202 protein-coding genes, 1 tRNA gene, 1 other RNA gene and 2 pseudogenes are annotated in these 206,212 nt (G+C 52.7%); 122 read left to right on the top strand and 84 right to left on the bottom strand.

The features are described 5' to 3' along the window. The 3 genes from AC2A1E_RS03665 to AC2A1E_RS03655 all read right to left on the bottom strand — a co-directional run. Positions 1 to 1,191, bottom strand: a 1,191-nt coding sequence (locus tag AC2A1E_RS03665; RefSeq protein ID WP_484382598.1) for a DUF927 domain-containing protein, incomplete at its 3' end; no start/stop codon positions are given. Positions 1,192 to 1,350: 159 nt separating this feature from the next. Next, entirely contained in the window at positions 1,351 to 2,190 is an 840-nt protein-coding gene (locus AC2A1E_RS03660) for a hypothetical protein (protein ID WP_484382597.1), read from the bottom strand. 8 nt (positions 2,191 to 2,198) lie between these two features. Beyond that, positions 2,199 to 2,390 carry a helix-turn-helix transcriptional regulator gene (locus AC2A1E_RS03655; protein WP_484382606.1) on the bottom strand — a complete coding sequence of 64 codons (192 nt, stop codon included), beginning with the start codon at positions 2,388 to 2,390 and terminating at the stop codon, positions 2,199 to 2,201. A 241-nt stretch (positions 2,391 to 2,631) separates the two neighbouring features. Between AC2A1E_RS03655 and AC2A1E_RS03650 the strand changes: the two genes are divergently transcribed. Together AC2A1E_RS03650 and AC2A1E_RS03645 are read left to right on the top strand one after the other, a co-directional pair. Continuing rightward, complete coding sequence (locus AC2A1E_RS03650) at positions 2,632 to 3,222, top strand: hypothetical protein (RefSeq protein ID WP_484382596.1); 591 nt, start codon at positions 2,632 to 2,634, stop codon at positions 3,220 to 3,222. 126 nt (positions 3,223 to 3,348) lie between these two features. Further along, positions 3,349 to 3,569: pseudogene (locus AC2A1E_RS03645) on the top strand (DUF6500 family protein). Between the two features lie 148 nt (positions 3,570 to 3,717). Here the strand turns inward: AC2A1E_RS03645 and AC2A1E_RS03640 are convergent. After that, positions 3,718 to 4,722: an alpha/beta hydrolase family protein gene (locus AC2A1E_RS03640; RefSeq protein WP_484382595.1), complete on the bottom strand. Its 1,005-nt coding sequence runs from the start codon at positions 4,720 to 4,722 to the stop codon at positions 3,718 to 3,720. 809 nt (positions 4,723 to 5,531) lie between these two features. On the opposite strand from AC2A1E_RS03640, the gene AC2A1E_RS03635 reads away from it, so the two are divergent. Then, positions 5,532 to 5,984 (top strand): hypothetical protein, encoded by a 453-nt coding sequence (locus tag AC2A1E_RS03635; protein WP_484382594.1) that lies wholly within the window; start codon positions 5,532 to 5,534, stop codon positions 5,982 to 5,984. Between the two features lie 190 nt (positions 5,985 to 6,174). Beyond that, positions 6,175 to 6,993 carry an abortive infection family protein gene (locus tag AC2A1E_RS03630; RefSeq protein ID WP_484382593.1) on the top strand — a complete coding sequence of 273 codons (819 nt, stop codon included), beginning with the start codon at positions 6,175 to 6,177 and terminating at the stop codon, positions 6,991 to 6,993. Between the two features lie 80 nt (positions 6,994 to 7,073). On the opposite strand, the gene radC is transcribed toward AC2A1E_RS03630, so the two are convergent. The 4 genes from radC to AC2A1E_RS03610 form a co-directional block, all read right to left on the bottom strand. Beyond that, positions 7,074 to 7,442, bottom strand: a complete 369-nt coding sequence (gene radC, locus AC2A1E_RS03625) for a RadC family protein (protein ID WP_484382592.1) — start codon at positions 7,440 to 7,442, stop codon at positions 7,074 to 7,076. Positions 7,443 to 7,525: 83 nt separating this feature from the next. Then, on the bottom strand, positions 7,526 to 8,062 hold the full coding sequence (locus AC2A1E_RS03620) for a hypothetical protein (RefSeq protein WP_484382591.1): 537 nt from the start codon (positions 8,060 to 8,062) through the stop codon (positions 7,526 to 7,528). A gap of 17 nt (positions 8,063 to 8,079) precedes the next feature. Further along, a complete protein-coding gene (locus AC2A1E_RS03615) occupies positions 8,080 to 8,505 on the bottom strand; it encodes a DUF2787 family protein (RefSeq protein ID WP_484382590.1) in 426 nt (141 codons plus the stop codon). A gap of 233 nt (positions 8,506 to 8,738) precedes the next feature. After that, the gene (locus AC2A1E_RS03610; protein WP_484382589.1) at positions 8,739 to 9,224 is read right to left on the bottom strand and encodes a hypothetical protein; all 486 of its coding nucleotides are present in this window, start codon (positions 9,222 to 9,224) and stop codon (positions 8,739 to 8,741) included. Positions 9,225 to 9,345: 121 nt separating this feature from the next. Here AC2A1E_RS03610 and AC2A1E_RS03605 point away from each other — a divergent pair, with 121 nt between their 5' ends. From AC2A1E_RS03605 to AC2A1E_RS03575, 7 genes are all read left to right on the top strand, one after another. Continuing rightward, the gene (locus tag AC2A1E_RS03605) at positions 9,346 to 9,624 is read left to right on the top strand and encodes a helix-turn-helix domain-containing protein (RefSeq protein WP_156292700.1); all 279 of its coding nucleotides are present in this window, start codon (positions 9,346 to 9,348) and stop codon (positions 9,622 to 9,624) included. Positions 9,625 to 9,626: 2 nt separating this feature from the next. After that, positions 9,627 to 10,154: a hypothetical protein gene (locus AC2A1E_RS03600; RefSeq protein WP_484382588.1), complete on the top strand. Its 528-nt coding sequence runs from the start codon at positions 9,627 to 9,629 to the stop codon at positions 10,152 to 10,154. A 12-nt stretch (positions 10,155 to 10,166) separates the two neighbouring features. Continuing rightward, positions 10,167 to 10,535, top strand: a complete 369-nt coding sequence (locus AC2A1E_RS03595) for a hypothetical protein (RefSeq protein WP_484382587.1) — start codon at positions 10,167 to 10,169, stop codon at positions 10,533 to 10,535. A 68-nt stretch (positions 10,536 to 10,603) separates the two neighbouring features. After that, positions 10,604 to 10,786, top strand: a complete 183-nt coding sequence (locus AC2A1E_RS03590) for a DNA translocase FtsK (protein ID WP_484382586.1) — start codon at positions 10,604 to 10,606, stop codon at positions 10,784 to 10,786. Then, a complete protein-coding gene (locus tag AC2A1E_RS03585) occupies positions 10,786 to 11,118 on the top strand; it encodes a hypothetical protein (protein ID WP_484382585.1) in 333 nt (110 codons plus the stop codon). Before AC2A1E_RS03590 ends, AC2A1E_RS03585 begins: the two co-directional genes overlap by 1 nt. Positions 11,119 to 11,159: 41 nt before the next feature. Next, positions 11,160 to 11,462: a hypothetical protein gene (locus tag AC2A1E_RS03580; RefSeq protein WP_473188253.1), complete on the top strand. Its 303-nt coding sequence runs from the start codon at positions 11,160 to 11,162 to the stop codon at positions 11,460 to 11,462. Between the two features lie 94 nt (positions 11,463 to 11,556). Further along, complete coding sequence (locus tag AC2A1E_RS03575) at positions 11,557 to 11,997, top strand: hypothetical protein (RefSeq protein ID WP_484382584.1); 441 nt, start codon at positions 11,557 to 11,559, stop codon at positions 11,995 to 11,997. A 304-nt stretch (positions 11,998 to 12,301) separates the two neighbouring features. Here AC2A1E_RS03575 and AC2A1E_RS03570 read toward each other — a convergent pair whose 3' ends face one another. The 3 genes from AC2A1E_RS03570 to AC2A1E_RS03560 all read right to left on the bottom strand — a co-directional run bounded on the left by AC2A1E_RS03570 (position 12,302) and on the right by AC2A1E_RS03560 (position 14,849). Further along, complete coding sequence (locus AC2A1E_RS03570) at positions 12,302 to 13,138, bottom strand: DUF6216 family protein (RefSeq protein ID WP_484382583.1); 837 nt, start codon at positions 13,136 to 13,138, stop codon at positions 12,302 to 12,304. A gap of 328 nt (positions 13,139 to 13,466) precedes the next feature. After that, a complete protein-coding gene (locus AC2A1E_RS03565) occupies positions 13,467 to 14,273 on the bottom strand; it encodes a GIY-YIG nuclease family protein (RefSeq protein ID WP_484382582.1) in 807 nt (268 codons plus the stop codon). Between the two features lie 381 nt (positions 14,274 to 14,654). After that, positions 14,655 to 14,849, bottom strand: coding sequence for a hypothetical protein (locus AC2A1E_RS03560; RefSeq protein ID WP_484382581.1), 195 nt, complete (start codon positions 14,847 to 14,849; stop codon positions 14,655 to 14,657). A 365-nt stretch (positions 14,850 to 15,214) separates the two neighbouring features. Here AC2A1E_RS03560 and AC2A1E_RS03555 point away from each other — a divergent pair, with 365 nt between their 5' ends. From AC2A1E_RS03555 to AC2A1E_RS03540, 4 genes are all read left to right on the top strand, one after another. Next, positions 15,215 to 15,541, top strand: a complete 327-nt coding sequence (locus AC2A1E_RS03555; protein WP_076943429.1) for a YggL family protein — start codon at positions 15,215 to 15,217, stop codon at positions 15,539 to 15,541. A gap of 69 nt (positions 15,542 to 15,610) precedes the next feature. Then, complete coding sequence (gene glsB, locus AC2A1E_RS03550) at positions 15,611 to 16,534, top strand: glutaminase B (RefSeq protein ID WP_484382580.1); 924 nt, start codon at positions 15,611 to 15,613, stop codon at positions 16,532 to 16,534. A gap of 40 nt (positions 16,535 to 16,574) precedes the next feature. Then, entirely contained in the window at positions 16,575 to 17,291 is a 717-nt protein-coding gene (locus tag AC2A1E_RS03545; protein WP_484382605.1) for a YggN family protein, read from the top strand. 98 nt (positions 17,292 to 17,389) lie between these two features. Further along, entirely contained in the window at positions 17,390 to 17,824 is a 435-nt protein-coding gene (locus tag AC2A1E_RS03540; protein ID WP_484382579.1) for a DUF29 domain-containing protein, read from the top strand. A gap of 35 nt (positions 17,825 to 17,859) precedes the next feature. Here AC2A1E_RS03540 and hemW read toward each other — a convergent pair whose 3' ends face one another. From hemW to AC2A1E_RS03510, 6 genes are all read right to left on the bottom strand, one after another. After that, on the bottom strand, positions 17,860 to 19,011 hold the full coding sequence (gene hemW, locus AC2A1E_RS03535) for a radical SAM family heme chaperone HemW (RefSeq protein WP_484382578.1): 1,152 nt from the start codon (positions 19,009 to 19,011) through the stop codon (positions 17,860 to 17,862). Then, positions 19,001 to 19,597, bottom strand: a complete 597-nt coding sequence (locus AC2A1E_RS03530; RefSeq protein WP_473190049.1) for an XTP/dITP diphosphatase — start codon at positions 19,595 to 19,597, stop codon at positions 19,001 to 19,003. Before AC2A1E_RS03530 ends, hemW begins: the two co-directional genes overlap by 11 nt. A gap of 17 nt (positions 19,598 to 19,614) precedes the next feature. Beyond that, the gene (yggU, locus tag AC2A1E_RS03525; protein ID WP_484382577.1) at positions 19,615 to 19,905 is read right to left on the bottom strand and encodes a DUF167 family protein YggU; all 291 of its coding nucleotides are present in this window, start codon (positions 19,903 to 19,905) and stop codon (positions 19,615 to 19,617) included. Next, entirely contained in the window at positions 19,902 to 20,456 is a 555-nt protein-coding gene (locus AC2A1E_RS03520) for a YggT family protein (RefSeq protein ID WP_484382576.1), read from the bottom strand. The genes yggU and AC2A1E_RS03520 overlap by 4 nt, the downstream gene beginning before the upstream one ends. 79 nt (positions 20,457 to 20,535) lie before the next feature. Then, positions 20,536 to 21,357, bottom strand: coding sequence for a pyrroline-5-carboxylate reductase (gene proC / locus AC2A1E_RS03515; RefSeq protein WP_484382575.1), 822 nt, complete (start codon positions 21,355 to 21,357; stop codon positions 20,536 to 20,538). A gap of 29 nt (positions 21,358 to 21,386) precedes the next feature. Further along, entirely contained in the window at positions 21,387 to 22,094 is a 708-nt protein-coding gene (locus AC2A1E_RS03510) for a YggS family pyridoxal phosphate-dependent enzyme (protein ID WP_484382574.1), read from the bottom strand. Positions 22,095 to 22,114: 20 nt separating this feature from the next. On the opposite strand from AC2A1E_RS03510, the gene AC2A1E_RS03505 reads away from it, so the two are divergent. After that, positions 22,115 to 23,119: a type IV pilus twitching motility protein PilT gene (locus AC2A1E_RS03505; RefSeq protein WP_484382573.1), complete on the top strand. Its 1,005-nt coding sequence runs from the start codon at positions 22,115 to 22,117 to the stop codon at positions 23,117 to 23,119. 9 nt (positions 23,120 to 23,128) lie between these two features. On the opposite strand, the gene ruvX is transcribed toward AC2A1E_RS03505, so the two are convergent. The 6 genes from ruvX to AC2A1E_RS03475 form a co-directional block, all read right to left on the bottom strand. After that, on the bottom strand, positions 23,129 to 23,551 hold the full coding sequence (ruvX, locus tag AC2A1E_RS03500) for a Holliday junction resolvase RuvX (RefSeq protein WP_484382572.1): 423 nt from the start codon (positions 23,549 to 23,551) through the stop codon (positions 23,129 to 23,131). Further along, complete coding sequence (locus AC2A1E_RS03495) at positions 23,551 to 24,114, bottom strand: YqgE/AlgH family protein (protein WP_484382571.1); 564 nt, start codon at positions 24,112 to 24,114, stop codon at positions 23,551 to 23,553. The genes ruvX and AC2A1E_RS03495 overlap by 1 nt, the downstream gene beginning before the upstream one ends. A 152-nt stretch (positions 24,115 to 24,266) precedes the next feature. Beyond that, a complete protein-coding gene (gshB, locus tag AC2A1E_RS03490; protein WP_473190056.1) occupies positions 24,267 to 25,217 on the bottom strand; it encodes a glutathione synthase in 951 nt (316 codons plus the stop codon). A gap of 33 nt (positions 25,218 to 25,250) precedes the next feature. Beyond that, positions 25,251 to 25,982 (bottom strand): 16S rRNA (uracil(1498)-N(3))-methyltransferase, encoded by a 732-nt coding sequence (rsmE, locus tag AC2A1E_RS03485; RefSeq protein ID WP_484382570.1) that lies wholly within the window; start codon positions 25,980 to 25,982, stop codon positions 25,251 to 25,253. Between the two features lie 68 nt (positions 25,983 to 26,050). Continuing rightward, positions 26,051 to 26,746 (bottom strand): deoxyribonuclease I, encoded by a 696-nt coding sequence (gene endA / locus AC2A1E_RS03480; RefSeq protein WP_484382569.1) that lies wholly within the window; start codon positions 26,744 to 26,746, stop codon positions 26,051 to 26,053. A gap of 104 nt (positions 26,747 to 26,850) precedes the next feature. Further along, complete coding sequence (locus tag AC2A1E_RS03475) at positions 26,851 to 27,363, bottom strand: SprT family zinc-dependent metalloprotease (RefSeq protein ID WP_459399903.1); 513 nt, start codon at positions 27,361 to 27,363, stop codon at positions 26,851 to 26,853. A 355-nt stretch (positions 27,364 to 27,718) separates the two neighbouring features. Here AC2A1E_RS03475 and fumA point away from each other — a divergent pair, with 355 nt between their 5' ends. Further along, entirely contained in the window at positions 27,719 to 29,365 is a 1,647-nt protein-coding gene (fumA, locus tag AC2A1E_RS03470) for a class I fumarate hydratase FumA (RefSeq protein WP_484382568.1), read from the top strand. A gap of 366 nt (positions 29,366 to 29,731) precedes the next feature. Next, positions 29,732 to 30,385 (top strand): hypothetical protein, encoded by a 654-nt coding sequence (locus AC2A1E_RS03465; protein WP_484382567.1) that lies wholly within the window; start codon positions 29,732 to 29,734, stop codon positions 30,383 to 30,385. 88 nt (positions 30,386 to 30,473) lie between these two features. On the opposite strand, the gene AC2A1E_RS03460 is transcribed toward AC2A1E_RS03465, so the two are convergent. Beyond that, complete coding sequence (locus AC2A1E_RS03460) at positions 30,474 to 31,850, bottom strand: amino acid permease (RefSeq protein ID WP_484382566.1); 1,377 nt, start codon at positions 31,848 to 31,850, stop codon at positions 30,474 to 30,476. 607 nt (positions 31,851 to 32,457) lie between these two features. Between AC2A1E_RS03460 and pdhR the strand changes: the two genes are divergently transcribed. The 4 genes from pdhR (at position 32,458) to lpdA (ending at position 39,771) form a co-directional block, all read left to right on the top strand. Next, positions 32,458 to 33,222: a pyruvate dehydrogenase complex transcriptional repressor PdhR gene (pdhR, locus tag AC2A1E_RS03455; protein ID WP_459399895.1), complete on the top strand. Its 765-nt coding sequence runs from the start codon at positions 32,458 to 32,460 to the stop codon at positions 33,220 to 33,222. 165 nt (positions 33,223 to 33,387) lie between these two features. Then, entirely contained in the window at positions 33,388 to 36,051 is a 2,664-nt protein-coding gene (gene aceE, locus AC2A1E_RS03450) for a pyruvate dehydrogenase (acetyl-transferring), homodimeric type (RefSeq protein WP_484382565.1), read from the top strand. A 12-nt stretch (positions 36,052 to 36,063) separates the two neighbouring features. Beyond that, positions 36,064 to 37,914, top strand: coding sequence for a pyruvate dehydrogenase complex dihydrolipoyllysine-residue acetyltransferase (aceF, locus tag AC2A1E_RS03445; RefSeq protein ID WP_484382564.1), 1,851 nt, complete (start codon positions 36,064 to 36,066; stop codon positions 37,912 to 37,914). 432 nt (positions 37,915 to 38,346) lie between these two features. Then, complete coding sequence (gene lpdA, locus AC2A1E_RS03440; RefSeq protein WP_484382563.1) at positions 38,347 to 39,771, top strand: dihydrolipoyl dehydrogenase; 1,425 nt, start codon at positions 38,347 to 38,349, stop codon at positions 39,769 to 39,771. Positions 39,772 to 39,864: 93 nt separating this feature from the next. Here the strand turns inward: lpdA and AC2A1E_RS03435 are convergent, their stop codons facing one another. Further along, the gene (locus tag AC2A1E_RS03435) at positions 39,865 to 39,987 is read right to left on the bottom strand and encodes a hypothetical protein (RefSeq protein ID WP_459399892.1); all 123 of its coding nucleotides are present in this window, start codon (positions 39,985 to 39,987) and stop codon (positions 39,865 to 39,867) included. 697 nt (positions 39,988 to 40,684) lie between these two features. Here AC2A1E_RS03435 and acnB point away from each other — a divergent pair. The 10 genes from acnB to AC2A1E_RS03385 all read left to right on the top strand — a co-directional run bounded on the left by acnB (position 40,685) and on the right by AC2A1E_RS03385 (position 51,925). Beyond that, entirely contained in the window at positions 40,685 to 43,282 is a 2,598-nt protein-coding gene (gene acnB / locus AC2A1E_RS03430) for a bifunctional aconitate hydratase 2/2-methylisocitrate dehydratase (RefSeq protein WP_484382562.1), read from the top strand. Between the two features lie 267 nt (positions 43,283 to 43,549). Continuing rightward, a complete protein-coding gene (locus AC2A1E_RS03425; RefSeq protein WP_484382561.1) occupies positions 43,550 to 44,665 on the top strand; it encodes an RNA ligase RtcB family protein in 1,116 nt (371 codons plus the stop codon). Further along, positions 44,662 to 45,279, top strand: coding sequence for a peptide chain release factor H (prfH, locus tag AC2A1E_RS03420; protein WP_484382560.1), 618 nt, complete (start codon positions 44,662 to 44,664; stop codon positions 45,277 to 45,279). Before AC2A1E_RS03425 ends, prfH begins: the two co-directional genes overlap by 4 nt. A gap of 83 nt (positions 45,280 to 45,362) precedes the next feature. Then, the gene (locus AC2A1E_RS03415) at positions 45,363 to 46,082 is read left to right on the top strand and encodes an RNA ligase family protein (protein ID WP_484382559.1); all 720 of its coding nucleotides are present in this window, start codon (positions 45,363 to 45,365) and stop codon (positions 46,080 to 46,082) included. Beyond that, positions 46,066 to 47,181 (top strand): AAA family ATPase, encoded by a 1,116-nt coding sequence (locus AC2A1E_RS03410; protein ID WP_484382558.1) that lies wholly within the window; start codon positions 46,066 to 46,068, stop codon positions 47,179 to 47,181. The genes AC2A1E_RS03415 and AC2A1E_RS03410 overlap by 17 nt, the downstream gene beginning before the upstream one ends. A 220-nt stretch (positions 47,182 to 47,401) precedes the next feature. Further along, positions 47,402 to 47,764 (top strand): protein YacL, encoded by a 363-nt coding sequence (gene yacL / locus AC2A1E_RS03405; protein WP_076943401.1) that lies wholly within the window; start codon positions 47,402 to 47,404, stop codon positions 47,762 to 47,764. A gap of 191 nt (positions 47,765 to 47,955) precedes the next feature. Continuing rightward, complete coding sequence (locus AC2A1E_RS03400; protein ID WP_484382557.1) at positions 47,956 to 48,912, top strand: 2-keto-3-deoxygluconate permease 1; 957 nt, start codon at positions 47,956 to 47,958, stop codon at positions 48,910 to 48,912. Further along, positions 48,909 to 50,180: a D-threonate kinase gene (gene dtnK / locus AC2A1E_RS03395; protein WP_484382556.1), complete on the top strand. Its 1,272-nt coding sequence runs from the start codon at positions 48,909 to 48,911 to the stop codon at positions 50,178 to 50,180. The genes AC2A1E_RS03400 and dtnK overlap by 4 nt, the downstream gene beginning before the upstream one ends. Further along, on the top strand, positions 50,140 to 51,153 hold the full coding sequence (locus AC2A1E_RS03390) for a D-threonate 4-phosphate dehydrogenase (protein WP_484382604.1): 1,014 nt from the start codon (positions 50,140 to 50,142) through the stop codon (positions 51,151 to 51,153). Before dtnK ends, AC2A1E_RS03390 begins: the two co-directional genes overlap by 41 nt. A gap of 13 nt (positions 51,154 to 51,166) precedes the next feature. Next, the gene (locus tag AC2A1E_RS03385) at positions 51,167 to 51,925 is read left to right on the top strand and encodes a DeoR/GlpR family DNA-binding transcription regulator (RefSeq protein WP_484382555.1); all 759 of its coding nucleotides are present in this window, start codon (positions 51,167 to 51,169) and stop codon (positions 51,923 to 51,925) included. A gap of 36 nt (positions 51,926 to 51,961) precedes the next feature. On the opposite strand, the gene speD is transcribed toward AC2A1E_RS03385, so the two are convergent. From speD to AC2A1E_RS03370, 3 genes are all read right to left on the bottom strand, one after another. Beyond that, entirely contained in the window at positions 51,962 to 52,756 is a 795-nt protein-coding gene (gene speD / locus AC2A1E_RS03380) for an adenosylmethionine decarboxylase (RefSeq protein WP_484382554.1), read from the bottom strand. A gap of 27 nt (positions 52,757 to 52,783) precedes the next feature. Then, a complete protein-coding gene (speE, locus tag AC2A1E_RS03375) occupies positions 52,784 to 53,647 on the bottom strand; it encodes a polyamine aminopropyltransferase (protein WP_484382553.1) in 864 nt (287 codons plus the stop codon). A gap of 111 nt (positions 53,648 to 53,758) precedes the next feature. Continuing rightward, positions 53,759 to 54,106: a YacC family pilotin-like protein gene (locus AC2A1E_RS03370; protein ID WP_473191508.1), complete on the bottom strand. Its 348-nt coding sequence runs from the start codon at positions 54,104 to 54,106 to the stop codon at positions 53,759 to 53,761. 207 nt (positions 54,107 to 54,313) lie between these two features. Here AC2A1E_RS03370 and cueO point away from each other — a divergent pair, with 207 nt between their 5' ends. The 5 genes from cueO (at position 54,314) to AC2A1E_RS03345 (ending at position 59,290) form a co-directional block, all read left to right on the top strand. Next, positions 54,314 to 55,951 carry a multicopper oxidase CueO gene (cueO, locus tag AC2A1E_RS03365; RefSeq protein ID WP_484382552.1) on the top strand — a complete coding sequence of 546 codons (1,638 nt, stop codon included), beginning with the start codon at positions 54,314 to 54,316 and terminating at the stop codon, positions 55,949 to 55,951. 285 nt (positions 55,952 to 56,236) lie between these two features. After that, positions 56,237 to 57,463, top strand: coding sequence for a tyrosine-type recombinase/integrase (locus tag AC2A1E_RS03360; protein ID WP_484382551.1), 1,227 nt, complete (start codon positions 56,237 to 56,239; stop codon positions 57,461 to 57,463). Between the two features lie 42 nt (positions 57,464 to 57,505). Further along, positions 57,506 to 58,087: a hypothetical protein gene (locus AC2A1E_RS03355; protein WP_484382550.1), complete on the top strand. Its 582-nt coding sequence runs from the start codon at positions 57,506 to 57,508 to the stop codon at positions 58,085 to 58,087. Positions 58,088 to 58,187: 100 nt separating this feature from the next. Beyond that, complete coding sequence (locus AC2A1E_RS03350) at positions 58,188 to 58,472, top strand: helix-turn-helix transcriptional regulator (protein WP_484382549.1); 285 nt, start codon at positions 58,188 to 58,190, stop codon at positions 58,470 to 58,472. Between the two features lie 14 nt (positions 58,473 to 58,486). Beyond that, positions 58,487 to 59,290 (top strand): antA/AntB antirepressor family protein, encoded by an 804-nt coding sequence (locus AC2A1E_RS03345; RefSeq protein ID WP_484382548.1) that lies wholly within the window; start codon positions 58,487 to 58,489, stop codon positions 59,288 to 59,290. Between the two features lie 129 nt (positions 59,291 to 59,419). Here the strand turns inward: AC2A1E_RS03345 and AC2A1E_RS03340 are convergent, their stop codons facing one another. Next, positions 59,420 to 59,599: a hypothetical protein gene (locus tag AC2A1E_RS03340; protein WP_484382547.1), complete on the bottom strand. Its 180-nt coding sequence runs from the start codon at positions 59,597 to 59,599 to the stop codon at positions 59,420 to 59,422. Here AC2A1E_RS03340 and AC2A1E_RS03335 point away from each other — a divergent pair. The 15 genes from AC2A1E_RS03335 (at position 59,589) to AC2A1E_RS03265 (ending at position 70,972) form a co-directional block, all read left to right on the top strand. Then, complete coding sequence (locus tag AC2A1E_RS03335) at positions 59,589 to 59,927, top strand: host cell division inhibitor Icd-like protein (protein ID WP_484382546.1); 339 nt, start codon at positions 59,589 to 59,591, stop codon at positions 59,925 to 59,927. The genes AC2A1E_RS03340 and AC2A1E_RS03335 overlap by 11 nt on opposite strands. After that, positions 59,920 to 60,291 carry a hypothetical protein gene (locus tag AC2A1E_RS03330; protein ID WP_484382545.1) on the top strand — a complete coding sequence of 124 codons (372 nt, stop codon included), beginning with the start codon at positions 59,920 to 59,922 and terminating at the stop codon, positions 60,289 to 60,291. Before AC2A1E_RS03335 ends, AC2A1E_RS03330 begins: the two co-directional genes overlap by 8 nt. After that, positions 60,284 to 60,682: a hypothetical protein gene (locus AC2A1E_RS03325; protein WP_484382544.1), complete on the top strand. Its 399-nt coding sequence runs from the start codon at positions 60,284 to 60,286 to the stop codon at positions 60,680 to 60,682. Before AC2A1E_RS03330 ends, AC2A1E_RS03325 begins: the two co-directional genes overlap by 8 nt. Next, complete coding sequence (locus AC2A1E_RS03320; RefSeq protein WP_484382543.1) at positions 60,675 to 60,968, top strand: hypothetical protein; 294 nt, start codon at positions 60,675 to 60,677, stop codon at positions 60,966 to 60,968. The genes AC2A1E_RS03325 and AC2A1E_RS03320 overlap by 8 nt, the downstream gene beginning before the upstream one ends. Further along, positions 60,965 to 61,303, top strand: coding sequence for a hypothetical protein (locus AC2A1E_RS03315; protein ID WP_484382542.1), 339 nt, complete (start codon positions 60,965 to 60,967; stop codon positions 61,301 to 61,303). The genes AC2A1E_RS03320 and AC2A1E_RS03315 overlap by 4 nt, the downstream gene beginning before the upstream one ends. Continuing rightward, positions 61,300 to 63,027 carry a DNA primase family protein gene (locus AC2A1E_RS03310; protein WP_484382541.1) on the top strand — a complete coding sequence of 576 codons (1,728 nt, stop codon included), beginning with the start codon at positions 61,300 to 61,302 and terminating at the stop codon, positions 63,025 to 63,027. The genes AC2A1E_RS03315 and AC2A1E_RS03310 overlap by 4 nt, the downstream gene beginning before the upstream one ends. Before the next feature lie 898 nt (positions 63,028 to 63,925). Next, a complete protein-coding gene (locus tag AC2A1E_RS03305) occupies positions 63,926 to 64,210 on the top strand; it encodes a DUF3892 domain-containing protein (RefSeq protein WP_484382540.1) in 285 nt (94 codons plus the stop codon). 640 nt (positions 64,211 to 64,850) lie between these two features. After that, entirely contained in the window at positions 64,851 to 65,021 is a 171-nt protein-coding gene (locus AC2A1E_RS03300; protein WP_484382539.1) for a hypothetical protein, read from the top strand. A 3-nt stretch (positions 65,022 to 65,024) separates the two neighbouring features. Further along, a complete protein-coding gene (locus AC2A1E_RS03295; protein WP_484382538.1) occupies positions 65,025 to 65,372 on the top strand; it encodes a tail fiber assembly protein in 348 nt (115 codons plus the stop codon). Continuing rightward, positions 65,372 to 66,151 (top strand): hypothetical protein, encoded by a 780-nt coding sequence (locus AC2A1E_RS03290; RefSeq protein WP_484382537.1) that lies wholly within the window; start codon positions 65,372 to 65,374, stop codon positions 66,149 to 66,151. The genes AC2A1E_RS03295 and AC2A1E_RS03290 overlap by 1 nt, the downstream gene beginning before the upstream one ends. A 21-nt stretch (positions 66,152 to 66,172) precedes the next feature. Then, positions 66,173 to 66,604 carry a hypothetical protein gene (locus tag AC2A1E_RS03285; RefSeq protein WP_484382536.1) on the top strand — a complete coding sequence of 144 codons (432 nt, stop codon included), beginning with the start codon at positions 66,173 to 66,175 and terminating at the stop codon, positions 66,602 to 66,604. 54 nt (positions 66,605 to 66,658) lie between these two features. Then, positions 66,659 to 67,516 (top strand): S49 family peptidase, encoded by an 858-nt coding sequence (locus AC2A1E_RS03280; protein ID WP_484382603.1) that lies wholly within the window; start codon positions 66,659 to 66,661, stop codon positions 67,514 to 67,516. Positions 67,517 to 67,615: 99 nt separating this feature from the next. After that, a complete protein-coding gene (locus AC2A1E_RS03275; protein ID WP_484382535.1) occupies positions 67,616 to 67,939 on the top strand; it encodes a phage tail assembly protein in 324 nt (107 codons plus the stop codon). A gap of 109 nt (positions 67,940 to 68,048) precedes the next feature. Next, positions 68,049 to 69,875 carry a lytic transglycosylase domain-containing protein gene (locus AC2A1E_RS03270; RefSeq protein ID WP_484382534.1) on the top strand — a complete coding sequence of 609 codons (1,827 nt, stop codon included), beginning with the start codon at positions 68,049 to 68,051 and terminating at the stop codon, positions 69,873 to 69,875. Between the two features lie 29 nt (positions 69,876 to 69,904). Continuing rightward, entirely contained in the window at positions 69,905 to 70,972 is a 1,068-nt protein-coding gene (locus tag AC2A1E_RS03265) for a phage baseplate assembly protein (protein WP_484382533.1), read from the top strand. An 87-nt stretch (positions 70,973 to 71,059) separates the two neighbouring features. On the opposite strand, the gene AC2A1E_RS03260 is transcribed toward AC2A1E_RS03265, so the two are convergent. Continuing rightward, entirely contained in the window at positions 71,060 to 71,221 is a 162-nt protein-coding gene (locus tag AC2A1E_RS03260) for a hypothetical protein (RefSeq protein WP_484382532.1), read from the bottom strand. A gap of 382 nt (positions 71,222 to 71,603) precedes the next feature. On the opposite strand from AC2A1E_RS03260, the gene AC2A1E_RS03255 reads away from it, so the two are divergent. Together AC2A1E_RS03255 and hpt are read left to right on the top strand one after the other, a co-directional pair. After that, a complete protein-coding gene (locus tag AC2A1E_RS03255) occupies positions 71,604 to 72,179 on the top strand; it encodes a hypothetical protein (protein ID WP_484382531.1) in 576 nt (191 codons plus the stop codon). 226 nt (positions 72,180 to 72,405) lie between these two features. Continuing rightward, positions 72,406 to 72,942: a hypoxanthine phosphoribosyltransferase gene (gene hpt / locus AC2A1E_RS03250; protein WP_484382530.1), complete on the top strand. Its 537-nt coding sequence runs from the start codon at positions 72,406 to 72,408 to the stop codon at positions 72,940 to 72,942. 55 nt (positions 72,943 to 72,997) lie between these two features. Here hpt and can read toward each other — a convergent pair whose 3' ends face one another. Then, positions 72,998 to 73,654, bottom strand: coding sequence for a carbonate dehydratase (gene can / locus AC2A1E_RS03245; RefSeq protein WP_037403500.1), 657 nt, complete (start codon positions 73,652 to 73,654; stop codon positions 72,998 to 73,000). 189 nt (positions 73,655 to 73,843) lie between these two features. Here can and AC2A1E_RS03240 point away from each other — a divergent pair, with 189 nt between their 5' ends. From AC2A1E_RS03240 to AC2A1E_RS03230, 3 genes are all read left to right on the top strand, one after another. After that, entirely contained in the window at positions 73,844 to 74,767 is a 924-nt protein-coding gene (locus tag AC2A1E_RS03240; RefSeq protein WP_459399876.1) for an ABC transporter ATP-binding protein, read from the top strand. Continuing rightward, positions 74,764 to 75,534 (top strand): ABC transporter permease, encoded by a 771-nt coding sequence (locus AC2A1E_RS03235; RefSeq protein ID WP_459399875.1) that lies wholly within the window; start codon positions 74,764 to 74,766, stop codon positions 75,532 to 75,534. Before AC2A1E_RS03240 ends, AC2A1E_RS03235 begins: the two co-directional genes overlap by 4 nt. Positions 75,535 to 75,715: 181 nt before the next feature. Continuing rightward, positions 75,716 to 76,999, top strand: a complete 1,284-nt coding sequence (locus AC2A1E_RS03230) for a polysaccharide deacetylase family protein (RefSeq protein ID WP_484382529.1) — start codon at positions 75,716 to 75,718, stop codon at positions 76,997 to 76,999. A 57-nt stretch (positions 77,000 to 77,056) separates the two neighbouring features. On the opposite strand, the gene panD is transcribed toward AC2A1E_RS03230, so the two are convergent. The 3 genes from panD to panB all read right to left on the bottom strand — a co-directional run bounded on the left by panD (position 77,057) and on the right by panB (position 79,268). Then, positions 77,057 to 77,437, bottom strand: a complete 381-nt coding sequence (gene panD / locus AC2A1E_RS03225; protein WP_459399873.1) for an aspartate 1-decarboxylase — start codon at positions 77,435 to 77,437, stop codon at positions 77,057 to 77,059. Between the two features lie 135 nt (positions 77,438 to 77,572). After that, entirely contained in the window at positions 77,573 to 78,427 is an 855-nt protein-coding gene (gene panC / locus AC2A1E_RS03220; protein WP_484382528.1) for a pantoate--beta-alanine ligase, read from the bottom strand. A 46-nt stretch (positions 78,428 to 78,473) separates the two neighbouring features. Further along, positions 78,474 to 79,268 carry a 3-methyl-2-oxobutanoate hydroxymethyltransferase gene (panB, locus tag AC2A1E_RS03215; protein WP_484382527.1) on the bottom strand — a complete coding sequence of 265 codons (795 nt, stop codon included), beginning with the start codon at positions 79,266 to 79,268 and terminating at the stop codon, positions 78,474 to 78,476. A gap of 166 nt (positions 79,269 to 79,434) precedes the next feature. Here panB and qseB point away from each other — a divergent pair, with 166 nt between their 5' ends. Both qseB and qseC read left to right on the top strand, forming a co-directional pair. After that, on the top strand, positions 79,435 to 80,097 hold the full coding sequence (qseB, locus tag AC2A1E_RS03210; protein WP_484382526.1) for a quorum sensing response regulator transcription factor QseB: 663 nt from the start codon (positions 79,435 to 79,437) through the stop codon (positions 80,095 to 80,097). Next, complete coding sequence (qseC, locus tag AC2A1E_RS03205) at positions 80,094 to 81,452, top strand: quorum sensing histidine kinase QseC (protein WP_484382525.1); 1,359 nt, start codon at positions 80,094 to 80,096, stop codon at positions 81,450 to 81,452. The genes qseB and qseC overlap by 4 nt, the downstream gene beginning before the upstream one ends. A gap of 10 nt (positions 81,453 to 81,462) precedes the next feature. Here the strand turns inward: qseC and folK are convergent, their stop codons facing one another. The 6 genes from folK to thpR all read right to left on the bottom strand — a co-directional run bounded on the left by folK (position 81,463) and on the right by thpR (position 86,675). Next, positions 81,463 to 81,948, bottom strand: coding sequence for a 2-amino-4-hydroxy-6-hydroxymethyldihydropteridine diphosphokinase (folK, locus tag AC2A1E_RS03200; protein WP_484382602.1), 486 nt, complete (start codon positions 81,946 to 81,948; stop codon positions 81,463 to 81,465). Then, a complete protein-coding gene (gene pcnB, locus AC2A1E_RS03195; RefSeq protein WP_484382601.1) occupies positions 81,948 to 83,498 on the bottom strand; it encodes a polynucleotide adenylyltransferase PcnB in 1,551 nt (516 codons plus the stop codon). Before pcnB ends, folK begins: the two co-directional genes overlap by 1 nt. Before the next feature lie 62 nt (positions 83,499 to 83,560). Then, positions 83,561 to 84,472 (bottom strand): tRNA glutamyl-Q(34) synthetase GluQRS, encoded by a 912-nt coding sequence (gene gluQRS / locus AC2A1E_RS03190; RefSeq protein ID WP_484382524.1) that lies wholly within the window; start codon positions 84,470 to 84,472, stop codon positions 83,561 to 83,563. 195 nt (positions 84,473 to 84,667) lie between these two features. Then, positions 84,668 to 85,123, bottom strand: coding sequence for an RNA polymerase-binding protein DksA (gene dksA / locus AC2A1E_RS03185; RefSeq protein ID WP_459399867.1), 456 nt, complete (start codon positions 85,121 to 85,123; stop codon positions 84,668 to 84,670). Positions 85,124 to 85,428: 305 nt separating this feature from the next. After that, complete coding sequence (sfsA, locus tag AC2A1E_RS03180; protein WP_484382523.1) at positions 85,429 to 86,136, bottom strand: DNA/RNA nuclease SfsA; 708 nt, start codon at positions 86,134 to 86,136, stop codon at positions 85,429 to 85,431. Further along, positions 86,133 to 86,675 (bottom strand): RNA 2',3'-cyclic phosphodiesterase, encoded by a 543-nt coding sequence (gene thpR / locus AC2A1E_RS03175; protein WP_484382522.1) that lies wholly within the window; start codon positions 86,673 to 86,675, stop codon positions 86,133 to 86,135. The genes sfsA and thpR overlap by 4 nt, the downstream gene beginning before the upstream one ends. A gap of 67 nt (positions 86,676 to 86,742) precedes the next feature. Between thpR and hrpB the strand changes: the two genes are divergently transcribed. Further along, positions 86,743 to 89,178, top strand: coding sequence for an ATP-dependent helicase HrpB (hrpB, locus tag AC2A1E_RS03170; protein ID WP_484382600.1), 2,436 nt, complete (start codon positions 86,743 to 86,745; stop codon positions 89,176 to 89,178). A gap of 56 nt (positions 89,179 to 89,234) precedes the next feature. Here hrpB and AC2A1E_RS03165 read toward each other — a convergent pair whose 3' ends face one another. The 15 genes from AC2A1E_RS03165 to AC2A1E_RS03095 form a co-directional block, all read right to left on the bottom strand. Then, positions 89,235 to 90,644 (bottom strand): serine/threonine protein kinase, encoded by a 1,410-nt coding sequence (locus AC2A1E_RS03165; RefSeq protein ID WP_484382521.1) that lies wholly within the window; start codon positions 90,642 to 90,644, stop codon positions 89,235 to 89,237. A gap of 80 nt (positions 90,645 to 90,724) precedes the next feature. Beyond that, positions 90,725 to 91,693 carry a type VI secretion system-associated protein gene (locus AC2A1E_RS03160; RefSeq protein WP_484382520.1) on the bottom strand — a complete coding sequence of 323 codons (969 nt, stop codon included), beginning with the start codon at positions 91,691 to 91,693 and terminating at the stop codon, positions 90,725 to 90,727. Positions 91,694 to 91,717: 24 nt separating this feature from the next. Next, the gene (locus AC2A1E_RS03155; protein WP_484382519.1) at positions 91,718 to 92,500 is read right to left on the bottom strand and encodes a PP2C family protein-serine/threonine phosphatase; all 783 of its coding nucleotides are present in this window, start codon (positions 92,498 to 92,500) and stop codon (positions 91,718 to 91,720) included. After that, entirely contained in the window at positions 92,497 to 94,134 is a 1,638-nt protein-coding gene (gene tagH, locus AC2A1E_RS03150) for a type VI secretion system-associated FHA domain protein TagH (protein ID WP_484382518.1), read from the bottom strand. Before tagH ends, AC2A1E_RS03155 begins: the two co-directional genes overlap by 4 nt. An 82-nt stretch (positions 94,135 to 94,216) precedes the next feature. Beyond that, positions 94,217 to 94,936, bottom strand: coding sequence for a type VI secretion system-associated protein TagF (gene tagF / locus AC2A1E_RS03145; protein WP_484382517.1), 720 nt, complete (start codon positions 94,934 to 94,936; stop codon positions 94,217 to 94,219). Between the two features lie 17 nt (positions 94,937 to 94,953). Beyond that, a complete protein-coding gene (tssM, locus tag AC2A1E_RS03140; RefSeq protein ID WP_484382516.1) occupies positions 94,954 to 98,592 on the bottom strand; it encodes a type VI secretion system membrane subunit TssM in 3,639 nt (1,212 codons plus the stop codon). Continuing rightward, complete coding sequence (locus AC2A1E_RS03135) at positions 98,592 to 99,803, bottom strand: DotU family type VI secretion system protein (protein WP_484382515.1); 1,212 nt, start codon at positions 99,801 to 99,803, stop codon at positions 98,592 to 98,594. Before AC2A1E_RS03135 ends, tssM begins: the two co-directional genes overlap by 1 nt. 3 nt (positions 99,804 to 99,806) lie before the next feature. Then, positions 99,807 to 100,337, bottom strand: a complete 531-nt coding sequence (gene tssJ, locus AC2A1E_RS03130; RefSeq protein ID WP_484382599.1) for a type VI secretion system lipoprotein TssJ — start codon at positions 100,335 to 100,337, stop codon at positions 99,807 to 99,809. Positions 100,338 to 100,365: 28 nt separating this feature from the next. After that, positions 100,366 to 100,869 carry a type VI secretion system accessory protein TagV gene (locus AC2A1E_RS03125; RefSeq protein WP_484382514.1) on the bottom strand — a complete coding sequence of 168 codons (504 nt, stop codon included), beginning with the start codon at positions 100,867 to 100,869 and terminating at the stop codon, positions 100,366 to 100,368. A 50-nt stretch (positions 100,870 to 100,919) separates the two neighbouring features. Continuing rightward, the gene (locus AC2A1E_RS03120; RefSeq protein ID WP_484382513.1) at positions 100,920 to 101,312 is read right to left on the bottom strand and encodes a DUF4150 domain-containing protein; all 393 of its coding nucleotides are present in this window, start codon (positions 101,310 to 101,312) and stop codon (positions 100,920 to 100,922) included. A 4-nt stretch (positions 101,313 to 101,316) separates the two neighbouring features. Continuing rightward, on the bottom strand, positions 101,317 to 101,925 hold the full coding sequence (locus tag AC2A1E_RS03115) for a DUF3540 domain-containing protein (protein WP_484382512.1): 609 nt from the start codon (positions 101,923 to 101,925) through the stop codon (positions 101,317 to 101,319). Positions 101,926 to 101,936: 11 nt separating this feature from the next. Further along, positions 101,937 to 103,007: a pentapeptide repeat-containing protein gene (locus tag AC2A1E_RS03110; protein ID WP_484382511.1), complete on the bottom strand. Its 1,071-nt coding sequence runs from the start codon at positions 103,005 to 103,007 to the stop codon at positions 101,937 to 101,939. Beyond that, on the bottom strand, positions 103,004 to 105,544 hold the full coding sequence (locus AC2A1E_RS03105) for a DUF2169 family type VI secretion system accessory protein (RefSeq protein WP_484382510.1): 2,541 nt from the start codon (positions 105,542 to 105,544) through the stop codon (positions 103,004 to 103,006). The genes AC2A1E_RS03110 and AC2A1E_RS03105 overlap by 4 nt, the downstream gene beginning before the upstream one ends. A gap of 75 nt (positions 105,545 to 105,619) precedes the next feature. After that, positions 105,620 to 106,012: a DUF3592 domain-containing protein gene (locus AC2A1E_RS03100; RefSeq protein WP_484382509.1), complete on the bottom strand. Its 393-nt coding sequence runs from the start codon at positions 106,010 to 106,012 to the stop codon at positions 105,620 to 105,622. A 7-nt stretch (positions 106,013 to 106,019) separates the two neighbouring features. Then, a complete protein-coding gene (locus AC2A1E_RS03095) occupies positions 106,020 to 108,371 on the bottom strand; it encodes a type VI secretion system Vgr family protein (protein ID WP_484382508.1) in 2,352 nt (783 codons plus the stop codon). 944 nt (positions 108,372 to 109,315) lie between these two features. Between AC2A1E_RS03095 and mrcB the strand changes: the two genes are divergently transcribed. The 3 genes from mrcB (at position 109,316) to nadS (ending at position 112,813) form a co-directional block, all read left to right on the top strand. Next, positions 109,316 to 111,817 (top strand): bifunctional glycosyl transferase/transpeptidase, encoded by a 2,502-nt coding sequence (mrcB, locus tag AC2A1E_RS03090; RefSeq protein ID WP_484382507.1) that lies wholly within the window; start codon positions 109,316 to 109,318, stop codon positions 111,815 to 111,817. Between the two features lie 377 nt (positions 111,818 to 112,194). Beyond that, positions 112,195 to 112,527, top strand: coding sequence for a type II toxin-antitoxin system RelE/ParE family toxin (locus AC2A1E_RS03085; protein WP_484382506.1), 333 nt, complete (start codon positions 112,195 to 112,197; stop codon positions 112,525 to 112,527). Position 112,528: 1 nt separating this feature from the next. After that, positions 112,529 to 112,813: a NadS family protein gene (nadS, locus tag AC2A1E_RS03080; protein ID WP_473190100.1), complete on the top strand. Its 285-nt coding sequence runs from the start codon at positions 112,529 to 112,531 to the stop codon at positions 112,811 to 112,813. A 73-nt stretch (positions 112,814 to 112,886) separates the two neighbouring features. Here the strand turns inward: nadS and metK are convergent, their stop codons facing one another. Beyond that, complete coding sequence (gene metK, locus AC2A1E_RS03075) at positions 112,887 to 114,041, bottom strand: methionine adenosyltransferase (protein ID WP_484382505.1); 1,155 nt, start codon at positions 114,039 to 114,041, stop codon at positions 112,887 to 112,889. A gap of 496 nt (positions 114,042 to 114,537) precedes the next feature. On the opposite strand from metK, the gene AC2A1E_RS03070 reads away from it, so the two are divergent. The 6 genes from AC2A1E_RS03070 to rluF all read left to right on the top strand — a co-directional run bounded on the left by AC2A1E_RS03070 (position 114,538) and on the right by rluF (position 120,347). Further along, a complete protein-coding gene (locus AC2A1E_RS03070; RefSeq protein WP_422066799.1) occupies positions 114,538 to 114,681 on the top strand; it encodes a hypothetical protein in 144 nt (47 codons plus the stop codon). A gap of 205 nt (positions 114,682 to 114,886) precedes the next feature. Next, the gene (gene speA / locus AC2A1E_RS03065) at positions 114,887 to 116,875 is read left to right on the top strand and encodes a biosynthetic arginine decarboxylase (protein WP_484382504.1); all 1,989 of its coding nucleotides are present in this window, start codon (positions 114,887 to 114,889) and stop codon (positions 116,873 to 116,875) included. A gap of 179 nt (positions 116,876 to 117,054) precedes the next feature. Then, positions 117,055 to 117,552, top strand: a complete 498-nt coding sequence (msrB, locus tag AC2A1E_RS03060; protein WP_484382503.1) for a peptide-methionine (R)-S-oxide reductase MsrB — start codon at positions 117,055 to 117,057, stop codon at positions 117,550 to 117,552. A 20-nt stretch (positions 117,553 to 117,572) separates the two neighbouring features. Next, positions 117,573 to 118,295 (top strand): peptide-methionine (S)-S-oxide reductase MsrA, encoded by a 723-nt coding sequence (gene msrA / locus AC2A1E_RS03055; protein ID WP_484382502.1) that lies wholly within the window; start codon positions 117,573 to 117,575, stop codon positions 118,293 to 118,295. Between the two features lie 206 nt (positions 118,296 to 118,501). Beyond that, positions 118,502 to 119,422 carry an agmatinase gene (gene speB, locus AC2A1E_RS03050; RefSeq protein WP_484382501.1) on the top strand — a complete coding sequence of 307 codons (921 nt, stop codon included), beginning with the start codon at positions 118,502 to 118,504 and terminating at the stop codon, positions 119,420 to 119,422. 55 nt (positions 119,423 to 119,477) lie between these two features. Continuing rightward, a complete protein-coding gene (rluF, locus tag AC2A1E_RS03045; RefSeq protein ID WP_484382500.1) occupies positions 119,478 to 120,347 on the top strand; it encodes a 23S rRNA pseudouridine(2604) synthase RluF in 870 nt (289 codons plus the stop codon). Positions 120,348 to 120,408: 61 nt separating this feature from the next. On the opposite strand, the gene AC2A1E_RS03040 is transcribed toward rluF, so the two are convergent. Together AC2A1E_RS03040 and AC2A1E_RS03035 are read right to left on the bottom strand one after the other, a co-directional pair. Next, positions 120,409 to 121,692, bottom strand: a complete 1,284-nt coding sequence (locus AC2A1E_RS03040) for an MFS transporter (protein WP_484382499.1) — start codon at positions 121,690 to 121,692, stop codon at positions 120,409 to 120,411. Positions 121,693 to 121,702: 10 nt separating this feature from the next. After that, on the bottom strand, positions 121,703 to 122,887 hold the full coding sequence (locus AC2A1E_RS03035; protein WP_484382498.1) for a M20 aminoacylase family protein: 1,185 nt from the start codon (positions 122,885 to 122,887) through the stop codon (positions 121,703 to 121,705). 300 nt (positions 122,888 to 123,187) lie between these two features. Here AC2A1E_RS03035 and AC2A1E_RS03030 point away from each other — a divergent pair, with 300 nt between their 5' ends. The 14 genes from AC2A1E_RS03030 to AC2A1E_RS02965 all read left to right on the top strand — a co-directional run bounded on the left by AC2A1E_RS03030 (position 123,188) and on the right by AC2A1E_RS02965 (position 136,137). Next, positions 123,188 to 123,505 (top strand): non-heme iron oxygenase ferredoxin subunit, encoded by a 318-nt coding sequence (locus AC2A1E_RS03030; RefSeq protein ID WP_459399839.1) that lies wholly within the window; start codon positions 123,188 to 123,190, stop codon positions 123,503 to 123,505. Between the two features lie 2 nt (positions 123,506 to 123,507). Then, entirely contained in the window at positions 123,508 to 123,816 is a 309-nt protein-coding gene (locus AC2A1E_RS03025) for a recombinase-like helix-turn-helix domain-containing protein (protein WP_484382497.1), read from the top strand. Positions 123,817 to 123,835: 19 nt separating this feature from the next. Then, positions 123,836 to 124,879 carry a Rieske 2Fe-2S domain-containing protein gene (locus tag AC2A1E_RS03020; protein ID WP_473190109.1) on the top strand — a complete coding sequence of 348 codons (1,044 nt, stop codon included), beginning with the start codon at positions 123,836 to 123,838 and terminating at the stop codon, positions 124,877 to 124,879. Beyond that, complete coding sequence (locus AC2A1E_RS03015) at positions 124,876 to 125,631, top strand: SDR family oxidoreductase (protein WP_484382496.1); 756 nt, start codon at positions 124,876 to 124,878, stop codon at positions 125,629 to 125,631. Before AC2A1E_RS03020 ends, AC2A1E_RS03015 begins: the two co-directional genes overlap by 4 nt. Before the next feature lie 31 nt (positions 125,632 to 125,662). Beyond that, complete coding sequence (locus AC2A1E_RS03010; protein ID WP_484382495.1) at positions 125,663 to 126,457, top strand: IclR family transcriptional regulator; 795 nt, start codon at positions 125,663 to 125,665, stop codon at positions 126,455 to 126,457. 118 nt (positions 126,458 to 126,575) lie between these two features. Further along, positions 126,576 to 127,517: a VOC family protein gene (locus AC2A1E_RS03005; RefSeq protein ID WP_484382494.1), complete on the top strand. Its 942-nt coding sequence runs from the start codon at positions 126,576 to 126,578 to the stop codon at positions 127,515 to 127,517. Continuing rightward, positions 127,514 to 128,725, top strand: a complete 1,212-nt coding sequence (locus AC2A1E_RS03000) for an NAD(P)/FAD-dependent oxidoreductase (RefSeq protein ID WP_484382493.1) — start codon at positions 127,514 to 127,516, stop codon at positions 128,723 to 128,725. The genes AC2A1E_RS03005 and AC2A1E_RS03000 overlap by 4 nt, the downstream gene beginning before the upstream one ends. A gap of 23 nt (positions 128,726 to 128,748) precedes the next feature. Next, a complete protein-coding gene (locus tag AC2A1E_RS02995) occupies positions 128,749 to 130,011 on the top strand; it encodes an MFS transporter (protein ID WP_484382492.1) in 1,263 nt (420 codons plus the stop codon). Positions 130,012 to 130,029: 18 nt separating this feature from the next. Next, positions 130,030 to 130,554 (top strand): cupin domain-containing protein, encoded by a 525-nt coding sequence (locus tag AC2A1E_RS02990; RefSeq protein WP_484382491.1) that lies wholly within the window; start codon positions 130,030 to 130,032, stop codon positions 130,552 to 130,554. Beyond that, positions 130,554 to 131,372, top strand: a complete 819-nt coding sequence (locus AC2A1E_RS02985; RefSeq protein WP_484382490.1) for an alpha/beta fold hydrolase — start codon at positions 130,554 to 130,556, stop codon at positions 131,370 to 131,372. The genes AC2A1E_RS02990 and AC2A1E_RS02985 overlap by 1 nt, the downstream gene beginning before the upstream one ends. After that, positions 131,369 to 132,163: an SDR family oxidoreductase gene (locus AC2A1E_RS02980; protein ID WP_484382489.1), complete on the top strand. Its 795-nt coding sequence runs from the start codon at positions 131,369 to 131,371 to the stop codon at positions 132,161 to 132,163. Before AC2A1E_RS02985 ends, AC2A1E_RS02980 begins: the two co-directional genes overlap by 4 nt. Before the next feature lie 14 nt (positions 132,164 to 132,177). Next, positions 132,178 to 132,972, top strand: coding sequence for an aspartate dehydrogenase (locus AC2A1E_RS02975; protein WP_484382488.1), 795 nt, complete (start codon positions 132,178 to 132,180; stop codon positions 132,970 to 132,972). Between the two features lie 16 nt (positions 132,973 to 132,988). After that, on the top strand, positions 132,989 to 134,458 hold the full coding sequence (locus AC2A1E_RS02970; RefSeq protein WP_484382487.1) for an aldehyde dehydrogenase: 1,470 nt from the start codon (positions 132,989 to 132,991) through the stop codon (positions 134,456 to 134,458). 41 nt (positions 134,459 to 134,499) lie between these two features. Then, positions 134,500 to 136,137: a thiamine pyrophosphate-binding protein gene (locus AC2A1E_RS02965; protein WP_484382486.1), complete on the top strand. Its 1,638-nt coding sequence runs from the start codon at positions 134,500 to 134,502 to the stop codon at positions 136,135 to 136,137. 174 nt (positions 136,138 to 136,311) lie between these two features. Here the strand turns inward: AC2A1E_RS02965 and loiP are convergent, their stop codons facing one another. Continuing rightward, positions 136,312 to 137,064 carry a metalloprotease LoiP gene (gene loiP, locus AC2A1E_RS02960; RefSeq protein WP_484382485.1) on the bottom strand — a complete coding sequence of 251 codons (753 nt, stop codon included), beginning with the start codon at positions 137,062 to 137,064 and terminating at the stop codon, positions 136,312 to 136,314. Positions 137,065 to 137,312: 248 nt separating this feature from the next. Here loiP and tkt point away from each other — a divergent pair, with 248 nt between their 5' ends. Beyond that, positions 137,313 to 139,307, top strand: coding sequence for a transketolase (gene tkt, locus AC2A1E_RS02955; RefSeq protein WP_484382484.1), 1,995 nt, complete (start codon positions 137,313 to 137,315; stop codon positions 139,305 to 139,307). A 79-nt stretch (positions 139,308 to 139,386) separates the two neighbouring features. Here the strand turns inward: tkt and AC2A1E_RS02950 are convergent, their stop codons facing one another. After that, positions 139,387 to 139,674: a putative quinol monooxygenase gene (locus tag AC2A1E_RS02950; RefSeq protein ID WP_459399824.1), complete on the bottom strand. Its 288-nt coding sequence runs from the start codon at positions 139,672 to 139,674 to the stop codon at positions 139,387 to 139,389. A 516-nt stretch (positions 139,675 to 140,190) separates the two neighbouring features. On the opposite strand from AC2A1E_RS02950, the gene epd reads away from it, so the two are divergent. The 7 genes from epd to mscS all read left to right on the top strand — a co-directional run bounded on the left by epd (position 140,191) and on the right by mscS (position 150,280). Further along, entirely contained in the window at positions 140,191 to 141,207 is a 1,017-nt protein-coding gene (epd, locus tag AC2A1E_RS02945; protein ID WP_459399823.1) for an erythrose-4-phosphate dehydrogenase, read from the top strand. A 72-nt stretch (positions 141,208 to 141,279) separates the two neighbouring features. Next, entirely contained in the window at positions 141,280 to 142,443 is a 1,164-nt protein-coding gene (gene pgk, locus AC2A1E_RS02940) for a phosphoglycerate kinase (protein ID WP_484382483.1), read from the top strand. Between the two features lie 162 nt (positions 142,444 to 142,605). Further along, a complete protein-coding gene (gene fbaA, locus AC2A1E_RS02935) occupies positions 142,606 to 143,685 on the top strand; it encodes a class II fructose-bisphosphate aldolase (RefSeq protein ID WP_473190124.1) in 1,080 nt (359 codons plus the stop codon). 827 nt (positions 143,686 to 144,512) lie between these two features. Further along, on the top strand, positions 144,513 to 147,248 hold the full coding sequence (locus AC2A1E_RS02930) for a two-partner secretion domain-containing protein (protein ID WP_484382482.1): 2,736 nt from the start codon (positions 144,513 to 144,515) through the stop codon (positions 147,246 to 147,248). 133 nt (positions 147,249 to 147,381) lie between these two features. Further along, positions 147,382 to 148,473, top strand: a complete 1,092-nt coding sequence (locus tag AC2A1E_RS02925; protein ID WP_484382481.1) for a ShlB/FhaC/HecB family hemolysin secretion/activation protein — start codon at positions 147,382 to 147,384, stop codon at positions 148,471 to 148,473. After that, positions 148,436 to 149,041 (top strand): ShlB/FhaC/HecB family hemolysin secretion/activation protein, encoded by a 606-nt coding sequence (locus tag AC2A1E_RS02920; protein ID WP_484382480.1) that lies wholly within the window; start codon positions 148,436 to 148,438, stop codon positions 149,039 to 149,041. Before AC2A1E_RS02925 ends, AC2A1E_RS02920 begins: the two co-directional genes overlap by 38 nt. Before the next feature lie 372 nt (positions 149,042 to 149,413). Next, the gene (gene mscS / locus AC2A1E_RS02915) at positions 149,414 to 150,280 is read left to right on the top strand and encodes a small-conductance mechanosensitive channel MscS (protein WP_484382479.1); all 867 of its coding nucleotides are present in this window, start codon (positions 149,414 to 149,416) and stop codon (positions 150,278 to 150,280) included. Positions 150,281 to 150,335: 55 nt separating this feature from the next. Here the strand turns inward: mscS and AC2A1E_RS02910 are convergent, their stop codons facing one another. The 12 genes from AC2A1E_RS02910 to AC2A1E_RS02855 form a co-directional block, all read right to left on the bottom strand. Beyond that, positions 150,336 to 152,885 (bottom strand): tannase/feruloyl esterase family alpha/beta hydrolase, encoded by a 2,550-nt coding sequence (locus AC2A1E_RS02910; protein WP_484382478.1) that lies wholly within the window; start codon positions 152,883 to 152,885, stop codon positions 150,336 to 150,338. A gap of 557 nt (positions 152,886 to 153,442) precedes the next feature. Beyond that, positions 153,443 to 154,144 (bottom strand): L-ribulose-5-phosphate 4-epimerase, encoded by a 702-nt coding sequence (gene araD, locus AC2A1E_RS02905; RefSeq protein ID WP_484382477.1) that lies wholly within the window; start codon positions 154,142 to 154,144, stop codon positions 153,443 to 153,445. Beyond that, entirely contained in the window at positions 154,138 to 154,998 is an 861-nt protein-coding gene (locus AC2A1E_RS02900) for an L-ribulose-5-phosphate 3-epimerase (RefSeq protein WP_484382476.1), read from the bottom strand. The genes araD and AC2A1E_RS02900 overlap by 7 nt, the downstream gene beginning before the upstream one ends. A 1-nt stretch (position 154,999) precedes the next feature. After that, positions 155,000 to 155,656 (bottom strand): 3-keto-L-gulonate-6-phosphate decarboxylase UlaD, encoded by a 657-nt coding sequence (gene ulaD / locus AC2A1E_RS02895; RefSeq protein ID WP_484382475.1) that lies wholly within the window; start codon positions 155,654 to 155,656, stop codon positions 155,000 to 155,002. Then, a complete protein-coding gene (locus AC2A1E_RS02890; protein WP_484382474.1) occupies positions 155,653 to 157,146 on the bottom strand; it encodes an FGGY-family carbohydrate kinase in 1,494 nt (497 codons plus the stop codon). The genes ulaD and AC2A1E_RS02890 overlap by 4 nt, the downstream gene beginning before the upstream one ends. Then, positions 157,143 to 158,441 carry an MFS transporter gene (locus tag AC2A1E_RS02885; protein WP_484382473.1) on the bottom strand — a complete coding sequence of 433 codons (1,299 nt, stop codon included), beginning with the start codon at positions 158,439 to 158,441 and terminating at the stop codon, positions 157,143 to 157,145. The genes AC2A1E_RS02890 and AC2A1E_RS02885 overlap by 4 nt, the downstream gene beginning before the upstream one ends. Before the next feature lie 250 nt (positions 158,442 to 158,691). Then, positions 158,692 to 159,168: a NanQ anomerase/TabA/YiaL family protein gene (locus AC2A1E_RS02880; protein ID WP_484382472.1), complete on the bottom strand. Its 477-nt coding sequence runs from the start codon at positions 159,166 to 159,168 to the stop codon at positions 158,692 to 158,694. A 10-nt stretch (positions 159,169 to 159,178) separates the two neighbouring features. After that, positions 159,179 to 160,177: a 3-dehydro-L-gulonate 2-dehydrogenase gene (gene yiaK, locus AC2A1E_RS02875; protein WP_484382471.1), complete on the bottom strand. Its 999-nt coding sequence runs from the start codon at positions 160,175 to 160,177 to the stop codon at positions 159,179 to 159,181. Between the two features lie 254 nt (positions 160,178 to 160,431). Further along, a complete protein-coding gene (locus AC2A1E_RS02870; protein WP_484382470.1) occupies positions 160,432 to 161,280 on the bottom strand; it encodes an SMP-30/gluconolactonase/LRE family protein in 849 nt (282 codons plus the stop codon). Between the two features lie 14 nt (positions 161,281 to 161,294). Further along, positions 161,295 to 162,383 carry an ABC transporter substrate-binding protein gene (locus AC2A1E_RS02865; protein ID WP_484382469.1) on the bottom strand — a complete coding sequence of 363 codons (1,089 nt, stop codon included), beginning with the start codon at positions 162,381 to 162,383 and terminating at the stop codon, positions 161,295 to 161,297. A 14-nt stretch (positions 162,384 to 162,397) separates the two neighbouring features. Next, positions 162,398 to 163,474: an ABC transporter permease gene (locus AC2A1E_RS02860; protein WP_484382468.1), complete on the bottom strand. Its 1,077-nt coding sequence runs from the start codon at positions 163,472 to 163,474 to the stop codon at positions 162,398 to 162,400. After that, positions 163,464 to 165,053, bottom strand: coding sequence for a sugar ABC transporter ATP-binding protein (locus AC2A1E_RS02855; RefSeq protein ID WP_484382467.1), 1,590 nt, complete (start codon positions 165,051 to 165,053; stop codon positions 163,464 to 163,466). Before AC2A1E_RS02855 ends, AC2A1E_RS02860 begins: the two co-directional genes overlap by 11 nt. Before the next feature lie 374 nt (positions 165,054 to 165,427). Here AC2A1E_RS02855 and AC2A1E_RS02850 point away from each other — a divergent pair, with 374 nt between their 5' ends. The 3 genes from AC2A1E_RS02850 (at position 165,428) to AC2A1E_RS02840 (ending at position 167,832) form a co-directional block, all read left to right on the top strand. Then, entirely contained in the window at positions 165,428 to 166,246 is an 819-nt protein-coding gene (locus AC2A1E_RS02850) for an IclR family transcriptional regulator (protein ID WP_459399805.1), read from the top strand. 157 nt (positions 166,247 to 166,403) lie between these two features. Next, a complete protein-coding gene (gene argO, locus AC2A1E_RS02845; RefSeq protein WP_484382466.1) occupies positions 166,404 to 167,021 on the top strand; it encodes an arginine exporter ArgO in 618 nt (205 codons plus the stop codon). Positions 167,022 to 167,103: 82 nt separating this feature from the next. Next, positions 167,104 to 167,832 carry an oxidative stress defense protein gene (locus AC2A1E_RS02840; protein ID WP_484382465.1) on the top strand — a complete coding sequence of 243 codons (729 nt, stop codon included), beginning with the start codon at positions 167,104 to 167,106 and terminating at the stop codon, positions 167,830 to 167,832. A gap of 35 nt (positions 167,833 to 167,867) precedes the next feature. Here AC2A1E_RS02840 and AC2A1E_RS02835 read toward each other — a convergent pair whose 3' ends face one another. After that, positions 167,868 to 168,761, bottom strand: coding sequence for a LysR family transcriptional regulator ArgP (locus AC2A1E_RS02835; protein WP_459399802.1), 894 nt, complete (start codon positions 168,759 to 168,761; stop codon positions 167,868 to 167,870). A 153-nt stretch (positions 168,762 to 168,914) separates the two neighbouring features. Between AC2A1E_RS02835 and rpiA the strand changes: the two genes are divergently transcribed. Next, on the top strand, positions 168,915 to 169,574 hold the full coding sequence (gene rpiA, locus AC2A1E_RS02830; protein WP_484382464.1) for a ribose-5-phosphate isomerase RpiA: 660 nt from the start codon (positions 168,915 to 168,917) through the stop codon (positions 169,572 to 169,574). Between the two features lie 362 nt (positions 169,575 to 169,936). Continuing rightward, positions 169,937 to 171,175, top strand: a complete 1,239-nt coding sequence (gene serA / locus AC2A1E_RS02825; RefSeq protein ID WP_459399800.1) for a phosphoglycerate dehydrogenase — start codon at positions 169,937 to 169,939, stop codon at positions 171,173 to 171,175. 46 nt (positions 171,176 to 171,221) lie between these two features. On the opposite strand, the gene AC2A1E_RS02820 is transcribed toward serA, so the two are convergent. From AC2A1E_RS02820 to zapA, 3 genes are all read right to left on the bottom strand, one after another. Further along, positions 171,222 to 171,830: a 5-formyltetrahydrofolate cyclo-ligase gene (locus AC2A1E_RS02820; RefSeq protein WP_484382463.1), complete on the bottom strand. Its 609-nt coding sequence runs from the start codon at positions 171,828 to 171,830 to the stop codon at positions 171,222 to 171,224. Positions 171,831 to 171,864: 34 nt separating this feature from the next. Beyond that, positions 171,865 to 172,048, bottom strand: a non-coding RNA gene (gene ssrS / locus AC2A1E_RS02815) — 6S RNA. A 41-nt stretch (positions 172,049 to 172,089) separates the two neighbouring features. Then, complete coding sequence (gene zapA / locus AC2A1E_RS02810) at positions 172,090 to 172,419, bottom strand: cell division protein ZapA (RefSeq protein WP_021179791.1); 330 nt, start codon at positions 172,417 to 172,419, stop codon at positions 172,090 to 172,092. A gap of 309 nt (positions 172,420 to 172,728) precedes the next feature. On the opposite strand from zapA, the gene AC2A1E_RS02805 reads away from it, so the two are divergent. The 7 genes from AC2A1E_RS02805 to gcvP all read left to right on the top strand — a co-directional run bounded on the left by AC2A1E_RS02805 (position 172,729) and on the right by gcvP (position 182,127). Continuing rightward, on the top strand, positions 172,729 to 173,307 hold the full coding sequence (locus AC2A1E_RS02805) for a YecA/YgfB family protein (RefSeq protein WP_484382462.1): 579 nt from the start codon (positions 172,729 to 172,731) through the stop codon (positions 173,305 to 173,307). A 58-nt stretch (positions 173,308 to 173,365) separates the two neighbouring features. Next, the gene (pepP, locus tag AC2A1E_RS02800) at positions 173,366 to 174,679 is read left to right on the top strand and encodes a Xaa-Pro aminopeptidase (RefSeq protein WP_484382461.1); all 1,314 of its coding nucleotides are present in this window, start codon (positions 173,366 to 173,368) and stop codon (positions 174,677 to 174,679) included. 1 nt (position 174,680) lies between these two features. Next, the gene (gene ubiH / locus AC2A1E_RS02795; protein ID WP_484382460.1) at positions 174,681 to 175,859 is read left to right on the top strand and encodes a 2-octaprenyl-6-methoxyphenyl hydroxylase; all 1,179 of its coding nucleotides are present in this window, start codon (positions 174,681 to 174,683) and stop codon (positions 175,857 to 175,859) included. A gap of 45 nt (positions 175,860 to 175,904) precedes the next feature. Next, the gene (ubiI, locus tag AC2A1E_RS02790; protein ID WP_484382459.1) at positions 175,905 to 177,107 is read left to right on the top strand and encodes an FAD-dependent 2-octaprenylphenol hydroxylase; all 1,203 of its coding nucleotides are present in this window, start codon (positions 175,905 to 175,907) and stop codon (positions 177,105 to 177,107) included. 534 nt (positions 177,108 to 177,641) lie between these two features. After that, positions 177,642 to 178,739 (top strand): glycine cleavage system aminomethyltransferase GcvT, encoded by a 1,098-nt coding sequence (gene gcvT, locus AC2A1E_RS02785; protein WP_484382458.1) that lies wholly within the window; start codon positions 177,642 to 177,644, stop codon positions 178,737 to 178,739. A 29-nt stretch (positions 178,740 to 178,768) separates the two neighbouring features. Beyond that, on the top strand, positions 178,769 to 179,155 hold the full coding sequence (gene gcvH / locus AC2A1E_RS02780) for a glycine cleavage system protein GcvH (protein WP_459399791.1): 387 nt from the start codon (positions 178,769 to 178,771) through the stop codon (positions 179,153 to 179,155). Positions 179,156 to 179,247: 92 nt separating this feature from the next. Continuing rightward, positions 179,248 to 182,127 (top strand): aminomethyl-transferring glycine dehydrogenase, encoded by a 2,880-nt coding sequence (gcvP, locus tag AC2A1E_RS02775; RefSeq protein WP_484382457.1) that lies wholly within the window; start codon positions 179,248 to 179,250, stop codon positions 182,125 to 182,127. Positions 182,128 to 182,281: 154 nt separating this feature from the next. Here gcvP and AC2A1E_RS02770 read toward each other — a convergent pair whose 3' ends face one another. After that, positions 182,282 to 182,800, bottom strand: a complete 519-nt coding sequence (locus tag AC2A1E_RS02770; RefSeq protein WP_484382456.1) for a fimbrial protein — start codon at positions 182,798 to 182,800, stop codon at positions 182,282 to 182,284. 678 nt (positions 182,801 to 183,478) lie between these two features. Here AC2A1E_RS02770 and AC2A1E_RS02765 point away from each other — a divergent pair. Further along, complete coding sequence (locus tag AC2A1E_RS02765; protein ID WP_484382455.1) at positions 183,479 to 184,225, top strand: SDR family oxidoreductase; 747 nt, start codon at positions 183,479 to 183,481, stop codon at positions 184,223 to 184,225. 32 nt (positions 184,226 to 184,257) lie between these two features. Here AC2A1E_RS02765 and AC2A1E_RS02760 read toward each other — a convergent pair whose 3' ends face one another. Continuing rightward, positions 184,258 to 184,866 (bottom strand): HD domain-containing protein, encoded by a 609-nt coding sequence (locus AC2A1E_RS02760; RefSeq protein WP_473190165.1) that lies wholly within the window; start codon positions 184,864 to 184,866, stop codon positions 184,258 to 184,260. Between the two features lie 213 nt (positions 184,867 to 185,079). Here AC2A1E_RS02760 and trhA point away from each other — a divergent pair, with 213 nt between their 5' ends. Continuing rightward, positions 185,080 to 185,736 (top strand): PAQR family membrane homeostasis protein TrhA, encoded by a 657-nt coding sequence (trhA, locus tag AC2A1E_RS02755; RefSeq protein ID WP_484382454.1) that lies wholly within the window; start codon positions 185,080 to 185,082, stop codon positions 185,734 to 185,736. A gap of 40 nt (positions 185,737 to 185,776) precedes the next feature. Here trhA and ygfZ read toward each other — a convergent pair whose 3' ends face one another. Continuing rightward, positions 185,777 to 186,769 carry a tRNA-modifying protein YgfZ gene (gene ygfZ / locus AC2A1E_RS02750; RefSeq protein WP_484382453.1) on the bottom strand — a complete coding sequence of 331 codons (993 nt, stop codon included), beginning with the start codon at positions 186,767 to 186,769 and terminating at the stop codon, positions 185,777 to 185,779. A gap of 367 nt (positions 186,770 to 187,136) precedes the next feature. Here ygfZ and sdhE point away from each other — a divergent pair, with 367 nt between their 5' ends. From sdhE to creD, 5 genes are all read left to right on the top strand, one after another. Further along, entirely contained in the window at positions 187,137 to 187,403 is a 267-nt protein-coding gene (gene sdhE / locus AC2A1E_RS02745) for an FAD assembly factor SdhE (RefSeq protein WP_473190162.1), read from the top strand. Continuing rightward, positions 187,384 to 187,800 carry a protein YgfX gene (locus AC2A1E_RS02740; protein ID WP_484382452.1) on the top strand — a complete coding sequence of 139 codons (417 nt, stop codon included), beginning with the start codon at positions 187,384 to 187,386 and terminating at the stop codon, positions 187,798 to 187,800. Before sdhE ends, AC2A1E_RS02740 begins: the two co-directional genes overlap by 20 nt. Then, positions 187,800 to 188,495 (top strand): two-component system response regulator CreB, encoded by a 696-nt coding sequence (creB, locus tag AC2A1E_RS02735; protein ID WP_484382451.1) that lies wholly within the window; start codon positions 187,800 to 187,802, stop codon positions 188,493 to 188,495. The genes AC2A1E_RS02740 and creB overlap by 1 nt, the downstream gene beginning before the upstream one ends. Further along, a complete protein-coding gene (gene creC, locus AC2A1E_RS02730; RefSeq protein WP_484382450.1) occupies positions 188,492 to 189,910 on the top strand; it encodes a two-component system sensor histidine kinase CreC in 1,419 nt (472 codons plus the stop codon). Before creB ends, creC begins: the two co-directional genes overlap by 4 nt. An 84-nt stretch (positions 189,911 to 189,994) precedes the next feature. After that, on the top strand, positions 189,995 to 191,395 hold the full coding sequence (gene creD, locus AC2A1E_RS02725) for a cell envelope integrity protein CreD (protein WP_484382449.1): 1,401 nt from the start codon (positions 189,995 to 189,997) through the stop codon (positions 191,393 to 191,395). A 36-nt stretch (positions 191,396 to 191,431) separates the two neighbouring features. On the opposite strand, the gene fldB is transcribed toward creD, so the two are convergent. Then, entirely contained in the window at positions 191,432 to 191,950 is a 519-nt protein-coding gene (gene fldB, locus AC2A1E_RS02720) for a flavodoxin FldB (RefSeq protein WP_484382448.1), read from the bottom strand. A 106-nt stretch (positions 191,951 to 192,056) separates the two neighbouring features. Between fldB and xerD the strand changes: the two genes are divergently transcribed. From xerD to AC2A1E_RS02685, 7 genes are all read left to right on the top strand, one after another. Continuing rightward, on the top strand, positions 192,057 to 192,956 hold the full coding sequence (xerD, locus tag AC2A1E_RS02715) for a site-specific tyrosine recombinase XerD (RefSeq protein ID WP_484382447.1): 900 nt from the start codon (positions 192,057 to 192,059) through the stop codon (positions 192,954 to 192,956). Between the two features lie 27 nt (positions 192,957 to 192,983). Next, on the top strand, positions 192,984 to 193,697 hold the full coding sequence (dsbC, locus tag AC2A1E_RS02710) for a bifunctional protein-disulfide isomerase/oxidoreductase DsbC (protein ID WP_484382446.1): 714 nt from the start codon (positions 192,984 to 192,986) through the stop codon (positions 193,695 to 193,697). Between the two features lie 6 nt (positions 193,698 to 193,703). Continuing rightward, on the top strand, positions 193,704 to 195,437 hold the full coding sequence (recJ, locus tag AC2A1E_RS02705; RefSeq protein ID WP_484382445.1) for a single-stranded-DNA-specific exonuclease RecJ: 1,734 nt from the start codon (positions 193,704 to 193,706) through the stop codon (positions 195,435 to 195,437). 149 nt (positions 195,438 to 195,586) lie between these two features. After that, positions 195,587 to 196,685 (top strand): peptide chain release factor 2 gene (gene prfB / locus AC2A1E_RS02700; RefSeq protein ID WP_484382444.1). Its coding sequence is split into 2 segments (ribosomal slippage): positions 195,587 to 195,661 and positions 195,663 to 196,685, totalling 1,098 coding nucleotides; the frame shifts between segments, so codons are not numbered across the junction. Positions 196,686 to 196,694: 9 nt separating this feature from the next. Then, the gene (lysS, locus tag AC2A1E_RS02695; RefSeq protein ID WP_484382443.1) at positions 196,695 to 198,212 is read left to right on the top strand and encodes a lysine--tRNA ligase; all 1,518 of its coding nucleotides are present in this window, start codon (positions 196,695 to 196,697) and stop codon (positions 198,210 to 198,212) included. 166 nt (positions 198,213 to 198,378) lie between these two features. Further along, a tRNA-Gly gene (locus AC2A1E_RS02690) sits at positions 198,379 to 198,452 on the top strand. Between the two features lie 265 nt (positions 198,453 to 198,717). Next, complete coding sequence (locus AC2A1E_RS02685) at positions 198,718 to 198,855, top strand: hypothetical protein (protein WP_198927324.1); 138 nt, start codon at positions 198,718 to 198,720, stop codon at positions 198,853 to 198,855. Positions 198,856 to 198,889: 34 nt separating this feature from the next. Here AC2A1E_RS02685 and AC2A1E_RS02680 read toward each other — a convergent pair whose 3' ends face one another. The 3 genes from AC2A1E_RS02680 to AC2A1E_RS02670 all read right to left on the bottom strand — a co-directional run bounded on the left by AC2A1E_RS02680 (position 198,890) and on the right by AC2A1E_RS02670 (position 200,773). Beyond that, positions 198,890 to 199,363, bottom strand: a complete 474-nt coding sequence (locus AC2A1E_RS02680; RefSeq protein ID WP_484382442.1) for a hypothetical protein — start codon at positions 199,361 to 199,363, stop codon at positions 198,890 to 198,892. 47 nt (positions 199,364 to 199,410) lie between these two features. Then, positions 199,411 to 199,920 carry a hypothetical protein gene (locus AC2A1E_RS02675; protein ID WP_484382441.1) on the bottom strand — a complete coding sequence of 170 codons (510 nt, stop codon included), beginning with the start codon at positions 199,918 to 199,920 and terminating at the stop codon, positions 199,411 to 199,413. Between the two features lie 610 nt (positions 199,921 to 200,530). Continuing rightward, positions 200,531 to 200,773: a helix-turn-helix transcriptional regulator gene (locus tag AC2A1E_RS02670; protein ID WP_484382440.1), complete on the bottom strand. Its 243-nt coding sequence runs from the start codon at positions 200,771 to 200,773 to the stop codon at positions 200,531 to 200,533. Positions 200,774 to 201,038: 265 nt separating this feature from the next. Between AC2A1E_RS02670 and AC2A1E_RS02665 the strand changes: the two are divergent. The 5 genes and pseudogenes from AC2A1E_RS02665 to AC2A1E_RS02645 form a co-directional block, all read left to right on the top strand. Next, a pseudogene (locus AC2A1E_RS02665) lies at positions 201,039 to 201,185 on the top strand (hypothetical protein); the annotation flags it as partial. Between the two features lie 30 nt (positions 201,186 to 201,215). After that, positions 201,216 to 202,729, top strand: a protein-coding gene (locus AC2A1E_RS02660; RefSeq protein WP_484382439.1) for an IS3 family transposase whose coding sequence is annotated in 2 segments (ribosomal slippage) — positions 201,216 to 201,669 and positions 201,669 to 202,729 — 1,515 coding nt in all. Because the reading frame shifts where the segments join, the coding sequence is not laid out codon by codon here. 431 nt (positions 202,730 to 203,160) lie between these two features. Continuing rightward, the gene (locus AC2A1E_RS02655) at positions 203,161 to 203,556 is read left to right on the top strand and encodes a hypothetical protein (protein WP_484382438.1); all 396 of its coding nucleotides are present in this window, start codon (positions 203,161 to 203,163) and stop codon (positions 203,554 to 203,556) included. 397 nt (positions 203,557 to 203,953) lie between these two features. Next, positions 203,954 to 204,175, top strand: a complete 222-nt coding sequence (locus AC2A1E_RS02650; protein WP_380677638.1) for a type II toxin-antitoxin system Phd/YefM family antitoxin — start codon at positions 203,954 to 203,956, stop codon at positions 204,173 to 204,175. Next, a complete protein-coding gene (locus tag AC2A1E_RS02645; protein WP_484382437.1) occupies positions 204,172 to 204,546 on the top strand; it encodes a type II toxin-antitoxin system death-on-curing family toxin in 375 nt (124 codons plus the stop codon). The genes AC2A1E_RS02650 and AC2A1E_RS02645 overlap by 4 nt, the downstream gene beginning before the upstream one ends. 79 nt (positions 204,547 to 204,625) lie before the next feature. Here AC2A1E_RS02645 and AC2A1E_RS02640 read toward each other — a convergent pair whose 3' ends face one another. Next, a complete protein-coding gene (locus tag AC2A1E_RS02640) occupies positions 204,626 to 205,798 on the bottom strand; it encodes a fimbrial protein (RefSeq protein ID WP_484382436.1) in 1,173 nt (390 codons plus the stop codon). Positions 205,799 to 206,212: the final 414 nt, after the last annotated feature.

Here is a 206,212-nt window from a genome sequence, read left to right as displayed (position 1 = left end):
CTCCATGCCCTTTTCCAGTTTTGCTTTCAGTCCTTCACGGTCTTCCTGAATATCAGCAACCAAGCGCTTCAAGAATGCAGGTTTGGCAGAACCGTAATAGCGATGGGTAACATCTTTGATGGTGGTAGCCAACTCATTGCTGGAACTAACACCTTCAGGTAGTGATTCGAAGACTCCCATGCCACAAAAGGCATCGGCAGGAACATCGATAACACGCACGTTTTCACCCTCCAAGCGTTCAATCTTACCGGCATCAGCATGTTGGGCAAGGCTAAGTTCACCTGTGCTGAAAACAACCAAATGCCATTCTGCTACGTTGTTTTCGTAGAGTGAAGCACGAACCTTACCTTTACCCCCTGACAACGTATAAATACGGCTCTGAATGGTTTTGGCTGCAATAATAGGGTCTTTATCCAAGAGTTTACTTTCATCAAGGATCAATGCCCCGTCATTATGAGCAACAGCAATTTCCTCAAGCCCTTTATCGGTATTGTTCCAATAAGTGAATATTGATTTTGGGAAGCCCGCTACCGATGCCAGGGTATAGCCAGATGAGCTTTTACCCATGCTGCTTGTCCCCCACAAATGGAAGCCACCTCCTTCAATCCCCAACAGGTTAAGCATGAACCCTGAGAATGAGCAGCAAAGTGCCAACATGACGCGAGAACTATGCAATGCACAAGGTGCGACATGTTGTTTCCATTCTGCCAGCGTTCCTTGTGTTGTCTCAGCAGGCAAATGTTTTTTGGCATTAGGGTGCAATACTGGCTTATCCCCTTTAACCTCACCAATCACCTTATCATTAATGCAAAGATAAACATCGTTGTAGAAACCGGGTTTATCACGCAGCACGATAAAATTATCAGTTTGTTTAGTGACTTCATCCTGTGCCAGATCCCAGTACTCTTTTGGCATATCAGCACGGTGTCCTGCTTTCAGCAGATGCTTCTTTGTTTCAGTCTTATTCGCCAGTGCAGTAGAGGGAATAAGGATGAAAATATACTTGCCGCTGTTCTCGCTAAAGACTTCAACTTGACGATAAGCAATATCTGACGAATAAATCATTTTAGCGATAGCGATCAACTTAACATACAACTTTGGTTGATTCGCTGGTTTTTCAACAGATTTCTTTTTAGCTGATTTACGTTTAACTGTTTTTGGTTTAATTGATTTCTTTACCATCTTTTTCATTTTTAATTCCTTAAGGATTAGTCACGCACTCACCCAATCACTTTCATTATTTAAGTGCGTGAAAGGTCATCTACGCAGTTAATCTGAGTAGTGATATCTGGTTATTTAATCAAACAGTAGGCATAGCTCACCTGAATAGGGATGATTGCCTTTAGACGGTCATTGCATTAATAAGTGGTCACCATACCTCCTTACCCTATACATAAAGGTTAAATTCGCCATGCCTATGGCATGCAGCATAATCAGAGAATCAGCATGTTGCTTTTTCAATAATCTGTATTTTTTAGTCCATCGTTTTCTTTTCCTCTCGCGGTTATTCAGCATATAAACGTCATTGTATTGAATAGATTCCACACGCCACCAAATAGTTTTAAATCGGTAACTTATCTGACGTTCAGGCGCTTTCAATTCACTTGATAGCATGGGGCGATTAACCACTCCAATGCGTGTATTCATGTTCCGTGCATTTTTCATCTTAATGCGCAGTTTCTTAATGGCTTCCTTGTCATTAGGAATAATGAGATGAAAGTGCGGCATCCACTTTTTAATATCTGTGTGGAAGTCCATTTCAAACCCACCTATTACCATTCCTGTGAAGCCACTTTCTTTTAACCAGCGTCGAAGACGTGCCTTTAAAGCGTCTGGCCTCCATTCAAGCAGTTCATTATCACTCAGCGCATCTTGATAGAAGATTAATGTAATGCTTCGCCATTTATTTCGTTTCTTACATAATTTTAATACCTCCTTGACCATAATTAATCGATGATGCCGATAACATTCAGGACATGCGGCACTACCACAAGGATCAAGTGGTTCACATGCATTCAGTTTCTTAAATAGTGTTTGGTAGATTTTCCCTTTTAACTCATGTAATGCATTTATTCTGACTAGCCTTTCGGCACGTACCTCCTTTACCGTTTCAAATTTTGGTATTGTCCCAGCGAGTTCCTCAAGCTCATTACTCAATATTGCCAAGGGTATTCTTCGGTGTTTCTTCATGCAGCTCCTTATTTATGGCGAATTGGGCGCTCCTCGATCCAGCGTTGGATGTCTTCTTCTTTCCAGGCAATGGCACGATTACCCGTCAACGAAACCTGATAAGGGAATCGTTTAGCTTCTATCAGCCTGTACAAAGTTGCTCGACTGATTGCACATCGTCTGAGGACTTCCTGGATCTTTAATAGCCTGCTTTCTCTCATGTTTTTCCCCTCCTGTTTGTTGACAGAAGTATGTCGCAGCTTGGGATGACAATCAATGGAGGCCATTTTTTGAAGCGGCTCTTCTGAATGCTCGATACCCTTCAAAAAAGGTCAAATTGTTGGATTTCACACTTCAAAACAGCGATATTAAAAATTGGAGAGCCGCTTCTCATAAATGTTGTGAAACGTCCTCTCAGTAGAGTAAAAAACAATCAAAAAATGGTAGCGCTGGAGGCGTAAAATGGAAGAGAACGCAATTAAAAGTCATTTATCAGCAGATAATATTTCAATGAATGATGAAAAAGAGATAAAACGCCAAAGGGATATCGCCAACAAGCGCAAGAGAGAGAGAAAGTACAATGACCTTGGTTTCTCTAGATTAAAGATATACTTAGGAAGACATACTTACGAAAACCTCGCTGAGATCTATGAAGATCAGCAGGGAACTCCGCTGAATATTGATGGCCGTAAGGACATTGATTCGCTCAGTAGGGTTATCAGTTTCTGCATCAACAAGGTCTACGAGCAGATGTATATAGAGAAGGAAGAAAGGGGGGTGAACAACGCGCTTCCGGCAAAAAATGTCGGAAGCCAAGAACTCTATGACTTGTACCAAGCAGCGACATTTTTGCAAGGTGATGACCTTAGTCATGCTGAGATCAAGGATAAGTTAAGCAAAGAGGGCTGTCGTCCTCCCAATAAAATACCTGGGCTTGCACCAAAAAATAAGTCACGTGCGTGGACGGTTCAACAAGTCAAAAATTTGTTGGATTTTGAAATACTGAATTTAGACCTTGAAGCTTTAAACGATTCAAAGCTTTATAAAAAGTGAACATGGACAACATTGATCAGACAGCACTGATGAACGTTTGCTATTGAACTGCCATCCTGACGGTGGCGTTTGATGGTGAGTTGCAAGGCCTATGCCGTACGACTTTAACTGGCAAGGGATTCCATTATGAGAAAGGCACTAAGATCGAAGATCATTCAGGTTTGCAATGACAAGATCACTGCGAAGGGTAATAACGTGGGCTTTCTTTCTATGCGTTCTTTGCCAACAAAAACGATGATCCTGAACTGTTGATGGAGGCCGCCAGTTGGTGGATTCAAGAAATGGAGCTTGATCATTTTGAGAAAGCGGTGAAGATAAAGGCTCTGGTTGAATCCATGCGTGATTGATTCGTGCTCTGGATAATACTGAATGGGAAGTGATAGATGTGGAACGGCCATCGCCAGCAAAAAGTTGTGCTAGCGCGTTTTTCAACAATCAATCTGACCATAATGGAGCTGTCGTTACTGGTTTGTCAGACCTAGATACCTCAGATTCTTAATTTTCTGTTTGCGTACCAAGAGTTCTCGCTAAGAAATTTGCTACTTCAGCATTGATGTTTCGATGAATTGCGGAGCGATCAACACCCTGATGATCGAGGCATAGGATTGGCATTGAATGCCTCATTTGAGGTGAGCACGGTGCGAGGAACGTGAAATGTCCAGCATTTGGGATAATCTGTAATTTCTCTGCTGGCTGCATGTTACGCACGAGCGCCACCGCATTATCTGCTGGTGATAGCTCCTCGTCTTTTTCCCCGACATAAACAAGTACTGGTGATGTGATGAGTTTCAATTCTTCTGGGGGGAATACAACACTGAGTGGGGCAAGTAGCACAAAGGACCGAATGCGCTGATCGGCTACGGGGATAAGCTCAGGGTGATCGTTCCTTGTGCGTCCTTGAGCTTCGCAGACATGACGATCATTTGGACGTTGGGAACAATAATGTTCCAGACGCGATAGCATGGGTTTGGCTCCAGCAAGTATGAGGCCTGTTGTTCCTCCTGCTGAAAAGCCAACGAATCCGATTTTCTTCGCGTCAATGTGTTGAGCGAGTACAGGATCTTTAAGCACAGCAGTCAGCGCTGCTGATATCTGCATGGGCCGACCATAAATTGTGCTGGTAGTCCCAATCCGGCTTGCATCTTGGAAATTGTCACCAGGATGATTAACGCTAACAACTATATATCCATGCCGGGAGAGGTCGGATGCAAGATCATGGTGACCCCACATGCTCCCCATATTCCCATGCGATATGAGTATCAAAGGGTAGCTGTTTTCTCCAATCGGAACAGATCTGGATGCCCTAATCTGGTAAGGGCCAATACTGGTTACCCCTGTAGGTTCTGTGCTAGGAAAAAATGCCACCGCGTCCATTGAATGTTGTTCAATCGGATCAATCACATCAATTTTCTTCATTCCCACACCATTGATGCTTTCGGCATTTACGTTTACAGCAAACAGAAGCAGCAGTACGAGGGAAGGCAGTTTTTTCAATGACATGTCGAACAACTCCAATGAAGATTCACCATTTGCATTTGATAGACGCTCGTCAATCCTTTCCGACTTGCTGGAAAAATGTATCGTTATAAGGCTTGGTTAAATCATTTTCTGATTGAATATTAACCGGTTACTCAATATTTTACTATTGGCAAAGGTCAGTGAATATTACCTGTATTTCGAGGTTTGGGCACTTCGTAAGCGTCAGGTGATAAGTAAGGCTATCAAAAAGCTGAATGAGGATGGTTATCAATATTCCTCACAAGCTGCTGCTGATAGTGATGGTGATGGTAACGGCCCTGATGATTGGTCTGAAAAGTAATGATCCCTTGTCCCCCAAGGGCTGCCGAGGCGTTTGTTGATTTCTTGCAAGTTAAACACTGTGGCTACCTCTTAGCCGCTTTTTCTAGGGTAGCTCCTGCGCAGGCCGCAGCCATACTGGTGTTGCGGGGTTTTGGTGGGGTTAACTACCCTGCTACAGGGGATGGGGTTATCTTGAGTGTAATCAGACCTAACCGTCTGTTCAGTGCCAAGCAGTCATTGCCGTAAACAGATCCAGTTAACCTCTTGGCGTTGCAGTGCAGAATTTTCCATTGAACCTTTGGCTAAAATTTCACCAGCCTTGGCAGATCAAAACTCACGCACTGTTTTTATAGATTTTGACGATTGATACATCATCAGACTCAGAAAAATACATTGAATTACATATGCAAAAACGGTAATTTGATAAAATTAAATAAAAATAGGCAGAAGCACTGTGAGCCGTTAAGATAAATGTTAGTACATATATAGTATAAATGGATGGAGAGACTATGACTTTTATTAAGGAAACCCCTGAAAATATTCATGAATTAGTGAAGAATGCAAATAAAAAACACTCTTGGGAAACACGGTTAGCCGCTTTGAATGAGTTGCGGAAATATGATTGCCCGCAATCACGAGATGTAATAACAAGACTTGCTCTGCACGACAAAGTATACAAAATTAAAAGAGAGGCGTTTCTTGCTGCCCAAGCATTAGGTTTAACCAAAAATGGGCAACCCATTCGGTTGGGTAAGAAAAATATCGGCTACAAGCTGTCAGATTTCACAAAGTTATTCCAAAGAATTAAGCGTGAGAAGAAAATGGAAGAGTTTGATCTTGCAGAGTTCAAAGTAACTTTTGAGACTTTGAATCCAGAAATGCTGAATGTGATGTCTTATGAGAAAGGTGACAAGCTGGATATTTGGATTGAAAATACATTTAATGGACTACCTAAGAAATAATTTCTCAGTATTAACAAGGCCAGTCATTTGCTAGGTTTTACTATTTCATGGGGCGAAGCAGATGGGGCTTGGTAATTAAGGGCGCTGATAAAATTAGTAAACTCAGCTAATTGAGAATAGCCATCGGCACACCTCTTCACTATTTGGTTTGGCTATTAGTTTTTTCCAGAAATTAATTAAGAGAGAGCAAATGGAACTTCCAATAACAGATTCAATAATTATTGCAGTAGCAAAGCTCGTAGATGATTCTCAAGTTGAGTCTCGCCATCCAACTCATAACGACTTAGAAGTTCAGTTTAAGAGGGCTGGATTGATCGGTGCTGATCCTAAAGCGCAAGGTTTAACGGTTGGAAAAACAAAAAGGGTAACAGCAGTTTTAAACTGGGCGATTGAAAATGACCAAAAATCCGGCAGTAAACTAATTTCACTTTTGCTGTCTCAAATTAAAGCTGTAGGTGGGTTCAGGGAGTCATCTATAAATTTCGTTGGCAAGGAGCAGATACAGAACGCAATAGACGCGTTCAAATCAGAACATTACATTCTTTCTGAGAATGGAGAGGTTTCTGCGGTAATCTTGGATACGTTGAGTGGTAAGAATCTCACAGAGGCTCTGTTTTCATACGCAAATAGAGCGAAGAAAGGGGTCGAAGATGCTGCATTATTATCTGGTACTGGTAAAGATCTATTAGAGGCTACTGCTAAGCATGTAATTTATTCCACGTTCGGCAATCAAGCTCCCACGAATGCCAATTTTCCAACATTACTTGGTCAGGCATATGCAGCTTTGCAAATGGCTACGCCTCGAGATCCAAAAGTTGCTAATGAGCCAGCGATAAAGGATTACGAACGTGCTTTATTTGACCTTGCTTTATCTATTAATAGGGTGCGTAATAAAGAAGGCACAGGACATGGCAGGCTTTGTATTACATCATTATCTCAAAATGAATCGCATAGCATTATTCAGGCTGTTGGGTTAGTTTCTGAATTTATGTTAAACAAACTTAATTGAAACGTTACGAAAAAATCGTTCAAGTTGACGGTGCTAAGCACAATGGTAGGGGCTGATTGAGTAACAAAGTAACAGGCCGCTTACAGCAGCCCGCGCTCTGCCATCGACACGGTTTGCGTACCAGCTACAATGAAGTGGTCGATAACTCGTACATCAACCAACTCAAGTGCGGTTTTCAGCCTTTCGGTGATGGCCAAGTCTGCTTGACTGGGTTCAGGTGAGCCGCTGGGGTGATTATGGACGAGGATCAGCGCTGCCGCGTTATGAGCGATGCTTAACTTCACTACCTCGCGAGGATAGACATTGACACCGTTGATAGTGCCCCTGAACAGTTGTTGGTATGAGAGAACGTGTTGCTGGTTATCCAACAGGATGCAGCCGAACACTTCATGCTCCAGCGGGGCCAGCGTAAACATCAGGTAATCCCGTACCTCTTGTACTGATAGCAAACGCTGCCCCCCGGATATAGCGGTTTTCAATGATGGTTTGTGCCTGTTGAATGATCAAATCTTCATTGCAGCGGTCAGTCATGTCAAAACTCCCGCTCAACAAAGTAAATGCTGTCGGGTAACAATTGGTGTGCAGTATCGGCTTTGAGTGACCAACTTTTGCGCGTTAATTTTTGCCACCCACTGCTATCAAAAAAGTAGAGGTATTGGCGATCGATGCGAGTGATGACTGACCAATGGCGCTGGTCGCTAATCAGGATAAGGCGGGAGAAGTCAGGGTGGTCAAGGTATTCGGTCATTTCGGCGAGTATGCGCTGTGTGGTCAATCTCTTGCGCTCTCGGAAGGGGTGGCTGATTTGAGTGGGAAAATGCTTCTGGTAGTAGCCTTGCTGTAGCACCCGGTCAATCAGGTAATCCATTCGGGGTTGGTCAAGACCGTGAGCGAACCAGTCCTCGAGTGACCATTCACAGTGATATTCCCGCAACAATGTGCGTACCAGTGGCACCCTCCTGACTTTGCCATCAAACAGGTAGCTCATCATATTCACCACGCTATAAACACCGCATAGGCAGTCTAACTCGCCCTGTATGGCCGGGCGTACATCACGTTCTTGACTCACAATACTTCCCCTGCTGGTTATATTTCCCAAAGAAACTGGATGGTATAAACGCCCTGGTGGTAATACTGAATAAAGTTGGATTGCCACAGGGTAAATAATTCACACGCGGCCCTATGTCCGAGGTCACCTAATCCAGCATGGAATGCATATTGTTGTGACCAACAAAAATCAATTTCCTTTTCCAGTTCAGGATAAACCCGGCCCATATACGCAAAGTCAGTGATGTAATCAAAAAACCATTGTTCGTCTTTTCTGACCAGTCGGATCTCTACGGGGTGATAACCGCCGGTTTCCGCATTATAACTGCTGTCTCTGAATATTAATGAGGCGGCTTTTAATTCTTGTTTCATGGGTGGGATATTACCCAGCTCTTTATATAACAGGTCAATCAATTGTTGATTAACGGGAAGCCGATAGCCTTCCTGGTAGATGATATTACTCATGTGGTTCCTTTTGAGTTTAATTAAATACAGATAAGCCGTTAGCCGATTTTTAAATGCAGTGTTCCCTCCCGTTAAGGATTAATTAAATTGAGTTTGGGTTGATTGGCTGAATATAGTCACTTTGCCACAATGACATTTTACCAAATAATATAATACATGGCAAATAGTTTCACTGAGAAACTATTAATTAAATAATGATTGGGATGGGGTCTGAAATAGCTATTCAGACCTTATTAGCTGGCGGGTGAAAGGGTGTCGAGAAGTTGTTGGCGCTGTGCTTCTGAAAGTGTCATCAACTGACGAGCCAACATCATCACTTCTGGCTCTACGTTGCCGGTTAACATCAGATCATCGGCGACCTGTTCCAATGCCTGTTTTAACAGCCTGTCGCGTGAACTTGGCTTCATGGTCTTGAACAGTTGCACCCAAAGGTTAAGTTGCTCATCTGACCCATAGGGCGAGGCTGGCTGCGTTTTCCGCTCCTGCTGTTCCACACGTTCACTCTTTAATTGCATCCCCGCCGCCCGGATATGGTACTCAAAGCCCTTATGTCCAGTTCTCTTCCTTTTGATGTCAGGATGCATAGCCGCCAGCTTTTCCAGGCGTAAACGGCAGCCTTTTGCCGTGCTCGGCATTCCCGGTTTACCCACAAACGCTTGTGCCGAGAGCCATTGTTCATCATCCAGCAGGCTAGTTTCTTGCGTCAAACTGTCGTTCATAAACTTTATTCCAGATATCAATGCGTTAACAAGAAACGGCAAAATAACCCAAAAAGAGAACTTGAATAGTTCACTTTGTTCGCATTTAATGGTGTTGTACTGATACAGAGGAGTTAACATCATGAATAACCACGTAGCATCGCAAAAAAAGCCCCCTAAGGGAAGACTGGAAGATTGGCACCGGGCTGACATTGTGGCGGCCCTACACAAACGGGGAGTGAGTCTGGCGCAGTTATCACGCGAACAGGGATTGGCCCCACGCACTCTCAATAATGCGTTTAGTCAGCACTATCCCAAGGCGGAACGCCTGATAGCCGGGGTGTTGGGGATGACACCTGAACAGTTGTGGCCGAGCCGTTACTTCAACAAAGCACCCTCTATTCATGACAAAAAGAGGTAACAATGGCGACCACCATCACATCCGTAACAGAAAGCTTTGAATACTTCTTCCACTCACTGTACCGACCTGAGTTTGTGAAAACACTGCGGTTGAATGAATGCAGTGAAAGAGAACTGCTTCCTTTGGTGCGTTGCTACCTATTAGGGTACTTTGCTGATGCGGTATCGCCAGAAGTACAGGGGAAGTTGCCGGGAACGGTAACGGGGAATGGCTACATTGATTTTGTCATTGATGACGTGGCGGTTGAGTTTGCAGTACGCAAGCCCACCGCCGCGAAATTCACCGTCTCCGCGACCGTCAACAGCACGGAAATGAAGAAGCTGATGAAATATGACGGTAAAGCCTTGCTGGTCTTGTTCGACTTCTCTGAAACAACCTATTCAGAAGCCCAAATAGAGGCTTTCCGCGATTGGCCTTCACTGGGGAAAGGTAACCATAAGAAATCAGCGTTTAATGTGGCTTACTTTTATGTGGAAAAACGCAGGCCGCTGACACTGGGGAAATTCGTTAAAAACATCCGTATTAACTGACAAGGAACTGCGATGAAACGCATAGTAACGGCGGTTTTGTTTACGCTGTGTCACACAGCCATTGCCGCCAAAATGGACGGGAACACCATTGTTTATCTGAAATCCGATGGGGAAATCAGGTTATCGGCAGTACCGGGTAATGACCAGCAGGCCAGATTCTCTATCAATACCAATGTAGAGGCGCACGTTTGTGAAGTGGAAGGCGTTGCCAATGCTATTGCCGATACAACGCAACATACCACCTTACAATGGCGAGACAACGCCCACTGTTTGATTACCCTGACGTGGGGCCAATCTCGCGTTAATGTTAAAGCGACAGAGGAATGCAATAGCTACTGTGGCATGAATGCCGGTAACTCGCTGTCTGGCGTCTATCAATAAGCTGATTTTTTGAATGACTGTTTGTAATTCATTACGTACAGGCCCACATTTTATTTATAAGAGGAAACATGCCAACTGAATTAAATAAAGACCCACTTTATGACCAAGCGCTTAACCTGATTATCAACCATGAGTTAAATAACGATATTAAAGCCGTACAGAATCATTTCAGGATTGGCTATAACCGAGCGGCTAATCTGGTTGAGCGCATCAGACAGGATAATGTTTCATTAAATAAGGATAGGCAATAATGTTACCCACGAATGAAAATCAGTCTAAAGAGATTGAAAGCAATAATTTGAATGCAGTGAAGGAGAAGTTATTGAGTGGCGGCTATGGATTAGCCGTAACATTCTGGCTGTGGTGGCTTATTCCCGCAGTAGTGCTGTCAGTGATGGAGTATTTCTCTGAGTCAACAGGAACAATATTGAGGATTGATATTGGCATGTTGGTTTGGAGTGGCCTGATGTTCCTTTGCATTATGAGAACAACAGCCAATAAACTGTGGAAAGTGTTGGCACTGCTGGTTACCGGTCTTGATTGCCTGCTTTCTTTGTTAGGTGTGGCATCATTCTTCCTGTGAGCGTTCCAATGAGACTAAAACTACTCTTCTCATGTATTGCCATGATTGGCCTGTCTGGCTGTGATTCAGGTACACCAAAGTGCAACAGTGATGAGGCTAAAAATCTGGTGGTTGATATTGCCACGAAGGAAGCGGCAAAGACGTATTACAAGCTGGATGGCGTGACTATCTCGGTAGAGAATGTCAGAACGGTGGAGCATCAAAGCAAGCTTGATGTGTATCAGTGCGCTGCCGATTTAAAGTTTGCCAATGCTGAAAAAGCCAATTCAATACCCATCACCTACCGTATTCAAAAGACCGATGATAATAACGGTCAGTTTTATATTAACGTATTCGGTTTATAACACATAAGCGGCTGTCCATTGGATGGCCGTTAGTTCATTTGTACCCACCTGCATTTCATTTTACTCCCCCTCTATAAATATTGAGAACCGTCATATGAAAACCTATTATGTAGAAGGTAATGTTTTCTATTTGGATTTTTCAGTACCTCCATTACTCGAAATGCCCACATTCGAGCTTGAAGTGAATATATTCACTTGTAACCCGGAGATGATAGATGAAAGTCAGTTACCCGGTTTCGAACGTGATGTTTTCTATAATAAGATATCCTCCGCAGAAGAATATGAATCACATGGTCACTACGTGGATTTAAATGTTTTCATCATAGATAGCCAAGAAAGTGAATGGCTGATTGATATTGCCAGTGAATCAAAAGCCATTAAATTTATTCTGGTGCATCCAAACTATCATTTAACGAGAGATATTCCAGACGCGCATTTTATCCCCTGTTGGGATAATCCATCGCGTGTATTGCATCATGCGGTCTGTGCTGCATTTTATACCGGTGTACTTTATAACCTCTCTAAAGCTAATTAAGGTGATACACAATGCTCCCAATAAAAGTAAAGGCCATAATTGCAGCCATCATCACGATTATCATTGTCGTGCTGTTCTGGTTGTACTTGCCCGAAGAGAAGGCAGAGGAAGTGCCGCCAATAGACAATACCATCTACGTTCAATCAAACTCACTGGGGGAATGCCGAGTTATCATTACCACAATATTGGATGGCAAAAAACCGACACCCAGTGAACACCCTTGCAAAGTGCAACTGCGATCCAAGAAGTAAGCGATATGTTTGAAAATGGAATAGGCAGTTTTAACGACTACCTATCCCTCTGTTTATTTATCTCTGTCAGATCTGTATTTTTTTATCTTAAAGAGAAGCATTTTTCTTGCATCGCGTGTAATTATCAAGTGAAAAGTAACATTGAAAAGAACAGCAGCAAAAAACAAAAGTATTACACTTAACAAACCAAATATCCATCTTTGTTTTTTTATTAAAGTATCAATGTATTCTAGTGATCTCTTGCTACTAAAAGATTCACATATTATATCCATCGTATGTGGATCGAGTTTGATGCTGATATCAGCTTTTTTCTCACATTTCTGCGGTGTCAAAATCCAAGTGTTTTCTCTACCACCTAAAAATCTGTACTCCACTGCTTCTTTTTTATTAAAAAAGAACCATCCTGTATTGTTGATACTTATTAATCCAGCAGGTTGAATTGCTATATTCAGTGAAGGAAGGATAAAAAATAGAGGGATAAATAACGATAGAAAAGTGAGTGTCGGTACTATTACTTTAACTTTCCTTATTTTAAGGGTGTCTATTGCCAAGTCTCTTTTAAGTTTTGCGATAACTCTAAAGTTTAATTCGTATTTTCTAATCCAGTTCTCGAAATTTTTCTTTTGCTTTAATGATACGGCATCAGTATTATAATAATAATTGAATTTTTCAATTTCCATTATTTCATTAATAAAATCTTTTTTGTTTTCATTTTTATAACCGAACCAAAATACCCAGAATCTGTTTACGATAGAAAAACCTGATTTAGCCTTAGATTTAAAATACAAAAGAAATAAGGGTATTAGCGCTATTACAATAAAAAATATAATAAGCTTGTTGTCTATAAGTGACAACAAAGGAGAGATAAATGTATCGAACTGTGCATTCATAGTGTTATATCCTTATAAAATTGAGTTACCGGTCAGATTGCATAATGAAAATCACTTTTACTCATAGCCAAACCTATCACCATACGCAGCACACACGCAGTCGAGTAGTGTTGATCTGCATTGCGTTGCCAGTTACATACGTTGATAGGTTTAACGTGTCTAACTGGCTTACAAGCGCTATCTCGACCCGATCTCTGCTAAAACCTCATTGATAAATGGTCAGTGTAGAGGTGTAAACATGATCACACTCCCAAATAATCGGCGGTTATGCTTTGGTTAACACATCAAGATCTGAGCATTATTAACCACCTTAGGCCGTATCGACATGTTAGTTTCTGTTGTAACCGAATTGGTTAGAGCACAATACGCGTTTCCAGTGCTGTTCCCTGTTAATAATAAACTGATCATCTGTTCTCATCGAGTAGAACTCTAGGATTGAAAATTGGAAATTTGCTCTCGCGTACTCAATCCCTGTCTCAGATATAAGCTCTGATAGTCCCTGATTCCAGCCATGCCCTGTGTTAACATAGCATTCCCATCGCGACCACAACCCCGTATCACCATAAGCTGAACCAACATATTTCTTACCATTAGATTTATCAATGATTAAATAGACACCTTTCACACTCATTAAGGCCGTTTTCCAGTCTAATCTCTGATTTTTAATGATGTGTTCTATTTGTTCGAAACTATGCTGAACATTATCAAAACCACAGAATGACTCGCCTGAATATTCAGATGCAAAGACTTCAGCTATTTCCATTGCCGGGTAGTGGTTTTCAAAATAAAACGCACGCCCTCTTGCGCCAGGACCTGGGTAATTAATAATGAGGCGTCCAATGAATTCTTTGTGTGAATCTAGTAATTTAACTTTGTATCCATCAGTATTGCGCTCAAGAACTTCATAGATACCACCAAAGAGCCATTTATTTTGCTGATGATAGAATCGCATTAAACTGAATATATATTTGCGACTAAAATCATCCCTACCACCTCGCCATTCATTCCATTCTTGCCAATCTGATTTATTTCTTACAAATACGTCTAACGGTTGTTCTTCACCGTTATAAACAGCGAAATGTACTTTAAATTTTTCTGGATTGCTTATTTTCAAAACTGATTCAAGTGAAATCATATCTGTCCTTATTTAGCTGCCAGCCAGTTTCCAATAAATTTGACATCATTTTAGCAGCATTATAATCGAAATCTGATTGTTCAACGTTAAGGCGTGAGCGTCACCACATTTCCTGAACCGCTGGCGGTTAGGCTGCTGGCTGTCAGCGCATCAACAACAGTCTGTGTATCACCTGCGACCTTAAATGCAAGTGGTGTAATCAGACGCCCTTGATTGGTGAAAGCTGATTGTAACGCAGCCTTGACCACATACAGCACAGGCCCAGCAGTAGTTTCATCCAGTGCCCCAGAATCCCGTCCAACAAGAGCTTGACGTTGTAGCCATTGGGTTTGAAAACAATAGTGATCGCTGTCAGCGGAAATACAGTCAACCTAGCCCTATTTACAACCCTTTTGCGTTAATCGCGTTGTTAACCCAGTTTTTTTCCTGTGGCGTCAATTCAAGTTTTCTAATACGAGTTAGAAATGTATTGATCACCTGAATATCAGAATCAGTAATACGCGCCAGCAGTTCGGACGGGATGCCCTTGCTAACTATTGCTTTACGGTGGCTCTCATAGTTTTTGCTGTTCATCATTAAACGCCTCAATAGAGGGACGGCTATACGGTAAGATGTCTTGCACAAGGCTGCACCGCCCGCAGTCTCTTCTGAGAAAATAAAAGCCCCTAATAAGCTAATCCCATAAAGTCGGACAGTTTACACTAAGCGGCTAACGAGACATGAGTTAGGAGCAGGGTCAGAGTTGATGCTGATGGTATCTAGGCTTGGTGGTAGTGGCAAGCTCAAATGAGTGAGGGTAAGCTAGGTGTATCTGCTGGTAGGTGCTAAACTTGTGCTATTGCTAACTAACTGAAAATCAGACACTTAACTAAATATAGGTTAAAATTCAACTTTTAGTTAATTCGTCTAAAAAAACTATTAAAATCAAATAGGATGTTATAATGGCTAAGAATCGCAGTCGTCGTTTGCGTAAAAAGATGCACATTGAAGAGTTTCAGGAACTGGGTTTCTCCGTTGCCTGGCGTTTTGCCGAAGGCACCGATGTCGACGATATCGACAGCGCGGTGGATGCTTTTATCGACGAAGTGATCGAGCCAAACGGCCTGGCATTTGACGGCAGCGGCTACTTGCAGTGGGAAGGTTTGATCTGCCTGCAGAAAATCGGTAATTGCACCGACGAACAGCGTGAACTGGTTAAAAACTGGCTGGAAGCGCGTAAGCTGAGTGACGTGAAGGTCAGCGATCTGTTCGATATCTGGTGGGATTGATTTCTGCCCGATAAGCGTTGATTCAAGGTGCCTTCACGGCACCTTTGTTTTATCTGGAGTACAACCGCAGTGGTAACAACATTGGATAACGCATTGCTGGATGAGATCCTGCAACAGGTGCGCCCGCTGATCGGCCAAGGTAAAGTTGCGGACTATATTCCTGCCTTGGCAGAAGTGGCGGCCGATCGTCTGGCGATCGCTGTTTGCACCGTCGATGGCGAAATGTTCCAGGCGGGGGATGCCACAGAGCGTTTTTCTATCCAGTCGATTTCCAAAGTGCTGAGCCTGACGCTGGCGCTCACGCGCTATCAGGAAAGCGAAATCTGGCAGCGGGTAGGCAAAGAACCTTCCGGCCTGCCGTTCAATTCGTTGCTGCAACTGGAAATGGAGCAGGGCAAGCCGCGTAATCCGTTTATCAACCCTGGCGCGCTGGTGGTGTGCGATATGCTGCAAACGCGGCTTAGCGCCCCCAAACAGCGCATGCTGGAAGTGGTTCGCCAGCTTGCGGGGGAGAATGACCTGGCGTACGACGTTCGCGTAGCGCGCTCTGAATTCGAACACTCCGATCGCAATGCTGCTATTGCCTATCTGATGAAGTCGTTTGGCAACTTCGAAAACGATGTGCTGACCGTGTTGCAAACCTATTTCCACTATTGTGCACTGCGCATGAGCTGCGTGGAGCTGGCACGCAGTTTTGTCTATCTGGCCAATCAGGGGCGTGCGCTTAACGGCGATGAGGTCATCAGCCCATTGCAGGCACGGCAGATTAACGCCCTGATGATGACCAGCGGTATGTATGACGGTGCCGGTGAATTTGCTTATCGGGTAGGGATGCCGGGTAAGTCTGGCGTGGGTGGCGGCATTATTGCGATTGTGCCGGATGAGTTGTCGATTGCCGTCTGGTCACCGGAACTGGATGCGTCTGGCAACTCGCTGGCGGGAACTGCGGCACTGGAACTGTTGTCTCAACGCATTAGCCGTTCGATTTTTTAGTTCCATCGCGGATGCAGGTGGAAGGGAGTCAGGAGAAATGATGTTAAAGAAAACCGGGTTAGCCTTGCTGTTGTTAGTGGCCTCGCAGGCGCATGCCGAATACCAATGCAGCGTCAGACCCCAGGACGATGTGATTATCAGCCCGCAGAACGTACAGGTGACTGGCGCCAGCGGTAACCTACAGATTTCCGCCGATGGTGATGTCACCCGTAACGGGCAGGCGTTAAGCCTGAATGACACCCAGCGCCAGAAAGCTTTTAGCTACCAGAGTGCGTTGCGTAAAGATCTGCCCTGGATCGATCAGGGCGCGCAGCAACATTTGGAAAAAGCACGGGTCGCATTGGATAGCATCATCGTCCAGCAACTGGGTAGCAGCAGTAATGTACGTAACCGCTTGACTACGCTCAATACGCAGCTCAAGCAGCAGATGAACCGTATTATCGAGCATCGCAGCGACGGCTTGGCGTTCCACCATAAGGCGATCGCGCAGGTGGAGCAGGACGGGCGTAACCTGGTTCAGCAAAGCATGGGCGGCGTGCTGCAAGATAGCCTGAACGAAATGGGCATTAAACAGGCGGCCAACGCCAACGGTAATCCGTTACAAGCGCTGATGGGCAACCTGGGTGGCTTGCAACAGGCCATTCAGAGCGAATGGAGCAAGCAGGAACAGAGCTTCCAGAACTTCGGTAACGATGTGTGCAACCGCGTTACAGCGCTGGAAACTCAGCGCAAAAATCTGATTAATGCGTTGAAGTAACAGAGGATATTCTTTTTTTTTGCTGGTTTTTTGACCTGCTGGCGGTAATCTGACAGACTGAACTCTGTACTGATTCATTCGTGTTGACGGAGAACACTATGAGCCATACCCGTTATGAAACAGATGTTGTCGCTTGGGCCAGTGAACAGGCCGCTCTTTTGCGCTCCGGAAAATTGTCTGAAATCGATATAGAAAAGATCGCCGAGGAGATTGAGGACGTGGGGAAAAGCGAGCAAAGGGAGCTTGCGAGCCGTATGACAGTGCTGATCGCTCATCTGCTGAAATGGAAATATCAGCCTGCACGCCGCGGAGCCAGTTGGGAAAGAACCATAAAAGCGCAAAGGAAAGAGGTGCTTTACAGCCTGAAAGAATCGCCAAGCCTGAAAACTAAGCTTGAAGATGAAGATTGGCGAGATGTTATCTGGTCAAAAGCGGTGGCTTTAGCTACCACTGAAACCGGGTTGGATGTTTATCCTGAAGCGGGTATCTGGAACATCAAAGAGCTCCTCTCCCCCGATTTTTATCCTGATTAATCCTTAAAAAGCGCTGAACTCTCAGCGCTTTCTCGTTACTCTTCCGGCAGAAAAAGCTCCAGCAGCGAATTGAGGAACAGCTTGCCTTTCTCGGTGATCTGCCAATATTCCGCTGTTTCTGCCAGGTAACCTTGCGCCAGCGCCTCGTCCAACTGCGTGCGGATTACGCTTTCATCTAATCCGGTATAGCGGGTAAATTCAGCGCGTGGAGCGGCTTCCAGCAGGCGGAAACGGTTCATAAAGAACTCGAACGGCCGGTCGTGATCTGCCACTTCATGCAGCTTGTCGCGGTATTCGCCGCGCATAAAGCCGCGTGGATGCTTGGTTTTGCTGGTGCGCAGAATGCGCCCATCGGCAAAGGTCAGTTTGCCGTGTGCGCCGCAGCCAATTCCCAGATAATCGCCGAAGCGCCAGTAGTTGAGGTTGTGTTGGCACTGATAGCCCGGCTTGGCGTAGGCCGAGGTTTCGTATTGCTGATAACCGGCGGCGCTCAGCAGTTCGTGCCCTTGCTGATAGATATCCCACAGCGCGTCATCATCCGGCAGCACCGGCGGGCGTGAGCTGAACAGGGTATTCGGCTCAATGGTGAGTTGATACCACGACAGGTGCGGCGGATTCAGGGCAATCGCCTGGCGCAGATCGTCCAGAGCTTCTGCCAGCGATTGATCCGGCAGGCCGTGCATCAGATCGAGATTAAAACTGCGCAGACCCAAACCGGTGGCCAGATGCGCCGCGCGCTTGGCTTCATCCGGCCCGTGGATCCGCCCCAGACGGGTTAACTTCTCGGCGCTGAAACTCTGCACGCCAATCGAAATGCGGTTCACCCCGGCGCGCTGATAGCCGCTGAAGCGATCGGCTTCCACGGTGCCAGGGTTGGCTTCCATAGTGATCTCCGCATCGGCAGCCACGTGAATGCGTGCGCGTACTCCGTCCAGCAATGCCTGCATGGCTTCGGCACTCAGCAGGCTTGGTGTACCACCGCCAATAAAGATGGTGCTGATTTCACGGCCGCTGGTGAGCGGCAGATCGGCATCCAGATCGGCCAGCAGATGATCAACATATTCCTGATGCGGCACTTCGCCTTTTAAGGCGTGCGAGTTGAAATCGCAGTATGGGCATTTCTGCACGCACCAGGGAATATGGATATACAGGCTGAGCGGCGGCAGTTGTACGGGGTTAGCGGGCATTACGCAGGGCTTCCAACATCAGTTTCAATGCCTGACCACGGTGTGATATTGCACTTTTCTTCTCGCGCGACAGCTCAGCCGCCGTGCAGCCCAGTTCTGGCACGTAGAAAATAGGATCGTAGCCAAAGCCGCCTTCGCCGGCAGACTCAAAGGTTACTTCACCGGCCCAGGTACCGTGGAACACCAGCGGGGTCGGATCTTCCGCATGGCGCATATAGACCAGTACGCAGTGGAACTGTGCCGCGCGTTGGCCTGCTGGCACGTCTTTCAGCGCCACCAGCAGTTTATCCAGATTCTGCTGGTCACTGGCATCGACACCGGCATAGCGGGCGGAATAAATCCCCGGCGCGCCACCCAGCGCATCCACTGCCAGGCCTGAGTCGTCGGCAATCGCTGGCAGGCCGGTAATTTGCGCGGCATGGCGGGCTTTCAGGATGGCGTTTTCAATAAACGTCAGGCCGGTTTCTTCGGCGGAGTCTACGCCCAGTTCGGTTTGTGCCACCACGTCCAGACCGAAATCGGCTAGCAGGCTGGCGAGTTCACGCACTTTTCCGGGGTTTCCGGTGGCAAGAACGACTTTTTGCATGATGATTACCTTGAAAATTATTCAATAAGCACGGCGATCGCGGCAGGGATCTGTTGCGGATTGATGATGCGTAACTGCTTGTGCCGCCCCAACTCGCCCTTCTCGATGATAACGTTGCTTTTCGCCACCTTGAACTGCTTGGCGATAAACTTGATCAAGTGGGCGTTGGCCTGGCCATCAACCGGCGGGGCGGTGATGGCGACTTTTATCTCGTCGCCATGCAGGCCGATAATCTGGTCGCGGCTGGCTTTCGGCTGAATATAAAGCCTGATAGCCAGCCCGTCCAGCACAGGAGTCACTGCACTCACAGCAGGAACCAGAGCTCGCCGAACAGATCCATCCCCAGATAGTTGATGAGATACAGGATCAGAATCACTACCATTGCGGAAAAATCAATGCCGCCCATGGCTGGGAGGATGCGGCGGATTGGTGACATCAGCGGCTCGGTGAGTTGATACATCACATAATCGATCGGGCTGCGACCTTGGCTGATCCAGCTCATCAGCGCACGGATAATCATCACCCAGAAGATCAGGTAACCGGCGGATTTAATCAGTGAGATCAGGCCAAACAGCAAATTGTACGGGCTGAGCGACATAGCCCCACCCTGAATCAGCAACAGGAGCGGATACTTGATGGTCATCAGCAAAAATGCCACCAGCAACGATGCGCTGTCTACCGGCCCCAGCGAAGGAATGATGCGGCGCAACGGGCCGACGAGCGGCTGGGTGATTTTCACCACAAACTGCGAGAATGGGTTATAGAAGTCAGTGCGTGTCAATTGCATCCAGATGCGCAGCAACAGCACCATCACGTAAATATCAACAACGGTTTTGACCAGGAAAGTCAGCGTTAGCATGTGAGTTACCCTTCTCCTTAACTCTTGGTTATCCCTTGTGTCTTTCGGGCAGTAACTGCCAGAAATTCAGTCGGTAGCGTTAAAATAGCTTTTCCATTTCCTGCGCGCGGGAAACGGCCGCCTGCATCGCTTTGGCGACGGTTTCAGGCAGTTGTTGCTCGTTGAACACCCGCAGTGCCTCAGCGGTGGTTCCCCCTTTGGATGTCACCTGTTCGCGCAGCGTAGACAAAGGTATTGCCGGGTTGGCAGCCGCCAGTGCGGCGGCACCGATGGCGGCCTGCTGCACCAGTTCGCGTGCTGCGGTGCTGCTAAAGCCCATGCGCTCGGCTTCCTGCTGCATTGCATCCATAAACAGGAAAAAATAGGCCGGTGCGCTGCCTGCGGCGGCGATCACCCCGTTGATGCCGTTTTCGTCATCAACCCAGCACACTTTCCCGACCGAACTCATCAGATCGCGGGTGTAATCGCGATCCTGTTGGTTGACCTGCGGTGGGGCATACAGCCCGCTCATACCTTCCCCCACCAGAGAAGGGGTGTTGGGCATAATGCGCACGATGTTCAGCGGTTCCCCCAGCATCTGATAGAAACGGCTGACCAGAATCCCGGCGGCGATGGAGAGCGCCAGCTTGCCGGAAAAATTAACCTGTTCCTGCAAAGGTTTACACACATCTGCCATCATTTGCGGTTTTACTGCCAGCACCACCACATCGGCGGCCTGTGCGCAACTGATGTTATCCGCGCTGCTGATAACGCCATAGTCAGCGGCCAGCGCGTCACGGTTTTTGGCCGAAGGGGCGCAAACGCTGATGGATTTTGCCGGATAGCCCCCAGCAACCAGGCCAGCAATGATAGCGCGTGCCATATTACCGGCACCAATAAAGGTAATCTTGCGATGTTGCATCAAATCCCTCGTTAATTCAGTTGCGCCCATCAAGCCTGCGAGTAGTCACGGGCTCCAAAAATGGCGGTGCCAATACGCACCATGGTGCTGCCAGCCTCGATGGCGGCGGCCATATCGTCGGTCATGCCCATCGACAGCGTATCCACCTGCGGGTAGCGCTGCTTGAGGGCCAGGAAAGCATCGTTCATCTGGCCAAAAACCGCCAGTTGGCGCTGATAATCAGCTTCCGGTGCTGGGATCGCCATCAGGCCGCGCAACGCCAGGTTAGGCAATGCGGCGATGGCCTCAGCTAATACCGGCAGTTCATCCAATACAATGCCAGATTTGCTCTGCTCATCGCTGATATTTATTTGGATCAGCACATTGAGCGGCGGCATCCCCGCCGGGCGCTGATCGTTCAGGCGCTGAGCGATGCGCTGGCGATCAAGGGTATGACACCAGGCAAAGTTTTCTGCCACCAGTTTGCTTTTGTTGGATTGCAACGGGCCGATAAAGTGCCATTCCAAACCTGCTCCTTCCGGCAATGAGGAAAAATGCTGGATCTTGTCCACGCCTTCCTGCACGTAATTTTCGCCGAAAGCGTGCTGGCCAGCGGCGATGGCTTCTGCGATCGCCGCCACAGGCTTGGTTTTACTGACTGCAAGCAATATCACTTCTTCTGGAGCACGTGCGCAGCGTTGAGCTGCCGCAGCAATACGGCTCCTGACATCCTGCAGATTCTGTTGGATAGTGCTCATTGTTGACCCAGGAGATTGATATGGATATCGATGAATTTGTGGCGCTTAGTGTAAAGCATAATGCTTCCGATCTGCACCTTTGTACCGGTCATCGGCCCATGTTACGCATTGATGGTGAACTTAGGGCCGTGGAAGCGGCAGAAATCGTTGCGCCATCGCAGATGGCAAACTGGTGCGAAGCCTTGTTGACTCAGGAGCAGCGGCAGCAGTTACAACACAATGGTCAGCTCGATCTGGCGCTGGCATTGGCGGGTGGGATTCGCCTGCGTGCCAATTTCTTTTTGCAAAACGGTGGGTTGTCGGTGGCGTTACGGCGGATTGCCAGCGAGTGCCCGACCTTGGCCGAACTGGGTACTCCCGAGATCGTGCCAGCGCTGGTGCAGCGGGAAGATGGGCTGATCCTGGTCACCGGAGCCACCGGCAGCGGTAAGTCCACCACGCTGGCGGCGATGATTGATTTTATCAATCGGCATCAGCGCCGCCATATCCTGACGCTGGAAGATCCTATTGAGTTTATCCATCACAGCCAACGTTCGCTGATCCAGCAGCGCGAGTTGGGGCGTGATACGCACAGCTTTGATGAAGCGCTGCGGGCGGCACTGCGTGAAGATCCTGATGTGATCCTGCTGGGGGAACTGCGTGATACCACTACGATCCGCTTGGCGCTGACCGCAGCAGAAACTGGCCATCTGGTGCTGGCAACGCTGCATACCCGCAGTGCGCCGCAGGCGGTAGAACGGCTGGTGGATGTGTTCCCGGCAGAAGAAAAGCCCTATGTCCGCGCACAGCTGGCAAGCAGCCTGCAAGCGGTGATTGCGCAAAAGCTGTTGAGCAAACCGGGGGGAGGGCGAGTTGCTATTTATGAGATCCTGACCGCCACGGCCGCCGTGAGCAGCATGATCCGCGAAGGTAAAACGCACCAGCTTGCCAGCGTATTGCAAACCGGTGCGCAGTCAGGCATGCAGACCTTTGAACAAGGGTTGCAGCAGCGTATTCAGGCCGGGTTGCTCAGCGGGGCAGCTTAGGTGAGGTGGTTAACCCAGTTGTTGTTCGAACCAGCTTTCCAGAATAACGACTGCGGAAGCAGAGTCGACGCTGCCCTTGTCCAGCGCGCGGAAACCACCGCGATCGAACAGATGGGCGCGAGCCTCAACGGTGCTCAGGCGTTCATCGTGCAGGGCGATTTGCACACCAAAGCGGCCGTGCAGGCGGTTGGCAAATTTACGGGCACGCTCGGTCAGCGGTTGTTCGGTGCCGTCCATGTTCAGTGGCAGGCCGACCACCACCAGATCCGGCTGCCACTCTTTCAGCAACCGCTCAATCTTCTGCCAGTCTGGCGTGCCGTCCTGCGCTTTAAAGGCGGTTAACGCCCGAGCCGTGCCGGTAATCTCTTGGCCGATGGCGGCACCGATGCTTTTGGTGCCGAAGTCGAAGGCAATAATGGTGCGGCTGGTCATCAGGCGTGCCCTGCTTGGTTGGCAATGTTGCGAATATCGATGCCAAGGCGGTTCGCCGCTTCGCGCCAGCGGCTGGCGATCGGCGTATGGAACAAAATATCGACGTCGGCTTCGGTGGTCAGCCAGGCGTTCTCCAAAACTTCCTGTTCCAGCTGGCCCTCTTCCCAGCCTGCATAACCGAGTGCCACCAAGACGTCTTTGGGTTGATCCGGGGTGCCGAGGGTTTCCAGCACGTCTTTGGAGGTGGTGATCATGGTTTGTGGCGATATCTGAATGCTTGAAGCGAATCCTTGACGCGGCGAGTGCAGAATAAAACCACGATCGTCGGCCAATGGTCCACCGGCAAACACCGGTTTATCCAAGCTAATAGCGGGATCGCGCGGTGAAGGCTCGATTTGGAGTTTGCTCAACACCGACTCCACCGTGAACTGTTCTACGGCTTTGTTGATGACTAACCCCATGGCGCCGCTTTCATTATGCTCACAAATGTATATCACCGAACGTTTGAAGCGCGGATCTTGCATCCCAGGCATGGCAATAAGGAAGTGATGCTGTAAATTCATGTCGTTATACAAGGCGTTATCGATTAGAGAATAAACAGCCGTCAGTATGCGGTTATACCCGGCATACTTCAAGTTGCGTTATTTGGGGTGAATGCACGTGAACCTCAGGAGAGCCTTGAGGTTCACGAAGCTTAGGTTAGACAGGCGTCGGCTTATTTCGCCGCAAGACGTTTTTCAATGGCGTCCATCAGCATACCGGTGACGGAAACCGGGAAGGCGGCTTCAATTTCACGGGCGCAGGTTGGGCTAGTGACGTTGATTTCGGTGAGACGATCGCCGATCACATCCAAGCCAACAAAAATCAGACCCTTTTCTTTCAGCGTTGGCGCAACCGCACGGGCGATCTTCCAGTCGCTTTCGCTCAGTGGACGAGGCTCACCACGGCCACCGGCCGCCAAGTTGCCGCGGGTTTCGCCCTGGGCAGGAATACGCGCCAGGCAATAAGGTACCGGTTCGCCATCCACCACCAGAATACGTTTATCCCCGTCTTTGATGGCTGGCAGGAAGTTTTGCGCCATGCAGAAGCGGCTGCCGTGCTCGGTCAGGGTTTCGATAATCACCGACAGGTTAGGATCGTCCTGCTTCACGCGGAAAATCGAAGCTCCACCCATGCCGTCTAACGGCTTGAGGATGATGTCGCCATGCTGCTGGTGGAATTTACGGATATGCGCTGCGCTGCGGCTGACCAGCGTGTCCGGCGTCAGTTCCGGGAACCAGGCGGTGAAAAGTTTTTCGTTACAGTCGCGTAGGCTCTGCGGTTTGTTGACCACCAGCGTGCCTTTCACTTCGGCGCGTTCCAGAATGTAGGTGGCGTAGATGTATTCGGTATCGAAAGGCGGATCTTTGCGCATCAGGATCACGTCCAGATCTTGCAACGCCAGATCCTGTTCGGCTGCAAAGCTGAACCAGCTCTCTTTATCTTCTTTTACGCTCAACAGGCGCGTACGGGCGCGACCATCACCGGCGTGCAGATAGAGATCGTTCATCTCCATGTAATGCAGTTCCCAACCGCGGCGCTGTGCTTCGAGCAGCATGGCGAAGCTGGTGTCTTTCTTGATATTGATGGAGGTAATAGGATCCATCACGATGCCGAGCTTAATCATTTTCTCTCCTTACGAGCCGGTATTAACAGGCTCTTAGCCCAGGTCGCCGAAACGGACCTGCAAAGCGGTAATTGCGGTAAGCGCTGTGGTTTCTGTACGCAAAACGCGTGGCCCCAGCAGAATATCAGTAAATCCGTAACCTGTAGTCATGGCGATTTCTTCGGCGGATAGCCCGCCTTCCGGCCCAATCAACAGACGAACGTGGTCCACCGGCAGCGGTAGCGTGTTTATGCTCTGGCTGGCTCGTGGGTGCAGGTTCAGCTTCAGGCTGCCATCCTGCTCGGCGCACCAGGCTTCTAGCTGCATCGCTTCACGGATTTCCGGGATGCGGTTGCGGCCGCATTGCTCACAGGCGGCGATGGCAATTTTTTGCCACTGTTGCAGCTTTTTCGCCAAACGTTCGCCGTCCAGCTTAACGCCGCAGCGTTCGGAAAACAGCGGGGTAATCACGTTCACCCCCAGCTCAATGGATTTCTGAATGGTGAACTCCATCTTTTCGCCGCGCGAGATCACTTGGCCAAGATGCAAATTGAGTGGCGATTCGCGATCCTCAATCTGCCCGGCGCTGACGCGAACCAGGAGGTTCTTTTTATTCACCTGGGTGATTTCGGCGTCGAACACCTGATTGCTGCCATCGAACAGCTGCAACACCTGCCCAGCGCTCATACGCAGCACGCGGCCAACGTGGTTGGCGGCATCCTCGCTCAACGCGATTTCGGCATTGGCGCTTAAAAGGTCTGGATGGTAAATGCGGGGTATACGCATAGTGATTATCAGATCCTGGCTCGATGAAACGGCGCTGCCAGCGGGCAGCGCGAAAGCTCTATAGTAGGTCAGCCTTTTCGCTGCTGACAAGCTTGTTGAATATAAGGGTTATGGTTGCCCTGGATCTGTGCGATGCGTGCTTCTCGCGTACATTCCCAGGTGGTTGCCGGGTATTGGCGGCTCCAGGCTTCAAACAGTTGGGTTTGTTGACGCGAGAGCTGTAATTGATAGCGATCGCGCATATAAAAGTAGGTACGGGCAATGGCACCGCGCGCTCGTGCCGGTGGCTCGGCCTGTTTGTTTTTGAAATCCACTTTCATTGGGCACTGGCCATACTGGCCTTCACCGCCGCGCCATTGACTGTACATGAAGTTGTTGCGATCGCCATTCACTTCGCCAATAGCGGGTTGCAGGTTATGCAGATCAGTTTCTATCTGGCGGTAAAGCGGGTCTTTGTTGCAATTTTTACGCCCGCCGTCTTGCCAGCACTGCAACTGGTGGCCGAACTGCCAGGCCGGGACTACGTGTTCCCATTCAATGCGTTCGGCGCGCTGGGCACTTTTACGCACCTGATATCCGCAGCTGTTGAGGTCGGGAATACCTTTTTTGCCCTGCCAGTCGATCTTGCAGCCACAATAGAAACTGCCGGGGGCATCCTGATTGATCTTGACTGCTGCGGCTTTGGCTTGGGTGAAGTTATTAATTTGCGCCAGCGCGCTGCCTGAGGAAATCAAGACCACCATAAATAAAATTTTGCGAAGCATATTCCAAAAACACCTGAAAGCGGAAAAGCGGGCAGGGTAACGGAAGTAACCAGTGGGCGCAAATGGTGATAACGGCTTGTTCCAGGAAGGTATCAGATTGTCTATTAACGGTTTTCGTTAAGCAGAGAGCGCAGTTTTTCGCCGCATTGACGGCAACGATACTCACTCTCGCCGCGTAACACGCGATTATGGCGACGCACGGTTAACTGGTGCTGCTGACAGGCGCACTGATAGGGGAAGGTTTTGCTCTGTACCGAGCTGATTTCAAACTGATGGGTACGGCTGGCGGGCACTTGCAGCACGTTTTCCATCATCCAGCGCCATTCGCGGCCATGCGGTGGCACACGGCCAAACTGGCGAAATACCAGCAGATGGGCCAGTTCATGGGGCACAACTTCGTCGATAAACGGCTGCTGGTTTTCGATCAGCAAGACCGGGTTAAGGCGGATTTCCCAGGCTTGCAGCCAGGCAGTACCCGCGCTGGTGCCGCGTTGCTGGTAGACGATCTTCGGCTCAGGGAATTCGATAGCAAAATGCTGGCATGCCAGCTGCAGTTTGGCCCGCAGGCAGCGCATCACTGCTTGTTGCAGCGCAATAGGGATTCTTACTCTGTTCATTGTGGTTAGCTTAAGCAATGGCGTAACGGCTGGCAACTGTAGAACCTGTTAAGCCGTTATTTCCCCACAATGATAACCCGATCGACCCGTGTGGATTGTAATCAATGTGTTAACTGCGGGATAATAAAGCGTGCAGGATGAGTCTGTACCCGCAGTGCTCACCGGATAAAGTCAGAAAAGCGCCCGTAGTCATAATTCCCTACGTTAATAAAGGTATAGCGGCGGTTTTGCGATTTGGCGCAATAACTTACTACCTAAAAATACGTAAGGTGTGGGAAGTTTTTTTGACGCAGCGCGCCCGAGTACGCTGAGTGAGTGTGAATTTAACGCAGCTGATGTTGCAAGTGAGAGATTAATGTCGAATAAACCGTTCCATTATCAAGATCCGTTCCCGCTGAAGAAAGACGATACCGAATATTATCTGCTAAGCCGTGAGCACGTTTCTGTCGGCGAGTTTGAAGGCCAGGAAATCCTCAAAGTTGCCCCGCAAGCCCTGACCCTCCTCGCCCAACACGCTTTCCACGATGCTTCATTTATGCTGCGCCCAGCGCACCAACAGCAGGTAGCGGATATCCTCAGCGATCCCGAAGCCAGTGAAAACGACAAGTACGTTGCGCTGCAATTTTTACGTAACTCAGAGATCGCCGCCAAGGGGATTTTGCCAACCTGCCAGGATACCGGCACTGCGATTATCGTCGGCAAAAAAGGCCAACGCGTCTGGACCGGCGGTAGTGATGAAGAAGCTTTGTCGCGCGGGGTGTACAACACCTTTATCGAAGATAACCTGCGTTATTCGCAAAACGCCGCGTTGGATATGTATAAAGAGGTCAATACCGGCAGCAACCTGCCAGCGCAGATCGATCTCTACAGCGTGGATGGCGAAGAGTATAAATTCCTGTGCATAGCTAAAGGCGGTGGCTCGGCCAACAAGACCTATCTGTATCAGGAAACCAAAGCGCTGCTGTCACCGGGTAAACTGAAAGATTATCTGGTGGATAAAATGCGTACGCTCGGTACCGCCGCTTGCCCGCCGTACCACGTCGCCTTTGTGATCGGCGGTACTTCGGCTGAAGCGACGCTGAAAACTGTGAAACTGGCTTCGACCAAATACTACGATGGCCTGCCAACCGAAGGTAATGAACACGGTCAGGCGTTCCGCGATGTGGCGTTGGAACAGGAACTGCTGAAAGAAGCGCAAAACCTGGGGTTGGGGGCTCAGTTTGGCGGTAAATACTTCGCGCATGACGTGCGTGTGGTGCGCCTGCCGCGCCACGGTGCCTCCTGCCCGGTCGGCATGGGGGTTTCCTGCTCGGCTGATCGCAATATCAAAGGCAAGATCAACCGCGAAGGGATCTGGCTGGAGAAACTGGAGCACAACCCAGGCAAATTTATTCCGCAGGAACTGCGTCAGGCTGGCGAAGGGGAAGCGGTCAAGATCGATCTTAACCGCCCGATGGCCGAGATCCTTAAGCAACTGTCGCAGTATCCGGTCTCGACCCGTCTTTCTCTCAGCGGAACCATCATTGTTGGGCGCGATATTGCGCACGCCAAACTGAAAGAACGCCTGGATCGCGGTGAGGGTTTGCCACAGTACGTGAAAGATCACCCGATCTACTACGCGGGCCCGGCCAAAACCCCAGAAGGCTACGCTTCCGGTTCGTTGGGGCCAACCACGGCAGGCCGTATGGATTCGTACGTCGATCTGTTGCAGTCGCACGGTGGCAGCATGATCATGCTGGCCAAAGGCAACCGCAGCCAGCAGGTGACTGATGCCTGCCATAAACACGGTGGGTTCTACCTCGGCAGCATCGGCGGCCCGGCCGCAGTATTGGCGCAGCAGAGCATCAAGAGCCTGGAGTGTGTGGAATATCCTGAACTGGGGATGGAAGCGATCTGGAAGATTGAAGTGGAAGATTTCCCGGCCTTTATCCTGGTGGATGATAAGGGTAATGACTTCTTCCAGAAGATCCAGGAATCGCAGTGTGCACGCTGTGTGAAGTAACTCTTTCCTGATAAGGCCCCCTGAAAAGGGGGCTATAAACCGTTATAACGCGTATTCGCCCCTACCATCTATCTAAATTAATAATCACCTTTCACGTTTATTAAATAGAATAAAATATCTTTTGATCTGATTCTTTTTGTTTATATTTCTGTGAAAATAAAAATACATAAATACATCTGTTTGTGTTTGTCACTGAAATAAAACTAATATGCTGGCATGTATATCTCATGATTCTTTGAGCGTACATATGAAAAAGAACTGAAGTAAACGGTATATTCATAGCCATTCCCAAAATGGTGGGGTTTCTGGTTAAGACCCGCTTGGCGGCTCAAAATTTTACTTTCTGTTTTTTTACGAGGTTTTTTCATGAAGATATCGGCCAAATTGAGCGTATTATCGGTCATTATGGGGATAACAATGTTAGTGCATTCCCCTTTGTATGCTAATGATGCAGTAAAAATTTATAAGTATTCGCTGTCAGATGGGGCAGATATTTGTTTTAAAAAGATTAAAGAAAAACTTGGCGAAGAGACAAAAGTTTCAACGATAAGCTCGTTTTTTGCTTCTGGCAGTGAAATCGATCCTCGTAGTGCTAACAGGCCACAAGGTGTGATGACAACTTGTACCGTCTCTTATCAGAACCCGGAAAACTCGAAGAGATTGTTGAGTATGAGCATGGATACCAGAACTGGCGAGTTTAAAAAACCTCTTCAGGTGGAGATCCACGTGAGCGGCGACTCATCAAAATTCGATTTAAATAATTATTTGATCGCTCTTGATAAGGTGAATCTCTCGCCTCTTCCTGCGTTCATGGAGAGTCAGGAGAAAAATTTGAGTGCGCATTACTCAAAATTTGCATGGACCGGTGTACGTTTAAGCTCACCAGGAACCTTTAGTAATAAGCACCTGTTGCGTGTTGATGTTGCAGGGCGTCTTGCCGTTAATGACATTAAAGATAGTGGTTATGCTGAGTTTTCGGTTGATGGCAAGAAAGTGATCAAAAATCGTTTAATCAAATAGAGCCATATTCTGTTAATAAAAGAAAAGGCGGTAACGCCAAGAGAAGAAAACGGGCTCACGAGTGTGGGCCCGTTAAACGCTGATAATATCAACGAGTTGTTGCGCTTGCTGCCCGTTGGCTACGCTGCTTGATAAAGTAACCGATACCAAGAATGGCAACCCAAGCTGGGATCAGCAGGACGGAAATCTGGATGCCTGGCGTAAAGTACATGATCACCAGAATCCCAAACAAAAACGCCAGACACAGATAGTTGCTGAACGGATACCAGAAGGCTTTGAACTTCGGTTGCACCCCTTCACGGTTTTTGGCCGCGCGGAATTTCAGGTGCGCCAGGCTGATCATCGCCCAGTTGATCACCAGAGCAGAGACCACCAGAGCCATCAGCAGTTCGAAAGCACGGCCTGGGATCAGGTAGTTAATCAGCACGCACAGCGCGGTGGCCAGCGAAGAAAGACCGATGGCAATGACGGGAACGCCGCGACCATCCACTTTCAGCAAGGCTTTCGGGCCATTGCCCTGTTTTGCCAGGCCGTACAGCATGCGGCTGTTGCAGTAGACGCAGCTGTTATACACCGACAGTGCCGCTGTCAGCACCACGATGTTCAGCACGGTGGCCACCAGGTTGCTATTCAGTGCGTGGAAGATCAGCACAAACGGGCTGCCGCCTTCTACCACTTTACCCCACGGATAGAGTGACAGCAGAATGGTCAGTGAACCGATATAGAACAGCAGAATACGGTAAATCACCTGATTGGTGGCTTTTGGAATGCTGGTTTCCGGGTGATCGGCTTCGGCTGCGGTGATACCCACCAGTTCCAGCCCACCGAAGGAGAACATGATCACCGCCATTGCCATCAGCAGCCCCATAGTGCCGTTCGGGAAGAATCCACCTTGCGCCCACAGGTTGGTGATGGTGGCTTCCGGGCCGCCCATACCGCTGAACAGCAGGTAGGCACCAAACACGATCATGCCGATAATCGCCACCACTTTGATAATGGCGAACCAGAATTCCATTTCTCCATACACTTTCACGTTGGACAGGTTAATGGCATTGATGGCGAGGAAGAACACCGCAGCGGAGACCCAGGTCGGGATTTCTGGCCACCAGTACTGCACGTAGATACCGACGGCGGTCAGTTCTGCCATCGCTACCAGCACATACAGCACCCAATAGTTCCAGCCTGACGCGAAGCCAGCAAAACTTCCCCAGTACTTATAGGCAAAGTGGCTGAAGGAGCCGGCAACCGGCTCTTCTACGACCATTTCACCCAACTGACGCATGATCAGGAAGGCAATAAAACCGCCAATCGCATAGCCAAGAATGACCGATGGACCGGCCATTTTTATTGTTTGAGCGATACCGAGGAATAATCCGGTACCGATAGCGCCACCTAAGGCAATGAGCTGAATATGGCGGTTTTTCAAGCCGCGTTTCAGCTGATCGCCATGTTGTTGACCATCCATCAATAAACCCTCTGTTGTTGCATAACTCTCACGGCTGTAAAGCAATGATTACGATGTGTGTTATTTTTTGTTTACGGTGTTATCGCGATTAATTCCACGGAGCCGCTACCGTTTGGCAAAGAATAATGATAAGCGACAAGGTTTGCACCTGCTTTGTTGTGTGAGTGATTAAGATTGCAGCAGTTTAGGCAACAAAATGCGGGCTGTGTGACGAGGGAAGTGGTTTCGTGCGTGAAGTAAGCAATAAATCACATAAAGCGCAAAAATAGTCATTTTGCTTGTTGAAATAATGGACGCTCAACCGCGTTTGTTGTGGCTGAAATCAGCCACGCCCCGCAGTTTAATCATCGCCTAATCAGGGCTGATGATCGCCTAACCAGAGGTTTCACAAACGTTAAATTCGCCATCTACCTCGTAAATGGTATTACCAAGATTGCGTTATCAGCATGCAGCAGCCTAGAGGCTGAGTTGTTAAAATGTGCGGGAAACCATGATTTCAATCAAGGCCTATATGGACAGCAGGTGAATACTTTGTTACTTTACCGTCACGTTTTTGAAATTGGTATTACCAATTGACTACGCGCCATTCGCAGAGAAGAAATCACTCATGGCCTACAGCAAAATCCGCCAACCCAAGTTGTCAGACGTCATCGAGCAGCAGCTTGAATATCTGATCCTCGAGGGCACGTTGCGTCCAGGCGAAAAACTGCCTCCGGAGCGCGAATTGGCGAAACAATTTGATGTTTCCCGCCCTTCTCTGAGAGAGGCAATCCAGCGCCTTGAAGCCAAAGGACTGCTCCTGCGCCGTCAGGGCGGTGGCACCTTTGTACAAACTAATCTGTGGCAGAGCTTCAGCGATCCGCTGGCTGAACTGTTGGCTAACCATCCCGAATCACAATTCGATCTGCTCGAAACCCGTCATGCCCTCGAAGGTATCGCCGCCTATTACGCAGCGCTGCGCGGCACTGACGAAGATCTGGCGCGCATCCGCGATTGCCACCATGTGATTCAGCAGGCTCAGGATAGCGGCGATCTCGACGCCGAAGCCGATGCGGTGATGCAGTATCAAATCGCCGTCACCGAAGCTGCCCATAACGTTGTGTTACTGCACCTGCTGCGCTGCATGGGGCCGATGCTGGAACAGAACGTCCGTCAGAACTTTGAATTGCTCTACTCGCGCCGTGAAATGTTGGCAAAGGTGAGCAGCCATCGCGCCGGGATTTTTGAGGCGATTGTGGCACGCGAGCCGGAAAAGGCCCGTGAAGCCTCGCATCGCCATTTGGCGTTTATCGAGGAAATTTTGCTGGATCTCAGCAGAGAACATACCCGGCGCGACAGATCGCTTCGGCGTCTCCAGCAACGCAAGGATTAAGAGTGGTTCTCCTCAAGGCACACCAGCTTGGTGAGATGAAGCTCGGAGTGCTTAGTTAAGTACTTAAGCGGCAACTAAACTGATGAGCCTGTCTTCGTGTGTTTTGCTTCAGAATGCAGGAAGACAGGCTCCAAACAAACCATTAGACAGATAAGGAATACCACCATGTCAGAACGTTTAAACAATGACGTGGATCCGATCGAAACCCGCGACTGGCTGCAGGCGATCGAATCGGTCATCCGTGAAGAGGGTGTTGAGCGAGCTCAGTTTCTGATTGATCAGGTTCTGGGAGAAGCGCGCAAAGGCGGTGTGAAGGTTGCAGCAGGCTCGGCAGCCAATAACTACGTCAACACCATCGCGGTAGAAGACGAACCTGAATACCCAGGTAATCTGGATCTGGAACGCCGCATTCGTTCAGCGATCCGCTGGAACGCCGTGATGACCGTGCTGCGTGCGTCCAAAAAAGATCTGGATCTGGGCGGCCACATGGCTTCCTTCCAGTCTTCCGCGACCTTCTATGAAGTCTGCTTCAACCACTTCTTCCGTGCGCGCAACGAGAAAGACGGCGGCGATCTGGTGTATTTCCAGGGCCACATCTCTCCAGGCGTTTATGCACGTGCCTTCCTTGAAGGCCGCCTGACCGAAGAACAAATGAATAACTTCCGTCAGGAAGTTCACGGCAAAGGCCTGTCTTCTTACCCGCATCCAAAACTGATGCCGGAATTCTGGCAGTTCCCGACCGTTTCCATGGGCCTGGGCCCAATCAGCGCCATCTATCAGGCCAAGTTCCTCAAATATCTGGAACACCGTGGCCTGAAAGACACCTCTGGCCAGACCGTGTATGCCTTCCTGGGCGACGGCGAGATGGACGAACCGGAATCCAAAGGGGCGATCACTATCGCTACCCGCGAGAAGTTGGACAACCTGGTGTTCGTCATCAACTGTAACCTGCAACGCCTGGACGGCCCGGTTACCGGTAACGGCAAGATCATCAATGAGCTGGAAGGCATCTTCGCCGGTGCTGGCTGGCAGGTACTGAAAGTGATCTGGGGCGGCCGTTGGGATGAACTGCTGCGTAAAGACACCAGCGGTAAGCTGGTGCAGTTGATGGGTGAAACGCTGGACGGCGACTATCAGACCTTCAAATCCAAAGACGGCGCTTACGTGCGTGAGCACTTCTTCGGCCGTTACCCGGAAACCGCCGCGTTGGTGAAAGACATGACCGACGACGAAATCTGGGCACTGAACCGTGGTGGTCACGATCCGAAGAAAGTCTACGCCGCACTGAAAAAAGCGCAGGAAACCAAAGGTAAAGCGACCGTGATCCTGGCCCATACCATCAAAGGTTACGGCATGGGTGAAACGGCGGAAGGTAAAAACATCGCTCACCAGGTGAAGAAAATGAACATGGAAGGGGTTCATCACTTCCGCGATCGTTTCAATGTGCCGGTTGCCGATGCGGATATCGAAAAGCTGCCACTGATTACCTTCGATAAAGATTCTGAAGAATACAAATATCTGCACGAACGCCGTCAGGCGCTGCATGGCTATGTGCCAACCCGCTTGCCTGCGTTCACTCAGAAGCTGGAAATGCCCGCGCTGGCAGATTTCAACTCCCTGTTGGAAGAGCAGAATAAAGAAATTTCTACCACCATCGCCTTCGTGCGTGCCCTCAACGTGATGCTGAAGAACCCGTCGATCAAAGATCGCCTGGTGCCAATCATTGCCGACGAAGCGCGTACCTTCGGGATGGAAGGTCTGTTCCGCCAGATCGGTATCTACAGCCCGAACGGCCAGCAGTACACCCCGCAGGACCGTGAGCAGGTGGCGTACTACAAAGAAGACGAGAAAGGCCAGATCCTGCAGGAAGGGATCAACGAACTGGGCGCCGCTTCTTCATGGCTGGCCGCAGCAACGTCCTACAGCACCAACGATCTGCCAATGATCCCGTTCTACATCTACTACTCGATGTTCGGGTTCCAGCGTATCGGTGACCTGTGCTGGTTGGCCGGTGACCAACAGGCGCGTGGCTTCCTGATCGGCGGGACTTCAGGCCGTACTACCCTGAACGGCGAAGGCTTGCAGCACGAAGATGGCCATAGCCATATTCAGTCGCTGACTATCCCTAACTGCATCTCTTACGATCCGGCTTACGCGTATGAAGTGGCGGTGATCATGCATGACGGCCTGGTACGTATGTACGGCGATGCGCAGGAAAACGTCTACTACTACCTGACTACGCTGAACGAAAACTACCATATGCCTGCGATGCCACAGGGCGCAGAAGAGGGTATCCGTAAGGGTATCTACAAGCTGGAAACGCTGGCAGGCAGCAAAGGTAAAGTGCAGTTGCTGGGCTCTGGCTCGATCCTGCGTCACGTGCGTGAAGCCGCACAGATCCTGGCGAAAGACTACGGCGTGGGCTCTGACACCTACAGCGTGACTTCCTTCACCGAACTGGCGCGTGATGGCCAGGACTGTGAGCGTTGGAACATGCTGCACCCAACCGAAACCCCGCGCGTACCTTACATCGCTCAGGTGATGAACGATGCGCCGGCGGTGGCGTCTACCGATTACATGAAACTGTTCGCAGAACAGGTTCGTACTTACGTTCCTGCCAGCGATTATCGCGTACTGGGTACAGATGGTTTCGGTCGTTCTGACAGCCGTGAAAATCTGCGTCACCACTTTGAAGTTGATGCTTCTTACGTGGTGGTTGCTGCACTGGGTGAACTGGCCAAACGCGGTGAGATTGAAGCTTCTGTGGTCGCTGATGCAATTAAGAAATTCGACATCAACCCAGAAAAAGTCAACCCACGTCTGGCATAAGAGGTAAATAGAATGTCTATCGAAATCAAAGTGCCGGACATCGGTGCAGACGAAGTTGAAATCACCGAGATCCTGGTGAAGGTTGGCGATAAAGTGGCCGTTGAGCAATCGCTGATCACCGTGGAAGGCGACAAAGCCTCCATGGAAGTGCCATCCCCGCAGGCGGGCGTGGTGAAAGAGATCAAAGTTGCCGTGGGTGACAAAACCGAAACCGGCAAGCTGCTGATGATTTTTGAAGCAGAAGGTGCAGCAGCACCTGCGGCCAAGGTGGAAGAAAAAGCCGCTGCGGCTCCGGTAGCCGCTGCCGCCAGCGCAGCCAAAGAGGTTGAAGTACCGGACATCGGCGCTGACGAAGTTGAAGTCACCGAGATCCTGGTGAAAGTGGGCGATACCGTTGCTGCTGAGCAGTCGCTGATCACCGTAGAAGGCGATAAAGCGTCTATGGAAGTGCCAGCGCCGTTTGCAGGCACCGTGAAAGAGATCAAAATCAGCACTGGCGCTAAAGTGAAAACCGGCTCGCTGATCATGGTGTTTGAAGTGGTTGGCTCCACCCCAGCAGCGCCTGTGGTTGCCGCTCCGGCCGCTAGCACAGTTAAAAACGTTGAAGTGCCAGATATTGGTGGTGACGAAGTCGAAGTGACCGAAGTGATGGTGAAAGTAGGCGATAAAGTTGCCGCTGAGCAGTCACTGATCACCGTTGAAGGTGATAAAGCTTCGATGGAAGTCCCAGCTCCGTTCGCTGGCACCGTGAAAGAGATCAAAATCAGCACTGGCGCTAAAGTGAAAACTGGCTCGCTGATTATGGTGTTCGAAGTGGAAGGTGCTGCACCTGCCGCTGCTCCAGCTCAAAAAGCAGAAGCCGCACCGGCTACGGCCAAGCAGGAAGCGCCAGCCGCAGCTCCGGCTGCTGCCGCAGGTAAGAACGAGTTCGCTGAGAACGATGCTTACGTTCACGCAACACCGGTCATCCGCCGCCTGGCGCGTGAGTTCGGCGTAAACCTGGCGAAAGTGAAAGGTACCGGTCGTAAAGGCCGTATTCTGCGCGAAGACGTTCAGGCTTATGTGAAAGACGCGGTTAAACGTGCCGAAGCCGCTCCAGCGGCAACCGGTGGTGGCCTGCCAGGCATGCTGCCATGGCCGAAGGTGGACTTCAGCAAGTTTGGTGAGATCGAAGAAGTTGAACTGGGCCGCATCCAGAAAATCTCTGGTGCCAACCTGAGCCGCAACTGGGTGATGATCCCGCACGTGACTCACTTCGACAAAACAGATATCACCGATCTGGAAGCGTTCCGTAAGCAGCAGAACGAAGAAGCGGCCAAGCGTAAGCTGGACGTGAAGTTCACCCCGGTGGTGTTCATCATGAAAGCCGTTGCAGCCGCTTTGGAGCAGATGCCGCGTTTCAACAGCTCGCTGTCCGAAGATGCTCAGAAGCTGACGCTGAAAAAATACATCAACATCGGTGTGGCGGTTGATACGCCAAATGGTCTGGTGGTGCCGGTGTTCAAAGATGTGAACAAGAAAAGCATCACAGAGCTGTCTCGCGAACTGATGACGATCTCCAAAAAAGCGCGTGACGGTAAGCTGACCGCAGGAGAAATGCAGGGCGGTTGCTTCACCATCTCCAGCCTGGGCGGGATCGGGACAACCCACTTTGCGCCGATTGTTAACGCACCGGAAGTGGCGATCTTGGGCGTTTCCAAGTCTGCTATCGAGCCGGTCTGGAACGGTAAAGAGTTCACGCCGCGCTTGATGATGCCGATGTCGCTCTCCTTCGACCACCGTGTGATTGACGGTGCCGATGGTGCGCGCTTTATCACCATTATCAACAATATGCTGGCTGACATTCGCCGTCTGGTGATGTAATTGTGTAGGGGCGCTCTGGTAGCGCCCCTGCCGATCCTACTACCGGTTTTGTCGGGTTGTTGCATGACTCGACAGAATTGTTGGGACACGGGTCACCCGAACATGCTTTGCAGACTATTAACAATTCTGTAAACTGCTCGCGGTGTAAGCGTCCCGGTGGATGAAGGGCGTTATGAGATTGATTAATAATATACCCAATGGATTTCACGTTGCAGCTAGGCGGCAAGTTCGCGACAAATCGGTTGCTAACCGATTTGAACAGCGCTAGCGCTGGCCCGAAGGGGGAGCCTCAGTCATGAGGCTTATAATCCCTAGGAGCTTACATAAGTAAGTGACTGGGGTGAGCGAATGAAGCCAACAATGCTGCGACTTGAAAGACGAAGGGTATAAAAATGACGTCTGACCCGCCGGACAAACAATTAAGAGGTCATGATGAGTACTGAAATTAAAACTCAGGTCGTGGTACTTGGGGCGGGCCCGGCAGGTTACTCTGCTGCCTTTCGTTGCGCTGACTTAGGTCTTGAAACCGTTCTGGTAGAGCGTTATGCCACTTTGGGTGGGGTTTGCCTGAACGTGGGTTGTATCCCTTCCAAAGCACTGCTGCACGTTGCCAAAGTGATCGAAGAAGCCAAAGCGCTGGCTGAGCACGGCATCGTTTTCGGTGAACCGAAAACTGACATCGACAAAGTGCGTATCTGGAAAGAAAAAGTCATCAATCAACTGACCGGCGGTCTGGCTGGGATGGCTAAAGGCCGTAAAGTGAAAGTGGTCAATGGCCAAGGTAAATTCACTGGCGCTAATACTCTGGTTGTTGAAGGCGAAAATGGGGCTACTACCATTAACTTCGACAACGCTATCATTGCTGCGGGCTCCCGCCCGATCCAATTGCCATTTATTCCTCATGAAGATCCACGCGTGTGGGACTCCACCGACGCACTGGCGCTGAAAACCGTTCCAGAGCGTTTGCTGGTGATGGGCGGCGGTATCATCGGCCTGGAAATGGGTACCGTATACCATGCGCTGGGTTCCAAGATCGATGTGGTTGAAATGGCCGATCAGGTGATTCCAGCCGCTGATAAAGACGTGGTGAAAGTCTTCACCAAGCGCATCAGCAAGCAGTTTAACCTGATGCTGGAAACCAAAGTGACGGCGGTAGAGGCCAAAGAAGACGGCATCTACGTCACGATGGAAGGCAAAAAAGCTCCGGCAGAACCACAGCGTTACGACGCCGTGCTGGTGGCGATTGGCCGTGTGCCAAACGGTAAACTGCTGGATGCTGGCAAAGCCGGTGTGGAAGTTGACGAGCGTGGCTTTATCCATGTCGACAAGCAACTGCGCACCAACATGTCCCACATCTTTGCTATCGGCGACATCGTGGGTCAGCCAATGCTGGCGCACAAAGGTGTGCATGAAGGCCACGTTGCCGCTGAAGTTATCGCTGGCATGAAGCATTACTTCGATCCAAAAGTCATCCCGTCCATCGCTTACACCGAGCCAGAAGTGGCATGGGTTGGCTTGACCGAGAAAGAAGCGAAAGAGAAAGGCATCAGCTACGAAACCTCCACCTTCCCGTGGGCGGCTTCCGGCCGTGCTATCGCTTCTGATTGTGCAGACGGCATGACCAAACTGATCTTCGACAAAGAAACTCACCGTATCATCGGTGGTGCGATTGTCGGCACCAACGGCGGCGAGCTGCTGGGTGAGATCGGCTTGGCAATCGAGATGGGTTGTGACGCAGAGGATATCGCTCTGACTATCCATGCTCACCCAACGCTGCATGAATCAGTCGGCCTGGCCGCTGAGATCTACGAAGGCAGTATCACCGATCTGCCAAACCCGAAAGCCAAGAAAAAGTAATTCTTCCGGCTTGAAGGGTTGATAGGCGGCTCCTGAAAAGGGGCCGTTTTTATTGGGCCAAATAAAAGGCCGCTTTGAAAAGCGGCCAGTAGCTTACTTGTTCTGGATTATGACGTTGAAGTTGAGATGGTTGCCAGAAACTGACCAGCCGCCATTACTGACCCCAAACGCTGAACCCAGTACAATGAGCAGGATAAAGAAAGAACTCCTTTTCATTGCGCGTTCCTTGTGGGACCACGACCACCGCGACTTCACCGGGAAAGCCCCGGTGGAACAAGCACTTGGTAGTGCTAGTATCGCAGTAGTTGCAGCACTGTTCTCAAGCCCGATGATCGGCTGCTAAACCGACAGAACAGACCCGAAGTCAGGGTACATAAAAAACAGATTCTTTACATCCGGCTGGTTGATTTTTTAACCAACTTTACGCACAATGTTGCTGCTTGGTAGTGCTTGTATCGTTTCTGACGATGTAAAAAATCCGTTCGGTGCCTGCTAACACCGTATGGATACAAAAGAACCGTCGTAATTGGCGGTTTTTTTGTATCTGCTGCTCGCAAATCTCCCCTCGACACAGTCAATAACCATTGTAAAAGTATGGCTGTTGTGTTGTTCTCATCTGGCTGAGCGTTTGGAACGTAACTAACGTCACGCCTGCGTTGTAGCCGATTACGCTGCGCTCAACGATTCAGCAAAGATTTAATGTTGCTTTTATGTGAACGAATTAACAAGCATTTCAGAACCTGATATGCTGGCTGAGCGGAACCGGGCACTGTACCTTACAGTCCAGGATATCGACAGCAGTGCCCCGTCAGGATTATGCCTTTCATATTTGAAGCCAAAACAGCGCAACTCGAACGATGAAGGGTATAAAACGCCAGGCACCATAAATGACAATGAGAGCGAGGAGAAAGTCGTGCTAGAAGAATACCGTAAGCACGTGGCCGAGCGTGCTGCAGAGGGCATCGTCCCTAAGCCATTAGATGCGACACAAATGGCGGCGCTGGTTGAATCATTAAAAAATCCGCCAAAAGGCGAAGAAGAATTTCTGTTAGACCTGCTGATTAACCGTGTACCACCTGGCGTCGACGAAGCCGCCTATGTCAAAGCAGGTTTCCTGGCTGCCATCGCCAAAGGCGAAGCCACATCCCCCTTGGTTACCCCCGAAAAAGCCGTTGAACTGTTAGGCACTATGCAGGGCGGCTATAACATTCATCCGCTGATTGACGCACTGGATAACGCCAAACTGGCACCGATTGCTGCCAAAGCGTTGTCCCACACGCTGTTAATGTTTGATAACTTCTACGACGTAGAAGAGAAAGCCAAAGCAGGCAACCCGCACGCCAAGCAGATCATGCAGTCTTGGGCCGATGCCGAATGGTATCTGTCACGTTCGCCGCTGGCAGAAAAGATCACCGTTACCGTGTTCAAAGTTACCGGTGAAACCAACACCGACGATCTGTCTCCGGCGCAGGATGCTTGGTCACGCCCGGATATCCCGCTGCACGCTCTGGCGATGCTGAAAAACGAACGTGACGGCATTACCCCCGATCAGCCGGGTAACGTTGGCCCGATCAAGCAGATCGAACAATTGAACAAAAAAGGCTTCCCGCTGGCCTACGTCGGTGACGTGGTCGGTACCGGTTCTTCCCGTAAATCCGCTACCAACTCGGTGCTCTGGTTTATGGGTGACGACATCCCTCACGTGCCGAACAAGCGCGCTGGTGGTGTGGTGCTGGGCGGTAAAATTGCGCCAATCTTCTTCAACACCATGGAAGATGCCGGTGCATTGCCGATCGAAGTGGACGTGTCCAATCTGAACATGGGTGATGTGATTGACATCTTCCCGTACAAAGGTGAAGTGCGTAACCATCAAACCGGCGTTCTATTGGCCAGCTTCGAGCTGAAAACCGACGTGCTGCTGGATGAAGTACGTGCCGGTGGCCGTATTCCGCTGATTATCGGCCGTGGCCTGACGACCAAAGCGCGTGAAGCGCTGGGCTTGCCGCACAGTGAAGTGTTCCGTATTGCCAAGCCGGTTGCGGCAAGCAACAAAGGCTTCTCGCTGGCGCAGAAAATGGTTGGCCGTGCCTGCGGCGTGGCGGGCGTGCGTCCTGGTGAATACTGTGAACCGAAGATGACCTCCGTGGGTTCACAGGATACCACCGGCCCGATGACCCGCGATGAGCTGAAAGATCTGGCTTGCCTGGGCTTCTCTGCCGATCTGGTGATGCAGTCATTCTGCCATACCGCCGCTTATCCTAAGCCGGTTGACGTGACTACCCATCACACTCTGCCAGACTTTATTATGAACCGCGGCGGTGTTTCACTGCGTCCTGGCGACGGTATTATCCACTCCTGGCTGAACCGCATGTTGCTGCCAGACACCGTCGGTACCGGTGGTGATTCTCATACCCGCTTCCCAATTGGGATTTCCTTCCCGGCGGGCTCCGGCCTGGTGGCGTTTGCTGCCGCGACCGGCGTGATGCCGCTGGATATGCCTGAATCGGTGCTGGTGCGCTTCAAGGGTAAAATGCAGCCGGGTATCACCCTGCGCGATCTGGTGCACGCCATCCCTTATTATGCGATCCAACAGGGCCTGCTGACGGTTGAGAAGAAAGGTAAGAAAAACATCTTCTCTGGCCGCATTCTGGAGATCGAAGGCCTGCCGGAGCTGAAAGTCGAGCAGGCATTCGAACTGGCGGACGCCTCTGCTGAGCGCTCTGCTGCCGGTTGTACCATTAAACTGGATAAAGCGCCGATCAAGGAGTATCTGAGCTCCAACGTCGTGATGCTGAAGTGGATGATTGCCGAAGGCTATGGCGATCGCCGTACGCTGGAACGCCGTATTCAGGGCATGGAAAAATGGCTGGCGGATCCGCAACTGCTGGAAGGCGACGCGGATGCAGAATACGCGGCAGTGATCGAAATCGATCTGGCCGATATCAAGCAGCCGATCCTCTGTGCACCTAACGATCCGGACGACGCGCGCCTGCTGTCTGATGTGGCCAACAGCAAGATCGATGAAGTGTTTATCGGTTCCTGCATGACCAACATCGGCCACTTCCGTGCGGCGGGTAAACTGCTGGATCAGCACAAAGGCCAACTGCCAACCCGCCTGTGGGTAGCACCGCCAACCAAGATGGATGCGGCTCAACTGACCGAAGAGGGCTACTACAGCGTCTTTGGCAAGAGCGGGGCGCGTATTGAGATCCCTGGCTGTTCACTGTGCATGGGCAACCAGGCACGCGTGGCCGATGGTGCAACCGTGGTCTCCACCTCGACGCGTAACTTCCCGAACCGCTTGGGGAATGGTGCTAACGTTTATCTGGCATCCGCAGAGCTGGCCGCAGTGGCATCGCTGCTTGGCCGTTTGCCAACCCCAGATGAATACCAGACCTACATGGCGCAGGTCGACAAGACGGCAGCGGATACCTATCGCTACCTGAATTTCGATCAACTGAGCCAGTACACTGAAAAAGCTGACGGTGTGATTTTCCAGACTGCGGTGTAATTCAGTAAGCGGTTTTAATATTAGCGGGGGCCTTTGGGTTCCCGTTTTTTTATTGGCTTGCTATCTCTGGAATTTATCGTTACTATCGCCGCGTTTTTTCCATTCACATTATGCAAAGGAGGTACATCATGAATTATCAAGCACTGTTTACCCTTTGCAGGTCGTATCCTCAGGCTTAATTTCCTGTTTTCCGCGTAGTCGTACAGGTATTGCTCTGGCTCCGGCCTGCCACATCCAAATTATATTAATTAATCATCAGGATTGGTTATGGGCAATATTATACGCTCCGTTGCGCCGCGAGTTTCATTGATCGCGTCGGAACACACCTGGATTGAAGGAAATGCAATCCAGCAATTAGAAATTACGGCTAAGCTGCCGGATATGGTACGCGTTGTCGGGATGCCCGATTTGCATCCAGGCCGCGGTTATCCCGTCGGTGCCGCTTTCTTTTCACAACATCGTTTTTATCCTGCGTTAATCGGTAATGATATCGGTTGCGGCATGTCGTTATGGCAAACAGATTTGAGCGCCATGAAACAGTCGTTGGATAAATTAGAAAAAAATCTGGGCAATATTGATGGCCCATTGGATGACGATAGCCTAAGCGATATTCCACCGGCACTGGCACCTTATGCACATAGCTTGGGAACCATCGGCGGAGGTAACCATTTTGCCGAGCTTTTACAGGTCGATGAAATCTATCAACCGGATGCCATCTCCGACAAAAAACGCCTGATGCTGCTGGTACACAGCGGCTCGCGGGGGTTGGGCCAAATGATATTGGAACAGCATGTTCGTGCTCATGGGCACCATGGCTTGCTGGAAAATAGCGAAGAGGCCGGGGATTATTTGCAACAGCATCAGCAGGCGCTGGATTTCGCCGCTTTCAATCGGCAATTGATTGCCGGGCGCATACTGAAACGTTTGCGCACTGCGGGTAATTGCCTGCTGGATATTCATCACAACCTGTTGGCACCCGCCAATATTGACGGTGTGCAGGGTTGGTTGCATCGTAAAGGTGCCACACCTTCAGATGAAGGGCTGGTGGTGATCCCGGGTTCACGCGGTGATTACAGCTATGTGGTTCAGCCATTGCCCGCCGCCAGCAGTCTGTTATCACTGGCACATGGTGCCGGGCGCAAATGGATGCGCACAGAGTGTAAAGATCGTTTATCTGCACGTTTTAGCGTGGAGCAGTTGGCCAGAACGCGTTTCGGCAGCAGAGTGATTTGCCGTGATCGGCAACTGATCTATCAGGAAGCGCCAGAAGCTTACAAACCTATCGATAGCGTGGTAGGCGCGTTGCAGCAGGCTGGATTAGTCACCCTGCTGGCTCGGCTGAAGCCGGTACTGACGTACAAAACCAGCGGAGGGCGGGAATGATTCTATTACAGATTTCTGCTGCCCATGGCCCCGATGAATGTTGTCTGGCGGTCAGTCTGGCGCTGCGGCAGTTTTACCAAGAGGCCCAGGCTATGCAGGTAGAACTGCACGAAGTTGAGCGGGAAAGTGGCCGCCTGGCGGGCACATTGCGCTCGGTGCTGCTGACGCTTAACGGTGAATTGGCTGAACAATTGGCCGATCGATGGTGTGGAACATTGCAATGGATCTGTGAAAGCCCGTGGCGTAAAGGGCGCGCCAGAAAGAACTGGTTTATCGGTGTCGCACGCTTTTCTCTGGCAACCATGCCAAAAGAAAGCGAGATTCGGTTTGAAACCTTGAAATCATCCGGCCCTGGCGGGCAACACGTGAATAAAACGGAATCGGCGATTCGTGCTACCCATCTTGCCAGTGGAATTAGCGTTAAGGTACAGACGGAGCGCAGCCAACATGCGAATAAACGTTTGGCATGTTTACTGATTGCGCACCGGCTGGAGCAACTCGAACAACAACAGTTGGATGAACAACGAGCCCAACGGCGCCTGTTTCATCATCAAATTGTTCGAGGGGCACCAGTACGTATTTTTAAAGGGAATGACTTTACGCCATCCCAATAATTAGCACTTTAACGGTGAGTAGTAATAAATAGCCTATCGACTGATGGAATAACCCGATAGGCTAATCAAAAAGAAGAAAAATAATGGATATGCAAAGAAAATATGGTCGAACGTACCATTATCCTTTCTCACCGGGGACCACCAGTGACGATCGGATCAACAAAGAATATTGGCAAGACATTAAGCTAATTAATTCATTAATACATACTGAGAAGCTTGACGGTGAAAATAACTGCCTGAATCAATATGGGGTATTCGCTCGTTCCCATGTTGCGCCGACGGTTTCTGCCTGGACGCGTCAGATCCGTCAGCGTTGGCAACAGATTAAAAACGATCTCGGCGATATTGAGCTGTTTGGCGAGAATTTATATGCCACACACTCTATCGAATATCGCGGGTTAGAACAGGACTTCTACTTATTCGCTGTTCGTTGCAAAGATATGTGGCTGAGCTGGGAAGAAGTGAGGTTCTATGCCGCATTATTTGATTTTGCCTGTGTGCCGGAGCTGACGCTTAGCGTTCAACGCCAGACAGAAACGGAATACCGAGCGGCCATCATTGAACAGGCAAACGAGGCGGGCTGTTTTGTACCGCATGATGTTCATACCGGTTTGCCCTGTACCATGGAAGGGATCGTCACACGTAATGCGGCTGAATTTCCGGTGGCTCAATTTCCCCATCACGTCTTTAAATACGTGCGTAAAAACCATGTGAAGACGGACCGTCACTGGAGGGTAAACTGGCAGCGAGCCCGTATGGCACATGAGTATCATCAGGAGGAAAGCCATGTGGTGCTTAAGTGAGGATAAACAGTGGGCCAGGCTAACTGAGAAATTTCGCTGGGTTGCTGATATGCATCAGGTGCCGCAAGATCCCAAGCACCATGCAGAGGGGGACGTTGCAATCCATACCCAACGCGTGCTGGCTGCACTGACCGGGGCAAAGGAATACATCGCGTTGCCTCCGCAGCAACAGGAACTGCTCTGGGCTGCCGCATTGCTGCACGATGTGGAAAAGCGCAGCACCACGCGTATTGAGGCTGATGGTTCGGTCACCTCGCCCAATCATGCCAAACGTGGTGAACTGACTACGCGCTCGATTTTGTATCGGGATATCGCTACACCGTTTCAACTGCGTGAACAGATTGCGGCTTTGGTGCGTTTTCATGGTTTACCGCTGTGGATCATGGGGCGTCCTTCGCCGGAGCGGGCGCTATTATCTGCCGCATTACGGCTGGATACACGGCTGTTGGCGATTCTGGCTCGGGCGGATGTCATGGGGCGTGACTGCGAAGATCAAGCCAGCTTGCTGGATAATATCGAGCTGTTCGAACTGTTTTGCCAGGAGCAGCAATGTTGGGGGCAGGTTCGTCCTTTTGCCAGTGATTACCAGCGTTATCATTATCTGACGCACCCGCAGGCCAGCGTCGATTTTGAACCTTACGAACAATTTCACAGTGAGGTGATCTTGCTTTGTGCATTGCCGGGGATGGGGAAGGATCGTTATATCGCGCAACATGCACCAGGGATGGAAATAATTAGCCTGGATGATATCCGCCGCCAGCACCGGCTGTCACCTACGGATAAAAACGCCACGGGTTGGGTCGTGCAGCAGGCCAAGCAACAGGCGAAAGCGCTGTTACGCCGGGGTGAACCCTTCGTATGGAATGCCACCAACATTACCCGGCAATTGCGCAGTCAATTGGTCGAACTGTTTACGGCCTATCGGGCAAAAGTGAAGATTGTTTATCTCGAAGTGCCCTATAAGCAGTGGTTGCAGCAAAATGCCGGGCGGGAGCACAGCGTGCCGATTAGCGCCATGGAACGTATGCTGAGCAAATTGGAGATTCCGCAGGTGGACGAAGCGCATGAAGTGGAGCTACAGATTCAGGATCTTAAATAAAGTTGCCGCCTACAAGTAACTCGAATTACTTTGGGTATATAATGCAATAAAATCATGTCATTAGCACTTTTCTCGTTACTCGGTGGCGCAAGGCGCCGACCAAGAACAGAGGGTGACTCATTGACGGGTATCTGCATCCAGTTATCCACTTTGCGAGCTTTCACTGAGACAGTCGCGAATTAACGTTTAAACTAATAAAAACGGCTCAGGAGGGCATGCTATGGATTACGAATTTCTGCGTGACGTTACCGGTCAGGTGGTGGTCAGATTTTCGATGGGGCATGAGGCCATCGGGCATTGGATCAACGAAGAGCTGAAAGGGGATTTTAACCTGCTGGATCGGATTGAGGCCGGTGCGGCAGAAGTCAAAGGCAGCGAGCGTCAGTGGCAGTTGGAAGGCCATGAATACACCCTGCTGATGGATGGTGAAGAAGTGATGATCCGTGCCAATCAGCTGGAGTTTGAAGGCGACGAAATGGAAGAGGGGATGAATTACTATGACGAAGAAAGCCTCTCTTTCTGCGGTGTAGAAGATTTCTTGGCGGTGCTGAAGGCGTATCGTTCCTTTATGCTGAATTACTGATCTCCCCTATTTAAAGAGGTGCTCTCTGCGGGGCATCTCTTTCACTTCACACCCGGCAATACCTTCAGACTGATTAAATAAAATCAAAAAATCATTTGGCTGATTTTTTAATCTGCGATCCAGCGCTCGTTTTGTCTTTTTTGATTCAATATAATCAATTTGATTGAAATAAATCAAATCGAGAGGGAAGGATGAAAATTAAGGCGGCAATAGAAAAGATCCCTGGAGGGATGATGGTTGTCCCGCTGGTGCTTGGCGCAATGATCAACACCTTTGCTCCCCAGGCGTTGCAGATCGGTGGCTTTACCACGGCATTGTTCAAGAACGGTGCGGCTCCGTTGATTGGCGCTTTCTTGCTGTGCATGGGGGCAGGGATCAGCTTCAAGGCGGCTCCGCAGGCGCTACTGCAAGGCGGTACGATCACGCTGACCAAATTGCTGGTCGCGATGGCGCTGGGATTAGGCGTTGAACATCTGTTTGGCACGGAAGGGATTTTTGGGCTCACTGGCTTGGCGATCATTGCCGCTATGAGTAACTCCAACGGTGGCCTCTATGCGGCGCTGGTGGGGGAGTTCGGTAATGAGCGCGATGTGGGGGCGATTTCGATTCTTTCTCTGAACGATGGACCATTCTTCACCATGATCGCTCTCGGTGCCGCAGGCATGGCGAACATCCCGATGATGGCGCTGGTGGCGGTACTGATCCCGCTGTTGGTGGGTATGCTGTTAGGAAATCTGGATCATCAGATGCGTGATTTCCTGACCAAAGGCGGCCCGATCCTGATCCCCTTCTTTGCATTTGCACTGGGGGCGGGGATCAACCTGGAAATGCTGTTGCAAGGCGGCGTTGCCGGGGTGCTGCTTGGCGTATTGACCACGTTTGTCGGCGGTTTCTTTAACATCAAGGCCGATCGGCTGGTGGGCGGTTCGGGGATTGCCGGTGCGGCGGCATCCAGTACCGCTGGTAATGCGGTGGCCACGCCGTTGGCGATTGCCCAGGCGGATCCTTCATTGGCCAGCGTGGCCGCAGCTGCTGCACCGCTGATCGCCGCTTCGGTGATTACCACCGCGATACTGACTCCGATTCTCACCTCCTGGGTAGCGAAGCGTAATGCCGCGAAGGGGACTACGGTGGAGAAAACGGCATGAAGATGATTGTGATCGCTGATGATTTTACCGGTGCCAATGACACCGGGGTGCAATTGGCAAAAAAGGGTGCGCGTACCGACGTGGTTCTCAATGGGTTACTTCGTTCCACACAGCGTACGGATGTGCTGGTGATCAACACGGAAAGCCGGGCACTCACTGCTGAAATGGCCAAGGCCAAGGTAACCGAAGCCTTGCGGCCCTATTGCCAAAGTGACACTCCGCCATTGGTCTATAAGAAGATCGACTCTACCTTTCGCGGTAACGTGGGGGCCGAAGTAGAAGCCGCCATGGTTGCCAGCGGTGCGCAACTGGCGATTGTTGCCGCCGCGATTCCTGCCGCAGGCCGGGTGACCCGCAATGGTCAATGCTGGGTTAATGGGGTGCCACTGGCAGAAACGGAGTTTGCCAGCGATCCGAAAACGCCGATTGTGTCTTCACACATCAAGACCTTGATTGAGTTGCAGAGCGATTATCCCGTTTATGAGTTGGACTTGCTGACGGTACGTGCTGGCAAGCTAGGTGCTGAATTACAAAAGATCGGCCAGGCAGGCCCAGCAATGGTGGTGGTTGATGCAGAAAATGATGGCGATCTGGCGCTGCTGGCACAGGCTACCTCGCAGCTCAGCGTGCGCTATTTACTGGTGGGGGCTGCCGGGTTAGCCAATGCGCTTCCTGCCAGTTGCTATCTTGCTGCTCGCCAGCGGTTGCCGGTGTTGGTGGTCGCGGGTTCGATGAGTGAGGCAACTCAGCAACAGATCCTGTTTGCAGCACAAGAAAAATTACTCGGCGTGGTAGAGGTTGATGTCGAAGGGTTACTGCAACCAGACCATCAGCACGCGCTTGATGCGATCATCCACCAGGCAGCAGCGATGCTGCGAGACAGACAACACTGCGTGTTGCGCACCTGTCGCGATGCTAATGCCCGCCAGATGATCGAACTGCTGTGTGAACGGCATCACCTCTCGCGCCAGCAGCTAGGCGACCGGATCAGCGAGGCATTAGGCGCGATCGCGCTGGCGATTATCAATCAGTCACAAATTGGTGGGTTATTCCTTACCGGCGGGGACATTGCGATTGCGGTTGCCAGAGCGCTGGGGGCAGAAGGATATCGCATCACCCATGAGGTGGCTCCTTGTGTCCCGTGCGGCACCTTTGTTAACAGCGAAATAGACGATCTGCCGGTGATCACCAAGGCGGGCGGGTTTGGCGGCGCGTCCACGCTGCGTGATGCACTTTATTTTATTGAGGAGATGTACAGTGGTAAATAACACGATTGCAGTCACCATGGGGGATCCGGCAGGCATTGGGCCAGAAATTATCATCAAGGCACTGTCTGAAGGGGAGTTGGCGGGAGCGCCTGCGATCGTGGTGGGCTGTCTGCAAACGTTGCAACGTATTCAGGCTTTGCGGATCGTGCCAAATGTGGAGTTAAAGCCGATCCAACGCGTTTCGGAGGCGCGCTTTGCACCCGGTGTGATCAACATTATTGATGAACCGCTGGAGGATCCCGCTGCGCTAATACCAGGGAAAGTGCAATCACAGGCGGGCGATCTGGCCTACCGCTGTGTAAAGCGTGCCACCGAACTGGCGATGGCTGGCGAAGTGAAGGCGATAGCCACGGCGCCCTTGAACAAAGAGGCACTGCATCTGGCTGGGCATCTCTATCCTGGTCATACCGAACTGTTGGCGCACCTGACCAACAGCCGGGATTACGCCATGGTGTTGTATACCGATAAACTGAAGGTTATTCATGTTTCTACGCACATTGCCCTGCGTAAATTCTTGGATACCTTGAATGCAGAACGCATTGAGACGGTGGTGGCGATGGCGAGCACTTTCCTCAAGCGTGTCGGTTATCAACAGCCACGTATTGCCGTCGCCGGAGTTAATCCACACGCGGGGGAAAACGGCCTGTTTGGTGATGAAGAGATCAAAATTGTCAGCCCTGCCATTGCTGCGGTAAAACAGCGTGGGATCGACGTTTATGGCCCATGCCCGCCGGATACCGTGTTTTTGCAGGCGTATGAGGGGCAATATGACATGGTGGTAGCGATGTACCACGATCAGGGCCATATCCCGCTTAAGCTGCTCGGGTTTTATGATGGGGTGAATATTACCGCCGGTTTGCCGTTTATTCGCACCTCCGCTGACCACGGCACTGCGTTTGATATTGCCTGGACAGGTAAAGCCAAGTCTGAGAGCATGGCGATCTCGATTAAACTGGCCACGCAGTTGGCATGATCAAACGGATGTTATGAAGCCACAAAGCCGTCAGAACCAGATTATGGAGTTCCTGAAAGCCCATAATCTGGTCACCGTTGAGCAACTGGTCAGCGCTATCGATGCTTCCCCAGCCACCATCCGGCGCGATCTGATCAAGCTGGATGAGCAAGGGATTATCAACCGCAGCCACGGCGGTGTGGCGCTCAACCGCTTTATTCCTGCACAACCCACCACCAACGAGAAGCAACTGCGTTATCCGCAGGAAAAACGTGCGATCGCCCGTCATGCTGTGACGATGATTAAGGCCGGCGACTCGCTGGTGCTGGATGCCGGAACCACCATGCTGGAATTGGCACGGCATTTAACCCATCTGCCGTTGCGGGTGATCACCGCCGATCTGCACATCGCCCTGTTTCTCTCGGGGTTCAAGCAGATAGAAGTGACGATTATCGGTGGCCGGATTGACGATAGCAGCCAGTCCTGTATTGGCGATCATGGGCGCAGATTATTGCGAGGGATTTACCCGGATATGGCTTTTGTCAGCTGCAACTCATGGAGCATGGAGAAAGGCATCACCACTCCCACCGAAGAGAAGGCGGGCCTGAAGCAGGATCTGATGGCTAATGCCCGGCAGCGCGTACTGTTGGCCGACAGCAGCAAATACGATGCTTACTCGTTATTCTGCGTGGCTCCGCTCAGTAACCTGACCGATATTGTGACCGATAAGGCCTTGCCGGCAGCAGCGCAACAGCAACTGGCTGATTTACCCTGTGGCTTGCATCTGGTGTGAAATACAGGGCAACGCCCGTTGCCCTGTACGCCTGAATTACAGAGGCGGAATATTCCGCCCGTAATAAATCTCCTGCATCTCTTTCCACAGCAGATCGGTGATCCTGTTACGTTCGGCGGCGCTGAGCTCTTCCGGTTTGGCATTGAACAGGTAGTGTTTCAGATCGAAATCCTTCAGCAGCATCTTGGTATGGAAAATGTTTTCCTGATACACGTTCACATCCATCATGTGGTACAGCGACTTCATATCTTCCGACATAAAGTTCTGGATCGAATTGATCTCATGATCGATGTAATGTTTTATGCCGTTCACGTCGCGGGTAAAGCCGCGTACGCGGTAATCCATGGTGACGATGTCGGATTCCAACTGGTGGATCAGGTAGTTCAGCGCCTTGAGCGGCGAAATTACCCCACAGGTAGAGACTTCAATATCGGCGCGGAAGGTGCACAGGCCGCCTTCGGGATGGCTTTCCGGGTAGGTATGAACGCAGATGTGGCTTTTATCCAGATGCGCGACCACCGTTTTCGGCAGCGGGCCGGGGTGTTCCGAGGTATCGACATCTTTAGGGTCGACCGGCTCCTCGCTCACCAGAATAGTGACGCTGGCACCCTGCGGTTCATAATCCTGACGCGCGATATTCAGAATATTGGCACCAATGATCGAGCAGGTTTCGCTGAGGATCTCGGTCAGGCGGTTGGCGTTGTATTGCTCGTCAATGTAGGCGATATAGCCATCGCGGTCATCCGCGGTTTTGGCATAGCAAATATCGTAAATACAAAAACTCAGGCTCTTGGTCAGGTTGTTAAAGCCGTGCAGTTTTAGCTTATGCAATTAGGTTCACCTTCCTTATCTTCTCGCTTAACGTGTCACGTTCAGTGCGTTGAGCAAATACTGTGGCAGAGCGAAGCTGCCCACGTGAATTGCCGGATTGTAGTAGCGGCAGTGTAAATCATTCTGAGCCATGCGCTGTTGCAGCGTAACCCCATCAAGCTGGCGCAGTGCCGGGTTCTGGCTCGCCCAGGCAAAGGTCATGATACCGCCGTAATAGGTCGGGATCGCCGCCTGATAGAAGCTGACATCGTTGAAATATTGGCTCAGTTTGGTATGGCTGTTGACCGCTTCATCCTGTTGCAGGAAGCAGACGCCGTTTTGAGCCACAAAGATACCCCCTTCATTCAGGCAGCGTGCGCAACCTTGATAGAACGCAGAGGTAAACAGGCTCTCGCCGGGGCCGATCGGGTCGGTGCAATCAGAGATAATCACATCGAATTTTTCAGCAGTCTGAGTCACAAAGTTGACGCCGTCATCGATCACCAGCTTGAAGCGCGGATCGTCATAGGCACCGGCATGGTGATTAGGCAGGTACTGGCGGCAGAACTCGACAACACCGGCGTCGATCTCGACCATGGTGATCTGCTCAACACCCGTATGGCGGCTGACTTCGCGCAGCATGCCGCCATCGCCACCGCCGATGATCAGCACTTTCTTCGCCTGACCATGTGCCAATAACGGTACGTGGGTCATCATTTCATGATAAATAAACTCGTCGCGTTCGGTGGTTTGCACCACACCGTCGAGCGCCATCACGCGCCCCAGCACCGGGTTTTCGAAGATCACCAGATCCTGATGCCCGGTTTTTTCACGGAACAACACTTTCTCCACCGAGAAGTACTGGCCGAAGTTGGCATGTAACGTCTCGTACCAAATATCTTTCTGGGTCATGTTCGGGAAACTCCGTAAACAGCCATGAAAATGGGCGAAATATCATAGCTAACTCTGCCGGAGGATGCACGGCAGAATTCTAAATCGAGGACGTTGAAAACAGGGGGATGTTTAATTCGCGTAAGCCAACAGACTCAGTGAGTCGCGGGCCAGAGACTTGCATTTGTTAGCGGTTGGGATAGCAATACCGCTGAGATCGCGATAACTCTCTTCGCCCAGCATCTTCATATTGAAGCTATTGTAATTGCTCAAATCCCAACGGTTCTGCTGAGCGAAATAGACAATGGCGCGTTTGATTTGCGCATTAGGCAATTCATTGTATCCGCACTCATTTTTAAGATAGACAAAAACCGCCGTCAGATCGGCCAGATCTTCTGCCTCAGATTCATTCAGCGCCAGACTGGTATTGGAAAAGCCCAGCGTGGTTAGCAAGAGCATCAATAACGTTGTTTTTTTCATCATAAAATAGACCTGTTCATTATTTACTGACGTTACCACACTTGCCTGCAAAGGCAGCAAATTTATTACTAATTCAGAGTATAACCAAAGTGCTTGGTACCGTAGTCGCATTGACAACATCTTTAAATCTATTGCTTGACCTTCCAGCAAGGGGAGGGTTTAGGCTACTGGCGTTGAGCTATCAATCACTGAAATAGGGAGTCAGCGATGTTACGCCGTGATTTTATTAAATTGACCGCCGCGTTGGGCGCAGCCAGTGCCTTACCGCTATGGAGCCGTGCTGCCTGGGCAGCCGAACAACCCGCTCTGCCGATCCCACCGTTATTGCTGCCCGATGCGCAGGGCAAGATTGCACTGACGTTGCAAACCGGTGAAATGAACTGGCTGCCTGCCGCCGCAACTCGCACCTGGGGGATCAACGGTGCGTTACTGGGCCCGGCGGTGCGCTTGCAGCGTGGTAAACCGGTTACAGTCGATATCAGTAATAAATTGCCAGAAGCCAGCACCGTGCACTGGCATGGGCTGGAGATCCCCGGCGATGTCGATGGCGGCCCGCATGCGTTGATCCATCCTGGGAGCACGCGCAGGGTGAGTTTTACGGTCGATCAACCTGCCGCCACCTGCTGGTTCCACCCGCACACTCACGGCAAAACCGGCCATCAGGTGATGATGGGCCTGGGCGGATTGGTGCTGCTGGAAGATGATGAAAGCAGCCAGTTGCCGCTGCCGAAAACCTGGGGTAAAGACGATATTCCGGTGATCTTGCAGGATAAGCGCTTGGGGAAAGATGGCCAGATCGAATATCAGTTGGACGTGATGAGTGCCGCTATTGGCTGGTTTGGCGATCGCATGTTTACCAACGGTGCTGCTTATCCGCAGCACGCTGCCCCGCGTGGTTGGTTGCGCTTGCGCTTCCTCAACGGCTGCAACGCACGCTCACTCAATCTGGCTACCAGCGATAACCGACCTTTATATGTAATTGCCAGCGATGGCGGTTTCCTCGCTGAGCCGGTAAAACTGAGCGAATTGCCGATCCTGATGGGCGAGCGTTTTGAAGTGCTGGTGGATGCCTCTGATGGCAAGCCGTTTGATATCGTGACCCTGCCGGTGGTGCAGATGGGGATGACGCTAGCGCCGTTCGATCAGCCGCTGCCGGTGCTGCGCATTCAGCCTTCGTTGGCGCAGGGCGTGAAAACCATGCCGGATAGCCTGGTAAAATTGCCAGCACTGCCGCCGTTAGCGGGCTTGCAGGATCGTTTGCTGCAACTGTCGATGGATCCCAAACTCGATACCCTGGGAATGCAGGCCCTGATGGATCGCTATGGTCACCAGGCGATGGCGGGGATGAGCATGGATCATGGCAACGCCAGTAAGGCGAGCAGTGACAGTATGGCCGGGATGGATCATGGCGATATGAAAGGCATGGATCACAGCAACATGCCGGGGATGGATCACGGTAACATGGCCGGTATGAACCATGGTGAGAAACCCTTTGATTTCAGCAATGGCAATATGATCAACGGTAAAGCCTTTGATATGACCAAGCCGATGTTTACCACCAAGCGTGGTCAGTATGAGAAGTGGACCATCTCGGGTGAGGGCGACATGATGCTGCATCCGTTCCATATTCATGGCACCCAGTTCCGCATTCTGTCGGAAAACGGCCAAGCGCCAGCAGCACATCGCGCAGGCTGGAAAGACACCGTGCTGGTGGAAGGCAAACGCAGTGAAGTGCTGGTCCGTTTCAACCATCTGGCCAATGCGGAACATGCTTACATGGCCCACTGCCACCTGCTGGAACATGAAGATACCGGCATGATGCTGGGCTTTAACGTGACTGACTGATTTTAGAGCAAGCCGTGGCGATGCGCTCGCGTCGCCACCGCCTGCCAGCTATGTTAAACTCTGCGCCTTTCTTCCGGCAACTGACCTGAAAACTATGAAACACACCGTAGAAGTAAAAAACATATAGTTTTCATGCTATTCCATCCTTTCTTGAAAATCGTATTTCTTCATGTAAAATCAATTAATTATTAAATTATTTGTTTTGGTGTTTGTTCACTTTTTCGGGCTGTAGCAAAGAACGGTGTATCAATCGGTGTATCAATAATTGGTGTTTGAGGAGGGGGCATGTCAGGTACGAACAAACTGAGTGATAAGAAACTCAGAGCGCTGGCAGGAACCGAAAGAGATGCGCCCGTAATGTTTGCTGATGGCGAAGGGTTAGGCGTCAGAGTTTCGAAGTTGGGGCAGGTAAGCTGGGTGTTCTCTTATCGCCTTGGTGGGCGCGGTAGCCGCCTAGAACGGCTGACGCTGGGTAAATATCCTGATATGTCGCTAAAGCTGGCACGTGAGAAACGTGAGCAGTGTCGTCAATGGCTGGCGGGCGGGCTTGACCCGAAAAACGAGCTTGTTATCAGCACCGAAGCGACACTCAAACCCGTGACTGTAAAAGACGCTCTCGAATATTGGCTGGTAAGTTATGCCAGGCATAAGAGAAGCGACGAAGAAATGACACGCGCCCAACTTCAGAAGCATATTTATTCAAGGCTTGGGCACTATCCGCTTGATCGTTGTGAGACTCGCCATTGGGTTGCCTGCTTCGATGAGATCAATAAAAAGCAGCCAATTACTGCCGGAAGAATGTTCCAGATTTCAAAGCAAGCGCTGAGGTTCTGCAAAGTACGGCGCTATGCATCCAGTGACGCGCTGGCAATACTCACAATTCAAGATGTGGGTAAGCCATCTGGAGTGCGGGATCGTGTTTTATCTGATGCTGAGTTAGCAGACGTGTGGCGTTGCACATATGGAAATGAGCAGCACCCATATTATTTGAGGCTGCTAAAGCTGCTGATTCTCTTTGGTGCGAGAACAATAGAGGTCAGGCTATCAAACTGGTCTGAGTGGGATTTCACTTCATGGATATGGACCGTACCGAAAGAACACAGCAAGACGAAAGAAAAAATAGTTCGGTCAATCCCTGAGGGGATTCGCCCTTGGTTGAAAGAGCTAAAGCGTGAAACGGGCAAAACGGGGTTACTGCTTGGAGAGGAACGCACACGCGCTTCAGTATCGTTGAAAGGCCGCAGGTTGTATAAAGACTTCAGCCACAAAGAAACCTGGACGCTTCACGATTTACGCCGGACGTTCTCTACTGGGTTAAACAATATTGGAATTGCTCCACATATTGTTGAGTTACTTCTTGGACATGCTTTGCCTGGGGTAATGGCAATATATAACCGTAGTTTGTATCTACCTGAAAAGCTTGATGCTCTTAACAAATGGTATGACCGCCTTGATTTGATAGTAGGTAATCATGAAAATGTTATTTTAATGTCATTTGGTGAGAAGGTATAAACAATTTTAGAATTGGTTGTATTCAACTTTTGGGGGTAAGTCATGTATTACAAAATAGCAAAAAAGATAGAGGTTATAGTTCATGGTGTTATGTTATGTAGCGATATAAAACACCATCATTTTGATACGGTTGCATATTATATAAGTAGGGATGCTATTCGTAGTAAATATAGATCAAATAAAAAAAGTGGTGTTTCTAAGACAGATAAGGAAATAAATAATCTTATCAAGTCAATCAATAAGTTAAATCAAGAATTTGATAATACAAGTCTGACAGCTTATCAGGTTTTAGAAAATCACATAGATATACAGAAAGTCAGAACTGATATCATGGCATTATGTGTTGCGATTAACGAATTAAAAATTAATCTTGAAGATTATTCTGAAGATTTATTCAAGCCTATCGGTGGGCAGAGAAATGATCTTGCCTTTATTGTATTAAAGGAGATGAAGAGAGTTTATGAGAGTAATTTTGGGGTGAAAGCACCATTGACAATACCAACGGAAAACACAAGGAAAGAGCACGAGTTCATGATTATTATGAGGAAAATATACGCCGAGTTTGGTATTTCTGCTGACCCATATGTATATATTAGACAGGTGATAAGTAAGCAGGGTAATTAATGTTTTGAATGCGTTAATTTTTTCATATTCAAAACATTATTCTCCATTCCCCGAGCAAAATACGATGCTTTCCATTACAAACGAGTAAACGGAGAGCAGCATGAATACAAGTAGATACATCCCACCAACACCAGAGCAACGTAGAACTATTCTTGAGGAATATGGCTTTAAGTTTGATCGCCGCATTCGTGAGGCAGAATGCTTAGAGATTACTAGCCTTTCACGTTCTACTCGTTGGAACATGGAGAATGAAGGGAAATTCCCGCCCCGTTGCCACTTTGGCCGTAATAGTTGCGCTTGGCTCTTGAGTGATGTTCTTTGGTGGGTTCGCAATCCCCCTGCCGTAGAAAACATTAATAATCCCCACAGCCGAAAATCCGCATAATTAAGGACTGAAATATGAAAACTGAAAACATGGCCGTAACAGGCCAGGGGCGCACTCATGCCGAAAATCAGAATGTCATTAATTTTGCCGAACGCATTCCTGTATCGATCAGCAATATCGGCAACAAAGATATTCAGTCGGTTAATGGCAGAAAACTGCATGTGTTTTTGAAGGTTGGCCGTGATTTCACTACCTGGATAAAAGCGCGCATCAAGCAGTATGGATTTAACGAGGGGGTGGATTACGCCGTTGTTGAAATTCTGAGCTCCCCCGTTTCGGGGAGCGCAAAGTCTCGCCAGCAGATAGAACACGATTACATTCTTAGCCTGGACATGGGCAAAGAGCTATCAATGGTCGAACGCAACGATCAAGGCAAAGCTGCCCGCCGTTATTTCATCGACTGTGAAGAACGCCTGCGCCGTGTGGCTCCAGAAGAACACCAGGCCGCGCTGTTGAGCTGGCGTAAAAAACGTGTGGCCGCCTGCGAAGATCACAAAAGCATGGCTGACGCGATGAAAGGTTATATCGAGCGTACCGGCGATAGTCAGAAAGGCTTTGCCTACAGCAACGAAAGCCGATTCCTGAATAAACTGGTACTTGGTGTTGATCCGATTAAATGGGCGAAGGATAACGGGGTTTCATCCAAACAGGTACGCGACAGGATGAACGCCGATCAGTTGGCGCTGCTGGCTTACTTGGAGAGCCGAGATTGTGCGTTGCTGGATATGGATACACCGACAGCAACCCGGAAAGCCAGGTTAACCGAACTGGCGCAGCGTTGGCTGGCAAAGCGTCTGCTGGAGGTGTCAGATGCTTAATAAAACAAAAGCGGCCTTGCAGGGCCGCCAATGTGATTACACAAAACAGAATCAAAGCCAGCTTATCACACTGATCGATCAGGTCAACCGCCCCTATTTTCGTAGTGCTGGTGGAACCCCAACGTTGGCTCAGTTCTTTGGTTCGATACCACGTTGTTGTAATTCTTTGCGGATAATGCGCTTTATCCAGGCTGAAATAGAAGCATCACCATCTTGCGTAAGCGCCTGTTTGATACCTTCTTCTAGTGCTGGTTCTACTCGCAAAGCAATTTGTTTGTTGCCTTTGCCTTTTATCTCTATGGTTGACATTTGGTTGACACCTGATTATGTTGGAGTGGTAACCAAGTGTATGACAAGTGCATACCAAAAGACAACGCCCCGGAGTGCTGGAACACTGCCGAGGCGTCTTACCACAACGTTAATAGAGGTAACGATTATGGCTGACAACCAGTCTACCCAAACTCGCCCTAAATTTCACTTCCGCTTCTTGGCTTTGGATAGGGTTAACCAGGCTGCCACTCCCTGCCGCATGTCAGTAGAGGCATACACTGAACGGGAAGCCCGCCAAGTGTTGGCCCCTCACTTCATCCTGTCACTAGCTGCACGCCTGCCGATTCTGGAGGTGCGCCATGTTTAAAATTGTCATCACCCATACCGATCACACTACTGGCTGCACTATCAAGCTTACCGATCCGCGCCGCTATAAAACCCGCAAGAATGCGGAAAGTGACGCGCAGAAAATTGGTTATATTTGCCAGCCAGACGGTAAAACAATCACTTTCAGCGTCACTGCCGAGGTTTTGGAGGTATATCCGCCTGAGCTATCACCAGTTGTAGGCGGACTCTATGTACAAAATGACGGTGGAATGACGGCTATCGTCAGGACGGTTAATGGTGACCGAGTGGTGTTCTCTTACGAGCAATATCCAGAAGCCAGCCACAACTACCCGATTGTCGGTTTTATCCGTGAATTTACTCAGCAGGAGGTGGGCAATGCGTAAAAGCAATGTTCCTGCATGCAAAACCAAAATGACGGTTGCACAGAAGAAGCGTAACTATGATGTCGAATACCTTAGCTCCTGTATGACCCTGGTACAGGAACAGATTAAAATATTGGAGCCGTCAATTCCTGACAGTGTATACGGTCTGGCATATGCGCTTAGGCTGATGATGAATACCTACCAGACAAAAATAGGTAGAGCGGAGTCATTTCCGGTTTCTGAGGATATTAGTACAAGAGAACGTATTTTTATCCTGTTCCGTGTGTTGGGCATCACCATTCAGCAAGTCAGTAAATTTGACCATGATGGTGCTCAGTGGCTTACCTATGTTTCCAGGGCAATTGCTTCTGAATTGGTTGCATCTATCTCGATGGAGGTGAGCAATGTTTGACCTTAATATTCCACCTAAAGCAAATTGCCGAGTCCTTATCACTTACATCGACGGTGTTATTACCCATTCACAACTTGCCAAGGAAGATGAACGCCTTTCCAGCGCTAAAGCCTTTGCTGAATTTATGCATAAAAGAGGTTATCGGCTTATACCTGCTGATTCCGTCAACAGCTTTAACCATTTTCAAGAGGCTATCAATTACTGGCTTGAGTCAGGCGATATTTCTCAATCAGCAGCACAACAGCTAAAGCAACAGTTTCTTTCTCTGCTGGGAGAACAATCATGATTAGCCAACTGAAATTCAATGAGCTGGAAAAGTGTGTCCAGGCGCTTGAGTTGTCTTTCGCTTCCCTGCAACGTAAAGACACCCTACCGGAAGGCATGGCCCCATTAACTATGCTGGCGGCTGAAATGGGTATTTCCACTGGTAAAGCTGAAGAACTGGCGCGCAACTGTGGCGTAATGATTGTGAAGCAGGGCCACGGCCATATCGTGCATGAAGCGAAGTTCCGTGAAGCGGCGCTGATCATTATCAAGGGCGCCAAGCGCAAATACGGCAGTAAATACTGGTACCACCCGCTGATCGGCAAATTCACCATGACAGTGAGGCCGCAGCTATGAGCAAACCGCAGAAAGTTAATACAAGCCAATGGCCGAATGAGTTGTTTTCTTGTGTCTATCGCTGGGTTAATGGTCGTCCGATAGAGAAGGCAACAGCGGCAAAAGCCATTCTCCAAACCACAGCAGGCACACCACTTAACGACCTGGCAAGAAAGCTACATACCTTTGCTATCGGGAATGTTACCCCCGAATGGTTGATAGAAAACGGCTTTGCTTCCAACCTGGCCCCTGAGCCAGCCAGCGAGAAGCGCGAAGCGGTGGTGTTGGAGTTCATAGACCGTAAAGAGCTGGTGGCTGCACTGGCTGACTCTGATCGGATTAACGGGATATTCAACGCCACCCCGCCAGAACCTACAGTAACCCCAGCTCTCAATCAGATGGGAGCCAGCCAGCGGGGTGATGTGCTTCTGGCTCGTTATGATGGGGCGTTGGCAATACATGGCGACTCAGATAGCGTACATCATTATGACGGGGTGATTTGGAAACCGGTCACGGATAAGGAATTACAGCGGGAAATGGCCGCAATCTTTATCGAAGCTGACATTGCCTACTCCCAGAACGGAATCAAATCAGCCGTAGACACCATGAAATTAAGCTTGCCATTGATGGGCAACACGGCCCGTAACCTGATCGGCTTTAGTAACGGGGTATTTGACACCAAGGCGGGGGAGTTTCGACTACACCGCCGAGAGGACTGGTTATTGATCGCCAGTGATGTTGAGTTCAACCAGCCGGAGGAAGGGGAAACGCTGACCAGCCATGCGCCAAATTTCTGGAAGTGGTTAACCCGTTCCACTGGAAGTAATGCCCGCAAAGCGGATCGTGTACTGTCAGCGCTGTATATGGTGATGGCTAACCGGTATGACTGGCAGTTGTTCCTTGAAATAACCGGGCCAGGGGGAAGCGGGAAAAGCGTATTGGCAGAGGTCTGCACCATGCTGGCGGGCAAGGCTAATACCGTATCGGCCAGTATGGCTGCGCTTGAGAATCCGAGAGAGCGAGCGCTGGTGGTTGGGTATTCATTAATCATTATGCCAGATATGTCCCGCTATGCCGGTGATGGTGCAGGCATTAAAGCTATTACTGGTGGGGATAAGGTAGCCATCGACCCCAAACACAAAGCGCCTTACTCCACCCGTATTCCAGCGGTGATTCTGGCAGTCAACAACAATGCCATGAGCTTTAGTGACCGCAGCGGGGGGATCAGTCGACGGCGGGTTATCTTCAATTTTGGTGAGGTGGTGCCGGAGAACGAACGTGATCCGATGTTGCCAGAAAAGATAGAGGCGGAGCTGGCCGTAATCATTCGTCATTTGCTGGCTCAGTTTGCTGACCAGGAGGAAGCGAAGCATCTCTTGTTCGAACAGCAGAAATCAGAAGAGGCATTAACCGTCAAACGTGAGGGAGATTCGCTGGTGGACTTTTGCGGCTACCTGATGGCGTCAGTACAATGTAATGGCATGTTTGTAGGTAATGCCGGGGTGGTCCCATTCAACCCGCGCAAATACCTATATCACGCTTATATGGCATATATGCAAAGCTACGGCTTGAGCAAGACAATGGTATCACTGACCCGCTTTGGCACTGATATGCCTGGGGCTATGGCTGAGTATGGGAAAGAGTATGCCAGGAAGAAAAGTACCAAGGGGAATATTCGTTCCAATGTCAGCTTGAGCGATGATGCAGATGAATGGCTACCATCTGCAACAGGGGGTACAGAGTAAAAGTTATTATAAAAGTGTCCACCTCTGTCCACTCAGTAAAATATTTATTTAAAAACATATGGTTAATGGGTGGATAGTTTGATTTTAACTCTCCACTAAGTATCCACCTCTCCACCTATTTTAAAAAAGGGTGGTGAGTTGGGGTGGAGAGTTACGGACACTTAAAAAATAAACTAACCACCTTTCAACGCAATGATTTAATTGGTAAAAATCACGAAAGTGGAGAGGTGGACGGTTAAACGCATAATTTTATTTTTTCTATGAGGGCTATATACAGTTCAGTAGGTAAAAATGCTGGGTTCTGGAATGATGGCAATACTTCTTTTTCAAATGGTATAGCAAGATGTTCTTCTCGCTTCTTATGCCTCACTTGCGGCTATTAATTTAAAAAAGATACCTAGCAAAGTAGATGGGATTATTAGCAATTCGATATTTATTATATATGCGCTGATTTTTACTCATAATATCTGGTTTATGTTTGACGTATTTTGTAATAAATTTAGTTAACCTGTGAAATTGATATCCTTTATTCTTGGTATATCTAGGTTTGTTATTAATGTATTCCCCGTCATTTATGTAATGATAGGTGAAAATCATTCTTAGTGGTTTTTAAGTAATTATTTAGCCTATTTGTGAATGATGAAAACTTATAAGTATTTAGTACTCATAAAACACCACTTCCTGATAGTGATTATCATTTCTAATTATTTATTCGTAAAGTAGATGTATTTACTGGTTTTTTATTGTATACGTTAGAGGTTTTACTCTTTTAATCAGCATCTTGGTTTTTGCTTTCTGTATGTAATTTATTGTTTTTATTGTGTACTTTCACGGATGGATAAAGAGTAACTCAATACTAGAATAGTAACATATTGAAACTTATAGAAGGGATAGCTATATGACTGACCATCAAGTTCGCTGCATCAATAAAAGTAATAGGCAAAATGCCCATGAGAGAATTACCAATATTGGTGGTATTAATGATAATGGTTCGCGTTGGAAAATTACTCAACAAGAAGCAATTGACGGCATTGAGTCCGGAAAATGGCGATTTTATGTGGGTACAGGGTCTCATGTGGTATGGGTTATTGTGGCAAAAAGTGCTGCTGGTAATAAATACATCAAAACACAAAATGATGGTGAGCAGCCTAATAATTTGTTGAGTTTGCCAGAGTGTCCATAGTTTCATTTGTTGACTATTATTACAGCTAAGTATGTGTTTTTATGACATTTAACTGTTTTTTATAGTTAAAAAATACATGCCAGTGGTTTTTAACTACTAGTGATTGGCGGGCATGTGGTATCAGCATTGCTGGTATGTCCGCTTAATGTTGCCCAAATCCTTTCAACCATAAATCCGGCTTGTTTCCAAACCTAACAGTAATCATTTTATTTATGGGTTGTATACCCAACTGCTGGGACTCCTCGAACATCTTAATAATAACATCTTTGGTGGTTATCGCTGGTGGCTTGGTGAGATTGTCTGGTAAGGTAACTACATATCCCGCACTGGTAAGTTATCCGGCCAGTATCCACGTTGGTTTATCTTTTCACCACATTACCAATCCTTCATGCAGAATGATATTAATCCTAAACGAAAATAGCCTGATTTTTTATCTAGACAGCGTCAATGAATAAATGATTTGTAAGTATTTTGTTCTCATGCTTATTCATGTTGGCTCTCTATAGATAGAGGGGTTTTAATTATTTTTTTCGTATGTACAGTTATAGATATATAAATCATGTAGACGAGTTTAAACGCTTATACGGCTGCAAATAATAAGTCGCGAGCATACCTATAAACTCTCCGTTGAGGTAAAGAAATGAACCGTAAGAGCAACACACAGGCAGTCCTTCTGACTCGAGATCAGGTAGAGGCTTTGCAACGTTTGCAGGAACAGGAACGTAAACGTTCTGAATTGGGTATCACGCCGTCAATCCATGAGGTTGCTCGTCGCTTGATGAACCAGGCACTCAATAAGGCGGAGGGCTGATTCATGGAACGAACTTATCAACCTGGTCTTGTGATTGGCGTTGGATGCTCACCTGCACCGAAAGACCGCTTTGGTCGTCCTTATATGTATGTGCAGACAGCGGGCCGCTCGGCTGAATGGCAACCAGCCCCTATGACAGCATCTGATGCCCGCACTATCAGAGCCGAGGCATTGAAGGAGGCTCATATCGAGGTCACCGCATTGCAGGCTGCTGTCAGCACTCAGTTGGCTACGGCAGAAGAAATAGCGGCATTGAAAGCTTGGCAAGTCTATCTGGTGGAAATGAATCGTATAGACCCTGAGCACCCTCTCAATATTGTCTGGCCTGAAAAACCTGTAGGTGGTCTGTAATGGCAAATTTCAACTTGCTTGACCTTTTTAGAGTAAAAAAAGGCGGCAAATCAAAGGAAAAAGCAGATATGTACGACTTTTCGCACTTGAGTGGTGCCGATAGCAACATTCAAAAATCGGCTGCTATCACCAGTACAAACAACGGTGATGATACCGAGAACACATTTGTTAAAGCGGGCGATCCGACCAAGCTTTCCCGTCCTGGTCAGCACAGCCGCAGCCATAACGTAGCGGTGTCCGATGAGGCCAAAGCCAATCCCGTTTTGGCGGTGCGTCTGTTGAAAGAAACTGACCTTAAATCCAGCCGAATTAAAGCCCGTTGTGCTTCCGAACCGCAAGCGCTCTCTAAATTCACTAAGAACTTTATGGAAGAGAACGATCCGGGCTGGGAATTCCAGGACGGTGAGGAACAGGCCTTGACAGCACAGACATACTCTATCCAGAACAGGGATGCAAACGGCTTTCGGGCTGCGCGTGACCGGGCTATCAAGGCATTGAAAAAAATGGAAGAGCCGCTGACTGACGATGAGGTTCAGGACTTGGTAGCCCGATCTACCAAGATGCTAAACGCTATTGATCCCGACACACCAGATAACCTTGAGGCTCGTAAAAAGGCTGATGAAAAATATAAGCAGGAGGTTGCTCAGGCTACAGCCCGACGCAATGCCCAGTATCGTGTATCCGGCATGGCTATTCCGGGGGATACGCGGCGGGTTAACGGCAAGATTGAAGGCCCTGCCGATGAGGTTGATCGCATTAAATCACAACTTCCAGGCTGATGCTGCGCAGAGGTCCATTCCATGAACTTTCAACATCTGGCAGCGGCGCAGCACGTCCATTTGGGTCGTGATAACTCACTCAGTGCCCGGATAGCGCGTATCAATCAGCTTTCTGAGCTTGAGCGGGAAGATTCACCGGTAGTTGATAGCCATTCTGATGCACACCGGATAGCTGTGAGCCAGGAGGCTAGAAATAACCCGGTATTGGCGCTGAAACTTATCCGCCGCGGCGAAAGCAGCGAGAAGGCTATCGACATTCTGGCTTCCAGCCACCGTCATCTGAGTCGATTCACCCGGCGCAAAATGGAAAGGGTTTGTCCTGGTTGGGAGTGCATGGATACCGAGGACCAGAACCTTGAAGCCTTCACTTACAGTATGTGCAACAACGATATAAACGGCTACCGGGCCGGTTTTAATGCCGCTAATCGGCAGTTGGAAAAGTACATCGATTAACCCCGGCTCAGTAAATTCATACAGGCTCTAGAGGACGATGCTTTGAACGAAAATATCAACTTGCCACATTTAGCCCAGCGCTTATTTAACACTCCACTGGCGCTGCACCCGCACAAGGCTGAAGTAGTGATGGCCGCGTTAACTGACCGTTTTGGCATTACGCGTATTCACTCCATGGCTGCCAGTATGAGCCAGGGTGATGAAGAACGATTCAGCCAAAAGGCACGCAGTCATGATAGCGGGTATGACGTTGTTGAGGGGATCGCCATTTTACCTATTTACGGCACCCTGGTGCAAAAGCTGGGTTCACTGCGTCCCTACAGCGGCATGACGGGATACGACGGCATCCGGCAGTCATTTTTGACCGCGCTCTACGATCCTGCTGTTAAGGGGATTTGTCTGGATATTGACTCACCCGGTGGTGAGGTTGCCGGGTGCTTTGATCTGGCGGATGAAATTTACGGGGCGCGCGGTTCAAAACCCATTCATGCCATTTTAAGCGAAAGCGCTTTTTCCGCCGCTTATGCCCTGGCTAGCGCTGCCGATCACATTTCGGTACCCCGTACCGGTGGTGTTGGGTCTATTGGCGTAATCGTTATGCACGTTGACTGGTCGCAGCGTATCAAGGCGGACGGTATTCAGGTCACCATCATCACCCACGGTGACAGGAAGGCCGAGGCGAATCCTTACGCACCATTATCAGAACAGGCTGCAAAGGCTATTCAGGGTGAGGTTAATGCGGTTGGGAAGCTTTTTGCCAATACCGTTGCCCGAAACCGTGGGATCAGCATGCAGGCAGTCTTAGAGACTCAGGCGGCGTGTTTCATGGCGAACGAAGGAGTGCGCCTGGGGTTAGCTGACAAGGTTTGCTCACCTGATGTGGCGATTCGAGGTCTATTTAGCTCCATATGATGAGGCATAGAAAAGAACTGGCGGTAACAAGGGAAGATACCGAAAACCGCCAGTGCAGGTTGATATCCGTACATTAACACTTAACTTAAGAGGCATTTCATGAATAACACATTAGCGACACTGGAAAAAACAAAGACCATCGTGTTGAGCAAGCCGATTGAATTAGCTGGTAGCAAAATACGTTATGAGCAAATCGAGCTCAAAGAACCCGTGTTGATGCAAGTGGAGCAGTTTTACGAGTGCCAGAGCGCTAAAAATGCCATGGCAGCAATGAAACTGCTGATCGCACTGACTTCCGGTGGTGTGCCCGAGTCGGCTATCAGCCATATGGATTTTACTGACTATAAGGAGTGCGAAGACTATTTGATGGGTTTTTTGACTTACAGTCCATCGAAAGCTGGCAAAGAACAGCCGCCGATGTGACGAAGTTCTACGGTTGGGGGCCTCATGATGCGTGGTCCCTGACCCGTACCCGGTTAGATTTCTGGCTCAGACAGGCTCACCGGATAAGTAAAGATAAAGGCGGGTAAGAATGGATAACGCATTTAGTTTTGAACTCAACGCTAACGATAAAATATCGGCAGCTATTCAATATATTGAGGAAATGGTTAAAAATTTGAACCCGCTGTTAGATAAAACAACTGACGGGCTCAAATTAGGTGGTTCAGAATCTCTTGGCCAACTTGATGATCTTGGCAGTCGGCTCGATATTATGGCAAGAAATGCCAGGGAGGGGGTGCAATTTATCGGTGACCTGGTTCCACCGTTGAAAATGGTTGGTGGGTTAACGCTGGGGTTGGGCGGTGCTGCAACGGCTATTCACGTTATTAAAAACAATCTGACTGAATTTGCTAACGCGAGTTATCACATCGATACCATTGCCAAAAATGTCAGTATGACCACAGATGCGTTTCAAGAGCTGAGTGGCGCAATGATAGAGAACGGCAGTACGCGCGAAGCTGCTGAAAGCGCTATTGTTGATATCTTTGATAAAGCCACTGATGCCGCTTATGGGTTTAACGCAGCTTTTTTATCTGTACTCAACACCAAGCATATCGGGGTCAGTAAAACCAAGGAAGGACTGGCAGATGTCGGTAAATTGCTGGTGGATATCAACCGTGTTATGCAATCAATGTCGCCGGGTGAGCAAGCGCTATTTATTAAGAAGTTGGGGCTATCGCCTGAATTACTTAGCTATCTGCGCAATACCGCTACTGAAATACAGCGTCTTAAGGATCAGGCGAAGCGCGATGGGCTTATTTTCAGCGGGAATGATATTCAGCATGGAAAGGCATTCAAAGAACAATTAAATCAAATCAGCGCGGCATACGATGGCATGTTGATGAAAGGACAAGCCTGGTTAGGGCAGTCTGAAACGTTAATGGCCTCTGTCGATCAGCTTAAACAAATCGCTACCTACGGGCTGGATAGCGCTACGGTTGGCTCTATTCTGACCTTTAATCATGGCGGCTCTCAGGCAGATTTATTACGCCAGGCCAGCGGTGATGAGAAATTCAAAGATACCTTGTCTCGTAAAGAGAAACTGGATTTAACGATTGGCTATGCGTCGGAAGATCTGATTAAGAAATTAGATGCCTACTACAAACCTGTTTGGGCCGTCGAACGCCTGAATAATGATTTAGAGCGGGCAAAGGTTTCAGCGCCTGTAAACGTTGCTAATCCGCTTGACCAAGCTTTGGGAAATACACCGGAACAGGTTCGTTTATCCCAGTTGGAGGAACAAAACAATCTGCCACAGGGTTTACTGGATAAAGTCTGGAACACGGAATCTGGCAGAGGGAAAAAAATGTTATCGCCTAAAGGGGCTGAAGGGCATTTTCAGTTTATGCCGCCAACAGGCAGAGCTTACGGTTTGCAAACCAGAGAAGACCGCATGGACTTCAATAAGTCAAGTGAGGCCGCGGCTCGTTATCTCTCTGATTTATTGAAAATGTTTGATGGAGATGTGAAGAAAGCCGTTGCTGCATATAACTGGGGCCCTAAGCGAGTAAAAAATCTTGGGCTGGAGTATGCCCCCGCTGAGACTCGTAACTATCTACAACAAATCATGCCGGGGTTACCACTCTACCAGCCGCAAGGTGACAACAATACGGGAAATAATGGTTCACAGGATATTGGTTATAGAAGCCCAGAGGACAGTCTTTTTAGCAATGGGCAAAATATCAATGTTGGTGATAGCGAACTTCAATATCAGCGGCTGGCATCAGCGATAGCCAACGCGATGCAGGATAACAAGACACAAATTGAGTTGACCCTGATAGACAGTAAAACCGGGGAGCGAAAAACGATTGTTGGTACTGGTGGTGGCCGAGTGGCCGGAACGATTGATTTTCAATAATGGGAACTTTGAGGAGGGAGATGTCCGTAATGATTGATGATCTAATTCTGAGCGTAGGCAACCGAGAAATCATGGGGTGGGATGAAATCAGAGTGACGCGAGGTATTGAGCGCCTTCCCTCTGATTTCAGCCTGTCTTTGATGGACTATTACCCAGGGAGTGATGAAAAACAGCTTATTGCCCCTGGGGAACTGTGTACCGTTCGTCTTGGTAATGATTTGGTTATGACGGGGAATATTGATCGCTGGAATCCTGCTATTTCAAAGTCTAGGCATGAAGTACGTGTGACCGGGCGGGGCCGGTGTCGGGAACTAGTGGACTGTGCAGCCGAATGGCCGAACAACGTGATAAGCCAGGCCAATGCGTTACAGATTGCCCAACGACTGGCCGCACCTTATGGCATAAAAGCGACATCAAATGTCACTGACATGACCACCGTCCCGCAATTTACGTTGAATTGGGGGGAGTCCACACAAGAGGTAATGAGCCGTATATGCCGTTGGGCGGCGCTACTCTATTACGATTTGCCTGATGGCAATTTGTACTTAACTCGAGTGGGAACACGCCAGGCAGCCAGTGGTGTCTCTCAGGGGCAAAATATTGAAGATGCTTCATTCACATCATCTATGGATGAACGGTATTCCCATTATGTCGGTGTCTCTATGTCGGTTAATGCACTGTACTCCGATACTGGTGGTTATGACTCGGTGACACTGGCTAAAGCCACGGACCCTGATTCGGCAGCATTGGGGTATAGGAACCGTCTTGTGCTGGTGGAGAGTACGATGAACGCCAACAAGTTGGCTCAGGACTGCATTGATTGGGAAATGAATCGACGTTATGGCCGTTCAAAGCAGCTACAGGTCACTGTTGATAGTTGGCGGGATAGCGCTGGGAGACTGTGGGAGCCGAATACCCTCATTCCTATCAGCATTCCTGCGTTTGGGCTTCGTGATGAGCTGTGGATTCTCTCTGAGGTAACTTTTATTCGTGATGGCAACTCAGGCACAACAGCGCGAATGGTATTGATGCCGCAGCAGGCGTTTGATGTGCAGCCTTACTCGTTCTATTCACAGTTCCCGGTTTTGAGCCAATAAGCTGGGCTTGGATAGGTGCTGTCCATTTTCCAGATGAACTGAAGAAGTCACTAACGCGGGCATGTTTCAGACCAATTTATCTAATCGTCATGCCACGTTATTTTGACGACGAGGGCCTTGAACTTCGCGAGTTGGTGCTTTTACTCGCTCTAACAAGACTGGGGCTGCTTTAGTCAGAAACTCGGTAGATGCACTAATGCGAGCGAATGTTTCGAGCATGTTGAATTTCGCATCTTTAGCATGTGACATGTAACGTCTCCTTAGTAGCTTCATTTCCTTAAATAGTATAACAGACAGGGATGTAGTAAAGGACAGCAAAATGATTACGGTAGGGTGCTCAGAAAAAAATGGGTCCTTCCTAGCACTTTTGTAAAGCACGGGCATTGCGAGCCGTGTTCTGTGCCTAGCTATGAAATTTTGAATTTGATTGACACTTTACACTTTGAACTTTTGTTGATGAGTTGTGACAAGTCAGAAGCCGTAAGGCTTCACGGGAAAATTACGGTGATTTTGCTTGACACTTTTCGGTTGAAAGTGTCAAGCGGTTGACACTTTACACTTTGATTGACACTGCGTCGCTGCAAGCTTGACACATTGAGCAGGCTGGCAGGCAAGAACGGGAGTAAACACAATGAGTCTGATGAGCGTTAGCCAGTATGCAAAGCACGCCAATATGAGCCGCCAGGCGTTTTATACCTGGGAGGCCAGGCAGGGATTTCCGGCGCGGGTAGGCAGCAAGATTGACCAGGTGGCATGCGATGCCTATCTGAAGCAGTTTCGTGATAGTCATGATCAGCGTATCGATAATGCCAAAAGTAAATCAACACTCACCAAGAAGGCTAAACAGCGGGAAGGTAACGAACGGGTAGATATGAGCGTTGCCGATATCAAGCAGTATCTGGCGGGATGTGTTGGACAAGCGGCCAGTATGGACCCATTTGAGCGCGCAGAGCTAGCAGCTAAGGCTGTGGGGCTCTATCTGAGCGAGGGACCTGATAACCCCCCTATGACGTTTGGTGGCTACAGACTGTCTATGATTGAATGCCCAGCGTGGGAACCACAGATAGTGGCTGGTGGAGCATTTGGGTTATTTGCCGACGATGTGGTAAGTGAGTGCCGTGACCATGTTTTATATGTGATGGACAATGAAGCGGAAACATACTCGGTGATCCCTGCGTTGCTCTATGTCTTGGCCGAAGATAATTAGAAAGGTATCAACGCCTGATCGCTCCTGCAATCCTTGCCAGCTTTGTGCTGGCTTTTTTAATCCCTATCCCCATCTGGTATACTCACCTCCTTTCTACCGTATTCATGCTTTTGCATCATTTCGGCCTTGTGTGATAGTCCGTATATCAATCGGTGTATCAATTTTTGCTGATAATTATAGCGTGATTAAAGATTTAACTGATAATAATCAGTGAGATATATAAATTATGAAACATATCGTAGAAGTAATGATTTCCGAGCAGGAAGTTAAGACCCGTATCGCTGAACTTGGCCGCCAGATCACCGAAGATTACCGCGACAGCGGCAGTGATATGGTGTTGGTCGGGTTGTTGCGCGGTTCTTTCATGTTCATGGCCGATCTGTGCCGCACGATTGAGGTGTCGCACGAGGTCGATTTTATGACCGCCTCCAGCTATGGCAGCGGTATGTCCACCACGCGCGATGTGAAGATCCTGAAAGATCTGGATGAAGATATTCGTGGCAAAGACGTGCTGATCGTTGAAGACATCATCGATTCCGGCAATACCTTGAACAAGGTGCGCGAGATCCTGGCGCTGCGTGGGCCAAAATCCCTGGCGATCTGTACGCTGCTGGATAAACCGGAGCGCCGCGAAGTGGACGTGCCGGTGGAATACGTGGGTTTCGCGATCCCGGACGAATTCGTGGTGGGTTACGGTATCGATTATGCTCAGCGTTATCGCCATCTGCCGTATATCGGCAAAGTGGTCTTGCTGGACGAATAACTGGCGCTTGCCCGGTTATTGAGGCAAGGCGCGGCAAGCGCGCCTTGCTGGCAGATTATAAGCCTTTATCCTGCAACAGTGTGGCTATCGCTTTGCGGTAGCCCATCTCCAGGCTTTCGCGGCTGGTGGCGGTCACTTCCAAGTCGCGCAAGCGACCATCCTGAATCCCGTATACCCAACCGTGAATCATCACTTTCTGGCCGCGTTTCCAGGCGGACTGCATGATGGTGGAGTGGCCCAGGTTATAAACCTGTTCAATCACGTTGATTTCGCATAAAACATCCAGGCGCTGCTCCGGCTCCAGTTCGCCCAGCAGTGAACTGTGTTTGTACCAGAGATCGCGGATGTGCAGCAGCCAGTTATTGATCAAACCCAGTTCCGGGTTTTCTACCGCCGCTTCCACGCCCCCGCAGCCCAGGTGGCCGCAGATGATGATATGCTCAACTTCCAGTACGTCGACGGCATATTGCACGACGGACAGGCAGTTCAAGTCGGTATGGATCACCAGGTTCGCCACGTTGCGGTGCACGAACAACTCTCCTGGCTCCAGGCCGGTCAGGCGTTCGGCAGGAACCCGGCTGTCGGAACAGCCAATCCATAAGAATCGTGGCTTTTGTGCCTGTGATAAACGTTCAAAAAAGCCGGGATCTTCCTGGTTAATAGTGGTGGACCAAGCTTGGTTATTGGCGATAAGCCTTTCGATTTCTTTCATGGCGGTTATTGGCCTGTAATGAACGAATTGCGTTGATGTAATATAGGGCAAGCGTCACAATTTGGAAATCGGAACAGTGAGGCTAATTTTCCGCACGGATTCGACTCAGTAAGAATCCGGCTGATGATAAACTCGCTCTCATTGTCAGACACAGCAGCATACACATCTCCACAAGGTACTCTCTAACCTATGAATTATGCACTGGAAATAGCGCGATTGACCAAAACTTACGCAGGTGGCGTAAAGGCATTGCGCGGTATCGATCTGAACGTCGAGGCGGGGGATTTTTATGCCCTGCTGGGGCCGAACGGCGCCGGGAAATCGACAACCATCGGAATTATCAGCTCGCTGGTCAATAAAACCTCAGGCACCGTGAGAGTGTTTGGTTACGACATCGATAAAGATATCGTCAACGCCAAACGTCAGCTTGGGCTGGTTCCGCAAGAGTTCAACTTCAACCCGTTTGAAACGGTGCTGCAAATTGTGGTCAATCAGGCGGGTTACTATGGCGTAGAGCGGCGCGAGGCGCTGGTGCGTGCAGAAACATACCTCAATCAGCTCGATCTGTGGGGCAAGCGCAATGAGCGTGCGCGCATGCTCTCCGGCGGTATGAAACGCCGTCTGATGATTGCTCGCGCCTTGATGCACCAGCCGAAGTTGCTGATTCTGGATGAACCGACCGCCGGGGTGGATATTGAGCTGCGTCGCTCCATGTGGGGGTTCCTGAAAGAGCTGAACGCCCAAGGAACCACCATCATCCTGACCACCCACTATCTGGAAGAAGCAGAAATGCTGTGCCGCAATATCGGTATTATCCAGAATGGTGAACTGGTGGAAAACACCTCAATGAAAGCGCTGTTGGCGAAGCAGCAGTCAGAGACCTTTATTCTCGATCTGGCGGCGAAAAGCCCATTGCCGAAGCTTGACGGTTACCCTTGCCGCTTGGCGGATACGTCCACCCTGGAAGTGGACGTGATGCGTGAGCAAGGGCTGAACGGTTTGTTCACTCAACTGAGTGCGCAAGGCATTCAGGTGTTGAGTATGCGTAATAAGGCTAACCGGTTGGAAGAGCTGTTTGTCACCCTGGTTAACGGTAATGGGGAAATATCATGATGCATTTGTATTGGGTGGCGTTGAAAAGCATCTGGGCCAAGGAGATTAACCGGTTTACGCGCATCTGGATCCAGACTCTGGTTCCGCCAGTGATCACCATGACGCTCTATTTCATTATTTTTGGCAACCTGATTGGTTCGCGTATCGGTGAAATGCACGGTTTTGATTATATGCAGTTTATCGTTCCCGGCCTGATCATGATGGCGGTGATCACCAATTCCTATGCCAACGTGGCGGCATCGTTTTTCAGCGCCAAGTTCCAGCGCAACATTGAAGAGCTGTTGGTGGCTCCGGTTCCTACCCACATCGTGATCGCCGGTTATGTTGGTGGGGGCGTTGCGCGTGGTGTTTGCGTGGGCATTCTGGTGACGGTGATCTCGCTGTTCTTCGTTCCGTTGCAGGTACATGCCTGGTGGGTGATCGCAGTGACGCTGCTGCTGACGGCGATTCTGTTCTCTCTGGGGGGGCTGCTTAACGCGGTGTTTGCCACCACGTTTGATGATATCAGCCTGATCCCGACCTTTGTGCTGACGCCGTTAACCTATCTGGGCGGGGTATTTTACTCGCTGACGTTGTTGCCGCCGTTTTGGCAGGCGGTGTCCAAACTGAACCCGATCGTCTACATGATCAGCGGTTTTCGCTTCGGTTTCCTCGGTATTTCCGATGTGCCGCTGGTGTTTACCATGGCGGTACTGCTGGCGTTTATCCTGGTGTTCTATGCGCTGGCCTGGTATCTGATCGAACGCGGCCGTGGTCTGCGCTCCTAGTGGGAGCACGGTTTCCTCTCTCTTCCGCTTGCGGAGAGAGAGGTTTATTGATTTGACACAGCTACTAACGAAATCTATAGAATTGCATTAATAACCCTTTTCTCTCCGTTCTAAAAATCGTGCTATGCTGGCGCTCCCTATTTTCTCCATTTTCACTATGTACTCGTAAGCAGAGCAAATCATGCGGCCTCAACATAAGATAGCGGCGATGCTACTCGGCATTTTTATGTCGTTGATAGCCCCGGCAGCGTTGGCGAATTTGCTGTCGGAAGGCGGCGCTGTTAAACCTGAATACATGGAAGTGCAACGCGATAGCGAAGTTTATTCGTTGATCGGTGAGCATGTTATTCCGGTGGGGGAAGTGAAGCGGGGGCAACTGCTTAAGGTGTTGCCTGCGGCTGCGGAATACTATGAATTCAAGTTTGGCCACGGTACCGGTTTTATTGATAAAAATGACGTACGTGGCGTCAGCAAGTCGCGAAAAAAAATAAAGGACGACTTGGGGGAACTGAATAAGCCGCTGACCAATCAGAATCTGATTACGCCGCGGCCGATCAACGTTTACACCGCTGCTGATAATAAAAGTGAAATCTTCGGCGTATTGGAAGAGAACCTGCGTTACCCGATCATCGGCAAGCTGAAAGACCCGTTGAATAACACCTGGTATGAAGTGAATATCGGCGAACGTCTGGGATATGTCAGTGAACTGGATGGTGAGATCGACACCGGGATCCCGGTACTGACTTATCACCATATGCTGAAGAACGAAGAGAACAAGCGTTTCCGCAATACGTCAACCACCACTTCAGACGTCGCATTCAGTAATCAGATGACCTACCTGAAGCAGGCGGGTTATGACACTATTTCTCTCTATCAGCTGGAAGCCTATCTGAATAATCAGATTAACCTGCCGGGCAAAGTTGTGGTGCTGACTTTCGATGACGGTTTGAAATCGGTGTATCGCTATGCTTATCCGGTGCTGAAAGCCTACGGTTTCCGTGCGACGGCGTTTGTCATTTCTTCGCGGATCAAACGCCATCCGCAGAAATGGAACCCGGATGCGTTGCAGTTTATGAGTATTTCTGAGCTGAAGGAAATTCAGGATGTATTTGATATCCAAACACATACTCATTTCTTACACCGGCTGGACAACCAGCGTCGGCCGATTTTGCTGAGCCGCTCGCTGCATAACATTGAATTCGATCTCGAGCGCTCAAGGCGTGCGTTGTCGCAATTTAATCCGCATGTGCTGTACCTGGCGTATCCGTTTGGTGGCTATAACCAGAATGGTATTCAAGCGTCAAAAGATGCCGGGTTGCATATGGCGCTGACTACCGTGCAGGGGAAAGTGAAGCTCGGGGATAATCGATATACGTTGAAACGGTTATATATTCTGCGCACTGACTCTATTCCGACCATGGCAGAGCGGATCGCCAACAAGCCAGGCAAGCTGGTAACGCAATAAAGAAAACACCGGGTGCAGAAGCGCCCGGTGCTGTTTTATCTCTTAAACTTAACGGCTTCAGGCAACTTGGACCGGCACCGCTTTAGCTTTGCGCTGTAGACGATTTTCGCCTTCAAAGTAGGCGACTTTAGGATGATGTTGGCGGGCATCGGCGTCGCTCATCTGCACATAAGAACAGATGATCAGTTTGTCACCCACGCAGGCGCAGCGGGCTGCGGCCCCGTTGACCGAGATGATACGTGAACCACGTTCAGCGGCGATGGCATAGGTGGAGAAACGCTGACCGTTATCAACGTTGTAAATATCGATGGCTTCATATTCCAGAATCCCTGCGGCTTCCAGAAAATCCTGATCAATGGCGCAGGACCCTTCATAATGCAAGTCAGCCTGAGTCACTTTCACTCGATGCAGCTTGCCTTGCAACATAGTACGTATCATGGCTTTACCTAACTGAATATCGGCCTTTTCAGGCGACCGGGGTTGAATATTCCTTGCAAGGTCTATCGTCACCAATAAACTCGCTCAGTCTACCGCTAACCAGCTAAAAACGGCAATGAGCGTACAAAAAATAGCTTAGAGTGTGAGATCAACCTGCTGATTATCGATCAGACGCGCTTTGCCTAACCAGGCCGCCATCAGCACCACCGCACTGCGGCTTTCCACGCTGAGCGGTTGCAGGCTGTCGGCGTCACGGATAAACAGTTCGTCCGGCGTAAAACCGGCGGCGCGCAGCTGCTCTGCGGTCTGCTCCAGCAATGCGTCAATCTGGCGTTCACCGTTACTGAGTTTATCTGCCAGTTCATGCATGATCTTGCAGAGCTGGGGGGCGATTTTACGCTCTTCAGCACTCAGATAGCCGTTGCGTGAGCTGAGCGCCAGCCCGTCTTTGGCTCGCACGATCGGCACACCGACGATGTCGATGTCATAACCCATATCCGCGACCATTTTGCGGATCAGCGCCAACTGCTGGTAATCCTTCTCGCCGAAGCAGGCCAAATCCGGTTGAACCAGGTTGAACAGCTTGCTGACGATGGTAGAAACACCGCGGAAATGCCCAGGGCGGCTGGCACCTTCCAGCATGGTAGAAATGCCAGGGACATCAACGTAGGTCTGATCGTGCAGCCCTTGCGGATAAACTTCCGCCGGTGCTGGGGCAAAAACCAGATCGACATCACGACGGTTCAGCTTTTCGCAGTCTTCCTGTAGCGTGCGCGGATAGCGCGCCAGATCGTCTGGGCGTTCAAACTGCATCGGGTTAACGAAAATGCTGACGATGACCACATCGGCACGGGCCCGCGCCTCTTCAACCAGCGTCATATGGCCTTCGTGCAGGTTGCCCATGGTGGGCACCAGCGCGATGCGCTTGCCCTCCTGCCGCCAGCGCCGAATCTGTTGGCGCAGCAACAGCAGGGTTTCGATGATTACCATTCTATAACTCCTCGCTCTGCTCTAAACCGGCAGTGAGATCATGCTGTTAATGAAAAGAGTGCTCTTCACCGGGATAGGTGCTTTGCTCGACTTCCTGAATATAGAGCTGCACGGCGCTGCGGATATCGCCGCTCTGCGCCAGGAAGTTTTTGGCGAATTTCGGCGTGTGGCTGCCGGTGATGCCCAGCGCGTCATGCATCACCAGAATCTGGCCGTCGGTGCCATTACCCGCACCGATACCGATCACCGGGATCGACAGCGCTTCGGTGATTTGGCGTGCCAGAGCGGCAGGAACGCATTCCAGCACCAGCAGTTGCATACCGGCCAGCTCCAGATTTTGCGCGTCTTCCAGCAGCTGTTTAGCCGCCAGTTCATCACGGCCCTGAACCTTATAGCCGCCGAAAACGTTGACCGACTGAGGGGTTAGACCGAGGTGGCCACAAACCGGCACCGCACGTTCGGTGAGCATTTTCACCGTTTCGTACAGCCAACTGCCACCTTCCAGCTTGACCATGTTCGCACCGGCTCGCATCAGCTCGGCCGAACTGGCAAACGCCTGTTCCGGGGTGGCATAACTCATGAAGGGGAGATCGGCCAGCAGCAGGCAGGCTGGTGCACCACGGCGCACGGCACGGGTGTGATAGGCGACGTCGGCGACGGTCACGGGCAACGTGGAGTCGTGGCCCTGCAACGTCATGCCCAGCGAATCGCCAACCAGCATCACTTTGATTCCTTGCTCTTCAAACAGCCGAGCAAAGCTGGCATCGTAGGCGGTAATGGTAGCAAACTTGCGTTGCTCCTGTTTCCACTGGCGTAAATGGCTCACGGTGGTGGGTTTCATCACAACGTCTCCTGAGAATAGCCGCGCAGCACAGGGCTGCGGTACGGGTACAAAGTGCTGACATTCTACTGTAACCCTTCCGAGGTGGGTAGCACCGATCATGATGCTTAAGGGGTTCTTAAGAACCTTGTGATGTAATGAACAGTGAAAGCTAAAAGGGGAGCGCATGAGAATTCTGCTGATTGAAGACGATAAACTGATTGGCGATGGCATCAAAGCCGGGTTAACCAAGCTGGGGTTTAACCTGGACTGGTTCACCGATGGAGCGATCGGCAAAAATGCGCTGGAAAGTGCCCCCTATGATGCGGTGATCCTCGATCTCAGCCTGCCGGGCCTTGACGGGCTCGATCTGCTACGCCAGTGGCGCCAGGCCGGGCAGGACGTACCGGTATTGATTCTGACGGCGCGCGACGCCCTGGAACAGCGGGTTACCGGCTTGCAGAGCGGTGCCGATGATTACCTGTGCAAACCCTTTGCCCTGGCGGAAGTGGCGGCGCGTTTACAGGCGTTGATCCGCCGTCGCCATGGCCAACTGACCCCGCAACTGGTTCACGGCAATGTCATATTCGACGTGGCGGCCCGCGCGGTGAGGCGCAACGGTGAGGTTGTGACGCTGACTCCACGTGAATTAGCAGTGCTTGAACTGTTTCTTAACAACAAAGGGCGCGTGCTGGCACGGCCATTGATTCAGGAAAAACTGTATAACTGGGACGATGACGTGAGCAGCAACGCGGTTGAAGTGCATATACATCATTTGCGGCGCAAGCTGGGCAACGGTTTTATCCGCACCGTGCATGGTGTGGGCTATACGCTGGGGGATGCGGAGTGAAACGCTTGAGCCTGCGATTGCGCCTGATCCTGATTTTCAGCCTGTTGGCGTTATTCACCTGGTGTTCTGCCAGCGTGGTAGCGTGGATGATGACGCGCAACAAGATTAACGAAGTGTTTGATACCCAACAGATGTTATTTGCCAAACGATTGGTCACGACCAATCTGGGCGATCTGCTGGCCAATCAGGATGCACGCAGCCTGCCGAAGACCAAAAAAATCCTCCGTCATGGCAAACGTGGTGAACAGGAAGACGACGCTCTGGCGTTCGCTATCTTCTCCCGCGAGGGCAGAATGCTGCTCAACGATGGCGAAAACGGCGAAGATTTTCTGTTTGATGGCGAGCATCAAGGTTTTATCGATGGCCAACGTAAGGGCGACGATGACAATTGGCGCTTGTTGTGGCTGAGCAGCCCTGATGGACGCTACCGCATTGTCGTCGGCCAGGAGTGGGATTATCGGCATGAGATGGCGCTGGGGATGGTCACGGGGCAATTGATCCCCTGGCTGGTGACGTTGCCGCTGCTGATGCTGCTGATTGCCCTGATGGTTGGGCGCGAGCTGCGGCCGTTGAAAACCGTGGCCGCCAGCCTGCGCCAGCGGGCTCCAGATGATGCCAGCGCGCTGGATGGCCAGCAGGTGCCGACCGAAGTCCGCCCGCTGGTGGAGGCGCTTAACGCGCTGTTTGCGCGCATTAGCGCCATGCTGGTGCGTGAGCGGCGTTTTACCTCAGATGCCGCCCATGAACTGCGCAGCCCGCTGGCCGCGCTGCGGGTGCAGACGGAAGTGGTGCAGTTGGCGGGTGACGATGAGCAGATGCGGCAACATGCGGTGGAAAACCTGACGATCGGTATCGATCGTGCCACGCGGCTGGTGGATCAACTGCTGACGCTGTCGCGGCTGGATTCGCTTTCCGATCTGGGTGAGTTGGAGCAGGTTGATTGGCAGCAACTGGTGCCGATGGTGCTGGCAGAACAGGACCGTTACGCTCATGCGGCAGGCGTCACGCTGCGTTATCAGCAGCAAGGGATACCGCAGCCGTTGCCAGGCCAATCGCTGCTGCTGTCACTGCTGGTGCGCAATCTGGTGGATAACGCCGTGCGCTATACGCCCGCAGGCGGCACGGTCAGCGTCACGCTCGGTTCACAGCAGTTACAGGTGGAAGATAATGGCCCAGGCGTAACGGTGGAACATCTGGCGCGGCTGGGGGAGCGCTTTTATCGCCCGCCGGGGCAGGAACAGATCGGCAGCGGGCTTGGGCTATCAATCGTGCAACGTATTGCCAGCCTGCATGGCCTGCGGGTGAGTTTTGCTAATCGGACTGAAGGGGGATTTTCTGTAACGGTAATGTTCTAGAGATGCCAGGCTATCGATGCCACAGCTCCATGCCGTTGCTTGGCACTCGTTTAAGGCAATCGGCCAAGGTTTCCCCGTCAGGGAAAACCAAGTCAGGCGCTATTTCGGCCAGCGGGTAGAGCATAAATTCGCGCTCTTTCAGGCCGTAATGGGGCACCGTCAGACGATCGGTATTAATCACCCGATCGCCATACAGCATAATATCCAGATCCAGCGTGCGCGGGCCCCAACGCTGAGCTTTACGCACGCGGCCCTGATTGCGTTCTATCGCCTGGGTTTCATCGAGCAGTTGTTCCGGTGGCAACAGGGTATCCAGTACCACCACCGCGTTGAGGAAGTCCGGCTGGTTTTGTGGCCCCAGCGGCTTGGTGCGGTAAAACGACGAACAAACGATCAATCGGCTACGAGGAAGATGCTCCAACGCCTCCAGCGCAGTACTCACCTGTTGCAGTGGTTGTGCCAGATTGCTGCCCAGCGCGATATAAACGCGGATCATCATGCCCCGTCTTTACTACTTGGAGCCCTGCGGCGCGGGCGGCGCGTACGTGTCCGGCGTGGTGCGGGATCGTCGCCTAATGTGCTCAACATGTTTTTCTGCACTGCCGCAGTGGCATCCTGGAATTCATCCCACCATTCAGCGAGGCGCAGCATTTCTGGGTTGTTCTCTACTTGCGCGCGCAGCGCCAGCAGATCGTAAGCCGCACGGAATTTAGGGTGTTCCATCAGCTTGTGCGCACGTTTACCCTGGCGGCGGGAAAGGCGCAGCTGCAATTGCCAGATATCGCGCACCATCGTCGTGATGCGCTTAGGGATAGCCAGTGAACGGCACTCTTCGTCCAGCACATCGTTCATGGCCAGCGCAAACGCGTCGTAGTAGGCCAAGCCACTTTCCTGGGCCAGTTTCTGCGCGTGCTCCAACAACGGATACCACAGCATGGCGGCAAACAGGAACGCCGGGTTGACGCGCATGTCGTTCTGCAGACGGTGATCGGTATTTTTCAGTACCTGCACCAGAATGCGCTCCATCGGCGTATCGTGATTCGGCGTAAAGTGCCGTGCGATCAGCGGGAATAGCGGTTGGAACAGCTGGTATTCACACAGTTTGAGGTAAGTAGGGTAACCAAAACCGGACTGCAACAGTTTCAGCGACTCTTCAAACAGGCGCGCAGGCGGGATCTCGTGCAACAGCGAGGCTAAACGCGGGATCGGCTCGGCAGTTTCAGCGCTGAGGGTCATATCCAGCTTGGCAGCGAAACGAATGGCACGCAGCATGCGCACCGGATCTTCGCGATAACGGGTTTCCGGATCGCCGATCAGGCGGATCACGCCCTGTTGCAGATCGTTCAGACCGCCTACGTAGTCACGCAGGGTGAAGTCCGCTACGCCGTAATACAGGCTATTGATGGTGAAATCGCGGCGCTGGGCATCTTCTTCGATCGAACCGAAGATGTTATCGCGCAGCAGCATGCCGTTCTGGGCCTGCTGTGATGAGTTTTTGTCTGATTCCGGGGTTTGTTCGTGATGGCCACGGAAAGTGGCAACTTCGATAATTTCCGGGCCGAACATCACGTGCGCCAAGCGGAAACGACGGCCAACCAAACGGCAGTTGCGAAACAGCTTACGCACCTGCTCCGGCGTGGCGTTGGTAGTGATATCGAAATCTTTCGGTTTTTTGCCGAGCAACAGATCGCGTACGCCGCCGCCGACCAGATAGGCTTCATAACCGGATTTATTCAGGCGATACAGCACTTTCAGCGCGTTCTCGCTGATGTCTTTACGTGAGATCGAATGTTGTGCGCGTGGGATCACGGCCATTGAGCGCGTTCCCTCAGCGGCAGGCAATGGCGGGCGTTTGTGCGCCGCCGGGCGGCGAGCAGAAGTCTCTCTACCGTTATCGGCAGTGCGCTGTGGCGCGGCTTGCTGCTGCTCTGCGGGGGCACTTTCTTCGCGGACTGGGTTTTTATCGTTGTCCGGCGCATCATCGCGGGTCAACTTGTCATCGCGGATTAGTACCTTACGGCAGAAATTGGCTACTCGGGTAAAAATGGTACACCTCGATAGTGACGGATCAAAATGGTGCTAACAAAAAAATAGCGGCTAATCATAGCTCACCATGGCTCCTTTGAGAATGCTGTTGTGTTTTCGTGCAGGGGAATGGCTAACCGGCGCGGCACATTCTCCCATTGCCAGTGTTGGATTGCCCAGCTCAATAATAACGACAGATCAAGATCTTGCCAGCTTTCCGGCAGGGGCTGGTGCAGAAATTTCAGTGCTTCAACCAATGTTGGACGCGGATCGCCACTGGGCAGCGCCGGGGCGTGGTTTTGCTTCGATAGCTTAACCCCATTCGCGCCCAGCGCCAGCGGTAAATGGAGATAAGCCGGAACCGGCGCTTGTAACTGATGATAAAGCGCGATCTGGCGCACGGTGGGTTCGATCAGATCGGCCCCGCGCACGATCTCGGTCACGCCCTGGAAATGATCGTCGATCACCACCGCTAAATTATAGGCAAACAGGCCATCGCGGCGGCGGATGATAAAATCTTCCTGTGCCAACGCCGGATCTGCCCGCAATTCACCCTGCAACCGATCGTGAAACGCAAATACCGGCGCCGATTGGCGTAAGCGGATCGCCGCACCCTGCGGGCCCAGCTGCAAACTGCGGCAGTGGCCGTCATACAAACCGCCGATCTGCTGGATACGGCTGCGGGTACAGGTGCAGTAATAGCTGAGATCCTGCTGTTGTAGCCAGTCAAGCGTTGCGCGGTAGGCTTCTTGGCGTTGGGATTGGTAGATGACCTGGCCGTCCCAGTGGAGGCCATAGTGTTCTAAGGCAGATAAAATACGGGCGGCGGCTCCGGCGACTTCACGCGGAGGATCGATATCTTCAATGCGTACCAGCCATTGCCCGCGTTGGGCACGAGCCTGGAGGTAGCTTCCCAGAGCGGCAATCAGCGAACCGAAGTGCAGATCCCCAGAAGGCGATGGGGCAAAACGCCCCACATAATGACTTTCTAACATATCAGAAGGGAGTGGTTCCCTTGGTTCTGTGCGGCGCGTATATCCATCGTCTTTCAATCCGCAGCGTTGTTGGCTACGTACATTCACCCCAGTCACTTATTATGTATAAGCTCCTGGGGATTCATGTTCTTGCCGCCTAGCTGCAACTTGAAATCCTCGGGTATATTGGCACGCGCCGCGAACGATAATAACTGCTTAGCCGGCCATCTGCTTTTCGCGGATTTCGGCCAGCGTCTTGCAGTCGATGCACAAATCGGCAGTCGGACGCGCTTCAAGGCGGCGAATACCGATCTCCACGCCACAAGATTCGCAGTAGCCGAAATCTTCGTCTTCTACTTTCTTCAGCGTTTTCTCGATCTTTTTGATCAGTTTGCGTTCACGGTCGCGGTTACGCAATTCGAGGCTGAACTCTTCTTCCTGCGCGGCACGATCGACCGGGTCTGGGAAGTTGGCAGCTTCGTCTTGCATATGCGAAACGGTACGATCTACTTCGTCCCTGAGCTGGTTGCGCCATGCTTCAAGAATGCGCCTGAAATGCGTCAGCTGAGCGGCGTTCATATACTCTTCGCCCGGCTTCTCTTGGTACGGCTCTACCCCAGCGATGGCGAGAATGCTCAAGGACGAGGTTTTACGGGTTTGCCCTTCTTGCATATTGCTTCTCCTACATACACACGCACTATACCCATCATCGATCAAGGTGCAGGAGTGTGGCTGCCTTCTTTCTCCCTGGTGACTTAGTGAACTAAGCTGCCAGGGATTCGTTCAGTTGCCGCCTACCTGCATCTCAAATGCTATAGGGTATGTCGAATCCCCAATACGGGGGAAAAACAGGCCGCTATAAATAACAGAAGGGAAGGGGGATGGCAATTATTCCTGTCACCTGCTTGACAAGGGTGTGAAGGCAGGCGTATTTGCGACGCAATATCCAGCGATCAATTGATGACTACCTGGAACCGCTAATCGATAAAAAACGGTAATTTCCCGCAAAGAGAGATACCGTCAGGCGATAATGTTGCCCCATAACAAATTACTTCCACTCCTGCCTGCTGAACCTGCGCTAGTAGTGCCGCATAACGTGCATCTATGTGATGTGCCGGAGCGACCTGATCGATACCCGTGTGCAACACAGCAAAGAACAATATCGCCCGCTGGCCGTTTCCAACCACGCTTTGCAACTCCCGTAAATGCTTCTGCCCTCTCAGCGTTACGGCATCAGGGAAGTAACCACGTTGATGTTGCAATAGTGTGACTGATTTCACCTCAATATAGCAGTTAACCCGGTTTTCTGCCTGTAATAACAAATCGATACGGCTGTTTTCGCTACCGTATTTAACTTCGCTGCTGATTTTACTGTAACCGGATAATTCACTGATTATATTCTGCTCGATCGCCTCGCGTACCAAGGTATTGGCTCGCAGGGTATTCACACAGATCCAGTCCCCTTGCTGAGTCTGTGTGAGCTCCCAACTGTGGGCATATTTGCGCTTGGCATTATCCGAGGTGGAGTACCAGAGGGTGTCGCCCGGTGTGGCACAGCCGGTCATGGCCCCGGTATTGGCGCAGTGCAGGGTAAAGGTTTCGCCCTCGGGGGTGATGGCATCGGCCAGAAAACGCTTGTAGCGCTTAATCAGCGTGGCGGGCTTCAGGGGCGGTGTGAAGATCATGGATTATCCTGATTATTAAGCGACCACTGCGCCAACTGATGGTAGCGGGTGCGGCCATGCTCAACGGTTGACTGGTACAAAGAAAAATGGTCGGCGCTGAAGATCCAACCTGGCGTGGCTGGCGGAATGGCAACTGGCTGGGTCGCGGCACGCAATAAGGTGATATGCGGGTGAAACGGTAGCGGGCTTTGATAGCAACCGCTGCGTGCTGCCTGCGAGCGCAGCAACTCTGCCAGTTGCAGCAGCGCGCGTGGCGCACGCTTGGTGCCGAGCCACACCACGCCGGGGCGCGGCCAGTGGCCGAGATCGTCAAGGCAGACGTTAAAGCCGGTTTGCCTGATGCGCCCGGCCAGCGTTTGCAGCGCCCGTTCTTTCTGCGTGCTGACATCGCCGAGAAACGCCAACGTCAGATGCAGATTAGCGGCGGCAACCGGGCGGCCATCTTCGGGTTGAAAAGCGTCGGCGCGCCAGCGGATCACCTGTTGCTGCAAGGCATCGGGTAACGATAGGGCAAAAAACAGGCGGCGCGAAGTGGACATGAATCTCCGGTAAATAAATGAAACGCTGGCCGTAATGCTACAATGTGCGCCGTCCATTAACTACCCCATGGAGAGTTTTGTGTCTTCACTGCCCGTCAGCGCGGTTCTTGATGAGTTACTCGCTGCATTGCAATCCGCCCCGCAGGTGCTATTGCATGCCCCAACCGGCGCAGGTAAATCAACCTGGCTGCCGTTACAGATCCTGGCCAAAGCCGGGCTGCCGGGGCGCATCATTATGCTGGAACCACGGCGGCTGGCGGCCAAAAACGTCGCTTATCGCCTGGCACAACAGCTTGGTGAAGAACCCGGCCAGACCGTGGGTTACCGCATGCGTGCCGAGAGTAAAAGCGGGCCGCATACCCGGCTGGAAGTGGTGACCGAGGGCATTCTCACCCGCATGTTGCAGCAGGATGCTGAGCTGCAAGGTGTTTCGCTGGTCATTCTCGATGAATTCCATGAACGTAGCCTGCAAGCCGATCTGGCCTTGGCGCTGCTGCTCGATGTGCAGCAAGGGCTGCGTGACGATCTGAAATTGCTGATCATGTCGGCAACGCTGGATAACGCGCGCCTATCCCAACTGCTGCCGGAGGCACCGGTGGTGGTATCCGAAGGGCGCAGCTACCCGGTCGAACGGCAGTATCAACCGCTGGCCAGCCATCAACGGTTGGAAGATGGCGTTGCCACGGCGGTGAAACGTTTGTTGGCCGAACAATCCGGCTCGTTGCTGCTGTTCCTGCCCGGCGTCGTGGAGATCAACCGCGTGCTGGAGCGGCTCACCGGGGAGGTGGCAGCCGATACCGATCTCTGCCCGTTGTATGGCGCACTGCCGCTGGCGCAGCAGCAAAAAGCGATCCAACCGGCCATCAGCGGGCGGCGTAAAGTGGTGCTGGCAACCAATATTGCTGAAACCAGCCTGACGATCGAAGGCATCCGGCTGGTGGTCGACAGCGGCCTGGAGCGTGTGGCGCGTTATGACGTGCGTAACGGTTTGACCCGGCTGGTGACGCAGCGCATCAGTCAGGCGTCGATGATCCAACGCGCCGGGCGTGCCGGGCGCTTGGAGCCGGGCATCTGTTGGCACCTGTTTGCCAAAGAGCAGGCGGAACGCGCAGCGGAGCACGCTCAACCGGAGATACTGCAAAGCGATCTCGCCAGCTTTTGGCTCGAACTGTTGCAGTGGGGCTGCGTGGATGCCGAACAGCTGACCTGGCTCGATCGGCCACCTGCCATAGCGCTGGCGACGGCCCGCCGTTTGCTGCAAACCCTTGGTGCCATCGACGACGCCGAAAAGTTAACCAGCAAAGGCCGTCAGATGGCCGGGTTGGGCTGTGAGCCACGCTTGGCGGCGATGCTGTGCGCCGGTGCTGCCTTGGGTGCCGATGGTCTAGCGACGGCGGCGATGCTGGCCGCTCTGCTGGAAGAGCCGCCGCGTAATGGGCAGATGGACATCAGCTATTGGCTGAGCCGCCCGCAGCCGCACTGGCAACGCCGTGCTACCCAACTTAGTAAGCGCTTACCACAAAAAGCGGGGCAGATTGATGCCGATCTGGCGGCCCCACTGTTAGCGCAGGCGTTTGCCGATCGCATTGCTCAGCGGCGCGGGCAGGATGGCCGCTATCTGCTGGCCAATGGGATGGGAGCCGCGATGAATCAGGACGAAGCGCTGTCAAGAACCCCCTGGTTGATTATCCCCAGCCTGTTGCAGGGCCATAACAGCCCGGATGCCCGTATCCTGCTGGCGCTGCCGATTGAGATTGACGCGCTGGTAGCCCAACTCCCCGCGATAGTCAGCAGCCAGACGGCGGTGGAATGGGATGAGGAGAAAGGTTCACTGCGCGCCTGGAAGCGCCAGCAGATTGGCCGCTTGACGCTGCGTGCTCAACCCTTGGCGAAACCGGCCGATGAGGAGTTGCAACAGGCGCTGATTAACTGGGTACGGGCGCAGGGTTTGGCTGTGCTGAACTGGAGCCTTGCCGCCGAACAGTTGCGGTTGCGCCTGCAATGCGCACAGCGTTGGCTGCCAGAGGCCGCATGGCCTGCGGTGGATGATGAATCCTTGCTTGATGCGCTGGAAACCTGGTTGTTGCCTTCGCTGAATGGTGTGCGCGATCTGCGTGGGCTGAAGCAGGTCAATATCGCCGAAGCGCTGGGCCGCTTGCTGAACTGGCAGCAAAAACAGCGACTGGATCAGGCGTTACCCACGCATTACACCGTGCCGACCGGCAGTCGCCTGCCGATCCGCTATGATGCCGACAATCCTCCGGCTCTGGCGGTGCGTTTACAGGAGATGTTTGGTGAACAGCGCAGCCCGATGCTGGCAGAAGGCCGCATTGCGGTGGTGCTGGAGTTACTCTCGCCTGCGCGTCGGCCGTTGCAGATCACCGGCGATCTGGCGGCCTTCTGGCAAGGTGCCTACCGCGAAGTACAAAAAGAGATGAAAGGGCGTTACCCCAAGCACTCATGGCCTGTTGATCCTTTGGCTACCCCACCGACTAAAAAGTGAATCGTCCTGGGTTTTTGGAGCGTGTTAACGCCATCAACCCAGGCTGCCTGTCTCCGTTAATGCACCGCAGCGCCATCTTTGGTGTTAATTAGCCATGTTCCTGCCTGGTCAATAGTAAACGGTTTCTGATACTGATATTGCGCGGTACGAACTTCTGCCTGGTATTGGCCAGCGGCTAGCTTCAGATAAACGAGGCCGTTTTCGTTCGGCATCACCTTCTGCTGTTTGCCATTAATGCTAAGTTGTTCATCCGGTTGCAGTTTGAAATACACCACGGCAGTCCATGCCGGTGCGACAGGTTCAGGCGCTGTAGGGGCTGGCGGCTGTGGTTCTGCAATGGGGGTGGCTGGTGTAGGAGTTGCTACCGTTATGGGAGCCGTGGATGGATCACTCCTCAACCAGAGGGTGAGCCCGGCGAGTAACACGACAACCACAGCTGCGCCGACCATCATTGGGCGAAAGCGTTTGCTGCTGCGGGGAGAGTGAGCGGTAACTGCCGTTTGCACTTTGGCTACGGGCATCGGGCTGGCTGCGGCAGCTTGGGTGCTGATGATCTCATTCTCGCTGGCGATCGACAGGTGCAAGCGTTCCGCCATTTCACCAATGGTTTGCGGCCGATCTTCGGGCTTTAACAGCAATGCCCGATCGATCGCATCCAGCAGATCTAACGAGTACCCTTTCGGACGGCGCTCAGTCAGCGGTTGGTAGTGATCTTCGATGCTGCGCACCACGCTGACGGGAGGAGGCGCATCCACGATCAAGGTATGCAGAACTGCACCGAGGGCATAGATATCGGACCACGGCCCCTGTTCGCCATCGCTATTTTCAGTGTATTGCTCAATCGGGGCAAAGCCGGGTTTGAGCATGATCTCGGTTTGATCCGACAGGTTACCGATCTCTTTGCGGGCAGAACCGAAATCCAGCAATACCGGCAACTGATTTTCCTGGATCTGGATATTGTCCAGCGAGATATCGCAGTGCAGATAACCTTCCTGGTGGATCGTGTTGATCGCACTGAGCAAGCTGGGCAGCAAATTGCGGATCCAGGTTTCGTTGATCTTCTCTGGATACTGAGCCTTGAATTTTTTCAGCGTGGTTCCGGTATAAAACTGTGTGCCGATGTAGGCGGTGCCATTTGCCTCCCAGAAACGCAGAACGTGGAGCAGGGCCGGATGTGAAAAACGCGCGAGCAAGCGCGCTTCTTGAATAAAGCTGTTCAGCCCGGCTTGAAAAGTGTGGCTAAAGCGCTCACTGCGCAGGCTGAGCGTGAGATCTTCATTGCGTGTAACCAACGTCGAGGGGATGTACTCCTTGATGGCGACAATGCGTTCTAGCTGGTGATCGTAGGCTCGATACACGATGCCAAAACCGCCTTCACCAATGACTTCCTTGATCTCAAATTCATTGAAACGATAACCGATGGGCAAGCTGTTTGAATTGGGTTTTATTGTTTCGTGTCCTGACATAATAACGATTCTCTGTAATCAAGGCTGGCTGATGTTATGCCTGAAATGGGCAGTTAACCCCGTGGTTCTGCACTGAAATATCAATGAGCATCGTCCTTAACGGACAGATAACTGCCGCTGGCAGGATCGGCGCGCTCAACGGCCAGAGTTTCCACCAGACGGAACGTGAGAGACATTCCTCGTGCGTTGATCAAGGGCCGCCAGGTCTCGCGGGCGGAGGCGACTTTCTGGTCGACTTCTGCCTGGGTGGCCGCTTGTTCGCGCGGCATTTCAATAATCACTTCCCCCTGAAATGCCCAGGCGTGTAGCTGTGGGTTAAAGGGCAGCACCAGGGCACTGTCCGCAGCGCTCAGGATCAGGCGTTGGGCATTCGCACTGACCACATTCAGCGGGCGATCGTCTGGGGCAATCTTGAGCAGCGGATACCCTTGATAAAAAGTGATGTTGTAGGTTTGTGGAATGCCTCCCTGCTGAAGAACTATCGTGCCAAGGCCGTTCAAGAAGCCGTGGCTATCACAACGCAGCTTGTCAGTGCCGGGCACCGATAGGGTGCTGTCACCGGCCTCGCCGTTCCAAGAGGTACGGAACTGGCAGCCGGATGGCAACTCAAAAGATGAAATCGTATCTTGCGTGGCTAAAGGCGACGTCACCGCAACCGCGGCGGGAATCGTGGGGCCAGACGGGCTTTTTGCCTTGGGCGGTTGGATTATTGGCTGCCAGCGTTGGCTTTTTTTCGCGCTGCCCGAGGCGATCTCATTGCCCTGTGTGTCGGTCAGCAGCCAGGGGAGTTGTGTCACCTTAGGGCACTGTTTTTCTAATAGAATCCCCACCCGCGGCAGGAAATCAGTCAGCACTTGGGCATCGGTTTTTTGCGCTGAAGTAATGCGCAGTGGAATGCTGTTGGCACACCAGCTTGCGGGGGAGCTGTTTTTGACATTATCGATAAAAACTTCAAGTTTCAGGCTTGGGGAGTGTACCAACTGATAATTTGCCGCCTGTGCAGCAGGGATTATCAGCAGAGCAAGTATCCTGGGTATCCAATATTTCATAGTCGGCCTTGGACGTAGTTCGCATTAATTGTGGGAAAGAAAACGTTCAGCATCGGCAAGTGAGTGCAACAAGGTGGTTTCTTGCGGCGAGCCAATCCAAACGGCAATCGCGCTGTAGTTATCAGAATTGGCACCTTGGCCATTGTTATCCCAGGCTTGTTGCAGCAGAGAGAGCCATTCGCCGGGTGAATTCACCATGTGCAGCGCCTGTTCCAGCTCATTGTGAGTAAAGTTGTGCCAGAAACCGTCGGTACACAGCAGGAAAACGTCACCGTCCTCCAGTTGCAGCACATCGCCATAGCTGGCATCGCGATCCTCATTGAGCCCTAAGGCGAAGTACAGGAGATTGCTGTTGATCCCGCTGGTCTGATAGCCAGCATCGGCCATTTGCTGCACCAGGCTGTGATCGTGAGTGATCGCGTGCAAATAGCCCCGGCGAAACAGATACAGGCGGCTGTCGCCGGCGTGCGCCCAGTAGGCGAGCTGGTAGTCACGATCGACAAACAGGCTCACCAGCGTGGTTCCCATCTTGCTGTACTGTGCCGATAGCTGCTGTTGCCGCTGAATGGCCTGGTTGGCCTGCGAAATGTACTGGCGGATGCTTTGGGCATCCATGTGCTTTTCGCCATCAAAATTGCGCAGGATGGTGTCTCGCGCCACTTTGGCCGCAATCTCTCCCCCCGGTAGACCGGCAATGCCATCACAGACCACAAAACAAGCGGAGCGGTTGCCGATCACCTCGCCGATCTGATCCTGATTGGTCATGCGTTCCCCCTGATTGGAGGTAGAGGCGATGGTGATATTCATGATGCCTCCGGTTTAATCTGTGAATCTTTGTATTGGTTGGCTTCTACGGCATAGGCATGCAGGAAGGCTTCACCAAACAGCGTATGGAAATCATCCTCAAGCTCACCGGAGGTTTTTCGGTAACTTTTAACGAAGTAATCCCACAGCGCGGCCTTGCGGCTGGAAGGTAATGCCAGCCGGGGTACCGTACCCTCCTGGCGCGCTGCCTCTTCCAGAAGTTCCGGATTAAAGGATTGCAACATGGCGGCGATAATGGCCCGAATACCGGCGATCATGCCGAGTTGATGAGCCTGTAAGTCGATCAGCGCATCACGCACTGATTGCTCAGGTGGGATAAAACCCGGCATTTTGCTGCCAAACATTTGCATCAGCACGGTTTTGCCTGAGGGCAACAGCTTGAAGGGGTTGTTGGCTTCATCGAGGATCATGGTCATTTCTGCTTTGACGCCACGCTTGAGGATCGAGCGGGAAGAGAGTAACGCCACCGTTCCCTGTGAAAACAGGCTCAACAAACGCCCCACCTGGCGTAACTGCTGTTCGTCAAAGTGGGGCGCAGGTTGCAGGTCATACAGCCCGAGTCCTTGCAGTAGGGCCCTCAGTAATGGTCCTTCCAGCGTTTCGCCGTTAGAAGCGGGCAGGCTTGGCGGTTGATCGATTGAGTCGGCAACAGGATCGATCCCTAAACGGTTTCCTGGGCGGCTCCTCGGTTTTGCCGGTGCAGTCTGGGGCTGAACCTTTGGCGGTTCGGGCTGGGTCATGGCCGCCAGGATCGGTGTTTCCGGCGAGAGGGGTAATGGGGGGGTTGCCGATGGTACGGCACTGCTGAGTTGCAGGCCGAGCGGATCCTCACCGTTTTGGCTATCCGACACGGCTGCTGGAGCGGATGAGGTGCCAAACAGAGCCAGGGGATCCAGCTCTTGCGCGCTGGCGTGGTTTTCCATTGAGGGAACAGGTTCAGGCATATGGCTCTCTGCCAGCAAGGTGCTTGGCGTGGTATCAGCCAGAATATGCACCTGGTCAAAGGGGGTATCAGCGTTGAATAACGTGGCCGGGTCGATCGGTCTGGTTTGCAAATGCTGTAGATCGATATTGCCGGTCAGCTGTTCCAGTGGGTCGTTAGGGTTCAGCTCGACGCGGGGTTCCGCCAGTAACGGATGGTGATTATCGTGGTAACTGGCCGGCGCTGGGGAGATCTCTCCTGGGGGGAATTCCTGTATCAGGCTATCCCAGATCTCATTGGGCACCGACACCGTGTTGGGTGTAACCACCGGCTCAATATTGACGCTGCTGGCCGTGGTGGGGGCCGGTACAGACGCTGGCTGTAGACTGCTGACCTGAATCTGATAATCATCAATACCCAGCATATCGCCGTCCTGCAATTCAACCTGGCGGCCACGTTCTAGCGGAATATTATTGAGCTGCACGTTGGTGACATTGCCACGGTTGGTAATACGGCATCCACCATCAACCGAAATATGTACGATGGCTTGCAGGCGAGAGATGGCTCGCTCTTCATCTGGCAACACCAGATTATTATCCACGCTGCGGCCTATGGTTCCGCCTGGCGGCAGGAAGTCACAGCTGGTTTGTGGGGGAACCTGACCATTTTTGTTTTTTACAATAGCAAATCGCATAAGTCATTCCTGCTGATTAAGGCGCATACCCAAAATATGTGATACAGGTAGGCGGCAACGGGATTACCTTTGAAAAATTAATTTAATCAAATAGTTGTGGGTACTGACCGCCACGGCCAGCGCTTGAACAACCCTCGGGATTAAACAGTAACGAGAACAACTGCACGGTAAGATTGCCGCTGTGTGCATGGGGCGAGAATGGGCGAACATCGGCTTGATGGGGCCACCAAAAGCTGATGTATTGCGCGGGCTCAAAGCTATCAGCGGCTTGCTGCCACACCAGTCTGTTCTCTGGCTGATGAGGTAAACCGATAATTGAGAGAATCTCTGACTCCCCTGTAGCGGTGGGAATCGGCAACTCTGGCAGGGCGAGCAGCGCCTGGTCAATTTGCGCGGCGGAGCAACCGTTACGTACGCCATTCAAGAGCGTCTGGCCGAGTTGGTGATACCACTGGGCCGCGGTATGCAACTGTCGCTGGTGCCAGTCATTCAGGTTCCACAGGCGCATCGCACAAACGGGGTAGTAACGGCCTACGCGGTCACGGGCGGGGAGCACGCAGCCCATTTGTACATACTGATTGCCCAGCGGGGCGGGTATGACAAAGTTCCAGACCGGAGCCTGCTCGAAGGGATGTGTGCTGTTGCCAGGCCATTCCTGTTGCAGATTCAGTAAGCCGCTGTGAAACCAATCGGCCCAGCGGTTAACGACCGCCTGGGGCAGACGGCGCTGGAGAAAATCCCCCTCAGCAGGCACTTTGCCATACCAGCCAATTTGCGTGGTTAGGTTTGGGTTGTGAACCATCATCATCACCTCTCGGGCTACGGGCAGGAAAATGCAGGTAGCTGGAAAGGATTGCGAATGCTGTTGGGGGTAAACTCCAACGTCACACTTTGCCCATCCAGATTAAAGGTCGCCTGTCGGCCCAGCGTACTGCCGTTATCAGACGATTTTGCCCGATCGACCAGGCGGTTAAGCGCCCATGGCCCCGTGGTCACCATGCTGGCGGTGGTGCCGTTCGCCAAGGACAATTGCAAGTGCACCTGATTGGTATTGCGGGTGCCCGGCCAACTCACCACCAGCGGGACTTGCGGGCCGTGACTGTACTTGAACAACTGGCCGTCGATGTCCAGCGTCAGGTTCAGGATCGCGTTATCCATGCGTACTGGCCGTATGGTGACCCGGTAAGAGGGCACCGCAGTGCCGTTGGCAAAGAAGGCATCCCGAATGCGTTGGGCCTGCTGGAATGAGGGCAGAATGCCCTCTCCTCCGGGCAGGGTTTTGCCATCGACGCCCGGCGTAAAACGCCAGATAGGGCGGGTGGTATCGACTTTCCCTTGTAGGTTGTCACGAAAAAAACTGTCCATCAGGCCGCTATTGGGGGCAAACATCCGCGCCAAATCGTCCGGCGTCACATCCTGCTGCGATCGAGGGTTAAGCGGATAACGGCCCGCAATCGCCTGGCGGCAGAAGCTGCCAACCTCAACGCTGATGCGCTTTTTGATATTCTCCATCTCTTTGCTTTGGGTATCGCTGCTGGCACCAATAGCCAGCGACAACAGCATTTGTTTGAACGGAATAGGTAAGCGCCCAGACTCTGCCTGTAAACGTGGAATAATATCGCTGGGGGGAACGGTCATACCGCTGTTGGCCGCGCCCTGAACCGCTGTCAGGTAATTGTAGAGGTCATCAACCTGCTTGAGTACGGCATCAAATGGGATGGTTTTGTCGTCTTCTCCCTGACTCTGTGCCAGCTCCAGCAAAGGTGCAAAGTGTGCCATGACCACCTGTTCCGGCTGTGCGGAGACATCCCCATCAGCGTTGACCGGGCGCGTAGCAAAGAGCGTCTCCAGCGTGTGATTAGCCCCCTGATTCAGCTTGTCTTCGGCTTTCCCCAGCAACGAGCGCCGATCGGCGTCACTCTTCTCGTCACGCAGGGTGACGTATTGCCTTAGGTTCACCAACAGGTTGCGCATAGGGGAAGGGTTGCCAGAAAGCAAACGCGCGCTGCTGATGCGCTGGCTTAGCTCACTGATATTCGCCAGCTGTATATCCGCCAGCAGCGCATCCCAAACGGCGATAAAATCCTGCATATAGAGTTGGCGTACCGTTTTTGTCAGGTCGGCACTTTTTTGTTCCGACGCCGTGCGAGCATTCAGCACCCAGCTATCTTCCTGACGCAGCGTTTCCGTGACTTGGCTGATGTTGTTATCAAACGCTTTCCAGTAGCCTTGCGAAGTAAAAAGCCCAGGTATGCTTTCGGTCACGGGTTTGCCACTTTTGCGCGTAAAAGCCAACTCTGCCTGTGGCCCGGCTAAATCCACCAGGCTGACCGGCTTGATCTCGGTTTGCTGCAACAGTAAACGCTTCAAACGGCTATAGACCCGCTGGGGGAGAGACGAACGCCCGAGGAGAGATTGCGCCTGTGCCACAAGCGACTCATCTTTGGCATAAGGTGAGGACTGGATTTGATCGTCAAGCAATTGGGCTAAATGCCACTCCAACCGCTCTAACTGTTGTTGCGTGACGCCCTGGTGCAGATGGCGCCGCAGGTTAAGCATCACCCAGGCACGCAGAAATTTTCCATCATATTGTTTTGGCAGATAGAGCATTTGATACGCTTTTAACGCTTCATAGCTGAAATCTGCATCGCTGTGATTGTCCTGGCGCAGCGTGAGGATGATCTGCTGCGCTACCTGTGGCAGCAGCAGCTCTTTGAGCGCCTTTTGGTAGAGCGCATTGCTGGCATAGCTGAGCTGCTCGCCCCGGTACAATCCCATACGGTAAGAGAGGGGGGGATCTTGCAGTGAAAAATGCCGTCTTTCGGGTAAATTCAGAATGCCGTTAAGGAACGGGAGCAGGGGCAACATATCGCCAAAATCCAGCTGAGTCAGCCCTTGCCCTTGGTGCTCCAACTGCGGCACTTTAGCCGCTATTTCTGTCAGGTACTCTTTGTTATTGCCATAGCTGATAAACCAGCCGCTTGCCAGAATGACCAGCAGGCTCACCAGAGAGAGATAACCAGCCCAGTGCAAAGCACGGTTACGGTATTCCCACCAGCGATTGCTCCCCGCCAGGCCCGCTTCCTGAAAGATCACCGTTTCCAGCATATCCTTGAGGAAAAAACTTTGGCCTTTGGCCGCGGGGATCGGCGCTTCATGACTGAGGCTGTTCCAATGGGAGTGCGCCGTTTCTGCTGATGGAGCGGTGGACAGTTGTAAATAGCGATTCAACTCCCCCATCACGCGGTCAAAGGGCAAACCTTCCTGGGTGCCACTGGTGAAATAGATGCCACGGGGAGTGAAACAGCTTTCAAAGTTGGAGCGGCTGAAAACCCGCTCCAGATAGTGGTGCAGCAAGGGGCGCAAAGCCGCAAATTCCTGCGGGAACAGGTAACATCCAGCGCGTTGCCGAACATCATGCTCGAGTAAAATGGTCTCTGGCAGGGCCGCGTTCAGCCGTTGCTGTAACAGGGCATACTGTGATTCGAAAGCCTGATTGAGGTCAAAATCAGCCTGGCGAGACTGTTCGTAAGGGAAGGTAAATCCCCAGATTTGCTCGCGCTGTGCTTTATCGAACTGGCTGAAATAAGCCATGAAACCGTTCAGTAAGTCGGTTTTGGTGACCATCACATACACCGGAAAGCGAATACCTAACTGCTGATGCAGTTCGATCAGCCTTTTGCGTAGGGCATCTGCCTGCTTGGCGAGCGCTTCACTGCTTTCGCTCAGCAAATCGGCCACGCTAATGGTGATGATCACCCCGTTAATAGGCTGACGGGCGCGGTATTTTTTTAACAGTTCGACGAAGCTTTTCCACTCTTCGGCGTCTTCTAGACGCTGGCTTTCCTGCGTGGTGTAGCGCCCGGCGGTATCCAGCAAAATCGCCTCATTGGTAAACCACCAGTCGCAGTTACGTGTGCCACCGACGCCGCGCAGGGCGGATTGGCCAAAGCTTTCCGCCAGTGGAAAGTGCAGCCCCGAGTTGCTCAGCGCGGTGGTCTTCCCGGCACCGGGTGCCCCGATGATGACATACCAGGGCAGTTGATAGAGATACTGGTGATTAAAGCGGTTCAGCCAAGGGTATTTGCCCCCTTGCCCTGGGGCGAAGCGGGCTTTTTTTAACAGTTGCACCGCTTCATCAAACCGCTGGGACAGCAGGGGATCCTGCTGAGGCACGGCTTTGGCCTGCCCCTTGGGGATTTCCTGGGTAGCCCGTAGGTTGCTCAGCAGCTTGCTGTTGAACCAGATACTGTAAATACGCGGAATGATGCGTAACAAAGCCCAGAGCAGATAAATAATGCCGATAGCGATCTGCCGGTTCAATTCTGGCTCAAGGGGCCGATAGTCGCCGATGGCGAGCAGTGGGCCTATCACCCAGATAATAAATGCCAATGCGGTAATGCCTATCGCCCCCCAGAGCAGGCGACTGGTGATAATGGAGAATAACGTTCTGAACATTACTGTCCGTTCCCTTGCTGCGATCGGTTGAGTTCTGCCTGTGTGTTTCCTGGTGCAACCAACAGGGTAATTTCGACCCGGCGGTTTAAGGCCCGGTGCTCTTCGCTGCTATTTTCCGCGACCGGATTGCTCTCGCCGCGGCCTTCCGTTTTAACCCGCAGTGGATCATCCAGGTGTTTTTGCAGTTGTGCGGTGACGGACGCGGCACGCGCCAGCGAAAGCTCCCAGTTAGAGGCAAAGCGGGCACTGCGGATCGGCAGGTTATCGCTGTATCCCGTTACCAGAATTTTGCCGCTGACGCCATTCATGGCGCTGGCGATCCGATCAATGACCGGAATATATTCCGTACGTACCGTGGTCGCCGCAGAGTCAAATAGCCCATCGCCCTTGAGGATCACCACGCTTTGCTGCGCCTCATCACGCACCGCGACCAAACCTTCGGTAATCTCCTGATGCAGAAAACCTTTCAGATCCAGCATCGGTGGCGGCGTGGGTGCCGGATTGCTGATGGTCATTTGCGGCAGATTGGCCTGATAAATGGAGGCCAGCACGGGAGAGGTCGTTTCGCCCAGGCGCCAGTTGAGAACAATAAAGAGCAATGAGGCAATAAACCCCGTCAGCGCCGCGCAGGCCCAAAGCGGCACCAAGGGACGCCAGTGTTTTTGCAATACAGGGAGATCCCGCGCATTGGGCGAGAGTGCGGTGGCATAACTGCCCCGCACCGAACGTATCATCTGTAACAGGCGCTGTTTGATGGTTTCTAACTGGGAACGGCCGTTTTCGATCACCCGATAACGGCCTTCAAAACCCAGCAGCAGGCAGTAGTTGATCAGTTCCAGCAGTTGAATATGTTCGCGTGGGTTCTGTGAAAGCTTGGCCAGCAGTTGGAAAAACTTTTCGCCGCCCCAGGTTTCATTATGGAACGTCACCAACAAGCCACTACCGGACCAGACGCTGTTACTGCCCCAAGGCGTTAAGGCCGCCGCTTCATCCAGCGCCGTACACAGGCAATAGCGAGCCCCGATGATCACTTCATAGGTCAGGTTTTCCCTTTTGGCGCGTACCTCGAAGTGGCGTACTTCATCAATCAACTGCTGGCGAAGCTGCGCCGGATCGGCATGGGTTGCCGACTGGCGGATCTGCAAAATTGCGTTCAACAGTGGGTTAGCGGTGAGGATCAGTGGGTTATCCCATTGGGTGGCTTGAGTCATAAATTATCGGTCCTGACCATGGGGGGCTTGCAGGCCGCTGGCCGTAACCACGATATGAGCGGTCAGTTCATCAGGGGATAATTGCCATATCTTGTAGAAGTTAGTTTCGGTGGGTTTGGGCAGCGGCAATGAAAGGCGCCAGGTTTTACCGTCCAACTCGCGGTATTCGGCAATAATGCCGATATAACGCGCATCCAGCGTACTTTGCCCAGCCAGGGTTTTGCCTTTTTGCCCTGGAGCCAGGAAGAATTGATCGCTTTCAATCAGGCTGTTACCGAGTACGCTTTTCACATCGCCTTGCAGGGTAAAGAAGTCGGTTTCCATAAATTCAGCATCAGAACGTAGCAGCAACACGCGAACTTTGACGGGGGCCGAAGCTTGGCCGTCGCCCGCGTTGATCTGCGAATCGGCATCAAACATCAGGCTGTAGCGTGATGGCACGCTTTTCGCGGAGGACATACAGCCGCTGAGCAGAGATACGGTGAAAATCAATAACAGCAGAGGCCAACAGCGCTGGATGGATTGTGATTTGATCATGATGTCTCTCATCATCAACGGTGGATTATTCAAGGATCCAAGTGGCTGACTTGGTGTCTTGACAGGCTTTGCTGTTCTTACCCAGGGTCACGCAGTTTTCAGCCCCCTTTGTGGCGCTAGCATGGTGGGTTCGGGGGCGATCTTTACGGATCTCCGCCCGGTATTGGCTTTCAGCAACCCCGGCATTGCCCTGGATATAACCCATCAGTTCCCCTCCTGGCTCCTGCGAGATGGCCAACCATTTATTTTCTACTTCGCCCAAAGCGAAGAAAGGGGTGGCATTTTTCAGCCTGCCGAGCACTTGGCCGTTGTATCTCGGCTCGCTCATCAGGCTGGCGCTGTACAGGCTGCGATACTTTTTATTGATCGGTTTGAACTGTGCTGGTGGGGAAATGGTGGTGCGGTGTGTCAATGTCACGCCATCCACCTGATGGCTGACCAAAGCATCGGCAACGATCGCAGGCTCTGTGCGTTTAGCACAAGCGGTAAGCAGCAGCGAAAGCAGTAGTAGCGAAATCCGTATTTTCACAAGTGCCTCTTGGTCTCTTTTGGAGTTGCAATAACTCACTCAGTTAAGGGTTAGGACGCAAGTATCATAATTTTAAACTGGCTGGGTATGGTGCGCATGCCGGCCATATTGGTTGAATTTTGCAGGCTGATACTGGTTAAACGCGTTGCTGGTGTCCCTTTCACTAACATGGTAAACGCACCGGTAGTGTGGCGTGATGGCCCCATGACTGTGCCAGACGCTACGCCCGTTGCGATGCCAACGTTATCCCCATTGGTGAGGGGGATAACCGTGGTCATGTTATGGGCTGGCATCCCCATAAACAGAATGTTGAAGGCATTAGGGATAGCGGTTTGCCCTGTGGCCATGTCTGGATAAGGGACAGGAGTTGGTGTTGGCGTAGGTGTTACGCAAACGTCGGGAAATGCCAGGTCGAGGCCCTGTAATTGGCAATTGGCAAACATGGTGTTACCCCATATGGATCTGTTCTGAATCGATTTTAGTGATGGCTTTGGAGGTAATAATGGTGTTCTGCGCGTGCATGCGCAGGTAATCCTCGGCCTGCATATCCAACTGGCCCGCGCGAACCTGCTCCATTTGTGTGGTTCTGCGCAAGAGTCGGTGGCTGATTTGGGTGACGGCTTGCCAGACGGATTCACACTGCCTGCCCACGATGCGAGACAGGCTGAGCCAGGCGGTGAGCGACTCACCGCTGTAATTCATCGCCTCAATATGGCAATCACTGGTTTTTGCCGTGATGTTCAACGCCTGGCTATCCAGACTGAGATTGCCCTGGGGGGCAATCTGTAAATCGCCTTCGACGCTGAGCACGGCGGGCTGCTGGCTTCCTGCCCGTGCTAACACGGCCAGAAGCCATAGCTGCCCATCCGCGCTGGCGATCAGGACGCGATCGCCGAACTCTGGTGTCAGCAGACAACTGGCGGCCCGGTGGCAGTGCCAGCCGCGGCCTTCGCTTTCAACCATCAGCGTACCGTCGCTGAGCAGGTTAACGACTTGCCCGGCGGCTTGTTGCGGCGGCGTTACGGGAAGCGTGTAGGGGGTGATTGCAGGGGTCATGGTCTTCCTTATTAGATTCGGCTCTGGCGCTGGGCGCTCCAGATTTCTGCGTGCAGCAATTCTGGATCACTCTCCAGAATTCCATGGCGATCGGAAAAGTGAGAGCCCATTTGGTGAGCGCGATGAAAACGGCTGCGCATAAAATGGGCATGACGAAAATCTGCGGCCCTGAGGTCAGCGTAAGAGAAATCGGCATAGGTCAGATCGCTGCTCTTGAAGGACGTACTCTCTGCGCGAACCTGCTGTAATACCGTTTGAAAGAGCCGGCAATGGGAGAAATCCGCGCGATCCAGGCAGGCCGAGACAAAAATGGCCTGATCGAACAGGCTGTGTTGGCACTGCGCTTCAGCCAGATTAGCGCTAAGAAACAGGGCCTGACTGGCGTTGATTCCCTGAAGCCGCGCGCGTTGCAGTGAAGCGCCTTTGAAATTGCACTGGATAAGCTGGCAATGGGAAAAATCAGCGTCATCCAATTGGTTATCAGTGAACTGACAGCCGCGAAAATGCTGGTGCTGATAGTTTTTGCCGCGTTGATCGCATTCGAAGAACGCTGCCCGATCAAACTGGCTGGCGCTGAAATCGGTTTCGCGCAGATCAAGACGGAAAAAGGTGGTCAAGACGCTGTCGATATTATCCAGTTTTGCCTGCGTTAGCGCCGATTGGTAGAAGGTGACGCGATCCAAATGGGCATGGCTGAAGCTGGCGGCCTGTAACGATCCCTGCATAAACTGCGTTTTATCATGCTGGCTGTGGCTGAAGTTGGCGTTATCCAACGGGCATTGGTTGAACGTGCTGTCACTCAGGGCGGTTTGATTAAACTGGCTGTTAGTCATCTCGCACTGATTGAACACCGTCTGTTTTAACCTGGCTTGCACGAATTTGGCAGCGGTCAGTTGGCATTCATTGAATACCGTTTCATGCAGATTGGCGCCGCTGAAATCCGCGCCACTGAAATCCGCTTCGCTGATAATGCCACCAGAGAAATCCAGCCCTGCCAACGATTGACCGGCAACGGAAACGTTCTGTACCGGTTCACCCTGTTTGATTTTTTGTTGTAGTTCCGTGGGCGTCAGCGTTTTCATATCAGTTCCTTGTCACGCTTTGGCAGCGTTTTGGTGCGCTGGGTGTAAGCGCCATCAATCTTGCTGGTGGCATCGATGGTTGATTGCGACATGTCCGTGCGAAACAGGTTGGCCCCGCGTAAATCTGCACCGCTGAAATTGCATTTTTGCATCAGTGCGCCCATTAAATTGCTGTCGTTCAGTGTGGCGCCACGCAAATCCGTGCGTATAAACAGGCTACCGATGGCATTCATTTTGCTCATATCGGCCTGTTGGCAGTTAGCCTCACTCAGATCGCTGTTATCCAGTTTTGCCTTATGGAAAGAGGCTCCGCTCAATGGCATAAGGCGCAGATTGCACTGGGTTAGCGTTGCATCACGGAAATCCGCGCCGGTGAGGATGGTCTGCGCAGCGAAGGCACAGGTCAGCAGCTTGGCTCCCTGAAAACGGCTGTCTGTTACCGAGGTATCAACCCAGGAACAACTGTCCAATATGGCATGGTCGAAGGTAGCCTGTTCCAGAGTGCATTTGATAAAAGCCACCTTGATCAGATGGGCATGTGAGAAATCCAGCGCGGGCGCGGTCAGTTCCAGAAAAAGGGTGTTTTCAATCCGGGCCTGATGGAAACGACAGCGGGAGAGATAGGTCTGATACAGCATCAACTCCCCGAGCGTGGCGTTATCAAAGATGCAGTTTTCCAGCAGCGTTTGCTGTAGCTGTACGTTCTTTAGACTGGCACCGGTGAAGTTGCTATCACGACATTGCGCCAGCGACAGGCTGGCATTGTCCAAAATCACCTCGCACAGGGAGGCCTGAGTGATATCTGCCCGTGCCAGCATGGCGTCACTGAAGTTGGCACCATCCAACTGGCAGTGGCTGAGGTTGGCACTTTCCAGCAGCGCTTTGGAGAAATCCGCGCCGCGCAGATCCATCCCGGAGAGATCGGCACCGGTAAAATCCAACCCGCTGAAATTGCCGCCGCGGCTCATCGTTAGTTGTGCGCGATTGCGGATAATCTGGGCGATATCGCCTTTCAATTTTTGGGCCGGGCTCTGCGCCTGTACCGACATCAAATACATTTGGTGCAGCGAATGTTCAGTTTGTGCCAGTTTTTTATCTGACATACCGTGTTTATTGCGATGAATTATATCCAGCATGCGGTGCAGACTTTCTGGGCCCTTGGGTGTGTTGGCCTGCGCGGGGGGGGTATCAAGATCGACACCATGTGCTAGGGCTTTGGCCTTGGCTTCTTCGCGTATCTTTTCGACTTGCTGCTCTATCTTTTCGACGAATTCCGGGAGATCGGCCAAAGCAGGCATCTTTGTGGCTTCGAAAGCGGGGATAACCGTATGAATATCCTGCCCCCGTTGTTCCATGCGCTCGCGATGTTCTTCACGCAGGCGTTGCTCACGGTTTTGCATATTGCTGCGCATCGGACTCTCACTGACAGGGAGTTCGGTATCCAGCCAGGGGCCGATAGCGTTTTCGGGGAGCAGATCTTTTTCACGGAACGAAAATAGAACCCCTCTCTTTTTATCCAGACGTTGGCGCAGCACCTTGCGGTAATGGTTTATTGAGCGCGGTGAACCGCTCTGCTCCAGCGCGGGCATGAGCTGTAAAACGTCAGCGGCATCGTCTTCATTGATCCGGGCGCTGCCATGCCAGATCAGCAGCATCTGTTCAAGATGTGGGAAAAACCATACCGTGGTATTACGCAGGGCAATTTCCTCAAATATCTCTTCGTCACCCCGTAATCGATTGATAAAACAGCGGGAGCGCCACGCAGGGAGGCGGCCTTCTTGCAGCGGTTTTTCCGGATGCATATTCCAGATGTGCCATGGTGCTTCGGGCGGAAGCTCATCGAGATTTTCCCACCACTGATCCTGCGGTGCGGCATTAAATAAGCGCCAGTCGATATCACGCGCGAAGCCAGGGAACTCATGTTGTAACCAGTGGGCATCATACTTTTTGCCAATACGGGAAAACCGGCGTGGCCATGTCAGATCCAACGAACTAAAGCCTACTGGCTCTGGTTGCTGGTGCGGTGAGGTAAGGCGGTGGTGCAAAGGTTCGACATTTGGCAGACGATGAATCTGTGTGTTTTCAAATGGTTCTGGACTGGCTCCGATCCCATGGGGATTGTCGGGGTGTTCTGGCCCACCGAATGCACGGCTCCAGTCCAGACGCATTTGTTGAAAAGGGAGAGGTGAAGAAGGGGTATTGTTAACCCAGTGGCGTTCGCCAAACGCAACCAGCGTTTTTTCGCGTTGTTCTACCTGGATCCTTACCGCACAGGCGGTTTTATCTTCCTGATGGTGGGTATAGGCATAACCCGTGGCGAGGAACTCGGCACAGGCTTTGGGGATCGCGAGATCGACAATGCTGCCGCTGGCTTGCAGCTCCTTTTCGGCAAGCTGCCACAGTTCTGGTTCAGGGCGCAGACGTGGGGTACTCCCCATATCGGCTAACGCCAGCACGGAAACGCCGAGATAGTTTTTTTCCTGCCATCGATAGGGGCGATTCAGGATACTTAGCCGTAGTGGTTTGATGACTTTCATTGTTTTTCTACATCCGTGTAATAGAATTAAAATGAAATAGGCTTATCACCTTTCTCATAGATTTATTACAATAGCTTAAAGAAAAATATTCTTATCGTTAACTGCGATTTCGCTTAAGTTATTTGGGTTGTATTTTATGTCAATAAAACTTCCTTTTTGGTAATTTTGAATGTCTACTATCTTGATTGCTGTCTTTGTAATGGCCATTCTTTCGGTATTTTGGTTGTCGATAAATTTGATATATAACTCACAGATAGGTCTGTTACCATCCCATGCGTTTGTTTGAGATAGAGAGATAATCTCGCCAACGGCTGATTTACCTTCGCGTAATACACTAATCGATGTCTTGATGTTTTTTATATAACTAAAAAAATCAACGGTGATAAATTTGAGAAAACCAACAATGCTCACAAATGGGGCTATAACAATAAGACTGACTACAGTAATGATAGTTTTAAATTTTGTCATGTCACACCTATAAAAAAATTGCCAAGGCTTTTGAGCTATACCGTAACGCACCGTTAGTAATCAAGGCTCCGCACTCCTGAATGCTCATAGGGTCATTAGAGAACTTCACATTGGTTTTATTTATTAAAAAAGGAGTATGAGTAACACTAAATGTTGTGTGAGATAAATTGAATACTTTAAAATGAGAACCATTGAATAGAAAATCATAAGCATCTTGTGCAAAGCTCGTCTTCTTCACATCATTATGCTCAAACTCTGGAGAATCAATAAAAACCTTAGAGTCACTTTTTAGTGTGATCAGTCCAGGCGTATGAATAAAGACATCGCCTGAAAATTCTGCTGTCCAACTGCCTGTAACATTGTAAGAAATGTTACCAGTAACGGTATTGGTCATATTGCCGGTAACTGTTTCCGTTATATTGCCAGTGGTGGTTTCAGCTATGTCACCGGTTGTTACCTGTTTGATATCCCCAGTTATGGTTTGGGTGATATTTCCAGTTGTTGTTTGGGTTATATCACCGTTGGTTGTCTGAGTAACATCTCCTTTGGTCGTCTGGTTAACATTCCCTGTGGTATTTTCTGTAATATTGCCATTAAACGTCCTGGTAATATCACCCGTAATGTTAACAATATCCCCACCGCTTTTGATAGTAAACTCTCGACCGCTGGCGATCTCAACCTGCTGTTTATTATTGAAAGTGTTCTTCTCAAGTTCTTTAACGGTGATATCACGTTTTGAATTATAGGCAAAAATGGCATCACCCATCACAGTATCGAACTGCTGCCCACCGATATGCGTTGTTCTGGTGCCATCAATGGTAATATTTTGATCGCCTTCGACGGAGATATTCATTTTGTCTTCGGCATGCATATCAAGGGATTCACGACCTGGGGCATCTTCAAAGAATAAATAGCTGGCATTGTCTGCGCTGCCATTGGTGCTACGTGACATAAAGCCCATTTTGGTGGCGTCGTTCGGTAGATCCCAAGGTGGCATGCTGTCTTCGTTATAGACGCGGCCGGTGATCAGCGGGCGGTCAGGATCGCCGTTGATGAAATCCACCACGACTTCTTCACCCACTCGGGGAATTTGTACGCCACCATATTTCCAGCCAGCCCAGGAACTGGAAACACGTACCCAACAGGAACCGCTCTCGTCACCTTTACCATGCCGATCCCAGCGGAACTTTAATTTCACGCGGCCATATTTATCCGTCCAGATAGGTTGGCCTTCTGGCCCAACAACCTCTGCGGTTTGAGGGCCATGCGTTTTTGGCCAGGGAGTCATGCGGGCAGGGCGCCAATTTACATTGCTAGGTACGACGGTAAATTCGGTACGGTGCTCAGCGCTGCTCACATCGTCGCTGGAATAACTGCTTTCGGTCAGGAAATAGTGAGCCTCAATCGTCAGGTATTCGCGCTGATCTTCAACCCGTGGGGCGTTGGAAAGGGTAAAGGTATTGCCGGGAGCAATACCCAGAGTCGAACCCGTGCCAGTCATCCTTTCGTGTTGGGCTTCAAATTCCTGCTGGCGAACGCGTGCGTAGAATTGGCCATGGTCGTGATCGGTAAAATGCCCTGGCCAGTCGAACACTTCTGCTTTATCACCAGCAAAAGAGGTTGGGTTTTGGCGGGTTTCTAGCAGAGAGGCACGAGGTTTACGGAAATCATAATCATCCAGGCTATACAGGCTTGGGGTGATTGCATCGGAAACACTCCAACTTTGGATACCATTGAGAGTGGTACTTACCCCGGTATCTGTCAGTTGGTAGGGAATAATTTCATAACCTTCCAGTTTTTGGTGCGATTGCGGCGCGTCTGCAAGCACCATCGTATGGCTGCCCATGTCGTGACGGAAGTAGTAATAAATCCCTTCGTGTTCCATTAACCGACTAATGAAGTTGAAGTCACTCTCCTGATACTGGACGCAATAGCCCCACTGGCGATAGCGGCTGGTGAGTTTGTTCTCTAGTTGGATTTGATAGTTGGAAAGGATGCTGGAAATAATTTCAGGAATGGACTTTTCCTGCCAAATGCGGAAATCCCTGTTTTGTGTCAAATACCATAAGCCTGGTTGAACAGTTGCACGGTAAACATAATAGCGATCACCGCCAGACTCTCTACCGACGAGCGTCATACGAGTGATATAGCCATTTAAGTAGCGGGTGGAAGATGAGTTTGAACGTAATTCTATGGTTAGGGTTTTTCCTAATAAATCTCTAAGATTAATACTGCTATTGACACTTAAGAGTTCGATTTCAAATGAATAGAGTTCGGAGATTTTTTCATTTCCAATGAGTGACTTAAATAACAAGGCATCATCAGCTAATGGAGTGTGTGCCAAGATGACTCTGTTCATTGAATATCCTTATCCTTTAGGCATGGCTACCGCACAGAATCTGTGATGACAAATTCAGCACTAGATAAAAACAATTACAAATCAACATCATGGCCTGATTTTAAAAACTCACGTCAAACGATTTGTTTGCAGATACTCTGCTTTTAAAAAATGTAAATTATGCATAAAAAAGCTGATGTATTACGGGTTTTTATTGTTTTTAATAATTAAAAATCATGAATGATAGCATTATGAAATCATCTCTTGGCTCGGGTTTTTCTGGGTTAAAGTCATACTGGTAAATTAATCCATGCTGTTAATGTTACATTATTAAAATCCTTCTATTTATCTATGTCAAATACCTTGTAAGGATTTATGACTACCAAAGCATTTTCTGGAACTATTAAACTAGCGTTATTAATTTTCATTTTTACCTTGCCAGAGTTAAATATAAAATTCCTTGAGTCATATCTATTTTCATCGCTAATATTTCCATCTTGCCTGATTTTGGGATTATTCCTAACCAGCCTAATGGCTAGCTGATTATGTTTGTAGAAATGAGAATGATGGGTAACACCCTCTAGGGTGGGTATTCACCTGCTTTGCGACGGTAGGCGGTATAAAATGCATTTTATTGATTCACAATGTGATTGTGACTTTAGCCGCGTGGGTCGGTAGTAAAATCCCTGTTAAGGAGGCCAGGGTTTAGTGCTATTCTGTCACTCTTGTGCGAGGTGGGAAGCGTATCAATGTGTGTATCGAATAAATGACATATTGCATTGATTTTAATTAAATAATGCCTGACAGGGTTGGTTGGCTGAGCTGGCCAACACGATGCCCGCCAGGCGCACTAAAAAGCACCGGTAAAACAATTCAGATGTTTCTTCTGTTCAGCCTAGAGGCGTAAGAACAGATTAAGCGACCAATATCGGCTACCAGGGCCGTAAGCGTGGAGAGCGACAGCAATGGCTGGGGATGACCGTGAGCCTATCGGGCGCAAAGGGAAACAACCAAAACGTAACGTGCCGCGCAAACCGGCGCGCCGTCGTCGCGATGACGATTATGATGATTACGAAGACGACGAGTATCAGGATGAGTATGACGATGATGAATATGATGACGAAGAGGAACGCATGCCACGTAAGGTAAAAGCGCGTCCTCCACGCAAAAAGCGCCGCTGGCTTGGCCTGCTGATCAAACTGTTCCTGGTGGTTGCGGTGCTGTTGGCGATCTACGGTATTTATCTGGATTCCCAGATCCGCAGCCGTATCGATGGCAAGGTCTGGCAGTTACCGGCGGCGGTATATGGCCGCATGGTCAACCTGGAACCCGGCATGCCCTACAGCAAACAGGAGATGATCAGCCTGCTGGAAGGGATGCAATATCGCCAGGTGAGCCGGATGACGCGCCCGGGCGAATTCACCGTGCAGGGCAATAGTATTGAGATGCTGCGCCGTCCGTTTGATTTCCCGGATGGTAAAGAAGGCCAGATCCACGCACGGCTTGATTTCCAGAATAACGGTTTGGCAAAAATCGTTAACATGGAAAACCAGCGCAGCTTTGGCTTTTTCCGCCTCGATCCTCGCCTGATCACCATGTTGCAGTCGCCGAATGGCGAACAACGGCTGTTCGTTCCGCGTGCGGGTTTCCCCGATCTGCTGGTGGATACGCTGCTGGCGACCGAAGATCGCCGTTTCTACGAACATGATGGCGTCAGCCCTTATTCTATTGGTCGTGCGGTGCTGGCCAACCTGACCGCCGGGCGTGCGGTGCAGGGGGGGAGCACCTTGACCCAGCAGTTGGTGAAGAACCTGTTCCTGACCAACGAACGTTCATTGGCGCGTAAGCTCAATGAAGCCTATATGGCGTTGCTGATGGATTACCGTTACAGCAAAGACCGCATTCTTGAGCTGTACCTGAACGAGGTGTATCTCGGCCAGAGCGGTAGCGATCAGATCCGTGGTTTCCCATTGGCCAGCCTGTATTACTTCGGCCGCCCGGTGGATGAACTGAGCCTGGATCAGCAGGCGCTGCTGGTGGGCATGGTGAAAGGGGCGTCGCTGTATAACCCGTGGCGCAACCCGCAGTTGGCTCTGGAACGTCGCAATGTGGTGCTCAAGCTGTTGCAAAACCAGGGAATGATCGACGCTGAGCTGTATAACATGTTGAGTGCGCGCCCGTTGGGCGTGCAGCCGAAGGGTGGGGTGATTTCACCGCAGCCAGCGTTTATGCAACTGGTGCGTCAGGAACTGCAGAATAAGCTGGGCGACAAGGTTAACGATCTTTCCGGCGTGAAGATTTTCACCACGCAGGACCCGGTTTCACAAGATGCGGCTGAAAAGGCCGTGGAGGACGGGATTCCCGCGCTGCGTGCCGCGCGTCACCTTGACGACTTGGAAGCGGCGATGGTGATCGTCGATCGCTTTACCGGTGAAGTTCGTGCCATGGTGGGCGGGGCTGACCCGCAGTTTGCCGGTTTTAACCGGGCGCTTCAGGCCCGCCGTCTGGTGGGGTCGCTGGCTAAGCCGCCAACCTATCTGGCGGCGTTGTCAGAGCCGGATAAATATCGCCTCAATACCTGGCTGGCGGATCAGCCGTTGTCGATCAAACTGCCGAACGGCAGCCTGTGGCAGCCGAACAACTACGATCGCCAGTTCCGTGGCCGGGTGATGCTGGTGGATGCGTTGGCGAACTCACTCAACATACCCACGGTGAATCTGGGTATGTCGGTCGGGTTGGGGCAAATCAGCACCACCTTGCAGCACTTGGGCATACCTAAAACGGCGATTACTCCGGTGCCTTCTATGCTATTGGGTGCGATCGGCCTGACGCCGATGGAAGTGGCGCAGGAATATCAGACCATCGCCAGCGGTGGCAACCGTGCGCCGCTGTCAGCGGTGCGCTCGGTGATCGCGGAAGACGGCTCGGTGCTGTATCAGAGCTTCCCGCAGGCTGAACGCATGGTGCCCGCTCAGGCAGCGTATCTGACGCTGTATGCGATGCAGCAGGGTGTGGCGCGCGGGACTTCCCGTTCGCTGTCGGTGAAATTCCCGAACTACAATCTGGCCGCAAAAACCGGTACCACCAACGATCTGCGTGACAGCTGGTTTGCCGGTATCGATGGCAAAGAAGTGGCGATTGCCTGGGTCGGGCGCGACAACAACGGCCCGGCCAAGCTGACTGGCGCTAACGGTGCCTTGACCCTGTATCGCCGTTATCTGGAAAACCAGACGCCGTTGCCGCTGATGCTGCAACAGCCGGAAGGGATCAGCCAGATGGGGATCGATTCTGCCGGTAACTTTATCTGTGGCGGCGGCAGTTCGCGCACCATTCCGGTCTGGACTGAAGATCCTCAGCGGTTATGCCAGGCTAGTCAGGTGGCTGAACAGCAGCAACAACAACCATCAGGCGAGCAGAAAGATGCCAATGGCGTTGCGGGCTGGATTAAGGATATGTTTGGCCAGTAGTTAAGCTGATTTATGCTATCAAGCCCGTGACTTTTTGTTGCGGGCTTTTTTCTTGTTTTTGCGCGGCGCTGCGCAACGTTGGCATTTACCGATAAAACGGTCATTAGTCAGGCCGGAGAGATGAATATACTGCGCGCGGGTGCTCTGGATCTTTGTATCTGGAGCCTGAGCGAAAGGTACAAAGAGAAAAGCCCCGAGTCGATAACGTCAACCTACATTGAACCCAAAAAGCTCTGACTCCGTGATAGGAGAGCCCCTTTGCTAACGTGGATAATCATGACACTCAGTGAAATCGGTCATGTGAGCATCCATCCATTTTTCATGGTGTACATAGTACTCTTTTGGTGTACTATGTACCTGCATAAGGCGAATGTTCAGTGAGTCATGCGATAGAGTTTATCGAGACCCCTATGTTTACCCGACAGATAAAGCAGATCGCCACTGACGATGAGCTCAAAGATCTTCAGAAAGCGCTTATTGCATCCCCTGATAAAGGCGAGTTGATTCAGAAAACGGGTGGACTGCGAAAAATCAGGATGGCGACAGGTTCTCAGGGAAAGAGTGGCAGCGCCAGAGTCATCTACTTCCTCGCAACCGAGGAGGTTATCTATCTCGTTATGGCCTACCCGAAGAGCACCAAAGACAGCCTGACCGATGCGGAAAAAACTGAGTTGAAGAAACTAACAAAATTACTGAAAGATGAGGTGTGAGATGAGTTTTTTTGATGACCTGAAAACATCTCTGGAAGAAGCTGTAGACATCAAGAACGGTATCAAAGCGCCAGCTAATGTTACCCGTTATGAGATAGCGGATGTCAGGGCTATCAGAGAACAGCTTAATGTTTCACAGGCTGAAATGGCAAAGGCGTTGGGAACCAGCGTTGATACGATCAAAAGCTGGGAGGCTAAGCGGCGCAACCCAACCGGCCTGGCGGCGAAAGTGCTGGCAACCATTCAGGCTAACCCTGCTTTCTTTCGTGAACTGGCAGCGCATTGACCGATGTGCACCTAATCACTAAAACAACAACGGCGAGCCACTGGCTCGCCGTTGTTACTTCCGCAATACAAACTTACTTCAGGCCAGCCGCTTCGCGCAACTGAGCGGCTTTGTCTGTTGCTTCCCACGGGAAGTGCTCGCGGCCAAAGTGGCCGTAAGCCGCGGTTTCGCGGTAGATCGGCTGCAACAGGTCCATCATCTGGATCAGGCCGTATGGGCGCAGGTCAAAGAACTCACGCACCAGCAGGGTCAACCGCTCGGTAGAGACTTTCTCGGTCCCAAAGGTTTCCACCATGATGGAAGTCGGTTCTGCCACGCCGATAGCGTAGGAAACCTGGATCTCACAGCGATCGGCCAAGCCAGCAGCAACGATGTTTTTGGCGACATAACGTGCAGCATAGGCGGCTGAGCGGTCAACTTTGGAAGGATCTTTACCGGAAAATGCGCCGCCACCATGACGTGCCATACCACCGTAGGTATCCACGATGATTTTACGCCCGGTCAGCCCACAGTCGCCCATTGGGCCACCAATCACAAAACGGCCGGTTGGGTTGATGTGATATTTGGTGCTGGCGCTGAGCCATTCTGCTGGCAGAACCGGTTTGATGATCTCTTCCATCACCGCTTCTTGCAGATCTTTCAGTGCGATATCGTCGGAATGCTGGGTGGAAAGAACCACCGCGTCGATACCCACGATTTTGCCATCATCGTATTGGAAGGTGACCTGGCTTTTGGCATCTGGGCGCAGCCAAGACAGCGTGCCATTTTTACGCACTTCGGCTTGGCGCTGAACCAAGCGGTGTGCATAAGTGATGGGTGCAGGCATCAGCACGTCGGTTTCGTTGGTGGCATAGCCAAACATCAGGCCCTGATCGCCGGCACCCTGTTCCAGCGGATCGGAACGGTCAACGCCCTGATTGATATCCGGCGATTGTTTACCGATGGCGCTCAGCACGGCGCAAGAGTTGGCATCAAAACCCATATCGGAATGGACATAGCCAATTTCGCGCACGGTTTTGCGGGTGATCTCTTCAATATCAACCCAGGCGCTGGTAGTGATCTCACCGCCAACCAAAACCATGCCGGTTTTCACGTAGGTTTCACAGGCTACGCGTGCTTTCGGATCTTGTTCCAGGATGGCGTCAAGAACCGCATCAGAGATCTGGTCGGCAATTTTATCCGGATGCCCTTCGGAGACAGATTCGGACGTGAAGAGGTGTTTAGCCATTGTGTTCTTTACCTTGCATAAGACGGGTTAGAAATTACTGCACAGCGCTGGAGATCCGGGCATCAAAGCGAAGGGTCTTCCGCTGATGGCGAGATGTATCCTGCAACGCCCCTCAGGCAAAGCCGTTAAGCAGTTTATCAGTCAAACAGTATAGATGGATTAACATCTGGACGTCTATTTTAGGCCAGCATTCGGCCGGATTGCCAGCAATTTTTTGCCATAGCGTTCTTTTACATTCGGCCTCAGGCGCCATTTTCATCGCTTGAAACAGTTTCTGGCAAATTTTCATTTTGCATTTTACCCAGGGGTTCGGTATAAACTGCGCGCGGTTCATTTGGTGCACAGCGCGGTTTTGGTTAAATCCCGGATCGCCGCATCATTACCTGCCGTAGGCACCGATAACGGTGCCGCCGCTTCACTGAACGTTAACGTTCTTACACTACATTAGAGGCTTAGTCGTTCATTGCGAGCGACGTGCGTGGAGGTGGTTGGATTAATGATCCGTTGTCTACCGGTTGTTGGCTCTCAACAGCAGTGCCGTTCTGGCGCATATTCTTCTGTTATTTCCCGTCTTGTCTCCACACCATCTACCCGATGTTATACCCATATGGGCGCTACTCAGGACTCTCGGGCCGGCTAACGGTCATCTGAAGAACCTTTCCTGTGGGATCTTTTTTGACCCGATTCACGAGGTTTGAATAGGGTGTCTTACAATAAATCTATTGGGTATCAACCGATCGTGAATTACGAACGGCAGATTAATTCACTGCCAGAGTAGCGATTTACTGGGTTGTTCTCACGGATTTTAGCTGCGATAGTGGCTGACTGTATCGCCAGTGCGCGATATGAGGCGAGTAATGTCTGATGATCTGTTGATTCACCATCCGTCAGTAGCGGATGAAAATTTATCTTTGCGCTCCATGCAGGAGGTTGCCATGAATGATCTTAATGCCAGCAAGATGCTGCGTACTTATAACGTCGCCTACTGGGGCAACAATTATTATGACGTCAACGAATTGGGCCACATCAGCGTGTGCCCGGATCCAGACGTCCCGCATGCGCGTGTCGATCTCGCTGAACTGGTGAAAGAACGGCGCAAAGACGGCCAGCGTCTGCCAGCCCTGTTCTGTTTCCCGCAGATTTTACAGCACCGCTTGCGTTCAATTAACGCCGCGTTCAAGCGCGCGCGTGAATCTTTTGGTTATGAAGGTGGCTACTTCCTGGTTTACCCGATCAAGGTTAATCAGCACCGCCGGGTAATTGAATCCCTGGTCAATTCCGGCGAGCCGCTGGGGTTGGAGGCGGGGTCCAAGGCTGAACTGATGGCCGTGCTGGCCCATGCCGGTATGACCCGTTCGGTGATCGTCTGTAACGGCTATAAAGACCGTGAATATATCCGTCTGGCGCTGATCGGTGAAAAACTGGGGCACAAAGTCTACCTGGTGATCGAGAAGATGTCGGAAATCCAGCTGGTGCTGGAGGAAGCCGAGCGTTTGAATGTGATCCCGCGCCTGGGCGTGCGTGCGCGCTTGGCCTCACAGGGGTCGGGCAAGTGGCAGTCGAGCGGCGGAGAGAAATCCAAGTTCGGTCTGGCGGCGGTTCAGGTGTTGAAACTGGTGGAAACCCTGCGCGCAGCGGACCGCCTCGAAAGTCTGCAACTGCTGCACTTCCACCTGGGTTCGCAGTTAGCCAACATTCGTGATATCGCCACCGGTGTGCGTGAATCTGCGCGTTTCTATGTGGAACTGCACAAACTGGGCGTCAACATTCAATGCTTCGACGTCGGCGGTGGTCTGGGTGTTGATTACGAGGGCACCCGTTCACAGTCCGATTGTTCGGTGAACTATGGCCTGAACGAATATGCCAACAACGTGATCTGGGGGATCGGTGATGCCTGTAATGAACACGGCCTGCCGCACCCGACGGTGATCACCGAATCTGGCCGCGCCGTGACCGCTCACCACACGGTGCTGGTTTCCAACGTGATTGGCGTTGAGCGCAATGAATTTTGCGATCCGGTTCCACCGGCGGACGATGCGCCGCGTGCGCTGGAAAGCATGTGGGAAACCTGGCAGGAGTTGAACGAACCGGAAAACCGCCGCTCACTGCGCGAATGGTTGCACGATAGCCAGATGGATCTGCACGACGTCCATACCCAGTACGCTCACGGCATGCTGGATCTGACCCAACGCGCCTGGGCCGAACAGTTGTATCTGAACATCTGTAACAAGATCCAGCAGCAGCTTGATCCTAGCAACCGTGCGCACCGCCCGATCATTGATGAATTACAGGAGCGGATGGCGGATAAGTTCTACGTTAACTTCTCGTTGTTCCAATCCATGCCGGATGCCTGGGGTATCGATCAATTGTTCCCGGTATTGCCGCTGGAAGGGTTGGATAAGCCACCAGAAGGCCGCGCCGTGCTGCTGGATATCACCTGTGATTCTGACGGCACCATCGATCACTATGTCGATGGCGACGGCGTGGCAACCACCATGCCAATGCCGCCGTATGATCCCGAAAACCCACCTGCGCTAGGCTTCTTTATGGTGGGAGCTTATCAGGAGATCCTCGGCAATATGCATAATCTGTTTGGTGATACGGCATCAGTGGATGTTTACGTATTCCCTGATGGCAGCGTGGAAACCGAACTGTCTGACGAAGGCGATAGCGTCGCCGATATGTTGGAATACGTACAACTCGATCCGAAGGTGCTGCTGGCCCGTTTCCGCGATCAGGTGAAGGAAACCGATCTGGACAGCGAGTTGCAGGCGCAGTTTGTGGAAGAGTTTGAAGCCGGTTTGTATGGTTATACGTACCTTGAAGACGAATAAATAGTCATCAACGGCTGGGCGTTGTCTCTGCGCTCAGCCGGTTTATCCTCTCACGCCTCCCTCTGATTTATCATTTTCAATCATCCCGAGTTATCACAAATTAGTTAACTCTCCGTGAGGATTTGGTCTAGGTTTTCCGCGTAAATTGTCATCATCGGTTATTCACTGAGGTAACGACGATGATCAACAGACGGCACTTTATTTTGGGTGGTGGTGCGCTATCTGCCGCTTTCGCAGTGGGGTTGTTGCCCACGTTTTTGTCACGGGCCGCCAGCAAAGAACAGTTTGAAATCAGCTACAGCGATGAGCAATGGCAGCAGCGGTTGAGCCCGGCGCAGTACGAAGTGTTGCGTGAGGAGGGCACAGAGCCGCCTTACAGCAGCCCGCTCAATGACGAACACCGCAACGGGATATTCTCCTGTGCAGGCTGCAATCTGCCACTTTTCTCTTCCCAGACCAAATTTGACAGCCACACCGGTTGGCCGAGTTTCTATCAGCCGCTTGACCATGCCGTGGCCACGCGTCAGGACGGCTCATTCGGCATGATCCGTGACGAAGTCCACTGCCGGCGCTGCGGTGGCCATTTGGGGCATGTGTTCGACGATGGGCCGCCGCCAACCGGGTTGCGCTACTGCATGAACGGTTTAGCGATGGTGTTCACGCCGCAATCGGCATAGCCAGATAAGTGAGGAATAAGATGAAAAGTGGAAACAGATTGGTTTTATTGCTGCGTTCTTACGGAGTCTGGGGAGCGTTGCTGCTGGCGATGATGCTGGGTTTTCAGAGTCTGGCGGGGGCGTTTGACGGCCCTGAAACCGCAGTGGCAGTTCCCGCACCGCTCAAGGATGAAGCACCGGCCACGTCACACAGTGAAACCGCGATCTTTGCCGGTGGCTGTTTCTGGGGTGTGCAGGGCGTCTTTCAGCATGTTAAAGGCGTGACCAACGCGGTGTCGGGCTATGCCGGTGGCACGGCACAAACCGCCAATTACGATACCGTTAGCGGGGGCAATACCGGGCATGCGGAATCGGTGCAGGTCACCTTCGATCCTACGCAGGTTTCTTATGGCCAACTGCTGCAAATCTATTTTTCGGTGGCTCACAACCCGACCGAGCTTAACCGCCAAGGGCCGGACAGCGGCACGCAATATCGCTCCGCTATTTTCCCCCTGACCGAGTCACAACGGCAGGTGGCCGAAGCCTATATTGCGCAGTTGGATGCCAGCCATAGCTTTACCAAGCCTTTGGCAACCCGCATTGAAAACAATGGACATTTTTACCCTGCCGAGGCTTACCACCAGAATTTTTTAAACGACAATCCTGATTACCCCTATATCGTGATCAACGATCTGCCGAAGGTAAAACAGCTCCAGCAACTTTTCCCACAACAATATCGCCAGGATCCGGTGCTGGTTAACTGAATCTGGGGGCGTTTCTTCTATACTTGGTGGCGACGAGTGTCTTGAAGCGCAAGCGAAATGCGGCGATAATCCGCTCCTATCGGCAGTACTGATACAGACATTGAATCAATCCCTTTCTCGTCGGGCTAACGACGCGGGAGGGATTTTTTTTTGCTACCGCCTGAGCGATTGATTGCGGGCGAACCGTTGAAATATGAGGATTTACTATGAGCACCTTAGGCCATCAGCCCGATAATTCTTTAGTGTCCAACGCCTTTGGTTTCCTACGCTTTCCGCTGAACTTTATGCCTTACAGCAGCGATGCAGAGTGGGTCATCACCGGTATTCCATTCGATATGGCCACCTCTGGTCGCGCCGGTGGCCGTCATGGCCCGGCGGCAATCCGCCAGGTATCAACCAATCTGGCCTGGGAAGGTGCACGTTGGCCGTGGGGTTTTGAGCTGCGCGATCACCTGAACGTCGTCGATTGTGGTGACATCGTGTTCAATTTTGGCGATGCGCAGGATATGAGCGACAAATTGCAGGCGCACGCAGAAAAACTGCTGCAAGCCGGTAAGCGCATGCTCTCTTTCGGCGGTGACCACTTCGTCACGCTGCCGCTGCTGCGCGCACATGCCAAGCACTTTGGCAAAATGGCGCTGGTACATTTTGATGCTCACACCGACACCTATGCTAACGGCAGCAAGTTTGACCATGGCACCATGTTCTTCCATGCACCGAACGAAGGCCTGATCGACCCGCATCGTTCGGTGCAGATTGGTATTCGTACCGAGTTCGATCGCGACAACGGTTTTACCGTACTGGATGCGGCGCAGGTTAACGATCGCGGCGTGGACGATCTGCTGACTCAGATCAAACAGATCGTCGGTGATATGCCGGTGTACCTGACCTTCGATATCGACTGCCTGGATCCGGCCTTTGCGCCAGGCACCGGCACCCCGGTGATCGGCGGCCTGACTTCCGATCGTGCGTTGAAGCTGGTGCGCGGCATGCAATCATTGAACATTGTCGGGATGGACGTGGTAGAAGTGGCACCTGCCTACGATCAGTCGGAGATTACCGCACTGGCCGCCGCCACGCTGGGCCTGGAAATGCTGTATCTGCAAGCGGCTAAAAAGCAGGGGTAATGCCCGGCACCATGGAGCCGGCAGCTGTTTGCCGTGAAAATAATATGGAGGAACCGTGCTGACTAAACCATCTACACGCCTGAATAAATATATCAGCGAGAGCGGTATCTGTTCGCGCCGCGAGGCCGATCGTTACATCGAGCAAGGCAATGTTTTTATCAATGGCAAGCGGGTCGGGCTGGGCGATCGGGTGTTTGCTGGCGACGTCGTCAAGGTTAATGGTCAACTGATTGAGCCGCGTAACGAAGACAACCTGATCTTTATTGCGCTCAACAAACCGGTTGGCATCGTCAGCACCACCGAAGACGGCGAGAAAGACAATATTGTCGATTTCGTCAACCACAGCACCCGCATTTTCCCCATCGGGCGGTTGGATAAAGACTCTCAAGGGCTGATCTTCCTCACCAACCACGGCGATCTGGTGAACAAGATCCTGCGGGCGGGCAACGACCATGAGAAAGAGTATCTGGTCACGGTCAACAAACCGGTGACCGATGACTTTATTCGTGGTTTGGGTGCCGGTGTACCTATGCTGGGAACGGTGACCAAAAAGTGCAAGGTGAAGAAAGAAGCGCCGTTTGTGTTTCGTATCGTACTGGTGCAGGGGCTTAACCGTCAGATCCGCCGCATGTGTGAGCATTTTGGCTATGAGGTCACCAAGCTGGAACGCACGCGCATCATGAACGTTGGCCTGGCCGGGCTCCCGTTGGGGGAATGGCGTGATTTAACCGACGATGAGTTGGTCGATCTGTTTAAATTGATTGAAGGCTCTTCCTCAGAGGCTAAACCGGCGAAGAAAGCCAAACCTGCACCAGCGGTAAAAAAACCGGCGGGCAGTGGGCCGAAAAGCGCCGAGAAACCAAGCAGTAACACGGCTGCGCGCAAGCGTTTTGCCCAGCCTGGGCGCAAAAAGAAAGGGCGCTGATCTGAATTAAGGCGCGGATTGCAATGGGCGAAGGGGCTGCCCGTTGCGATTCCGCGCTGTATTAATTTAACCGCTCTTTACTGGTTTCTTTAATAAAAGTGAAGGCCAATAGCGATAGGCTGCAACCGACAATGACATAAAAGGCCGGTGCTGCCGCATTACCGGTGATTTTGATCAGATAGGTAGCAATAGAGAGTGAAAAACCACCGAAAATACCCACTGCGACACTGTAAACCAGAGATAGCCCGGTGGTTCTGACATGGCGCGGGTATATTTCAGGCAAAATGGTAATAGAAGGCGAAGCACCAATAATATTAATTGTGCTCAGCACGATCATAATGGCAAACATAAGATGCACGCTGGGGTAACTGCTTAACAGATAAAAGGCTGGGTAAATTAATAGGATAAGGACGATCCTGGAACCGGCAATCAGCGGGCGTCTGCCGATCTTATCAGACCACATTCCCGCCAGCGGGCCACCAATCAGCGTGATTAATCCGCCGATGGCACCGATCAGCATGCTATAGCCGGTATCCAGCTTTAAAATACTGATGGCATAGTTGGGGAGATAAAACATAATAATCATATGAGGGATGGTTCCCCCAATGGTTAATAAAATACCGGATAAGGTTTCTTTATAATAAGTAGTGATGACTTCAATTAACGGGATTTTAGCGGCTTTCTCTTCCGTAGCCTGCAATGTGTGGGTGGCGGTTTCCTCCAATTTGGAACGGATATACAAACCGATAGGCGCAATAATCACCCCAAACAGGAAGGGAATACGCCAACCCCAGTCTTGAACGCTCTCTGCGGGCATCACGTTGACCAGGATCACCAGCGTCATGGCGGCAAACAGGTTACCGGCACCCTGGCTGGACACCTGCCAGCCACCATAGAAGCCACGATTGTGGGGTTTGGCATACTCCACTAATAACGTGGTAGATGCGCCTAATTCACCACCAGCAGAAAAACCTTGTACCAATCTGGCCAGCGTAATAATGATCGGGGCAGCAATACCAATACTTTGATAAGAGGGGGTGATACCAATCACCATGGTACTGAGGCCCATCAGTAAGAAAGTGAGCGTCATGGCGGGCTTACGCCCTTTTTTATCCGCATAGTGGCCAATTACCAGCGCGCCGATCGGCCTGGCGAGATAGCCCATGCCAAAGATCATGAACGAGGTCATCAGGCTGACTAACGGATCTGACGCGGGGAAATAGGCTTTGGCGATGTAAGTGGCGAAAAAGGCGTACAGCACCAGATCAAAAAACTCCAGTCCATTCCCTAATGTGGTGGCTAAAATTGCTTTTGCCGGTGAAATCTTTTTCTTGGCACTGTCCATAGTCTGTCCTTTATTTTAGAAACGCCTGGGTTAACGCACTCCAATAAGCAATGCCACGAGTAATAATCGCATCATTAAAATCATATCCAGGGTTGTGTACCATACAGCTCTTTTCGCCCGCACCATTTCCCAATAATAAATAACTGCCTGGCCGCTGTTGCAGCATAAAGGCAAAATCTTCGCTGCCCATTAATGGCTCCGGGATATCGATAACTTGATCGCCGTGCTGTTCGCCCAACATATCCACTGCCACTTGTTTGGCAAACTGCGTCATTTCAGGGTTATTGACTAATACCGGATAGGAGCGAACATAATCAATGCTGACGGTGGCGCCAAAGGCTGCGGCCTGAGCGTTGACCAGCGTTTTAATCCGCTCTTCCAGCAGATCCCTTATTGCTGGGTTCAGCGCGCGCACGCTGAGTTTTAATACCGCCGAATCGGCGATCACATTATTGGCAATGCCGCCTTGAAATGAACCGACCGTAATCACCCCTGATTCTTGCGCACTCAAATTACGTGCAACGATGGTCTGTAATGCCATAACGATGCTGGAACCGACTACCACGGCATCGATGGTGCCTTTGGGCATGGCACCATGCCCGCCTTTGCCATGGATCCTGATGGTGACATTATCGCTGGATGCCATAAATGCCCCTTCGCCGAACACAAACTGCCCTTCAGGGAATCCCGGCATGTTATGCATGGCAAAGATGGCATCGCAGGGGAATTGTTCAAATAAGCCATCATCCATCATCTTTTGTGCGCCTGCCAAGCCTTCCTCTGCGGGCTGAAAAATGACATTTAACGTGCCATTGAAGGAGGGATGATCGGCCAGATAATGTGCTGCACCGAGTAACATGGCGGTATGGCCATCATGTCCACAGGCGTGCATGATGCCGTGGTGCACGCTGCAATAAGGTAAACCGGTATTCTCGACAATCGGTAGCGCGTCCATGTCGGCCCGAATGCCGATCGCACGTTGGCTGTCTCCCTTTTTCAACGTGCCGACAACGCCAGTGACACCCAGCCCGCGCGTGACCTGATACCCCCAGGCTGCCAGTTTTTCTGCCACCAGATCGGCGGTTTGCTGTTCCTCATAGCCTAACTCAGGGTGTTGGTGAATATGCCGACGAAGAGCTTGGCTTTCTGCGGCATACTCTTTGAAGGTATCTAGGTTTATTGCATTAAATATCATACGGATAGCCTCTGGATACTGGATCAAAATGGGACTTCCAAGTCTCCTGTGCAGCAACGCTTTGGCTGCATGTGAAGTTTATGGAGTTTATCAATCTGCTCTGAATTGAATATATATTTCTCACTTTTCATTTCAGCACTTACTTTCGTGATCCACTCCGCATTTGCAACTTTTAAACAACTATTCATTAACATTTCCCCCATTGCTGACTTGACGAGAAATTCACCAGACTTATATTGAATGTATTAAATAAGAAACTTAGTTTCATATATGAAACAATCAGATAGGAGACAAGAAGCGATGAGCTGGAAGAACGTGTGTGAAGTGTCTCAGGTGAAAGAGGATTTTCCTTTCTCCGCCAATGTGGAAGGAAAAGAGGTCGGTGTGTATTTGATCGACGGTCAATATTACGCGCTGGAAGACGTTTGCCCGCACGCCTATGCCTTGCTCAGCCAGGGATTTGTTGACGACGGTAAGGTGGAGTGCCCGCTGCACGAAGCCTTGTTCGATGTGCGCACCGGCCAATGCCTGCGCGAACCGGGTGGCCGCGACCTGCAAATCTATCCAACCCGGGTGATCGACAACCAAATCCAAATCACCTTTATTGCGGAGGAATAAGCATGCAGCACATTACCGATATCAATCCTTGGCTGCCGGACACTCAGCAGGTGGCTCCGGCGCGTGAGGGCGGCAATGGTCAGATCCATCAACCAGGTCAATACCAGAACGTTATCTGGCAAACCCGTGCGCGAGTTCCGGACGGTTTTGAAACCGCGTTGGTGGCAGCGTTGGAAGAGATCTTCGATCAGGGGGCGGAAGAGCTGGATCAGATCGTCAGCGCGTTGAATCAGCGCCGCCTGTTTGATCGCAGCGGCCAGCCTTGGAATGAAGCCGCGTTCCGCGAATTCCTTCACGTTAACGGTTTCTGAGCCGCACAGGGAGAAGACCATGACCGCAAATACAGCATCCTCCACACAGACATTGCAGAACTATCTTGATCAGGGATTACGCGGCATCTGGTATCCGGTGTTAGCCAGTTGGGAAGTGGGCAACAACCCGGTGGGGATCACCCGTCTTGAGCAGCAGATCGTATTGTGGCGTGATAAAGATGGTGCCATCCATGCGCTGGAAGACCGCTGCCCGCACCGTGGCGCGCGCCTTTCAATGGGTTGGAACCTGGGCGATCGCATTGCCTGCTGGTATCACGGCGTTGAAGTGGGCGGTGATGGTGAGGTAAAAGACGTTCCGGCAGTGGATCGCTGCCCGCTGGTGGGGCAAAAGTGCCTGCGTTCGTACCCGGCCAAAGAAGCCTACGGTGCCGTGTTCCTGTACTTCGGCATTACCGCCGACGAAGAACCTGCCGAACTGACCTTCCCGAAAGAACTGGCGGACGAAGCCAGCTACAGCAACTTCCTGTGTACCGCCAGTTGGGACTGTAACTATCAATATGCATTAGAAAACGTGATGGACCCGATGCACGGCACCTATTTGCACTCCTCATCGCACTCGATGGCGGAAGGGGATCGCAAGGCCGATATGGCATTGGAACCTACCGACAGCGGTTTTATCTTTAAAAAGAACGGCCAGATCGGCGTGAACTTTGACTGGGTTGAATTTGGCAGCAGCGGTGCCTACTGGATGCGCCTGTCGATCCCGTACAAAAAACGCTTTGGACCAGGCGGCCACTTCTGGATCATCGGCATGGTGGTGCCAGAAGATAAAGATCATTGCCGCGTGTTCTTCTGGCGTATTCGTCAGGTGAAAGACTGGCAGCGCGATATGTGGCGCTTTATGTACCGCAACCGTTTGGAGCAACTGCACTGGGACGTACTGGAGCAGGATCGCATCGTGCTGGAGAACATGGCACCGAACGCGCGCGGTCAGGAATACCTCTATCAGCATGACGTTGGTCTTTCTCGTCTGCGCCGCATGATGCAGAAAGAAGCACAGAAACAGCTGGCGATCCTCAATGAGTTGGAGGCAGCACAGTGAGTGGCTTGCTGGCGGGCAAACGCGTGGTAGTGACCGGCGCGGCGCGCGGCCTGGGGCGCAGCTTTGCGACGGCGATCGCCCAGGCGGGTGGCCGCGTGGTGATGTGCGATATTCTGGCGCAAGAGTTGCAGGACAGCGCCGCCAGCCTGCGTGAGCAGGGGGCGCAGGTGGAAGCGCAGGTGATCGATTTGGCGTCGCCGCAGTCGATCACCGAGGCGTTCAGTGCTATTGCCAAAGGTGGCGCGATCGACGGGCTGGTAAATAATGCGGCACTGGCGACCGGGGTCGGTGGCAAAACCATGATGGAATACGACATCGACCTGTGGGACAAAGTAATGCAGGTCAATGTGCGGGGTACCTGGTTGGTGAGCCAGGCGGCGGTGCCGTTGTTGGCACAAACGCCGCACGCCAAGATCGTCAATGTTGCTTCGGATACCGCTCTGTGGGGGGCCCCAAGGCTGATGGCCTATGTGGCGAGCAAAGGGGCGATCATTTCGATGACCCGCTCCATGGCGCGTGAACTGGGGCCGCAGGGGATCTGCGTCAACGCCATTGCACCGGGCCTGACGCGGGTTGAAGCCACCGAATATGTGCCTGCCGAACGCCACCAGCTGTATGAACAAGGACGGGCGCTGGCAGGGGCGCAGCACCCTGACGACGTGAACGGCAGCGTGCTGTATCTGCTGTCGCCGCTGGCGAACTTCGTGACGGGCCAGCTATTGCCGGTCAACGGCGGTTTCGTGTTTAACTGATTGCCCGACCGATAGGTTAAAGGAGCACCACATGGCAGAAGATCAAGAGTGTAAATATCTGATCCCAGGTCTGGATCGCGGCTTACAACTGCTGCTGGCATTCAGTGAGCAACACAAGGAAATGACCTTTGCAGAATTACATCGCCTGGTCGATATGCCGAAGGCGACAGCCTACCGCGTGGTGCAAACGCTGGAGCATCTGGGATTTTTGGAGCGCAACCCGCGTACCAACACCTTCGGGCTGGGGATCAAGGTGTTGCGACTAGGTTTTGAATATATCGCTTCGCTGGATGTCGCCCAGGCGGGCCAGCCGGTGATCGAACAACTGCGCGATCGCAGCCAATGCAGCAGCCACTTGGCGATCCGCGATGGGTGCGATGTGATCTACATCGCCCGCGTCAGCGCCGCCGGTTCACAGATCAATCAGGTCAGCGTCGGCACCCGTTTACCGGTACACCGTACTTCTCTTGGCCGCATGCTGCTGACCAGCACCAGCCGCGAAGAGTTCGAACGGCTGTTCCCCGATGAAACATTGCCGGATGCGGCACTGGGTACTCCGGCCAACCGCGAAGCGCTGTGGCAGATGGTGCAGCAGGATAAGGCGCGCGGCTACGTGATCGGCGAATCTTTCTTCCGTCACGGTATTTCTTCGATCGTCTATCCGATCTTTAACCGCGAACAGCGGGTAGAAGCGGTGGTCAGCATCATGGTGCCGTCCGACGAGATCCCCAAAGCGGATCGCGAACGGTTGCGCATGGAAGTACGAGACGCGGCGGAGAAAATCTCCGGATTTTTAGGCGCAACGCCGCAGGCGAAAGTCGGCTAGGCATCTCCGCCAGCCAGACTGAATTTTTGACTCAGGCAGGGATAAGACTCATAGCAATCATGGGTTAGGGTTTGATCATGCCTGAAAAACGCATTCAGCGAAAACGTGAGGCACAATAATGAGCATAACCGGAATCGAAAAGCTGGAATTTGGCGTTGAAGATCTGCCAACGTGCGAAAAATTTATGCAGGACTTTGGTTTGCAATCTACATGTCAACACTGGGGGGAACCAAGCCGCGAGTTCACCACCTTGAGCGGTGCAAGCGTGGTGCTGCATCCACAAAATAGCGAGGTTTTACCGGCCGCATTTGAAGCCGGTTCCACCCTGCGCCGTATGACCTGGGGTGTCGATAGCCCGGCAGCGCTGGCGGCGTTACAACCACGGCTGGCCAAGATGCCGGGTTTCCGCCAGGTTGGGGAAGAGCTGGAATGCCGCGATCCAAACGGCATGACGCTGCGTTTTGGCGTCACAGCCCTGCGTGAGGTTGAACTGCCAGTTACCCCGATCAACCAGTGGGGCGATGTGCGCCGCATCGATCAAGCCAGCCCGGTGTATGCCAAGGCTGAGCCGATCAATATTGGGCACGTGGTGTTCTTCGTCGAAGATCTGGAAGCCACCGAAAGCTTTTACTGCGAACAACTCGGTTTTCAGGTGTCGGATCGCTATATCGATCGCGCGGTTTTCCTGCGAACTCAGGTACGCGGCGGGCATCACAACCTGTTCCTGCTGAAGTTGCCTAACCGCCCGCGCGGCCTGAACCATGTGGCCTTTACCGTGCGTGATATTCACGAGGTGATCGGCGGTGGCATTGCGATGAACAAAGAAAACTGGAGCACCTTTATCGGCCCCGGCCGCCACCCGATCTCCTCAGCCTATTTTTGGTACGTCAACAGCCCGACCGGCGGCGCGTTTGAGTACTACACCAATGACGACTACCTGACGGAAAACTGGCAGCCGCGTGAGTTGGAACATTCGCTGGTGTCGTTTACCGAATGGGCGGTAGAAGGCGGCATCGATCACGACACGCGCCGCCAGCATAAGAAAACGGGGGCCGCATGAGCCAACCAATCCAGGCGGGCATTGTCATTATCGGCGGTGGTCAGGCCGGAGGTTGGGCTGCCAAGACGCTGCGCGATCGCGGTTACGGCGGCAAGCTGACGGTGGTGAGTGATGAAGCCTATGACTTTTACGAACGCCCGCCGCTGTCTAAAGCGGCATTGCTGGATAGTAATGCGCCGCTCAGCCGCCTGTTCAGCGCCGAGGTAGTTGCCGGGCTGAATATCGACTGGCACCGCCCGTTACGTGCCGAGGCGATAGACAGCCAGCAGCAGATCGTCACGCTCAGCAATGGTAGCCAACTGCAGTTTGATCAACTGCTGATCGCCACCGGCGGGCGGCCGCGCTTGCCGGATGCCAGTTGGGCTAATCACCCGCAGGTAATGACGTTACGTTCCTGGGACGACGCAACGCGGCTGCGCCAAGGGTTACAGCAGTGCAAAAAGCTGGCGATTGTCGGCGGCGGTTGGATTGGCCTGGAGATCGCCGCATCGGCACGCAAACTGGGTGCTGAAGTCACGGTGTTTGAGCGCCAGCCTGCGTTGTGTATGCGCAGCGTCGGTGCCGAAGTTTCGCAAGCGTTGCTGGAATTGCATCAGCAGCACGGCGTCACGGTGCTCTGCGGCTGCGGTGATATCCGGCTTGAAGATCGTCAGGGCACGCCTTGGAGCGGCAGCGATATCAGTGAAGCACAGCCGTTTGATCTGGTGGTGGTGGGGATTGGCGTTGAGCTGAACCTGGAACTGGCGCACAGCGCCGGGTTGCGGGTTGAGGCGGGCATTGTGGTGGATGGGCAGGGGCGCACCAGCCATCCGGCGATTTTTGCTGCCGGCGACGTCGCGCGCCACCCCAAGCTCGGCCTGTGCCTGCAATCCTGGGCTTATGCCCAAAATCAGGCCATCAGCACCGCCTGCGCGATGCTGGATGCTTTTGCCGCGCCTTACGATGACGTTGCCTGGCTGTGGTCGGATCAATACGACGCCAATATCCAGATCCTCGGCGTTCCGGCCGGTGGTGTGTATCAGGTGGTGCGCCGCACACCGCAATCGCAGGTATTTTTCACCCTGAATGCCGATCGGCAACTGGTACAGATGGTGGCGTTTAACGATGCGCGCACCATCAAGCTGGGTAAACGCTGGCTGGCCAGCGGCCGGGTACTGGATCCGCAGCAACTGGCGGACGTGGAGTTTTCTCTGATGGCGTTGAAATAACGTCCGACTGAAGGGAGCGTTTTATGACTACGCAAGATATTGACGCCCACAGCAGCAGGGCGCGGGATGCTGTTGCCGAAAATCAGCCCACCAGTGTGCGCTGGTCGGTGCCGATTGCCCTGTTTGCCTGCGTCTTGTTGGCGTTTTTCGACAAGATCAGCATTGCAGCGCTGTTTTCTGATAGTGGATTCCAAGAGGCAATGGGCATCGGTTTTGATCCCACCCGGCTGGGGTTATTGATGAGCGCCTTTCTATTCTCCTACGGCTTCTCTTCCATGCTGTTGAGCGGCATTGGCGATCGGCTGAACCCGGTCAACGTGCTGATTGGCATGATGGTGATGTGGGGCATACTGATGGTGCTGATGGGGATGGCACGTTCTTATCACACCATGATGACCCTGCGCATTCTGCTCGGCATCGCCGAAGGCCCGCTGATAGCGATAGCTTACGCCATCGTCCGCCATGCTTTCCCGCAGCGCTTGCAGGCGCGCGCCACCATGATGTGGCTGCTGGGAACGCCGATCGGTGCGGCACTGGGATTCCCGGTTACGCTGTTTATCCTTAGCCGTTTTGACTGGCAAACCACCTTCTTCTTTATGGCATTTTTGACCTTGCCGGTGATGCTGCTAGTGATGTTTGGTTTGCGCCACCTGAACGTAGCTCGCCCGGCGAAAAGCACCGTCACGCAACCGGCGGCGGCCGAGCGCAAACAGCTGCGCCGTGAACTGTTCCGCACTCCGCATTTTTGGATGATCTGCCTGTTTAACATCGCGTTTCTGACCTACCTGTGGGGCATGAACGGTTGGCTGCCCAGCTACCTGATCAAGGGTAAAGGTATTCATCTGGAACATGCCGGTTATCTGTCATCGCTGCCGTTTATCGCCATGCTGCTGGGCGAAGTGGTGGGAGCCTGGCTTTCGGACAAACTGGATCGCCGTGCGTTAGCCTGCTTTATCTCACTGTGCGGGGCCGGGCTTGGGCTGGGTGTCGTGTTGCATCTGGAAGGAACGTACAGCGTGATCGCCGCGATGTCTTTCAGCACCTTTATGTGGGGGGCCGGTGCGCCGAATATCTTCGCCCTGTTAGCGAAGGCCACCAGCAGCCGGGTGAGCGCCACCGCAGGCGGTGTTTTTAACGGATTGGGTAATTTTGCCGGTGCCTTGGCACCGGTGCTGATGGGGGCGCTGATCGCTGCCACTGGCAACATGGATAACGGCCTGCTGTTCCTGGTGGTGACGGCCTTGGTTGGCAGCACCATTCTGCTGCCGTTGCTGAAAAAATACTGATAGCGAAGGAGAAACAACATGTCCCAGGTTGATAATAAAACTGGCATCAAGCCGCAGGATCTGTCGATGGCGCAGTGGGTGGAATCCCGTATCGCCCGGTTTGAAGGCCGCAAATATGACTGGAATGCGCTGAAGTTCCAGGCTGATTACGATCCGAAATACCGCCGTGCGCAGATGCGCTATATCGGCACCGGTGCTACCGGCGTAGTCAGCGACACCAACACGGTTCCAGCGGAGCATTTTACCTTCTCCACCATGGTGCTGCCGTCCAAATGTGAAGGGCCACTGCACCTGCATGACGACGTAGAAGAAGTGTTTTTTATGCTCAAAGGCAGCATCACGCTGATGATTCAGGATGGTGAAGAATATTACGAAACCAAACTGAAAGAGCGGGATCTGATCTCCGTACCAGCAGGGATTTACCGTGGCCTGTTTAATCACGGTGAAGAAGAGGCGCTGATGTGCGTGATGCTCGGCACCTCCAAGCCGGAAACCCCGACCTACCCGGCGGATCATCCACTGTCAAAGGTGAAACGTTACTGATGAGCAGATTACCGGAACGCCAGCAGGAGGATTGTAGTGGCTTTTGGCTGGGTTGGCGCGAAGCCGGGCACGGCCGGGCAGTGGTACTGCTGCATGGTATCAGTTCCGGTTCCGCATCCTGGGTGAAGCAGCTTAGCGATGCTGCCTTGACCGGCGGTCACCGCCTGATCGCCTGGGATGCACCAGGCTATGGCGGCAGTGCGGCGTTGCCACTGGCTGAGCCAAAGGCCGCCGACTATGCCAACGCGCTGGCGGCGTTGATCGCCGAGCTGGAGTTGGAGCAGCCGCTGATTGTCGGGCATTCGCTCGGGGCATTGATCGGCAGTGCCTATGCGGCGGCCTATCCAACGGGATTAAGTGGATTAGTGCTGGCGGATCCGGCACAGGGTTATGCCACTGCACCAGTAGAAAAACGCCAGCAGGTGTATAGCCAGCGCAAACAGATGATCGAAACGCTAGGCCCACAGGGTTACGGTGAACAGCGTGCGGCGGCGTTGCTGCGTAGCGGTGCCGATCCGCAGGATATCGCCTGGGTGCGCAGTGGTATGCAGCAGCTTAATCCGGCGGGTTTTATCAGCGCTGCCTGGATGCTGGCGAATGATGATATCAGCCACTGCCTACGGCATTACCACGGCCCGTTGCAGGTGTGGTGCGGGCGTGACGATCGCATCACGCCACCGCAGGGGGCTGAGGCGCTGGCGCAACAGCAGGATGCCCAGTTTCGCCTGATTGACGATGCAGGGCATGCCAGCTATCTCGATGCGCCGGTGCAATTCAACCGTTATGTGCAGGATTTTACGGGGGTGATCCAACCATGAATTTTCAGATTGAACAGCGCGTCGCGGTGGTGACCGGCGGTTCCTCAGGGATCGGTTTTGAAACCCTGCGCCTACTGCTGACGGAAGGGGCGAAGGTGGCATTTTGTGGCCGCAACCCGGACAAACTGGCCAGCGCCGAAGCCAGCCTGCGTGAAGAGTTCCCGCAGGCGGAGATCCTGGCGCTGCGTTGCGATGTACTGGACGCAGAGCAGGTGGCACAGTTTGCCAAGCAGGTCAGCCAGCATTTCGGTGCTGTGGATATGCTGATCAATAACGCCGGGCAAGGGTTTGTCGCTCATTTTGACCAAACTCCGCGTGACGCCTGGCTGCACGAAGCAGAGTTGAAACTGTTTGGCGTGATCAACCCGGTGCAGGCTTTTTTACCCGCGCTGGAACGTTCGGATATCGCTTCCATCACCTGTGTTAACTCGCTGTTGGCGTTGCAACCGGAGGAGCACATGATCGCCACCTCTGCCGCTCGTGCCGCGCTGCTCAACATGACGCTGACGCTGTCGAAAGAGCTGGTGGGCAAGGGCATTCGCGTTAATTCCATCCTGCTTGGCATGGTGGAATCCGGCCAATGGCGGCGGCGTTTTGCCGAGCGTGAGGATAAAGCACAAAGCTGGGAGCAGTGGACGGCGGCGATCGCGGCGCGGCGCGGTATCCCTCTGGGGCGCTTGGGCAAACCGCAGGAACCGGCGCGGGCCTTGCTGTTTCTGGCTTCGCCGATGGCATCATTTACCACTGGCGCAGCGCTGGATGTTTCCGGCGGCTTCAGCCGCCATCTGTAATCAGGGCCGAAAAAATGAAAAAGATCATGATGATTGGCTACGGCGCGATGGCAAAAGAGGTGCTGGCGCGCCTGCCGGAAGGTGTCGAAGCCGCTTGGATTGTCGCCCGTGAAAAACACCATGCCGATATCCAAACAGCCTTTGCCGGGCGGGTACAAGCGCTGACGCACCCTGAACAGTGCAACGAACAGCCGGATTTGGTGCTGGAGTGCGCCAGCCAGCAGGCGGTAGCTGAGTTTGGTGAAGCGATCGTCAAGCGCGGCTGGCGATTGGCGGTGATTTCTACCGGTGCGCTGGCGGATGCGGCGCTGCAACTGCGGTTGAAACAGGCTTGTGTGCGCTTTCATGGGCGATTGATTGTGCTGTCTGGCGCGGTGGCGGGCATGGACGGGCTGGCTTCGGCGCGGGAAGGTGGGCTGGAAAGCGTCACCTATCAGTCCAGCAAAAGCCCGGCCAGCTGGCGCGGCAGCATGGCGGAGAAACTGATCGATCTGAGTGCCGTCAGCGAAGCGCGGGTGTTCTTTGAGGGGTCGGCGCGTGAAGCGGCGCAACTGTTCCCGGCTAACGCTAATGTGGCGGCCACCATTGCCTTACACGGTATAGGAATGGATGCCACGCGGGTGCGTTTGCAGGTGGATCCTCATACCCAGCGCAATACTCATCGCCTACAGGTGTGCGGCCAGTTTGGTGAATTCCAGATTGAGCTGTGCGGTAACCCGCTGGCGAGTAACCCGAAAACCTCCACGCTGGCAGCGCTGAGCGCGGTACAAGCCTGTCGCTGTCTGGTGGATGGCGGTTTCATGGCCTGAATGGCAGGAGTCATAAATGGAAACGTTAAAGATTTTTCTTGCTGGCCGCTGGTGTGAAGGGCGCGGCGAAGCGATGAGTTCAGTTTTTCCGGCCGATGGCAGCATTAACGCCCGTTTGCGCGCAGCCAACGTCGAAGATGTTAATGAGGCGGTAGACGCCGCTGAACGCGCCTGGCGCGATCCGGCGTGGCGTGGGTTGGTGCCGCATCAGCGCGCGGCGATTTTGCACCGCGTCAGCGATTTGATTACCGCACAGGTGGAAGAATTGGCGCAGCTGCAAACCCGCGACAACGGCAAGCCGCTGGCGGAAACCCGCGGTCTGGTGATGAGCGCCGCCGCTACCGCCCGCTATTTTGCTGCGGCCTGTGAAGTGTTGGAAGGGGAGTTACCGACCCAGCGCAACCGCGACGTGATGACGTTGAGCCAGTATCAACCACTGGGGGTGATTGCGGCGATCACGCCGTGGAACTCGCCGATCGCCAGTGAAATGCAGAAAGTGGCACCGGCACTGGCGGCAGGTAATGCGGTGATCCTCAAACCGGCGGAAGCCACGCCGCTTATGGCGCTGAAGCTGGCTGAACTGTTTGAACAGGCGGGATTACCTGCCGGGTTGCTCAGCGTGCTGCCGGGCAAAGGTTCGGTGATTGGTGAGGCGTTGGCGCGCCATCCGTTGGTGAAAAAGATCTCCTTTACCGGCGGCACCAGCACCGGCCGCCATTTGGCGCATATTGCCGCAGAAAAACTGATCCCGACTTCGCTGGAACTGGGCGGCAAGTCACCCACCATCGTGCTGGACGATGCCGATCTGGAACAGGCGGCGCGCGGCATCTGTTACGGTATTTTCAGCTCTGCCGGGCAGGCCTGCATTGCCGGTTCGCGGCTGTTTGTCCACCGTTCGTTGTATCAACCGCTGCTGGCCCGCTTATGTGAGCTGACCGCCGGATTACGTATCGGCAATCCGTTTGAACCAGGGGTGCACCTGGGGCCATTGATTAACGAAAAGCACCGGCAGAGCGTGGCGGACTATGTCGCGCTAGCCCAGCAGGAAGGGGGCCGAGTGGTGATTGGCGGTGAAGCGCCAGCCGATCCGCAGTTGGCGCAGGGCAGTTATTACCTGCCGACCATTATCGAAGGGTTGAGCAACAGCGCGCGTACCTGCCAGGAGGAGATCTTCGGCCCGGTGCTGGTGGCGCTGCCGTTTGACGATGAGCAGCAGTTGATCGAGCAGGCCAACGACTCGGTCTATGGTTTGGCTGCTGGCATCTGGACGCGCGATTTTACCCGCGCCATGGCGCTGGCCGAGCAGTTGGAAACCGGCACCGTGTGGATCAACACCTACAAGACATTCTCGATTTCTACGCCGTTCGGCGGGTTTAAACAAAGTGGTCTGGGGCGTGAAAAAGGCCTGCATGGCATTCAGGCCTATATGCAGCAGAAGAGCCTGTATTTGGCCCTTAGCAATCAGGCTAACCGCTGGAGCGATTAACTCGCGATCCCTACGACATAAGACAATTAAGAAGGCAGATAATGAGCGAAAAAATAACGGTTGGTGAGGCGATAGCCCGAACTCTGGAACAGTACGAGGTGGCCGCGATGTACGGCATTATCTCGATTCACAATCTGCCGATTGCCGATGCCATTGGGCAACGCGGAGCGATCCGCTTTGTGCCCGCGCGCGGCGAGGCTGGCGCGGTGACGATGGCCGATGCCCATGGGCGTTTCTCCGGCTTGGGCGTGGCGTTGACCAGCACCGGCGCCGGAGCGGGCAACGCGGTGGGGGCGATGATCGAAGCGCTGAATGCCAATACGCCACTGCTGCATATTACCGGTCAGGTGGAAAAGGCTTATTTGGATGCCGACGCCGGGTTTATCCATGAAACCAAAGATCAACTGGGCTTCCTGCGTGCCTGTTCGAAGCAGGCTTACCGGGTGAACTCCCCAGAGCAGGCGGTAGCGGTGATCCAGCGGGCGATTCAGGAAGCGCAAACCGTGCCCTGTGGCCCGGTAGCGGTAGAGATCCCGATCGATATTCAGAACAGCCTGGTGCCAGCCAACCTGGTAGGTAAAGCGATACGGCCGCCAGCGTTACCGGCGGCGGATGAGGCGGCGGTTGAACGCCTTTACCAGCAGTTGAAACAGGCCAAACGCCCACTGCTGTGGGTTGGCGGTGGCGCACTGGCTTGCCGTGATGCGGTGAAACGCTTGGCGGATGCCGGAGTGGTGGTGATGTCCAGCACCCACGGGCGCGGTATTTTGCCAGACAGCCACCCGCGTAGCCTGCGCGCCTTCCACAACTCGCCGAGCGTTGAAGCGATCCTCAAGCAGTGCGATCTGACGCTGGTGGCTGGTTCCCGTCTGCGCAGTAACGAAACCCGTACTTGGACGCTGCCATTGCCGCGCCCGCTGGTGCAGATTGATATCGATCCGGCAGCGGCCAACCGTAACTATCTGGCGGATGAGCAGGTTAATGGCGACTGTGGCGCATTGCTCGGTGCGCTAGCAGCCCGCTTGGCTCCCGGCGAGAAGGCCAATGCGGCATGGGATGCCGAGATTGCTCAGGCGGTGCAGCAGGCCGAAGCGGCGTTACGTCAGCAATCGGGTGAATATGCCAAACTGAACGATGCAATTGCTGCTGCACTGCCCGCAGATGGCCTGCTGGTGCGCGATATCACCGTTTCTGGCAGCGTGTGGGGCAGCCGCCTGTTCCGGGCGATCTCTCCGCTGTGCAATATCCACTCTTTGGCTGGGGCGATCGGCATGGGGCTGCCGATGGCGATCGGCACCGCGATTGCCAACCCGCAGCGCAAAGTGGTCGGACTGGTGGGGGACGGCGGCTTGGCGCTGGGATTGGGCGAACTGGCGACCATGGCGCAGGAGCAGGCCAACATCACGCTGCTGATCATGAACGACGGTGGTTATGGCGTGATGCGCGGCATTCAGGACAAGTATTTCGCCGGGCGTCAGTATTACAACGAATTGCATACTCCGGCATTTTGCCAGGTAGCAGAAGCGATGGGGCTGAAAGCCTGGAAAGTCAGTGATGCTGCGCAATTCAACGGTGTGCTGGCGGAGGCGATTAACTATCCGGGGCCGTCGGTGGTGGAAGTGGACATGAAAAGCGTCGGGCCGCTGACGTTCGCTGGGCCACCGCAGAAGCTGTATTGATTGCTTGATTGGGGGATAAATATCGTCTTGTCGGTTATCCGGTAAGCGATTTATCCTCTCACCCTGGCCATCTATCTTCGGGAGTGGATGCGGTGTTTTGGTTAGATGCAGAAGTTAATTTGTAGCACGCTTAGTCCCCTCTCCCTGTGGGAGAGGGTTAGGGTGAGGGGGGAATTATTTCCCCGCTGTGATACGCTCACGGATATGCTGCGCGCGCGCTTCTGAAGGCGGGTGGCCGTCAAACATGCTGCTTTTACGGCTACCTTCCATCTGTGACAGTTTCTCGAAACTGGTCACCAATCCGTTCGGATTGATACCGCGCTTCTTCAGCAGATCAAACGAATAATCATCGGCATCGCTTTCCTGTTTCTGTGAGAACTGAGCGTTGACCAGTTTTTCGCCCAGATCGGCCAACTGCGACTCAGACAGTGAACCTACAATGCCGCCCGCCGAAGAGGCGGCGGTGCGCAGTGCCACGGTGCCGTAAGCCACCTGCATTGCCTTACGGGTATGGCCCAACGCCACGTGGCCGATTTCGTGGCCCAGCACGCCTTCGACTTCGTTGTCGTTCATCATGTCCATCAGACCGCTGTATACGCGGATACAACCGTTGGCCATCGCCCAGGCGTTCACGTCTTTTGTCAGGTAAACCTTGTAGTTCGCAGAGGTACCGTCGATATTATCACCCAGTGCGGCTGCGATCTTGTTCAGGCGTTGTGTATAGGTGCTGCCTGCTGGCGCGATTTGCGCCTGGCTGTCCATCTCGGCGCAGGATTTATCACTCAGCGCTTTGACATCGTCATTACTCAGTGTGGCAGCCTGGAAGGCTTGCGCCCCAGATTGCATCAGAGTATTGGTGTTCAGGTTCTGGCAACCGCTCAACAGAGTGGTAATACTTAATGCAATCAAAGAAGTACGGATCTTCATATAAGCTATCTTCCCGTGATAGTAAATAAAATAAGTAGTGGTTTGTGCCCTGTTTGTTGACGTCATTTCTGTCGCACGAGCCTATTGTACGTCAAGTGTGGCGAAAATAGTGTTATTCCGAAAAACTGACCGAACATGCTAATAAGTTGTGAACTCGCTCTCATTTGGCATTAGGGATTGCCGTTTTAATGCTGAGTCTGAGAAAATAGAAAACTAGACTGCTTTTTTAATCCGACCTGGAGTAAAACATGTCCTCTCGTAAAGAGCTTGCCAACGCGATCCGCGCCCTCAGCATGGATGCCGTGCAAAAAGCCAATTCCGGCCACCCTGGGGCCCCTATGGGGATGGCAGATATCGCCGAAGTCCTGTGGCGTGACTACCTGAACCATAACCCGACTAACCCACACTGGGCTGACCGTGACCGTTTCGTGTTGTCCAATGGTCATGGCTCCATGTTGATTTACAGCCTGCTGCACCTCACCGGCTATGACCTGCCGATGAGCGAGCTGGAAAACTTCCGCCAACTGCACTCCAAAACGCCGGGTCACCCGGAATACGGTTATACCCCTGGGGTAGAAACCACCACCGGCCCACTGGGGCAGGGGATTGCCAACGCCATCGGTTTTGCCATTGCCGAACGCACGCTGGCCGCGCAGTTCAACCGCCCAGGCCACGACGTTGTCGATCACCACACCTATGCCTTTATGGGTGACGGCTGCATGATGGAAGGTATTTCTCACGAAGCCTGTTCGCTGGCTGGCACCATGAAGCTCGGCAAACTGACCGCGTTTTATGATGATAACGGCATCTCCATCGACGGCCACGTAGAAGGCTGGTTTACCGACGATACCGCCCAGCGTTTCGAAGCCTACGGCTGGCACGTGGTGCGTGGCGTTGATGGCCATAATAGCGATGCCATCAAGGCCGCGATCGAAGAAGCCCATAAAGTCACCGACAAGCCTTCCCTGCTGATGTGCAAAACCATCATCGGTTTCGGTTCACCCAATAAGGCCGGTACTCACGATTCCCACGGCGCTCCGCTGGGTGAAGCCGAAGTGGCTGCGGCTCGCGTGCAGTTGGGTTGGAAATACCCGGCATTCGAAATTCCACAGGATATCTATGCCCAGTGGGATGCCAAAGAAGCAGGCAAGGCGAAAGAAGCGGCCTGGAACGATAAGTTCGCCGCCTACGCCAAAGCCTTCCCTGAACTGGCTGCCGAGTTCAAACGCCGTGTGAACGGTGAACTGCCAGCCAACTGGAAAGCAGAAGCGAAGAAATTCGTTGAGCAGTTGCAGGCTAACCCGGCCAATATCGCCAGCCGTAAAGCTTCACAGAACGCACTGGAAGCCTTCGGTAAAGTGTTGCCGGAGTTCCTCGGCGGTTCCGCTGACCTGGCTCCGAGCAACCTGACGCTGTGGTCCGGCTCCAAATCGCTGAGCGATGATCTGGCTGGCAACTACATCCACTACGGCGTGCGCGAGTTCGGCATGACCGCCATCACCAACGGTATCGCGCTGCACGGTGGTTTCCTGCCGTACTCCGCTACCTTCCTGATGTTTGTAGAATACGCCCGTAACGCGGTGCGTATGGCGGCGTTGATGAAAATCCGCAACGTGTTTGTCTACACCCACGACTCTATCGGTCTGGGCGAAGACGGCCCGACGCATCAGCCGGTTGAGCAACTGGCCAGCCTGCGCGTGACCCCGAATATGAGCACCTGGCGCCCTTGTGACCAAGTGGAATCTGCAGTTGCCTGGCAGTACGGTATCGAGCGCAGCGATGGCCCAACCACGCTGGTGTTCTCTCGCCAGAACCTGACCCAGCAGCCACGTACCGCCGAGCAGTTAGCGAACGTTTATCGTGGGGCTTATGTGCTGAAAGATTGCGCTGGCACGCCAGAGGTGATCCTAATCGCTACCGGTTCCGAAGTGGGTATTACCGTACAGGCGGCTGACAAGCTGAGCGCCGAAGGGCGTAAAGTGCGCGTAGTCTCAATGCCGTCTACCGACGCGTTTGACAAGCAGGATGCGGCCTACCGCGAATCTGTGCTGCCATCTTCCGTGACTGCCCGTGTGGCGGTGGAAGCGGGTATTGCGGATTACTGGTACAAGTACGTGGGCCTGAACGGCGCGATCGTGGGGATGCATACCTTCGGTGAGTCTGCGCCAGCAGATCTGCTGTTCAAAGAGTTTGGCTTCACCGTTGATAACGTGGTGGCCAAGGCTCAAGCGTTGCTGAAATAAATCCGCTGGGAGCTGCGTGCGGCTCCTATGGTTCTTTAGACGACGATCAAAAAGCCCGGTTCCCCGGGCTTTTACCGACTCAGAGCGGAGTCAGTCTTTTTACTTCCAGGCTCACCAACTTCCCTTCCAGTTCGGCCAGGAAAGCATCATGGTAAGACATCGCCATATGCTCTTTCAGCGCCTGCTCAGAAGTCCAACGCTCGATAAACACGAAAGCGCCCGGATGGCCCTGCTCTTCATGCAGATCATACTGGATGCAGCCTGGCTCAGAGCGGCTTGGGGCAACCATGGCACGCACGGCTTTATCCACGGCAGCACGGTGTTCTGGCTGAGCTTTGATCAGGGCGACTACTTTAACTTCACTCATTTCTGCTCCTTGTTATACAACATTGACCACAAAAGATAGCGATTTGATTTGTACCCGGTGTCTTTCAAGACGTAGCGGATTGCTTCCCGCCCTCAGGGGCACCCTACAGGCTAACAGTTTCCCTCAATAAATGCTGAATTTATCTTAAGTATCTTGCCCTTTACGGCAGCTTATTCGCTCGCTGCCTGTGTCGATGATGCTATTGGGGTTAGCGGGGTAAAAATGTGCGCTAGATCATTTTATTTTCGCAAAATCACCTCTACTCGACAGGCTTGTGGTTACGCCTGTTCCTTTTAGCAAAACTTTGGTTTATTCTCGGCTGAAGCGTTTCAGTTGACGCAGTAGGCAACTGAAATACCTGAGTGAGCGGTTGTAATGAGCAACAGGGTTTGACGAATAATGTAATGCAGCGATTCACAGCAGGCGGTACGCTACAGTACTCTAGGCGGATAATGACAACCCGACCTGTGGCCGGAACAACGCCGGCAGGGAAGGCCCTCTTTGACAGGGAGTAGCATGACAATCCGCATAGCGATAAACGGCTTTGGCCGCATCGGCCGTAGCGTTTTACGCGCACTGTATGAATCGGGACGACGCGCTGAAATTTCCGTAGTGGCCATCAACGAACTGGCGAACGCCGAAGGGATGGCCCATCTGCTGAAATACGACTCCAGCCATGGCCGCTTTGCCTGGGATGTCCGCCAGGAAGCTGACGTGTTGAGCGTGGGGGATGATAGCATCCGGTTGCTGCATCAACCGGCGGTGGATCAACTGCCCTGGGGCGAACTTGGGGTGGATGTGGTGCTGGATTGCAGCGGTGTGTATGGCAGCCGCGCCGATGGCGAAGCCCACTTGGCCGCCGGTGCCAAGAAGGTGCTGTTTGCGCATCCGGGGGGCAACGATCTGGATGCCACTATCGTGTTTGGGGTTAACCACCAGACGCTGCGTGGTGAACACCGTATCGTGTCCAATGCATCCTGTACCACCAACTGCATTATTCCGATTATCAAACTGCTGGACGATGCCTATAGCATTGAATCCGGCACGGTGACCACCATCCACTCCTCAATGAACGATCAGCCGGTGATAGACGCCTATCATCAGGATTTGCGGCGTACCCGTGCGGCGAGCCAGTCGATTATTCCGGTCGACACCAAGCTGGCTGCGGGCATTACCCGCATCTTCCCGCAGTTTTGCGATCGTTTTGAAGCGATTTCCGTGCGTGTGCCAACCATCAACGTCACGGCCATCGATCTCAGCGTCAGCGTGAGCGCAAAGGTGCGGGTGACAGAGGTCAACCAGCTGTTGCAAAAGGCCGCACAGGGATCATTTCGTGGTATAGTTGACTACACCGAGCTACCCTTAGTTTCGATCGATTTTAACCATGACCCGCACAGCGCCATCGTTGATGGCACGCAGACTCGGGTCAGTGGGCAGCACCTGATAAAGACCTTGGTCTGGTGCGATAATGAATGGGGCTTTGCCAACCGGATGTTGGATACAACACAGGCAATGGCCGCAAGCGGTTTCTAATAAGGCACTATCAACGCAGTGTTGATGTGCTGTTCAGGCAACTTTATAGAGAATCAACAAAGAGGGTTCACCATGTCTGTAATTAAGATGACCGATCTGGATCTGGCAGGTAAGCGCGTTCTGATCCGTTCCGATCTGAACGTACCAGTGAAAGACGGTAAAGTGACTTCCGATGCGCGTATCCGTGCCTCCCTGCCGACCATTGAAGCTGCGCTGAAGCAAGGCGCCCGCGTGATGGTGACTTCGCACCTGGGCCGTCCTACCGAAGGCGAGTACAACGAAGAGTACTCCCTGCTGCCCGTTGTGAACTACCTGAAAGAGCATATGAAATCTCCAGTGCGTCTGGCGAAGGACTATCTGGACGGCGTGGAAGTTGCAGCCGGTGAACTGGTCGTGTTGGAAAACGTTCGCTTCAACAAAGGCGAGAAGAAAGACGACGAAACCCTGTCCAAGAAATATGCGGCGCTGTGCGACGTGTATGTGATGGACGCCTTCGGCACCGCACACCGTGCGCAGGCATCGACCCACGGCGTGGGCAAATTTGCTCCAGTGGCCTGTGCGGGCCCGCTGCTGTCTGCCGAACTGGAAGCGCTGGGCAAAGCCCTGGGCAACCCAGCGCGCCCAATGGTGGCGATCGTGGGGGGGTCTAAAGTATCTACCAAGCTGACCGTGCTGGGTTCGTTGTCCAAGATTGCTGACCAACTGATCGTTGGCGGCGGCATTGCCAATACCTTCGTGGCGGCTCAAGGCCACAACGTCGGCAAATCCCTGTACGAAGCTGATTTGATTCCAGAAGCGAAAAAGCTGCTGGAAACCTGTGATATCCCGGTGCCTACCGATGTGCGCGTAGCGACCGAGTTCTCTGAAACCGCAGTGGCGACCCTGAAGCCAGCCAGCGAAATCAAAGACGATGAGCAGATTCTGGATCTGGGCGATGTCTCTGCCGAGCGTCTGGCTAAAATCCTGAAAGAAGCTAAAACCATTCTGTGGAATGGCCCGGTTGGCGTATTCGAGTTCCCTAATTTCCGTAAGGGCACCGAAATTGTCGCCCGCGCTATCGCTGATAGCGAAGCCTTCTCCATTGCAGGCGGCGGCGACACTCTGGCAGCGATCGACCTGTTCGGTATTGCTGACAAAATCTCCTACATCTCTACCGGCGGCGGTGCTTTCCTCGAGTTCGTGGAAGGGAAACAACTGCCAGCAGTAGTGATGCTGGAAGAGCGCGCTAAGAAGTAATTCAGATGACGGGGGGCGCAAGCTGCCCGTCGGTTTTATTCCGCCCTGATTAATACAGAGCGGAATGCAAAAGTCCCTACCCGCAAGATTTCAAGCAGTAGCCAGCAGTGTTATGGCTTGAAACTGAAGGGTATTACGGCCAACGAAACAGGACAAAGTCGCATGTCTAAAATATTTGATTTCGTAAAACCTGGTGTGATCACCGGTGATGACGTTCAGAAAGTATTCGCAGTTGCTAAAGAGAACAACTTTGCTCTGCCAGCGGTAAACTGCGTGGGTACCGATTCCATCAACGCCGTGCTGGAAACAGCCGCGAAGGTGCGTGCTCCGGTTATCGTTCAGTTCTCTAACGGCGGCGCGGCGTTTATCGCAGGCAAAGGCGTGAAGAGTGATATCCCACAGGGTGCTGCTATTCTGGGCGCGATCTCTGGCGCACACCATGTGCACCAGATGGCTGAACATTACGGCGTGCCGGTGATTCTGCATACCGACCACTGTGCAAAGAAACTGCTGCCATGGCTCGACGGCCTGCTGGATGCGGGTGAGAAACACTTTGCCGCCACCGGTAAACCGCTGTTCTCTTCTCACATGATCGATCTGTCTGAAGAGTCCCTGGAAGAAAACATCGAAATTTGTGGCAAATACCTGACTCGCATGGCGAAGATCGGTATGACGCTGGAAATCGAACTGGGTTGCACCGGCGGTGAAGAAGATGGCGTAGACAACAGCCATATGGATGCTTCAGCGCTGTACACCCAGCCAGAAGATGTGGCATACGCGTACGAAAAACTGAACGCCATCAGCCCGAACTTCACCATCGCGGCGTCCTTCGGTAACGTACACGGTGTGTATAAGCCAGGTAACGTGAAGCTGACCCCAACCATCCTGCGTGATTCTCAGGACTACGTGTCCAAGAAATTCAACCTGCCGCACAACAGCCTGAACTTCGTGTTCCATGGTGGTTCCGGTTCCAGCGATGCCGAGATCAAAGAATCCGTCAGCTATGGCGTGATCAAGATGAACATCGATACCGACACCCAGTGGGCAACATGGGAAGGTATCTTGAACTACTACAAAGAGAACGAAGCTTATCTGCAAGGCCAGTTGGGTAACCCTAAAGGCGCAGATCAGCCGAACAAGAAATACTACGATCCACGCGTATGGCTGCGTGCTGCCCAGACTTCTATGATCACCCGTCTGGAACAGGCTTTCAAAGATCTGAACGCTGTAAACGTGCTGTAATATTTGTTTCAACAGGGCTTGTCCCTGAGACTGAGCGCTTCCTTTTGCTGGGAGCCTCAGATTGCTTACAAAGCCCTGGCTTTACAGCCAGGGCTTTGATCTAATCAGGTATATAGTTGTTACTCACTCGCCTCCTGTTGTATTCATCCATTACTCGAATTATTTACGATATAATTATTTATTGAGATAATGAATATTATGCTTATCTCAATTGCGCTATTTTTACAGTTATTCCACTCTAAAAATAATGGAGGATCTGCTGCCAGTTATATCGACCTGGAAGTGTTTAAACTAAAGTTTTTTATCAGGTGGCGGCATTTTTTGATACCTCATGGATATCCCGTGTAGGCAAGCGATAATTGGACGGTTTTTAGGGGGGTACTTGATCGATGACTGAGATGAGCTAAGATCACCAATCCCTGTTATGTAAGGCTTTGTGTAACCGATTCGAGTAAAAAAGTGTTGTATTATTGAGCTTGTTTTTTCTCGTGCTGAAGGCGTTGATAACGTTAAAAACTTACAATCTACCTATGACGCAAAACTCTTAAATAATCAGCAATTGACCGATTAAATAAAATAAAAATGGTCAATTTTACTGACAGTTATTAATCTCCACTATCTAGATAACCATTTGTTTGTAGCTATAAATAAATTGACGGGATGAAAAATAGACATAAAAGAATAGTTGCTCTAGACTGCCAGTGCTTATATTTTTACCAACTGTTTTAACGTCTATTAATGCTCGTGATGATTTTCGGGGCTTGTATTATATAAATATAAATTAACCCTTTAAATTATTATTACTTCTTAATATGGAGATGTTATTCATGCGTAATATAGGGAATACCTCATTAAATCGACTTACTTTAGCTATTCTAGGTAGTCTGGCGTTGAGTTCCAGTTATGCGGCCGATCTACCTGCCAGTGGTTCTGTCAAATTTGGCAGTGGTGCTATCAGCCAGCCTAATAACCAGCAGATGCAGATCAACCAAAGCAGCGATAAATTAGCGATCGAATGGCAGAGCTTTAATATTGCCGAAGGCAACAAGGTTAATTTCCAACAGCCTAATAGTAACTCTATTGCATTGAACCGGGTGGTGGGAACAGAAGGTTCTAAAGTGATGGGGCAACTGAATGCCAATGGCCGGGTATTTTTGGTCAACCCGAATGGCGTACTGTTTGGCAGCAACGCGCAGGTCAACGTCGGCGGGCTGGTGGCTTCTACGCAAGACTTGACCACCACCAACTTTTCACTCGGTAAATACAACTTCAGCGGTGGTAACAGCCCGGCCAGCGTAGTTAACCAAGGGACTATCACCGCCAAAGACGGCGGCGCGGTGGTGTTATTGGGTGGCCAGGTAAGCAACCAGGGAGAGATTCAGGCCAATCTCGGCAGCGTGAAGTTGGCGGCCGGTAAAGCCACCACCCTGGATTTCGGCGGCGATGGGTTGGTGAATATTCAAGTCACAGGTGCTGCGGCCAATGCCTTGGCAGAAAACAGCGGCCTGATTCAGGTGGACGGCGGCCAGGTGGTGATGAGCGCCGCCTATGCCAACAGCAATGTGTTGCAAACCGTGGTGAACAACACCGGTACTATTCAGGCGCAAACGCTGAGCAATAAATCGGGCAAAATCGTTCTGAGCGGCGGGCGGCAGGGGCTGGTTAACGTGGACGGCATTCTGGATGCCAGCGCCGCTGAACAAGGCAATGGTGGCTATATAGAAACCAGCGGTCAGTCAGTGAATGTCAGCGCCAGTAACAATGTTGATACCCGTGGCTTCGGTGGCCAAACCGGCACCTGGAATGTGACGGCGGACAAACTCGATGTGAATGATAGCACTAGTAAGAATAAGGTGTCGGCTCGCGCGGTCACCAACAGCCTGCGTACCAGCAACGTCGAACTGATCAGTAACAATAGCGATCTGACGCTGGCGAACGACATCAGTTGGAACAATGCCAACCAGTTGCTGTTAGCTGCACAGGATAATCTCGTGCTGAATGCCAATCTGAAAGCCACCGGTAAAAACGCTGGCCTGGCGTTTATTGAAGGCGGTGACTATGTGCTGGCTAAAGGCAAAAGCGTGACCCTTTCCGGCCAAGGTGCCAGCTTCAGCAATAATGGCCAAAGCTATACCGTGATCCAGAACGTGGCCCAATTGCAGGCGATGGAGAACGATCTGGCCGGTTACTATGTGCTGGGTAACACCATTGACGCCAGTTCAACGGCGCAGGGGGCAGGGTTTAGGCCGATTGGTGGAGACTATCTCGGTGAAGCTGGTCATTTCTATGTAAATGATCTTGCATTTACCGGTGTATTTTCAGGGCTCGGGCAGACCATCAACCAGCTGACGATCAAGCAGGGGAGTGTCTATTATGACGAGCAGTATGATAATGATTCGGGAGGGTTATATGGAGGGTTCTATCGGTATGCGGGGTTATTTAGCATATCATCGGGTGAAGTTCGCAATGTCGGATTGGTGGGAGCGAATGTCAGTTCCGGCGGTATCGTACCCGGTCTCCCTGACGGAATGACATCTGCTAATGCCTATTATATAAAAAACCCTCCACAAGATATTGCTGGTAGCCTGGTTGGTCTTCAGGCTGGGGGACTTGTTCATGATGTTTATGCCGAAAATGTCAATGTCAGTAATATAGTCAACAGCTATCGCAAGACTTTTACCGGCGGATTAATCGGGCTGGTTTTTGAGGCCAACATCAGCAATGTTTATGCGACAGGAACGGTAAAAAGCGATGCTTATGTAGAAAGCGATGCTTATGCAAAAAGTGGAATGGGCACCGGTGGCCTGATAGGCTATCTCGCTGGCGGTTACAACCTTCGTCCTCTACTTGATAATGCTTATGCTGATGTCAATGTGAGTGGTGAAACTTACGTTGGCGGTTTGGTTGGGCTAGTCACTAATGCCAATATTAGCAACTCGTTTGCTACCGGCAATGTTGTTGGAACCAATGATTCCATCGGGGGATTGGTTGGCCGTGCTTATGGCCTTAACGGTGAAGTATTCAACAATCTTTATGCCACTGGCAATGTGAGCGGGCGCTATGACGTGGGTGGGTTGTTTGGGGCGTTAGATGGGGTCTCGTTACTCAGTAACAGCTATGCTGCAGGTACAGTCACAGGAGAAGACTATCTTGGGGGGTTGGTAGGTTATGCCAGTGGTGCAGCCATCAGTAAATCCCATTCATCAGGTGATGTGATAGCTGGTAACGCAGTTAATGATGTCAATCTAGGGGGGTTGGTAGGGAGTTTTTCAAATTCAACCATTAGTGATTCGTACTCTACAGGGAACGTAATAGCTAACTCTGGTGCAGGATCTTATCGTTATGCGCGGCTTGGTGGCCTTGTGGGTTCCATTGGTGCGTTCAATGCAAATATTATTAACTCTTATGCTACAGGTAATGTGACTATAATCGGAGGGGCGTCAAGGCCTGAGATTGGCCCACTCGTAGGTTTTGTTGTTAGTGGGACAACTATCACCGACTCCTACGGTTACGGCACCGTAGAGGGGAAGAAGTGTACCGGCATGCTGTACTGCGGCCTCTAGCACCCCAAAAAATTCAGCCTGGCGCAAGCCAGGCTTTTTACTACCCACATTCCGCCGATGCACCTGGAATTTATTTATCAATCTCATGAAAAACAATAAAAAGCCCTTTTTATTATACCGGGAAAGCTGGCCCATGCTTTCTCTGTTGCTGGCCTTTAGTAATGTCAACGTACAGGCGGCAACGCCAACTATTCCAGATGCTGGTCAAAGCCTGCGTGAGATCGATACCCGCCGCCCCACACTGGCTCCTTCAACCGCTCCCGATCTGGGTTTACCCACTCCGCCCACACCGGCACCGGCTCAGCCCGCCAGCGCTGAACAGCCGACTGTCAAGGTGAACACCTTTACCCTGAGCGGCAACACCCTGTTTCCCAATGCGATTCTGCTGGCGCAATTGCAGGAATACACCGGCCGTGAACTCACGCTGCCGCAACTTTATGAAGCGGCGCAGCGTATCACTAGCTATTACCAACAGCGCGGCTATGTGCTGAACCGCGCCTATCTGCCGGAGCAGGAAATTGAAAATGGTGTGGTGAAGATCGCGATACTGGAAGCGCACTACGGCGAGATCAAAACCGACAACAGTTCACGCCTTTCCGCTGTCACCCTGAAGCGGCTGATTGGCCGGATCACGCCGGATTCGGCAATCAACGCCGGTCAACTGCAGCAAACCCTACTGCTGCTGAACGACACTCCCGGCGTGCAGGCCCGCTCGACGCTGCTCACCAGCAAAAACGCCGGAGCCGCCGATCTGCTGGTGGAGGCCAAACCTGCCCCTTTGTTTAGCGGCAGCCTCGATCTGGATAACTATGGCGGCAAATATACCGGCAAAAACCGCTTGAATGCCGATGTGTCGCTCAACAGTCCGTTGGGGGTGGGGGATCGCCTGCGCCTGCGCGGTTTGGCCAGCGATGCGCGGCAGCATTATTACTTTCTGTCGTACGATGCTCCGGTGAACCGCTGGTTTACCCGCGTGGGGGCCTCTTACTCCAATATGGATTACTCGCTGGGCAAAGACTTTGCCGACTTGGACGCACACGGTAATGCCCGCACCACCAGTGCCTATGTTTCTCACCCCTTGTACAGAAGCCGAACTTTGACTCTCAGCGGCCAACTGCAGTTTGACGACAAACGGCTGCGGGATGATATCGACTTATTCGACAGTAAAAGCCAAAAAAAACAGCCAGTTGTGGACGGCCAGCCTCAGTGCCAACGGCCAGGATAGCGTTGGCGGCGGTGGCTTGAACTTTGTTTCTGCCAGCGTCAGCAACGGCCATCTGGAGATTACCGATCCGCTCACCGCACAGAACGACAGCAAAACCGCGCACACTGCGGGCAACTTCAGCAAGTTTAATCTGACCGCACTACGCCTACAGATGCTCAGCGAACGCTGGAGTGTCTATGGCCAGTTCAGCGGCCAATTGGCGTCGAAAAACCTCGACTCCTCAGAACAATTTTCACTGGGGGGGGTTAACGGCGTGCGTGCTTACGCTTCTGGCAATACCAGTGGCGATCAGGGCTGGCTGACTAATCTGGAGTTGCGTTACGCGATAACCCCGGCCTGGCAGTGGAAAACCTTCTTTGACTACGGTGGGGTGAAAACCAGTAAATCGCCGTGGACGATGGATAAAAACTACCAGCGGCGCGGTGCGTTGGGAACTGGTGCCAGCTGGTTTGGTGATAAACGCCAGGTTTCGCTACAACTGGCATGGCGGGTGAATCACCCCGATGACAATGACAGTAAACGGGATGGCCAGCCGCAGATGTGGCTACAGGCCTCACAGGGGTTTTAATGAATCTGTGCTGCCGCTCGATGCGGAGAGATCAGATAACTCAGGTAGAACAGAGGGTTATTTTATTTGCAGTGGTTGGCATTGGGGAATAATGTTGGTTACCCTTAAAGGCGTGGTTTCCTTACTGGCGGTGTGCTCGTCATACTTCAAGTTGCATGTGCGTTGGCTTTGTTACTCGGCCCCTCCGGGGCGGCTGCAAGCAGCGTTCAAATCTGCTCGCGCAGGTTTGTCGCTCAATCCAGTCACAAGTTATCTATGTTCCTTGTGTCTTGCGAACTTGCCACCTTCCTGCTACTCGGATTATTGAGAGCCTACCCTAGCCAGTACCGTTGTGAATCCCCTTCGATTGGGGGAATAAAGTAGGGTATTAGAATGAAAGATCTCAATATCATTGAGGACATCAATAGCGCTGGCAGCTGGCTGGTTGATCATCAGGATCTGTTGATCCAGTACGCGGTAAACATCGTTGCTGCGATCGCTATTTTTATCATCGGTTCGATTATTGCCCGCATCATCAGCAACGCGGTCAACCGCGTGATGAAACTGCGTGGTATCGATGCCACAGTGGCAGATTTCCTGGCGGCGATGGTGCGTTACAGCATTCTGGCGTTTACGTTGATTGCGGTGCTGGGGCGGATTGGCGTGCAAACCACCTCGGTGATTGCCGTCTTGGGTGCCGCCGGTCTGGCCATTGGTTTGGCGCTGCAAGGGTCGCTGTCTAACTTCGCGGCCGGTGTGCTGTTGGTCGCTTTCCGTCCGCTGCGTGCCGGTGAGTTCGTCGATCTGGGTGGCGTGGCCGGTACGGTTGATCAGGTGCAGATTTTCTCGACCACTCTGCGAACTCCAGATAACAAAACCATCGTGGTGCCGAACGGTAAAATCATCTCGGGCAATATCATCAATTTCTCGCGCGAGCCGAATCGCCGCGTGGATATCGTGGTGGCGGTGGCCTATAACGCCGATGTCGATCGGGTGAAGCAGGTGCTGGGAGACGTGATTGCCGCCGACAAGCGCATTATGCACGATAAAGGCGTGACCGTACGCCTGAACGAAATGGCGCCGCCAGCGCTGAATTTTGTCACCCGCTGCTGGACCACAAACGCCCAGTTCTGGGACGTTTACTTTGATCTGATGGAAAACTTCAAACGCCAGTTGGATATCAACCAGATTGGCGTGCCGTGCCCGCAGATGGATGTGCATGTGCGTCACGTAGCCAAATCGGCCGAACAGCCGGAATAACCCCACTTTATCAGTAAGGCCACCGTTAGGGTGGCCTTAACCTGCTGACCTATTTTTAATACAACAACCCCAGCCCAAAACGGTCATCTGTAATAATCGACAGGATGCCACCATTGGTGGTGTAACTGCCGCTGATGGTTCCCGTTGCCGTTATCACACCAAGCACCGGCTGGTTATAGGTGAGTACGCCATAGCTGTTAGCCTGAAAAACCGTGGTTCCACTCAATTCGGTATCAAACTGGCTGCCATCGCTGGTACTGACACGATAGTGACCATCTGCCGCACCGGTGGCCAGAGGCAGAGCGGAAGGCTGCGGTGCATAAAAACCCATACCGTAGGCCGTCTCTGAACGGGTCAGAACCAAGGGCACCGGTTTGCCATTGACCATACCGCTAATCAGCGAGCCGCTTAGCTTGCCATTATTTTTATCGGGGGTACCGCCGACAAAATAGTCAAAGGCATTATGACTGCTGTTCCAGGCGATATAGCCTTTGGTGCTCACCGTGCAGTTTGCATCATAGGTAATAAAGCCTTGCGTGCTGGGATCTTGGCAGGTTTGCCAGGTGGCTGCTGATGAACGCAGCCGTGCCGAACCGCTCAGCGGTGTAGCGCTGTCGTTGCTGACGCTATGCTGGATACCGCTGACATTGTAGATATCGGCAACCGCTTTGTAATCACTGCTGATATTCTGGAACGCCACCAGTGGCAGGAACTCCGATCCTGATGCTTTTGCTACGCCACCCGACAGCACGCCCCCGCCGGTGAAGGTAAACTGTGCACCATTCTCGTCACTACTGAAGGTACAACCATCGTGCGCTAGCAGCGTGCCACTGCGCACCGTACCAGCAGGGCGTTGCAGGCTGGCATCGACAGTAATGCTGTAGTTCATGGTGGTGGGATCGAACTGCACGGTCAACTCTTCGCCAAAGGTATTCCCGCCTTTATAGGTGGTGGTGGCGGTGGGCAGATTGGCACAGGCCTGGGGGATGACATTGCCGCTATCGGTACAGCTGTAGTTGATGGCGGCATCCAGGCTGCCTGCACCTTTAAACTTTGGCCAGGAGGGATATTGGCATAGCGGTCTGGTTCGCCCATAGGTTTGTGCATTGGTATCCATCACCCAGCGATTCCCCGGTGCCACACCGCGCTCAACCCAGTTTTCCAATGCCGTTAATGAATTCCAGGCTGGCAGAAAGCTGCCGGTACCATGCCCCATACCGGGAACGGTATAAAAGCGCACCCCTTGGCTGACCGCCTCCAGCCCAACGTTATCACTCATCGCCTGATACCAGGCAATGGTGGAGTTTGGGCTAATAACCTCATCGGCCAGACCATGCAGCAGGATCAGGCGATGGTTATGACCAAGAAACTCGGAGATGTCAGGATTGGTGGCATCGGTGATCGCAGAAACCTGCTGCACCTGGCTGGTGTAGGCCCCAGGATTAACAGGATTAAAGGTCAGGGCATCGAACGCGGGATCGCGGGTCACAAAATATTTAACCCACTGATCGCCGGTAACATACATATTGGCATCCGCCTTGGCGGCGGGATTAGCGGGAACCGGGCGAGTCCCCAGATTACGGGTGGTAAAGGGGCCAGCAACCAGCGTGCCTTCCAACAGGTTATAACCCCCGGCCACGTTCACGCCATTGGCCAGCGGATAGTCCAGTTTTAACGGTGATTCGATCACCTTAACGGTGGCAATCTGGGCATCGGAGAGGCAGGTATCGCCACTGTCCACTCCACCGGCGCAACGCAGATTGGCCAGTACCTGCGCATTCTCCGCGCGGCACCCCTCCACATTACTGATGATATTGTCTGCCACGCCGTCGAGTCGATCGCAGGCATCCATTGCCGCCTGTTGCACCAGCAGGGTTTTGTTGACGTTCAGCCAGCCCGCGCCATCATTAAGGTACAGCGCGCGCCCTACCGCTACGTTCGACAGGCGGGTACCGGTGTAATTCAGCGCCGGTTCATTGGCAATCACTCCATCATAGTCAAGCGGCCAGCGCTGGATATAGCCCAGTGCATCGCGCCCGCCGGTAGAGGTACCGAGGAAGTAACTATGCTGCGGCATTTTCTCATAACGCTGTTGCAACAGCAGTAACGCCACGTCGTGGGTCTTTTTCAGCGTGTCGCCGCCGTAGTTGGCCAGTGCCTCATCATCCATGGCAAAACTGCCGTCGGTAATGCTGCCGCTCTGGTGACCGGAATCATCGCCCCAGGTGGCATAGCCTTGCGCCAGCGGGGCTGGATTATTCGGTAGGGAAAAACGTACTTTCTCCGTGCCATCAATCAGCCTGCCATTAAAGCCGCCGCCGCCAAAGTGAATGGCCTTATTGTTCCACTGCGTGGGGAGATTAACGGCAAAATTGATCTCTGGCGCACCACTACTGAAGGGGAAGATCTTGCCGCGTACCTGGCAATATTCACCCAAGGTATTGCCGCTGGCATCCGCGAGGATCAGCGTCGCCGTCACCACTTGCGCCCCTCCGGTTGGCAAAGTTAAGGCTGAGGCGGGAAAAGTGATGCCATTGAGCTGTTCGCAGGCCTGCTGAGCGGTAAGCGTGGTGGGCTCAGGAGCAACGGGGTTCTCTGGTGTCACAGGATCCAACGGGGAAACAGGATCTACGGGCGTTGTGGGCTCGCTCGAATTATTGGCGGCAGATGGTGTATCTTGCGTCGAACTGGAATCACAGCCAGCCAGTAATGCGCAGATGAGGCCGGTGAGCAGCGGATATTTTATGCGGTTTATTATAGTTTTATGCCAAAGCGTAGGCGGGGTTTTCATAGGTTGAATGTCCTCATGACATTATTGAGCAATGTGGTGAAATTGAAACGGCATTTTAACATTCTAAAGCCAGCCACTATTTGAACTTATGCACGGAATTAATGTTTGCTATGCCAAGGCAGGGGAAATGGGTTCCAGCGGAGGGGGTAATATTATCTCGAGGGCGATGGGACGCTCTGGAGTCCCATCTGGCTGCCATCAAATAAAAGCAGCTAATGGATCGGCGGCGGCAAAGGCTACATCCCGGTGGCTAGGATCATGGCAACGGCAAGTTGCCCTTGTGCATTGTGATACCAGACCTGCTGATTTTGGCTGTCGGCGGTACCGGCCAAAAATTTCACACCGGTTACGCCGAATCCATCATTTAACCCCTATTGCCCGTAATAAGCGTTCTTACCGTGCTTGCGCAGGTAGTGTTTATCCAGCAACACCTGCTGCATATTGCCAATCCCCGGCGTCAGCTGGCGGGAAAAAATCCCCATATAGGCAATCTCTTCCAGCACCACCGCGTTATGGACCGCGTCATGCGCATCTTTACCCCAGGCGAACGGCCCATGGGCGTTAACCAGCACCGCCGGGATCGCGCTCGGGCTGATGCCGCGCCGGTGGAAGGTTTCAATAATCACCTGACCGGTTTCCCGTTCATAGTCGTGCTCAATCTCGTCGGCGGTCATCAAGCGAGTGCAGGGGATCGGGCCGTAAAAGTAGTCGGCATGGGTCGTGCCCCAGGCGGGAATATCCAGCCCGGCCTGCGCCCAGATGGTGGCGTGGCGCGAATGGGTATGCACGATCCCGCCGATCTCGCTGAACTCGCGGTACAGCGCCAGATGGGTAGCGGTATCCGAAGAGGGTTTTTTGCTGCCTTCCAGCGTGCGACCAGTGGCGAGATTGACCACCACCATATCGTCCACGTTCATTTGTTCATATTCCACGCCGGAGGGTTTGATCACCACCAGCCCACGCTCGCGATCGACCGCGCTGACGTTGCCCCAGGTAAAGGTCACCAGCTTGTGGCGCGGCAGATCGAGGTTGGCTTCCAGCACCTGCTGTTTGAGTTGTGGTAGAGTTAGCATGTTATTCCCCCTTGCTGCATTTTCTGTTCGATCCAGCGGCGCGCTTGCACGATCTCGGCCACTGGCTCAGCGGCTTTTTCGGTCCACATCTCAATCAGGAAAGCACCGCGATAGTTGAGCTGCTTCAGCGTGCGGAACAGCGCCACAAAGTCGACACAGCCTTCACCAAAAGGCACGTCGCGGAACTGCCCCGGTGAGTTTTCTGTGACCGGGAAGGTATCTTTGAGGTGAATGGCGGCGATGCGATCGATGCCCAGCTTTAGCTCCTGCGCCACATCGTTGCCCCAGGCGCTGAGGTTGCCAACATCCGGGTAAACCGTGAACCACGGCGAGGCCAGGCAGGTGTCCCAGGCTTTCCATTTGCTGATCGAGTTCATAAAGGCGGTATCCATAATCTCTACCGCCAGCATCACCTGCGCGGCAGCGGCACGTTCCACTGCCCACTGTAGGCCTTCGGTGAAGCGGGCGAGGGTGCCTGCGTCCTGCTGTTCGTAATACACGTCGTAACCCGCCAGTTGAATGGTGCGGATGCCGACGTCTTTCGCCAGTTGGATCGCCTGCTCCATGATGCGGTAGGCCTGTTGGCGCGTGGCATCGTCATGGCTGCCAAACGGGAAACGGCGGTGGCCAGAAAGGCACATGGATGGAATGGTGATACCGGTTTCCAGTGTCGTACTCACCAGCGAAAGGCGCTGTTCTTTGCTCCAGTTCAGGCGTGCCAGCCGTTCATCGCTTTCATCGACCGACATCTCGACAAAATCAAAGCCGCAGGCTTTGGCCAACGCCAATCGCTCCGGCCAGCTCAGGTGCTTCGGCAACGCTTTTTCATAAATCCCCAACGGATGCTGACGCATATTAAACTCTCCATATCTCATCAATGGCGCTACGGAACTGGCGCGCGGCGGCGATCGGATCCGCTGCTTCCGCCAGCGCGCGCCCGGCAATAAACGCCGTAACGGCGATGTCTTTAAACAGCGGTAAATCGGCTGGCGTGATACCGCCGGTGACTGAAAGCTCGATACCTAAGTCAGACAGCGCCTTCATGGTGTCCAGATCCTGCTGGCCCCAGGTTTGCCCGCTGGCCTGCGCGTCGCGCCCCCGGTGGTAGATCGCCTGCTTGATACCGAGATCAAGCCAGTGTTTGGCATCTTCCAACGTCCAGCGGCCAAACAGTTCGATCTGAATTTCCCCCTGATGGTGCGCTGCCACTTCCTGCGCGCTGGCCATGGTGGCTAACGGGGCAGCGCAAATCACCGTCATCCAGTTGGCTCCCTGCGCAAAGGCTTGCTCTGCCAACGTGGCACCGGCATCGGCTACTTTCAGATCGGCCACCAGCGTATGCTGCGGGCAACGCTCGCGCAGGGCGCTCACCGCCTGGATCCCGGCGCTGATGCACAAGATGGTGCCTGCCTCGATAATGTCGACATGCGGATGAAGGCGCTCTACCGTTTGCAGGGCCGCATCCAGCCGGGTGTGATCGAGCGCCAGTTGCAGGCGCGGTTTGATGGTCATAAAGCCTCCTTGGAGTGGCCGGTTTGCAGCGTTTGTAACGCGCCAATCAGCGCCTGATAACGTTGGTATTTGTGCTGGTAAGCCGCTTGCGCCTGTGCGTCTGGTTGCACGATTTCCAGGCGCGGGGCCAGCGCCTGCTGGGCAGCGGTAAAATCTGGGAACGCACCGGTGCCGACCATGGCAGCCATCGCCGCCCCTAGGCAGCCGGTTTCTTCCACCTGCGGCAGTTCCAGCGGCAGGCCGCTGACGTCTGCCAGCATCTGCATCCACGGGGCCGACTTCGCCGGGCCGCCGGTGACGCGCAGCGCGGTGGTGTGCGGGAAGCGTTGCAACATGCGGTTCAGGTGGGTCAGATGGCAGAACACCACCCCTTCGAAGATCGCCTGCACCAGATGTTCGCGCTGGTGGAAGGCCTGCATACCGTAGAAGCTGGCGCAGAGGCCCAGCCCGGCGTTAGAGCCGTAGAGGAAAGGGGCGAACAGCAGTTGGCTGCCCGCTTTCGGCAAGGCCACCACCCACTGGTTGAGTTGCTCATAATCGTGCAGCCCCCATTGCTGGCAGAACCATTCCAGATTGGCGGCGGAGGTTGGGCTGGCTTCGTGCACGATGTATTGGCCCGCTTCGGCATAGCGGCCATAGACGAACGGATGATCGAAGCCGGTTTCAATCGCTTGGGTAATGCCGCTGGTTACCGACCAGGTGCCCATTACCGCGTTCAGCCGGGTTTCATCCTGCAACCCGGCGCACAGCGCGGTGGAGACCACGTCGAACAGCCCGCCCACCACCGGCGTGCCCGCCAGCAGGCCGGTTGCGGCAGCAGCGGTGCTATTGACTCGTCCTGCAATGTCGGCGGAACCGACGATCGGCGGCAGAGCGGCCACGATCTCGCCGATCCCGAGCAACTGCGCCAGCGCCGGGTCATAGCGGCCCTGTTCCATCTGATACAGATTGGACTCAGAGATATTGGTCTCTTCGCAGGCCAGGTCGCCGGTCAGGCAGTAGCGCAGATAATCGTGCGCCATCAGCACGCTGCCGATCTGGCGATAGCGTTCTGGCCGATGCTGCTTCACCCAGCGCAGCAGCGAAACCGGGTGGCCGGTCCACAGCGTTTGCCGGGTTTGCTCATACAGCGCCTGCGGAATACCGGCTTTTTGCCACGCCTGCACCAGTGGCAGCGCGCGCTGATCGGAAGAGAGCATGGCATTGCCCAGCGGCTGGCCCTGTTTATCCAGCAGGAACAGCCCTTTTCCCTGAGCCGAGATCCCTACGCCCTGAACGGCGGCGGCTTCGATGCCGAAGCGCTCGAGCAGTTCGCGGATCACCCCGGCGGCGGTCTGCCATAGCGTAGGCATATCCCGTTCCGCCCAGCCGGGCTGTGGCGCGATAATGGTCAGATTCCGGCGGGCAATCCCCAGTTCCTTGCCCTGTAAGTCATACAGCCCGGCTTTAATAAAGGTTCCGCCGCAATCCAGCCCTAACCAATATTTCATGGCGCGTTCCCCGCGCTTTGGTCGCATCTGTTTGGCAGCATCAGCGCCAGCACCGAGGCAATCGCCAGCGAGACCGCCAGGCTGTAAACCCCGACGTCTTTACTGAACAGGCTGATCAGCACGCCGACCATATACGGCCCACAGAACCCGCCCAAATTACCGAGGGCGTTGATCACACCACGTGCGCCACCGGCCACTTCGGCGTTAAACAGCTTAGGCGGAATGGTCCAGAACACCCCAGCGGCGGCCTGAATAAACACCCCGCAGCCGACCAGTGCGGTATAGGACCACCAGATGTGTTCTTTTAGCAGCACTGAAAGCGCCATGCAGATGGCAAAGCAGGCCAGCGGCAGGGAGACGAAGACTTTGCGTTTGCCGGTGCGGTCAGACAGGGTGGAAATGATCAGCATGCCGAAGATCGCGCCGACATAGGGCAGGATGGCCAGCATCCCAACCTGTTCCATATTGCCGTTGGTCAGCCCTTTGAGGATGGTCGGTAGCCACAGGGTGTAGCCGTAGATGCCGGTCTGGTAGAAGAAGTTAACCAGGATCAGTTGCCACATGATCTTGTCGCCCAGTACGCGCCGCAGCGACGCATTGCGTACCGTTTTGCCTTTGATCAGCAACTGTTCGTCGTGCAGGATTTTAATCAGGTAGTCTTTTTCTGCCTGCGAGATCCATTTGGCCTCTTGCGGGCGGTTGCTGATGGTGAAGTACCACAGCACCATTACCAGCAACGACAACCCACCTTCCACCAGGAACAGCATGCGCCAGTCCCAGGCGGTGATGATCCAGCCGGAGAGCGGGGCGGTCAGTATTCCTGCGATCGGTACGAACATAATCACAATGGCGTTGGCGCGGCCACGTTCTTTGTCCGGGAACCAGTTGCTGATCATGGTCAGCACCACCGGCAACATACCGCCTTCGGAAACGCCGAGGGCAAAACGCAGGAACAGCAGTTGATACTGGTTGGTGACCAGCCCGGTAAGCACCGAAATAATTGCCCAGGCCAGCAGCGACCAGCCGATAAATTTTTTGCCGTTACCGTTGACCGCCAACTTGCCGCCGGGAACTTGCAGGAACAGATAACCAATAAAGAAAATACCGCCCGCTAATCCGGCCATCGAGGCGGTAATGCCTAATTCCTCGTCCATACCGCCGGGCATGGCGAAAGCGATATTAACGCGGTCCATATAAGAAATAATGCAGGTAATAAGAATAGGGGGCACTATTCGTAACCAGCGTAATTTAGGTATGGCCTGGCTACGGCCAACAGAAATAGAGGCTGTATTCATATTATCAATACCTTCATATAAATAATGGCATTCCTTTAATTACCTGAAGCTGAAAGCTCCAAGTCGTTTGGGTATAGCGCGAATAAATTTCCCGTAGCACTTGATATCATATGACGCCCCCTCTCCCTGCGGGAGAGGGCCGGGGTGAGGGGCTTTAACTCGGTGTAATACCCCTCACCCTAACCCTCTCCCCAAAGGAGAGGGAACTGAATAGTCTTAGCTCATTAGTATTGAATGATTAATTTAGTATTTATTTCCTGTCTGAAATTAATGCCACCGGTATTTTCACCACCACCTTTCTAATATCGCAGGCTCGTTGATTAATACAGGCTGGGCGATGAACATCCTGTGGGAAAAATACCGCGAAATTACCGGGGTGCATGGTTAACCAGGATTCATTCTCCACATCCTGATAAAAAATAATGTCGCGCTGCTCCAATAGTTCCTGCTCAATAAGGTTATTACCGTTATCCACAGCGACGCCGATAAGTTCGGTGCCACTCACCAGAAACTGCACGTCGATATTTTTGCGGTGCACTTCTGGCCGCAGTTGGTTTTTATCTTGGGTGTGTAAATCCAGCACCTGCACCAGATAACCGGTTTCCGCATCTTCATAACGCCCGGCGGGCAGGGCGGCGAAGTCGGTGTTCTGTAAATAGGCCACCGCTTTGGCGATCGCCGGGGGATAATGCTCTGCTGCCGTATGGGCAATATGGCCAAAGAACATAGTCTTCTCCTTAAAGCGCCTGAATGCGCGCCCAGACTCGGTCGTCAATGGGAATACCGTCGCGCTGATTCTCGGCGCGGACGCCTGGGAACCTGTGGCCCGGCAGGCGAATAGCGACATCGGGGTTATCGCGTTCGGCGCTGGTAACGTAATCCATGATGCGCTGCAATTTTTCATCGCGGGTTTTGCCGTCGATCAGGCGTTCGATCTCGATGGCGATAAACACCTGCGAAACGCCGTATTCGTCGCGGTGATCTTCGCTCACTTCGGCTACGGAACTGCCGCCGGAAAGCAGGGTGGCGATCATATCCAGCACCACCGACAGCGCCGAACCTTTCCAGTAGCCCATTGGCAAAATGCGCCGATTTTCTTCAATGGTGGCCGGATCGCGCGTCAGGTTGCCGTCATTATCAAAACCACCGTCCACCGGCAGCGTTTTGCCTGCCAAGCGATTTATTTCCAGTGCGCCGTAGGAGAACATCGACATCGACATATCCACCATGGTGATCGGGTTACTCGGCACGGCGACGATCAGCGGGTTGGTGCCGATACGGCACTCTTTGGCTCCCCAAGGCGGCATCACGGCGATTGAGTTGGTCCAGCAGATGCCGATGTAACCCTTTTCCGCCGCCTGCCAGCCGTAGCCGCCGCCGCGCATCCAGTGGTTGGCATTACGCAGTGCCACCAGGCCGATGCCGTGTTGATCCGCCAGTTGCATGGCACGATCCATCATCTGGCGGGCGGTCAGGTTGCCGATCCCCTGATGGGCATCCCACTGTTCGATAGCGCCCAGCGCCAGCAGCTTGCTCGGTTTGGCGTCGGGGACGATGTCACCGGCTTCCAACTGCTGAATAAAGCGCGGAAAACGGTTTACGCCATGAGAATAGACGCCGCTTTCGGTAGTTTTCGCGAACATCGCGGCGCACTCATCTGCCGTTTGTTCCGCCACGCCCCGTGCCAGCAACACACGCTTGAATTGCTGTTTTAGTTCGGTGTAACTCACTCTCATGCTGCTTCTCCGTTACGGCGAATTGTGCGTTTTACATTCTTTAAATTTCATTATGCGAAATTGCATTTCAAATAAATGCTATACCCGCATCGGAGCGAAGTCAAAGTGAGGTGATGGAAAATTAATATTTAAAAACAGTGGGTTAAATTAGCATGGTGATTTTGTGATCGGCGGCACGTTTTGGGGATTTACCGTGCTACAGGCGTGACAAAACAGGGTGAGGCGGACTCACCCTGTATGAAGCGGAATGCCTGTTACCCGTGGGTATTCAGGGCGATCCGATATAGCGAAGTGGTGGCGGTGATATACAGCTCATTGCCGCTTGGCCCGCCGAAGGTGCAGTTAGAAACCCGCTCCGGCACGGCGATCTTGCCGATTTTCTGGCCTTGAGGGTTAAAAATAGTGATGCCATCGGCACAGCTACAAAACAGATTACCGGCGGCATCCAGGCAAAAACCGTCCGGAAAGCCGGGCGCAACATGGGCAAAATGGCTACTGGCTCCCAGTTTGCGCCCTTCTACCGGGTAGACCCGCAGTTCGCTGCGCCCAAGCGTGGGGAAATCGACGATCGACATATCGGCTACGTACAACAGGCGTTCGTCCGGTGAAAAAGCCAGGCCGTTTGGCCGTTGCAGATCGCTGGCGGCAATGTTCAGCGAACCATCGTGGGGATCGAAGCAATACAGATAGCAGCCGATCACCTGGCTTTCTGACTTGTAGCCCTCTTCATCGCCGACGATGCCATAGGGCGGATCGGTAAACCACAACGTGCCGTCGGAGCGTACCACCACATCGTTGGGGGAGTTGAAGCGTTTACCGTCAACGCGTTCCACCAGCAGGGTGATGCTGCCGTCATGCTCGGTGCGGCTGATGGCGCGCCGTCCGTGTTCACAACTGATCACGCGCCCCTGATTATCGCAGGCATTGCCGTTGGCGTAGTGCGAAGGCGAGCGCCACAGGCTGAGTTCCCCGTTGCGCGCCCAGCGAAACATACGGTTGCCTTTCACATCGCTGAACACCACAGCATCCTGTTGTGGCAGCCATACCGGGCCTTCGGCCCAGATGGCGGGCGAGCATAAACGTTCCAATGATTGTGCGATCATGCCAGCCCCTCCGTTTATTTTACGCCCCAGATGGCTTTGTAATGTTCTTGGTAGCCGTTCTGTGGGTCATACAGGTTATCGGCACTGATATTGTCACGGGTGACCAAGTGTGCCGGAGTGACATAGCCAGAAGGCGGCTGTTTGGCAAAGGCGCGGTTGAATTCATCCAGCAACTGCCAGCCTTGCAGCTTCAGCGGCTCCGGCACGGTGGCGGATTGGCTGTCGCCCGAGCGGATGCGCTGGTAGGCGGAAATAGAACCGTCACCGGCCGAGATGTTATACGGGGCATGTTGGCCGCCTTTACCGGCGGTTTTCAGCGCCGGAGCCATAAAATCGAAGTACAGATCGTTGATCGCCAATGCGTACTGGAATTTATCGCCGTATTTTTGCAGCAGGCTGAAGGTCATGGCGGGCATGCGGTTGGCGGTGTCCGCCAGCGGCGTATCGATGAATTCCACCACTGTGCAGTCGCTGCATTTGCCGATCTCTTCTTTCATTACGTTGGCCTTGTCCAGCGCGATTTGGTACAGCGAATCGGTAAAGATCAGCACGCTGGCCTGCCCGCCGGATTTCACCACCGCGTATTGTGCCGCGATGCGGGCTACTTCGTTGGAGTCGGAGGTGACGTTATAGAATACGTCGTATTTGGCGATCGGCCCCGGTTCCGGCACTGCGTGCCAGGCGGTGAGCACGATGCCCTGCTGGATCGCCTTCTTCAGCGGGATCTTGGCCACGTTAGGGTTCCAGCCACCGATGACGATGCCGTCCGGTTTCTGGGCGATCGCCTGATTAAGTGATGACAGCTGATCCTTCACCGACCCGCCACCGTCCAGCGTTTCCAACCGCCAGCCTGCCGCTTTGGCCGCTTCGCTCAGCCCTTGCTGCACACCTTGCACGCCGCCGTTTTTCATATCGGAAGCAATAAAGATGATTTTCTTGTTCGGTACTAACTGCGGGCCGCTGGTGGGGCCATCCCACTGGCTGGCGCTGGTCGTAGCCTTATTTACCGCCGCGGTGGCCTGATCGAGATAAGCATCGGCCCATGCCGGTGCGGTGGCTAACAGCAACGTGGTGACCCCTGATAACATCCAAAAACGTTTCATACGTAAACTCCTCATTAAGGATTGATCGCTTTCTGATTATTTTGAGCCGCTTGGCTGTGCTGTACCGTTTTTTGATTGAGCAACCGGCGGCGCTGGGCATAGCCCGCTAGCGTGATAGAAAGCAGCAGGGTGGCGCCGTTGAATAACGGTTCAACCCAGAATTCGCCGCCAAACTGTTGGATACCGGCAATGCCGATCGCCAGAATGGCAATGCCGACCACCGTGCCCCAGACGTTGACCCGCCCGGGACGGATAGTGGTGCTGCCGAGGAAGGCACCGACCAGCGCCGGTAGCAAGTAATCCATGCCGACGCTGGCCTGCCCGACGCCTTGCTCCGCAGCGATCAGCACGCCGCTAAAGCCGGTGAGCACGCTGGAAGCCATAAAAGCGCCAATGGTGAAGCGGTTGACGGAAATACCGTTCAGCCGCGCCGCCGCCGGGTTGCCGCCTACCGCATACATACAGCGGCCGAGCGGCGTGTGTTCGGTGATTAACCACAGGACGATAGCTACGATCAGCACATAGAAGGCGACGATCGGAATACCGGCAATTTCGGTGTGATGCAGGGCGATAAAGGCGTCGGGCAAGTCCCCGACAATCTGCCGCCCGCCGGAGTGCCACAGGGCCACCGCATACAGCACGGTGCCGGAACCCAGAGTGGCGACGAAGCTGTCGATATCCGCCAACGCCACCAGAATGCCGTTCAGCAGGCCATACAGCGCGGCAATCACCAACACGGTTAACACCGCCATCTGCCAGGAGAAGCCGTATTCCACTTGTAGGGTGATCGCCAGAATGTGCCACAGCACGATGCCGAAACCGACGTTGAGATCGATCTTGCCGACGATCATCGGAATGGTGGCCGCCAGCGCCAGTAGGGCAATTTTGGCTTTGCTGGACAGGATCGCCTGTAACGTCAGCATTGAGGCAAACGACGGTGTGGTGAGTGAAAACAGGATCACCAGCATGATGCACAATAACAGCAGGCCGTAGCGGGTGAGGATCTGCATCAGCCACGGGCCAGCGCCGTCCTGCGCCAGGCTGACGCGCTGTTCTAATGCCGTTGATTTAACGGATGTTTTATTCGACATGCTGTTTCTCCACCACAACTTCCCCGGCGCTGGCAGAGGCCAGCTCCAATAAATTGGCGAACGAGACCTGTTGGTTCTTCAGTTCGCCGACCACGGTTCCCCGGTTGAATACCAAGGCGCGGTTACAGATATGGGCGATCTCCTCGAAATCGTTGGAGATCACCAATATCGCCACGCCTGCGGCCAGGGATTGATTTAACAGATGATAAATTTCCGCCCGCGCCCCGACGTCGACACCGGCGGTAGGATCTTCCAGGATCAGCAAGGGGGCGCCCAGGTGCATCCAGCGCGCCATCACCACTTTTTGCTGGTTGCCGCCGGACAGGGCGCTGATGTCGATATTGACGTCCTTCGGCCGCACGTCGAACAGTTGCACCTTCTGCTCGCTGGCCGCGGTTTCGGCGCGGCGGCTGTAGCGCGCTAATAGCTGGTGGCCGCTGGCGCAGGGGTTGATAAATAGGTTTTCGCGTACGCTCATCGACATCACCAGGCTTTCGCCGGTGCGATCGCCCGCTACCAGCGAAACGCCGCAGGCGATCGCCTGCTGTGGACTGGTGGCGGCGTAAGGCCGATCGCGGAACTGGATTTCGCCGCCGTCGCGCTGGCGCAGGCCGAACAGCAGGCGGCCGATCTCTTCCTGCCCGGCACCGTGCAGCCCGGCCAAGGCCAGCATTTCACCCGGTTGCAGGCTGAAACTGACCGGGCCGATCTCACCGATCACCACGTTGTTGAGCTGTAGCACCGGCGGTTGCTGCTCCGGCAGCGGTTCGCGCTGATCGCCCGTCATCGCTTCACCGACGATCGTCTGTACCAGATCGCGCAGGGAATAATCGGCGGTATTGCCCCCGGCGACGTAGCGCCCGTCGCGCATCACGCACACCCGATCGGCAATCTCTATCACTTCATCCAAGCGGTGGGTGACATAAATCATGCCGACTTTTTTGGCCCGCAGCCGGTTGATCACCGCAAACAGATGGCGCACGTCGTTAGCGGGCAGCGATGCGGTGGGTTCATCCAGCACCAGCAGTTCGGCGTTCACCGCCACCGCCCGCGCGATCGCCAGCAGCGATTTCTCGGTGCGGGAAAGTTCAAACACCCGGGCATCGGGATCCAGCGCAATGCCGACATCCTGCAAAGCTTCGCTGGCACGTTGGCGGATGGCGCGCCAGTCGATCAGCCCGAAACGGCGCGGGAAGCCCATCACCAGCGCCATGTTTTCTGCCACCGTCATCCATTCAATCAGCCCTAAATCCTGATGGATAAAGGCGATCGGCTGGCGGCTGGCGCTTTTTAGCGCTGCTGCTGAAACAATACTCTGGCCCTGAAAGCGAATATCACCGCCGTCGCGCGGGTAAACGCCAGCCAGCACCTTGATCAACGTCGATTTGCCGGCACCGTTTTCACCCAGCAGCGCCAAGACTTCACCGGGCATCACCTGCAAGCTGACATCGTTAACCGCGATGTTGCCGCCAAATCGCTTCACGATGTTGCCGCCAAATCGCTTCACGATGTTGCCGCCAAATCGCTTCACGATGTTGCTGAGTGTCAGAATGGGTTGATCCGCATTGCTATGAGTCATGTGATGCACCCTTGGTGTCCGGTTCGCGCAACTTGCACGCGGCAAGTTAGTGAATAACTGGTGGTTAAATCTACGGTATATTTCATTATGCGAAATTCAATTTCAAAAATGATATGCCGAACGCTGAGCTAAAGCAAAGCCGGACGGCTTTTAATTGTTATTAATAAACAATGGGTTATTTTTATCTTTGCGAATTTGTGACCTATAACTCACTTCGTAAGTTACCAGAATGTTGCGCGTTTTAACGCTGCTGCTGACAATGAAACGGCGTTCCATCTTCACCTGATGCAACCATTGGAGTAACATCCCCGGTAATGAGCCTGTTGATCGTGCCGTAGCCTAGACGGGTGGTTCGACATTGGAGAAATTTCGCTATGAGCCTGAAAGCTGTTGATGAAAAAGATGATAAGAAAGACAAACCGTTGGGCAGCCAAAGCCTGTTCCGTGGATTGCAACTGATTGAGATATTGAGTAATTTTCCCAATGGCTGCCCGCTGGCTCACCTCTCCGAACTGGCAGAGATGAACAAGAGTACGGTACACCGCCTGTTGCAGGGGCTGCACGCCAGCGGTTACGTCACCCAGGCACCGTCCCCCGGCAGCTATCGGTTGACCACCAAATTTATTTCTATTGGTCAGAAGGCGCTTTCTTCGCTGAATATCATCCACGTGGCGGCACCGCATCTGGAGCAGTTGAACCTGGAGGTGGGCGAAACGGTGAACTTCTCCAGCCGCGAAGACGATCACGTGATCCTGATCTACAAGCTGGAACCGACCACCGGCATGATGCGCACCCGTGCCTATATCGGCCAGCACATGCCGCTTTACTGCTCGGCGATGGGCAAGATTTTCATGGCCTACGGCAAGAGCGATTACCCGGATCATTATTGGCAAACCCATCAGCAGACGATCCAGCCGTTAACGCGCAATACCATTACCCAATTGCCGAAAATGTATGAGGAACTGGCGGATATTCGCAAACAGGGCGTGGCGATGGACCGTGAAGAGAACGAACTGGGCGTCTCCTGCATTGCTGCGCCAGTGTTCGACATTCAGCAACGGGTGCCTTATGCGGTGTCGGTTTCTCTGCCGACCGCCAAGCTGCAACAGGTTGGAGTGAAATCGCTGATGAAACCGGTACTTGCCACCGCGCAGCGCATTTCCCAGGAACTGGGATTTGTGACCCACGGTTGAGCATTAGCCTAACTGATGCCTGATTAGAAATATCCATTTCCCCTAATAATTATCTCTTCGTATGATGCGCGTGTTGAACAGCACGCGCCGCTTTTCTGGCCTTATCGCCTTCGAGGCATCGCCAAAAGCCCTGCATTCTATCGCCAGAGGAAACAAAATGTTAACCATCTTTTTGCAAGGCTTTGCCTTGAGCGCCGCAATGATCCTGCCGCTGGGGCCGCAAAACGTATTTGTGATGAACCAGGGGATCCGCCGCCAATATCATCTGATGATCGCTTCGCTGTGTGCGTTGAGCGATATCGCCCTGATCTGCGCCGGTATTTTCGGCGGCAGCGCCTTGCTGAGCCGTTCGCCGCTGTTGTTACTGTTGGTCACTTGGGGCGGGGTGGCGTTTCTGCTGTGGTACGGCTGGGGCGCTTTCCGCACCGCGTTCAGCCAGCACTTGGCATTGGCCACCGCCGAAGAGATGAAGCAAAGCCGCTGGCGCATTGTGGTCACCATGTTGGCGGTCACCTGGCTGAACCCGCATGTGTATCTCGATACCTTTGTGGTGCTCGGCAGCCTTGGCAGCCAATTAGCACCAGAGATCCGCTCCTGGTTTGCCTTAGGTGCGGCCAGCGCGTCGATCGCCTGGTTCTTCGCCCTGGCTTTGCTGGCTTCCTGGCTGGCTCCGTGGCTGCAAACTCAGACCGCACAACGGATTATCAACGTTCTGGTTGGGCTGGTGATGTGGGCCATTGCGCTACAATTAGCCTGGAATGGCGCAAATCTATAGAATTTGTCACTAATCCGAATTTAAATCTCCGCCGGATATGTTAGGTTTTAGGCTCAGTAATGAGTCATTTTAAGGAGACACCGTGAAGCTGAAAGCATTGGCCATGGCCGCAATGATTGGATTTGGGGCGTTACCTTTAGCATTGCAGGCGGCGGAATTACCCGAAGGGCCGCACGTAGTTACTTCCGGTAGCGCCAGCGTGGACGCTACCCCGGATATCGCCACGTTGGCGATCGAAGTCAGCGTTACCTCCAAAGATGCCGCCCAGGCGAAAACGCAGGTCGACGAGCGCGTGGCGCAATATTTCGATTTCCTGCAAAAAAACGGTATTGAAAAGAAAGACATCAACGCAGCCAATCTGCGCACGCAGCCGGAATATGATTACCTGAAAACCGGCGAGTCGGTGCTGAAAGGCTATCGTGCGGTGCGTCAGGTGCAGGTGACATTGCGCCAGTTGGATAAGCTGAACGCACTGCTGGACGGGGCGCTGAAGTCTGGCCTCAATGAGATCCGCTCGGTTGAGCTGGGTGTGGCCAACCCGGACGTTTATCGCGAACAGGCGCGCCAGAAAGCGATTGAAGACGCCACCCAGCAGGCGGCTTCACTGGCGAAGGGCTTTAAGGTTACCCTGGGGCCGGTTTACAGCATCCGCTATCACGTCGCCAACGCTCAACCGATGCCGGTAGCGCGCATGTTTAAAGCGGCTGCTGCACCGGAAAACGATGCGGCGCAAACCTACGAGCAGCAGAGCATTCGCTTTGACGATCAGGTGGATGTGGTGTTTGAGTTGCAGCGCAACGCAGCACAGTAATTGCTAGCAGGGCGCAATCATTGCGCCCTGCTATTCTAATCCTGCCTTAACACCTGATGCCCATGAGCCAACAGTGCGTCGGTGACCTTGCGCATCATGCGGCTTTCCGGCGCAAAACGGTGCCAGAACAGCATGCGGCGCTGGAACAGGCCCGGTGTCAGGTCGATCAACTCCCCTGAAGCCAGCTCTCTCTCTATTTGCAGATGCGGGATCATACAGCAGGTGGTCCCTTGCCTTGCCAACTGCACAAAGGCCTCCGAAGAGTTAACGATATGGCACGGCACGCTGCCCGGTGAAAGATCGAAGTTCTGCTGCAAAAATGCCTGATGCATATCGTCGAGGTGGTCAAAGGCTACCGCAGGGGCTTTCAGCAGGGCGGAGCGGGTCACGCCGTTGGGGAAATAGCGCTCGGCAAATCCTTTGGACGCGACAAACAGATAATCCAGTGCGCCCAATTGATCCACCAGGCAGCTCGGCAGCGGCTGCGGTTGGATACTCACTGCGCCCACCACTTCACCCCGGCGCAGGCGCTCTTGGGTGCGGGTTTCGTCTTCGACCTGCAAATTCAGGCGGATCGGCGAGTCTGTCAGGACGGATTGCAGCGCCGGTAACAGCCAGGTGGCCAGGCTGTCGGCGTTGACCGCCAGCGACAGCAGCAACGGGGTATCGACGCCGTTATCATTCCCCAGCCACTCTTCTTCCAACAGTTCAACCTGATGCAGCAACGCCAGCAGTTTCTGCCCCTGCTCTGTCGGGCGCGGCGGTACGGTGCGCACCAACAGCGGTTGGCCGAACAGGTTTTCCAACTGTTTGATGCGCTGGGATACGGCCGATTGGGTGATACAGAGTTTTTGTGCCGCGCGCTCAAAGCCACGCTCACGGATCACCGCGTCCAGCGCTTGCAGCGTTCGATAGTCTGGGCGTTTCATCGGAGATATATCCCTATAAAAAGAAATTGATACCGGCACTATGCCACATTTTTACGCTTTTTCGGGTGAAATAAGTGTGATCCCGTCTGAGTGCAAAACGGCGATTTACCCTATAATACGCACACGTTTTCGCACATAGGCAGTAAACACATCATGACTCAGGATGAACTGAAAAAAGCGGTAGGTTGGGCGGCGCTGGAATATGTGAAACCAGGCACCATTGTGGGGGTCGGCACCGGTTCTACGGCGGCTCATTTTATCGATGCGCTCGGCTCGATCAAAGATCAGATCGAAGGTGCGGTGTCCAGCTCCGACGCCTCTACCGCCAAACTGAAAAGCCTGGGGATCCACGTTTTTGACAGCAACGAAGTGGATTCGCTGGATATCTATGTTGACGGCGCGGATGAGATCAACGGCCATATGCAGATGATCAAAGGCGGTGGCGCAGCCCTGACCCGCGAAAAAATCATTGCCGCGATCGCCCGTAAGTTTATCTGCATTGTCGATTCAACCAAGCAGGTTGATGTGTTGGGCAAATTCCCGCTGCCGGTGGAAGTGATCCCGATGGCGCGCTCTTATGTGGCGCGTGAACTGGTGAAACTGGGCGGCCTGCCGGAATATCGCCAGAACGTGCTGACCGATAATGGCAACGTGATCCTGGACGTACATAACCTGAACATTCTCGATGCGGTTGAGCTGGAAAATAAGATCAACGGTATTGCGGGTGTGGTGACCGTCGGCCTGTTTGCCAACCGTGGTGCGGATGTTGCGCTGGTGGGCACGCCGGATGGCGTTAAAAAAGTGGTGAGATAACCACGCTTGCAGGGGCGCAGCCAATCGCGCCCTGATGATTTGCCGCTTGCCTGTTTCTTGAGATTTTCGGCTAAAAAATATCTTATCTTAAAACCGCCAAATTTAGTGATATATGTCACGTTATGACAATAACCTCCGCTAAGCTCCTAGCAAATTCTTTCACTATGGCATCTTCCACCAAAAACCACTGGCATCAATGAGCCTTGTGCTGATCGGCGAGCAATCGTTTGTATTGCTGGGCGCGTTATTTTTGTTATGTTGGGGGGATGTGCTGTTTTATATACCCAAAGTACTTGGAGTTGCGGCTTCAAGTAAGAAGGGGATGACAGTCGTTTCTGAAGTCTGAATATAGGGTCGGGTAAATGGCAAAAGTATCATTAGGAAAAGACAAGATTAAATTCTTGTTGGTGGAAGGGGTTCATCAAAGCACGGTAGATAGCCTGCGTGCGGCCGGATATACCAACATTGAATACCATAAAGGTGCGTTAGACACCGAAGCGCTTAAGGCATCGATCCGCGATGCGCATTTCGTTGGTATTCGTTCGCGTACCAATCTGACCGAAGAGGTTTTTGCTGCCGCAGAGAAACTGGTGGCAGTGGGTTGTTTCTGTATCGGCACCAACCAGGTTGATTTGAAAGCGGCGACCAAACGCGGTATTCCAGTGTTTAACGCGCCATTCTCCAATACCCGATCCGTGGCTGAAATGGTGCTGGGCGAACTGCTGCTGATGCTGCGCGGTATCCCAACGGCTAACGCCAAGGCGCACCGTGGCCAGTGGCAAAAACTGGCCGTGGGTTCGTATGAAGCGCGTGGCAAGAAACTGGGGATTATCGGCTACGGCCATATCGGTACTCAGCTCGGTATTCTGGCAGAAGGCCTGGGTATGAAGGTGTTCTTCTACGATATCGAAAACAAGCTGCCGCTGGGTAACGCTCAGCAGGTGCGCCACTTATCCGATCTGCTCAATATGAGTGATGTGGTCACGCTGCACGTGCCGGAAACGCTGTCGACCAAGAATATGATTGGCACCGAAGAGCTGGCACTGATGAAGCCGGGGGCGATCCTGATCAACGCCTCACGCGGCACGGTGGTGGATATTCCTGCGCTGTGTAATGCGTTGGCGAGTCATCATCTTTCAGGGGCGGCGATTGACGTCTTCCCAGAAGAGCCTGCGACCAACAGCGATCCGTTCAATTCGCCGCTGTGTGAGTTTGACAACGTGCTGCTGACGCCGCATATCGGTGGTTCGACCGAAGAAGCGCAGGAGAACATCGGTGACGAAGTGGCCGGGAAACTGGCGAAATACTCCGACAACGGTTCTACACTGTCTGCGGTTAACTTCCCGGAAGTTTCGCTGCCGATGCATGGCCCGAACTCCAGCCGCCTGCTGCATATCCATGAAAACCGCCCAGGCGTTCTGACGCAGATTAACCAGATTTTCGCAGAAGAAGGCGTGAACATCGCCGCTCAGTATCTGCAAACCGGTGCGGAAATCGGCTATGTGGTGATCGATATCGAAGCAGAAACCGAGCGCGCTGATGCGGCGTTGCAACGTATGAAAGCGATTGAAGGCACTATCCGCGCACGCCTGTTGTTCTGATAAAGGCTGTGCGAGATCTTAAAGGCCGGAGCAATCCGGCCTTTTGCTATTTTGCCGTTTGCCATGCCCAGATTTGCGAAGGCGTGACGATCTCCGGCAGCGGGATATCCCAGTGTTCTACTGGCAGTTGCTCTACCTGCTGGCAATCATGCGCCAATCCCATTGGGTACGGGCCGTCATGCTGCCAGTTCTGCAAGGTGCGATCGTAAAATCCGCCGCCCATTCCCAACCGTTGGCCTACAGCGTCGAACGCCACCAGCGGCGTCAGAACCACATCCAGCTGCAACACCGGTAACACGTGGCGCACATCCAGCGCGGGCTCCAGAATATTGAAGCGGTTGCGCACCAGCGGCGTATTTGGGGTATAACGCAGAAACAGCAGATTGCCGGGGCTGAACGGGTGCAATACCGGCAGGTAAACCTGCTTGCCCTGTTGCCATAGTTGCTCAATCAGCGGGCGGGTATCCAGTTCACCATCAAAAGAGAGAAACACCGCAATGCGTTGTGCTGCTTGAATGCGCGGATGCTGTGTAACACGAAGGGCAATCTGCAGCGCAAAGTCATGCTGCTGCGCGGGCGTTAAAGCGCGGCGCCGTTGGCGGATTTCATTACGGAGTGTCTGACGTTGCTGAACGAACTGAGGTTGAAAAGACATAGTTGCGAGCTTGTGTGGTAAACCACGAGTGAAGGGAATCTCCGAGATGCCGTCGCAGGCTGTAACCCTTGAACCCATGGTTCAAGGTGAACATGATGTCGCAACCTTAAGGCTTCTCGGACGGGCCGAGCATGCACACCGGTCACGAGTCATCACATTCTATTGGTACTAAATATCGGCTCAGGGGACGGGCCCGCTGGCAAACATCTCAGAGAAATTTTTTACTCATTGCCGAAACCTTCAACTTCAGCAACTTAAGTTATTCGAATTGTGCATCCTGACGTTCAGAGATGCGACCCTGTTCAAGCAATGCCTGTTCAATGGTCTGTTGCAGCATACGAATTCGTTGTTCCATATTGGCCGCATAGTCACGGGTTTTCAAGCGCTCTTGAGCAAGTTCGTGACAGACGTTCAATGCTGCGATGAAAACAAGTTGTTCTGTATTTGTGACTCTAGTGCGAACTTTAAGATCTTGCAACCGCTGGTTAAGATCTTCTGCTGCCATGTTCAACGCATCTTGTTGTTCTGGCGGGCAATTAACTCTTAACGAACGGCCAAAAATTTGAATATCTACCGGTTGTGCAGACATGCCACCTTCCTGCCTAAATTTCGCGCCAGCTCCGGCCAGCCTGTGCCGTGCAACTCAAAGCGGGCGCCACTATATATACCTCGGTACCAAGATTCAACACTTTTTCAGCATCTGGTTTTAATCGATGACGCTTAACATTACCAGATAAAAAAGGGTTTCAAAATGCATACTTACCGCGATTTAGTCTGTTGGAAATGCCAAGATGTTCTGATTGTAACCTGCCACTGAGGTAGTGCGCTCAACTGGTATAGCGACGGACCTTGGTGGTAGCATAACACGAACTTATCCTGCCAACGACGACGAATGCGCATGTCCATACAGAATACATTTCCAAGTTACCAATCTTTGACCGTTGCTCTCAACCAGCAGGCGGTAGCCTTAACGGCCGCAGAAATGCACGGTTTGATCAGCGGCCTACTGTGCGGCGGCAACCGTGATGCCAGCTGGCGGACGCTGGTGTTCGAACTGACTAACGAAGGCGAGGCCTTCCCGCAGGCATTGGGTTTGCCGTTGCAGCAACTGCATGAAGCGACTCGCAATACGCTGGAAGACGACGAGTTCATGTTCCAGTTATTGATGCCGGAAGGCGATACGGTCAGCGTTTTTGAGCGTGCCGACGCGTTGGCAGGATGGGTGAACCATTTCCTGCTGGGGCTGGGCATGATGCAGCCCAAATTGGCGCAGATGAAAGACGAAGTGGGCGAAGCGATCGACGATCTGCGCAATATCGCACAACTGGGTTACGACGAAGACGAAGACCAGGAAGAGTTGGAGCAGTCGCTGGAAGAAGTGGTTGAATATGTGCGGGTTGTTGCGCTCCTTTGCCATACTGAATTTACCCGTCATAAGCCGACGGCGCCGGAAATGAACAAACCGACATTACATTGATTGCGCAGTTCAGCGTGGCTGCCCATGAGCACAGGTAAACCGATTTCAGGAGAAGGTGATGACTCAGCAGGAATTTCACAACCGCCGTCAGGCGCTGTTGGCGAAGATGGCTCCGGGCAGCGCAGCGGTTGTTTTCGCTGCCCCGGAAGTGGCACGTAATGCGGATTCTGAATACCCCTATCGTCAGAACAGTGATTTCTGGTATCTGACCGGCTTTAACGAGCCGGAAGCCGTGTTGATTCTGGTGAAAAGCGATGAAACCCATAATCACAGCGTCCTGTTCAACCGGGTACGCGATCTGACGGCAGAAATCTGGTTTGGCCGCCGTTTAGGGCAAGAGGCCGCGCCAGCAAAACTGGGCGTGGATCGCGCCTTGGCATTCAATGAGATTAATGACCAACTGCACCTGTTGCTCAATGGCCTGGACGTGGTGTATCACGCACAGGGGCAATACGCTTATGCAGATGACATCCTGTTTGCGGCGTTGGATAAATTGCGCAAGGGTTTCCGCCAGAACCTGCAAGCCCCGGCGACCATCACCGATTACCGCCCGTGGCTGCATGAGATGCGCCTGTTCAAATCGCCAGAAGAAGTGGCCGCTATGCGCCGCGCCGGTGAGATCAGCGCGCTGGCACATACCCGTGCGATGGAAAAATGCCGCCCGGGGATGTTCGAATATCAACTGGAAGCAGAAATCCTGCACGAATTCGGCCGTCTCGGCGCGCGTTACCCTTCTTACAACACCATCGTCGGCAGCGGTGAAAATGCATGTATCCTGCATTACACCGAGAACGAATGCGAAATGCGCGATGGCGATCTGGTGCTGATCGACGCGGGTTGTGAATATCGCAGTTATGCTGGTGATATCACCCGCACCTTCCCGGTAAACGGTAAGTTCAGCAAGCCACAGCGTGCGGTGTATGACATCGTGCTGGCGTCGATCAACCGTGGTTTGGAGATGTTTAAACCGGGGATCAGCATCCGCGAGGTGAACGATCAGGTGGTGCGCATCATGATCGCTGGCCTGGTTGAACTGGGCGTGCTGAAAGGTGAGGTGGATCAGCTGTTTGCTGAACAGGCGCATCGCCCGTTCTTTATGCATGGCCTGAGCCACTGGCTGGGGCTGGATGTGCATGACGTCGGTCACTATGGTTCCCCGAGCCGCGATCGTATTCTGGAGCCGGGAATGGTGTTGACGATTGAACCTGGTCTGTATATCGCGCCAGATGCCGACGTGCCGCAGGAATACCGTGGTATCGGCATCCGTATCGAAGATGACATCCTGATTACCAAAGACGGCAATGAAAACCTCACCGCCAGCGTAGTGAAGGATCCTGATGCCATCGAAGCCCTGATGGCGGCGGCAAGATAGTATGAGCATTATTATTGTTGGCGGCGGGATGGCGGGCGCAACGCTGGCGTTGGCGATTTCATCCCTGACTCAGGGCAAGGTGGCGATCGATCTGGTTGAGGCCACTCGGCCCGACGATAGTGCTCATCCTGGTTTTGATGCCCGAGCCATCGCTCTGGCGCAGGGAACCTGCCAGCAGTTAGCGCGCATCGGTATCTGGCCCGCGTTGCGTAGCTGCGCCACGGCAATTACCCACGTACATGTTAGCGATCGCGGCCATGCTGGGTTTGTGAATCTGCATGCGCAAGATTATCAGGTTGATGCGCTGGGGCAGGTGATTGAACTGCACGACGCCGGGCAGCGGCTGTTTGCGCTGTTGGCGAAAGCGCCAGGCGTTACCTTGCATTGCCCGGCTAAAGTGGTCGATGTGCTGCGTACCGTTACCCATGCTGAAGTGAAGTTGGACAATGGGCAACGCTTAAGCGGGCAACTGTTGGTGGCGGCGGACGGCTCGCGCTCGGCATTGGCGCAGGCCTGCAATATACAGTGGCAGCAGCGTGATTATCCGCAGTTCGCGACCATCGCCAATGTCACCACCGCACAAGCCCCACAGGGGAGGGCCTTTGAACGCTTTACCCGTTTCGGGCCGCTGGCGCTGTTGCCGATGTCACAAGGGCGCAGTTCGCTGGTCTGGTGTCATGCCAGAGCAGATCGGGCGCAGGTGGATAGCTGGGACGATGCGCGTTTCCTTAGGGAACTACAGCAGGCGTTCGGCTGGCGGTTGGGAAAAATACTGCAAGTGGGCCAGCGCCACAGTTATCCTTTAAGTCTGTTGATGGCGAATCAGCATGTCAGCCACCGCTTGGCGCTGGTGGGGAATGCGGCGCAGACGCTGCACCCGATCGCCGGGCAAGGTTTCAACTTGGGCCTGCGCGATGTGATGTCGTTGGCAGAAACGCTGGCGGAAGCAGCACAGGCCGGTGAAGATCTGGGGGCTTATGCGTTATTGAGCCGTTATCAGCAGCGGCGGCAGCAGGATCAGCAGGCGACCATCGGCGTGACCGACGGTTTAATCCGCTTGTTTGCCAACGACTATGCTCCACTGGTTGCCGGGCGTAATCTGGGGCTGATGGCGATGGAGCAGTTACCGGCGGTGCGTGATGCTTTTGCCAAACGCACCTTAGGCTGGGTTGAGCGCTAAATATCCCGTTTTTGGGTATCCGCTAATTTAAGGAATTCAAGCAGCATGCAATCATTTGATGTGATTATCGCCGGTGGCGGTATGGTGGGATTGGCGCTGGCCTGCGGTTTGCAGGGCAGCGGCCTGCGCGTGGCGGTGCTGGAACAGCGACAGCCGGAAACATCGTCGCTGCAAGAGCTTCCGGCGCTGCGCGTCTCCGCCATTAATGCTGCCAGCGAGCGCCTGCTGCAACAGATCGGCGTGTGGGATGATATTCGCAATTTGCGCGCCAGCGCGTATAACGCGATGGAAGTCTGGGATCGCGACAGTTTTGGCAAAATCGCTTTCCGGGGCGATGAATGTGGCTTCAGCCATTTGGGCCATATCATTGAAAATGAGGTGATTCAGCAGGCGCTGTGGAACAAGGCGCAAGCGCTGGCCGACGTGACGCTGATCGCCCCTGCGGCGTTGAAACAGGTGGCATGGGGCGAGAACGACGCCTTTGTCACGCTGGAAGATGGCCGCATGTTGACCGCCCGCTTGCTGGTGGGTGCCGATGGTGCCAATTCCTGGCTGCGCCAGCATGCCGATATCCCGCTGACCTTCTGGGATTACCGCCACAGCGCTCTGGTGGCCACGATCCGCACTGAAGAGCCACATTTGGCCACGGCGCGCCAGGTTTTTCACGGCGACGGCATTCTGGCCTTCCTGCCATTTAACGATCCGCATCTGAGCTCAATTGTCTGGTCGGTAGCACCAGAAGAAGCGGAACGGCTAAAGCAGCTTGAACCAACAGCGTTTAACCGCGAACTGGCCATGACCTTCGATATGCGTTTGGGCAACTGCGTGCTGGAAAGTGAACGCCTGACCTTCCCGCTTACCGGGCGTTATGCCCGCAGCTTTGCCGCCCATCGTCTGGCGCTGGTGGGGGATGCGGCGCACACCGTGCATCCGCTGGCCGGGCAAGGGGTGAATCTGGGCTTTATGGATGCCGCCGAGCTGATATCCGAGCTCAAGCGCCTGCAACGTCAGGGTAAAGACATCGGCCAGCACCTGTATCTGCGCCGCTATGAGCGCCGCCGCAAACATGGCGCAGCGGTGATGCTGGCCAGTATGCAAGGGTTCCGCGAGCTGTTTGCCGGTAATAACCCAGCCAAAAAACTGCTGCGCGACGTTGGCCTGCGCTTGGCAGACAGCCTGCCGGGCGTGAAGCCTAAGCTGGTGCGCCAGGCGATGGGGCTGAATGATTTGCCTGAGTGGTTGGCATAACCTCGGTACCGAGGCCAGATTCCTGGCCTCTTCGGTTTTATCCTTTTATTTCTCCCGCATTAAAATCCGTTCATTCAGCGGGTCATCATTTCTATTCATTTGAGAAATTCTAATTTCAGTCGGTTTTTACCATTACTTTTTCTAATCCTGTGTTCCATTCTGAAAAGCCAAAACTCTCCAGCTTATCGATTTTTTGTTACATAACTTCGGATTTACACCGCTTTAATTGTGTCTTTTGTGCTTATAAGCGCAGTTTTCCAGTGAAAAACTCTGCACACTGGCGTGGCAATTTACTGGCCTTGAACGAGGTTAAGTATATTTTAACTTATGGTTAACGCATTCGTTCAGTGATAAGTTCAAGGCCAAGGTATCGTTTGCGTCGTGCTGGTTTGCTTCATATGTCAGCGCGGCAATGTGTATTGAGCAGTCAGCGTGCGCCACGCGATCAGGCCCGTGAGACGTTCCACCAGCCACACCTGCCTCATTGCGTAGCAACACCCTGTCTTCGGCTTTTTGAGTGGAAAGAGGGAAAAGATGACAAAGCAAACCCCACTGTACGATCAGCACGTGGCGTGCGGTGCGCGCATGGTCGATTTTCATGGCTGGATGATGCCGCTGCATTACGGCTCTCAGCTTGATGAGCACCACAGGGTGCGCCAGGATGCGGGCATGTTTGATGTTTCCCACATGACCATTGTGGATCTGCACGGTGCCCGTACTCGCGAATTTCTGCGTTATCTGTTGGCGAATGATGTCGCCAAACTCACTCAATCGGGCAAAGCGCTGTATAGCGGCATGCTGAATGCGTCCGGCGGCGTGATTGACGATCTGATCGTTTACTTCTTCACCGAAGATTATTTCCGCCTGGTGGTGAACTCCGCTACGCGCGACAAAGACTTAGCCTGGATCGAACAGCATGCTGCACCCTACGGCGTTGAACTGACGGTGCGTGACGATCTGGCGCTGATCGCGGTGCAAGGCCCGCAGGCCAAAGAGCGTGCTGCCACCTTATTTACCCCGCAGCAAAAGCAGGCCGTGGAAGGCATGAAGCCCTTCTTTGGTGTACAAGCCGGGGATCTGTTTATCGCCACCACCGGTTACACCGGTGAAGCCGGTTATGAAATCGCTCTGCCAAAAGAGCGGGCGGTCGATTTTTGGCAGCAACTGCTGGCCGCTGGCGTCAAGCCCGCCGGGCTGGGGGCGCGTGACACTCTGCGTCTGGAAGCCGGTATGAACCTGTACGGGCAGGAAATGGACGAGGGAATTTCACCGCTGGCCGCCAATATGGGCTGGACCATCGCCTGGGCACCGCAGGATCGCCAGTTTATTGGCCGTGAGGCGTTGGAGCAGCAGTGTGAGCAGGGCACCGAACAACTGGTCGGTTTGATCATGACGGAAAAAGGCGTATTACGTAATGAGTTGCCGGTGCGTTTCACCGATGCAACGGGTCAGGTACATGAAGGTGTGATTACCAGCGGCTCCTTCTCACCGACCTTGGGCTATAGTATTGCGTTGGCGCGCGTGCCTGCCGGTATTGGTGAGCAGGCGGTTGTGCAGATCCGTAACCGGGAAATGCCAGTAAAAGTGACTAAACCTGGTTTTGTGCGCGCCGGTAAGTCCCTGATCAATTAGTTTCTATTTTTCGAAGGAGTAGTAGGTCAATGAGCAATGTGCCATCAGAACTGAAATACGCCGCATCCCATGAGTGGGTGCGTGACGAAGGTAACGGCGAATACGTGGTCGGGATCACCGAGCACGCGCAGGAGCTGCTGGGCGATATGGTATTTGTCGATTTGCCGGAAGTGGGCACCACCGTTTCTGCCGGTGATGATTGTGCCGTAGCGGAGTCCGTGAAGGCCGCTTCGGATATTTATGCGCCAATCAGCGGTGAAGTCATTGCCGTCAATGGCGATCTGGAAGTCTCTCCAGAGCTGGTCAACAGCGAGCCGTATGGCGATGGCTGGCTGTTTCGCATCAAGGCTTCTGATGAAGCTGAGCTGGACGATCTGCTAGATGCAGATGCGTATCAAGCCTCCATCGAAGAGTAATCAGTTTAACGCCCCGCATGTGACTCCACTGCGGGGCGTTTTGCAGTTCAGGCGCTATCCCGTACCCCGCAAGCATTCAGGAATTCGTAGCAATGACCCAGACACTTAGCCAACTTGAACACAGCGAAGCGTTTATCGAACGCCACATCGGCCCTTCTGCAGAGCAACAGCAGCAGATGCTGGATGCGGTGGGCGCACGCACGCTCAGCGCGCTTATCCAACAGATTGTGCCAGCAGACATTCAACTGCCTGGGCCACCGCCGGTGGGCGATGCGGTCACTGAACATCAGGCATTGGCCGAGTTGAAGGCGATTGCTGCACAGAATCAGCGCTACAAATCCTATATTGGTATGGGCTACAGCGCGGTGCTGACACCGCCGGTGATCCTGCGCAATATGCTGGAGAACCCAGGCTGGTACACCGCCTATACCCCTTATCAGCCAGAAGTGTCGCAGGGCCGTCTGGAGGCGTTGCTCAACTTCCAGACCGTGACGCTCGATCTGACCGGGCTGGATCTGGCTTCCGCCTCGTTGCTGGATGAAGCGACGGCCGCAGCAGAATCAATGGCGCTGGCCAAACGTGCCAGCAAGCTGAAAGACGCCAACCGTTTCTTTGTCGCTGACGATGTGCACCCGCAAACGCTGGACGTGGTGCGCACCCGTGCCGAAACCTTCGGTTTTGAAGTGATCGTCGACAAACCGGCGAAAGTGCTGGAACTGCAAGGCGTGTTTGGCGTGCTGTTGCAGCAGGTGGGTACTACCGGTGAACTGCATGATTACAGTGCTCTGCTGGCTGAGCTGAAGAACCGCAAAATCATCACCAGCATGGCGGCCGATATCATGGCGCTGGTAATGTTGACTGCTCCGGGCAAGCAAGGAGCAGACGTGGTGTTTGGCTCCGCGCAGCGCTTTGGTGTGCCGATGGGCTACGGTGGCCCACATGCGGCGTTCTTCGCCTGCCGTGACGAATTCAAACGCTCAATGCCAGGCCGGATCATCGGGGTTTCCCGTGACGCTGCCGGTAACACCGCGCTGCGCATGGCGATGCAGACCCGCGAGCAACATATCCGCCGCGAAAAGGCTAACTCGAATATCTGTACCTCGCAGGTGCTGCTGGCCAATATCGCCAGCCTGTATGCGGTGTACCATGGCCCACAAGGCTTGCAGCGTATCGCCGGGCGTATCCATCGCCTGACCGATATTCTGGCCGCTGGCCTGCAACAAGCCGGTCTGCAACTGCGTCACAAAACCTGGTTCGATACCTTGACCGTGGAAGTGAAAGACAAGGCTGCGCTGCTGGATCGCGCGCTGAGTTTTGGCATCAACCTGCGCACCGATATTCACGGCGCAGTGGGCATCACGCTGGATGAGGCCACCTCGCGTGAAGACGTGCAGGCGCTGTTTGCCGTACTGGTGGGGGATAACCATGGGCTGGATATCGACGCGTTGGACGCGGCAGTCAGCAGCGGTAACTCATCCATTCCGGCGGCGATGCTGCGTAAAGATCCGATCCTCACCCATCCGGTATTCAACCGTTACCACAGCGAAACCGAGATGATGCGCTATATGCATCGCCTGGAGCGCAAAGATCTGGCGCTGAATCAGGCGATGATCCCGCTGGGCTCCTGCACCATGAAGCTGAATGCCGCGGCGGAAATGATCCCGATCACCTGGCCTGAATTTGCCGAACTGCACCCGTTCTGCCCGCCAGAGCAGGCAGCCGGTTATCAGCAGATGATTGGTCAACTTTCTCAGTGGCTGGTGCAACTGACCGGCTACGATGCGGTATGCATGCAGCCGAACTCCGGCGCGCAGGGCGAATATGCCGGTTTACTGGCGATCCGCCGTTATCACGCAAGCCGTAACGAAGCGGGCCGTCATATCTGCCTGATCCCAAGTTCCGCGCACGGCACTAACCCAGCTTCTGCCCAGATGGCGGGCATGAGCGTGGTGGTGGTGGCCTGTGACAAGAACGGCAACATCGATCTGCACGATTTGCGTCTGAAGGCCGAGCAAGCCGGGGACGAACTCTCCTGCATCATGGTGACCTACCCGTCGACCCACGGCGTGTATGAAGAAACCATCCGCGAAGTGTGCCAGATTGTGCATCAGTTCGGCGGCCAGGTGTATCTCGACGGTGCCAACATGAACGCTCAGGTGGGTATTACCACGCCGGGCTATATCGGTGCTGATGTCTCACACCTTAACCTGCATAAAACCTTCTGTATCCCACACGGCGGCGGCGGCCCAGGCATGGGGCCGATCGGTGTCAAAGCACACTTGGCCCCGTTCGTTCCGGGCCACAGCGTGGTGCAGATCGACGGTGTGACCACGCAGCAGGGCGCAGTCTCTGCCGCACCGTTCGGCAGTGCCTCGATTCTACCGATCAGCTGGATGTACATCCGCATGATGGGGGCAGAAGGCCTGAAGCAGGCCAGCCAGGTGGCGATCCTGAATGCCAACTACATCGCGACCCGCCTGAAAGACGCTTATCCGGTGCTGTATACCGGCCGCGATCACCGCGTGGCGCACGAGTGCATTCTGGATATCCGTCCGCTGAAGGAACAGACCGGTATCAGCGAAATGGATATCGCCAAACGCCTGATTGACTACGGTTTCCATGCGCCAACTATGTCGTTCCCGGTCGCGGGCACGCTGATGGTGGAGCCGACCGAGTCGGAAAGCAAAGTGGAGCTGGATCGCTTTATTGAGGCGATGTTAGCGATCCGCAGCGAGATCGACCGGGTGCATAAGGGCGAATGGCCGCTGGAAGATAACCCACTGGTTAATGCGCCGCACATTCAGGCCGAACTGGTCAGCGACTGGCAGCATGCTTACAGCCGCGAACTGGCAGTATTCCCGGTGTCCGGTGTGCGTGAGAACAAGTACTGGCCTAGCGTGAAGCGTCTTGATGACGTTTATGGCGATCGCAATCTGTTCTGCTCTTGCGTGCCGATGAACGAATACGAATAACACGTCCGTCAAATGAATGAACGAGGGACGCTGCGTGATGCGGTGTCCCTTTTTTATTGCGGTAAAGCAATGATTATAATGAACGAAAATAGATCGGAGCAGATATTGTGAGAAGAGCCAAACCCCTGGGGTTACCAGGGGCTGATGAGGTTGATTAGTTATAGGTAACGGCAAACATCGCGGTAGAGTGAACATCCCCTCCTATTACAGTGTTATCTGTGGCAATTAAACGGGTTAGGAATGGCAACCGGTTAAGCCCTGGGGTTAAGCTTTGTTGTGGTGTGGGCTGATCAAGCGTAATCGGTTGGTTATCGTTGGCCGTGAGTATTTCGATACCCAAGCCTTTGGCGCTATCTGGGCTATCAGTCAAGGCCAGTATGGTTTTTGATGCATTTGCGCTCGTGCCCGTAAAGGTAACGCTAGCTTGGCTAACGGTAATCGGACAATTGACCAGTTCAATATCAAATTTTTGTTGACCAGCAATGGTACCAACACCGTTAAATGCAGCACCAGATACTGTCCCTATCTGTATGATCATACTGTCAAGCTGCACGTAACAGCTAGGGTTAGTGACTTTGCCGACAAACTCAAGCGTGCCGGGAGCCTGAGCGGCGTTGGCCGTGCTGAGGGATAAAGCAGAAACTACCAGAGTCATGATTAAATTTTTTTTCATGTTATCACTCCTTGTGTTTATAAAAATAGAAAGTCTCTCTAAATGATTATTATCAGCCTACTACTTTACCTCTTGAATTAATGACCTCCTGGGTTGGTTGTTTATAACTGAGCAATTAATTGCCCATGAATATACTTATTGGTAATAAATAAGAATTTAATAAGAAATATCTCTTTAAATGGTGGTGAGAGTTTTTATTGAACGGTTTTGTGTACTTAATTGCAAAATTATCTAGGGAAATATCCTTATTCATACGTATATGATTTCTACATTATGATTCTTTTTGTGAATGATTTCATAGCTAAAGCTAATATTGATAATTTAAAAATAAATGCTATTAAAAAATGTGATGAATAGTGGTGTGGTTATGCCTTTCTCATGGATTTTATTATTACCTGTCTTTAAGGTTTTGACAATAATTAAGGGTTTCTATTAATGGGGTTATTACGGGCCGTGTGCCAATGTTTGTAGGATATATCGTTGTTTGCAAAAGTTATCATCCGAATAACGGTACGTTTGGCTGTCTATGTTTTTATGAACGGGCAAAGTGAGTGGCGTTTCAGGGGGGAATCTGGCCATATACTTTGTTGGGCGATGTGGTAGCCCGATCGTCGAAAAGAAAGTCGCAAGGTCAATGAGTGCCAGCTATCATTTCTGACCCGAACAGAAGGAAACAGTATGACGAAAGTGGTATTAGTCACCGGTGCCAGCCGCGGCATAGGCCGCGCGACGGCGTTACTATTGGCCCAGCGAGGTTATGCGGTCGGCGTGAACTATCTGCGAGATCACGCTGCGGCGGAGCAGGTGGTGGCACAGATCCGTGAGCAAGGCGGTAAAGCGCTGGCGCTACAGGCCAATATTGCCGAGGAAGACGAGGTAGTGGCGATGTTTGCTGCCTTGGAACATGCGCTAGGCCCTATAGATGCACTGGTGAATAATGCCGGTATTCTGTTCCAACAGGCGAGCATTGAGCAACTCACCGCCGAGCGTATCAATAAAGTGTTGGCCACCAACGTTACCGGTTATTTTCTCTGCTGCCGCGAAGCGGTAAAACGTATGGCGCTACGGCATGGTGGGCAGGGCGGAGCGATCGTCAATGTTTCCTCTGCTGCGGCACGCTTGGGGGCTCCGTGGGAGTATATCGACTATGCAGCGTCGAAAGGGGCGGTGGATACGCTGACTACCGGTTTGGCGCTGGAAGTGGCGGCGCAGGGGATCCGCGTCAACGGCGTGCGGCCGGGTTGTATCTATACCGAGATGCACGCCAGCGGCGGTGAGCCGGGGCGTGTGGATCGCGTTAAAACGGCGTTGCCGATGCAGCGTGGCGGCCAGCCGGAAGAGGTGGCCGAAGCGATTGCCTGGCTGCTTTCCGATGCGGCCTCTTACGTGACCGGCAGCTTTATCGAGGCCTCCGGCGGGCGTTGAATCAGCAAGGGCACCATCGGTGCCCTTGTCTATTATTTCAACCAGCCTTTGCGCTGCGCATCCTGTAAATGTTGGTGCAGATGCTTCCATAGCTCTGGGTGGATATCGGCAATCATCGCATTGCGCGCCAGCACCTGTTCCAGACTGATGTCGTTCTCTACCCAGCTTTGGCCTTTATTATGCAGGTTCATCAGCATCGGCAGGCTGCGGTCCAACACCAGCGCAAAGCGGGCATCGGCGCTTTCGCCGTCTTCATATTCCTGCCACAACGCGGTGAAAGACTCACGCTGAGGCTCCGGCAGTAAGCCGAACAGGCGTTTCGCTGCCGCCACTTCCTGATCGTGGATCGCTGCACGTGCAGCCAGATCGTAAACCATCACATCACCGGCATCGATCTCAACGATATCGTGCAGCAGGGCCATCTGGATCACGCGCTGAATATCGACCTCTGCACTGGCATAAGGGGCCAGGCTTAAGGCCGCAATGGCAAAATGCCAACTGTGTTCGGCCGAGTTTTCCTGCCGTTGACTGCCCAGCACTTTGGTACGGCGCTGAACATCTTTCAGTTTGTCGATTTCCATCAGGAATTGGATGACTTGAGTCATGGAGCCAAAATCTAAGGCGGGTACAGCGGATGACATGGAGCGAACCTCGAGGTTAGTAGCGGGAAAAACCCGTCGATTGTAGCTCAGCGTGCCGATAATTTCGACGCTTGTGCGGTGTTACAAGCGTTCACAGTTTTATTTTAGCGTACACGTGTACACTGAAATTATTCTCAGTTAAGCTCTTTTGCGATAATTTCAAACAATATTGGCTGCTTTGAGGGTTTGCGCATTATGGGTAAAGCGGATGAAATGAAGACCGAGTCTGATAAGCTTGCTGGCACGGTTTATCCATGGGCTGAAGAGATTGCGAACAGCATCAGCCACGGCATTGGGTTGGTTCTGGGGATTGTCGGTTTGGTGCTGCTGCTGGTTCAGGCGGTGAATACCGGTGCTGATGTGACCGCCATCACCAGCTATAGCCTGTATGGCGGCAGCATGATTCTGCTGTTCCTGGCTTCCACCCTGTATCACGCTATTCCCCATCAAAAAGCTAAACACTGGCTGAAAAAATTCGACCACTGCGCCATTTATCTGCTGATTGCCGGAACCTATACGCCTTTCCTGCTGGTGGGGTTGGATTCACCGTTAGCTAAGGGGCTGATGGTGGTGATCTGGGGGCTGGCGCTGTTCGGTGTGATCTTTAAACTGGCATTTGCGCACCGCTTTGAGGTGCTGTCGCTGGTGACCTATCTGACCATGGGCTGGCTGTCGCTGATCGTGATCTACCAACTCGCCACCCGGCTGGCGATCGGTGGGGTAACCCTGTTGGCCGTCGGCGGTGTGGTGTATACGCTGGGGGTGATTTTCTACGCCTCGAAGCGTTTTCGCTTCGGCCACGCCATCTGGCACGGTTTTGTGCTCGGTGGCAGTCTGTGCCACTTTTTGGCGATTTATCTCTATGTCTAAATGATTAAGGCCGCAGACACTGTGTCTGCGGCCAAATCAGCTACTTCTCTTCTGCCAGTGAGTACGGCAGCGGTTTGATAGCCAACTGGCTGCCTGCATCATCCCGCACGCGCAATGTGCTATCGGCATCCAGATCGTTGTTTAAAATCGCCTGCACCCACAGCGTGCCGTTATCCAGCAGGCTTGCCGCTAAAACGGTGCCGGTACGCCGCCAATTTTCGCCCAGTTGCAGCTCCAGATCTTCGCCCGCCAGCGGCACTCGCTCAGCATTGCCTTCCAGCCAATACAAAGCACGCTTGTTGGCACCGCGGAACTTGGCACGCGCTACCATTTCCTGCCCGGTATAGCAGCCTTTGCTGAAGCTGATGCCTGCCAGTGCCTGTAGGTTGGTGGCCTGCGGCACCAACTGCGCGCTGTTGGCTGCGTCAATGACCGGGTAACCGGCTTCGATATCCAACGCTAGCCACTGTTGGCTGTTGTTCAATGCGGCTTGGCCATCGAGTTTGGCGTTAAGCTGACCCACGATTTCTGCCGTGGTGATCAGCAGAAAACGCTCTGCCGGCAGGGCAAAGTGCAGTAAGGTGGTATCCCCCTCTTGCACCACCTGATGCTCTGCATTTGGCAGGGTCGTGAACATTTCTGCCAGTGCGGCACGCGCCTGCAAGCCAGCCACGCCCAGCAGCACGGCATCATTATCCGCTGCGATGGTCACTTTGGAGAACACGGCGTATTTCTTGATTTCCGCCAACTGGCTATCCAGCACGCTGCGGCGTTCCAGGTAGGCAAAGCCTTCACCGTAATGGAACAGACGCAGGTTGCTCCACATTTTGCCTTTGGCATCGCAATGACCGCACAGCACATGTTGCTCGGCTGCCAGTTTGTCGATATCGGCCGTCACCTGGCCCTGAAGGTACTTCACCGTATCTGGCCCGTTAAGCTGCACCAGCGCCCAATCTTCCAATGAGATCAGCGTCAGTGGCAGATGGGCGGAGGCGGAAGGTTGACGAGATGGAAAAGGAATATTGAACGCCATAATGAGTTCCTGCTTCATGTACACAAAATAATCCAAGTTGCTTGTAGGCGACAGAGCGTAGCCAACACCCAAGCAACTTGAAGTGTGAAGTGTATATTCAGATTGCCTGAAAGGGTTAACAGCATGGTAAAAGAGGTGGCTCTGTTTGCAAACAGTTATTATGGCATAGTGCTTTTTCTGACATTTTTGCGCTTTAGATCGGAGAACTGCCTTTCCGGCGAGTATGTCAAATTGTTACCCTATATACTGATGGTCAGCGATAACACTTCGCGAACCGATGGAATTATATTGCGCGCGTGTTGCCTACAGAGTGTCGGTTGAACCCTGCGTTGGCAAGACATGCCGAAAAGAGGTTAGTCATAACAACATGGATATTAATAACAAAGCACGCATTCACTGGGCCTGTCGCCGTGGGATGCGTGAGCTGGACATTTCGATCATGCCGTTCTTCGAGTACGAATACGACACGCTGAACGACGAAGATAAAGCACTGTTTATCCGCCTGCTAGAGAATGACGATCCCGATTTATTCAACTGGCTGATGAATCATGGCGCTCCGCAGGACAAAGAACTGCAGAGAATGGTCTCCCTGATCCAAACGCGAAATAAAGACCGTGGCCCAGTGGCGTTGTGATGTCCGTATTTCCTGGCGTACCCAGCTATTCTCGCTGCTGACCCATGGCGCACTGATCCTCCTGATCCTGATCTCGCCTTGGCCAGAAGGCTATGGCCCGGTTTGGTTGGTGTTGCTGACGCTGGTGGTATTTGAATGCATTCGTAGCCAGAAGCGCATTGGATCAAGGCAGGGGGAGTTACGGTGGCTGGCGGAGCGGCGGGTTGAGTGGCACGGCCAGGAATGGTTGATGCTGAAAAAACCGTGGATGCCGGGGTTTGGTATTCTGCTGACGTTGCAACAGGTTAACGGCAAGAAACGCCATCGGCTGTGGCTGGCTTCAGACTGCTTGAGCAAAGCCGAATGGCGTCATCTGCGTCAGTTGTTGCTGTCTGCACAATCTGCTGAGAGCGAATAATGAAACCGCTGCTCTGGCTGGTGGAAGATGAGCCCAGCATTGCTGATACGCTGATTTATACGCTGGAGAGCGAAGGTTTTCAGGTGCGTTGGTTTGAACGCGGCGAGCCCGCGCTGCTGGCTTTGCAGCAAGGGGCTCCGGCGTTGGCGATCCTCGACGTCGGTCTGCCCGATATCAATGGTTTTGAACTTTGCCGTCGGCTGTTGGCGCAGGCGGCAGATTTACCCATTCTGTTTCTTACCGCGCGCAGCGATGAGGTCGATCGCCTGATTGGCTTGGAAATCGGTGCCGATGACTATGTTGCCAAACCCTTTTCCCCGCGCGAAGTCAGCGCCCGCGTCAGGACCATCCTGCGGCGGTTGCAAAAGCAGCAACGCTTGCAACAGCCTGCCTTGTATCAGTTCGGTGCTTTTACCCTCGATGAAGAGGGCGCTTTTATCAGCTATCACCACCAACCGTTGCCGCTGACCCGCTACGAATTCCTGCTGCTGAAAACCTTGCTGTTGGCTCCAGGGCGGGTATTCTCGCGCCAACAACTGATGGACAGCGTTTGGGCGCAGGCGGAAGAGAGCCTGGATCGCACCGTGGATACCCATATCAAAACGCTGCGCGCCAAACTGCGGGTGATTGATGCCGGAGAACCACCGATCCACACCCATCGCGGGCTGGGCTACAGCGTGAGTCGCCAACCATGAGGATCGGCCTGCGCCTGCTGTTGGGGTATTTCCTGATTGTGGCGGTGGCCGGTTATTTCGTCTTGAGCATTTTCGTGCAGGAAGTGAAGCCGGGGGTACGGCGCGCCACCGAAGGCACGTTGGTGGATACTGCTAATTTGCTGGCGCAGATCGCACGCTTGGATATGAAACGCGGCGACGCCGCCTATGGCCAACTGGCGCAGGCGTTTGCCCAGCTTAATCAGCGGCCGATTGGTGCCAATATTGCCGGCATCCGTAAAGATCGTAATGAATACCGCGTTTATCTGACTAATAGCCGCGGCAAGGTGATTTTTGATTCTGGCGGCCAGGCTTTGGGGCAGGATTACTCGCGCTGGAATGATGTTTACCTGACGCTGCGCGGCCAGTACGGTGCCCGTAGTACGCGCATGATCGCAGATGATGAAAACAGCTCGGTGATGTACGTGGCCGCTCCGGTGATCGAGCAGGGGCAGATTATCGGCGTGTTGAGCGTTGGCAAACCGAACAGCAGCATGACGGCGGTTATCCGGCGTAGCGAGCGGCGGATCCTGCTGGCGGGAGCCGTGCTGTTGGGGATTGCTCTAGCTATTGGATTGGGGTTTGTCTGGTGGATCAACCGCTCGATTAACCGCCTGGTACGCTACGCCAACGGTGTGGCGCAAGGGGAGACCATTCCGCTGCCGCAGGTGGGTAGCGTTGAGTTGACGCAATTGGCGCAGGCGTTGGAAAGCATGCGTATGAAGCTGGAAGGCAAAGCTTATATCGAGCAATACGTACATACCTTGACCCATGAGCTGAAAAGCCCGCTGGCGGCGATTCGCGGTGCGGCCGAACTGTTGCAGGAAATGCCGCCACCGGCAACCGCCAAGCGCTTTCTGACCAACATCGAGCAGCAGAGCGTGCGCATCCAGCAATTGGTCGACAAACTGCTGATTCAGGCGCGGTTGGAAAGCCGACCGGGCTTGGAATTGGCACCGGTGGCGCTGGAGCCGTTATTGTGGCAGGTGATTGCTGGCAAAGAGGCACAGGCCGCACAGCGCGGTGTCACGCTCCGCGTTGGGGAACTGGCCGAAACCACTCTGACTGGCGATGCTTTTCTGCTCAGCCAAGCGTTGAGCAACCTGCTGGATAATGCACTGGATTTTACCCCGGCGGGCGGAACCATCAGCATTCGAGGGGCGCGGTTGGAACAGCACTACCAGATCACCGTCAGCGATACCGGCAGCGGTATCCCAGATTACGCGCTGGATAAGGTGTTCGAACGCTTTTATTCGCTGGCACGCGCAGATAAACCCAAAAGCAGCGGCCTGGGGCTGAACTTTGTGCAAGAAGTGGCGCGCCTGCACCGTGGCACTATCCGTTTGCACAACCTGCAACCGCATGGGGTGGCGGCAATTTTCACTTTATCAGTCTGACTTCACCTTCCCTTCACATAGCCACATTCTGTTTTCACTTGCCGGTTTTATCGTTGCGTCATTACCTACAAGGAGCACGCAGCGATGTTTAAATCGGTATTGTTTTGGAAAATAACCACCCTGTTAGGATTGATGATCCTGATGATGATCCCCGTAGCACAACTGATGGATGTGGTGCAGGAGCGCAGCGGCTATCGCCAAAGCGTGGTTGGGCAGGTGAGTGAAAGCACCAGCCGGGCACAGCGGATCCTCGGGCCGCTGATCGTTATCCCCTATACCCTGCGGGAAGAGAAGAAAGATGATAAAGGCGAAATCTATGTGCAGGTGAGCCGCCATCAGCGCTTTGTGTTGCCGGAGTCGTTGCTGGTGGATGGCAAACCCAACGTTGAAGTCCGCAAGTTGGGGATCTACCAGACCCAGGTGTATCAAGGGCCACTGAAGTTCCAGGTAAAATTTGCTCAGCCCGAACTGGAAGATTTGCAAAGCAGCAATGTGACCATCGGCCAGCCATTCCTGCTGGTGTCACTGAGTGATTCACGGGGCATCAAGAGTATTTCAACCTTAAACGGCGCGCAGCAACAGGCGGCGTTTGAACCGGGTACTATGGTGGATGGGCTTTCTCAGGGCATTCATGCCCCGTTGGCGCTGGAGTCTTTGCAACAGCATGGGTTAGAGGCGGACTTTACGCTGACTCTGGCCGGGACCAGCAGCCTGTCATTGGTGCCGCTGGGGCGCAGTTCTGAACTGGTATTACAGAGCAACTGGCCGCACCCGAACTTTCTCGGCAATTTCCTGCCTGATGAGCGCAAAGTGACAGAGAACGGTTTCACCGCTCGCTGGCGCAGCACCTGGTTTGCCAACAATATCAACAGTGCGTTTCTCTATGATAATGGCGGGATCGAAGAGGATAAATTGCCTACGTTTACCACCAGCCTGATCGAACCGGTGGATCACTACCAACTAACCGAGCGCGCGGTGAAGTATGCGGTGTTGTTCCTCGGATTGACGTTTATGGCGTTCTTCCTGTTTGAAACCCTCACCGGACTGCGGGTGCACCCGATTCAATACCTGTTGGTGGGGGCGGCGCTGGTGTTGTTCTATCTGATTCTGTTGGCCTTCTCGGAGCACCTTGGTTTTAACGTGGCCTACTTGCTGGCCAGCCTGGCTTGCAGCGGACTGATTGCCTTCTACCTCAGCGCCGTGCTGCGTGGCAAGTTGCGCGGTGCATTGTTTGCCGCCAGCCTGTTGCTGCTGTATGGCGTGTTGTATCTGTTGTTGCAGTCGGAAGATAACGCGCTGGTGTTAGGGTCGGTACTGCTGTTCGGCGTTCTGGCGGGCATCATGCTGCTGACGCGTAAGCTGGACTGGTATCAGGTGGCCGATGCGGCGCGGCTGAAAGGGAATGCTGTTACGGCAGAAGCGACAGTAGAAACTGGCGAAACACCGGCCAGCAATGGTGAGGGTCGTTTTAGATTGTGGAAGTAATGTTTCTTCTGGGCGCATAGTGTGCGCCCATTGATCTTACAGTAGCGGCTCCATCTCCAGCAGGATCTGTTCGCACCACTGTTGCAGGCGATCTTCGCTCAGGTCGTACTGATTCACCTCATCCAGCGCCAGGCCGACAAAGTGTTTGCCGTCGGCGCTGAGGGGTTTCGGGCTGGTGAATTCAAAGCCTTCGGTCGGCCAGAAACCGATAAACTGCACGCCGAGCGGGGCCAGACGATCGTGCAGCATCCCCAATGCATCGAGGAACCATTCGCCGTAGCCTAACTGATCGCCCATCCCGTACATGGCAACAATCTTGCCTTGCAGGTCAAGTTCGCCCAGTTGCGGCCAGATGGCCTCCCAGTCTTCTTGCAGTTCGCCGAAATCCCAGGTAGGAATACCAAGGATCAGGATGGAGTAATCTTCCATCAGCTTGGGGGAAACGTCTTTCAGGTTGTGCAGGTCGACCAGGTCTTCACCCAGAATCTCACGGATTTTTTCTGCTGCCATTTCGGTGTAGCAGGTGCTGGAGCCGTAAAACAGACCAATCTTCATGTATAAACCGTTATATAACCGTAGCGAGAATGACCAGGAGTGTACCAGATTTGTGCTGGCTTCAGGCATAATGCCGGGGCATAAACGTAACAAGAGAGAGGAGCCGATGCGACAGCAAGAAAGTGCGCTGATTGAGCAATTCCTGGATGCGCTATGGCTTGAACGCAATCTGGCGGAGAATACGCTGGCTTCTTACCGGCTGGATTTGCAGGCGTTGGCAGGCTGGCTTGAGCACCATAGCAGCAGCCTGTTGCAGGCCGAAGCGCTGGACTTGCAGGCGTTTCTCGCCGAGCGGGTTGAGGGGGGATATAAGGCCACCAGCTCCGCCCGCCTGTTGAGCGCGATGCGCCGTTTATTCCAATATTTTTACCGTGAAAAGCTGCGGGAAGACGATCCTACCGCGCTGCTAGCCTCACCCAAGCTGCCGCAGCGGCTGCCGAAAGATTTGAGCGAAGCGCAGGTTGAAGCACTGCTACAGGCACCCTGCGTCGATCAGCCGCTGGAGTTGCGCGATAAAGCGATGCTGGAGGTGTTGTACGCCACGGGCTTGCGCGTATCGGAACTGGTAGGGTTGACCATCAGCGACGTCAGCCTGCGGCAAGGGGTGGTACGGGTGATCGGTAAAGGCAATAAAGAGCGATTGGTGCCGCTTGGCGAAGAAGCGGTGTACTGGATCGAAAATTATCTGGAATATGGTCGCCCGTGGATGTTGAATGGCCAAACGCTGGATGTGCTGTTCCCCAGCAACCGTAGCCAGCAAATGACCCGCCAGACATTCTGGCATCGCATCAAACACTATGCGATCCTAGCCGGTATTGACAGCGAGCGGCTGTCTCCGCATGTGCTGCGCCATGCTTTCGCCACCCATTTACTGAACCATGGTGCCGATCTCCGTGTCGTACAGATGTTATTGGGGCATAGTGACCTCTCGACCACGCAAATTTATACTCATGTAGCGACCGAACGATTGAAACAGCTACATCAACAGCATCACCCGCGCGCTTGACGTGCAGGGTTAGGAAGGATTGGAAGAATGAAAAAAGGTTTATTGCTGCTCTCTATGCTGGTGGCTTCATTTACCGGCGCAGTTCATGCTGACGACGCGGCGATTCAAAAAGCGCTCGCTAGCCTGGGTATCAAGCAGGCCGACGTGCAACCTTCACCGGCTGCTGGCCTGAAAACCGTACTGACCGAGAACGGCGTGCTGTATATCACGGAAGATGGCAAACATGTGCTGCAAGGGCCGCTGTATGACGTCAGTGGTGCAGAGCCGGTGAACGTGACCAACCAACTGTTGCTCACCCAGCTGGAAGCGCTGAAAGATCAGATGATCGTCTATAAAGCCGCAAAAGAAAAACACGTGATCACCGTGTTTACCGATATCACCTGCGGCTACTGCCACAAACTGCACGAGCAGATGAAAGAGTACAACGCACTGGGGATCACCGTGCGTTATCTGGCGTTTCCGCGTCAGGGCCTGAACTCGCAGGCTGAGAAAGACATGCAGTCTATCTGGTGTGCTGCCGATAAGGCCAAAGCCTTCGACGCGGCTCTGAAAGGCGATGCGATCTCTCCGGCTACCTGCAAAACCGACATCAGCAAGCATTATCAGCTGGGCGTACAGTTTGGCATTCAGGGTACCCCCGCTATCGTTCTGCAAAATGGCATGATGATCCCAGGCTATCAAGGCCCGAAAGAAATGGCCGCGATGCTGGATGCGCATGCTGCTTCAGCCGCAAAGAAATAAGAGCCAGTGAGTATTAAAACCCAATTACGCCGCCGCGAGGCGGCGGACGCTAGCCATTTGCCTGCCAGTTTGCCGCCGTTGCTGCGCCGCCTATACGCTTTGCGTGGGGTTAAGGGTGAACAGGAGCTGGAGCGTGGCGTTAAAGGTATGTTGCCCTGGCAACAGCTGGAAGGTATTGACGCTGCGGTAGATATCCTTCAGCAGGCGATGATCGACCAGCACCGCATTATGGTGGTGGGTGATTTCGACGCCGACGGTGCCACCAGTACCGCACTGACGGTGCTGGCATTGCGCAGCATGGGTTGCAGTGCAGTCGATTATCTGGTGCCAAACCGGTTTGAAGATGGTTACGGCCTGAGCCCGGAAGTGGTGGAACAGGTGGCTGCGCGCGGCGCTGAGTTGATCGTCACCGTGGATAACGGCATTTCTTCCCATGCGGGCGTTGACTTGGCGCACGCCAAGGGGATGAAAGTGCTGGTTACCGATCACCATCTGCCGGGTGAAACGCTGCCTGCGGCGGAAGCGATCGTTAACCCCAACCTGCGTGGCTGTAATTTCCCCTCTAAATCCTTAGCCGGTGTCGGCGTGGCGTTTTACCTGATGCTGGCGCTGCGTGCTCGGCTGCGCGACAGCGGCTGGTTCGAACAGCGGACATTGGCGGTGCCTAATCTGGCAGAGTTGTTGGATCTGGTGGCGCTGGGCACGGTGGCGGACGTGGTGCCGCTGGATGCCAATAACCGTATTCTGGTGCATCAGGGCCTGAACCGCATTCGCGCCGGGAAATGTCGGCCAGGCATCCGTGCCTTGCTGGAGGTGGCAAACCGTGATGCGCGCCAGCTAGCGGCGAGCGATCTCGGTTTTTCCCTTGGCCCACGGCTCAACGCGGCCGGGCGGCTGGATGATATGTCGATCGGCGTGGCTTTGCTGCTGAGCGACGACATCGCTCAGGCACGCATGCTGGCCAACGATCTCGATGCGCTGAATCAGACCCGGCGTGAAATTGAGCAGGGTATGCAGGTGGAAGCGCTGCAACTGTGCGATCAGCTGGAGCGTTCTACCACCGCACTGCCTTATGGCTTGGCGATGTACCATCCGGAATGGCATCAGGGCGTAGTCGGCATTCTGGCTTCACGCATCAAAGAGCGTTTCCACCGCCCGGTGATTGCCTTTGCCCCGGCGGGTGACGGTATTCTGAAAGGCTCTGGCCGTTCGGTGGCCGGGTTGCACATGCGTGATGCGTTGGAGCGGCTCGATACCCTGAACCCTGGGCTGATGCTGAAGTTTGGCGGCCACGCGATGGCAGCCGGTTTATCGCTCGAAGAAGCCAAGTTTGATGAGTTCCGCCAGCGCTTTGGCGATCTGGTGGGGGAATGGCTCGATCCGGCGATGCTGGAAGGGGTGATCTGGTCTGACGGCGAACTGGCAATGCAGGAACTGACGTTAACCACGGCAGAATTATTGCGCGAGGGCGGGCCATGGGGGCAGGCGTTCCCAGAGCCGACCTTCGATGGCAAATTCCGTATTCTGCAACAGCGGCTGGTGGGGGAAAAACACCTGAAACTGATGGTGGAGCCGCTCGGCGGTGGCCCGTTGCTGGATGGCATCGCCTTTAACATCGATACGGCGCTGTGGCCTGACAGCAGCGTGAAAGAAGCGGAGCTGGCCTACAAGCTGGAGGTCAACGAATTCCGTGGCAACCGCAATGTGCAGTTGCTGATCCAACATCTCTGGCCGCGCTAGTCTTTTTCTAGGGGTACCTTTAGGCGCCCCTACCACTCTCCCCACAAAAACTGACCAACTCGCTATAAACTGGCGGCGCGATCCGCTAGAATTACTGGTTCCAATGGCATTTCGCCATCGACGACATCAACGTAAGAACGCTAAAAATCATGTTTGAAATTAATCCGGTAAAAAACCGCATTCAGGACCTGTCCGAGCGGACGGCCGTTCTTAGGGGGTATCTTTGACTATGATGCCAAGAAAGAACGCCTAGAAGAAGTCAACGCCGAGCTGGAACAGCCGGACGTCTGGAATGAACCCGAGCGCGCGCAGGCGCTGGGCAAAGAGCGCTCGGCGCTGGAAGCCATTGTTGAAACCATCGATCTGATGGAGCAAGGCTGTGAAGACGTTTCCGGCCTGCTGGAACTGGCGGTCGAAGCGGAAGATGAAGAAACCTTTAATGAAGCGGTGGTTGAGCTTGATCAACTGACCGCCAAGCTGGAGCAGTTGGAATTCCGCCGGATGTTCTCTGGCGAATACGACAGCGCCGACTGCTATCTGGATATCCAGGCCGGTTCCGGCGGCACCGAAGCGCAGGACTGGGCCAGCATGCTGCTGCGCATGTACCTGCGTTGGGCCGAGTCGAAAGGTTTCAAAACGGAAGTGATTGAAGAGTCCGACGGCGACGTCGCGGGCCTGAAGTCTGCCACCATCAAAATTATCGGCGACTACGCGTTTGGCTGGTTGCGTACTGAAACCGGCGTGCATCGCCTGGTACGCAAGAGCCCATTCGATTCCGGTGGCCGCCGCCACACCTCGTTCAGCTCGGTGTTTATTTACCCGGAAGTGGATGACGATATCGATATCGACATCAACCCGGCCGATCTGCGCATCGACGTGTATCGTGCTTCTGGCGCGGGTGGTCAGCACGTTAACAAAACCGAGTCAGCGGTGCGTATTACCCACCTGCCGACCAACATTGTGGTGCAGTGCCAGAACGATCGCTCTCAGCATAAGAACAAAGATCAGGCTTTCAAACAGCTGCGCGCCAAGCTGTATGAATATGAGATGCAAAAGAAAAACGCTGACAAGCAAATGCTGGAAGACAGCAAATCCGATATCGGTTGGGGTAGCCAGATCCGTTCTTACGTGCTGGATGACTCCCGTATCAAGGATTTGCGCACCAGCGTAGAAACGCGTAATACGCAGGCCGTACTGGATGGCGACCTGGATAAATTCATTGAGGCAAGTTTGAAAGCCGGGTTATGAGGAACAGAAATGTCTGAGCAACAAGCACAAGGCGCCGAGCAGGCGTTGGATCTCAACAACGAGCTGCAGTCACGCCGTGAAAAACTGGTCGCGCTGCGCGAGAACGGCATTGCGTTCCCGAATGATTTCCGTCGTGATACCACATCCGACAAATTGCACGCAGAATACGGCAACAAAGACAACGAAGAGCTGGAGGCTCTGGGCATTGAAGTGACCGTAGCTGGCCGTATGATGACCCGCCGTATCATGGGCAAAGCCTCGTTCGTCACCTTGCAGGACGTGGGTGGCCGCATTCAGCTTTACGTGGCACGCGACGATCTGGCCGAAGGTGTCTACAACGAGCAGTTCAAAAAATGGGACCTGGGCGATATCCTCGGCGCACGCGGTAAGCTGTTCAAAACCAAGACCGGCGAGCTGTCTGTTCACTGTACCGAACTGCGTCTGTTGACCAAAGCGCTGCGCCCGTTGCCGGACAAGTTCCACGGCCTGGCGGATCAGGAAACCCGTTATCGCCAACGCTATCTGGATCTGATCGCCAACGACGAATCCCGCAACACCTTCAAGATCCGTTCTCAGGTGATGGCGGGGATCCGTAACTTCATGGTGGGCCGCGGCTTTATGGAAGTCGAAACCCCAATGATGCAGGTGATCCCTGGCGGTGCGTCTGCTCGCCCGTTTGTCACTCACCATAATGCGCTGGACATCGATATGTACCTGCGTATCGCGCCAGAGCTGTATCTGAAGCGCCTGGTGGTGGGGGGCTTTGAGCGCGTGTTCGAAATCAACCGTAACTTCCGCAACGAAGGCGTTTCTCCGCGCCATAACCCAGAGTTCACCATGATGGAACTCTATATGGCGTATGCGGATTACAAAGACCTGATCGAACTGACCGAGTCGCTGTTCCGCACGTTGGCGCAGGATGTGCTGGGGAATACCCAAGTGCAGTACGGCGATGAAGTGTTCGACTTCGGCAAACCGTTTGAAAAGCTGACCATGAAAGAGGCGATCAAAAAGTATCGCCCTGAAACCGATCTGAACGACCTGAACGATATGGGCAAAGCGGTAGCGATTGCTGAATCCATTGGTATCAAGGTTGAGAAGAGCTGGGGTCTTGGCCGCGTGGTTACCGAGATCTTCGAAGAGACGGCGGAAAGCCATCTGATTCAGCCAACCTTTATTACCGAATATCCGGCGGAAGTTTCCCCGCTGGCGCGCCGTAACGACGAGAACCCGGAAATCACCGATCGCTTCGAGTTCTTTATCGGCGGCCGTGAAATCGGTAACGGTTTCTCTGAGCTGAACGACGCAGAAGACCAGGCACAGCGTTTTGCTGACCAGGTAGCCGCGAAAGATGCAGGCGACGACGAAGCGATGTTCTACGATGAAGACTACGTGACCGCTCTGGAGCACGGCCTGCCACCAACCGCAGGCCTGGGCATCGGTATCGATCGTATGGTGATGCTGTTGACCAACAGCCACACTATCCGTGATGTGATCCTGTTCCCGGCCATGCGCCCGACCAAGTAACATTGCGTGAATCAATCAACCGGTGCAGGCAACTGTGCCGGTTTTTTTGCGTCTGAACTGTGTAGAAGAGCTATGTTGTTGCTAACCGCTTAAAACATCAGCAGTTAAATGCTTTCTCCGCTTGCCCGGCGCGGAGAACCGGTTATAATGCCAACCGCACACCTATGCGGGTGTAGTTCAATGGTAGAACGGCAGCTTCCCAAGCTGCATACGAGGGTTCGATTCCCTTCACCCGCTCCAAGATTTCAGACCCTCGCTTCGGCGGGGGTTTTTGTTTTCTGGCTCAGTAACTTATTGGTTTAGTGATGTTTCCAATCGATAACCCAACCTGCGGCTGTTGTAGCAGGTAGTACAGATTGGTAGTACATTATGGGCATTATGCCGACTCCAAAACCCAACAAACATGGCGTATACCTGCGCCGTATGGAGAAGAGATCCAAGAAAGAGTTTAACCAAACGTACTGGTGGCGGCCGCAGGACAGGTTGCCGCAGTAAGGAGTACTAAATGGTGCTTTTCTGTCTGGGGGTAATTTTTATTATTGCCCTTGGGATTATGGAAAGAAGAGGGATTATTGATGATGGGCAATTTGCCGTTGCAGTCGTCCTGACTTTGCTTGCGGTCGCTGGCCCCATGGTGGATTAGTTGCTTACCATCCGACAAAAAGCCCCGCAAGGGGCTAGAGCTTTAGGATATCGTTCTTCAATAGCATCAACTCGTTCTGAATTTTTTTGTATTGTTTTCTAGCCTGTTCTAAATCAGAAGAAGATATTGAATGATCACTTTCCGGTCTTAAAAGCGATACCGATGAAACACCGAATTTGGCTATCTCATCCGTAGCATTATCAATCTTTAGCTCCCTGAAATATATGGTTGTTATTAATTCAATGATAGCCAGGTGCCTCTCTCTATCATCATCCAGTGATGATAGGTTAAATTCTACTTTTAAATATGAACTACTCATGGATACTAAATATAAATACATGGTTCTATCCATATTTATAATAGCCATGTATAGTTCTTCTTTCTTTTGGTTAAGCAGTCTTTTGTTTTCTTGTCGCTGAGTTGCGAAGTAACTAATTACTGCTGTTATTATCACAGCAGTCAGGGTGGCCCCTGCACCAATCAGCGCCCCTTGAAGTGTGCTATCCATATGAAATCCTTATAACAAAAAGCCCGCTAGGTGGGCTTGGATAAAACTTACTTTCTCCACCTGTAGCTCCAAAGCTCCTCGGTGCGCTCCATGCTGACATACCCTCTCTTGCGGTAGAAATCTGCCGCAGAATCAATTATCAAACCTATGTTGGTCATTTCCTCTGCCTTACTATGTGCAGGCGGATCCCAGAAGGTTAAAATTGATGCGTGTCTTTCGCTAGATACAGCATAAATTAAGTATGCGTCGCTTGTTGGAATCTTTTTAGGTTTGCCGTTTTTTTCGAAACGACCAAATTGCCACGCATCCCAGCACTCTTTTGTTCCGTTAAAGCTATGCCTGGCGCTATATTGATGTGTTTTTATATGAACTTTTCTGATGCAGTAACTGCGGATCTCTTCGGGCCTGGTGAACAGAGTATCTCTTCCCAAGTCGGGATGATGACCGTACCTCCAATGCTGAATGAAAGCATCCTTTAGAGCTATAAGGTACGGGTCAGTTGCTGTGGTAGTTGCGAATGCCTTTGCGGGGTAAATTAATCCTTTATATGTAGTCATTCTGCGACATCAAAATCCTCTTCAACAGAACGATTTAGGCGCTCATTAAACAACCTTACCGATAGAGCGTGACGTTCTTCCTGGCTAATCTCAGGGATCCTAGTCACGGCAGGTAAGAATTTAATTTCAGGTAGCCCGAAGCAGCCGCAAGATGCGGTAGGAACCGGTTCTCTAACCATCAATTTCATAAACATACCTACCTCTCTGCGTGCCATTATTCTTCAACAAATCACCATAAAGGTAATCTACTTGTTTAGTATATACGCAACGCCATAGTGGTGCATTAAGTTCTTGTGTGTGACACAGAGCACTACAATCCTTGCCACTTCATACGGGTTGTTTTGAATTGCCATAAAATAGGCAATACGTACAGAATTATTTTTAATATCAGTGTGTTGCCGCCAGAGGTGCGCTGGCGACAATGAGGTTAGCCTATCTTTGCCGTCTGCTGCTCGATGAACTCCACATATGTTGCAATGGTGGCCATGCGCTTGGCACACACCAAGAATGTAGTAGCGCATTACTTCAGCTTCGCGGGAGTCACCTCATCTGGGTTATTGGCGTAGTGGTGCTGGTGGCCAGTGACTCGCATTACCTGGTTGATGTTGTACTACCCTGGTACCGGGCGTGTCTTGCGCTGCCGCACATCCGGCATGTTGACCGGCTGCTTGCCGGTGCCGTCTTGCTGCCTGCTATCCAGCCAAATTTCAACCTCATCGCTATTCCACGCCACGCGCCCCTCGGTGATTGCAAACCGCTTAGGGAACTTCCCGGCCTTCTCCAGGGCATTGATGGTGTACCAAGACAGCGGTACTATTTGCATGAGCTGTTGTTTACCAATTGCTGCTTTCATAGATATATCTCCGTATTTGCGGTTAACTCCGCAAGATTTTAGACAATCGAGAACCATGATTTTGTCAACTGGATTGTCACAATATTGGTGAACTAATACGGAGGGTTACTTGGTCAGTCTTGAGTGGCGATCAGTTGTAAAAGATGAACATCCACGCCAAAAAAGTGTATATCTATTATTACACTAGGTTACCTATATCTTGGGTAATGTGTTATCCGCCTTACCAGTAAAGTGGCATTATGTGGCGTAAGTGTTTACTACCTACTTGGGCGGCAAAGACCTGTTGGAACTCCGCACCAGCGTAGCTGCCTCGCCGGCCGCCAAGGAACGCCACAGAGAGCGCATGAGCGCACCCGTCTATCAGTGGAAGAAGCCAGCCCTCAGTGTCAGCATAGTTGTCACCCCCTTCTAAAAATGGATCCAGAGGGCGACGGAGTGACAAATGAAACGTATTTCTCCAGAACGTAAAAACACGGTCTTGGCAAAATTGCTGCCCCCTTACAACATGACCGTCGCGGCTGTTGCACAGATGGAAGGGATATCGGAAGCTACTCTCTATAATTGGCGCAATCAGGCTAAATCAGAGGGGAAACCAGTGCCCGGTGCAGAGAAAAACAGTGAACAGTGGCCCGCCGAAGCGCGGCTCGCCGTTATCGTGGAAACCGCCACGTTAAGTGAAACAGAAATCGCCGAATACTGCCGTAAAAAGGGGCTCTATCCCGCGCAGATAGCGCAATGGAAACAGGCTTTTTTGCAGGTTCCTTCTGGTGATGATAAAGCGGCCCTCAAGCAAAGCCAGAAAGAAAACAAGCAGTTGAAAAAGGAACTGTTGCGTAAAGAGAAGGCGCTGGCGGAGGCGGCAGCGATCCTGGTGTTAAGAAAAAAGCTCAGGGACTACTACGGGGAAACGGACGAGGACGACTGACGCCCAACGAGGAACGGCAGCAGTTTATCGCGTGGATAAATGAGGCCGTCACTGCCGGTGCACGCCGGGCGGTGGCCTGCCGCGAAGTTGAGCTCAGTGTTCGCACCTGGCAGCGTTGGCAAACCTCCCCGGAAGACCGAAGAACCACGGCGATACGCCCCGTGCCCGCCAATCGTCTGAGTGAGGAAGAAGAGCAGCAGATACGGGCAGTCTGCCATCACCCCGAGTATGCCAGCCTGCCACCGTCACAAATCGTGCCACGACTGGCGGATAAAGGGGTTTATCTGGCGAGTGAGTCGACCTTTTACCGGGTGCTGCGTCGTCATGGAGAAGTGCATCATCGTGGCCGTCGTCTCAAGTCGAGCCGGGTAAAACCGCCGACGACGTTCACGGCTTCCGGGCCTTGTCAGGTGTGGACCTGGGATATCACCTGGCTGCCTTCAGTCGTACGGGGTCGTTGGTATTATCTGTACCTGGTGGAGGATGTGTTCAGCCGTAAAATCACCGGAGCGGAAGTCCACGAAACCGAGAGTGGTGAGTTGGCGGCGGCGCTGATACAACGTACGGTGCTGCGTGAGCGCTGTTACCGCCAGCCACTGGTGCTGCATGCGGATAATGGTGCGGCGATGAAGTCGCAGACCTTGCAGGTGAAGCTGACAGAGCTGAATATCTCGCCTTCACACAGCCGACCGCGGGTGAGCAATGATAATGCGTATGTGGAGTCGTTGTTCCGTACGTTGAAATATGTGCCTCAGTGGCCTTCTTCGGGCTTTAAGACGCTGGAGGAGGCGCGAGTCTGGGTAGATAAGTTTACCGGTTGGTATAACGAAGAGCATCGACACAGTGGCATAGGTTATGTGACGCCGTTACAGCGGCATACAGGTGAGGACAGGGTGTTGTTATCCCAACGAGAGAACGTGTATCAAGCGGTGAGAGCAGCGAATCCCAAACGTTGGTCAGGGCCGACGCGAAACTGGGCATGGCAAGGGAGTACCACGCTCAATCCAGAGCGGGAAAAACAGGCCGCATAAATCAACCTGGAGTGACAACTTCATTGACACTTACCGCCAGCACCGCGCCGGTAATACCTCCATATGATCCACCAGCACCCGCAGGATCGAGTCTCGACCAAGGCGCACAGACCAACGCAAGCCGGATGTACAGAAATGCTAAGGTGAGCACCGCAATGCGTGCCTCATGGCGATCGGCACTGAACCAACACGAAACCCCCCTTTGTTGGTTCAAAATGGCCTTGTGTTGGTTCACTTTTTGAAAATAAATCCTTATAAAACAATCATCTTTACAAATTGAACCAACTGAACCGACTGAACCAACATGTTTTTACTTATATATAGCGAAATATCAGGGAAAAAAGTGCTTTCAAAACGGTGGAATGCGGCTTTGCGGGCAGGTGATTACCCGTTGCTCTGTGTTTTGTTGTTTTAGCCCCTTCGATGGGAGATTGAGCGGTACGCAAAGTGGTACGCAGGTACGCAAAAAAGCGCAGGTGATCGGCTTTGACCTGCAGACGCGGGGATTGATGATCCACCAGCGAGGCGAGCGGTTAACGATGACTAACTCAGCGGATAACAGCCATAATATGCGGCGGTATCCACTCAACCCGAACCACCTCCACCTCGATCGCGTCACGCCTCCCGCCATCATCACGCCGCAGATTACAGGAACCGGGCAAGCCGCAACGGGAGCAGTTACACTAGGCTGCATGATGTGGGATTATCCCATATGTACCCAAATGGACGATGACGGATCTCAGGGGTGGGGTTGGTTGATGAGGATAAGCAGTTTTACCCTGGGCGGCATGGTTGACGATGAGCGAGTGAAAAATGAGCAATGTTGACGGTCACAAAAACATTTGGGGGTACAATTGGGGGTATATAAAACTTATAAAAATAAAATAATTAATATAAACATTATACTATGTTTATTGTTCTACTCCCTTCACCGCTCCAAACTCACTTCTCCCTAAGTATCCCAAAGTCTACTCAAACCACTACCCACAAGCGTTTGCATCAAATTTCATTATCCTGACGTCTACTAAGTTGTATTGAAATCTACTCACCGTTGGGGGTATTGAACTAACGGTACATGAAGTGGTGGCCGGTAAGTAGGTTTTACCCTGAATTGCTGGTGCGACTGTGGGAGGCTGTTTCATCATCACACTACGCCTATCTCTCTAAATTGCGTTAAGTACATTTGAAGTGTACGTTTTAACTGTACATTAAAGAGGAGGCGTTATGATCGTTTACACATCAACACAGGCTCGTGCCAATATTTCCGCAGTGCTTGACGCTGCCACCAGCGGGGAGCCGGTTGAAATCACCCGCCGTGATGGCTCTGCCGCCATAGTGATCAGCAAGGCCGAGTTTGAGGCATACCAAAAAGCGAAGCTTGATGCCGAGTTCGACAGCCTTATGCAGCGCCACGGACGTACCGTTGAGGCTTTGACTGATAGATGAAGTGGGTTAGCGCCAGTGAAATAGTCATATTCCATGACAGAATTTTGCAACTGTACCCCGGTGTGGCAGGTATGCCAGATGCGGGTAGGGCAGAGGCCATTATTCACCGGGTTCACAATCTTGCTCACTACGAAGGTGTGAATGATGTGTTTGACTTGGCTGCTGCCTATTGGACCGCTATTGCGCGCGGACGTATCTTCAATGATGGCAACAAGCGAACGGCATTCTTTACCACCATGGCGTTTCTAAGGCGTAACGGTGTGCTAATCCGTGATGAGGGTAATACGCTTGAAGAACTGACCGTCCAGGCCGCTACGGGTGAACTTACCCCGATACAATTAGCGCAAAGCTTACGTGAGCTTGTCGAATGAAAAGTGTTTTTCTGGCCGGCGGGTTGTCGTCACTGACGGCCCTCCATAATCTTTGAGATATATCAAACCCACAAGGCTATCAGTAGTAGTTAATCAAAAATACCACTTTGCCATTCGCTTTCCCTGGCGTAGGAGAACCAGAGGTTTGAATATATCGTGCAGCCAAAGGAATACGGATCGACGAACGCCCATCTTTTGGCAGCGTTAGCGTTTTTTCCGTTGAAAGATTAAACAGTGTCGGTGATTGAGCGCTCTCTCCCCAACCGAGCTGGATCCCCACGCCCGAAGCGGGACCAGGAACTGTTGAATCAATGGCCATTACCCCATTGGCGGCATCTGTAACCGAGGTGGTCGGGGTTAATCTCACACCAATGCTGTTACTGGTTGAGTCGGCAACGAGCCCGGTGCCGGTAGTGTAATCGAACATTACCGTACTGTTATCAGCGTTATAAAAACCATAGAAGGTCGGGCAGTTGGTCATCGTGATTGAAGCATCGACCCAGGGAGTGGTCGCGCCCTGGCCAGTAAAGTATTGCGGTATATCGAAGCTCCCAAGATTGACATTCACATCCGGCGTGGTGCAGGTCTGAGCCGATACCGTCAACTGCCCCTGAAATTGAACCCGGGTAACGGTGATAGGTAATCCAGTTGTCCCCGGATGATTCAACGGATTAATAATAGTCAAACCGGCTCTCGGTAGTTTCGACGCATCCAAGGTATGATTCCCTAGCGCAATATTGCCGATTTTAATCAGTGAGACGTAGATAACTCGATTCACTAAGTAAGGCTTAAGATGTCCGCCCGTTATCGCGAACTGAATATCGTTGGGAAACTGATAGTTCGGTTGGCCAACTTTGGCCACATCACCATTATTGCTGCGGGAAATGGCAATACCGATACCTGGAATACCGGTCTCATACACCGCACCACCGAAAGGACCACCTGACCAACTGGAAAGCGGCATAGGTGCCTGATCGACACTCCAGGCAACGTTGAACCAGATGGAGTCGGGGTCAATCGTTGATGCACAATCCATCACAGCGATGCCGGTTGTACCACTAATCCAACGCCCTTGATAAATTACCGTCCCGACAGGAATATCTGCCCCTGCTGAAATCGCAGCAGGGGTCAGTGGAACGATATCGGTGCGGGAAGTGCCACCTATTGCGGAACAGATTACCAACGCCAAGGCGCTGTTGCTGACTGCCATGAGTAAAAGTAGCCCAATGGTACGCTGTATTATTCCCTTCATTCTTTTACCTCTGGCACAGTTTTGTGTGCGACTCTTTATATATCTATGTCTTCTACATGATGTTAACTTCACAAGCTGAATAATTATCACGCAGGGCCGATAGCGATTGTTAATCGTCGATGCTGTGTGCATCATTTTTCGCCAATTTTGACTTTTGCGTAGTTGCGGAGATTGGCACTATACAAAGGGGAAATAAATGGTTGTATCGAAGTTAACTACATATTTCCGCTTTAAAATAAGGTGTCAATAACCCTCTATTTAAGAGGTGTATTGTAGGTTTTATTTTCATCATTTCAACCTCACTACGATGATCAAATTGCCACTTTAGACAATCCGCTATTGGATTATAAATCCATAAATGCAATCTTACTTAGAATAAAAAACCAGGATGATAAATTTATTTGGAATTTATAA

This window comes from Serratia sp. HNCC26DJ206, assembly GCF_057180605.1.
Note: the sequence above shows the minus strand (reverse complement) of the source record. Positions and strands in the feature narration are given on the sequence as shown.

What these genes read in the sequence shown, in the direction of transcription:
- AC2A1E_RS03660 (WP_484382597.1), bottom strand. Translation starts at nt 2,190, where the DNA reads ATGAAGAAACACCGAAGAATACCCTTGGCAATATTGAGTAATGAGCTT.
- AC2A1E_RS03655 (WP_484382606.1), bottom strand. Translation starts at nt 2,390, where the DNA reads ATGAGAGAAAGCAGGCTATTAAAGATCCAGGAAGTCCTCAGACGATGT.
- AC2A1E_RS03650 (WP_484382596.1), top strand. Translation starts at nt 2,632, where the DNA reads ATGGAAGAGAACGCAATTAAAAGTCATTTATCAGCAGATAATATTTCA.
- AC2A1E_RS03640 (WP_484382595.1), bottom strand. Translation starts at nt 4,722, where the DNA reads ATGTCATTGAAAAAACTGCCTTCCCTCGTACTGCTGCTTCTGTTTGCT.
- AC2A1E_RS03635 (WP_484382594.1), top strand. Translation starts at nt 5,532, where the DNA reads ATGACTTTTATTAAGGAAACCCCTGAAAATATTCATGAATTAGTGAAG.
- AC2A1E_RS03630 (WP_484382593.1), top strand. Translation starts at nt 6,175, where the DNA reads ATGGAACTTCCAATAACAGATTCAATAATTATTGCAGTAGCAAAGCTC.
- AC2A1E_RS03615 (WP_484382590.1), bottom strand. Translation starts at nt 8,505, where the DNA reads ATGAGTAATATCATCTACCAGGAAGGCTATCGGCTTCCCGTTAATCAA.
- AC2A1E_RS03610 (WP_484382589.1), bottom strand. Translation starts at nt 9,224, where the DNA reads ATGAACGACAGTTTGACGCAAGAAACTAGCCTGCTGGATGATGAACAA.
- AC2A1E_RS03605 (WP_156292700.1), top strand. Translation starts at nt 9,346, where the DNA reads ATGAATAACCACGTAGCATCGCAAAAAAAGCCCCCTAAGGGAAGACTG.
- AC2A1E_RS03600 (WP_484382588.1), top strand. Translation starts at nt 9,627, where the DNA reads ATGGCGACCACCATCACATCCGTAACAGAAAGCTTTGAATACTTCTTC.
- AC2A1E_RS03595 (WP_484382587.1), top strand. Translation starts at nt 10,167, where the DNA reads ATGAAACGCATAGTAACGGCGGTTTTGTTTACGCTGTGTCACACAGCC.
- AC2A1E_RS03590 (WP_484382586.1), top strand. Translation starts at nt 10,604, where the DNA reads ATGCCAACTGAATTAAATAAAGACCCACTTTATGACCAAGCGCTTAAC.
- AC2A1E_RS03585 (WP_484382585.1), top strand. Translation starts at nt 10,786, where the DNA reads ATGTTACCCACGAATGAAAATCAGTCTAAAGAGATTGAAAGCAATAAT.
- AC2A1E_RS03580 (WP_473188253.1), top strand. Translation starts at nt 11,160, where the DNA reads ATGATTGGCCTGTCTGGCTGTGATTCAGGTACACCAAAGTGCAACAGT.
- AC2A1E_RS03575 (WP_484382584.1), top strand. Translation starts at nt 11,557, where the DNA reads ATGAAAACCTATTATGTAGAAGGTAATGTTTTCTATTTGGATTTTTCA.
- AC2A1E_RS03570 (WP_484382583.1), bottom strand. Translation starts at nt 13,138, where the DNA reads ATGAATGCACAGTTCGATACATTTATCTCTCCTTTGTTGTCACTTATA.
- AC2A1E_RS03565 (WP_484382582.1), bottom strand. Translation starts at nt 14,273, where the DNA reads ATGATTTCACTTGAATCAGTTTTGAAAATAAGCAATCCAGAAAAATTT.
- AC2A1E_RS03560 (WP_484382581.1), bottom strand. Translation starts at nt 14,849, where the DNA reads ATGATGAACAGCAAAAACTATGAGAGCCACCGTAAAGCAATAGTTAGC.
- AC2A1E_RS03555 (WP_076943429.1), top strand. Translation starts at nt 15,215, where the DNA reads ATGGCTAAGAATCGCAGTCGTCGTTTGCGTAAAAAGATGCACATTGAA.
- AC2A1E_RS03545 (WP_484382605.1), top strand. Translation starts at nt 16,575, where the DNA reads ATGTTAAAGAAAACCGGGTTAGCCTTGCTGTTGTTAGTGGCCTCGCAG.
- AC2A1E_RS03540 (WP_484382579.1), top strand. Translation starts at nt 17,390, where the DNA reads ATGAGCCATACCCGTTATGAAACAGATGTTGTCGCTTGGGCCAGTGAA.
- hemW (WP_484382578.1), bottom strand. Translation starts at nt 19,011, where the DNA reads ATGCCCGCTAACCCCGTACAACTGCCGCCGCTCAGCCTGTATATCCAT.
- AC2A1E_RS03530 (WP_473190049.1), bottom strand. Translation starts at nt 19,597, where the DNA reads ATGCAAAAAGTCGTTCTTGCCACCGGAAACCCCGGAAAAGTGCGTGAA.
- AC2A1E_RS03520 (WP_484382576.1), bottom strand. Translation starts at nt 20,456, where the DNA reads ATGCTAACGCTGACTTTCCTGGTCAAAACCGTTGTTGATATTTACGTG.
- proC (WP_484382575.1), bottom strand. Translation starts at nt 21,357, where the DNA reads ATGCAACATCGCAAGATTACCTTTATTGGTGCCGGTAATATGGCACGC.
- AC2A1E_RS03510 (WP_484382574.1), bottom strand. Translation starts at nt 22,094, where the DNA reads ATGAGCACTATCCAACAGAATCTGCAGGATGTCAGGAGCCGTATTGCT.
- AC2A1E_RS03505 (WP_484382573.1), top strand. Translation starts at nt 22,115, where the DNA reads ATGGATATCGATGAATTTGTGGCGCTTAGTGTAAAGCATAATGCTTCC.
- ruvX (WP_484382572.1), bottom strand. Translation starts at nt 23,551, where the DNA reads ATGACCAGCCGCACCATTATTGCCTTCGACTTCGGCACCAAAAGCATC.
- AC2A1E_RS03495 (WP_484382571.1), bottom strand. Translation starts at nt 24,114, where the DNA reads ATGAATTTACAGCATCACTTCCTTATTGCCATGCCTGGGATGCAAGAT.
- gshB (WP_473190056.1), bottom strand. Translation starts at nt 25,217, where the DNA reads ATGATTAAGCTCGGCATCGTGATGGATCCTATTACCTCCATCAATATC.
- rsmE (WP_484382570.1), bottom strand. Translation starts at nt 25,982, where the DNA reads ATGCGTATACCCCGCATTTACCATCCAGACCTTTTAAGCGCCAATGCC.
- endA (WP_484382569.1), bottom strand. Translation starts at nt 26,746, where the DNA reads ATGCTTCGCAAAATTTTATTTATGGTGGTCTTGATTTCCTCAGGCAGC.
- AC2A1E_RS03475 (WP_459399903.1), bottom strand. Translation starts at nt 27,363, where the DNA reads ATGAACAGAGTAAGAATCCCTATTGCGCTGCAACAAGCAGTGATGCGC.
- fumA (WP_484382568.1), top strand. Translation starts at nt 27,719, where the DNA reads ATGTCGAATAAACCGTTCCATTATCAAGATCCGTTCCCGCTGAAGAAA.
- AC2A1E_RS03465 (WP_484382567.1), top strand. Translation starts at nt 29,732, where the DNA reads ATGAAGATATCGGCCAAATTGAGCGTATTATCGGTCATTATGGGGATA.
- AC2A1E_RS03460 (WP_484382566.1), bottom strand. Translation starts at nt 31,850, where the DNA reads ATGGATGGTCAACAACATGGCGATCAGCTGAAACGCGGCTTGAAAAAC.
- pdhR (WP_459399895.1), top strand. Translation starts at nt 32,458, where the DNA reads ATGGCCTACAGCAAAATCCGCCAACCCAAGTTGTCAGACGTCATCGAG.
- aceE (WP_484382565.1), top strand. Translation starts at nt 33,388, where the DNA reads ATGTCAGAACGTTTAAACAATGACGTGGATCCGATCGAAACCCGCGAC.
- aceF (WP_484382564.1), top strand. Translation starts at nt 36,064, where the DNA reads ATGTCTATCGAAATCAAAGTGCCGGACATCGGTGCAGACGAAGTTGAA.
- lpdA (WP_484382563.1), top strand. Translation starts at nt 38,347, where the DNA reads ATGAGTACTGAAATTAAAACTCAGGTCGTGGTACTTGGGGCGGGCCCG.
- AC2A1E_RS03435 (WP_459399892.1), bottom strand. Translation starts at nt 39,987, where the DNA reads ATGAAAAGGAGTTCTTTCTTTATCCTGCTCATTGTACTGGGTTCAGCG.
- AC2A1E_RS03425 (WP_484382561.1), top strand. Translation starts at nt 43,550, where the DNA reads ATGGGCAATATTATACGCTCCGTTGCGCCGCGAGTTTCATTGATCGCG.
- prfH (WP_484382560.1), top strand. Translation starts at nt 44,662, where the DNA reads ATGATTCTATTACAGATTTCTGCTGCCCATGGCCCCGATGAATGTTGT.
- AC2A1E_RS03415 (WP_484382559.1), top strand. Translation starts at nt 45,363, where the DNA reads ATGGATATGCAAAGAAAATATGGTCGAACGTACCATTATCCTTTCTCA.
- AC2A1E_RS03410 (WP_484382558.1), top strand. Translation starts at nt 46,066, where the DNA reads ATGTGGTGCTTAAGTGAGGATAAACAGTGGGCCAGGCTAACTGAGAAA.
- yacL (WP_076943401.1), top strand. Translation starts at nt 47,402, where the DNA reads ATGGATTACGAATTTCTGCGTGACGTTACCGGTCAGGTGGTGGTCAGA.
- AC2A1E_RS03400 (WP_484382557.1), top strand. Translation starts at nt 47,956, where the DNA reads ATGAAAATTAAGGCGGCAATAGAAAAGATCCCTGGAGGGATGATGGTT.
- dtnK (WP_484382556.1), top strand. Translation starts at nt 48,909, where the DNA reads ATGAAGATGATTGTGATCGCTGATGATTTTACCGGTGCCAATGACACC.
- AC2A1E_RS03390 (WP_484382604.1), top strand. Translation starts at nt 50,140, where the DNA reads ATGCACTTTATTTTATTGAGGAGATGTACAGTGGTAAATAACACGATT.
- AC2A1E_RS03385 (WP_484382555.1), top strand. Translation starts at nt 51,167, where the DNA reads ATGAAGCCACAAAGCCGTCAGAACCAGATTATGGAGTTCCTGAAAGCC.
- speE (WP_484382553.1), bottom strand. Translation starts at nt 53,647, where the DNA reads ATGACCCAGAAAGATATTTGGTACGAGACGTTACATGCCAACTTCGGC.
- AC2A1E_RS03370 (WP_473191508.1), bottom strand. Translation starts at nt 54,106, where the DNA reads ATGAAAAAAACAACGTTATTGATGCTCTTGCTAACCACGCTGGGCTTT.
- cueO (WP_484382552.1), top strand. Translation starts at nt 54,314, where the DNA reads ATGTTACGCCGTGATTTTATTAAATTGACCGCCGCGTTGGGCGCAGCC.
- AC2A1E_RS03360 (WP_484382551.1), top strand. Translation starts at nt 56,237, where the DNA reads ATGTCAGGTACGAACAAACTGAGTGATAAGAAACTCAGAGCGCTGGCA.
- AC2A1E_RS03355 (WP_484382550.1), top strand. Translation starts at nt 57,506, where the DNA reads ATGTATTACAAAATAGCAAAAAAGATAGAGGTTATAGTTCATGGTGTT.
- AC2A1E_RS03350 (WP_484382549.1), top strand. Translation starts at nt 58,188, where the DNA reads ATGAATACAAGTAGATACATCCCACCAACACCAGAGCAACGTAGAACT.
- AC2A1E_RS03345 (WP_484382548.1), top strand. Translation starts at nt 58,487, where the DNA reads ATGAAAACTGAAAACATGGCCGTAACAGGCCAGGGGCGCACTCATGCC.
- AC2A1E_RS03335 (WP_484382546.1), top strand. Translation starts at nt 59,589, where the DNA reads ATGGTTGACATTTGGTTGACACCTGATTATGTTGGAGTGGTAACCAAG.
- AC2A1E_RS03340 (WP_484382547.1), bottom strand. Translation starts at nt 59,599, where the DNA reads ATGTCAACCATAGAGATAAAAGGCAAAGGCAACAAACAAATTGCTTTG.
- AC2A1E_RS03330 (WP_484382545.1), top strand. Translation starts at nt 59,920, where the DNA reads ATGTTTAAAATTGTCATCACCCATACCGATCACACTACTGGCTGCACT.
- AC2A1E_RS03325 (WP_484382544.1), top strand. Translation starts at nt 60,284, where the DNA reads ATGCGTAAAAGCAATGTTCCTGCATGCAAAACCAAAATGACGGTTGCA.
- AC2A1E_RS03320 (WP_484382543.1), top strand. Translation starts at nt 60,675, where the DNA reads ATGTTTGACCTTAATATTCCACCTAAAGCAAATTGCCGAGTCCTTATC.
- AC2A1E_RS03315 (WP_484382542.1), top strand. Translation starts at nt 60,965, where the DNA reads ATGATTAGCCAACTGAAATTCAATGAGCTGGAAAAGTGTGTCCAGGCG.
- AC2A1E_RS03310 (WP_484382541.1), top strand. Translation starts at nt 61,300, where the DNA reads ATGAGCAAACCGCAGAAAGTTAATACAAGCCAATGGCCGAATGAGTTG.
- AC2A1E_RS03305 (WP_484382540.1), top strand. Translation starts at nt 63,926, where the DNA reads ATGACTGACCATCAAGTTCGCTGCATCAATAAAAGTAATAGGCAAAAT.
- AC2A1E_RS03300 (WP_484382539.1), top strand. Translation starts at nt 64,851, where the DNA reads ATGAACCGTAAGAGCAACACACAGGCAGTCCTTCTGACTCGAGATCAG.
- AC2A1E_RS03295 (WP_484382538.1), top strand. Translation starts at nt 65,025, where the DNA reads ATGGAACGAACTTATCAACCTGGTCTTGTGATTGGCGTTGGATGCTCA.
- AC2A1E_RS03290 (WP_484382537.1), top strand. Translation starts at nt 65,372, where the DNA reads ATGGCAAATTTCAACTTGCTTGACCTTTTTAGAGTAAAAAAAGGCGGC.
- AC2A1E_RS03285 (WP_484382536.1), top strand. Translation starts at nt 66,173, where the DNA reads ATGAACTTTCAACATCTGGCAGCGGCGCAGCACGTCCATTTGGGTCGT.
- AC2A1E_RS03275 (WP_484382535.1), top strand. Translation starts at nt 67,616, where the DNA reads ATGAATAACACATTAGCGACACTGGAAAAAACAAAGACCATCGTGTTG.
- AC2A1E_RS03270 (WP_484382534.1), top strand. Translation starts at nt 68,049, where the DNA reads ATGGATAACGCATTTAGTTTTGAACTCAACGCTAACGATAAAATATCG.
- AC2A1E_RS03265 (WP_484382533.1), top strand. Translation starts at nt 69,905, where the DNA reads ATGATTGATGATCTAATTCTGAGCGTAGGCAACCGAGAAATCATGGGG.
- AC2A1E_RS03260 (WP_484382532.1), bottom strand. Translation starts at nt 71,221, where the DNA reads ATGTCACATGCTAAAGATGCGAAATTCAACATGCTCGAAACATTCGCT.
- AC2A1E_RS03255 (WP_484382531.1), top strand. Translation starts at nt 71,604, where the DNA reads ATGAGTCTGATGAGCGTTAGCCAGTATGCAAAGCACGCCAATATGAGC.
- hpt (WP_484382530.1), top strand. Translation starts at nt 72,406, where the DNA reads ATGAAACATATCGTAGAAGTAATGATTTCCGAGCAGGAAGTTAAGACC.
- can (WP_037403500.1), bottom strand. Translation starts at nt 73,654, where the DNA reads ATGAAAGAAATCGAAAGGCTTATCGCCAATAACCAAGCTTGGTCCACC.
- AC2A1E_RS03240 (WP_459399876.1), top strand. Translation starts at nt 73,844, where the DNA reads ATGAATTATGCACTGGAAATAGCGCGATTGACCAAAACTTACGCAGGT.
- AC2A1E_RS03235 (WP_459399875.1), top strand. Translation starts at nt 74,764, where the DNA reads ATGATGCATTTGTATTGGGTGGCGTTGAAAAGCATCTGGGCCAAGGAG.
- AC2A1E_RS03230 (WP_484382529.1), top strand. Translation starts at nt 75,716, where the DNA reads ATGCGGCCTCAACATAAGATAGCGGCGATGCTACTCGGCATTTTTATG.
- panD (WP_459399873.1), bottom strand. Translation starts at nt 77,437, where the DNA reads ATGATACGTACTATGTTGCAAGGCAAGCTGCATCGAGTGAAAGTGACT.
- panC (WP_484382528.1), bottom strand. Translation starts at nt 78,427, where the DNA reads ATGGTAATCATCGAAACCCTGCTGTTGCTGCGCCAACAGATTCGGCGC.
- panB (WP_484382527.1), bottom strand. Translation starts at nt 79,268, where the DNA reads ATGAAACCCACCACCGTGAGCCATTTACGCCAGTGGAAACAGGAGCAA.
- qseB (WP_484382526.1), top strand. Translation starts at nt 79,435, where the DNA reads ATGAGAATTCTGCTGATTGAAGACGATAAACTGATTGGCGATGGCATC.
- folK (WP_484382602.1), bottom strand. Translation starts at nt 81,948, where the DNA reads ATGATCCGCGTTTATATCGCGCTGGGCAGCAATCTGGCACAACCACTG.
- gluQRS (WP_484382524.1), bottom strand. Translation starts at nt 84,472, where the DNA reads ATGTTAGAAAGTCATTATGTGGGGCGTTTTGCCCCATCGCCTTCTGGG.
- dksA (WP_459399867.1), bottom strand. Translation starts at nt 85,123, where the DNA reads ATGCAAGAAGGGCAAACCCGTAAAACCTCGTCCTTGAGCATTCTCGCC.
- sfsA (WP_484382523.1), bottom strand. Translation starts at nt 86,136, where the DNA reads ATGATCTTCACACCGCCCCTGAAGCCCGCCACGCTGATTAAGCGCTAC.
- thpR (WP_484382522.1), bottom strand. Translation starts at nt 86,675, where the DNA reads ATGTCCACTTCGCGCCGCCTGTTTTTTGCCCTATCGTTACCCGATGCC.
- hrpB (WP_484382600.1), top strand. Translation starts at nt 86,743, where the DNA reads ATGGAGAGTTTTGTGTCTTCACTGCCCGTCAGCGCGGTTCTTGATGAG.
- AC2A1E_RS03165 (WP_484382521.1), bottom strand. Translation starts at nt 90,644, where the DNA reads ATGTCAGGACACGAAACAATAAAACCCAATTCAAACAGCTTGCCCATC.
- AC2A1E_RS03160 (WP_484382520.1), bottom strand. Translation starts at nt 91,693, where the DNA reads ATGAAATATTGGATACCCAGGATACTTGCTCTGCTGATAATCCCTGCT.
- AC2A1E_RS03155 (WP_484382519.1), bottom strand. Translation starts at nt 92,500, where the DNA reads ATGAATATCACCATCGCCTCTACCTCCAATCAGGGGGAACGCATGACC.
- tagH (WP_484382518.1), bottom strand. Translation starts at nt 94,134, where the DNA reads ATGCGATTTGCTATTGTAAAAAACAAAAATGGTCAGGTTCCCCCACAA.
- tagF (WP_484382517.1), bottom strand. Translation starts at nt 94,936, where the DNA reads ATGGTTCACAACCCAAACCTAACCACGCAAATTGGCTGGTATGGCAAA.
- tssM (WP_484382516.1), bottom strand. Translation starts at nt 98,592, where the DNA reads ATGTTCAGAACGTTATTCTCCATTATCACCAGTCGCCTGCTCTGGGGG.
- AC2A1E_RS03135 (WP_484382515.1), bottom strand. Translation starts at nt 99,803, where the DNA reads ATGACTCAAGCCACCCAATGGGATAACCCACTGATCCTCACCGCTAAC.
- AC2A1E_RS03120 (WP_484382513.1), bottom strand. Translation starts at nt 101,312, where the DNA reads ATGTTTGCCAATTGCCAATTACAGGGCCTCGACCTGGCATTTCCCGAC.
- AC2A1E_RS03115 (WP_484382512.1), bottom strand. Translation starts at nt 101,925, where the DNA reads ATGACCCCTGCAATCACCCCCTACACGCTTCCCGTAACGCCGCCGCAA.
- AC2A1E_RS03110 (WP_484382511.1), bottom strand. Translation starts at nt 103,007, where the DNA reads ATGAAAACGCTGACGCCCACGGAACTACAACAAAAAATCAAACAGGGT.
- AC2A1E_RS03105 (WP_484382510.1), bottom strand. Translation starts at nt 105,544, where the DNA reads ATGAAAGTCATCAAACCACTACGGCTAAGTATCCTGAATCGCCCCTAT.
- AC2A1E_RS03100 (WP_484382509.1), bottom strand. Translation starts at nt 106,012, where the DNA reads ATGACAAAATTTAAAACTATCATTACTGTAGTCAGTCTTATTGTTATA.
- AC2A1E_RS03095 (WP_484382508.1), bottom strand. Translation starts at nt 108,371, where the DNA reads ATGAACAGAGTCATCTTGGCACACACTCCATTAGCTGATGATGCCTTG.
- mrcB (WP_484382507.1), top strand. Translation starts at nt 109,316, where the DNA reads ATGGCTGGGGATGACCGTGAGCCTATCGGGCGCAAAGGGAAACAACCA.
- nadS (WP_473190100.1), top strand. Translation starts at nt 112,529, where the DNA reads ATGAGTTTTTTTGATGACCTGAAAACATCTCTGGAAGAAGCTGTAGAC.
- metK (WP_484382505.1), bottom strand. Translation starts at nt 114,041, where the DNA reads ATGGCTAAACACCTCTTCACGTCCGAATCTGTCTCCGAAGGGCATCCG.
- AC2A1E_RS03070 (WP_422066799.1), top strand. Translation starts at nt 114,538, where the DNA reads ATGATCCGTTGTCTACCGGTTGTTGGCTCTCAACAGCAGTGCCGTTCT.
- speA (WP_484382504.1), top strand. Translation starts at nt 114,887, where the DNA reads ATGAGGCGAGTAATGTCTGATGATCTGTTGATTCACCATCCGTCAGTA.
- msrB (WP_484382503.1), top strand. Translation starts at nt 117,055, where the DNA reads ATGATCAACAGACGGCACTTTATTTTGGGTGGTGGTGCGCTATCTGCC.
- msrA (WP_484382502.1), top strand. Translation starts at nt 117,573, where the DNA reads ATGAAAAGTGGAAACAGATTGGTTTTATTGCTGCGTTCTTACGGAGTC.
- speB (WP_484382501.1), top strand. Translation starts at nt 118,502, where the DNA reads ATGAGCACCTTAGGCCATCAGCCCGATAATTCTTTAGTGTCCAACGCC.
- AC2A1E_RS03040 (WP_484382499.1), bottom strand. Translation starts at nt 121,692, where the DNA reads ATGGACAGTGCCAAGAAAAAGATTTCACCGGCAAAAGCAATTTTAGCC.
- AC2A1E_RS03035 (WP_484382498.1), bottom strand. Translation starts at nt 122,887, where the DNA reads ATGATATTTAATGCAATAAACCTAGATACCTTCAAAGAGTATGCCGCA.
- AC2A1E_RS03030 (WP_459399839.1), top strand. Translation starts at nt 123,188, where the DNA reads ATGAGCTGGAAGAACGTGTGTGAAGTGTCTCAGGTGAAAGAGGATTTT.
- AC2A1E_RS03025 (WP_484382497.1), top strand. Translation starts at nt 123,508, where the DNA reads ATGCAGCACATTACCGATATCAATCCTTGGCTGCCGGACACTCAGCAG.
- AC2A1E_RS03020 (WP_473190109.1), top strand. Translation starts at nt 123,836, where the DNA reads ATGACCGCAAATACAGCATCCTCCACACAGACATTGCAGAACTATCTT.
- AC2A1E_RS03010 (WP_484382495.1), top strand. Translation starts at nt 125,663, where the DNA reads ATGGCAGAAGATCAAGAGTGTAAATATCTGATCCCAGGTCTGGATCGC.
- AC2A1E_RS03005 (WP_484382494.1), top strand. Translation starts at nt 126,576, where the DNA reads ATGAGCATAACCGGAATCGAAAAGCTGGAATTTGGCGTTGAAGATCTG.
- AC2A1E_RS03000 (WP_484382493.1), top strand. Translation starts at nt 127,514, where the DNA reads ATGAGCCAACCAATCCAGGCGGGCATTGTCATTATCGGCGGTGGTCAG.
- AC2A1E_RS02995 (WP_484382492.1), top strand. Translation starts at nt 128,749, where the DNA reads ATGACTACGCAAGATATTGACGCCCACAGCAGCAGGGCGCGGGATGCT.
- AC2A1E_RS02990 (WP_484382491.1), top strand. Translation starts at nt 130,030, where the DNA reads ATGTCCCAGGTTGATAATAAAACTGGCATCAAGCCGCAGGATCTGTCG.
- AC2A1E_RS02985 (WP_484382490.1), top strand. Translation starts at nt 130,554, where the DNA reads ATGAGCAGATTACCGGAACGCCAGCAGGAGGATTGTAGTGGCTTTTGG.
- AC2A1E_RS02980 (WP_484382489.1), top strand. Translation starts at nt 131,369, where the DNA reads ATGAATTTTCAGATTGAACAGCGCGTCGCGGTGGTGACCGGCGGTTCC.
- AC2A1E_RS02975 (WP_484382488.1), top strand. Translation starts at nt 132,178, where the DNA reads ATGAAAAAGATCATGATGATTGGCTACGGCGCGATGGCAAAAGAGGTG.
- AC2A1E_RS02970 (WP_484382487.1), top strand. Translation starts at nt 132,989, where the DNA reads ATGGAAACGTTAAAGATTTTTCTTGCTGGCCGCTGGTGTGAAGGGCGC.
- AC2A1E_RS02965 (WP_484382486.1), top strand. Translation starts at nt 134,500, where the DNA reads ATGAGCGAAAAAATAACGGTTGGTGAGGCGATAGCCCGAACTCTGGAA.
- loiP (WP_484382485.1), bottom strand. Translation starts at nt 137,064, where the DNA reads ATGAAGATCCGTACTTCTTTGATTGCATTAAGTATTACCACTCTGTTG.
- tkt (WP_484382484.1), top strand. Translation starts at nt 137,313, where the DNA reads ATGTCCTCTCGTAAAGAGCTTGCCAACGCGATCCGCGCCCTCAGCATG.
- AC2A1E_RS02950 (WP_459399824.1), bottom strand. Translation starts at nt 139,674, where the DNA reads ATGAGTGAAGTTAAAGTAGTCGCCCTGATCAAAGCTCAGCCAGAACAC.
- epd (WP_459399823.1), top strand. Translation starts at nt 140,191, where the DNA reads ATGACAATCCGCATAGCGATAAACGGCTTTGGCCGCATCGGCCGTAGC.
- pgk (WP_484382483.1), top strand. Translation starts at nt 141,280, where the DNA reads ATGTCTGTAATTAAGATGACCGATCTGGATCTGGCAGGTAAGCGCGTT.
- fbaA (WP_473190124.1), top strand. Translation starts at nt 142,606, where the DNA reads ATGTCTAAAATATTTGATTTCGTAAAACCTGGTGTGATCACCGGTGAT.
- AC2A1E_RS02930 (WP_484382482.1), top strand. Translation starts at nt 144,513, where the DNA reads ATGCGTAATATAGGGAATACCTCATTAAATCGACTTACTTTAGCTATT.
- AC2A1E_RS02925 (WP_484382481.1), top strand. Translation starts at nt 147,382, where the DNA reads ATGCTTTCTCTGTTGCTGGCCTTTAGTAATGTCAACGTACAGGCGGCA.
- mscS (WP_484382479.1), top strand. Translation starts at nt 149,414, where the DNA reads ATGAAAGATCTCAATATCATTGAGGACATCAATAGCGCTGGCAGCTGG.
- araD (WP_484382477.1), bottom strand. Translation starts at nt 154,144, where the DNA reads ATGCTAACTCTACCACAACTCAAACAGCAGGTGCTGGAAGCCAACCTC.
- AC2A1E_RS02900 (WP_484382476.1), bottom strand. Translation starts at nt 154,998, where the DNA reads ATGCGTCAGCATCCGTTGGGGATTTATGAAAAAGCGTTGCCGAAGCAC.
- ulaD (WP_484382475.1), bottom strand. Translation starts at nt 155,656, where the DNA reads ATGACCATCAAACCGCGCCTGCAACTGGCGCTCGATCACACCCGGCTG.
- AC2A1E_RS02890 (WP_484382474.1), bottom strand. Translation starts at nt 157,146, where the DNA reads ATGAAATATTGGTTAGGGCTGGATTGCGGCGGAACCTTTATTAAAGCC.
- AC2A1E_RS02885 (WP_484382473.1), bottom strand. Translation starts at nt 158,441, where the DNA reads ATGAATACAGCCTCTATTTCTGTTGGCCGTAGCCAGGCCATACCTAAA.
- AC2A1E_RS02880 (WP_484382472.1), bottom strand. Translation starts at nt 159,168, where the DNA reads ATGTTCTTTGGCCATATTGCCCATACGGCAGCAGAGCATTATCCCCCG.
- yiaK (WP_484382471.1), bottom strand. Translation starts at nt 160,177, where the DNA reads ATGAGAGTGAGTTACACCGAACTAAAACAGCAATTCAAGCGTGTGTTG.
- AC2A1E_RS02870 (WP_484382470.1), bottom strand. Translation starts at nt 161,280, where the DNA reads ATGATCGCACAATCATTGGAACGTTTATGCTCGCCCGCCATCTGGGCC.
- AC2A1E_RS02865 (WP_484382469.1), bottom strand. Translation starts at nt 162,383, where the DNA reads ATGAAACGTTTTTGGATGTTATCAGGGGTCACCACGTTGCTGTTAGCC.
- AC2A1E_RS02860 (WP_484382468.1), bottom strand. Translation starts at nt 163,474, where the DNA reads ATGTCGAATAAAACATCCGTTAAATCAACGGCATTAGAACAGCGCGTC.
- AC2A1E_RS02855 (WP_484382467.1), bottom strand. Translation starts at nt 165,053, where the DNA reads ATGACTCATAGCAATGCGGATCAACCCATTCTGACACTCAGCAACATC.
- AC2A1E_RS02850 (WP_459399805.1), top strand. Translation starts at nt 165,428, where the DNA reads ATGAGCCTGAAAGCTGTTGATGAAAAAGATGATAAGAAAGACAAACCG.
- argO (WP_484382466.1), top strand. Translation starts at nt 166,404, where the DNA reads ATGTTAACCATCTTTTTGCAAGGCTTTGCCTTGAGCGCCGCAATGATC.
- AC2A1E_RS02835 (WP_459399802.1), bottom strand. Translation starts at nt 168,761, where the DNA reads ATGAAACGCCCAGACTATCGAACGCTGCAAGCGCTGGACGCGGTGATC.
- rpiA (WP_484382464.1), top strand. Translation starts at nt 168,915, where the DNA reads ATGACTCAGGATGAACTGAAAAAAGCGGTAGGTTGGGCGGCGCTGGAA.
- serA (WP_459399800.1), top strand. Translation starts at nt 169,937, where the DNA reads ATGGCAAAAGTATCATTAGGAAAAGACAAGATTAAATTCTTGTTGGTG.
- AC2A1E_RS02820 (WP_484382463.1), bottom strand. Translation starts at nt 171,830, where the DNA reads ATGTCTTTTCAACCTCAGTTCGTTCAGCAACGTCAGACACTCCGTAAT.
- zapA (WP_021179791.1), bottom strand. Translation starts at nt 172,419, where the DNA reads ATGTCTGCACAACCGGTAGATATTCAAATTTTTGGCCGTTCGTTAAGA.
- AC2A1E_RS02805 (WP_484382462.1), top strand. Translation starts at nt 172,729, where the DNA reads ATGTCCATACAGAATACATTTCCAAGTTACCAATCTTTGACCGTTGCT.
- pepP (WP_484382461.1), top strand. Translation starts at nt 173,366, where the DNA reads ATGACTCAGCAGGAATTTCACAACCGCCGTCAGGCGCTGTTGGCGAAG.
- ubiH (WP_484382460.1), top strand. Translation starts at nt 174,681, where the DNA reads ATGAGCATTATTATTGTTGGCGGCGGGATGGCGGGCGCAACGCTGGCG.
- ubiI (WP_484382459.1), top strand. Translation starts at nt 175,905, where the DNA reads ATGCAATCATTTGATGTGATTATCGCCGGTGGCGGTATGGTGGGATTG.
- gcvT (WP_484382458.1), top strand. Translation starts at nt 177,642, where the DNA reads ATGACAAAGCAAACCCCACTGTACGATCAGCACGTGGCGTGCGGTGCG.
- gcvH (WP_459399791.1), top strand. Translation starts at nt 178,769, where the DNA reads ATGAGCAATGTGCCATCAGAACTGAAATACGCCGCATCCCATGAGTGG.
- gcvP (WP_484382457.1), top strand. Translation starts at nt 179,248, where the DNA reads ATGACCCAGACACTTAGCCAACTTGAACACAGCGAAGCGTTTATCGAA.
- AC2A1E_RS02770 (WP_484382456.1), bottom strand. Translation starts at nt 182,800, where the DNA reads ATGAAAAAAAATTTAATCATGACTCTGGTAGTTTCTGCTTTATCCCTC.
- AC2A1E_RS02765 (WP_484382455.1), top strand. Translation starts at nt 183,479, where the DNA reads ATGACGAAAGTGGTATTAGTCACCGGTGCCAGCCGCGGCATAGGCCGC.
- AC2A1E_RS02760 (WP_473190165.1), bottom strand. Translation starts at nt 184,866, where the DNA reads ATGTCATCCGCTGTACCCGCCTTAGATTTTGGCTCCATGACTCAAGTC.
- trhA (WP_484382454.1), top strand. Translation starts at nt 185,080, where the DNA reads ATGAAGACCGAGTCTGATAAGCTTGCTGGCACGGTTTATCCATGGGCT.
- ygfZ (WP_484382453.1), bottom strand. Translation starts at nt 186,769, where the DNA reads ATGGCGTTCAATATTCCTTTTCCATCTCGTCAACCTTCCGCCTCCGCC.
- sdhE (WP_473190162.1), top strand. Translation starts at nt 187,137, where the DNA reads ATGGATATTAATAACAAAGCACGCATTCACTGGGCCTGTCGCCGTGGG.
- creB (WP_484382451.1), top strand. Translation starts at nt 187,800, where the DNA reads ATGAAACCGCTGCTCTGGCTGGTGGAAGATGAGCCCAGCATTGCTGAT.
- creC (WP_484382450.1), top strand. Translation starts at nt 188,492, where the DNA reads ATGAGGATCGGCCTGCGCCTGCTGTTGGGGTATTTCCTGATTGTGGCG.
- creD (WP_484382449.1), top strand. Translation starts at nt 189,995, where the DNA reads ATGTTTAAATCGGTATTGTTTTGGAAAATAACCACCCTGTTAGGATTG.
- fldB (WP_484382448.1), bottom strand. Translation starts at nt 191,950, where the DNA reads ATGAAGATTGGTCTGTTTTACGGCTCCAGCACCTGCTACACCGAAATG.
- xerD (WP_484382447.1), top strand. Translation starts at nt 192,057, where the DNA reads ATGCGACAGCAAGAAAGTGCGCTGATTGAGCAATTCCTGGATGCGCTA.
- dsbC (WP_484382446.1), top strand. Translation starts at nt 192,984, where the DNA reads ATGAAAAAAGGTTTATTGCTGCTCTCTATGCTGGTGGCTTCATTTACC.
- lysS (WP_484382443.1), top strand. Translation starts at nt 196,695, where the DNA reads ATGTCTGAGCAACAAGCACAAGGCGCCGAGCAGGCGTTGGATCTCAAC.
- AC2A1E_RS02685 (WP_198927324.1), top strand. Translation starts at nt 198,718, where the DNA reads ATGGTGCTTTTCTGTCTGGGGGTAATTTTTATTATTGCCCTTGGGATT.
- AC2A1E_RS02680 (WP_484382442.1), bottom strand. Translation starts at nt 199,363, where the DNA reads ATGGATAGCACACTTCAAGGGGCGCTGATTGGTGCAGGGGCCACCCTG.
- AC2A1E_RS02675 (WP_484382441.1), bottom strand. Translation starts at nt 199,920, where the DNA reads ATGACTACATATAAAGGATTAATTTACCCCGCAAAGGCATTCGCAACT.
- AC2A1E_RS02670 (WP_484382440.1), bottom strand. Translation starts at nt 200,773, where the DNA reads ATGAAAGCAGCAATTGGTAAACAACAGCTCATGCAAATAGTACCGCTG.
- AC2A1E_RS02650 (WP_380677638.1), top strand. Translation starts at nt 203,954, where the DNA reads ATGATCGTTTACACATCAACACAGGCTCGTGCCAATATTTCCGCAGTG.
- AC2A1E_RS02645 (WP_484382437.1), top strand. Translation starts at nt 204,172, where the DNA reads ATGAAGTGGGTTAGCGCCAGTGAAATAGTCATATTCCATGACAGAATT.
- AC2A1E_RS02640 (WP_484382436.1), bottom strand. Translation starts at nt 205,798, where the DNA reads ATGAAGGGAATAATACAGCGTACCATTGGGCTACTTTTACTCATGGCA.